The organism is Frateuria sp. sgz306004 (genome assembly GCF_057750885.1).
This window is the reverse complement of the sequence record NZ_JBYLFE010000005.1, coordinates 57,672-281,209: the sequence shown is the minus strand read 5'-3', so window position 1 is coordinate 281,209 and position 223,538 is coordinate 57,672. Positions and strand designations below refer to the sequence as shown.

Sequence of the window (223,538 nt, the reverse complement as noted above, 5' to 3'; positions counted from 1 at the left end):
ATGCGCCATCTGGCGAAGCATCCAGCGCGCGATCAGCAAGACGAAGAAGGTCACCACGAACAGCAGGAAGGCCAGCGCCATCAAGGTGGACTTCTGCAGGCCGGCCGCTTCGCTGAACTGGTTGGCGATGGTGGAGGCGATGGAGGCGCCCGGGTCGAGGATGGAGGGCGAAAGCTTCATCGCGTTGCCCAGCACGAAGGTGACCGCCATGGTCTCGCCCAGCGCACGGCCCAGGCCAAGGAAGATGCCGCCGATCACCGCCGAGCGGGTGTAAGGCAGCACGATGTCCCATGCCACTTCCCACGTGCTGGACCCCAGCGCATAGGCCGATTCCTTCAGGCGCGACGGCACCGTCTGGAACACCTCGCGCATCACCGAGGAGATGAAGGGGATGATCATCACCGCCAGCACGATGCCGGCCGTGAGGATGCTGGCGCCGAACGGATAGTCGCTGCCGAACAGCTTGCCCACGAACGGAACGTGCTGGGCAACCCAGGACAGCTTGCCGTCGTCGGGCTTGTCGCCCAGGTAATTGGTCAGCCAGGGCTTGATGTGGTCGGCGAAGAAGGGGGCAAAGATGAAGAGGCCCCACATGCCGTAGATGATCGAGGGGATGCCGGCCAGCAGCTCGATGGCCGAGGCCACCGGCGTACGCAGCCAGGTCGGCGCCACCTCGGAAAGATACAGGGCGATGCCAAAGCTCACCGGCACGGCGATCAGCAGTGCAATGAGCGAGGTGGCGATGGTGCCGTAGACGGGTACCAGGGCGCCGTAGGTGTCCGAACCCGGGTCCCAGGCGTCGCTGACCAGGAAATGCCAGCCGAAGGTGCCGAATGCGTGGCGTCCACCCCATAGCGTGGCGCCGGCGGCGCCGAGCAGGCAGGCCAGCACCAGTAGGGCGCAGCCCTTGAGCAACCAGCCGAACAGGCGATCATGCCGCGCATCGCGGTGCGCGCGGGCTTCCTGGACCACGGTCGAGGCGACAGCGCCTACATTCGCTTGCATGTGCAGAGATTTCCTCAGCGGTCTGCCCCGGTCGGCCTGCGAGCCATGCCGGATCATTGGACGATGCGCCCGTTGGCGGCGCCTTTCAACAACAGGCCGCCCGAGGTGAGTCGGGCGGCCTATGCCGTGCGATCAAGCGTTCAAGGTAGGCCCCGCGCATTGCCGTTGCGTGACTGGCGGGGCGCTGCACCTTAGTGCTTGTATTCGGTGCTCCAGTAAGCCTCGATCTTCTTGACCAAGGTGTCCGGCAGCGCGACATAGTCGAGCGAGGCGGCGTCCTTCTGGCCGCTCTCCAGCGCCCACTTGAAGAATTCGAAGGCCACCTTGGTGTGCTCGGCGTTCTTCGGCTTCTTGTACATCACCACCCAGGTGGTGGCCGTGATCGGCCATGCCTGCGCACCGGAGGCGTTGGTCATGATCACGTTGAAGTCCTTGGCGCTGCCCCAGTCCGCGGTGGCAGCAGCGGCGGCGAAGGCCTCGGCGCTCGGCGCCACGACCTGGCCGGCGGCGTTCTTCAGGTTCACCCAGCTGATCTTGTTCTTCACGGCATAGGCGTATTCGACGTAGCCGATCGAACCGACGATCTGCTTGACGTACTGCGACACGCCCTCGTTGCCCTTGCCGCCCACGCCGGTCGGCCACTCCACGGCCGTGCCGAACTTCACCTTGGTCGCCCAGTCATTGCTGACCTTGGACAGGTAGTTGGTGAAGTTGAACGAGGTGCCCGAACCATCGGAGCGGTGCACGACGGTGATCTTCTTGGCCGGCAGGTTCACGCCAGCGTTCATCGCGGCGATCTTGGGGTCGTTCCACATGGTGATCTTGCCGAGAAAGATGTCGGCGAGGGTGGCGCCGTCCAGCTTGACCTGGCCGGCTTCGATGCCCGGGATATTCACCACCGGCACGATACCGCCCACCACTACCGGGAACTGGCCCAGGCCGTACTGGGCCAGGTCTTCAGCCTTCACCGGTGCGTCGGTGGCGCCGAAATCGATGGTGCCTTCCTTGATCTGCGCCACGCCGGCGCCCGAGCCGACGGACTGGTAGTTGAGCTTGTTGCCGGTCTTCTCGGCGTAGTTCGCCGACCACTTGGAGAGCACCGGATAGACGAAGCTCGAACCGGCACCAGTGATGTCGGTGGCGTGCGCCGACATGCCGAACAGCGAGGCCGCCGCGAACACCGCCGTGGTGCCGATGCGGGACAGATACTTGGTTGAGGTCAACACGGTTGCTCCTTAGCGAATAAGGGTCTCGGGGGATTCCCGCCCGTCGCTATTTCATGCGTGGCGTGTTGCAATGAAATGAGTTCAATGTTTCAGCCATATGACAGTTAGCGCGCGACTGTCATATCTCGCTGATAAAAAACACATTAAGGCCGCCGTTGCAGCCTGGGGTTCCGGACGTTCCGGCCCTTACGTCGATTCAACGCCGATCTGGTCGCGCTCGAAAACCTCCAGCCGGCGCCAGCGATTGACGATGGTGCAGAACAGCTCGGCGGTGCGCTCCGCATCATAAATGGCCGAATGTGCTTCCCGCGTGTCGAAGGGGATGCCGGCCGCCTGCACGGCCTTGCTCAGCACGGTTTGCCCGAACGCGAGGCCGCTCAAGGTGGCCGTGTCGAAGCAACTGAATGGGTGGAAGGGGTTGCGCTTGTGGCCGCAGCGGCGCACGGCGGCGTTGAGGAACCCCAGGTCGAACGCGGCGTTGTGACCCACCAGGATGGCGCGCTGGCAATCCATGTCGCGCATGGCCTCGCGGATGGGCTTGAACACATGGTCCAGCGCCAGGCGCTCGTCGAGGGCGCCGCGTAGCGGGTTGTCCGGGTCGATGCCGGTCACTTCCAGGGCGCGGGGGTCGATATTGGCGCCGGGGAAGGGCTCCACGTGGGCCGCCACGGCGGGCATGGGCTGCAGATAGCCCTCCGGCGTCATGTGCAGCACGACGGCGGCAATTTCCAGCAGGGCGTCGCGTTCGGCGTCGAATCCGCCGGTTTCCACATCCACGATCACTGGCAGAAAGCCACGGAATCGCTCGACCATGCGGTCGGCCATGCTGTTGCAGAGGTTATCCATAGATAAAGCATATCAGCCGGCGCCTACCTGCCGCGCGCCTCCCGGCCTGCCGCCTGGTATGTCGTTTTGGGGACGTGCGTGGGCGAATGTCTTCGTTCTGTCACATAACGGGCACATAACGGTAAACGCGCAAGCCCATTCTGCGCACCGATCGTGCTTGGGCAGCCAGAGATCGAAGGGGATCAAAGGGGGCGGCTCAGGCGAATCCTACCTACATGCGGAGAATTTCCATGCGTTCCAAGATGCTCGCGGTAGCCGTTGCTGCCGCATTGGGCGTTACCAGCTTCCATGTCGTCGCCGATCCGGCGCCGGCCAAGTCGACCACGAAGACCAGCACCTCTCAGTCTTCGCAGGCCGCTGAAATCGAAGCGCTGAAGGCCCAGTTGCAGGCCCTGCAGGCGAAGATGGTGGAACTGGAGCAGCGCACGGATGCGCAGTCTGACATCAACGTTTCCACCGGCCAGGCCGTGGAGCAGGTGCAGAAGCAGGTCGCCGCGACCGACGCCACCGTCAAGAAGTCGCAGGACAAGATCGCCTACAAGGGCGTGAACATCACGCTGGGCGGCTTCCTCGCGGCTGAAACGATCTACCGCTCGCATCAGGAAGGCGCCGACATCGCCTCCAACTACAGCGCCATCCCGTTCAAGAACGTGCAGACCGCCCACATGAGCGAGTTCCGCATGAGCGCCCGTCAGAGCCGCCTGTCGGCCCTGGCCCAGGGTGACGTGGATCCGAACACCCACTTGGCCGGCTACATCGAAATGGACTTCCTGGGCGGCGCCCAGACCGCGAACTCGAACGAGAGCAACTCGTTCAACCCGCGCATGCGCAACGTTTACCTGACCTCCGATTGGGACAATCAGGGCCTGCACCTGCTGGCCGGTCAGAACTGGTCGCTGCTCACGCTCAACAGCAAGGGCATCACCCCGCGCACCGAGCTGACTCCGCCGCAGATCGACGCACAGTACATCCCGGGCTTCAGCTGGGCCCGTCAGGCACAGATTCGCCTGGTCAAGGATTGGGACAAGAAGTACTGGCTGGGTATCTCGATCGAGAACCCGCAGACCACGTTCTACACCAGCCCGAACCAGTCCAAGGCGCCGGTTCAGCAGCAGGCGTACAACATCACCGCTGGCTCGGGCTTCGACTCGGCCAATACGCTGTCGCTCAACCACATCCCCGATGTGGTGGTGAAGTTCGCGGCTGATCCGGGCTACGGCCATTACGAAGTGTTCGGCCTGGGCCGCGCCTTCTACAACCGCTACGGCAACGGCAACAACACCACCTGGGGTGGCGGTTGGGGCCTTGGCGTGGTGCTGCCGCTGATCGAGAAGACCCTCGACTGGCAGTTCTCCGGCATGTCGGGCAAGGGCATTGGCCGCTACGGCAGCGCCCAGCTCTCCGACGTGACCTTCAGCCCCTATGGCAGCCTGTCTCCCATCAAGGAGAACATGGTGCTGAGCGGCCTGACCTGGCACGCCAACTCCGATATCGACGTCTACCTGTTCGGCGGTCGCGAAGCGGCCAGCAAGAAGGACTTCAACTACGCCACGGCCGCCGGCAACGTTGCCCTGGGCTATGGCAACCCGGCCTACAACAACAGCGGCTGCGACATCGCCGGTGGCACCTGCGTGGGCAACGCCAAGGACATCTGGCAGGGCACGGCTGGCTTCTGGTGGAAGTTCTACCAGGGCAAGTTCGGTCGCATGCAGTTTGGCGCTCAGTACTCGCACACCGAGAAGGAAGCCTTCGCCGGTCAGGGCTTCGTCAACGGCGTGCTGGTCAACGGTGCCGCGTCGCCGAAGGCCAAGGAAGATATGTTCTTCACCTCTTTCCGCTACTACCCGTTCTAAGCGGCGGTACGGCTATCGCAAGGGAGTTCGACCCAAGGATGGAGGAACGGCGGGCTATGCCCGCCGTTTCCGTTTGTGCGCGATGCGAATCAAACGGAAGGCTAAACGTTTCCTGTATCAATGAGAACTAGCTGAAAAATATCGCCGTAAAGACTTGCGATTCAGGCTGCGTTTCCGATAGTTTGTCCCAATGACTTCGCGTCTTTCCCGCTTTCCCTTTGCCGTTGTACTGGCGTACGTGTTCAGCCTGCTGTTGCTGGTTGGCACGCCGGTGCGTCCGCTGCCGCTTGCGGCCGGGCAGAGCGATGCGCAGGCTGCGCACGTGGTATTGGCGAGCGATTTGCAGGCCGATGCCAACGACGATGCACCTGGCAAGTTGGTCGACGACACGCGCGAAGACAACAGCGGTAACGGTAGCGGCAACCTGGATGACATCATCCACTTGCCGGACTTTGTCCGCCTGTGGGCTCCCATGCCCACCCAGCGTCCCGGTGATGGTCCCTACGATGTGGGCCAGCACGATCCCGGCCGCCTGCTTCGTCCTCCCGAAGTCGTTTGATTCTCGTCGCTGAGGCGACTCGCGTCTGATCGCTTGCGCGTGCGCGTTGCACGCCAGGCTCCCGACGCACTCCGGTTCGTATTCGTCCGCCTGATATGCGCGTGTTGCGCATGAGTGGTCGCGTGCGCCTCGTTACCCCTTTTTCGTTCGATGCCGATCCATGGCGTGCTCGTTGTGCGCTGGCGTCGTGGTCCCGTATTGCCTGGAGTTTTCCCATGAAGCGTTTGATCGAAGGTTTCGAGCAGTTTCGCAATGATGTGTTTCCCGCCCAGCGCGAGCTGTTCAAGAAGCTGGCCAGCGGCCAAAGCCCCAGCACCATGTTCATTACGTGCGCCGACTCGCGCGTGATGCCGGAGATGATGTTCTCCTCGCAGCCCGGCGAGCTATTCGTCTACCGCAATATCGGCAACATCGTGCCGCCCTATGCGCAGCACGTCAGCGGCGTGGTGGCCGCCATCGAGTACGCGGTGAAAGTACTCAAGGTGCGTCACATCGTGATCTGCGGCCACTCCGACTGCGGCGCCATGAAGGCGCTGCAGCATCCGGAACTGGTGCAGGACATGCCCTCAGTGGCGGCGTGGATGAAGCACGCCGACGTGGCTCGCTACGTGGTGCAGCAGAACGGACCTGGCCTGCAGGGCCTGGTCGGTCTGCGCAGCCTGACGCAGGAGAACGTAGTGAGCCAGTTGGAAAACTTGCGCACCCTGCCTGCAGTGGCCGCCGCGCTTGCCAGTGGCCAGCTCAGCATTCACGGCTGGGTGTATGACATCGAGCATGCGGAACTGAAGGCGTTCGACCCGCAGCGGGGCTGCTTCGTACAGATCGAGCCGGGCACGGGCGACGTGCCCGAGGCCACGCCACATGCGCGTTTCTCCATGCCGACGGCGTCGGTGGCTTGAGGACTACCGACGTGTTGAAGAACTACTTCTCGCAAGGTCTATTCGGACGCGACTTGCTGGGGTCGATCGTGGTGTTCCTGGTGGCATTGCCCTTGTGCATGGGCATCGCCATCGCCTCAGGCATGCCACCGGCGGCAGGCCTGATCACCGGCATCATCGGTGGCATCGTGGTGGGCATGTTCGCCGGTTCGCCACTGCAGGTGAGTGGCCCGGCGGCCGGCCTTGCCGTGCTCGTGTTCGAATTGGTGCGTGAGCACGGCGTGGCGGCGTTGGGTCCGGTGGTTTTGCTGGCGGGCCTGATCCAGGTGCTGGCGGGCATGAGCAAGGTGGGCGTGTGGTTCCGCATGTGTTCGCCGGCCGTGGTGGCCGGCATGCTGTCGGGCATCGGCGTACTCATCGTCGCCTCACAGCTGCACGTGCTGATCGATGCGTTGCCCAAGGCGCGCGGCCTGGAGAATTTCGCCGCGCTTCCCGGCGCCGTGATTGATGCGGTGCAGGGCGAGGCCGGTAGCCTCGCGGCCATGGGCGTGGGTATCGCCACGATCGCCATCATGCTGGGTTGGGAAAAACTTCGTCCGGCCAAGCTGCGTTTTGTGCCGGGTGCATTGCTGGCCGTGGTTGCCGTCACAGCGTTCGTGCAGTTGATGGACCTGGGTGTGAAGAAGGTGGACGTACCCTCCAACCTGATGTCGGCCGTGACGCTGCCTACGTGGAGCAGCCTGTCGGGCCTGCTGGAGCCGTCGCTGCTGATCGCTGCGGTTACGTTCGCCTTCATCGCCAGTGCGGAGACCTTGCTGTCGGCGGCGGCGGTGGACCGCATGCACGACGGCGTGCGCACGCAGTACGACCGCGAGCTTACTGCGCAGGGCGTCGGCAACATGCTGTGCGGTTTTCTCGGCGCGCTGCCGATGACCGGCGTGATCGTGCGTAGTGCTGCCAATGTGCAGGCCGGCTCCGCCACGCGCATGGCCACTATTCTGCATGGTGCGTGGTTGCTGGTGTTCGCTTCGCTGTTGCCGTGGCTGATGCGCATGACGCCGGTGGCGTGCCTGGCCGGCATCCTGGTGTTCACTGGCGTGAAGATGGTGAACTTCAAGCAGGTGAAGGCGTTGGCGCAGTACGGCAAGGGCACCGCGTGGATCTACGTGGGTACCACTGCAGCCATCGTGGCGACGGATCTGCTAACGGGTGTGCTGGTGGGGTTTGCGCTGTCGCTGCTGCGACTTGCGCTGCACGCGGCGCGCCTGAAGGTGGGTCTGGAGAGTCACGATGAGCCGGGTACCGCGTCGCTGCGCCTGGAAGGTTCGGCCACCTTCCTGCGCGTGCCGTCGGTGGCGCGTACGCTGGAACGGGTGCCGCCCAATACCCGCCTGCAGTTGGTGGTGGATCGTCTCCATCACGTCGATCAGGCTTGTCTGGAGCTGCTGCGCGAATGGGGTCGCAACGCCTCGGCGCGCGGCTGCGAGCTGGTCGTGGACTGGCAACAGCTCAACCAGCGAGTCGAAGGCGTGCGACGGGCGGCATAGGGTCGCTCGTCATGAAAGAGTGCTGCGCGTACCCCCTTCCCCTCGCGCGCAGCCTCTTGGTCCCCGGGCAGACAAGACGGAGGTAGGACCGTCGCGTCAGCGGGCTCGGGAGGTGCTGTCGGCCGCCGCCATATCGGCGGCCGGCAGCTGCGCGGTATCCCAGCCGCCGCCCAGGGCGCGGATCAGATCCACGCTGGCTTGCAGCCGACGGGTACGTACCTGTTGCGCGCTGCGCTCGGCTTGCAGTGCGGCCGTTTGTGCACTGACCACATCAAGGTAGTTCACCGCGCCCTCGCGATAACGATTGGTGGCGATGGTTTGCGAGTCATGCGCCGCGCTGGCCGCATCGTCTTGCTGGTGCGCCTCCTTGCCGAGTTGTTGCAGCAGGGTGAGGTTGTCTTCCACCTGCTGGAAAGCACCGAGCACGATTTCCTTGTACTGACCCGACGCCGCATCCAGGTTCGCTTGCGCCGCCTGCACCTTGGCGTGGCGAAGGCCACCGTCGAACAGCGTCATCGCCAGGTCCGGCCCCAGTGCCCAATAGCGGTTGCCGGCGGTGAGCAGCGAACCCATGCCGGTATCCTGCCAACCCAGAACGGCCGACAGGCTCAGGCGTGGGAAGAACGCGGCGCGCGCCACGCCGATCTCGGCGTTGGCAGCGAACACGCGTCGCTCGGCGGCGGCGATGTCCGGGCGTCGTTGCAGCAGCAGCGACGGCACGCCCAACGGAATGGCCGGCACGCTCATCGGCGAGGTGTCCGCCGGCAGCGCGAAGCTGCTGGCCGGCTCGCCAACCAGGCTGGCAATGGCGTGCTGGGTAAGCGCACGCTGCGCTTCCAGTTCCGATACCTGTGCCATGGCATCGGAGAGCTGCGTCTTGGCGCGGCTCACGTCCAGGCCGCTGGCGATACCACCCTGGAAGCGCCGCTCGGTGAGGTCCAAGCCTTGTTGATACGCGTCGAGCGTGTCCTTGAGGATGCGGTCTTCCACGTCGTAGCCGCGCAGGCGAATGTAGAGGTCGGCCAACTGTGCCTCCAGGCTCAGCTTGACCGAGGCCAGATCGGCGGCGGACGCGGCGGCATCGGCTTTGCCAGCGGCCACTTCGTTGCGTACGCGACCCCACAGATCCAGTTCGTAGGAGGCGCCGAAACCCACGGTGTCGGCGCTGTATTCGTTGGGCTGGTTGCTGCCGCGCAAGGGGCGGTTGTTCGATTGGCGATTGCGCAGGTCGCTAGCGCCCACGCCAAGGTGCGGATACAGATCCGAGCGCAGCTCGCCCACCACGGCGCGCGCGGCGTCGTAGCGTGCGAGAGCGACGGAAAGGGTGGGGTTGTCACTGTCTAGCCGGTGTTCCAGCCGGTCGAGCGTCGTGTCGCCGTAGACCGACCACCAGTTGCCGCGTGGGGCGGTATCGGTGGGGTGCGCAGGGGCCCACAGGCCATCAGCGGTTTGCCCGGCGAACGCGGTGGGCAAGGCGCCGACGTCGGGCTTCTGGTAAGCGGGTGCGAGCGAACACGCTGGCAGCAGGCTTACCAGGGCCAGGGGCAACAGGCGGCGCAGCAAAGGCAGGCACGGTTTCATGGGCTCATTCCGCCTTGGGCTGTTCGGCGCTGGCGTCGCTAGCCTTGGCGACCTGCACGCGGTCGCCTTGCATCAGCGAGTCGGAGGGATGATTGATGATGCGATCGCCCGCTTGCAGCCCCTTGTCGATCTGCAAGCGATCGCCGAGATCCAGCGCGATGTGCACGTCGCGCAGTTGTACCTTGCCGTCCGCACCCAGCACAGCCACCTGCGGCCCTTGCGCACGGAAGATCAACACCGTGGCGGGTACGGTCATGGTGTGGCTGTTGGCAGCCATCGGCAGATGCACCTCGGCATAAGCGCCAGGCAGCAGTTCGCCCTTGGGGTTGTCCACCTCGAACTGCGCAAGCAACGCACCGGACGCCTGATTCACCGCGCCGGAGTTGCCGATGAGGTGGCCAGTGAATTGCTCGCCCGGATGATCGGGCACATCCAACTGCACGGTCATGCCGGGACGGATCGCATCGGCATAGCCTTGCGGCACTTCCACGTACAGACGCATGCGGCTGGTATCGGAAACGGTGAACAGCGAAGGTGAGTTCTCATTGTTGGCGCTGATCAGGTCGCCGATGTCGGTGTTGCGCGCGGTCACCGTGCCGGCGAAAGGTGCGGTGAGGTGCTTGAAGGCTTCTAGTGCCGCGATGCGATCCACATCAGCTTGGGCCGCGAGCACGTTCGCTTGCGCAGCCTCGGCTTCGCCGGCCTTTTCGTCCGCCTCCTGCTTGGAGACGGAGTTGGAAGCGAGCAGGTTCTTCCAGCGCTTGTCGGTCAGCGTGGCGAGGTTGGCGTTGGCCTTGGCGCGGGCGAGCCCGGCTTTGGCTTGCTCGAACTGCTGGTCGAGTTCCGGCGTGTCGATGTCCGCCAGTATGTCGCCCGCTGCAACCTGGCTGCCGATGTCGCGGTGCCAACTCTTGAGGTAGCCGCTGACGCGTGCGTGGATGGGCGCGCTGATCCACGCGTCCAGGTGGCCTGGCAAGGTCATGGCCTGCTGACCGGCGGCGCTCTCGGGTGCGATCAGCTGCACGGTGGGCACCATCTGCGCGTCGGTCCACTTGACCACGCGGTGGTAGTCGTAAGCACGTACCGAAAGGCCGGTGATGGTGGCGAGCACGGCCAGTCCCAGGCCGATGCGTACAGCGCGGCCAAGCTTGGGCGGGCGCGACAGCGTCGTGGCGGGAGCGTCATGCGACATGAGCGGATTCTCCAAGGAGGGAAGCAGGTGCCTCCTGCTCGCGGCCGTGCACGATGCTGAAGATCACCGGCACGAACAGCAGGGTGGCGAAAGTGGCGAACAGCAGGCCGCCGATCACGGCGCGGCCCAGCGGCGAGTTCTGTTCCTGGCTAAGCGCCATCGGCAGCATGCCGATGACCATGGCCAGCGCGGTCATGCAGACCGGACGGAAACGGGTGAAGCCAGCCTCCAGCGCCGCTTTCATGGCGTCGCCATGTTCGGCCAGGCGTTCCCGGCAGAAGCTCACCACTAGAATCGAGTTGGCGGTGGCCACGCCCATGCACATGATGGCGCCGGTGAGTGCGGGCACGGACAGCGTGGTGTGCGAAAGGAACAGCATCCACACAATGCCGGCCAGCGCCGCGGGCAGGGCGGTGATGATCACGAACGGGTCGAGCCAGGACTGGAAGTTCACCACGATCAGCAGGTAGATCAGCACGATCGCACCCACCAAACCGAACACCAGGCCGCCAAAGGCCTCGTTCATGGTGCCCACCTGGCCATGCAGGCTCACCAGCGTGCCGCGCGGACGGTTCTTGGCGGCCTCGTCGAGCACCTTCTGCACGTCGCCGGCGACGGCGCCAAGGTCGCGGTCCTGCACGGCGGCATAGATATCGAACGAAGGCATGATGTTGTAGTGGCTCACCACGGCCGCACTCGGTACGCGACTGAAGGTGGCGAGGCCGCCCAGCACCTGGCTGGCGCCCTTGCTTGCCGGCGTCACCGGCAGGCTGGCGATGTCGGCCATGCTGTCCATCTTGTATTGCGGCGTGGCGGCCACGATGGGGTAGGACACGCCGTTCTTCGGATTCAGCCAGAACGCCGGCGATACCTGCGAGCTGCCGGCCAGCGAGGCCACCATGCTGTTGGTGACGTCGCGTTCGGTTACGCCCAGTTCGTCGGCGCGCGTGCGATTCACGTTGACGTTGAGCTGCGGGTAGCTGGTGCTCTGTTGCAGGCGCACGTCGGCGATGCCCGGAATCGCGCGCAGGCGCTTCATGATCTCCGTGGCAAAGGCTTCGTTGGCCTTTAGGTTACGGCCGGCGATGGTGACGTCCAGCGGCGCGGGCGCGCCAAAGTTGAGGATCTGCGAGCTCATGTCCGCCGGCAGGAAGGCGAACTGCGTACCCGGGAACTCGCGCGGCAGCAGCGCGCGCAGCTTGCGCACGTAGTCGGCGGTGGGCGCGTGGCCTTCCTTCAGTACCACCTGGATGTCGCCGTCCTGTGGGCCGATGGTGCCGCTGGCGTTGTAGACCATGTTCACGCCCGACAGCGGCAAGCCGATGTTATCGATGACGGTTTCCAGCTCATCCGGCGGAATGGCGCGACGGATGGCTGCCTCTACGTGATCGAACTCCGCGGCGGTTTCTTCCACGCGCGTACCCATGGGTGCACGTACGTGCAGGGCGATGGCACCGGCATCCACATCGGGGAAGAAATCGCGACCGAGGAACGGCAGCAGCGCGAAGGAGGCGAGCACGAAGCCGAGGAAGCCGATCACGAACGTGCGGCGATGGCCCAGCGCGGCGGTCAGCGTGGCGTGGTAGACGTCACGCACCTGCGAGAAGCGATGCTCGAAACGCTGTTGGAAGGCGACCATGGCGGCCAGTACCGGGCCACGTCGACGCTTGGCTGGCTGGTCACCCTCGTGATGATTGATGTAGGCATCTTCCGGATGGTCGCCCGGGCCGGTCTCGGTGTGATGGGGCTTGAGCAGGTACATCGCCATGGTCGGCACCAGCGTGCGCGACAGCAAGAACGAGGAAGCCATGGCGAAGATCACCGCCAGCGCCATCGGGCGGAACAGGAACCCAGCGATGCCGTTAAGCATGAACATCGGCACGAACACGATGCAGATGCACAGCAGCGACACGAAGGCGGGCGTGACGATCTGCTTGGCGCCATCCATGATGGCGGTGTGCACGTCCTTGCCTTGCTCAAGATGCCAGTTGATGTTCTCGATGGTGACGGTGGCGTCGTCCACCAGAATGCCCACCGCCAGTGCGAGGCCGCCCAGGGTCATCACGTTGAGCGTCTGCCCGGTGGCCGAGAGCAAAGCGATGGCCGAGAGGATCGCCAACGGAATGGACACCGCGATGATCACGGTGGAGCGCCAGCTGCCCAGGAAAATCAGGATCATCACCGAGGTGAGCAGCGCGGCGATGATGCCTTCGCGCGCCACGGAGGAGATCGCCTCTTTCACGAAGGTGGATTGGTCGCTCAGCAGCGACACCTTCAGGTTATCCGGCAGCGACTCCTTCACCAGTGGCATCAGTTGCTTGATGCCCGAAACCACGGCCAGGGTGGATGCATCGCCCACTTTGAGCGCCGGCATCAGCACGGCGCGATGGCCATCCACGCGCACGATGTTGGTCTGCGGTGCCGCGCCGTCGCGCACGTGGGCCACGTCGCCCAGGGTGATGGTGGCGCCGCGCACGGTCTTGACCGGCAACTGGTTGAGCTGGTCGATGGCCTCGGGGCTGTTGTTGAGCTGTACGTGGTACTCGTAGGTGCCGATCTTGGCCGTGCCCACCGGAATGATTTGGTTCTGCGCGGCCAACGCGTTGCTTACGTCCTGCGCGGACAAGCCATTGGCGGCCAGCGCGCGCGGGTCCAGATCCAGCGTGACCTGACGCGCCGCGCCACCGTAAGGCGTGGGCACGGCCACCCCGGGAACGGAAGTGAGCATGGGGCGCATGATGTTCAGGCCAAGATCGAGAATCTTGGATTCCGACAACTGCTTGCTCGACAGCGCCATCTGCAGGATCGGCACGGTGGATGCGTTGTAGTTGAGGATCAGCGGCGGCGTGATGCCGGGTGGCATCTGCTTGAGCACCGTCTGCGAGATCGAGGTGACCTGCGCCGTGGCCGTGCGGATATCCACGCCGGGCTGGAAGAAGATCTTCACGATGCCCATGCCCGGCAACGACTGCGATTCGATGTGCTCGATGTTGTTGACCGAGGTGCTGAGCTGGCGCTCGTAGTAATACACCACGCGGCCGGACATCTGGTCGGGCGGCAGGCCGGTGTAGGTCCACACCACGCTGATCACCGGAATGCCGATGTTCGGAAAAATGTCGGTGGGTGTGCGCAGCGCGGCCAGCGGGCCGGCGATAAGGATAAGTACCGCGAGCACGATGAAGGTGAGCGGTCGCGAAAGGGCGATTCGGACGAGACCAAGCATGGGCGTTCCAGCGAAACATCGGCGCGCGCAGGCGCCACGAGACAACGGCGATACCGTCGTCGCAGGAGCTATCGGGGTTTACGAAAGGCGCCGGGGTGGTCCGGCGGCGTGCGCGAGGCGTTGGCGGCTGGTCATGGCGTGGCTCAAGGCGAGGGCACGTGCCCGATGTCGCCATGATGGCGGGCCAATCTTGTGGGAACCTTTTGGGCGGCTGAAAGCAAGCTGGCTAGGTGGTGCGAAGGCTTTGCGAGTTGCTCGATGGGGGGCGGAGACGTTGGATCCCGGCTTTCGCCGTGATCACGTCTCGGGGGTCATGAGCGCGCTGATTATCCAGCGTTTTGGCTCGTCATCCCGGTGAAAGCCGGGATCCAGTGCCCTGGTGCTGCGACACCGCCGCCGCAGCGCGATATCAGCCCGCTTGCGCCGCCATGCGGATGCGAACCAACAGGCCGCGCCCCAGCGGCGACTCCAGCAATTCGACGGAGGCGTCGTGCAGCTCGATCGCACGCTGCACGATGCTCAGGCCCAGCCCGTACCCCCGGGTAGCGCTTTCCACTTCGCGATGAAAGCGTTGGAACACCGCCTGGCGGCGGTCGGCGGGAATGCCGGGGCCGTTGTCGCAGATATCGATGACGGCCAGGCCGCCCTCGCGCCGGATCGCCACGTCTACCTGCCCGCCGGGTTCGGTGTAGCGCAGGGCGTTCTCGATCAGGTTGCGTAACATGGCGGTCAGCGCCACTTCGTGGCCCATGACGTGCATGGGGTGGTCGTCGTGGTTGAGGCCCACGGCGATGTCTTTTTCCACGATCAGCGGTGCCAGTTCCTCGATGACTTCGGTGGCCAGGCTCGCCAGATCCAGCGACGTGCGTTGCTGGGACGCCGCGCCGGCCTCCAGGCGCGCCATCGCGAGGATCTGCTCGATGCGCCGTCCCAGCCGCGCCATGCTCTGCTGGGCGTGCCGCACGGTGTATTCCACCTCGGCCGGGTCGTCCGCGATCATGGCGCTTTCCAGATGGATCATGGTGGCGGCCAATGGCGTACGAAGTTCGTGGGCCACGTCGGTGGCGAAGCGATGCTCGCGGTCCAGCGCATCCTCCAGCCGTTCCAATTGCTGGTTGAGCGCGACGATCAGCGGTTTGATCTCGCTGGGGGCGAGCCCAGCCGGCATGGGCGTACGACTACCTGGCGTGCGTTTATCCAGCATGTCGGTAAGCAGCGAAACCGGTCGCAGGCCGCGTTTTACCGCCAGGCTCACCAGCAGTGCGAGCAAGGGCAGGCCGATCAGCAGGGGAAGGGTGTGCTCGATCACCAGACCGCGCGCGATGTCCTGGCGATTGTCCGAGCGTTCGCCGATGCGGATCACCAGGTTGGCGCGGTTCTGCAGGGTGAAGGTGCGCCAGCGTCGGCCCTCGTGCTGGATGTCGCGAAAGCCGCGTTCGTCGGTCGTGGGCGCAGAGAGGTCGGCGAGGTTGGAGGTGGCGGCGATCAGTTCGCCCTTGGGGTCGTACGCCTGAAAGCCGACTTCCGGTTCGTAGTTGTGCGGGTGCACCGACACCACCACGCCGTGATGGCGACCATCGCCGTTCTGTGCGATGTCGGGCAGGTCCGCATCACGCATCGGCAACTGCCCGTGCGCGATCAGCGTGCCGAGGGTGCGACCAGCCTGGGCTAGTCGTCCATCGAGCAGTTCGTTCATTTCGCGCAATTCGCGGCGGTAGCTGATCCAGCCCAGCGGAATCAGCACCACGATCATCACCGCGATGATCAGCCAGGTAAGGCGGGTGCGGAGTGAGGCGGGGTGGGCGTTCATTGCGGCTCGCGCGGAATCATGTAGCCGATGCCGCGCACGGTGTGGATCACCTCGGGGCTCAATTTGCGGCGCAGCCAGTGCACCTGCACCTCAATCGCGTTGCGCTCCACCAGGGTGTCCAGTCCGTAGACCGAGTTTTCCAGCGTCTCGCGGCGGACGATGCGGCCCGCGCGCTCCATCAGTACGCGCAACAAGGCGAACTCGCGTCGAGTAAGGCTCACCTTTTCGCCGCGAAATTCCACTTCGGCCGTGGCGAGGTTCAGGCGCAGACCGCCCACTTCCACGAGGTTGTCGGCCAGGCCTTGCGTGCGGCGCGTGAGCGAGCGGATGCGCGCAGCCAATTCGCCGAGGTGAAAGGGTTTGACCAGATAGTCATCGGCGCCCAAGTCCAGGCCGCGGATGCGCATTTCCAATGCATCGCGCGCGGTCATCACGAGCACCGGAGTTTTCACGCCGGCCCGGCGCGCTTCGGCGAGCACCTCCAGGCCGTCTTTACCGGGCAGGCCGAGATCCAGCAGTACCAGGTCCACCGGTTCGCCGCGCAGGGCCTCCATGGCTTCTCGACCATCGCGCAGCCAGGTCACCGCATAGGATTGGTGTTCCAGTGCGTGTTTGATGGCTGCGCCAAGCTCGGCGTCGTCCTCGACCAGCAGAATATGCATGCGCTAGCACCCGTATCGGCCCGAAAAGGGCGCGGTTGGCCGCCGTCACCCTTCGCCATGATGTGGCCTGTTCCTTTTGTGGATCTTTTGCCGGTGCGACGCACCGGGAGGCTTCACGGTGGCGCGTGCGGCGCGTGCCGTCAATGGCTGCGTGTGAGCGGGGTGGAGAAGGGCTTAAGGATGCGTTGGTCCGCTCGGCTGCGGCGCAGTCATGCACCATTCCAAGACGGGCGTTGCCTCGCAGGCAAGCTGCGACGGCCGCATCGCAGGGCATCCATAAAAAAGGATGACGGCAGGCGTGGCCGGCCGTCATCCTCCCTGTGGCAGCGTCCGAAAGCAGGCGCTGCGGAAATGCTTGCGGTGTGTCGGTTAGGGGTTCTTCGCGAGGGCGGTTTGGACGATGGCTTGCTGGGGTTCGAGTTGGCTCATGGCCGAGCCTTCCGTGCGGTCGACCGCCACGGCTTTGATCGATTGGGGTTTGAGCAACAAGTGGCGTTGCAGCTCCCAACTGTTGGCCAGTTGCTGGGCGCGGGCAAATTCGGCGGGCGTGTTGCCCACAAAGCCGATGACGGCGTAGCCGTTGAGGTCGACGGTATAGGTTTCCACAGCGGCCTGTGCTTGGCCGACGCAGACCAGGCCAAGCGCGATGACGGCGGGGAGTATCAGGCGCTTCATGGTAAGCCTCCTAACGGGGATGACTGTCCGGGGGAGGCTCGACCATAGTCGCTCAGCGCGCTTCAAGCTTGAGGAAGTTGCACGAAACGATGAGGAAACGCTGAGGTTTTGCGCGCCGCGCAAGCGCGCATAGGCCACAGGTCATGCTCTTTGCAAAGTCGTCGTGACGTTTTGGTAAGGCTATCGCACTCGCGCGACACACCGGGGGCAACAATCAGAAATTCACCTGCAATTGCAGGCGAAGCAGATCGCCCTTGAGCGTTGCGTATGGCGACGTGCTCACGTGGGTGCGTCGCATGTTCGCGTATGCCATGGTCAGTTCGATGGCCGTGATCGGTTGCCACTCCAAGCCCAGCTCCGTCTCATCGACCAGCATGCAGGGGCTGTTCGTATCGAACTTGGACGCACCGCGATAGGTCTGCCATTTCAGGTAGGGCATCCAACTGCCGCTGCGACGGATATCGAATTTGTACATGGCTTGCACATAACCTCCACGAAGCGGCCGGGTGCGGATCACGCCTTTGGCCATGTCCAGTTGTGGGCCACGCCCCACCGTCCACTCCGCTTGCAGGCCGAATGGCTGCGGATAGTAGATGGCATGTACTGCCATGCGTTGGTCCTGGGCACCGCTGTCGGGCGAGGTGTCCACTGGTGTGAAGCTTCGCTTGTCCACCGTGATGGCCGTGGGCGTGGCGAGCTTGAAGCGGCCGGTATACGCGTCCGCGCCTACTTCCAGGAACTGCCCGTTGTCGAACTTGAAAGGATAAGTGACATGCACGACGGCATGCGTTTCCTTGTTGCGTTCGGCGCGGTTGGCGCCCTGGCCGTTGTAGAGGCCTATACCAAACACCCCATAGTCGCCCGAGCCCTTGAGGCCGGATTTGACCAGATACTGAAAGCGGCTCTGGATCTCGGTGGGCGTGTAGTAAAAGAACACGCCCAGATCGCGCTCATCGCGTACGCCGGAGTTGAGCGCATCGGCGCGATCGAACGAAAGACGGTTCTGGCTCGACTGCAGGTTTTCCCAGCCGTAGGGGATCTTGGATTGGCCCGCGCGTAGGCGAAATTCACGCTGGGGGTCCAAGTAGATGTCCGCATAGGCATCGCGCAGTTGCCCGAAATGCGTGGTGCTGGAGCCGCTGGGCGTGCTGGCGAAATCCGGTTGCAGATAGATCGATACGTTGTCGGCGATGTCGCCGCTCAGCACCAAGCGTGCGCGACGCATGCCGATGGTTTGGTCGTCGCCGATAAAGCGGTCGCCGGGCGAGCGCAGCGCCGAGGCTTCCGCGCCGATGCCGTGGTTGTAGCGCATCTGCAGATAGCCGCGCAGGGCGATGCGGTCGTACCACTTCTTGCTGTCGCCTCGTTTGGGTGCGTCGGCCGGTGGCGTTGCTGGGGGCGTGGACGTCACGGCCGCCGGCGGCAAGGGAGTCGCGGCTTCGTCCACTTGCACGAACTTGCCCAGCCGCACGCGATCGGGGCCTGGTTCGGCGAAGATCTGCTTGGTCTTGCGATCCACGAACAGTTCGACAGCTTCGCTAGCCAGGGCATCGCCCGCGGTGCCTGCCGTCATGCCCCACAACAGGGTGGCGAGGGTTTTCTTCTTCATGCGCGTCTCTGCGTCGCAATAAATTGCGATATCCGCGCGTACCCTAGAGAGCCTTTGTGTCGACGCCGTGACAAGCCTTGGCGCCAGTCAGGCGCGCGTCATGCGGCGCTGGGCGTCTTGTCCTTGAAGCGGCACAGGTCGCGGATCACGCACTGTGGGCAATCGGGTTTGCGCGCCTTGCACACGTAGCGGCCGTGCAGGATCAGCCAGTGGTGCGCATCCTGCTTGAACTCGGCGGGCACCACTTTTTCCAGCTTGTCTTCCACCGCGCGCACGTCCTTGCCAGGCGCGAGGCCGGTGCGATTGGAGACGCGAAAGATGTGCGTGTCCACGGCGATGGTGGCATGGCCAAAAGCCGTATTGAGCACCACGTTGGCGGTCTTGCGTCCCACGCCTGGGAGCGCCTCCAGTGCCTCACGCGTGCGAGGCACCTCGCCGTCGTACTGGTCCACCAGGATGCGGCTCATCGCGATGACGTTCTTGGCCTTGCCATTGAACAGGCCGATGGTGGAGATGTATTGCTTGAGCTTTTCCTCACCCAGGTCGAGCATCGCCTGTGGCGTATTGGCCACCGGAAACAGCTTCTTGGTGGCCTTGTTCACGCCAACGTCCGTCGCCTGCGCCGACAGCGCCACCGCCACCAGCAACTCGAATGGCGTGGTGTAGTTGAGTTCCGTGGTGGGGTGCGGATCGAGTTCGCGCAGGCGGGTAAACAGCTCGACGACGTCGGCTTTTTTCACTGGGGCTTTCCTTGCTGTTTCGCGCGTGCCCGTGCCAGCGCGGCCAGTACCGGATTGGCAGCGGCTGCATTGACGCTCACATCGGCCTTGCGCGCCGAGAGCTCCGCCTCGCGCTGGGCCTTCTCGCGCGCAAGCCGTGCTTCACGGCGCTGGAAGTGCGCGCGCGCGGCATCGGCGTGGGCGGGGTCCTCGACCTGGGCGAGCGGCATGGGTTCGAGCACGATGCAGTCGACCGGGCAGGCCGGCACGCACAGTTCACAGCCAGTGCAATCGGCGGCGATGACCGTGTGCATCAGCTTGGCCGAGCCCACGATGGCGTCTACCGGGCAGGCCTGTATGCATTTGGTGCAGCCGATGCAGTCGGCCTCCACGATGCGCGCCAGCGTGCGCGGCTTTTCGATACCGTGCTCCGGGTCGAGCGGTAGCACGGGCACATCGAGCAGCGCCGCCAGCTTGGCGATGCCGGCGGCGCCGCCGGGCGGGCACTGGTTGATGGGTGCCTCGCCGCGTGCGATCGCCTCCGCATAGGGGCGGCAGCCGTGGTAACCGCATTGCTCGCATTGCGTCTGCGGCAGCAGCGCGTCGATGCGGTCAGCCAGTGTCATGTGTGGCTCAGCGAACGGTGGCGCCGGGCTGCGCGCCCTGGTCGGCGTCCAGCAGGAACAGGTCGCCGCCACCGTCGCCGGCGGACAGGATCATGCCTTCGGACAAGCCAAAGCGCATCTTGCGCGGCGCCAGGTTGGCAATGAACACCACGTTGCGGCCCACCAGCTTTTCCGGCTCGCCATAAGCGGCGCGGATGCCGGAGAAGATCTGGCGCTTGCCCAGCGGGCCGGCGTCCAGCTCAAAGCGCAGCAGCTTGTCCGAGCCGTCCACGAATTCGCATACGAGCACCTTGCCCACGCGCAGGTCGAGCTTGGCGAAATCGTCGATGGCGATGGTGGCGGCGACGTCGGTGGCGGCCGGGGTGGTGCTGGCTTCGGTCATGGTCTTGCTGGTGTCCTTGAATTTCTTGGGAGCAGGCTTGGGCTCGGTGGGCGCGAGGGAGTCCTTCGACGCTTCCACCATGCCTTCGACGTGCTTGGGGTCGATACGGCCAAGCAGTGGCTCGAACGCATTGATGGTGTGGTTGTGCAGTTCCGCTCGCGCATCGTCGAAACCGGTAATGGGCGCGGCGAGGAACTGCTCGGCGGCCGCCACGGTGGCAGGCAGCACCGGCTTGAGCAGGCCCGAGAGCAGGCGGAACGCGGCCAGTGCGAACGAGCACACCTGGTGCAGCTCTTCGCGGCGCGAATCGTCCTTGGCCATGGCCCACGGCGCCTTGGCGGCGATGTAGCCGTTCACAAGGTCAGCCATGGTGACGAAGCGGCGTGCTACATCCGCGAATTCGCCGCAGTCGTACAGCGAAGGGACGTCGCCGTAGTGCGAGAGCAGTTCGCGCCACAGTTCCTGCTCTTCATGGCTGAAGGCGGGGGCGAGACGGCCATCGAAATACTTGTGCACGAAGCCGGCGGTGCGGCTGGCGATGTTGACCCACTTGCCGATGAGGTGCGAATTGACGCGCTCCTCGAAGGCCTTCAGGTCCAGGTCCACGTCCACCGGCGTATCGCTCAGCATGCTGGCGAAGTAGTAGCGCAGGAATTCCGGATGCAGGCCGGCGTCCAGGTAGGTGCGCGCCTTGATGAAGGTGCCGCGCGACTTGGACATCTTGGCGCCGTTCACCGTGAGATAGCCGTTCACGTGCAGCGCGGTGGGCGTGCGGAAGTTCGCGCCGTGCAGCATGGCCGGCCAGAACAGGCCGTGGAAATTGATGATGTCCTTGCCGATGAAGTGGTGCATCTCGGCGCGGCTTTCCGTGCTCAGGAAATCCTCGAACTTGAGGTCCGAGCGGTCGCACAGCGCCTTGAAGCTCGCCAGGTAGCCCACGGGCGCGTCGAGCCACACGTAGAAATACTTGCCGGGTGCGTCGGGAATGGGAAAGCCGAAGTAAGGCGCATCGCGCGAGATGTCCCAATCCTTCAGGCCGCCGTCCAGCCACTCGCGCAGCTTGGCGACCACGCCACTGTTGGCCACCGGCTTGCCGCCGGTGAGCTTGCCACCGAACCAGTCGCGCAGCAGCGGCTCGAACTTGCCCAGTTCGAAGAAGTAGTGCTCCGAATCACGCAGCACCGGCGTGGCGCCCGACATCACCGAGGTCGGGTTGATCAGGTCGGTGGGGGCGTAGGTGGCGCCGCAGTTCTCGCAATTGTCGCCGTACTGGTCGGGCGTGCCGCAGTTGGGGCAGGTGCCTTTGATGTAGCGATCCGGGAGGAACATTTCCTTTTCCGGGTCGAACAACTGCTGGATGTCGCGACGGGCGATGAAGCCGCCGTCGCGCAGGCGCGTGTAGATCAGCGAGGCGAGTTCGCGGTTCTCGTCCGAGTGGGTCGAGTGGTAATGGTCAAAGGCCACGCCAAAGGCGGCGAAGTCCGCCTCGTGACCGACGCGGATGCCCTCGATATAGGTTTCCGGCGACAGCCCGGCCTTTTCGGCCGCCAGCATGATCGGCGTGCCGTGCGCGTCGTCGGCACAGACATACACCGTCTCGTTGCCCTGCATCCGCTGCGCGCGCACCCAGATGTCGGCCTGGATGTAGCCCAGCAGGTGGCCCAGGTGCAGCGGGCCGTTGGCATAGGGCAGCGCGTTGGTGACGAGTAGGCGTCGGCTCATGGGGCGGCAGTGGTGTCTGGTGGGTTGGTCATTATGGCATGTGCTGCGCCGCCGACCGAATCCTTGCCGGTGCAACAGGCGCCATGGAAGAGCGTGGCGGCGAGCCGGTCCACATAGAACGGCACATGCCCTGGCGCCTTCGGGCTGCCAGGTTTGGACGGCCATGACTGGGCAGACGCACGTTTGCACGATTTTGCACGTTTATGTACATTGTGCACGAATTGAACTGTGCCCTGGAGTCACCGTGAACGTACATTCCGAGGCCGCGTTGGCCGAGGTCGCCGATGCATCGCGAGTGGCGCGCGCAAGGCGTGCCACCCGCGTGATTTTTCTGGTGGCGGGCCTGGGCGTATCCGCCTGGGCACCGATGGTGCCTTACGCCAAGGCCCGGCTCGGTCTCGATGACGCCCAACTCGGCATGGCGCTGCTGGTGTTCGGCCTGGCCTCGATGGTGTCGATGCCTTTTGTGGGCTGGCTGTCGCATTGGCTGGGCAACCGGCTGCTTATCGTGGCCTCGGGCTTGTTGATGTGTGTGGCCTTGCCGCTGCTGGCCTGGGTGCCGAGTGCGCTGGCGCTGACGCTGGTGTTGTTCTACTTCGGCGTGATGCTGGGCACGGTGGATGTGGCTATGAATGCGCACGCGGTGGACGTGGAGCGGCTCGATGGCGGGCGCCTGATGTCCGGCTTCCATGGTCTGTTCAGCGTGGGTGGCTTGCTGGGTGCGCTGCTGATGACCGGCATGCTTGCGCTGGGTTTGTCCCTGCTCGCAGCGGCGGGCGGACTCGCTGCGCTGCTGGTGGCGCTGGTGCTGTGGCTGCGCGGGGATCTGCTCGACGACGCCCCCATGGCAAGCCAGGGCACCAAGGCACCGCTGGGCATGCCGCATGCCCTGGCGTGGCTGCTGGGGCTGCTGTGCTTTGTCAGCTTCTTGGCCGAGGGAGCGATGCTGGATTGGAGCGCGGTGTTTATGCGTGACAACCGGGGTGTCGCGGCGGCTTCGGCGGGGTTGGGCTATGCGTGCTTCTCGGTGGCCATGGCGCTGGGGCGTTTCGCGGGTGATCGCCTGATCAGTCGGTACGGTGCGGCCTGGGCGGTGCGTTGCGGTGCCCTGGTGGCGGCGGCCGGATTTCTGTTGGCGGCGTGGGTGCCAAGCACCGCGGTGGCGTTGGCGGGCTTTGTGTTGATCGGTTTGGGCGCGTCCAACATCGTGCCGGTGCTGTTCAGTGCGGCCGGTCGCCTGCCGGGTAGTTCGCCGGCGGTGGCTATCGCCACCGCCACCACGCTCGGCTATGCGGGCCTGTTGCTGGGGCCGGCACTCATCGGTTTCGTCGCCCATGCGAGCAGCCTGCCAGTGGCGTTTGGTGCCGTGGCTGGTTTACTGGTGTTGGTGAGTCTGTCGTCCAAGGTGGTGAAGTCGTGAGCAAGCCTATCGATACGGTGATCTTCGATCTGGGCAATGTCCTGATTGCCTGGGACCCCCGCCGACTCTACCGGCAGCTATTCGACGATGCCGAGGAAATGGAGTGGTTCCTCACCCATGTGTGCAACAGCGGCTGGAACGAACAGCAGGATGCCGGCCGTCCCTGGGCGGAAGCGACCGCCGTGCTGCGTGCCCGGTTTCCCGACTATGCGCCCCTGATCGACGCCTACCACCAGCGCTGGGTGGAAACGTTGGGTGGCGCAATCGAAGGCAGCGTGGCCTTGCTCGCTCAATTGAAGGCCCGCGGCGTGCGTGTGCTGGCGCTGACCAACTGGTCACAGGAAACCTTCCCCATCGCGCGGAAGCTGTTCGATTTTCTCGGTTGGTTCGAGGGCATCGTGGTGTCGGGCGAGGAGCGCCTGATCAAGCCTGATCCACGCATATATCAGCGCTTGCTTACCCGTTATGACGTAGAGCCGAGCCGAGCGCTCTACATCGACGACTCCCGCCGCAATGTGGACGCCGCCGAGGCGCTGGGCATGCACGGCTGGTGGTTCCAGCATGCGAAAGGTCTGCGCGAACACTTGGTGGCGCAGGGGCTGTTGGACATCGCGGAGCCGGTCCATGGCTAAGGCGACACCCATCGAGCCCGGCGCGCTGCCGCAGGAGCGCCAGCAACGCATTCTGGAACAACTGCGCCGGCAGGGCCGGGTAGTGGCGGCGGAGTTGGCGCAGACCTTCGATGTGTCCGAGGACTCCATTCGTCGCGACCTGCGCGAGCTGGCCGCACAAGGGCTGTGCAAACGCGTGTATGGCGGTGCGCTGCTGCCGGCGGCCACACTCACGCCGCTCAAGCAGCGACGCGGCGAGCATTCCGCGCGCAAGCTGGCGCTGGCGCACAAGGCCGTCTCGCTGGTGCGCCCCGGGCAAACGCTACTGATCGATGCGGGCACCACCAATGTGGCCATCGCCACAGTGCTCCCGGCGGGTGCCGGGCTCACGGTCATCACCAACACACCGCAGGTGGCTCAGTTGCTGCTGGACCGGGAAGGCTTCGAAGTGTTGCTGATCGGAGGGCGCGTGGAGCCGGCCATCGGCGGCACCGTGGGCGCGCAGGCCGTGGAGCAACTGCGGCGGGTACGGGCGGATCTGTGTTTCCCCGGTGCTTGCGCCATCGATGCCGCGCACGGGCTGTGGGGCTTCGATAGCGAAGAGGCGCTGTTCAAGCGCGCGATGATCGAGGCCAGCGACGAGACGGTGGTGGTGGCTACCGACGACAAGCTGGAAGCCGTCGCGCTGCACCAGGTTGCCGAGTTGGCACGCGTGCAGCATCTGGTGGTGGAGCATTCGGCGGATCGCGCCACGCGCTCGACGTTCGTCGCGCGTGGCGTGGCCGTGCACCGCGCGGAAGCTGCGCCGGCTTAGGGAAGGTCTGATTACACGACGTGCTGCTCGTCATTCCAGCGAACCCCAAGAGGGGGCAAGAGCAGGAATTCAGCGCCTTTACGCTCAAGTATTTACAGGCGCTGGATCCCAGCGTTCGCTGGGATGACGATCAAAATACAGCTGAATCAGACCTTCCTTCGGGATGGCCGACGCCGGCGAGGCGCTTACTGCTGGCGCTCCCAGGTCTGGCTGCGACCCAGCAAGGAGAAGCCGATGTAGCCGCGCACTTCGAGCTTGGCGCCATTTTCCTGGGTCTGCAGCTTGACCTTGTAGACCTTGCCGGTCTTGGGGTCGAGGATCTTGCCGCCGTCCCACACGTCACCATCCTGATGCACGCCCCACATGATGTTCATACCTTCGACGGGCTTGTCCTTGCGCTCGCCATCGCAGGCCTTGCACAGCGGGTGCGGACCTTCGTCCGATTGCAGCACCTGCAGCACGGTGGCCTTCAACTCGCCGCCGTCATCGGTGATCTGCACGATGGACTTGGGTTTGCCGGTCACATCGTCGATGGTCTTCCAGGTGCCGACCGGGGTGTTCTCGGCGGCGAATACGGCACCCGCCGTGAGGGTGAGGGCCGCAGCGACCGCCAGGCGAAGCAATGACTTCATGTTGGATCCTCCCGTACGAAACAGTATGGACCGGAGCCTGACCGAGGCCGCGCAAGCCCGTCAAGCTGCATTGCGAGAGCGGCGTACCGGCCCCGGGGCGGGAGGCTGGCATAATGGTGGGCTCCATGACCGAACCAAGATTTCGATATGACGCAGGCAAGTGAAGCCCAGGTCCGCCACATCCTCGGCGAGCTTGTTGATACCCATACCGGCGCGCCCATCGCCGAATCCCTGCGCGCCGTGGGCGTGGACGGGGACCGTGTATCGGTGGATATCCAACTGGGCTACCCCTCCGCCGGTGTCGCGAGTGAACTCACGGCGCGCGTCAAGCAGGCGCTGGAAGCTGATCCGTCCATCGCCGCAGCGTCGGTCTCGGTGGGCACGCGGGTCTATTCCCACAAGGTACAGGGCGCGCTGGCGCCGCTGCCGGGCGTGAAGAACATCATCGTGGTGGCTTCGGGCAAGGGCGGCGTGGGCAAATCCACCGTGTCGGCCAACCTGGCGCTGGCGCTGGCCGCCGAAGGCGCCAAGGTGGGCGTGCTCGATGCCGACATCTACGGCCCCAGCCAGCCGCGCATGCTGGGTATCAGCGGCAAGCCGCACTCGCCGGACGGCAAGACCATCGTTCCGATGGAGGCGCATGGCTTGCAGGCCATGTCCATCGGTTTCCTGGTGGACGAGGAAACCCCGATGATCTGGCGTGGCCCCATGGTCACCCAGGCCATGATGCAGTTGCTCAACGACAGTCGTTGGGAGCAGCTCGATTACCTGGTGGTGGATCTGCCGCCGGGCACCGGCGATATCCAGCTCACGTTGTCGCAGAAGGTGCCGGTGGCCGGCGCGGTGATTGTCACCACGCCGCAGGACATCGCCCTGCTCGACGCACGCAAGGCGCTCAAGATGTTCGAGAAGGTGGAGGTGCCGGTGCTGGGCGTGGTGGAGAACATGGCGACCCATGTGTGCTCCAACTGCGGTCACGAGGAACACATTTTTGGCGAGGGCGGTGGGCAGCGCATGGCCGAGCAATACGGCGTGGCTTACCTCGGCTCGCTGCCGCTGGATATTCGCATTCGCGAGCAGGCCGACGGCGGCACCCCGACTGTGGCGGCCATACCCGAGTCGGACCTCGCTGCGCGCTATCGCGAGATCGCCCGCAACACGGCGGGTCGCCTTTCTCGCCAGCCGCGCAACAAGTCGCTGGGCTTGGGCAAGATTATGGTGCAGGGCACGCCGTGAGTCCGAATGCCGGCGGCGTGCCGGCGCTTCAGGTGCTATGCCTGAGTGGCAGCCTGCGCCAGCGCTCAGGTAATACGGCCTTGCTGCATGCGGCGGCGTCCTTGGCGCCGCCGTCGCTGCAATTGACGGTGTACGACGGGCTGGGCTGCTTGCCGCTGTTCAATCCCGACGATGAGGCGCGCGCATTGCCAGCCTCCGTCGCCACATTGCGCGAGCAGGTGGGTCGCTGCGATGCCGTGCTCGTCGCTTGCCCGGAATACGCGCACGGCATACCCGGCGCCTTCAAGAACCTGCTCGACTGGCTGGTGGGCAGCCTGGAATTCCCCGGCAAGCCGGTCGCGCAATGGAACGCCTCTGCGCGCGATTCGCATCATGCGCAGGACGCCCTGAAGGAAGTGCTGCAAACCATGGCCGCGCATTGGCTGGCACCGGCATCGACGACCCTTCCCTTGCCGGGAGCGGGTTGCGAGGTAGGCGATATTCTTGGCGATGCGTCGCAGTGCGCGCGCATCGAGCAGGCACTGGCTGCCTTGCAGGCTTCGTTGATGGCGTCTCGTTGAGACGGCACGAGCGGCGCGCCGCTCATTCTTGCGTTCGATCCAGCGTTGTCATGAGACCCACAGGCCGCTTGGTCGACATTTCCTCCATGTTTTCATGCGCTTGACGAAGCTTTGATGCGCCGGGATGGGCGCATGCCTCGGTGGGGATCGCTCGAGAGTCGTCCAGCCTGAACGGTCCGGTCTCGCCCTCGACTGGCGACGGAGCAGTCGATCCGCTATGTTTCCGACCCTTATGCCCAGCCCCGATACGGTGCGGGAGCCGCGAATGCACGGGGAATACGAGTGAGCATCAAATCCGATAAGTGGATCCGGCGCATGGCCGAACAGCACGGCATGATCGAGCCGTTCGAGCCGGGCCAGATCAAACACCGCAACAACGAGAAGCTGGTGTCGTACGGCACCTCCAGCTACGGCTACGACGTGCGCTGCGCGCGTGAGTTCAAGATCTTCACCAATATCAACTCCACCATCGTCGACCCCAAGGCGTTCGACCCGACCAGCTTCGTGGATGTGGAAGCGGATGTGTGCATCATTCCGCCCAACTCCTTCGCGCTGGCCCGCACGGTCGAGTTCTTCCGCATTCCGCGCAAGGTGCTCACCATCTGTCTGGGCAAAAGCACGTATGCGCGCTGCGGCATCATCGTGAACGTGACGCCGCTGGAGCCGGAGTGGGAAGGACACGTGACGCTGGAGTTCTCCAACACCACGCCGCTTCCGGCCAAGATCTACGCCAACGAAGGCGTGGCGCAGATGCTGTTCCTCGAATCCGACGAGGAATGCGAAACCAGCTACAAGGATCGCGGTGGCAAGTACCAGGGCCAGCTCGGCGTCACCTTGCCGCGCACCTGAGCCCCGCACTGCACCTGAACGAAGCCCATCCGGCCGCCCGACACGGCGCCGGAGCGGCGTTACACTCCACCTGTTAACACCGATGCATTGCAGGAGACTCGCATGACCCGTTTTTCCACGCTGCTGACCCGCGCGGGTGCAGCCATCCTGCTGGGCAGCATGTTGGTGCTGGCCGGTTGCCATCGCGGTAGCGCAAAGGACGAGGTTCGCACCGCGGACATGAAGAGTCAGTTCGACGCCGTTGTGCAGGCCTACAAGAGCGGCCAGTTCATCGTCGATGGCGCGGTGCTGTCTGCCCTCGATACGGGCAGCCACTTTGCCTACCTGAAGGATCAGGGCCGCTTGCCCAAGACCGTGCTACTCGAGCCCAGCGACGACTCCAAGGTCCGCAAGCAGCACCTGCAGTACATGGCGCGCCTGCAGCTCGACTACGGCTTTACCGTGTACTACGACGACGGCGGCACGCTGAAAAAGATCAGCGTGGTCGACACCAAGGCCCGCGAGTTGGAAGACTACAAGGCTCCGCCGAAGCCGGCCGAAGTCCCGCCGCCGCAGCACTAAGCGCAGCGCATTAAAAAACCCGCGGATTCATCCGCGGGTTTTTTGTTGGGCGAACGATCGGCTTAGTCGCCGAGAACGTGGCGCAGCGCGCTAATGCGCCCGGCTAATTCACCAGCCTCGTAAGGCTGCGCTTTGCCGCTGCCCCACACGGGCCCTGGCCAGGCGGCATCGCCCTCGCGGCGGCCTACCACGTGCAGATGCAGCTGACGCACGATATTGCCCAGCGCACCCAGGTTGAGCTTGTCGAAAGGCATGACGGCGCGCAGCGCCTGGGTGGCACGTTCGGCCTCCTGCCAAAGCTGCGCCTGCTGCGCGGGCGCAAGGTCGTACACCTCCACCAGGGCGGCTTGCCGCGGCACGAGCACGAGCCAGGGGAAGCGCCTGTCGTTCATCAGCAGCAATTCGCACAGCGGCAGTGAGGCGACGTGGCGCGTATCCGCGGCGAGGCGCGGATCGAGTGCAAAGCCGCTCATGCGCCGTGCGCCAGGTGTTTGTCGAAGAACGCCAGTGTGCGCTGGTAGGCCAGTGCGGCGCTGGCCTTGTCGTACTGCGGGCCCACGTCGCGGTTGAACGCGTGGTCGGCCGGATAGGTGAACAGCTCCATCTGCGGCAGCAACTGGCGATGCTTCTCCACCATCTCGGGCGGGATGCTCTTGTCCTTCTCGCCGAAGTGGAACATCACCGGCGCCTTGGGCGTTTCGTTGAGGAACGGCACGTTGCGCGCGCCGTAATAGCTCACCGAAGGCAGACCCAATCGCAGCGCCGCGAGCAGGGCCACCGAGCCGCCCCAGCAATAGCCCACGGTGCCGATGCGGCCTGCGGAGGCAATAGCCTCGGCGGCGCTGGCCACATCTTCCACGGCGCGATCCAGCCCCAGCTCGGTGATCAGCTCGCGGCCCCGGTTGATACCCGCCTGGTCGTAGGCCAGTTCCACACCGGTTTCCAGGTGATCGAAAAAGCACGGCGCAATGGCCGTGTAGCCGGCTGCCGCGAAACCGTCCGCGACATGGCGAATGTGCTCGTTCACGCCAAAGATCTCCTGGATCACCACGATGCCGCCCTTGGGCTTGCCGGCTGGCGTGGCGAGGTAGGCGCTGATGCACTGCATGCGGGTGGTGTTGAGATTGATGGTCTGGCCCATGGCGACGGCTCCTGTGGGAAACGCGCCATTCTAGCCGGCCACCCGCGTCCACCCCCGAGGTAAGGGGGGCATCGGGCGCGAGGCTGGCGGGCTTTGGGGGCTCTTCCGACGCCCAGGCGGGGTTGCCGCTATAATTGCCCGTTTGTTCATTCCAGACGGTCCCCGGTCATGTCCCAGGCCACGCAGAAAATCGGTTTCGTCAGCCTCGGCTGCCCCAAGGCGCTGGTGGATTCGGAGCGCATCCTCACCCAGCTCAAGGTCGAGGGTTACGAAATCGTGCCCAGCTACGACGCTGCCGATGCGGTGGTGGTGAACACCTGCGGCTTTATCGATGCGGCCGTGCAGGAGTCGCTGGACGCCATTGGCGAGGCGCTGCACGAGAACGGCAAGGTGATCGTCACCGGTTGCCTGGGCAAGCGCTCGGAGTTGATCCGCGAAGCCTATCCGGATGTGCTGGCCATCACCGGCCCGCAGGATTACGCCAGCGTGATGAGCGCGGTGCACTCCGCGCTGCCGCCCAAGCGCAACCCGCTGCTGGACATCATTCCCGATACCGGCATCAAGCTCACGCCCAAGCACTACGCGTACCTCAAGATTTCCGAGGGCTGCAACCACCGTTGCAGCTTCTGCATCATCCCGTCGATGCGCGGCGACCTGGTGTCGCGCCCGGTGGATGAGGTGCTGCTGGAAGCCGAGCGCCTGGTGAAGGGCGGCGTGAAGGAGCTGCTGGTGATCTCGCAGGACACCAGTGCCTATGGCGTGGACCTCAAGTACGCCGAGCGTCAGTGGCGCGACAAGACCTACCGCACGCGCATGACCGAGCTGTGCGAAGGTTTGTCCGAGCTGGGCGTGTGGGCGCGCTTGCACTACGTCTACCCGTACCCGCACGTGGACGAAGTGATGCCGTTGATGGCGGAGGGCAAGATCCTTCCGTATCTCGATATCCCGTTCCAGCACGCCAGCCCGCGCATCCTCAAGCTGATGAAGCGCCCGGGCAACATCGACAAGACGCTCGAGCGCATCAATAACTGGCGCAAGGTGGTGCCGGATCTCACCATCCGCAGCACCTTCATCGTCGGTTTCCCCGGCGAGACCGATGCGGAGTTCGAGGAGCTGCTGGATTTCCTGCGCGAGGCCGAGCTCGATCGCGTGGGCGCCTTCACCTACTCGCCGGTGGACGGCGCCAAGGCCAATGAGCTGCCGGGCGCGGTGTCCGAGGAGCTGAAGGAGGATCGCCTGGAGCAGTTCATGGCGGTGCAGGCGGAGATTTCCGCGGCCAAGCTCCAGCGCAAGATCGGCCGCACGCTCAAGGTGCTGGTGGACGAAGTGGGTGCAGATGGCGCGGTGGCGCGTTCGGCCGCCGATGCGCCGGAGATCGATGGCGTGGTGCATATCGCCAACGGTCAGTCGCTCAAGGCGGGCCAGTTCGTCGACGTGGTGGTGGAAGACGCCGACGATCACGACCTGCACGCCCGCCTGGCGGGCTAAGCCGACACGCATGGGCGCGACGCGCTACGTGGCGCCCGCGCGCGGCACGGTCGATCCGGCCGTGTTCGCCCAACAACCCTTGTGCTCCTGGCGGGAGCCAAGCGGTTGGCTCGAGGAGGCCGAGTGGCCATCCATCGAATCGCTCAATGCCGCGCGCCCGGCGGACATGCCAGAGCGCTTCGTCGCCCAGACGCCCGCGTTGCTGGCCGATGGTCTGCATTACGAGCAGCGCATTGCCGAGCACGGTCAGATCGCCACGCGCGAAGCCAACTGGCATGACCTGTTCAACGCGATGATCTGGCTGCGCCACGCGCCCCTCAAGCGCGCCCTCAATGCCCAGCAGATGGCCGAGATTGGCCATATGGGGGCCAAGGAGCGCTCCCGCCCTCAATACGCCATGACCCACTTCGACGAGGCGGGTGTGCTGGTGGTGCTGCGCGATGCGCACCTGTTGTCCTTGTGGGACGCACACGACTGGCATGGCCTGTTCTGGCGCGAGCGCGCGGCCTGGCTGGACGGCCGCGCCGCATTGACGGTGTTCGGCCATGCTTTGCTTGAGCACGCCCTCAACCCAGGCAAACTGCTGGTGGGCAAGGCCTTGGTCTGGCAGGGCGAGATGAGCCTGGGCCAGGCGCAGGACGATGCCGTACAGGCGATTGCCGCCGGCCAGGTGCTGCGCGACCCGCTGGAACTGCGGCCCTTACCCCTCTCCGGGCTGCCGGGCTGGCACCCCGACAATCCCCAGGAAAGTTTTCATCGCGAGGCCGCGTGCTACCAGCCGCGCCGGGAGGGCCGCCACTATCCGCCCGCGAGACGTCGCCCCGGGTGAAATTGCGGTGTCATCGCAATCGCGCTAAAACGGTAGGGCGGGGGCGTGGGGAGCGGGTGCATGGACACGGCTTGTCGCAGGCGCAGATCGAGAGGCTGGCTTCGTTGGCTGTTGGCCGGGGGGCTGGCCTGTTGGTGTGTGTGCGTCACCGCCCAGGCTCCCGGTGCACGCGAAGCGGAACCAACGGTGATCCGCTTTGGCATCCTGCCCATCGGCAGTGCCGCCGAGTCGCGCGAGCAATGGCGTCCCTTGCTGCAAGACCTAGAAAAGAAGCTCGGCCATCCGGTCGCCTCGGTATCGGTAAGCAGCTATGCCGGCCTCTCGGGCGCCATCGACGACCAGCGTGTTGACGTTGCCTTCCTGTCCGGGCGGCTGGCGCTGGAGGCGGTCGAGCGCCAGCACATGAGCGTGGTGGCGCAATTCGTGCGCAACGACGGTGCCAAGGGCAACGTGGCCATGCTGATCGTGCGCTCGGACAGCCCCATCCATTCGCTGAAGGAGCTGCTCGCCAAGCCTGGTCAGTGGCGTTATGCGCGCGGAGAGCCCTTGTCGGTGACCGGCTATGTGGCACCCGAGGCAGAGGTCTTTGCGGCGCGAGGCCTCAATTCCGACACGTTTTTCCATAGCGTGCGGATAAGCAACCACCAAAACAACGCACTGGCCGTGGCCAATGGCGAGGTGGACGTCGCCACCTGCAACAACCCGGATCTGGATCTGTTCCGACGCAACTTTCCCCGCGAAGGTGCGCAGATACGGGTTATCTGGCGCTCCGGACTCATTCCATCGGGCGTATTGGTCGTGCGCGATGGCATGCCCGAGCCGCTGCGTACTCAATTGATCGCCTTCATGCGCAGCTACGGACAGGCACCAGGACCGCAGGGGGATCGTGAGCGCGACAATCTGGCGCGCATCCCCGACCTTGCGGGTTTTGCGCCCGCCGACAACCGCGTGCTGCAACCCTTTGTGGACTTGGAATTCAGCTTGATTCGCGAGCAGACCGAGCACGGGCAATGGGTCAACGAACAGGCGCGCCGCGCGCGTCTGCAGCAGATCGACGCGGACTACCGCAAGACCATGGCTCAGCTGGGGCGGAACTGAGGCGGCATTCAAGCGGTCAGTGCTAGGTTGTCACGCCGTGGGCTCGTTATGGCCCGCCCGTTTCGTATCCTGGAGCATCCATGTCCGCTTTTTCCCGTACCGCGCGCGCCTGCTGCCTTGGCCTGCTGAGCCTGGCGCTGGGCGTATCTTCGCTGGCTCATGCGCAGCTTGTCCCGGGCGGCCTGCCCGAGTCGGACAAGCAGCTCATCAAGGGCTACACGCTCAATGAAGACGTGTTCCGCCGCCTTGCCGCCGCAACGCGAGAGGCGCGTGCGCAGGGCATTCCACCCCAGGCTGCACCGGACCCGTCCAAGGTGCACAGCCTGGATGACCTGGCCAAGCAGGCCATGTCCGGCGACCCGCGCATTCCCGCGCTGGTGAGCAAGTATGGCTTTACGCCACGCGAGTTCATGCTGGCCAATATCGCGTTGAGCAATGCCGTGATGGCGGTGCAGTCGCGTCGCGACGTGGTGCTGGCGGGCGATCTCAATCAAGCCTGGGTCAACCCCGACAATGTACGTTTCGTCGACGCGCACAAGGACGACGTGACGGCCTTGCTGCAAGGCAAGTAACGATGCGCTGCCACCGTGGCGGCGATCAGTCCTGGTAGTTGATGTCCACGATCACGAAGCGGGTGCGGCCTCCGGGCAGCTCCGCTTCGAACTCGTCATCCAGGCGTTTCTTGAGCGCGGCACGGGCCAGCGGCGAGTCGATGCTGATCCAGCCCAGCTTGGCGTCCGTTTCGTCGGGGCCCACGATGCGATAGCGCAGCGCATCGCCGGTGTCGGCGTTCTCCAACTCGATGCTTGCGCCGAAGAACACCACCTCGCGATCGGTAGGCGCACCCTCGGCGACCTTGAGCGAAGGGATGCGCTTGCTGAGATAGAGTACGCGCCGATCGATCTCGCCGAGCTGCTTCTTGCGATAGGTGTATTCGGCATTTTCCGAGCGATCGCCCTCGGCGGCGGCTGCAGCTAGAGCCTTGACCACCTCTGGGCGCAAGGTGTGCCACAGATGATCGAGTTCGGCCTTGAGCTTTTCAAAGCCGTCGCGCGTGATGATGGCGGTGGAATGCGGTGCGGGCGGGCGCCAGCGGCTCATGGGTGAATCGTCCGATACAGGATGGGGCAATGGGCGATTTTAAGGCTTGTTCGCCGGCAGCGCTGTCGCGTGCCTCAGGCGGTGCCAGGTTCTCTTTGCCACTGTTGGATGAGGGCGGCCATATCGGCATGCAGTGGGTGCTCCGGCCAGGCGGCCATCAGCTTGCCGAGCAACACCGCCGCCTCGGTGCGCTGGCCCAGCGTGTCGCCCAGCAGGTGTGCCGCGAGCAGGCCCATGCGTGGTGTGTCGACGGCACGCGGCCAACGTTGCAGATAGCCGCGACACAACTTGAGCGCGAGGCGCGTCATGCCGGCGCGCGAGGCCTGTTCGGCCAGCGCGGACACATGTTCGGGCGCATCGGGCAGGAATGCGGGCTCCAGTTCCATGCATTCCTGCACCAGCCCAAGCGCACGGCGTAGTTCGCCCTGGGCGAGTAAAACCGCGATCCACAATTGCCCATGTTCAAGCATGCCTTCGCGCAGACCTTCCTGGCGCAGCAGGTCGCGATAGGCCTGGTGCAGTGTTGGCGGTGCGCTGCGGCCCTGCATGCGACGAACGAGTAGCCCTATGGCGGCGGGGCGATCGGTTTGCGCCACGGTGTGCACGTGCGCGAGCAGCTCAGTGTCGGCGTCCTGGCCGCTTTCGCGCACCAACTCCTCGGCTTCGGGTTCAAGCCCGAACTGCTCGTGGCGCTGGTGAATCATGGCACCCATCAAGTGCAGGTTGAGAATGATCAGGTACGTGTACGCAAAGGCGAACAAGGGCAGCGCGAGGAACTTGGGCAGCAACGCCGTGGCGAGCGAGGCCGCAATGATCAGTGCGCCGGTGGCGATGTTGAGCGTCACTGGAATCAGGTAGGACGCGCCAAAGCGCTTCATCACCTCCCACCAGTTCACCGGGCTTAGCGCCAGTTCCATGCTGCCGTCGAAGGCCAGCGACATGTCGATGGCAGGCAAGGTGATGGCGAACAGCACGATCAGCGGCCACAGCATGGGCGGATAGAACACCGTGCTGATCACGCACATGGCCACGGCGAGCAAGTGCACCGCAGTGAGGCCGTTGCCGGCGGAGGGGTTTTCGTCCACGCCTACGTCAGGTGGGTCGGCATAGCCGTTGGCGGTGTGAAGCAGGCAGGTGGCGGCGTAGCGCCAGGTGACGGCCCACAGCGCGAAGCTTGCAAAAATGCCGATGAAGGCGGGCAGCATCACCAGCCAGTGACACAGTGCAATGACCGTGCAGGTGGCGAGTCCGCCGCCACGCAGCGGGTAACGCCATGCGGACGCAAAGCGCTCACGCAGTGGCGTGTCAGGCGATACCGTTTCGACGCGCGGCATGGAGGCTCCTGGTGCGATGCGAGGAGCGTGTCAGCGCTTATTGCCGAAGATGCCGCCCAGCACGCCGCGCACAATCTGCTGGCCCAGGCGCGAGCCCACCGCGCGGCTGGCCGACTTGGCCATGGCCTCGATCATGCCTTGTCGGCGGTTGGTGCCCAGCAGGGTGTCGCGTACGGCGTCGCTCCAGCCAGGCGTTGACGGGGCATGGCCCGCCGCAGCGTCGCCTTTGGCGATGCTCTGCGGATTGGCGGCTTTGTCCGCAGCGCGCTGAGCGAGCAATTCGGCCGCCGATTCGCGATTGATCGGCGTGTCGTACTTGCCACCCACGGGCGAGCGTTGGCGCACGGTGTCGCGCTCTGCGCCGGTGATGGCGCCGATGCGTGCGGTGGGCGTGGTCACCATCACGCGCTCCACGGGTGACGGTACGCCGCCATCGCGCAGCGTGGAGGCCAGCGCCTCACCCACGGCAAGCTGGGTAATGGCTTCGGTCACGTTGATCTTGGGGTTGGCGACGAAGGTCTCGGCGGCGGCCTTTACGGCCTTTTGGTCGCGTGGGGTGAAGGCGCGCAGCGCGTGCTGCACGCGGTTGCCCAACTGGCCGAGGATGTTGCCCGGCACGTCGTCGGGATTCTGCGAGCAGAAATACACGCCCACGCCCTTGGAGCGGATCAGTCGCACCACTTGTTCCACGCGTTGCTGCAGGGAGGGCGGCGCGTCGTCGAACAACAGGTGCGCTTCGTCGAAAAAGAACACCAGTTTGGGTTGTTCCAGGTCGCCCACTTCCGGCAGCTGCTCGAACAGCTCGGAGAGCAGCCACAGCAGGAAGGTCGAATACAGGCGCGGCTTGAGAATGAGTTGGTCGGCGGCCAGTACGTTGATCACGCCGCGACCGCTCATGTCCTGGCGCATCAGGTCGCTCAACTGCAGCGCGGGCTCGCCGAAGAACTGGTTGGCGCCGTCCTGTTCCAGCTTGAGTACGGCGCGCTGAATGGCGGCGACGCTTTGCGTGCTGATCAGCCCGTAGTGCGAGGAAATGTCCTTGGCGTTTTCGGCGGCAAAGCCGAGCATTGCGCGCAGGTCGGGTAGATCGAGCAGCAGCAAGCCCTGGTCGTCGGCTACCTTGAAGATCACTTCGAGCACACCATCCTGGGTGTCGTTGAGCTCCAGGATGCGGCCGAGCAGGGTGGGGCCCATTTCGCTGATGGTGGCGCGCACAGGATGGCCGAGCTTGCCGTAGATGTCCCAGAAGATCACCGGGTTCGCCTGCGGTTTCCAATCGGTGAGCCGCAGCGTTTGCAGGCGCGCCTTGAGCTTGTCGCCCGGTTCGGCGGCGGGCATCGACAGGCCGGCGAGGTCACCCTTGGCATCGGCCAGGAAGCAAGGCACGCCCAGCTTGGAGAAGCCTTCGGCCAGCGCCATCAGCGACACCGATTTGCCTGTGCCGGTCGCGCCCGCGATCATGCCGTGGCGATTGCCGTAATGCGTGTCCAGGCGCACTTCGCTACTGTCGTTGCGTCCGATCAGGATGTCGGTCATGGTGTTCCGTCCGTTGGTTCAGGGGTCGATTGTAGCCACGTACGTTCGTTGGATCGCGGGCGCGGACGAATACGCGGCGGCACGCACGGGCATGACGTTGCGGCTTGCGCGTGTTGAGTCGACGGTGCTGCCCGCAGTAAGGTCGGCCCTTCGATCCGCCCTTTGAAGTTGCCCATGGCTCCCCACGCATTTCTCCGCTCCCTGCGCCTGGCCCCGCTGGCTGGCGCATTCACGCTGCTTGCGGCTTGCGCCTCGCAGGGCGCGCCCAAGCCGTCGCCGCAGGCCTCCCAGCTGTATACGCAACTCGATCAGGCGAGCCGGGGCTACGAAACGGCCCTGGCGCAATCGCGCGCTGGTGACGCCCAGGCCGCGCAGCGAACGCTGAATGGTGCCCTGAACCAGCTTAAGGACGCTGCCGCGCATTGTCCGTCCACGCCTGGTTGCGATTCGCAGCGCTTCTTCTCGGTGTTCGATCGCCTTTTGCGTCTCAAAGACGGAAGTTTCTCGCTCGGCGACGATTTCGGCGTAGAGGATGATCAGCCCGAAGGTAGCAACAGTGGCAAGACCGGCGCCGGTGGCCTGCCGGAGATGCAGCGCAGCGTGACCTTGCTGCGCGGCCAGCAGTTGTCCCAACTGATCGCCATGAACGGCCCGGTCAAGGCCGCGCTGGAAATGTGGCTCACGCAGTGGCGCGGCAACCTGATGGATGCCTACGTAAACTACCAGTACCTGCGTTACCAGATGTGGCCCGAGTACCAGAAGGAAGACCTGCCCGAGGCGCTGCTTTTCGGCATCCTCGCCAAGGAGTCGGGCGGCAAGGTGCATGCCGTATCGCGTTCAGGCGCCGCCGGCCCGCTGCAATTCATGTACGCCACCGGCCTGCGTTTTGGCCTCAATACCGAAGACGGTTTCGACTCGCGCTTTGATCCGGCGGCATCCGCGCGCGCAAACGCCGAGTACATCGACGAGCAGCTCAAGGCGTTCAACAACAACCTCGAACTCACCCTGGCGGCGTACAACGGTGGCGAAGGACGCATGCGCCGCATGGTGGGCGACGACACCTCAGTCAGCCTGTACGACCCGCGCATCTACAACCAGCTGTCGCAGGAAACCCGCGACTACGTGCCCAGCGTGCTCGCGGCGGCGTGGCTGTTCCTGCATCCGGAAAGCTACAACCTGCGCTTCCCGCGCGTGGATGGCGCGCAGGGCAGCGTGGTGCTCAAGCGCCCGGCCTCGATCACCGAGCTGACCGTGTGCCTGGGTTCGGCGGGCGGCATGAGCGACGGTTGGTTCCGCACGCTGCGTAACCTCAACCCGCGCCTGGATCCGCAGGTGAGCCAACCGCAGGGCACGCGCATCATGCTGCCCAAGGTGCTGGAGCGCCCCTATGAGGCGCGCTGCGTGGATGGCCCGTGGCCGATCCTGGCCAACGATCTGCACACGGCGGTGCTGCCGGTCGCGCCGCCCGATCCGCCGGCGGCGCCAGCGCCCCGGTCGTCGAACACGGCCAAGGTGCGTAGTTACGTGGTCAAGCGCGGCGACACGCTCACCGGCATCGTGGGCAAGCTGGGTTGTTCCTCGGTGCAGGAGGTGGCGCAGATGAACAGTCTCAATCACCAGCACATCAAGCCCGGGCAATCGCTCAAGCTGCCGAGCTGCCGCTAGGAATGGGCTAAAAGCGCATCGCAGATGCAAAGACGCCACCCCGAAGGGTGGCGTTTTGCTTTCCACGGGCAGGGGTCAAGCGGCGGCGGGCGTGCGGTTCCAGTCGGTGCTGGGTGTCGCCGCGCGATGCGTTTCCTTGAGCTCGCGCAGCAGGCGCATCAGCTGGCGGTGCAGCGGCTGCAGGCTGGCGTGCGGGCTGTCCTTGATTTCGTGAAAGGCTACGGCCAGCCACAGGGCCATGCCGCGCAGGGCGACCTCGGGGTTGTCCGAGCGAGAGCGGGCGAGGCCGATCTCGGTTCCCTGGCCCCACGGCAGGTAACGCTCCTGCGGCGGGGTGCCATACAGATGGGGAAAGTCGGTTCGCGACGCCTGGCCGATCTCGCGCAGGGTCATCATGCCCAGGCGGGCCCGGCCACGCTTGGGCAGGGCGTGGATGCTGCGCTCGATCTCGCGAAGCTGGCGAGCCAGCTGGCGGCCGCGATTCATGACGATAAGGCGGGTGACGATGCGCATGGACAATCCTCGATGGGGCCTGATGGGCGTCCGCATCGTGGCGTCGCCGGAGGAGGAGCTTAGCCTCGCCCGGCGAACGCGTGCGCCAAAATGGTCACAAAACGACGCGATGCGTCACCCTTGTGGGGCTTGGCGATCAGCCCTGCAGCTCGAGCCCCAGGCGCTGACCCACCTTCACCGGCTGCTGGGAGGCCAGTGCGTCCAGCTCGGCGGTGTGCTCAGGGAACAGCACGATGACGGTGGAGCCCATGTTGAAGCGGGCCATTTCGGCGAAGCGCTCCAGCGTGATGTTCTGGCCGGCGAAGGACTTGCGACGGATCGACGGCGCGTAGGGCGGAATCACCAGCCCATCCCACACGGTGGCCACGCTGGACACCAGGATGGCGCCCACCATCACCACCACGAACGGGCCGTGCTCGCCCTCGAAGTGGCAGACCAGGCGCTCGTTGCGGGCGAACAGGCGCGGAATCGCCTCGACCGCGAACGGCGCCACGCTGAAGATGCGGCCGGGCACGTGCACCGTTTCCTTGAGCGTCCCCTTCAGCGGCATGTGCACGCGGTGGTAGTCGCGGGGGGAGAGGTAGATGGTAGCGAAACGGCCGTTGCGGTACGGCGTGGCGCTGGCCTCGTCGCCCAGCAGCTCGGCCGCGGTGTACTCCTGGCCCTTGGCCTGGAAGATGCGCCCGTCCACGATCTTGCCCATCTGGCTGATCTTGCCGTCCGCCGGGGAGACCACCGCCTTGGGGTCGGCATCGGCGTGGCGGGCATCCGCGCGCAGCTTGCGCGTGAAGAACGCATTGAAGTGCTGGTAGGCCAGCGGATCGGGCTGCGCGGCCTCGGCCATGTCCACCTGGTAATTGCGCACGATGGTGCCGATCAGGAAGTTTTTCCACGGCGTGAACGTCCAGCGTGTGGCCCAGTAGACCACCCGCGACAGGGCGCGGTGCGGCAGGATGTATTGGAGGAGTACGTTGAAGGTCATCCGCCAAGTATGAACGAAGCGCGCGTTGATTACGCCTGGGTGACAGCCCCCGACCGGCTATACTGGGCGGCCCTCTGACGTCCAGATGCCCACCGTGACCCACGAACTCGCCTCCATCATCGATTTCATCCGCTACGGCGCCAGCCGCTTTTCGGCGGCCGGGCTCACCTTTGGGCACAGCCACGACAACCCCATCGATGAGGCCACCCATCTGGTGCTGGCCAGCCTGCATCTGCCGCCGGATATTCCGCCGGCCTATGGCGCGGGCAAGCTCACCAGCGAGGAGCGCGAGCGCGTGCTGGCGCTGATCGAGCGCCGCGTCAGCGAGCGCCTGCCGGTGGCTTACCTGGTGGGCGAAACCTGGTTCGCCGGCATGAAATTCAAGAGCGATCGCCGCGCCCTGGTGCCGCGCTCGCCCATCGCCGAGCTGATCGAGTCCGGCTTTATGCCCTGGCTGGATCACCGTCACGTGGAGCGCGCGCTCGACCTGTGCACCGGCTCGGGCTGCATCGGCATTGCCATGGCCGAGTACAACCCGTCCTGGCAAGTCGATATCGTGGACATCAGCGACGACGCCCTGTCGTTGGCGCGCGAGAACATCGCGTTCCAGCACGTGGAAGGTCGCGTCGAGGCGGTCAAGTCCGACTTGTTCAGCGGCCTCAAGGGCCGTCGCTACGACCTGATCGTGTCCAACCCGCCGTACGTCACCGAAGACGAATACGCCGCGCTGCCAGGCGAATACAGCCACGAGCCCAAGCTGGGCCTGACCTCAGGCGAGGACGGCCTGGACATCTGCGTGCGCATGCTCAACGAAGCGGCCGACTACCTCAGCGAGGATGGCCTGCTCATCGTCGAAGTGGGCGAGAGCGAGCGCGCCCTGGTCGAGCTGTTCCCCGAAGTGCCCTTCGTGTGGATCGAGTTCAAGGTGGGAGCCATGGGCGTGTTCGCCATCGAGCGTCGCGACCTGATCGAGCACGCCGATGCGTTCCGCGCCGAAGCCCAGGCCCGCCAGGGCCGCTGAGCCGGCATGAAACTCCACACGCCCCGGCTCCTGCTCAATGCCTTGCAGCCAGCCGACGCCGGGGCCCTGTATGCCTATCGCGCCGATCCTCGGGTGGCGCGTTACCAAGGCTGGGTGCCGGCGACGCCGGCCGACGCCGCGCGCTTCATCGACGAATTGCCTGAGACGCCCCAGCCGGGGCGTTGGTTCCAGCGCGCCATCCGTCACCCGGATGGTCGCCTGATCGGCGACTTGGGTGTGTGCCTGGACGGCCAGCGCCAGGCGACCTTCGGCATCAGCCTGTCCCCGGCCGCGCAGGGACAGGGCCTTGCGCAAGAGGCGGCTCAGGCCCTGCTGGCGTGGCTGTTTGGCGCGATGGACGTCCATCGCGTGCATGCTTCGGTCGACCCGCGCAATACCGCCAGCATGGCCTTGCTGCAGCGCCTGGGGTTGCGCCAGGAGGCGCTGCACCGCCAGAGCTACTGGTTTCGTGGCGAGTGGGCCGACGATGCGATCTTCGCTTTGCTCGTCAGCGAATGGCGCGAGCGCGCTGCAAACGGCCCCGCCGAGGCGTACACGCGCTAAGCTGTGAGGGTTTCCCCGCAGATGCCCCGAGCCCCGTGTCCAGCAATTCCTTCGGCCAACTCCTCACCGTCACCACTTTCGGCGAAAGCCACGGCCCGGCCATTGGCTGCGTGATCGATGGTTGCCCGCCGGGCCTGCCGATTGCCGCCGAGGAGTTCCGCGCCGACCTGGATCGCCGCGCCACCGGCAAAAGTCGCCACACCTCGCAGCGCCGCGAAGCGGACGACATCGAGATTCTCTCGGGTGTGTACGAGGGGCTTACCACCGGCACGCCGATCGCGTTGCTTATCCGCAATACCGATCAGCGCAGCAAGGATTACGGCGACATCGCCCAGACCTTCCGCCCGGGGCACGCCGATTACACCTACTGGCAGAAGTACGGCATTCGCGATCCGCGCGGCGGCGGTCGTTCGTCCGCGCGCGAAACCACCATGCGCGTAGCTGCCGGCGTGATCGCCAAGAAATGGCTGGCCGAGCGCCACGGCATTCGTGTGCGCGGCTACATGGCGCAGATCGGCGAAGTCACGCCCGGTTCGTTCGATTGGGCCGCGGTGGAGCAGAACCCGTTTTTCTGGCCCGACGCGCATGACGTGCCCACGCTGGAGTCCTACATGGATGCGTTGCGTAAATCCGGCGACTCGGTGGGCGCGCGCATCAACGTGGTGGCCGATGACGTGCCGCCGGGTTGGGGCGAACCCATCTATGGCAAGCTCGATGGCGATATCGCCGCGGCGCTCATGTCCATCAATGCCGTAAAAGGCGTGGAAATCGGCGACGGCTTCGCCGCTGTGACCCAGCATGGCAGCCAGCATCGCGACGAGATCACGATGGACGGCTTTACGTCCAATCATGCGGGCGGCATCCTGGGTGGCATCAGTACAGGTCAGGCCATCGTGGCCTCGATGGCGCTCAAACCTACCTCCAGCATCCTCATTCCCGGTCGCAGCGTGAACCTGGCTGGCGAAGCGGTGGAGGTGGTGACCAAGGGCCGTCACGACCCTTGCGTGGGCATTCGCGCCACGCCCATCGCCGAGGCGATGGTGGCCCTCGTGTTGATGGATCACGCCTTGCGCCATCGCGCCCAGTGCGGCGACGTGGGGCCGGTGACGCCACGCATTCCCTGAAAGTTGTCCGGCCCGTCGTTCGCGATGGCGGGCCCATGAAGAGCTGAAGTACACGCTGATGACTGCCAAACCGAAAGTGTGGGTCGCACGACCGCTGTTCCCCGAGGTGCTGGCGCGCCTGGCCCAGGTGGCCGAGGTGGAGGCCGAAACCGAAGAGCGCCCCCGCAGCCCCGCCGAACTGAAGGCGCGCCTGGCCGGGGTGGACGCCGCCGTGGTGGGCCTCACCGATCGTGTGGATGGCGCCGTGCTGGAGGGCAATCATCGGCTCAAGGTGGTCGCCAACCTGGGCGTGGGTTTCAACAACCTGGACCTGGATGCACTCACCCAGGCAGGCGTGATGGCCAGCAATACCCCGGACGTGCTTACCGAGAGCGTGGCCGATTTCGGCTGGGCGCTGATGCTGGCCGCCGCGCGCCGCGTGGGCGCCGCCGAGCGCTGGCTGCGTGCGGGCCATTGGCCGGGCAGCCAGATGCGTTTCGACGATTGGCTGGGGCTGGACCTGTATGGCCGTACCCTGGGCATCCTGGGCATGGGCCGTATCGGCCAGGCCGTGGCGCGTCGCGCGAGCGGGTTTGGCATGACGGTGCTGTATCACAACCGCTCCCGGCTGCCCGAGACGGTGGAGCGCGAGTGCCGCGCCAACCTGGTATCCAAGGCCGAGCTGCTTGCCCGCGCCGACTTTCTGGTGCTGGTGCTGCCGTTTACCCCGGCCAATCGCCATGCCATCGGCGCGCCCGAGCTGGCCCAGATGAAGCGCACGGCGGTGCTGGTGAACATTGCCCGTGGCGGCATTGTGGATGACGCGGCGCTGGCGGCGGCGCTGCGCGATGGGGGCATTGCGGCGGCCGGCCTGGACGTGTTCGAAGGCGAGCCGGCCGTGCATCCGGGCCTGCTGGCGTTGGACAATGCGGTGCTGAGCCCGCATATCGCCAGCGCCAGCGCCGATACGCGCCGCGCGATGGCCAACCTGGCCATCGACAATGTGATCGCGGCCCTGGGTTATGGCGAGGCGGCCGGCCGGCCGCCCACGCTGCTCAATCCAGCCGTGTTGGACCGCCTGTCGGTGAGCAAAGCGTGATGACATTCACGACGACGCGCACCGCAGGTTGTTTTGCGCGCCACCCCCGCTAGATTTCCGCACATAGCGGAGATCGGCACCGCCGGGGCGGCATTCCGATTCCTCCTACCTGATACCGGATCATGAGCAAGAAGAGCAGTTACAAGGTGGCAATGGTCGGCGCGACGGGCGCCGTGGGTGAAACGCTGCTGGCGATCCTGGCCGAGCGCGAGTTTCCGGTGAGCGAACTCGTGCCTCTGGCGAGCGAGCGCTCGGCGGGCGACAAAATCACCTTCGGCGACAAACAGGTCACCGTGCAGAACCTTGCCGACTACGACTTCGAGGGCGTGGACATCGCGTTCTTCTCGGCCGGTGGCTCGGTTAGCCGCGAGCACGCGCCGCGTGCGGCGGCCGCGGGCGCGGTGGTGATCGACAACACCTCCGAGTTCCGCTACCAGGACGATATCCCGCTGGTGGTGAGCGAGGTGAACCCGCACGCCATCGCCGATTACACCACACGCGGCATCATCGCCAACCCCAATTGCTCCACCATGCAGATGCTGGTGGCGTTGGCGCCGATCCATCGCGCGGCCGGTATCGAGCGCATCAACGTGGCGACCTACCAGTCGGTGTCCGGCGCCGGTCGCAGCGGCATGGAAGAGCTGGGCCAGCAGACCGCGGCCATGCTGAGCTTCCAGGACGTGGAGCCCAAGAAGTTTCCAAAGCAGATCGCCTTCAACGTGATCCCCCACATCGACGAATTCCTTGCCAATGGCTACACCAAGGAAGAGATGAAGATGGTGTGGGAGACGCGCAAGATCCTGGAAGACGACACCATTCAGGTGAACCCCACGGCGGTGCGCGTGCCGGTGTTCTATGGCCACTCCGAGGCCGTGCACGTGGAAACCCGCGACAAGCTCACCGCCGAGCAGGCGCGCGAGTTGCTCGAACACGCCGAGGGCGTGGTGGTGGTGGACGAGCGCAAGGCGGGCGGTTACCCCACGCCGGTGGGCGACGCGGCGGGCAAGGACCCGGTGTTCGTCGGTCGCATTCGCGATGACATCTCGCACGAGCGCGGCCTGGATATGTGGGTCGTGTCCGACAATATCCGCAAGGGCGCGGCACTCAATGCCGTGCAGATCGCCGAGCTGTTGATCAAGGATTACCTCTGATGAAACATGTGTTGTCCGGACTGGTGTGCGGTTTGCTGGCGGTAGTGTCACCGGTCCGGGCAGCGCAGGCAGGCGTTCCATCCAAGCAAGCGGCTAGCGGGCAGGCCGCGGTGGATGGCGCCATCGCCAAGGAGCAGGGCGCCGTAAGCAAGTTGCGGGGCGATGTGGGCCGGGAGGAGGATCGATCTCACCGGGCCAGCGTCAAGCTGCGCCAGCAGGACCAGGCCATTGCCGAGCTGCAACGGCAACTGGATGCGCTGAAGAAGGCGCCGCAAGGGGGCGGCCACTCCTGAAATGGGGTGGCACAGAGCGCTTTCTTCTTCAAGAACAAACTGCAGCAAAATCTCGTAAGCATCGGCCGGTACTATTGTTGATTGGCCTGTACCTAACTAAAGTGGCCCCTCGTTCCAGGAGCTGTCGCCAAGCGGCAGCCAACAAGAAACGTCACGGGGTCGTTCGGGGGAATACACGATGAATCGTTCGTTGAAGCTGTCGATGCTGCTGGCACTTGCCTTGGGCAGCACCCAGGCAGCCGCGCTGGAGCTGGGCCAAATCCAGGTGAAGTCGGCCTTGGGGCAGCCGCTGCTGGCAGAGATTCCGGTCAACCCCGATAGCCCCACCGAGCTGCGCAATCTCGCCGCGCGTCTCGCTTCCGCCGCCGATGCCGCCCAGGCGGGTGTCGCCGCCGGCCCGAACGTACCCTTGCAGTTCGCCGTGGTGGACGCGGGCAACGGCAAGAAAATCATCCGCATCACCAGCACCGCGCCGGTGAACGATCCGTATCTCGACCTGCTGGTCGAGGTGAGCAGCGCCTCTGGCAAGAATGTGCGCGAGTTCACCTTGCTGCTCGATCCGCCGGCAAGCACGGCCGCCGCGCCGGTCAGCAGCATGACCCCGGCGCAGGCCTATGCAAAGGCGCAGAGCCTGGCCAAGACCTCGCCGGCACCCGCTCCGGCGTCGGCACAGTCGTCGGCACCCGCACCGGCTCCAGCCGCCGCTCCGGCACCCCCGCCGAAGCCAGCGCCCGCACCGAAGCCGGCCGCCTCGCCTCGCGTCGCCGCCAATGGCAGCATCGGCCCGGTCGAGCGGGGCCAGACGCTGTCCTCCATCGCGCACCAGACCGCGCCGGAGGGTGTGGACGTCAACCAGATGCTGCTGGCCCTCAAGCAGGCCAACCCGGATGCGTTCTATCGCGACAACATCAATGCACTGAAGACCGGCGCCGTGCTCCGCGTGCCCACGCGTGAAGAAGCGCAATCGGTGGCCGTGGCCGCCGCGTTGGCCGAAGTGCGCAAGCAGAACGGCGACTGGCGCTCCGGTGCCACCCATACGCCCACCACGGTGGCCGACACGGGCACGCGCACCAACGCTTCTTCCGCGCCCACCACGGCCGGTCCTGCCGGCGACCATCTGGCTGTGCTGCCGGCCAAGGAAGGTTCGGACAACGCCGCTGGCAAGGGTGGCAAGGGCGATAAGGCCGGCAAGAACATGGCCGCGCTTCACGATGACTTGCTGCGCAGCCAGGAGGCGCTCACCAGTTTGCAGAAGCAGGGCGACGAGCTGAAGTCGCGCCTGAAAGACCTCGAAGACATCAACGGCAAGAACGAACGCCTGCTGTCGCTCAAGGACAACGAAATCGCCGAGCTGCAGCGCAAGCTGGCCGAGGCCCGCAAGGCTGCCGGTCAGCCGGCGCCCGCGGCTGCCAGCAGTGCTCCCGCCAAGGCGGAGGCTGCCAAGACCGAAACGGTCAAGCCGGAGACAGCCAAGCCCGAGGCCGCCAAGCCTGCGGTGGCCGAAGTGGTGACCACGCCAGCGACGCCGGCCAGTACGCCTGCACCGGCGGCGGCCGCTCCGGCCGAGCCGGCTCACGCCAGCACCGCCGCGGCGACCAAGCCCGCACCGGTGGCGCCCGCCGCCAAGCCTGCGTCCAAACCGACCGCTCCTGCGACCGAAGAAGAACCCTGGTACATGCAGACCTGGGCCTGGGGCGCCGGCGCCGGTGCCGCCGTGCTGCTGCTCCTGCTGGGCCTGCGCAGCCGTAGCCGCAAGCCGGCCGCCGTCGCAGCCACTGGTGCGGCGACCAGCTCGCTGGCTGACCGCTTCGGCACCATGCCAACGCTGTCGGAAGAGGGCATCGACCTGGATCAGGACGAGTTGCTCGACCAATTGGCCGAGCACCCGGACGACGTTGGCCTGCACCTGGAGCTGGTGAGCCTGTACTACAGCCGCCGCGACGTGGAGCACTTCGAGGCTGCCGCCGAGGCCATGCATGCCCATATCACCGACGTGAATCAGCCCGAGTGGCTGGACGTGGTGCACATGGGCGAAGACCTGGTGCCCGAGCACCCGCTGTTCGCTCAGTCAACGGCTACGGGCGCTTATGCGTCGGCACTGGGGGACGACGAGAAGCAGGCGCTGCATCACTTCGATCTGGGCAGCTACGCGTCGGAGCGCGAGGCGCATGACGAGCTGCCGCCGATCCCGACGCCGCCGCCCGCCAAGCACCACACGATCAGCGAGTACCACTTCGACTTCGACCTGACGCCGAGCGCCGCGTCAAACGGTTCGGCGCCCACCGAGGCCCCGCCTGCGACCGCCGAGAACGGGGCAGAGCTGCCCCCGCTGTCATGGAACTTCGTCGAACGCGAGGATGAGCTGGCCGCCGAGGAATCCGAGCACGAGGCGGCACACGCCGCGTCGTCGGAGCCCCTGCACGAGCCCGTGCTGCACACCGAACATGAGCTGCCGCCCGTGCACGATTTCGGGCACGAGCATGACCTTGAGCACGAGCACGACGCGCCGCATTTCAGCGACGACCCAGTCGATACCAAGCTCGACCTGGCGCGTGCCTACCTCGACATGGGTGATCCCGATGGCGCCCATGCCATGCTGGAAGAGGTGCTGCAGGAAGGCACGCAGATGCAGAAGGACGTGGCCAAGCGCCTGCTCGACAGCATCCTCTGATCCACCCGCACTTGTTTGTGGCTACTCGGGCCGGCTTTGCCGGCCCGAGTTCGTTTGAGGTTGCCGCCCGCCCTGCCGACCCGAGTCCGTTTGGGCTCGGGAGCGGGCCTGCTAATCTGTACGCTTCCGTGTTCCTGCAAGCGTTCATCCATGCGAATCGCCCTGGGCGTCGAATACGACGGCACCGACTTTTCTGGCTGGCAACGTCTGAGCCATGGCGACACCGTGCAAGGTGCGCTCGAAAAAGCGCTTTCCTTCGTCGCGGCCCATCCCGTGGAGGTGACGTGCGCCGGCCGCACCGATGCGGGCGTGCATGGGCGTTGCCAAGTGGTGCATTTCGACACCGAGGTGCAGCGCGACATGCGCGGCTGGGTGCTGGGTACCTGCTCCAACTTGCCGAGCAGTGTGGCCGTGCTTTGGGCGCAGCCCGTGGATCAGGCGTTCCACGCGCGTTTCTCCGCGCGTAGCCGCCGTTATCGCTACCGCATCCTCAATCGTCCGGTGCGTGGTGCGTTGGATGCACGGTACGTAACTTGGGAGCGTCACCCGCTAGATGCCGCGCGCATGCACGAAGCCGCGCAGGCGATTCGTGGCGAACACGATTTCAGCGCCTTCCGCGCCATGTCCTGCCAGGCAGCGCACGCACGCCGTGAAGTGCTTGCCATCAGCGTGCGTCGTGAGGAGGAGCAGGTGATCGTGGAGATCGAGGCCAACGCCTTCTTGCATCACATGGTGCGCAACATCGTCGGCTCGCTGCTGCCCATCGGTCGCGGTGAGCAGCCGGTGGCATGGATGGGGGAATTGTTGGCCGGCTGCAACCGCGAAGTGGCGGGGCCTACCGCGTTGGCTTCGGGGCTGACCTTTCTTGGGCCGCGCTACGAGGCGCATTGGGGCCTGCCGGCGGAGGTAAGCCAATGACGCGGATCAAATGCTGCGGCATGACCCGCGTGGAAGACGCCGTGCTGGCGGCGCGCCTGGGTGCCGATGCCATCGGGTTGGTGTTCACGGCGCGCAGCAAACGCCGCGTGTCCCTGGAGCAGGCAAGTGCCATTGTCACCGCGCTGCCTCCATTCGTGAGCACCGTGGCGCTCTTCATGGATGACGATGCCGAATGGGTGCGTCAGGTCATCGCGGCGATTCAGCCCGATTTGCTGCAGTTCCACGGCGACGAGCGTGACGAATGGTGCGCGCAGTTTGGCCGCCGCTATCTCAAGGCCATCGCCATGGGCGAGGGCGCCGCTGCGCTGCCTCGGCTGCATCAATTTCCGCGCGCGGCGGGGTTGCTGCTCGACGGTCACGGCCTGGGCGAGGCCGGTGGTGGCGGAAAGGCATTCGATTGGCGCCTGATGCCGGCATCGTTGTCCCAGCCACTGATCCTCGCCGGCGGATTGAATCCGCACAATGTCGCCGACGCCATTCGCGCCGCACATCCATGGGCCGTGGACGTAGCGAGCGGCGTGGAAAGTGCTCCGGGCATCAAGGACCCGCAGGCGCTCGCTGCCTTTATGGCTGCGGTGCGCGGCGCAGACTGAGCTTGCGGCGTTTTCCCGAAATGTTTTCCACAATGAATGTGGATGCCAGCGGGATAAGGCTGTGGATAGGTGGTCTATCCCCTTGATTGGAAAGTAGTGCCGACGCGCTGGCGCGCAATTGCGCACGGTGCCGTCCCATCGGCGCGCCCCGGTCGGCTGATGCACGCTCCACGACCATCGCGACGCGGCACAGCCAAGCGTCACTGACGATAGGCGAGACGCTCAGGAGAATTCGGGTGCGCGATTGTCAGCGCGCCGCCACCACGCTCCGTGCAAACGCCGCTTTCAGCCAACCCGCCAACGGCGCGGAACGTTCTGCAGCCGCCCGCGCCGGCGTGGCGAGCACCCATTGAGCTGCGGTGTCACGAAATCCCCAAGGCGCCACCAGTCGGCCCGAAGCGATATCGTCCGCCACCAGGGCCTCGGGCGCGATGGCGATGCCGCGCCCGGCCACGGCGGCTTCGATCAAGTGGTACAGGTGCGGGTAGCCCTGGCCTAGGGTAAGCCGCTCCGGCGCCATGCCCGCGCCAGTCGCCCAACTAGCCCAGGCCTGCGGGCGCGACAACGTGTGCAGCAACGGCTGGCGCAGCAATGCCTGGGGGCGGTGCCGGGCCAAATGCAGCGTCTTCGCCAGCGCGGGGCTAACCACCGGGCCCACGCGTTCGCGCGCCAGCGTGCGTATGCGCCACCCGCCAGGCCAAGGGGCCTCGCCAGCGAGCACAGCGGCATCCAGTCCATTCAAGGCGTCATCGAAGGGGCTCTCCTGCGGGCGCAGGTGCAGGTCCAGGCCTGGCAAGTCCGCCATGAGGCGTTCCAGGCGCGGAATCATCCAGCGCGCCAGCAGGCTCACCGGACAGCCCAGGACAAACGGAGCAACGGCCTGTTCGCCGCGCAGCACGTCGCACACGTCGCGCAATTGGGCGAACGCCGCACTACTGGCGTCGCGCAGGCGTTGCCCTGCGGGTGTCAGCGCCAGGCCGCGGCCCTCGCGCCGGAACAAGGCGGTTCCAAGCTCTTCTTCCAGTGCGCGGATGTGACGGCTTACTGCGCCGTGGGTCACGTGCAATTCGGTGGCCGCCTGGCTCACTCCACCAAGGCGGGCAGCGGCCTCAAAGGCGTGCAGGGCGTTGAGCGAGGGCAGTGGGCGTGGCATTAGATGTGTGAGTTTTTCTGACAGGTTGCGGCCATCATATCGCTTTTGGTGCGGGCGCCTTTGGGGTAGGGTGGCGAATGCATCCCACGCCTCCCCGCGAGTGCCATCCATGAGCAAGATCACCGATTTCAGCGTTTACCCCGACGAACACGGGCGATTCGGCAATTACGGCGGCAGCTACGTCGCCGAAACGCTGATGGCGCCGCTGGCCGAACTGACCGAGGCTTACCTGCGCCTGCGGGAAGACCCCGAATTCCTGGCCGAGCTGGACCGTGACCTGAAGTACTACGTCGGCCGTCCCAGCCCGATCTATTACGCCGAGCGTCTTTCGCAGCATGTGGGCGGTGCGCGCATCCTGCTCAAGCGCGAAGACCTCAATCACACCGGCGCGCACAAGATCAACAACACCATAGGCCAGGCGCTGGTGGCCAAGCGCATGGGCAAGCCGCGCATCATCGCGGAAACCGGCGCGGGCCAGCACGGCGTGGCCAGTGCCACGGTGGCCGCGCGCTTCGGGCTCAAGTGCGTGGTGTACATGGGCGCGGTGGACATCGAGCGGCAGAAGATCAACGTCTATCGCATGAAGCTGCTCGGCGCCGACGTGGTGCCGGTCACTTCAGGCTCCAAGACGCTCAAGGACGCGCTCAACGAAGCCATGCGCGATTGGGTCACCAACGTGGCCGACACGTTCTACATCATCGGCACCGTGGCCGGCCCGCATCCGTATCCGCTGCTGGTGCGCGACTTCAACGCCATCGTCGGCCGCGAAGCGCGCGTGCAGATGCAAGAGCAGTTCGGTCGCCTGCCAGACGTGATCACCGCCTGCGTGGGCGGTGGTTCCAATGCGATCGGGCTGTTTCATGCGTTCCTCAATGATCCGGGCGTGCGCATCGTCGGTGCGGAAGCGGCGGGCGAAGGCATCGCCACGGGTCATCACGCTGCCTCACTGGCGGCGGGCCGCCCTGGCGTGCTGCATGGCAATCGCACCTATGTGCTGTGCGACGACAATGGCCAGATCACCGAGACGCACTCGGTATCGGCGGGGCTCGATTACCCGGGCGTCGGCCCCGAACACGCCTTCCTCAAGGACGCCGGTCGCGCCGAATACGTGGGCGTGACCGACGACGAGGCGCTGGAAGCTTTCCACCTGCTCGCTCGTACCGAGGGCATTCTCGCGGCACTGGAATCCAGCCACGCCGTGGCACAGGCCATCAAGCTCGCGCGCGAATACCCCAAGGACGGCCTGGTGCTTTGCAACCTCTCCGGTCGCGGCGACAAGGACGTACACACCATTGCCGCCCGCGAAGGAGTGCAGGTATGAGCCGTATCGATCGTCGTTTCGCGCAGCTCAAAAGCGCTGGCAGCACCGGCTTGATCCCCTTCGTCACCGCGGGCGATCCCGCGCCCGAGCACACCGTGGCCTTGATGCACGCGCTGGTCGCCGCCGGCGCCGATGTGATCGAGTTGGGCGTGCCGTTTTCCGACCCCATGGCCGATGGCCCGGTAATCCAGCACGCCAGCGAGCGCGCCATCGCCAAGGGCGTGGGCCTGGGCGACGTGCTGCGCTGGGTAGCCGAGTTCCGCCAGCGCGATGGCGATACGCCCGTCGTGTTGATGGGCTACCTCAACCCGGTGGAGATTCACGGTTACGCACGCTTCGCCGCCGAGGCGGTGCAGGCGGGCGTGGATGGCGTGTTGCTGGTGGATTGTCCGTTGGAGGAGTCCGCCGTATTGCAGCCATTGCGCGATGCGGGGCTGCAGCAGATTCTGCTGGCGGCGCCCACGACCGCACCCGAGCGTATGGTGCAGTTGTGCGGGTCGGCCCAGGGTTTCCTGTACTATGTCTCGTTCGCCGGCATCACGGGTGCGGCACGCTTGAGCACGGGCGACATCGCCGGGCGCGTGGCCGACATCCGTGCGAAGTCGAAGGCACCGGTGGCCGTGGGGTTCGGCGTGCGCGATGCGCAGTCGGCCAAGGCCATTGCCGACTTCGCCGATGCGGTGGTGATCGGCAGTGCGTTGGTGGAGCGCTTGGCGGGTGCGGAAGATGCGAATGACATCACCGCACGCGCCACGGCTTTCCTGGCACCGATCCGCGCCGCGCTGGATGCGCATTGAAGACACGCTGCGTTGGTGACGCAGCGATGCGTCATGAACGTTTGAGGTGTTGCGATGAACTGGCTCCAGAAAATCATGACTCCCCGTGCTCGCACGGAAGCCTCCGGTAACGCCGGCAAGGGCAAGGTGCCCGAGGGCGTGTGGGAGAAGTGCGGCGGTTGCGGCACGGTGCTGTACCGGCCCGAGCTTGAGCGCAACCTGATGGTGTGCCCCAAGTGCGGCCACCATCACACGATCGAGGCGCGTGCGCGCCTTGAGTCGTTCCTGGACGAAGGCTCCATGCAGGAACTGTGGGCCAGCATGGAGCCGAACGATCCGCTCAAGTTCCGTGACTCCAAGAAGTACCGCGACCGCATCGTGGCGGCGCAGAAGTCCACCGGCGAGAAGGATGCCCTCATCGCGATGAGCGGCCGCCTCAAGGGCCGTCCGCTGATGACGGTCGCGTTCGAGTTCTCCTACATGGGCGGCTCGATGGGTTCGGTGGTCGGCGAAAAGTTCACGCGTGCCGCCGAGCGCGCGCTGGCCGATCGCAGCGCGCTCGTGTGCTTTTCTGCCACGGGTGGTGCGCGCATGCAGGAGTCGCTGTTCTCGCTGATGCAGATGGCCAAGACCTCGGCGGCGCTCGCGCGCCTGCGCGATGCCGGCGTGCCGTACATCAGCGTGCTCACGCATCCCACGACCGGTGGCGTGTCGGCGAGCCTGGGCATGCTGGGCGACATCAACGTGGCCGAGCCCAAAGCGCTGATTGGTTTTGCTGGTCCTCGCGTGATTGAGCAGACCGTGCGCGAAACCCTGCCCGAAGGCTTCCAGCGTTCGGAGTTCCTGGTGGAACACGGTGCGATTGACCTGATCGTCGATCGTCGCGAGATGCGTGACAAGCTGGCTGACCTGCTGGGCATTCTTGCCAAGGCGCCGCGCGTGGCTTGATCCCGTTGGGCACCTGGTGATGTAGAGAGCGCCCCATTTTTGGGGCGCTTTTTTTTGGTTCGCCTGACGCGATGTTTTCCACAGCGACTGTGGATGCCAATCGCACAAACCTGTGGAAAGGTGCCTTAAGTAGTTGTTGGCACAACACATCGCGACGCGGTGGCGAAGAAATGCACAGCGCGCCGATAGCGCGGGAATGCAGAAAACACGCGGTTTTCCACAGCGATTGTGGATGTGGCTCGCGCAAACCTGTGGAAAGGTGCCTTAAGTGGTTGTTGGCACAACACATCGCGACGCGGTGGCGAAGAAATGCACAACGCGCAGCTGGCGCGGGAATGCTGGAAACATGCGGTTTTCCACAGCGATTGTGGATGTGGCTCGCGCAAACCTGTGGAAAGGTGCCTTAAGTGCTTGTTGGCACAACACATCGCAACGCGGTGGCGAAGAAATGCACAGCACGCCGATAGAGTTGGGATGCAGAAAACACGCGGTTTTCCACAGCGATTGTGGATGTGGCTCGCGCAAACCTGTGGAAAAGTGCCTTAAGTGGTTGTTGGCACGACATATCGCGACGCGTTGGTGAAGAAATGCGCAGCGCGCCGCTGGTGCGGGAACGCGGAAAATGTGCGGTTTTCCACAGCGACTGTGGATGTTGCTCCAACAAACCTGTGGAAAGGTGAGTTAAGTGCTTGCTGTCACAAGGTATGACGACGTGCTGGCGAACAAATGCGCAGCATCGCTGCAAAAGCTCACACCATCCATGCGTGTAGTGGTAACAGCCACAGAGAAAGCGCGCCCAGTGCGCTGCCGATGATCGTGGCGGCGATGACATCGCTGGGATAATGCAAACCCAGGATCACCCGCGATGCCGCCACCAGCGCGGTGAAGGTGAGCAGCAAAGGCGCAAGCAACGGATACCAGGCTAGCGCGACCACGGTAAAGCTCACCGCTTGCAGCGTATGTCCCGAGGGAAAGCTGAATTCGTCCAGCGGCGGCACATGGGCGATCACGCCCGGGCATGCGCGAAAAGGCCGTGGCCGGCGCGTCCAGCGCTTGAGCAGGCGATACAGAAACAGCGCGGTGAGACCGGTCAGCGCCATCTGGGCCGCCGCGAGCAGTCCGCGGCGTCCATCGACCACCGCCAGCACGGCCATGAGCGAGTACCAGAACACGCCATCGCCCAGGCGGCTGATGATGCCGAAGAACACGCCCACGGCCCGGCGTGTGCCCCAGCGGTTGGCGGCCACGCACATGCGGCGATCGAAGGCGAAACGCGGGCCGGTGGAAACGTCAGGCGTGGGCAGCGGTGGCATGGTGTTCATGCACGTTCTCCTGGGCCAGTTCACGCAACAGTGTTTCGAACTCGCGGATGACCGAATCGGGCGACAGATGAATGATGCTCTGGTGCGCCGCACGCCCCATGTGGCGAATCAGGCTGGCATTGCTGGCGAGCGTGGCGGCTGAGGCGATGAAGGCGTTCTCGTCCCCAATGGCGATGCGGTAGCCATTCTGTCCGTGATGCAAATGCTCGCGCGCCGCACCCTCCTCGTAAGCAACCACAGGCAGACCTGCGGCGAGCGCTTCGAGAATGACGTTGCCGAAGGTTTCGCTGAGGCTGGGGAAGGGGAACAGGTCTGCGCTGGCGTAGTGGCGCGCCAGCGCGTCGCCGCGCTGCATGCCGGCGAAGATGAAGTCGGGGTTCGCCTCTTGCAGCGCGGCGCGGGCCGGGCCATCGCCCACCCACACATAGCGCGCCTTGGGCACCTCTTGCTGGATGGCGCGAAACGCGCGCACCGCGAGATCCAGATTTTTCTCCGGTGCGATGCGGCCCACGTACAGCACCACCGGTGTGTTGCCATCCACGCCCCATTGCGCGCGCAGCTCGGCGCAGCGATGGCGCGGGTGGAACAACTGGGTATCCACCGCGCGCCGCAGCAGGCGTGCGGTATCCACGCCCAGCGCACGCAGCTCGCCGGCCAGCGCATCGGTGGGCACCAGGGTAGCGGCGGCGCGGTTATGGAAGCGCCGCAGGTACTGCCGCACCATCGGAGTGAGGAAGCCGACGCCGTAGTGATCGGCATAGGTGTCAAAGCGCGTGTGGAAGCCCGTGGCGATGGGAATGCCCATGCGTTTGGCTGTACGCACCGCCGACCAGCCCAGCGGGCCCTCGGTGGCCACGTAGATCGCATCGGGCCGCAGGCGCTTCCAGCGCTCGCGCAGCGTGCGGCCGCAGGGCAAGCCAAAGCGCAGACCCGGGTAACGGGGCAGGGCGGCGCCGCGTACTTGCAGGGCGACAATGCCTGGTTCGTCGGTGAAGGGTTGCGCCTGGCGGGGGCGGATGAGGTCGACCGTATGCCCCTGCGACGCCAATCCGGCGGCGAGGCTGTGCACGGTCAGTGCCACGCCGTTGATTTCGGGTGGATAGGTTTCGCTGACAATGCCGATGCGCACTTGAACATACCGTTGGCTGGCCCGGTGCAGATTCCTCTTGGGGCGTTGCGGGGGCATGGCGCCCGTATGACGCCCGCGTGACGGCCGTCATCACGGGTAGCGAACGTCTTAGGTGTGACAGGCGGGTACACTGCTCCGACTGTCAATTTGGAGAGACGCCGATGAAACGCATGTTGCTCGCACTCGCACTGGCCGCCCTGGGCGGCGGCGCCATGGCCGCCGATGCGCCGGGCCTGCCCGTGACCAAGGCTCCGGCGGGTGCCGAGGTGTACATCATTTCGCCCAAGGACGGCGCCGTGGTTGGCCCGGATGTAACCGTGGTGTTTGGCCTCAAAGGCATGGGCGTGGCACCAGCCGGCATGAAGAAGGAAGGCACCGGCCACCACCACCTGTTGGTCGATGTGAAGGATTTGCCGCCCGCGGGGCAGCCCATCCCCAAGGACGATCATCACCTGCACTTCGGTAACGGCCAGACCGAAACCACGCTCAAGCTGGCACCGGGCAAGCACACGTTGCAGCTGGAGCTGGCCGACGAGAACCACATTCCGTTCGACCCGGCGATCGTGTCCAAGCCCATCACCATCACGGTGAAGTAACCACGCGGGGCCCCCCGTGGGGCTCAATGTCCCAGGAATATCGACACGCCCAGGCTTGCCATCCATGCCTGGGCGTGGCCGGCCATGCGGGCTCGCACGCCGCCATCGAGTTGCACCCTGCGGCTGACCTGCCAGGCAACGCCCGTACCGACCTCGGTGCCGCTGCGCTCGCCGCTTTCGTGCACCTGGGCGAGTTCCACATAGCCCACCATGGTGCGATTGAGTACATGGCTCGCGTTGAGCGCCAGCGTGGTCTGGCCGTCGCTGCCGCTGCGCGTCTGTTCCAGATAGGCGCCCAGGCCATCGATATCGGTGACCTGCCAGTTCACATCCGCGCCGAGCAGGTATTGGCGATATTCATTGCGAACGGCTCGGCTGCCATCGGTGAATTCCACACTGCCCAGCAAGCCCCAAGTGATCTTGGCGTCAGCCTTGCAGGGGGCGAACTTGAGTGCCAGCACGGTATCGCCGCGCCCGTGCGCCCAGGTGTCGGTGGCGGGCCCTGTGGTGTGGATGGCATTGAATGGCGAGGTGCCCAGCTGGGCTTCCCATGGCCCGCCCAGGCCCACGCGGAGGAGGCTGTCGGTGGTGTACTGCCGCTGCACCTGGCCATCGCCCAGGTTGTCCCGCGTCCAGGTGGGCAGCCCTTGCTCGATGGTGATGTCGCCCGCGTTGAGTACCACCGGCGTGAAGCCCAGCCCGGGGCGGTCGTAGCCGGGATTGTCGTCCGCCAGGGCGTATGGGGCGGCCAGCAGGCCGAGCCATAGGGCCGTCATCCGTGTGCTTGTGCGGGTCGTCCGCTCACTTGGTCGGTTATTGGCGCCGTATCGGCTAAAATTCCGCACTTGTCTCTTGTCTCCGTCCAAGTAGCCCATGACCGTCCGCACTCGTTTTGCCCCCAGTCCCACCGGCTTCCTGCATATCGGCGGCGCCCGCACCGCGCTGTACTGCTGGCTGGAAGCGCGCCGTCGCGGCGGCCAGTTCGTGCTGCGCATCGAGGATACCGACCGCGAGCGTTCCACGCAGGAAGCCGTGCAGGCCATTCTCGATGGCATGAGCTGGCTGGGTCTGCGCCATGACGAAGGCCCGGTGTACCAGACCGATCGCCTGGAGCGCTACAAGCAGGTCGCCGACGCATTGCTCAAGGCCGGCAAGGCCTATTACGCCTACGAGAGCAAGGACGAGATCGAGGCGATGCGCAACGAGGCCATGGCCAAGGGTGAGAAGCCCCGCTACAACGGCTATTACCGCGACCGCAACGAGCCGTACCGCGACGATCCGAATCGCGTCATTCGCTTCAAGAACCCGCTGGAAGGCTCGGTGGTGTTCGACGACAAGGTGAAGGGCCGCGTGGAGTGGAGCAACGCCGAGTTGGACGACCTGGTGATCTTCCGTTCCGACGGCTGGCCGACCTACAACTTCGCCGTGGTGGTGGACGATATCGACATGGGCATCACCGAGGTGATCCGTGGCGACGACCACGTGAACAACACCCCGCGCCAGATCAATATCTACAAGGCGCTGGGCGCGCCGGTGCCGGAGTTCGCGCACCTGCCGATGATCCTGGGCCCCGATGGCCAGAAGCTCAGCAAGCGCCATGGCGCGGTGAGCGTGATGCAGTACCGTGACGACGGCTTCCTGCCGCACGCACTGCTCAACTACCTGGTGCGCCTGGGTTGGTCGCATGGCGACCAGGAGATCTTCTCCGAAGAGGAAATGATCCGCCTGTTCGATGTGGCCGACGTGAACAAGGCCGCCTCGCGCTTCGACGTGACCAAGCTCTCCTGGCTCAACCAGCATTACCTCAAGAGCGAAGATCCGGCAGCCATCTCACCCGAATTCGAGTGGCACCTCACCCAGGCCGGCATCGATTTCAGTCGCGGCCCCAAGCCGGCCGACGTGATCGTGGCGCTGCGCGATCGCGTGCAGACGCTCAAGGAAATGGCCGAGCGCGCCAAGATCTGGTACGGCCCGATCGTGGAGTGGGACGAGAAGGCCGTCGCCAAGCATCTGCAAAACGACACGGCCGTCGCCGTGCTTGAGGCGGCCAAGGCTTTGCTCGTCGACTGCGCGTGGTCGCCGGAGCCGATCCATCAGGTGATCGAGCAGGTGGCCGCCAAGCTGGAGCTGGGCATGGGCAAGATCGCCCAGCCGCTGCGCGTGGCGATGACGGGCACGCAGGTGTCGCCCTCGATCGACCACACGATCTTCCTGGCCGGGCGCGAGGAAGCGCTCAAGCGCATCGACGACGCCATCGCCAAGGCGAAGGGCTGAGCCGCTGCGGCAGCGCGTAAGTCGCTGCCACAGGACGGACGAGATGGGGGCATCGCGTTAGGGATGCTCCGATTTTGATCGTCATCCCAGCGAAAGCTGGAAGCGCCTTTCAACAGCCGAAGGGCTGGTCATCCAGCGCCTGTAAATCTTTGAACGTAAAGCCACTGGATTCCTGCTCTTGCCCCCTCTATGGGGCGCGCAGGAATGACGGACAAGAAGTCGATTTGGCAGGCCTTCCTTAGGGATGCTCCGATGTTGATCGTCATTCCAGCGAATGCTGGGATCCAGTGCCTGTCATTCTCTGAATGTAAAGGCACTGGATTCCTGCTTCCGCAGGAATGACGGACAAGAAGTCGATTAATCAGACCTTCCTTAGTGGCTGCCACAAGAAGGACGCGATGGGGCAGCGCGTTGGTCGCTGCCCCACAGAACGCCGATCGCACGCGAACGATTCAACCGCCGGCCTTCGCCGTCGCGCCCGCTGCCTGCCAGCCGCCACCCAGTGCCTGGATCAACGCGGCCGTGTCGCTCAGGCGTGCCGCCTGTGCCTGTACCCGCGCGATGCGCGCCTGCTGATACGCCTGTTGTGCGTTGATCAACGCCAGCGCGTTGACATAGCCCAGTTCCTGTTGCTTGCGGGTCAAGGTGAGCGTGCGTTCGGCTGCCCGCTCGGCATCGTCGGCCGCAGCCAAGGTGCGCGCATCGCTGTCGATGGCATAGAGCGTATCGGCCACGTTCTGGAACGCGCCGAGCACCACGCCGCGATACTGCGCGGCCGCCTGTTGCAGAGCGGCTTCGGCGGCGCGCTGCTTGTGCTTGAGCGCGCCAAAGTCGAATACGGTCTGCGCCACGCCGCCGGCCAGCGTCCAGAACACGTTGTCGTCGGTGAACATGCGCGAGAAAGAGGTCGCGTTGCCGCCATAGCTCCCCGACAGGGTGAATTGCGGCAAGCGGTTGGCCAGCGCCATGCCAACCTGCGCGCTGGCGGCATGCACGTTCTCCTCGGCGGCGTGCACGTCCGGACGTTGCGCCACTAACTGCGCGGGCACGCCCTGCGGCAAGCTCACTGGCAGGGTGAGGTGTTCCAGGTCGAACTCGAAGGCGCCGGCCTGATCAGGCGTGTCGCCGCACAGCACCGCCAGCAGGTCGCGATTCTGCTCTAGCTGTTTTTGCAGCGCGGGCAGGCTCAGGCGGGCCTGGGCCAGCGCCGATTCCTGCGCCGCCAGATCCAGGCCCGAGGCGTAGCCCAGGCGCGTCTGGTCGCGAAGCAGGGACAACGCATGCGTTTGTGCGTCGATCACGGCTTGCGTGGCGTCGATCTGCGCGCGCAGCGAGGCTTCCTGGATCGCCGCATTCACCACGTTGGCGGCCAGACTGAGGCGGGCGGCGGCCAGCTGATCGCGCTGGTTGTCCGCTTGAGCCTGCAGCGATTCCACCGTGCGCCGGTTGAGTCCGAAGACGTCCGGTACATAGCTGATGCTCAGTTGTGCCGTGTGCAGCGTGTAGTAGGTGGCGCCCGAGTTCAGGTTGGGCGAGAGCGTGCCCACGGCGTCGCGCTGGCGTGTCGCCGTGTAGCCCACCTGGGCGCTGGGAAAGAAGGTGGCACGCTGAGCGGCCACGCTCTCCTGCGCCTGGCGCAGGGCAGCCTGGGCGGCGGCAAGGTCGGGATTGTGGGCCAGTGCCCGCTCCACCCGCGCATTGAGCGCATCGGAGCCAAATACCTGCCACCAGGTGGCTGCGATGGCCTGATCGGGCGACCACTGTTGCGCGGGCGCGTGATCGCTGCCCACCACCGGCGCGACCTCCTGGCGCGTGTATTGCGCGGGCGCTGGCGTACTTGGGCGATGGTAATCGGGGCCGACCGCGCAGCCGGCCATGGCGGCGAAGGTCAGGGCAAGAGCGGACGTACGCGCCGCGCGCAACGAGACGATCATGGCGATGCTCCCTGCGAACGACGCTGCTTGCGTCGTTGCGACCACTCCACCACCAGCACCTGCAAGGCCGGCGCCACGATCAGCAGCATCACCGGGCCAAGCAACATGCCGCCCACCACCACGGTCGCCAGCGGGCGTTGCACCTGGCTGCCGATGCCGGTGGAGAGTGCGGCGGGGAGCAGGCCGATGCAGGCGGAAAGCGCGGTCATCAGCATCGGGCGCATGCGTTGCTCGGCGGCGCGGTACATCGCCTCCAGCGGTGGCAGGCCCTCGAACACCAGGTGGTTGAAGTAGGTGATGACCAGGATGCCGTTCATCACCGACACGCCAAACAGCGAAACAAAGCCGATGGCCGCCGATACCGACAGATCCAGCCCCGACACGTACAGCGCGATGATGCCGCCGGCGATGGAGAAGGGGATGGCCGCGAGCGTGAGCAGGCTGTCGCGCATGGAGTTGAACAAGGCGAACAGCAGCGCGAGGATCAACCCCATCGCAATGGGCAGCACGAGGGCGAGGCGATGCTTGGCCTGCTGCAAGTCCTCGAACTCGCCCGCCCAGACCAGATGATAACCGGTGGGCAGCACCACGTGCTGGGCGATGCGTTGCTGCGCATCGGCCACCGTGCTGCCAAGGTCGCGACCACGCACGCTGAACTTCACCGGCACGAATCGCTCGTTGCGCTCGTGATAGATGTACGACGCACCGGTGTCGAGTGTGATCGCGGCGACCTCGCGCAGCGGTACGTAACCGGTGCTCCCATTGGGCAGGCTGTAGCCGATCGGGATGTTACCGATGTCGCGAATACTTTGGCGGTACTGGGGCGCCAGACGCACCACCAGGGAGAACTGACGGTCATCTTCCTGCACCTGGGTGGCTTCGGTACCGCCGGCTGCCGCCTGCACCACGGCATTGATGTCGCCGGTGTTGAGGTCGTAGCGCGCCGCCCGGGCGCGGTCGATGGTGATGTTGAGGTTGGGCTGGCCGAGCACGCGGAAGATGCCCAGATCCTGCACACCCTGCACCTGGCGCATCTGGCGCATTACTTCGTCGGCCAGGCGTTCCAGCTCGGCCAGGTTCGGCCCCACGATCTTCACCGAATTGGCACCCTTGACGCCGGACAGGCCCTCTTCGATGTTGTCCTGGATGTACTGGGAGAAATTGAAATCCACCCCCGGCAAGGCATTGGCGAACTCACGCTGCAGGTCGGCCACCAGTTGCGCCTTGGTGTGCCCGGCCGGCCAGTCGCCCTCGGGCTTGAGGGGCACGAACAGTTCCACGTTGTAGAAGCCGGAGGCATCGCTGCCGTCGTCGGGTCGCCCGTGCTGGGAGACCACCGTGACCACTTCCGGATGCTTGAGCAGGATCTCGCGCAAGGTATGCACCTTGTCCGCGCCGGCCTCCAGCGAGATGGTGGTGGGCATGGTGGCGCGAATCCACAGGTTGCCTTCCTCCAGCGCTGGCAAGAACTCCGTGCCTACACGAGTGAGCAGAAGCAGTGCCACCAGCAGAAAACCGCCGCCCAGCGCCACGGTGGTTTTGCGGCGCTCCAGCGCCCAGCGCAGCACCGGCGAGTACACGCGGCGAATGGCGCGCACGAAGAGGGTCTCGGCTTCCTTCACGTGCTTGGGCAGCAACAGCGAGGCCAGCACCGGCGAGATGGTGAAGGTCGCAATGAGCGCGCCGGACAGCGCATAGGCATAGGTGCGCGCCATTGGGTTGAAGATCTGGCCTTCCACGCCTTGCATGGTGAACAGCGGGATGAAGGCCGCCACCGTAATGGCCGAGGAGAACAGTACCGCGCGATCCACCTGCAGCGCGCTCACGAACAGCAGGCGCATGCGATCGGTCCAGCCGTGGGCGAGCGGGCCGTGCATGTAGCCGGCCAGGTCGCTTTGCGCGCGATCGTGCAGCAGCTCCAGGCGTTCTTCCTTGCTCTTCTGGAAGTTGCGGAAGACGTTTTCTATGAGGATCACTGCCGAGTCGACAATGATGCCGAAATCCACCGCGCCCAATGACAGCAGGTTGGCCGAGTCGCCCAGCAACACCAGGATGATGATGCTGAAGAACAGCGCCACCGGGATATTGGCGCTCACGATGATCGCGCTGCGCAGGTCGCCCAGGAAGATCCACTGGATCAGGAACACCAGCACGCAGCCGAAGATCAGGTTGTGCAGCACCGTATGCGTGGTCACCGACACCAGGCTGGAGCGGTCGTAGAAGGGCACCAGCTTCACGCCGGGCGGCAGGGTGCCGTCGCTGTTGAGCTTGGCAACCTCGTCCTTGACGCGGGCCACCACCTCGTTGGTCTGCAGCCTGCGGTTCATCACCACGATGCCGGTGACCACGTCGTTCTGGTGATCGCGCCCCGCGCGCCCCAGGCGCGGTACGGAGCCCACCTCCACCTTGGCCACGTCCTTCACCAGCACGGGCGTGCCGTTGGACTGGGTGAGCACGATGTTGGCGATGTCCTGCACGTTCTTGATCAGGCCCACGCCGCGGATGTTTACCGATTGCTGGCCGATGTTGATGGTGCGGCCGCCGACGTTGGTGTTGGCGTTGCCAACGGCGTTGATGAGCTGGGGCAGGGTGACGCCGTATCCCTGCAGCTTGCCGAGATCTGCCTGGACCTCGTACTCCTTGGTGGTGCCGCCCCAGGTCACCACCTGGGCGATGCCCGGCACCGACAGCAGGCGGCGTGTGACGACCCAGTCCTGCAAGGTACGCAACTCGGTGAGGCTGGTGCCAGGCGGCCCGGCCAGCTGATAGCGGAAGATCTCGCCCACCAGGCTGGATGCCTGGATCTGCGGCTGCACGTTGTTGGGCAGGCTCACGTTCTGTTGCAGCGCCAGCGCGGCCTGCGTGTAGTCGAAGTAGTAGTCCGTGCCGTACTTGAACGTGACACGCACGAACGACAGGCCATAGAACGAAGTGGAGCGGATGCTCTCCACGCCTGGCGTGGTCGCCAGGCCCAGTTCCATCGGGCGCGTGTAGCTGCGCTCCATCTCTTCAGCGGACAGGCCGGGCGCCTGCGCGGTGATTTCAAGAATCACCGGCGCGGGGTTGGGGTACGCCTCGATGTTGAGCTTGGCGTAAGCGGCCAGGCCCGCCACCACAAAGGCGGCGAGCGCCATCAAAACGATGGCGCGGCGGGTGAGCGCAAACGCGACGATGCCTCGTAGCACGATCAGTCCTTGAGTGGCGTGAGGGGCTTACTGCGTTTGCAGGGCCAAGGCGTTGCTGAGGAACAGCGCGCCTTCGGCGGCGACCTGCTGGCGGGGCGACAGGCCAGATAGCACCGGGTAGTAGCCGCCCTGCGGTTCGCCCAGCGTCACTGGCTGGCGCGTAAAGTGCAGGCCGTCCTGAGTGACGAAGACCACCATGGTGCCGTCGCCCTCGCGCACCACCGCATCCGCCGGCACCGCGGCGTGACGCACCGGCGGCGCCGTGCGAATGGCGGCATCCACCAGCATCTGCGGGCGCAGGCCCGGCGGCGGCGACTTGAGCACGCCGCGTACGGTGACGCGGTGCGTACCCGCATCGGAGGCGTTGGATACGTAATCCACATCGGCGCTCAAGTGCTGGTCGGGCAGCGCGGAAAGCGTGGCGTTGATGGGTTGGCCCGGGTGCACGGCCAACGCATCGGCATCGACCACATTCACCACCAGCCATAGCGTGGATGGCGCCGACACATTGAAGGGCGCCGGCAAGCTGCCCGGTTCCACCACGTCGCCAGGGGCGATGCTGCGCTGGGCGACCTGGCCATCGATGGGGCTGTCGATGCGCAACTCGCCGTCCACCGTGTGACGGGTGGCGATGCGATCGATGTCGGCGTCGCTCTTGCCGAAGATATGCAGCGCGCGTCGCGCCGCCTGGTAATTGCCCTCGGCGGTCTGGGCATCGGCGATCGCCTGCTCCAGATCGCGCGGCGCATTGGCCTGCACCCGCGCCATGCCCTTGGCGCGCTCCAGCGCCGTGCGGGTCTGTGCCCAGGCGGCCGCCGTGCTCACCAGCGTGCCTTCCGCCTGCGCCAGGTCGGGGCTGTCGAGCGAGAACAGTGGCTGTCCTCGCTTCACCGTATCGCCCGCCTTGGCGAACACCTCACGCACGCGACCGGCGTAGGGCGAGTTCACCTGGGCGAGGTGATCCTGATCAAAGTCGAGGTAGCCCACCGCGTCCACATAGGGCGCGAAGTCGTGCTCGCCTACGGCGGTGACGTGTACCTGGCGTACCTGCTCGGCATTGATGGTGACGCTTTGGCTGGGGGCTGGCCCGGCGTTGGCCGCGGTGGCGACGGCCACGTCCTCGTGGAAGAAATGCGCCAGCATGAGCGCTGCCAGCAGGCAGGCCCCTGCAATCCATCGTCCAGCCGTGTTGTTCATGTACCGCGGTCGTCCAAGCCAAAGGCCGGGCGTGGCCCGGCAGAGAAAGTCCCGGGCGAGGGCACTCAGGCCGACGGCAGGGGAAGGGGACTCTTTCGCACCTTAGCCAGCGGGTCGGAGGGGAGACAGTTACGGTTTGGAAAGGTTGGCGGCCGGCAGTCGAAGGCTCACGCGCAGGCCTGGCAAGGTGTTCTCCAGGGTGAGGTCACCGCGATGCAGGGCCACCACGGCCGCCACGATGCTCAGGCCCAGGCCGTTGCCGCGCTGGTGGCGGCTGGCATCCACGCGATAGAAGCGTTCGGTGGCGCGCGGCAGCGCGTCGGCCGGCATGCCCGGCCCGTTGTCCTCCACGCTGAGCATGACCGTTTGCGCGTCGCTGTGCGCGCGCACCGTGACGCAGGCGCCGTGGCCGGCGTACTTGCAGGCGTTGTCGAGCAGGTTGGCCAGCGTGTTGGCCAGCAAGTGGCGATCGGCTTCGATGGCCGGGTTGCCTTCGACCTCGGCGTGCAAGGTGATCGCCATCGCTTCCGCGGCGGGCTGGTACAGCTCGACCAGGTCGTCCACCAGGTCGCGCACGGCGAGCGGTTCGAAACTCTCGCGGCGCACGCCCGACTCGGCTTCGGCGATTTGCAGCAGCTTGTCCAGCACGGCAATGAGGCCATCGATTTCATCGATGGCGTATTGCGCGCCATCGGCCAGTCGCTCGTCGCGCTGCGTCGAGCGCAGGGCCTGCTCGAGTTTGGCGCGGATACGGCCCAGCGGCGTGCGCAGGTCGTGCGCAATGGCGTTCGAGACGTCGCGCGAGGTATCCATCAGGCGTTCGATTTCGTCGAGCATGCGGTTGACGTCGCCCGCGACCACGGCAAATTCGTCGCGCGAGCGACCCAGTGGAATGCGCCGATCCAGCCGGCCGCGCGCCACCTCGGTGGTCGCGTGATGGATGGCCTGCAATTGCCGCTGCAACTGGCGACGAAACAGCACCGCACCGGCGCCGGCGAGCAGGATAGCGAGCAGGCCGCCCAGGGTAAGGGCCTCCAGCACCTTGCGCTCCAGCTCGCGCACGTCGCGCATGTCGCGACCCACCAGCAACAGGCTGCCGTCGTCGAAGCGCTGGATGATCAAGCGGCTGGACGATCGCTGGCCCAGGCGCTGCACTTCCACCTCCTGCAGGCCATTGGCGATCTCGGCGGGGTTGGGCCATGCCGTGAGGTTGCCGATCAACTTGTGACCCTGGGCATCCAGCAGCAGGTAGATCTCGGTGTCGCTGTCCTGGTTGTCGGTGAGCAGGGTGTGGATCTGGCCGATCAGCGCAGGCGTTCCATGTTCGTTGTGCAGTTCCACCAGCTGTCGTTCGGTGCTGCGCAGCTGGGTGTCGATGTTGCGCGCGAGCAGGCCGGCCGTGCCGACGTAGAACACCAGCGAAATCACCGCAACCGAAAGCAGCAGCAACACGCCGTAACCGGCGGACATGCGAAAGACCACCGAGTGGCGAAAACTAGCCATGCGCGTCGTCCGGTGCGCCGATACTGAAGCCGACGCCGCGCACGGTGCGTATCAACGGGTTGGCGCTGTCCTTGTCGATCTTCCCGCGCAGGCGGCTCATCTGTACGTCGATCACATTGGTTTCGGGGTCGAAGTGATAGCCCCACACGGCAGCCAGCAGCATCTTGCGCGTCACCACTTCGCCCTGGTGGCGCATCAGGTATTCGAGCAACTGGTATTCGCGCGGCTGCAGCAGGATGGGCAAGTGGTCGCGGTAGACCTTGCGCGTGCGAGGGTCCAGCGTCAGGTCGCCCACCACCAGCAGTTCCGCCTCATTGCGCTGGCCGGCGCGGCGGGCCAGTGCTTCGATGCGCGCCAGCAACTCATCCAGCGCGAAGGGCTTGGTGAGGTAGTCGTCGCCGCCACTGCGCAGCCCGCGGATGCGTTCGTCCAGGCTGCTGAGCGCACTGAGCACCAGCACGGGCGTGTGGTCCTCGCGCGAGCGCAGCGAGGCGAGGATGTCCAGGCCATCCACGTCGCCCGGGAGCATGCGATCCAGCACAATCAGGTCCCAGCGCTCGTGCGTGGCACGCGCCATGCCCTGTGCACCATGGTGGCAGACCTCCACCAGATGCCCCGCCTCGATCAGGCCGTCGCGTATCAGTTCGGCGGTAGGTAGGTCGTCCTCGATCAGCAGGCAACGCATGCATGGCACCCCGTGGTCGGCCGCTGCGGATGCAAGACAGTCGCCGACCCATCATGATGCGCCTATCGTAAACAGTCGGCGGGGCCTGCGTGGAGCAGTGGCTGGACAAGGCAATGCAGGGCGTGGATCCGGACAGCCCGGATGCCTTCCTGCAGGTGTTTATGAACCTGATGGGGATGCTGCCTTGGTCGGCGTTGTTCTGGTGGAGCGTGGCCTTCGTGGTGATCGGAGCGCTGCTGGGCTGGTGGCGCGGTCGCCTGCTTGAAGGCGTGATCTGGGCCGCCATATTGGGACCGCTGGGTTGGTTCGTGGTGTTGTGGCGACCGCGCATCCGACCCGGCGCCAAGCCACCACCGCTGCCACGGCGCTGACACCGAAGGTAATTGCGGGCGGGTGTATGATGGGCGCGAGGTGAATCGATTGAGCCATACCGTATCCAGCAAGCCGCACGAGCATCACCATCATCATCACGACGATGCGCAGAGCTTCGTGCGTGCGGTGGAGCATGCGAGCGAGCAGCGCGGGCTGCGCCTGACGCCGCTGCGCAAAGAGGTGCTCGAATTGGTGGCCGCCGCGGGCAAGCCGGTCAAGGCGTACGACCTGCTCGACCAGCTTCGCGAGCGTCACGGCAATGCCGCGCCGCCGACGGTGTATCGCGCGCTCGACTTCCTGCTGGAGAACGGGTTCATCCACAAGCTGGAGTCGATCAACGCGTTTGTGTCCTGCCACCATCCGGCAGAGGCGCATCAGGTGCCCTTCCTGATCTGCGACAACTGTTCCAGCGCCCAGGAAGTGTGCGACGAACGCGTGGCCGAGCTGATCGAGGCCCAGGCCAAGGCTTTCGGGTTCCGTCCGCAGGCGCAAACCCTGGAAGTGCACGGCCTCTGCAAGAACTGCCGCAAGGGTTGAGCGCGCCTTCGAGGCCGGCGTGCCGGCGGTTTGCGTTTGCGACGTTATAATGTAACAATGCCTCCACTGGGCTGCACCGGCCCGACCCGAGACGTGCCCCGGTTCCTGTCCGATGGAAGCCCGAGAAGAGAACAACAAACGTTGGTGGTCTCTGGCCGACAGGGTTGGCGCCACGGCGTCGTTCCTGTGTGCTATCCACTGCGCTGCGCTGCCTTTCGTGCTGGCCGTGTTGCCCTTGCTGGGTTTGGGCTTCCTCGCTGATCACCGTTTCGAGCGTGGGTTCGTGATGTTCGCCAGCGCGCTGGCGCTGCTGACCCTCGTCAGCGGCTATCGGCATCACCGCCGACCGCTTGCCTTGTTCCTGGCGCTGCCTGGGCTGGGTCTGCTCATCTCGGGCGTTACTTTTGCCGAGGGGTATTCCGTGGCATTGCACAGCGTGCTGGTCACCTGTGGTGGCTTGCTGGTGGCCGCGGGGCACTTTGTGAATCTGCGCACCCACCGCGCTCTCCACGTACACGGGCCGCAATGTGCGCACTGATGCTGGCGGCGCGGCGCGTCGTGATTGTGTAACGGGGCAGGCGATTCCTAGCATTTGCTCCATGAGTACGGCACACACGCATTCCCATCGACACGATCACGACCATGCCCACCAAGGACATGCGCACAGTCACGGCCACGATCATCACCACGGTGGCGGCGGTCGCGAGCGCAAGCTGATCTTCGCCTTCGTACTGACCACGCTAATGATGGTGGTGGAGATGGTGGGCGGTTTCTGGTCGGGCTCGTTGGCGCTCGTGGCGGATGCCGGCCACATGCTGATCGACGCGCTGGCCCTGCTGCTGGCCGTGATGGGGGCCTGGTTCGCCAAGCGACCGGCCGATGCGCGCCGCAGTTACGGCTATGGCCGACTGGAGGTGCTGGCCGGCTTCGTCAATGCGCTCACTCAGTTCGTGCTGGTGGCCTTCATTGCCTACGAAGCCATAACGCGCCTGTTCCAGCCCACCGAAATCCTTTCCGGCATGATGCTGGTGGTGGCCGTGATCGGGCTGTTGGTGAACTTGCTGGTGCTGCGCACGCTGCATGGCCACGCGCACGACGACGTGAACCTGGCTGGCGCCACGCTGCATGTGCTGGGCGACTTGCTCGGCTCGGTGGCCGCCGTGGGCGCTGCGCTGCTGGTGCGCTGGAAAGGCTGGAACTGGGCCGACCCGGTGCTCTCGCTGCTGGTTTCCCTGCTCATTTTGAACAGCGCGTGGCGCTTGCTGCGCCGCTCGGCGCACATCCTGCTTGAAGGCGTGCCCGAGGGCATGGATACCGGCGTGGTGGCTCAGGAGCTGCGCGGGGCCGATCCCTCCATTCGCGATATCCATCATGTGCACGTGTGGCAGCTTGCTTCCGGCTCGCGCATGGCCACGCTGCACGTCGAGCTGCATGACAGCCAGCACAGTGGCGCCGCCATTGCGGCCATCAACCAGGTGTTGGCCGAGCAATACGGCATCCAGCACGTTACCGTGCAGGTGGATCCGGAGCATTGCCCGGACGTGCAACGGGGTTGCGCCGGGCACGGCCACCGCTGACTATTGCGCTTTGGGCGGTCGCTGATACGATGTTCGGCCGTGTTCACCCCAACGAATCAAGGAGTTCCCCCATGGGCAAGGGCGATCGTAGGACCCGTCGTGGCAAGACCTACCGTGGCAGCTATGGCATCAGCCGCCCGCACGCGCTGCAGCCGGCCGTGGCCGGCGCTAAGGCGACCGTGACGAAGCCGGCCGCTGCGAAAAAGGCTGCCCCGAAGAAGAAGTCGGCTTAAGCCGTACTCGCTTCGCAAGAAAAAACCCCGCCTAGGCGGGGTTTTTTTTTCCATCCGATGGCACATGTGAGCCTGGTGACCATGTGTTGGTATGCGCCTCCAGTCCAAGAGGAGAGAGTAGTGCCATGAAGGGAGCTTGGGGACAGCGCTTGCTGGCGGCCTATGCGGGCGTGCTTACGTTGGTCTTTGCGGTCACGGTGCTGAGTGGCTTCGTGGTGAAGCCCAGGAGCATGGAGATCGAGCAATTGAAGGTGCAGCGCATCGACCTGGTCGAGCCCGACGGTACGTTGCGTATGGTGATCAGTGACAAGGCACATTTCCCGGGCGCGATCATCAAGGGCAAGGAGTACGCGCACCCGCGACCGCAGGCAGGCATGCTGTTCTTCAACGATGAAGGTACCGAGAACGGCGGCCTGATTTTCAGCGGCCATCGCGACAAGGACGGCAAGCTGGTGGACAGCGGCGGCAGCCTGACCTTCGACAAGTACGAACAGGATCAGCTGGTGCAACTCCTGGGCGCGCACGACAGCAGTGGGCACATGGCCGGCTTGATCATCAGTGATCGCCCGGATCGCCCGATCACCCAAGACCTGGTTGAAATGCCGAAGATCGAAGCCATGCCGGACGCCGAGCGCGACGCGCTGTTCGCGCAACGCAGTGCGCAGGGCTACTACGGCGCGACACGCATCATCGTGGGGCAGGGCGACAACGGCTCGGCACAGGTCAGCTTGCGCGATGCGCAGGGCCATGCGCGCATGGTCATGGCAGTGGCCCCGGATGGCAGCGCCAGCCTGCGTTTTCTCGATGCAAGCGGCAAGGTGGTGAACGAATTCACGCCGACCACCAAACACTAAGTTGTGAGCTTCTGCACGCCATCCGCGCGGTCCATAGGCTTGCGCGGGTGGCGAGAGTCGCTCTTGTTGGGCCGGCGGGCGTTACGCTGTCGGCTCAGCCTTGTACGGGCAATAGTTCGCCGCCCAGGAAGGCTTTGCGCAGCAGCGAGCCGCCGATCCAGTAACACAGCTCGGCGGGCTGGCGCACATTCCACACGGCGAGATCGGCACGCTGGCCTGGCGCCAAGGTGCCGCGATCGGCCAGGCCCAATGCGCGCGCGGCGTTTACGGTAATGCCACGCAAGGCTTCTTCCGGCGTAAGACGGAAAAGCGTACAGGCCATGCCGGCGGCCAGGCGCAGCGACAGCATGGGTGACGTGCCTGGATTGCAGTCAGTGGCGATGGCCATGGGCACGCCGTGTTCGCGCAGACCGGCGATCGGCGGCAACTTGGTTTCGCGCAAGGCATAGAAGGCGCCCGGCAACAGCACGGCAACAGTGCCGGCTTCGGCCATCGCACGCATGCCCGACTCGCTCAGGTACTCCAGGTGATCGGCGGAGAGGCCATTGAAGGAGGCCACCAGTGCGGCGCCGTCCAGGTCCGAGAGCTGCTCGGCATGCAATTTCACCGGCAGGTCCAGCGACGTGGCGCATTCGAACACGCGTCGCGTTTCGGCCGGTGTAAAGCCGATGTTCTCGCAGAAGGCATCGACGGCATCGATCAGACCTTCGGCAGCCAGCGTCGGCAGCATGGTGTCGCAAACCAGCGAGACATAAGCGTCGCGTTGATCGCGATATTCGGGCGGCAGCGCGTGCAGGCCAAGAAACGTGGTGCGTACGGTGATGCCCAGCGCCCGGCCCAGGCGACGCGCGACGCGCAGCATGCGTCGCTCCGTGTCCAGATCCAGGCCGTAGCCTGATTTGATTTCGATGGTGGTGACGCCGTCGGCGAGCAGGGCATGCGCGCGCGGCAGCGCCTGGGCGAACAGCTCGTCTTCGCTGGCCTCGCGCGTGGCTTTGACGGTGGAAACGATGCCACCACCCGCGCGTGCGATTTCCTCGTAACTGGCGCCGTTGAGGCGCAGGTCGAACTCGTGTGCGCGTTGCCCGCCGAACACCAGGTGGGTATGGCAGTCGACGAGTCCCGGCGTTACCAGGGCGCCGCCGAGCGATTCCACCTGCGCGGCCAGCGCTTCCGGTGCAGCCGGCAGCGCATGCTGCGGGCCTACCCAGGCGATCTGCCCCTGGTGCAGGGCGATGGCGCCTTGTTCGATCAATCCATAGGGCGCGTCGCCGGTAAAGGTGGCGAGGGTACCGTTGAGCAGAAGGTGATCCCAGCGAGTCGTCATGAGGGGCGTTGGTTGGCTGAAAAGCCGCGGTCGCGTTCCGGCGGCAAGGGGGTGGCAGGGTCTTCCACCATCGGGGTGGTTTCGTCGATGTCGCCGTTTTCGTTCGCTGACTCGGCTTCGCGACGCGCCAATTCATGCTCGTAGCTTTCAATCAGGCGATCGGCGAGCGCGCGGTACACGGGCTTGCGCGAGAGCAGGGACGACACCGCCCGCGCCAGCAAGCAGGTCGCCATGATGGGCAGCACCATCTGCTGGTTGGCGGTGAGTTCCATGGAAATCACTGTGGCAGTGAGTGGCGCCTGCGTGACGCCCGAGAGGTAGGCGGCCATGGCGAGCAGCACCACGGCAGACGGGTCCACGCCCGGCAGCACTGCGCTGATGTTCTGGCCGAGCCCCGCGCCCACGGCGAGGGCGGGCGAGAAGATGCCGCCGGGAATACCGGCCCAGAACGAGGCGATATTGCCCATGAACTTCAGCACGCCAAAGCTCATCACGGTGTCGGAGTGGTGCTCGAGAATGTCTTTCGCCTGCGCATAGCCGGTGCCATAGAGGCCTGTATGGCTGAGCTGGCTGAGCAGCACCAGGGCAAGGCCGCAGGCGGCAGCGAACAGCACCGGCTGGCGGCCGCGTAGACGACCCACCACGCCGCGCAGGCCGCGATCGCTGGGCAGGATCAGTCGCGCGAAGAGGCCGCCGGCCAAACCGCAGACCAGGCCCGTCGCCAATACGGCGAGCCATGCCTTGCCGAGCGGCAGGCCGGTGTCGAAATGGCCGAAGTAAGCGTAGTTGCCGAGGATGCCCAGCGAGACCACGCCCGATACGATTACGGCCGTGAGCAAGGTGCCGCTCATGCGGTGCTCGAAGGCGCCGCTCATTTCCTCGATGGCGAACACCACGCCGGCGAGCGGTGTATTGAACGCCGCCGCGAGGCCGGCAGCTGACCCGGCCAGAATGAAACGCCCCGCCGCGGCGGGCTCGGCAAAACCAAAGCGACGCCCCAAGGAGTAGAGCAGGCCAGCGCCCACGTGCACGGTGGGCCCCTCACGGCCGACCGACGCGCCGCCGAGCAGGGCGGCCAAGGTCAGCGCCATCTTGCCGACGGCGACGCGCAGCGACAGCAAGCTCTGGCGGAAGCCTTCGTCCTCGACTTTGAGTGCCGCCATGGCTTGCGGAATGCCCGAGCCCCGTGTGGGCTTGAGTACACCCTGGGTGAGCCAGGAGAGCAGGGCGAAGACGAACGGCGTGATTAGGAAGGCCCACCAGCGATGATGTTCCACGACGCCGTGGAACACGCCGAAGGCCCAGTCGGCGGCCTGGGCAAAGCCTACGGCGGCGAGGCCCACCAGCACGGCGCCACTCCAGAACAGGATGCGGCGTCGCCATTCCACCGGCGAGAAGATCTGTGCATCGGCGATGCGTTGGCGGGCGGAGTCCTTGGCGGGATCGATGTGCTCGTCGCTCATGACTTGCCCTCCGACTTGTGGGTCCAGCGTGTTTCGTACAAGTCGAAGCGACGGTCCTTGAGGTTCTGCACCGCGCCGGCGTTTCGGGCGCGCGCCAGGCTTTCCAGGTGCAGGTCGGCGAACAGTACGGTTTCGATATTGGGCGTGGAATCGGCGGCGATGCCGTCACGTGCGAACGGGAAGTCGCTGGGCGTGAGGATGCAGCTCTGTCCGTATTGGATATCGAAGTTGTTCACGCCCGGCAGGTTGCCCACGTTGCCCGAGAGCACCACGTAGCACTGGTTCTCGATGGCGCGGGCCTGCGAGCAGTAGCGCACGCGCAGGTAGCCTTCGCGCACGTCGGTGCAGAACGGCACGAACAGGATCAGCGCGCCCTGGTCGGTGAGGTGGCGCGCTACCTCGGGGAACTCCGAGTCATAGCAGATCATCACGCCGATCGGGCCGCAGTCGGTCTGGATGGTGGCCGCGGTATCGCCGCCCGTGATGTTCCACACCGTGCGCTCGCTGGGCGTGGGGTGGATCTTCTCCTGCTCGTGGATCGAACCATCACGCAGGCACACGTAGCACACGTTGTGGATGTCGCCGTTGGCCTGCTCGGTGGGGTGCGAGCCAGCGATGATGTTTATGTTGTAGTGCACGGCGAGCCGGCTGAAGAGTTCCTTCACCTGCGGCGTGTACTGACTGAGCTTGCGGATCGAATCGACCGGCGAGAGTTCCTCGTTTTCGATCGAAAGCAATTGCAGCGTGATCAGCTCGGGAAACGTGACGAAGTCGGCGTTGTAATCGGCAGCGATATCGGTGAAGTACTCCACCTGCGTGGCGAACTCCTCGAACGAGCGGATGCGTCGCTGCTGGTACTGCACCGACGCCACACGCACCAGGTCGGGCAGGCGCTGCGTGGAAGGAATGGAGGGAATGTCCGGCTGGTTGAGCAACTGCGGGTTGCGCCACACCAGGTGCGCGGCATAACCCAGCGACTCGTAGTCGGAGGGTACATAACCGCGCAGCAGGCCGATGACTTCGAAGTCGTTGCCGAGTTGGAAGCTCAGGGTGAGGTCGCGCCGCTTGCCTTCCACCACGGCCTGCACGTACGCCTCGGCGCTGCCATAGCGCTGCAGGTTGCGAGCGAGGCCGGGAATACGGCCGCCGAACACGATGCCGCGCAGCTTGAGATCGGTGCAGACGCGCTTGCGTGCCTGGTACAGGCGCTGGCCGATGCGCATGTTGCGGTAGTCCGGGTGCACGACCACTTCCATGCCGTACAGCCAGTTGCCGTCGCGACGGTGGCGCGAGGCCATGCCGCCACCGGTGATCTGCATCCAAGTGTGGGGCGCCAGCGCGGTGGCCTCGTCGATGCGGAAGGTGGCGCAGTAGCCGACGAGCTTGCCTTCGTACTCCACCACGTACTGCCCTTCGGGGAAGTGCGTTTGCTGCGAGCGGAGCATCTCTGCCGAATGTCCCCATTCGGGGGTGTACACGCGGGCGGTGAGCTCCACCAGGGCGGGGACATCCGCCGGTCGCGCCTGGCGCACCAGCAGCTTGGGGGTGTGTTCCGGAGTTTTCTTGGCCATCCGCACATTATGCCGGAGCAAGCCGAATGACGCCGCGCGTGGAAGGGGTACACTCGCCAAGTTTCCCAAGGAGCAGGACGATGGCCGGCAGCAATCCCTCCCGATACACCGCGGATCGCCTGTGGACAGCGCAAGGTTGGGCGTATGACGCCAGCTTGCAGGTCGATGACACCGGCCATGTGGTTGCGCTGGATGCGGCGCCGGGCGAGCGCCTGGGTCATTGGGTACTGCCGGGCATGCCGAACCTGCATTCCCACGCGTTCCAGCGTGCGATGGCCGGCTTGGCCGAACGCCGAGGCAAAAGCGACGACAGCTTTTGGACGTGGCGCGAAACCATGTATGCCTTTGCGGCAACCATTGGCCCGGACGAGTTGAAGGCCGTGGCTGCGCAGCTTTACATGGAGATGCTCAAGAGCGGCTACACGCAGGTCTGCGAGTTCCACTACCTGCATCACCAGCCCGATGGCACGCCGTACGCGCAGCCCGAGGCGATGTCGCTGGCCCTGATCGAAGCGGCGCGCGAAACAGGCATCGCGCTCACGCTGCTACCCGTGCTGTATATGACCGGTGGCTTCGATGGGCGCCCCTTGTCTGCAAGGCAGCGCCGTTTCGGTCACGATGTTCCCGCGTATCTGCGATTGCTGGAAACCTTGCGCACACACGAGAGCGAGCGCCTGCGCGTGGGCGTGGCCCTGCACTCGCTGCGCGCAGTGCCAGAGGCCGCGCTGCGAGAGGTACTGGCGGCCGAGGCCAGCATCCAGCGGCCCATTCACATCCATATCGCCGAACAGATCGGCGAGGTGCAGGACTGCTTGGCCACGCGTGGCGCGCGACCGGTGGAGTGGTTGCTCGATCACGCCGATGTGAATGCGCGTTGGACGCTGGTGCACGCCACGCATCTCGATGCCAGGGAAACCGCGGCGCTTGCGCGCAGCGGAGCCGTGGCGGGTCTGTGTCCATCCACTGAGGCCAATCTGGGCGATGGGTTGTTTCCTCTGGCCGACTACCTCGATGCGCACGGCGTGCTAGGTATCGGCTCCGATTCGCATATTTCCGTGTCGCCTGTGGAAGAGCTGCGCTGGCTCGAATACGGGCAGCGCCTGGCGACGTGCCACCGTAACATAGCCGCGCGTCATGAGGACGAGAGCGTCGGTGAAGCGCTGTGGGCGGCTTCGCTTCGCGGCGGCGCGCTCGCTGCGGGCATGCCGCTGGGCGAGTTGCGTGCGGGTGCGCGCGCCGATCTGCTGGTACTGGACGATCGTGCGCCGCTGCTGGCAGCGCGCAATGAACGCTCCTTGATCGACAGTTTCCTCTTTGCCGGCAACGTGCCGCTGGTGCGTGATGTGATGGTCGGCGGTGAGTGGGTGGTTCGCAATTTCATGCACCGCGACGAGGAGCGCATCGCCTCACGCTATCGCTCGACGGTGCAGCGCCTGGCGCGAGCGCAAGAACAAGCGCAATGACTGTGTGAACGGCCACTGCCGATTGCATGAACGGCAGCCATCGCCGTTCGTGCATGGCGTCAGCGCACTTTCGCGGGCGGCGTTTTCCGGAGCAAGTCCACTATCCGGGAGCGCGTCATGCGCAGACTCATGTTGATCGGTCTTGGTTTTGCGGTGATGTCCAGCGCGTTGCTTTCACTGACGGGGTGCGTGGTCGTGGCGCCGCGTCCGCACTATGCAGCGCGCGTGTGGGTGCCGGGCTATTGGGCGCCGGGCAATGTGTGGATCTCCGGCCACTGGCGCGGTTGAGCCGGCACATCATGGATGGCTGGCCAGGTACGCGCGCAGGTGGTCGATGAATACGCGCAACTTGGGTGGCACCTGCATGCGGCTGGGGTAGTACACATAGAAGCCCTCGAAAGGCGGCAGCCACTCGTCGAGCACGGAAACCAACCGACCCGAGGCCAGCGCGGCGCGTACCGAGGGTTCCAGCATGTGGGTAAGGCCGATGCCGTCCATGGCGGCGTGAATCGCCAAGGTCGGGTCGTTGGTCGTGAGTGGGCCGTCCACGTCCATCGCGAACCAACGCCCCTTGCTGGGGCCGCGCGGGTGGGCGAACTCCCAACGATAGATCGCGCCGCTGGTGAATCGATAGCGTATGCAGTCGTGACCGGAGAGCTCCTCAGGCGTACGCGGCGTGCCACGTCGCGACAGGTAGTCGGGCGAGCCCACGACCACGGCGCGCTGCTTGCCGCCTAGAGAGCCTGTTCACGATCTGCGCGTGGCCCGCGCCGGGAGCGGTTTGCGCGCAGATCAAGGAAGAAGGAGGGCGTGTACGTCCGTACACAACCGAGTGATGACGCGGAGCTGGGTGCAAACCGCCCCGGCCCGAAGGGTTGCGCTGGTGTGCCCGCCAGGAACCGGTGCGCGGCTCGGCCTGACCGCCAGTCAGGCGCTTCGCCACGCCCCGCTCCCTGGCGGGCACGCCAGCGCAACGCGGGCTAAGCGCAGATCGTGAACAGGCTCTAGGGGCAGTGCCACCATGTCGCGGTCGAGTCGCTCGCCAAGGCGTATGCCGGCATCGAAGCCTTCGGCCACCAGGTCGGTGAGGCGATTGTCGACGTGGACATCCACCCTCAGCTCCGGCCACGCACGCATGAAGCTGGCGAGCGTAGGGGCGATCAGTTGATCCAGCACCATCTGCGGTACCGCCATGCGCAGCGTGCCCAGCGGGCGGTCGCCGTGCTCGCGTAGCGCGGCGATGGCTTGGTCGATGTCGTTCAGCGCGGGAGATATGCGCTCCAGAAAGGCGTGTCCGGCCTCCGTAAGGCCCACCCTGCGCGTGGTTCGTTGCAGCAGGCGCACGCCCAGATGGCTCTCCATCTGGCCCAGGGTCTGGCTGAGGGCGGAGGGCGTGACCTGCAACTCGGCTGCCGCACGGGTGAAGCTGCCGTGTCGCGCGATAAGTCGAAAGGCGCGGAGGGCGCCGGTATCGTCGAGGCGCATTTTTTAGCTCAACTTAAAAAAGCATTCACAAGATGCGGATTTTTCGCCGCAATGGCAAGGCGCAGACTGGCGTTCACCCCGTCACTCACCTGAGAGCCCGCCATGTCACTCGACAGCTACTACACCCTCGGCCGTTCCGGCCTGCGCGTCAGCCGCCTTGCCCTGGGCACGATGACCTTCGGCGACAACTGGGGCTGGGGCGCGGCGGAGGACACTGCCCGCGCCATGTTCGATCGTTACCTGGACGCTGGCGGCAATTTCCTCGATACCGCTGACCTTTACACCGATGGCGCCAGCGAGGAGTTGCTGGGTCGTTTCGTCGAAGCCACCGGTACGCGCGACCGCGTGGTGATCGCCACCAAGTTCAGCTACAACGCCCAACCGGGCAACCCGAACGCGGGGGGCAACGGCCGCAAGAACATCCTGCGCGCCGTGGAAGGCTCGCTGCGTCGCCTGCGCACCGATTACATCGACCTCTACCTGTTGCACACCTGGGATCGACTCACCCCGGCGGAAGAGGTGGTGCGCACGCTGGACGACCTAGTGCGTGCCGGCAAGATTCGCTACGCAGGCCTCTCCGACGTGCCGGCCTGGTACGCGGCACGTGCGCAGACCTACGCCGAGGCGCATGCGCTCGCGCCGCTGACCAACCTGCAATTGGAGTACTCGCTGATCGAGCGTCATCTCGAACACGAGTTCGTGCCGATGGGCGCGGAGCTGGGCATGGGCATTACCGCGTGGAGCCCGCTGGGCATGGGTTTGCTCTCGGGCAAGTACAAGCCGAGCCAAGCCGGTGGCACGGGCGACGGGCGACTGGCCAAGATCGCCGGCGCGCCGGGCTTCGACCGCTTTACCGAGCGTAACTGGCGCATCGTCGCCGTGCTGGAGGAGGTGGCCGCCGCGATGGGGCGACCGATGGCGCAGGTGGCGCTGAACTGGGTGGCCACCCAGCCCGGCATTGCCTCGGTGATCGTGGGCGCCACCAAGCTTGCGCAGCTCGATGACAACCTCGCGGCCCTGTCGTTCGACATTCCCGCCGAACTGCGGGCGACACTGGACGCGGCGAGCGCGCCGGAGGCTGTCTTTCCGTATTGGTTCTTCGGCGATGTGCAGCAATCGCGCATCCATGGCGGTGTCGCCGTCGGCAGCAAGCCCAACGGCTATGCACCGCCGGTGTACGTGCCGGCCCAGCAGGCCGGCGACTTCAAGGCCGACTGAGCCGATCAAAAAGAAACGGCGCCAGCATGCAGGCTGGCGCCGAGGTTATGGATGCGCCGTTAGGCGCCGTTGTGGTTATCGCGTCGCCCGAATGCGGGTTACTGCGCTGAGCTGGTGCCCGACACCGGATGTTGGGCCTTGAACTGCTCCCACTGCTGGCGGCGAGCCAGACGCTCGGCCTTGATGGATGCCGCCTGCTGCTGCTGCGCCGGAGTGAGCAGGGCGTAGATCTGCGCGCGAATGGCGGCACGCTGCTGCACGCGGGCCTGCGTGGCGGCACCTTCCGCTTGGGCGAGGCTGGCCGCTGCGGCCTGGTAGCCAGCCTGGTTCGGGGTCATCGCCGCAAAGGCTTCGCGCTGTTGGCGCAGTGCCTGGCGCTGGCTCTTACCCTGGGCCATGGCGTTCTGGATGATCTGCTTGATGCTGGCTTTCTGGGCGTCACTGAGGTTGAGCTTGCTGTACGCCTGGAATGCGCCGTGATGGCCGCCGTGACCGTGCCAGCCGCCATTGGGGCCGCCATCCTGGGCAACGGCGATGGCCAGCGGAGCCATGACCAGGGCCGAGGCGAGAGCCAGGGCGAGCTTGACGTTCTTGCGCATGGGAAACTCCTGTGTCGTTGTAGTCGGACCGGGGAATGTCCGGTGATGTGCATTTGACGACAGGGCTATGTGTATGTTCTTTGCCGAAAGGTAAAGAAGGGTAAAGCATGCGCGGACCTGCTCGGCACAGGCACCATGATGTCGCCGGAGTTGCCTTGGTGCTTCGTCTCCGTGATCGCCGGACCGCCTTCGACGCGGCATCGGGCCCGCGAACGACCGCGACGGCGCTCTCATGGATTTCATCACCGCCCCCTGAGCCGCTTGCCCTGGCCTCGGCGCATGGCTTGAGTGGCCCACGGAGTTCCGAACGAACATGTCCAAGATCCTGATCATCGACGACGATCGCGCGCTGGCCGGCCTGCTGGCCGAATACCTCGAGCGCGAAGGGTTCGCGGTGAATGTCGCCCATGACGCCGAGTCGGGCCTTGCCCAGGTGCATAACCCCACCACGCGACCGGACCTGCTCATTCTCGACGTGATGATGCCGGGCCGCGACGGGCTCGATACCTTGCGCGAACTGCGACAGAAGCATCGTCTGCCGGTGATCATGTTGTCGGCCAAGGGCGAGCCGGTCGACCGCGTGGTGGGGCTGGAATTGGGCGCCGACGACTATCTCACCAAGCCTTGCCTGCCGCGTGAATTACTGGCGCGCGTGCGCGTCCAGTTGCGCCGTTCCTCGCCGGTGGCGGCCGGTTCGTTGCAGGTGGGTCTATTGCGACTGGAGCCGAGCGAGCGCCGTGCCTATGTCGGCGAGCAGGAGTTGTCGCTCACGGGCGCCGAGTTTCAGTTGTTGCTGGCGCTCAGTCAGCGCTCGGGCGAGCTGGTGGACAAGGCCACCCTGACGCGCATGGCGCTGGGTCGCGAGTTGGAGCGCTTCGACCGCAGTATCGACGTGCATGTGAGTCGACTGCGCCACAAACTGGCGGAAGCATCGAATCAGTCGCCGCGCATCGAGTCCGTGCGTGGTGCCGGCTACAGCCTGGTCAGCGGGGGCCCATGAGTCCGTTCAAGAGTTCGTTGTACTGGCGGCTGTTGATCCTCTTTTGCGCGGCCAACGTGCTGGCGTTGGTGCTGGGCGGTTTTCTCACCCAGCGTTTTATCGAGTTCACCACGGCGGTGGAAATCAATTGGTCGGCGTTGAGCGAAAGTGCCGATAAGGCCTTCGAAGGCGGCGCCTCGCCCGGGCTGGCGGAATGGGCCGTGCAGCAGCGTCGCGAGGGCATCGAAGCCACGCTGTACGAAAACGGCGAGCAACTGGCGCCGATGCGCGTGCCGTCGTCCATCGCCAGCTCGCTGCCTGACTGGCTGGCCGAGCATCGCGACATGGTGCTGCAGCCATGGCCCAATCTGTATCTGGCGATTCAGCAGGTGCAAGGCACCGATGGCCACACCCGGCAACTGGTGGCCTTGAGCCGCACCCATTCGCGACTGCGGCCGCGTGCGCGCCAGAGCATCTTTCTCGCCATGCAGGGCGGTTTGTCGCTGTTGTTCATCGGGCTGGTTGGCTGGTGGGTGGCGCGCAGCGTCGCCAAGCCGGTGGAAGCCATTCGAGCGGCGACCCGGCGCATGGCCTCGGGCGAGCTTTCCGCGCGCGTGGATGGACGCAGTCGCCGTACGCACGACGAACTGGGGCAACTGGCGCAGGATTTCGACGCCATGGCCGAGCGCATCGAGGCCTTGGTGGCCCATGATCGCAGCGTCTTGCAGGATCTTTCGCACGAATTGCGCTCGCCACTGGCGCGGTTGCACCTGATCCTCGACCTGGCACGGCGTAGCCGCGACAGCGATGAAGCCTCGCGCTATTTCAGTCAGGCCGAGCAAGAGATCACCCGACTGGACAGCATGACCGGCGAAATGCTCGCGCTGTCGCGACTGGAGGGTGGCATCCCCGGCGAGAATCGCGAACCGGTGGATGTCGGCGCGCTATTGCAGGAAAGCGTTCAGCGCGCTCAGGTGGAGGCGCAGGCACGTCAACTCACGATGGAGGTTTCCACCGAGCCCTCGTTGACCGTTTCCGGCAACGCCATGTTGCTGGAGCGTGCATTGGACAACCTCATCGGCAACGCCATCAAGTTCAGCCCGGCAGGTATGGGCGTGGCGCTGAGTGCGCGACGCGAGGCGGGTGGGGTGGTGCTGGCCATTCGTGACCACGGGCCAGGCGTGCCGCCGAGCGAGCTGGCGTCGCTGTTTCGGCCGTTGTTCCGGGGCAGCAATGCCGCGCGCGCCGATGGTCACGGCCTGGGGCTGGCCATCGTGGAGCGTGTGGTGCGCGCCCATGGCGGCGAGGTAACGGCCAGCAACGCCGACGGCGGCGGCCTGGAGGTACGCGTACAGCTTCCGCTGATGTCGGCGACCTAGGGATGCTCTGAATTTGACGTCATCCCAGCGAACCCCAAAAGGGGGCGAGAGCTGGGATCCGAGTCCGTGAACGCTTGAAGGCAAAGGCACTGGATGACCAGCCCTTCGGCTGTTGAAAAGCACCTCCGGCTCTCGCCCCCTTTTGGGGGTTCGCGGGAATGACGAGCAAAATGTCTTTTAATCAGAACTTACCTAGCCCGGCGCGTGGGTGGCCTTCGAAAAGGCCGTCGCATTTGTCACACTCGCTGCTCTTTGGTTCATGGATCACCGATGCGTTCGAACGCGATGGCTGCCGTGGGGTTGGCGCTCGGAGCAGCGCTGTTCTTCACCATGACCTATGTGCTCAACCGCAGCCTGGTAGCGGGCGGTGGGCATTGGGCGTGGGCGGTGATTCTGCGGTACCTGATCACGCTGCCGTTGCTGGCCTTGGTGCTTCCCTGGCAGGGCGGCCTCGGTGAGCTGCCGCGTGAGCTTCGGCAATATCCCCGGGCGTGGCTGCTATGGAGTGGCGTGGGTTTCGTGCTGTTCGGCTTGCCGTTGACCTGGGCCGCCAACAGTGGGCCCTCGTGGTTGGTGGCCGGCAGTTTCCAGACCACGGTGCTGGCCGGTCCGCTGCTTGCGCCGTTGATCTATCGCGATGAACGGCGACGGCTGGCCTGGGGTAGCCTGGCCATCGGCGCGCTGATCGTGCTTGGCGTGTTTGCATTGCAGTGGGGGCATGCGCAAGGCCAGTTGCGCGCCAGCGACTGGCTCGCCATGGCAGCCGTCGTGTTTTCCGCCTTTGCCTACCCGCTGGGCAACCGCATGCTGCTGTTGCACCTCGAGCGCAGTGGCACCCGCATCGGCGCAACGCAGCGCGTGTTCGGCATGACGTTATGCAGCTGGCCCTGCTGGCTGGTGTTGGCCGCGGTGACATGGGCGACGGTGGGGCCGCCGGGCTGGCGCGTGGTGTGGCTGGCGGGTGGCGTGGCGCTGTCGTCCGGCGTCATCGCTACCGTGTTGTTCTTCCGCGCCACCGACATGGTGCGGAGCGAGCCCAATGCGCTGGCCGCGGTGGAAGCCATGCAGGCGGCTGAACTGCTGTTCGCCACGGTGATCGGCGCGAGTATCCTCGGCGAAGCCTGGCCGCATGGCTATTCGGCGCTTGGCGCGTTGACCATCGTGGTGGGCATTGCGCTGTTCGGTTGGGTGAGTGGACGTTCGGCCGCTGGGCACGATGAGCAAGTGCGTAGCCTGCGCACTGACAGGGGCGCCTGATTTCGTCGTCTGCGCACCGCGGTTCTCACCTTTGGAACTTGCCCCCCAAGCGCCCTCGCGGTAAACACCAAGGTTCGGCATGGCGCCAGGCGCGGCCGTTCTTCCTGGGGAGATATGGAGTGGCAATGAAGCAGCGGCGCGTGGCCTGGATCATGGCGGGGGTACTCATGGGGGCCGCGGTAGCGGCGGGCGCGCAGGAAGCGCCCACGCAACAGCGATTGCGCTGGCAAGCCGATGCGTTGGGTAATCATCGCTATCTGTTGCAGGTGAGCGCACCAGGTACCGCCGTGCACGCGGTGATTCCGTGGCGCCGCCGCGATGCGCACCCCGAGCAGGTGGCCGTGATCGTGGTGGCCCCCAACGGCAAGCAAGTCACCAACGTGGTGCGCGGCACCATGACGCAAGCCCAGGGCGAACTGGTGTTCGAAGCGGCCCAGGCGGGGACGTATGCAGTGTATTACCAACCGTACCTCAGCAAGGGGCGCAGCAATTACCCCACCGTGACCTATCAAGCGCCCACGGACACCGCCGATGCGGCGTGGCTGGGCAAGGTGGGTCATGGCGACGGGGCGTGGCGCAAGCTGCCGCAGGCCACTGTGTTGCGCTACGAAGCCGTCGATGATTTCGACGCCTATACCGACATGGAGCGCACCGCCACGCCGCAGGAACTACAGGCGCTGCTATCGGCACACGCCAGCGAAGCATGGCTGCTGTTTCCAGAAACACGTGCCTATCCCGTGCGCATGTTCGACGCCATTCCAGCACGCTGGGCGCAACGTGGCCCGGGTGGCGCGCTCATCGACCAGGCCGCGCGCGGCCAATACCTGAGCTTTCAGGTAGGCGTTTGGGCGCCGCGTGGCAAGGTCGAGAACCTCAAGGTGAGTTTTGGTGACCTGCTCGGTGAGGGCGGTGAGCGCATTCCGGCCAGCGCCTTCACTTGCTTCAATTTGGGCGGCGTGGATTTTACCGGCAAGCCGTTCACCACGCGCGTGGATGTGGCACAGGGTCGCGTGCAACCGTTGTGGATGGGTTTGGATATTCCCCAGGCTGCCAAACCGGGTGTTTATCGAGGGCAAGTACAGATTTCGGCGGAGGGTGTTGCCACTCAAACCGTTCCGCTCAGCATCACCGTGGGCGCGGAGGAGGCCGTGGCCCACGGCGATGATGATCCGTTCCAACTCACGCGGTTGCGCTGGCTCAACTCCACATTGGCGCAGGACGACAGCTTGGTAAAGCCGTTCACTGCCATCACCGTGGCGGGGGACACGCTGGGTATCTTTGGGCGCGAGCTGCGATTGGATCGCAGTGGCTTGCCGGCGCAGATCACCAGTCGGTTCGACGAGCGCATGACCGGGTTCAGCCGCACGCCACAGGCCATGCTGTCTGGGCCGATGCGTTTGATCGTGCAGGATGCGAACGGCGAGCACGCACTCGATGCATTGGGCAAGCCCCGTGTGGTGCGGGATGGGCCGGCGAAGGTCCATTGGCATGTGGCCGGCAGCGTCGGCCCGTTGCAGGGCGATGTGCAAGCGAGCCTCGAGGCCGACGGCACCCTGGTCTACGCCATCGCCTTGACTGCCACGCGAGCCACTGCCGTGCAGGACATCCGGCTGGAACTCCCGATGCGCAAGGACATGGCGCAGTATCAGCTTGGTCTAGGTCGGCAGGGCGATCGCGCGCCGGCTGATTTCCAGTGGAGCTGGAACGTGGAGAACAACCAGGATGGCGCTTGGATCGGCACCGTCAACGCAGGCTTGGAGTTCCACCTGCGTGACGAACATTACCTGCGACCGCTCAACACCAACTTCTATCATCAGCAACCGCTGCGACTGCCTGTTTCCTGGGCCAACCAGGGGAAGGGCGGCATCCGCTTGCACAGTGGGTCGAACGCTTACGCCGTGCAGGCCTTCAGCGGTCCGCGTCAGGTGCAGCCCGGCGAAACCCTGCGCTACGACGTGGTCATGCGCGTTACGCCGTTCAAGACCATCGACCCGGCCGCCCATTTTTCCGAGCGCTTCTTTCACAAGTACGGCGACCTGGATGCCATCAAGGCCGATGGTGCCAATGTGGTGAACATTCACCATGCGACGCCGATCAATCCATGGATCAATTATCCGTTCCTGGAAGCGCCGGCCATGCGCGCGTACATCGATGCGGCGCACCAGCGCGGCATGCGCGTGAAGATCTACGACACAGTGCGAGAGTTGTCCGATCGCGCGCCTGAGCTGCCCATGCTGGAAAGCCTGGGGCACGAGGTGATCAGCAGCGGCAAGGGCGGTGGCTTTTCCTGGCTTCAGGAGCATCTGGATGGCGACTACATCGCTGCCTGGCACGTTCCGGAAAATCGCGACGCCGCAGTGATCAATGCCGGCCAGAGCCGCTGGCACAACTATTACATCGAGGGCCTGGACTGGCTCGCCCGCAACGTCGGCATCGATGGCCTGTATCTGGACGACGTGGCCTACGACCGCACCACCATGAAGCGGGTGCGCAAGGTGTTGCAGGCGCATCGCCCTGACGCGCTGATCGACTTGCACTCGGCCAGCCAGTTCAACCCGCGCGACGGCTACATCAACAGCGCCTTGCTCTACATGGAGCTGTTCCCGTACCTCGATCGCCTGTGGTTCGGTGAGGAATTCGATTACGAAAAAACCTCACCCAGCTATTGGCTCACCGAACTGTCCGGCATCCCGTATGGCTTGATGGGGGAGATGTTGCAGCACGACGGCAACCCCTGGCGCGGCATGTTGTTCGGTATGACCAACCGCCTGGGTTGGTCGCCCGGTAGCGATCCGCGCGGCTTGTGGAAGGTGTGGGACGCCTTCGGCATCGAGCAGGCGCAGATGATCGGTTGGTGGGTGCACGACACACCGGTCAGGACGGATCGCGACGACGTGCTGGTCACCAGCTACGTGCGCAAGGGCAACAAGACCCTCATCGCGCTGGCCTCCTGGGCGCCCGAGCCGGTGAACGTGAGCTTGCACATCGACTGGAAGGCGCTGGGCCTGAATCCGAACAAGGCCACACTGGCCGCTGACGCCGTGGAGGGATTCCAGCCCGCCGCGCGCTTCAAGGTGGGTGAGCGCATCACTGTGCAGCCCGGCAAGGGCTGGCTGATCGTGGTGGAGTAAGCGCATGCGCAAGTGGTTTGGCCGTGTATGCGTCGGGTTGGCCGTCATGTTGGCGGCTTCCGCCAGCGCGCAGGAGTCACCTGGCGGCGACATCATCCATCTCGCCTTGAGCGATAGCGCCGTAGCGCCGGAGCCGATCACGTTCACCGTATATCTGCCGCCGGGCTATGCGAGTGATGGGGCCCATCATGTGCGTTACCCGGTGCTGTACGCCAACGATGGGCAGGACATGGCGGCGGTAGGCTTGGAGGACACGCTGGCGGCGCTCTATGCGCAACATGCCATCACGCCGGTGATGGTGGTGGCGGTGGACATGCTCAAGGATCGCGCCTCCGGCTACGGCTTGTCCGATCGTTACGCGCGGCGCAGTGTGGTGGGCGATTCGCGCATCGGCCCCATCGGCCTCAAGGCCTACGATTACTCGCGATGGCTGGCCACCGTATTGGTACCCTATATCGACGCGCACTACCGCACGCAAGCGTCGGTAAGGGGGCGCACGATTCTGGGTTGGTCACTGGGCGGCCTCAACGCCTTCAACCTGGGCTGGCAGTACCCGGAGGTGTTTGGCCAGGTGGGCGCGTTTTCGCCATCGTTCTGGCTGGCGGCCGATCGCACGAGCGCCGATGCGGTGGAGAACACCCGCCTGGCGCAAGCCATGCTGCTTCAGGGCAAGCCGCGACGAGGGTTGCGCATGTGGTTTGCGGTGGGCGGCCGGGAAGAAACCAACGATCGCAACGGCAATGGCGTCATCGATGCGGTGGAAGACGTGCAGGACCTGCTGTTTGGCTTTCGCGCGCCGGATGGCTCACAACGCGCTGGTCTGCGCGACCTGGGCTATCTGGTGGACTCGGATGGTGCGCAGCATCCGCATGCCAATGCCGACGTGATGCTCTATCTGTTGAGCGATGGCGAGCACAACCAGGGCAGTTGGAAGCGCATGCTGCCACCCTTTCTGCGCTGGGCGTTTCCCGCGAAGGGCGCCGTAGCCCCCTGACGGTGCCTTCGCGTGGTCAGGGCGCGGATGCGATCGGATCGATCATGAGTTGCTCAACTTTCCGCGCCCGCAAAGGGAGGGTGAGCCGCGATGCGATTGCGGCCATCGGTCTTGGCGCGGTAAAGCGCGATATCGGCGCGAGCGATCAGGTCGTCGGCGGTGTCCAGATGATCCTGCAGACTCGCCACGCCCACGCTGACTGTGGTTTGCACGGTGTTGCCATGGGAGTGCACCTGCAAAGTTTCGATGCGCTGACGGATGCGTTCGCCAATGGACAGTGCATTCTGATGCGTCGCGCCGGGTAGCCCCACCACGAACTCCTCGCCGCCGTAGCGGCCCAGCCAGTCGTCGGGGCGCAGCTCGTCACCGATCGCCTCCGCCACGGCGCGCAGGCAGGCATCGCCCACAGGGTGACCGTAGCGGTCGTTGATCGACTTGAAATGATCCATGTCCAGGAACAGCAGCGTCAGCGGCTCGCGCTGCAAGCGTGCCTCGGTCATGGCGCCGTGCAGACGCTTGAGCAGTGCGCGGCGATTGAGCACGCCGGTGAGCGCGTCGTGATCGGCCAGGTGGTGGGCCATGTCGCGTTCGCGTCGCGCGCGCAGCGAAAGATCGGCCAGGCCGATGGTGATGACGATGCTCGCAAAGGCCATGGTGAAGGGAAAGCCGTACTCCAGCCAGCGCGGCTGATCCAACGAAAGCAACACCTGACTTACGCGCACGAAGGTCAGCAGCACTTGCGGCATCCACGCGATCAGGAAAAACCGCGCCTGCCGCCCATGCCGTAATACCGCCAGCACCACAGTGGCCAGTGCCAGCAGCGAGGAGAGCATGAACCACAGGTTGAACGCGCTGGCCAGCGCGTGCATGCGTTCGGCAAAGGGAAAGCACAGCAGAAAGGCGGCTACCAGAAACGGCCAGCGCATCCAGCCAAGCACACGCGCTGCGCGAGGCGTGATCTGGCGCAGTTCGCAAAATTCGATAATGAAGGAGATCGACAGCGGGGCGCTCAACGCCGCGAACAGCCACGGTGCGTGCGTACCCAGCGGTACGAGCAGCCTTGCCCCGGGCAGTTCGTACATCTCGCCAGTGGTGAGCATTTGATAGATCAGCTGGCACGCGGCGTAGCCGATGAAATACACCAGCACGCGGTCGCGCAACACGATCCATAGGCACAGCGCCGCGAGAATCATGGTGAACTGCACGCTCGCAAACAGCGTGCACAGGCGAACGTGGTTCAGGTCGTCAGTCTGATAGCTCGCCAGGTCGGTGAGCGCGGGGCGGATGGGGCGCGTGAAACTGTCGGCGGCGACTTGCACATAAATGGGTTCGCCCGCGCGAAGATCATGTGGCAAGACATAAGCGAGGTGGTGGCGCGAGAAGCGCGGCGCCGCTTCGATCTGTGCAAACCACAGTTCGCTCGGTCGATACTCCGGGGGCGCATAGATCGTGAGGCGCACGTAACCCGCGTTGGAAAAGCTCAGCACTGGCGAAATGCGTTGCGTCCAGTCGCGGTCGAGCGTGAGGCGATACCAGCGTTGCTCCTCCGCCGCGTTGGGGGTGTAGGGCGCGGTGCTTGGCGTAAACGCGGCATCCATGCGGCCGCTGACCACATCGGCGGGCGAGGGCGTTGGTAGCGCGGCCGGCAAGGCCGCCACGCGCCATTGCGGCTCGGAAGCATTTTCGGGAAACGCGTGCGCCGCCAGTGCGTAGAGCGTGGCAATCAGGCATGCGAAGAACAGCCCCACGGGTGTGCGATACGGCATTCCCCCCCCTCTTATTGTTCCGGCCCCCATTTGCCGGTTCCGATGGCATCCATTCCCCGGGAATGCCCTCGTGTTTTGCGCATTATGTACCACGTTTTCCTGCCTATCCGCGGTGCTACAGCCTGGGAGGACAGGCTGATATGCGAACCAACGTTTGAGTCAATGGTCGCTCCCGTCGCCGGCAAGTTCTATGCTTGCCGCTCCCCGCGGACAGACAATCGTCAAACCATGGCAACGCAGCAAGGGCGCCCCCAGGAGCCCAGCAAGGATTATCGGCCTGCTGGGCCGGGGCTTGAACCGCACGATTACATTCGCCATGGCACCCCGGTGTTCCGTCAGACCAACCTGGCCCTGTTCGCGGCCGGCGTGGCGACGTTTGGCCTGTTGTACTGCACCCAGCCGCTGATGCCCGAGTTCAGCCGGGACTATGGCGTAAGCGCCGCCACGGCCGCGCTGTCGCTGTCGCTCACCACGGGCGTGCTTGCCTTCGCCATGCTGTTTGCCGGCGGGGTGTCCGACGCATGGGGCCGCAAGTCGGTCATGACGGCATCGCTGTTGTCGTCGGCCATCCTGGTGCTGCTGACGGCGCTGGTGCCGGATTGGCACATGCTGCTGATCCTGCGTGCTCTGCTGGGCGTCACGCTGAGCGGCTTGCCTGCCGTGGCCATGACGTACCTCAGCGAGGAGATGCACCCCGATTCCATCGGCCTGGGCATGGGGTTGTATATCAGTGGCAACGCCATTGGCGGCATGGGCGGGCGACTGGTGGCCGGTGTGCTGGCCGATTTCGTGGGCTGGCGCTGGGGCGTGGCGACGGTGGGGTTGATTGGCCTGGTGTCGGGCCTGTTGTTCTGGAGCAGCCTGCCGCCGTCGCGGCACCACGTGAGGCATCCGCTGCACCTGGGGCAGTTACTGGGGCGCTTCCGACTCGCGTTCAGCGATGCCGGCCTGCCGTGGTTGTTCGCGGAGGGCTTCCTGCTGCTGGGCGCCTTCGTCACCGTCTACAACTACATCGGCTACCGCCTGCTCGCGCCGCCGTATGGCTTGAGCCAGGCCGTGGTGGGCGCTATTTTCAGCGTGTATTTGATCGGCACCTTCAGTTCCGCCTGGATGGGGCATCTGGCGGGCAAGCTGGGGCGGCGCAAGGTGCTCTGGACCACATTCGCGCTCATGTTGTTCGGTGTGCTGCTTACCGCATCGCGACCGTTGCCGCTGGTGGTGCTGGGCATTGTCGCGGTGACGTTCGGCTTCTTTGGTGGCCACTCCATTGCCAGCAGTTGGGTGGGGCGCCGCGCGGGCCACGCCAAGGCGCAAGCGTCGTCGATGTACTTGTTCTGCTACTACATGGGCTCCAGCATCGCCGGTGCCACGGGCGGCTTGTTCTACACCGCGCATGGCTGGAACGGGGTGGTGGTGTTCGTGGCGGCGCTGGTCTTGGCCGGGTTGCTGGTCGCGTGGCGCTTGTACCGTTTGCAGCCGTTGCCGGGGCCGCCTTCGCCGGGTACCGAACCCCCCATTCCCCAGTGAGATCGATGATGCAGATTCAATCCATCGACCATCTTGTGCTTACCGTGGCAGACGTTGCCGCCACCTGTGCGTTCTACACGCGCGTGCTGGGCATGCAGGAAATCACCTTTGGCGCAGGGCGCAAGGCGCTGGCCTTCGGCACGCAGAAGCTCAACCTGCACCAGCACGGGCGGGAGTTCGAGCCCAAGGCGTTGCACCCGACGCCGGGCTCGGTCGATCTGTGCCTGATGGCGGCGCAACCGCTGGCCGAGGTAATCGCCCATCTGGAGCGCGAAGGCGTAGCGATCGAAGAAGGCCCCGTTATGCGCACCGGTGCGTGCGGCGCCATCGAGTCGGTGTACTTTCGCGACCCCGACGGCAACCTGATCGAAGTCAGTCGTTACGTGGCGTAATCGCCGCCAATGAAAAGGGCGCGGCAAATGCCGCGCCCTCTTGTCATGCCTTCGGCGATTATTGCGCCTCGGGTTTGAGCATGTCCTTTACTGCGGTGTAGTCGCCATCGTTGGCGGCCGGCGGCAAGCCCAGCAAGTGGGCCATCAAGGGGTACACGTCTACGTTCGGGAACGAGGGAACGGAGGCGCTCTGTCGGAACGCCGGGCCGTGCGCCACGAAAAGCGCCTGCATCTCCGGCGCTTCGTTGTCGTAGCCGTGTTCGCCCAGGCTCAGCTTGCCTTTGCGCTTGGCCACGTAGTCGCTGGTGGAAATGCGCCAGCCCACGTCGGCCAGGCACAGCAACTGCGGCACGCGCGGGTTGCTGCCATAGACCAGGCGTGCGGGCACGCGCGACTTGTCCCAGCAGGTCATGTGCTTCTGCGGCTTTTCCAGTTGCGCCTCGATCTTGGCGAAGTCGTGGCCTTCCTTCGGGTTGATACCGGCCAGCACGCCCATGCTCACGACGTCCACGTTGCGCAGCGACACAAGCTTGTCCAGGTACACGGAGTTCTTCTGCGGCACGGGCGCCATGCCATGGTCGGCGAGCACGATCAGGTTGATGCGATCGAGCAGGCCGCGCTTCTGCAAACCCTGCACCAAGTGCGCAAGCGCAGCGTCGGTTTCGCGCAGGGCCTGATCCACCTGCGGGGTGTCCGGACCGTAGGTGTGGCCCGCGTGGTCCACCTCGTCGAAGTAGAGCGTGAGGAAGCCGGGGCGCTGGTCGGCAGGCATGTCCAGCCAGTTAAGCACCTGGTCAACGCGCTGCATGGGCGTGACGTTTCCATCGTACGTCCTCCAGTAGTCGGGGTGCTTGCCGTGGATGTCCGCTTCCGAGCCAGGCCAGAACATGGTGGCGCTCTTCATGCCGTGTTGGCCGGCGGTTTCCCACAGCGGCATCCCTTCTTCCCACCAGCGGCCATTACCGACGGCGTTGCGATCGCTCAGCGAGAACTTGCCCAACTCAGGATCGGACATCGTGTTGTTGACGATGCCGTGGTGGTCCGGGCGCAGGCCAGTGACGATGGTGTAGTGATTGGGGAACGTCAGCGAGGGAAACGAGGGCTGCATGCCGGCGGTGGCGTGCACACCGTCCTTGGCCAGTTGGGCAAGGGTGGGGCTGAGGCCGCGCTCGATGTAATTGGCGCGATAACCGTCGATGGAAATCAGCAACAGCGGAGCGGGAGCCTGTTTCGCCGGGGCGACGGTGGGCGCCAACGGCGCGGACGCAGGCGGCTGATTGGCGCAGCCCGCTCCGAGTGCCATCAGCGAACAAAGCAGCAGGCGAAACGGTATTTTCATGAGTGGACCCGTACGATGTCTGAAAACCCCATATCTTCGCGTAGTTGTATGACCATTACACGTGCCTTGCGAAATCTGGTGTGGTTGTCGGTGTGTCTCGCGGCCTGCTGGACGGCGCAAGCCGTTGCCCAGCAAGATGCTGCGGCGACACCGGCGGTGATGTCCAGCGTGGCCAAGCCAGCCAAGGCCGCTGTGGTCAAGGCTGTCAACACCAAAGCAGGCAAGCCCGCCTCACGGCCGCCCGTGAGCGCCGTCAAGCCAGGCAAGGTCGAGATGGCGGATGCCAATGGCGCGCATGCGCAACCACGCCTGCAGCCGCGTGCACGTGGCGCATTGAATCAGTACCAGAATGCGGTGACGCCGCCGCCCGTGGACGGTGGCCGCTAGCGCTTCGCTCAGCCCGCGCTGAAGAACAAGTCGCCGCGCGCCACGCGATCTTCCAACGCCAACAGGAAACGCTTGGTCGGCAACCCACCGCCAAAGCCGGTCAGGCTGCCGTTGCTGCCGATCACCCGATGGCAGGGCAACACGATGGGCAAGGGATTGCGGCCGTTGGCCGCGCCCACGGCACGCATGGCTTGTGGCTGGCCCATGCGCCGGGCCAACTCGCCGTAGCTGATGGTGCTGCCGTAGGGAATGCGCGCCAGTTCCTGCCACACCTCCAACTGAAATGGCGTGCCCAACGGGCGTAGTGGCAGTTCGAAATGCTGACGCGTGCCGGCGAAGTATTCCTCCAACTGCTGCGCGGCGAGCACGAGCGGTTCGGTGGCGGCGCGCATCCATCCCGGTTGTGGCCCGCGTTGGTGCCGGCCGCTTTCGAACCAGATCTCGCGCAGCCCGTCATCGTCGGCCACAAGGCGGAGCGTGCCGATGGGCGTGGGCAGTTCGTCGTACCAAAGGCGCGGGCTGGTGGACATCGGCAAACCTTTATTTGGCCGGCGCGGTGTCGGCGGTACTGCGCCAAAGATGTATTACGGCATACGCACGCCAGGGACGCCAGGCCTCGGCCAGCGCCGACAGCGCCTTGGTGCTCAGCTCGCCGCCGTCCACGGCGGCCGCGCGACGCAGGATGAGATCCGCCGCAGGAAACGCATCGGGGTGACTCAGCCCGCGCATGGCCAGGTAATGCGCAGTCCACTCGCCGATACCGGGCAGGGCAACCCAGCGCTCCACGAACTCCGCCAGCGGCTGCTCGCCGCGAAAGTCGATACGACCATCCAGTAGCGCTTGTGCCACACCGCGCACGGTATCGGCACGCGCGCGTGTCAGGCCGACCTCGCGCAGGTCAGCCTCCACCAGAACATCGGGGCCGGGGAACATGCGCTCCAGCCCGGGCAGCGTCGCTTGCGACACCGCTGTGCCGTAGCGCTGCACGATGCGCGACGCCAACGTGCGCGCGGCGGCCACGCTCACTTGCTGCCCAAGAATGGCGCGCACGGCCATCTCGAAACCATCCCAACTGCCGGGCAGGCGCAAGCCGGGGCGCTTGCGCCACAGGGGCTTGAGCACAGGGCTTTGCTTGAGCGTGTCGCCGATGGCTTGCGGGTTGGCATCCAGGTCGAACATGCGGCGCAGCCGGTTCAACACGCCAAGCATCTGGCTGGGTTCGGGGCAATGCAGTTGTAGTTGCAAGGCATGTTCGTCGCCGGGCCACGCGCTCAGTCGCAGCCAACCGGGGGCTTGCGTGCTACCGAACACGCGCGCATAGCTGTGTTCGTCCACGCGCTCCACGCCCGGAAGCGCGCGACCGCGCAGAAACGCCAGCATCGCGTCGAAGTCATAAGGCGGGCGATAGGCGAGTCGCAACGTGATGGCATCCCCCTCGGCTGCGCGCGGCTGGCGGCGCAGCTCGCGCGGCGGTATGCGATTGGCATGCAAAAACGCGGCGTTGAAGCGACGCAGGCTGCGAAAGCCTGACGCCAACGCCACTTCCGTTACTGGCAACGCGGTTTCGGTAAGCAGTTGCTTGGCGAACAACAGGCGGCGCGTGGTGTGCACATTGATCGGCGGGGCACCCAATCGCTCCACGAACACGCGCCGCAACTGGCGCGCGCCCAGGCCCACGCGTTCGGCCATGGCTTCCACCGATAGCTCGTCGAAGACGCCGCTGTCCATCAGCTTGAGGGTGCGTGCCACCACGTGATCGCCGCGCTGCCAGGCGTCGTTGCCCGGAGCCAGCTCAGGGCGGCAGCGCAGGCAGGGACGAAAGCCCGCCGCCTCAGCGGCGGCAGCGCTGCCGTAATAGCGCACGTTCTGCGGCTTGGGCGGCGGCGCGGGGCACACGGGCCGGCAATAGATGCGCGTGCTGGTCACGGCGGTAAAGAACAGGCCGTCGAAGCGGGCATCGCGGCTCAGTCGCGCTTGTTCGCAGCTGCGCTCATCGGGGAGCGTGGGGTTGGCGTGCGTGGAGGCGGAGGGGGATGTCATGCGTGCAGGCTAGCACCGGGCGGCAGTGCGTACTCGCCGTTTTCGGACATCAATACCAAGCGCCCCGCCAGCCCGCGACCCGCGTCGCAAGGATGGCGCGACAGCGCGAAACCAGCTTTTGACGCGCTGCGGTTTGCGGCCGACCGGCTGGCTCGCCACAATCGAGGTTTCCCCACTGGCTGCGATGCTTTCCATGAACGCTCCGACCCGTATCGACACCACGCGCACCATCCGCTCGCCCCGTGGCAGCGAACTGAGCTGCAAGAGCTGGCTCACCGAAGCGCCGTTCCGCATGTTGCAGAACAACCTCGACCCCGAGGTGGCGGAGAACCCGGCCGAGTTGGTGGTCTATGGCGGCATTGGCCGCGCCGCCCGCAATTGGGAGTGCTTCGACGCCATCCTGCGCGCCCTGCGCCAGCTCAACGACGACGAAACCCTGCTCATTCAATCCGGCAAGCCGGTCGGCGTGTTTCCCACGCATCCGGATGCGCCGCGCGTGCTGCTCGCCAATTCCAACCTGGTGCCGGCATGGGCCAACTGGGAGCACTTCAACGAGCTCGATAAGAAGGGCTTGATGATGTACGGCCAGATGACGGCCGGCTCGTGGATCTACATCGGCTCGCAGGGCATCGTGCAGGGCACCTACGAAACCTTTGTCGAGATGGGTCGCCAGCATTACGGCGGCAGCCTCAAGGGCAAGTGGATTCTCACCGCCGGCCTTGGCGGCATGGGCGGCGCGCAGCCGCTGGCGGCGACGCTGGCGGGCGCCTGTTCGCTCAATATCGAGTGTCAGCAGAAGAGCATCGATTTCCGCCTCAAGACCCGCTATGTCGACGAGCAGGCCACCGACCTGGACGACGCGCTGGCGCGCATCGCCAAGTACACCGCCGCTGGCGAAGCCAAGTCGATCGCGTTGCTGGGCAATGCGGCCGACGTGCTGCCCGAGCTGGTGCGTCGCGGCGTGCGTCCCGATGCGGTCACTGACCAGACCAGTGCGCACGATCCGGTCAACGGCTATCTGCCCAGCGGCTGGACGGTGGAGCAGTGGTTCGAGCGTCGCAAGAGCGACCCGGCCGGCACGGCCAAAGCCGCCAAGCAATCCATGAAGCTGCACGTGGAGGCGATGCTCGCCTTCCACGCGCAGGGCATTCCCACGTTCGACTACGGCAACAACATTCGCCAGATGGCCAAGGACGAAGGCTGCGCGAACGCATTCGCGTTCCCGGGTTTCGTGCCGGCTTATGTACGGCCGCTGTTCTGCCGTGGCGTGGGTCCGTTCCGCTGGGTGGCGCTGTCGGGCGATCCGGAGGACATCTACAAGACCGACCAGAAGGTGAAGGAGCTGATTCCCGACGATCCGCACCTGCACCGCTGGCTGGACATGGCCAAGGAGCGCATCAGCTTCCAGGGCCTGCCGGCGCGCATCTGCTGGGTGGGCCTGGGCCTGCGCCACAAGTTGGGCCTGGCGTTCAACGAGATGGTGCGCAAGGGCGAACTCAAGGCGCCGGTGGTGATCGGGCGCGATCATCTGGATTCGGGCTCCGTGGCCAGCCCCAACCGCGAAACCGAAGCCATGCGCGACGGCTCCGATGCCGTGAGCGATTGGCCGTTGCTCAACGCCATGCTCAATGTGGCCGGCGGCGCCACCTGGGTGTCGCTGCATCATGGTGGCGGTGTGGGCATGGGTTACTCGCAGCACTCGGGCGTGGTGATCGTGTGCGATGGCAGCGAAGCGGCCGACAAGCGCATTGCCCGCGTGCTGTGGAACGACCCGGGCACCGGCGTGATGCGCCATGCCGACGCCGGCTACGACATCGCCATCGAGTGCGCCAAGGAGCAGGGGCTTAATCTGCCGATGCTCTGAGGGTGCTCTGATTTTGCTCGTCATCCCAGCTATCGCAGGAATGACGAGCAAAATGTCCTCTAAGCAGACCTTCCCCGACGTGTACGCGCCGCGCATGCGGCGCGATGATGCGCGGCCCTATCGCTGGCCGGCCATGGCGCGGCCAGCGAATTGCCACGTGACCATGCGATATTCCTGCCGATCTTTTTCAGCAGGAGCGCAAGAGTCATGATGGAACGCAAATGGATGGGGCGCCGTTGGATGGCGCCGCTGTGTGTCATGGGCGCCTTGGTCGCCGCGCCCGTCGCCGTGATCGCGGCCACCTCGCCCCAGCAGGCGCAGTGGCAGCAAGCGGTGGATACCGCCGTGTCGCACGCTCGCCCCGGTACGCTTGGCGTCGCGGTGCTGGATTTGCGCACCGGCGCAAAGGCCGGCGCCAACGCGCAGCAGGCCTTTCCCATGATGAGCGTGTTCAAGGCACCGGTGGCAGCCGCCGTGCTGGCCCGCGTGGATGCAGGGCGTTTGAAGCTGGACGAATCGGTCACCATCACGCGCGATGAAGTGCAGGGTGGTTCGGCGGTGCCCTCGGTCGGCGCCAAGTTCCAGGGCGAGCGGATGAACTTCACCGTCGAACGCCTGCTACAGGCAGCCGTGAGCGAAAGCGACAACACGGCGGTCAATGCCTTGATCAAATTGATCGGTGGTCCGCAGGAGGTCACTGCGTTTCTGAAAGCGCACGGCATTGAAGGCATGCGCGTGGACCAGGACGAAGCCGGTGTATCCCGTGTGTTCCAGGCGCTCGGTCCGGGCGAGGTCGTGCCCGCAAATGAATCGGACGAGGCCGCCGCGCAGCGCGTGAAGCGCGGCTACCAGGCGTTCCTGGCCGATCCGCGAAACCGCACCAGTCCCGATGCAGCGGTGGACTTCCTGCGCAAGCTCTACACGCATGCCCTGCTGTCGGATGCGTCCACCAACCATTTGCTTGCGCTGATGCGGGCACAGGTGATTCCCAACCGCTTGCGAGCGGGCGCACCGGCCGGCGTTGTGGTCGCCGACAAAACCGGTACCTCCTACACCTGGCAAGGCCGCACGGCGGCCTATAACGACATGGCCCTGCTGACTTGGCCGGACGGACGCACGGTGATCGTGGCGGCTTTCCTCCAGGACTCGCCGGCCAAGCCCGCCGAGCGCGACGCCTTGTTCGCCGAGCTGGCTCGCGCCGTGTCGGCTGGGGTAGCGCACTAAGATCCTGTTCGCGGTCTCCGCGTAGCCCGCGAACAGGCACTAGGCCAGCAACAGACGCGTGGCCAGGTAACTGGCGGCACTTTCGTGGCGGGCGCATGATGCGTCCACCCTGGCTACGGAGCATGTGCGATGCCGATCGAGCTGAAGCTGTTGGGTTGGTCGACCCTGTTGGGCCTGGTGTATGTCATGGTGGCCGCCACGTTGATGACCCAGCAGCGCGGGTTGGCGTGGAATGCCAGCAACCGGGAAGGCGAGGCGAGGGCGCTTACTGGTGCCGCCGGGCGCGCCGAGCGTGCCAGCCGGAATCTGTTGGAGACCTTCGTGTTCTTCGTCGCCGCCGTGCTGACGGTGGTACTGGCCCAACGAACCAATAGCGTCACCGCGCTGGGTGTCCAGCTGTACTTCTGGGCGCGGGTGATCTACTTGCCGGTCTATCTGGTGGGCGTGCCATACCTGCGAACCCTGGTTTGGGCGGTGTCGCTGGCGGGCATCCTGATGGTGTGGTCGGCGTTGCTGTAATGCGAGGCGTGCACGCCTCGCCGGCACGGGCGTCGGGTCATCGGCACGCCCGACGGTGCGCAAGCATCACCTTGTCGTCATGTGGGGCTTCCCTACGATGCGGCGGAGGCGGGGGGCGAAGCCCCGCTGCGCCGTGTCGAAAACTTGTCTCGTGTCATAATGTTGACGTCGAAAGCTTGACGATGCGTTCGGAACAGGGTGTCAGTCGAGTGTGTGAAGTAGTTGTGTAGTTCTTTCGTTTTCAGTGAGTTGGCCTGAGGTCTTGGCCCGTGAGTCAGCATCGGTATGCGCAAGCGGCGATGCGTGACCACTATGCAGTCCCGGGGCAATCGCACCGGGCCGTCGGCAAGGGGCCGATGGTTTCTCACTGAAAACTGGAGAACATTATGAATACGCAATTCGTACGCACCGGCTCGCTGACTGAACTGAGCAGCTACCCCCAATGGGCGCAAGCGATGGTTGAGGCCTGTGAACCCGCCCGCCGCAGCGTTCGAGAGCATGCCATGTGGGACTTGATGAGCGAGGGACGCATTGATCCGGCCACCATGCGCAACTTCATGGTCGGCACCTGGTCGCTCATCGAGCGCTTTCCTTCGTTCATGGCACAGAACCTGATGAAGACGCAGTACGGGCGCAGCGAGGGCGACAACCTGGCTCGTCGCTGGCTGGTGCGCAACATCCGCGTGGAACAGAACCATGCCGAATACTGGCTGGACTGGGCCGATGGTGCCGGCGTGCCGCGTCGGATCGTGCTGGAAGGAACGCCGCCGCGGGGAACTCAGATGGCGGCCGAATGGTGCCATGAGGTGTGCGGCAAGGACTCCCTTGCTGCGGGCATGGCCGCCACCAACTACGCCATCGAGGGTGTGACTGGTGAGTGGTCACAAAAGGTGTACGACAGCGTGGCATACGCCGAGAGCCTTTCGCCCACGGGGCGTAAGGCGACCCTGCGTTGGCTACAGTTGCACGCCGCCTATGACGATACCCACCCATGGGAGGCGCTTGAAATTGTCTGTACCCTGATGGGCAACCACCCCGCTCCGGAAGACGTGGAGCACGTGAGGGAGTGCATCGAGCGCAGCTATATCAGCCTGCATTACGGGCTGGAGCGCTGCCTGATGCCCTCGGCCGCGGAGACGGTGGAAGACCAAGCGGCGTAACCGAAGAGATCTCGCCGTCGACAGTGTGACGGGACGAGATGTAGCTTTATGAAGTGGTCATGTAAAAGGGACGCCATGGATTTGATCCGTAGCACCTCTCTAGGACCGCTGTCCCGTCGCTTGAGGCCACTGGCCTACGGGCTGGTGGCCGTTATCGGCCTCATTCTCTTTTTGACCTGGTTTGCCCTTCAAGTCCAGGTGACTCTCGCCGGTTTCCTCAACGGCGAGAGCATTTGGAGCAAGGCGCAGAAGCAGGCGGTGATCGACCTTACCGTCTACGCCGAAACCGGCAACGAAGACCGCCTGCGGGCATACCGCGACAACTTCGGGCTGCTGGCCTCCGATGGCTGGGCGCGTGACCAGATCGCCTCGGGCTCGTACGACCCCGCCGCGATCGACCAGGCGTTCCGGCGCGGCAAGATTCTCCCCGATGCCAAGTCCGGCATGATTTTCATGCTGGGCTGCTGTACCCAGGTGCCGCACATGCGCGAGGCCGTGCAGGCGTGGCGCGCGGCCGATGGCCCGCTGAAGCGGTTGGACGTGATCGCGGCAGAGTTGGAGCGCACGCGTGCCCAGGGGGCGCCCAGTGCGGATACCGTGACCCGGCAGCTGGCCGCCATCAATGCCATCAACGATGAGCTGGAGCCGCTCACCAAGCAATTCTCGCTGGAGGTGGCCGAGGGAGCCATCTGGCTGGGACAGGTATTGTTCGCCGGCGTGTTCCTGGCAGCGTGCCTCGCCTCGTTGATCTGGCTGCGCATGGCGCAGCGCGTGCTCACGCGTATTCGTGGCACCGAGGAACGCTACAGTTTGCTGTTCGACAGCGCCGCCGATGCGATCGTGATGGTGGACGAGGCGAGCGGGGAAGTGCTCGGCGCCAATCGCACCACCTTGCAGTGGACCGGGCGAACCCTCGACGCCCTGCATGACACGCAGCTTTCGGAGCTTTTCACGCCCGTGCTGCATCGCGCCGATGGTGCGGTTACCGGCGAGTTGCACGGCGCCTCCGGCGAGCGACGGCCGGTGGAAATGCGCAGCAGCATGGCCCAATGGGGTACGCGCAGCGTGCGGCAGTTAATCCTGCGCGACGTGACCGAGCGCGTGAACCTCGAACAGCAGCGACGCATTGCCTCCGAGGCGCTGTCCGGCATTGCCGAGGGCGTCATCATCGCCGATGCCGATCGGCGCGTAACCCGCGTCAACGCAGCGCACGTCCGCATGACCGGCTATACCGCGCAGGCCCTGCACGGGGTGCGCTTCGACGACCTGCGCAGCCAGCCGGATGGATTGCCCTTGCCCAATACGGTGTGGGAGACCATCGAGGAGGATGGCAACTGGGTAGGCGAAGTGCGCACTCGTCGCAATGACGGCACCAGCTACCCGGAGCTGCTCAGCATCAGCGCCATCCGCAACCCGGATGGGCAGGTGCAGCACTACGTGGCTGTGATCAACAACATCAGCGCCACCAAGGCCAACGAGCAGCGCCTGCAATACCTGGCTGCACACGATCCACTCACAGGCCTGACCAATCGCGCCGAGTTCGAGCGCCGCTGCGTGCAGTCGCTGGCCAAGGCCGAGCGCGAGCGCGGCATGATCTCGGTGCTCTTCATCGACCTGGATGCCTTCAAGGCGGTCAACGACAGCTACACGCACGCCATCGGCGACCACCTGCTGGTCAAGGTGGCCGAGCGCATCGTGTACGAACTGGGCGATCGCGGCCTGGCCGGACGCATTGGCGGTGACGAATTCACCGTGTTGCTCAGTGACTTGTATTCGCGCGAACAGGCCAGCGCCATTGCCGGCCGGTTGCTTACCGCGCTCGCCGCGCCGGTGGTGGTGGGCGAGTACGAAGTAGCGTTGAGCGCGAGCATCGGCATTGCCTGCTACCCGCTGGATGGCACCGACGTACCCACCCTCATCACCAACGCCGACGCCGCCATGTACGCGGCCAAGACCGAGGAGCGCAATGCGTTCCGCTTCTACTCACCGCGCATGCAGGCGGATGCGCGCCGACGCATCGCGCTGGCCTCCGAGTTGCGCAAGGCGCTGGCCGAGAACGAGTTCCACCTGGTGTTCCAGCCCTCGGTGGAAATGCGCAGCGGGCGGATCGTCGCCGTGGAGGCGTTGCTTCGCTGGCACCATCCCAAGCGTGGCTTGATATCGCCGGCGGAGTTCATCCCGATGGCGGAAAAGCTCGGCTTGATCCGGCGCATCGATCAGTGGGTACTGCAAGCGGCCTGCACGCAAATGCAGCAATGGGATCGCGACGGCGTGCCGCAGCTGCGCATGGCGGTAAACGTGTCCGCTCACTGGTTCGGCCAGGCCAACTTTGTCGACGACATCCGCTCGCTGCTGGAATCGCGGCGCCTGGCACCCGAGCGCCTGATGCTGGAAATCACCGAGGGCGCCATCCTGCGCCTCGGTGAGGAAATGGAGCGTACGTTGCTGTCCCTGCATGCGCTGGGCGTGGGCGTGGCGATCGACGACTTCGGCACGGGGTACTCGTCCATGAGTTACCTCAAGTTGCGCGCCATTGCATTCCTCAAGATCGACCAGAGCTTCGTGGCCGGCCTGCCCGATGACGAAAGCGATGGCGCCATTGTGGAAGCCATGCTCATCCTGTGCCGCCGGCTAGGCATCAGCCCCATTGCCGAAGGCATCGAGACGGAAGAGCAACACCGCTGGCTGCTGCGCGCCGGCTGCGTGGAGGGCCAGGGTTATCTCTATTCGCGCCCGGTGGAGCCCGAGAAGATCGTGGAGCTGGTGGGTTCCGGTCGCCGCGCGGTCGGCACCCACCTGCGCCTGGTGCCGCCAGAATCCATCTGATGGCGGGCTGCACCCGGCGCGCTTGCCTGGGTCAATGCAGCTGCACGCTTACCACCGTTTCCTCGGGGCGATAGAGCGCGGGGAATTGCTGTTTGAGATGGGCCACCTTGGGGGCGTCGTTGAACACGATGTACGGTTCGTTAGGGTGCCGCTGCGCGTAATCCTGGTGATAGGCCTCGGCCACGTAGAAGCCTTTCAAGGGCACCACCTGCGTCACGATGGGGTCGCTGAACGCATGAGCGGCGGTGAGCTGCGCGATATAGGCGCTGGCCACGCGCTTCTGGTCATCGTTGGTATAGAAAATGGCGCCGCGATACTGCGTGCCCACATCCGGGCCCTGGCGGTTGAGTTCGGTGGGGTCGGTGGCGACGGAGAAATAGATCTTCAGCAGTTGGCCATAGCTGATCTTCGCGGGGTCGAACAGGATCTTCACCGACTCGGCGTGCCCGGTGTCGCCATCGCTCACGCGTTCGTACTGCGCGGTGCGGGCATCGCCGCCGGCGTAGCCGGCCCATACCTTGCGTACGCCTTTGACGTGCTCGAACACCGATTGCATGCCCCAGAAGCAGCCGCCTGCGAGCACGGCGGTTTGCTCGCTCTGGGCCGGTGCAGCGTCAGCGGCGGGGTCGGGCAGGGTGGTGGGGCCGCTGCCTGCGGAAGCCAGGCTGCAGGCGCTCAAGGTGCTCAGCGCAACAAGGGCGGTAAACAGGGCGCAATGGCGGATACGCATGGATGCAACTCCATCGGTCGATGGCGGCGCAAAAGGTGCGCCGCCGGTGGTCGCGGGGTCGGGTGACCCCGCTGACACCTGACTATTCGCCTGAGGCCGGCGCCCGGTTACCTCCATGGTGGCACCATGACTTGCGGCAAGTGCGAAAGCCACGCCAAAGGAGTGTTATGGTGCCCCCTTCGCACAACCTTGCGACCCATGACGCACGCAATCGATCTTGATGCCTACCTGGCGCGCATAGGCTACCGAGGCTCGCTAGAGCCCACCATCGATACCTTGCGTGCGCTCACGACAGCGCATGTGGCGGCCATTCCTTTCGAGAACCTCGACCCTTTGCTGCGCGAGCCGGTGTCGATCGATTCGTCGGCCGTGGAACGCAAGCTGGTGCAGGCGGGGCGTGGCGGTTATTGCTTTGAGCAGAATCGCCTGTTGATGGATGTGTTGCGCGCACTCGGCTACACGGTGAACGGACTGATCGCCCGTGTGTTGTGGATGAAGCCGGAGGATGCCGAAGTGGCACAGTCGCACATGCTGTTGCGCGTGCTGCTGGGTGGCGAGCCTTGGCTGGTCGATGTGGGTTTCGGCAGCATGGCGCTGAGCGGCGCGCTGCGCTTGGTGGCCGATGCACCGCAGGCCACCGGCAACGAGCCGTTCCGCTTGCTGGAAGCGGCGGGGCAATGGCGCATGCAGGCCCAGGTGCGGGGAGAATGGAAAACCCTTTACCGCTTCGATCTGCAGCCACGCGAGCCGATTGACTATGTGGTCGCCAACCACTTTACCTCGACCTTTCCTGAATCCCATTTTCTGCACAGCCTGATCGCGGCGCGCACGCTGCCCGATCGGCGCCTGGGCCTGCGCAACCGCGAGTTCGTGGTGCATCTCACCGGCGGCGAATCGGTGCGGCGCGTGTTGGGCGGGGCGGAGGAGATCAAGCAGGTATTGCGCGAGGCGTTCGGTATCCGTCTGCCGGAGCATCCGCAGCTGGATCAAGTGCTCGCACAGTTGCCGGAGCCTGGCTGAGCGCAGGCTCTGTGGTGACCGCATTCAGGTCGCTGCGTTCACGTAGATCGTGAAGTCTTCCAATTGCACCACCTGGCCTGCGTGGATCTTGCAGGTCTTGCGTAACTCCTGCTCGCCGTCCACGGATACCGCGCCGCTGGCGACGATGGCCTTGCCCGCGCCACCGCTGTCACACAGCCCGACCAGCTTGAGCAGCTGGTTGAGTTCCACGTAGTCGCGGTCCAGTTCAAAATCGATTTCTTGCATGGTGGTTAGTCGTCGGTGTCGTCGGAGTCGTCAAAAGCGCTTTCGGGCAGGGCGAAGAAGACAAAGAACGGCTTGCCTTCCTCCTGCCAGAAATCGACGGTGTCTTCGAGAATATCGAGCAGGGTCTCGAAATCGTCCTCGTTGGCTTCACGCATCAGGTCGGCGTGATCCAGCAGCAGGGTCACGCCCGGCGCCTTGAGCCAGGAGAGATCCCGCAGGCTGTCGGCCAGGGCATCCCAGTTGCGGCCGAAGTCGCCGGGCAGGCGCAGGGCCGGCGTGAGGCGATCGAACAGCAGCTCGCGATTGGTGTAGCCATCCAGGCTGGCGCGGCACACGGCGAGCCCTTCCATGCCGGCGGCATCGCCGAGCGGGTCGAGATCTTCGGAAGTGACGAAAAAGATGCCGCTGTCTTCGGCATCGTTGAAATCCAGGTCGAAGCTGGCGTTCATGGGGTTACCTCGAACTGGCGAAACGTACGGTAATGGTCATCGGAGTAGTAGTAGATCCGGGGCGGCGTGCCGCCGGTGATGATGCGTCGCGCGCCGCGGTAGTCGAGCCCGGGCGTGTCCACGGTGTATTCGTGGTAATAGCCCTCGGCCATCGCGGGCAGGCGACCTTCGCGATTCTGGAACACCACGCCGTCCTGCCGATGCGCGAACGGCCCGCCATGGGCAATGCGCGCGAGGGTATCGGCCGCTTCGGGCGGAAGGAACGATGGCAGGGTCGACGATGCGGCGCTGGCCGTGGCGTGCGGTGCGGCCACGCCGGAATGCGGCGGCGATGGCTCGGAGGTATGACGCCCCCAGAGCACGGCGGCGACCACCAGCACGATCAGCAACAGGAAAGGTTTGAGGGCGCGCATGGTTAGGTTCCGGTGGATGGGCGCGAGTGTAGGGCTTCCGAGGCAAAGAGTACGTAGCGGCGTGTCAGCCGGCTGCATCCACGCGCTGTTGCAGCGTCATGGCGGCGGCGGGGTTGCGCTCCTTGGCGCTGCTGATGAAGTACACGAACACATCGCGGGCCGCGCCGGCCGCTTGCGGCGGGGCGACATGCGGCAACTCGGCCGGGTCCTCGCCGTCGGCCCATTGGCGCGCCAGCGTGCTCCAGTGGTTCAGCTCCGCCACGTCGTAACCCGTGTCGATGTGCGATTGGCTGCGCATCAGGCGGGCATAGGCAAAATCGCCCGTGAGGTCGGCCAGCGACGGGTATTGCGGGGAATCGGTGAACACGGTGGGGACGCGGTAGCGGCGAGCGAGCGCCACGTAGCGCTCGTCCAGAAAGCTGCGGTGACGCACTTCCAACACGTGGCGCATCGGTTGCCCGTTGAGTTCGCGTGGCAGCAGATCCAGGAACGCCGCCAGGTCATCCGCATCGAACGGGCGCGATGGCGGCAACTGCCAAAGCACCGGCCCCAGCCGCTCGCCGAACTCGGCCAGGCCACCAAAAACGAAGCCATCGATGCCGCGCGCGGTATCGGCCAGGCGCTTGCCTTCGGTGATGTAGCGCGGCGCCTTGAGCGAAAACACGAAGCCTTCCGGCGTTTCCGCCGCCCACTTGGCGTAGGTGGCGGGCTTTTGCGCGCCGTAGAAGGTGCCGTTGATCTCGATGGCGCGCAGGTGGCGGCTGGCGAATTCCAGTTCGCGACGCTGCACCAGCCCGGACGGATAAAAGTTGTTGCGCCAGGGCGCGAAATTCCAGCCGCCGATACCCGTGCGCACGCGCGACGCGGTGCCTTGCGGGGCTGTGTTGGCAAACAAGTCGTTGAGCATCGGGGACTCCCTGCGGGGGCGGCATCATGCCACGACGGGCTCAATCCAGCGGCACGTGGTTCGGGTAAGGGCCTCGTGCGGCCATGAACGCGGTAGGCGTCATGCCGGCGAACTCGCGAAACTCGTGGATGAGGTGGGCCTGGTCGCCATAGCCGCCATCGGCCGCCACGCGGCTCCAGTCCACGCTGGCGCAGTGGTAGGCGGTGTCCGCGACGAGGCGGAAGCGCAGCAGTCGCGCGTAGCGCTTGGGCCCCATGCCGACCTGCCGCCGGAACAGGCGGCCAAAGCGATAATCGGACAGGCCTGTGTAGCGCACCAGGCTGGCGATGCGTGCCACCTGCGGCGCCCGCTCCAGTTCCGCCAGTGCGTAACGCACCTCCGGGGCCAATTGTGGAGTGTGCAAGCGCGTGCGCAGCCATTGTTCCAGCACGGCCAGGCGTTGCGCGGCGTTCGGCGTGTGGAGCAGTTGCTCGCGCAGGCTTCGCGCGCAGGCGCCAAAGATGTCCTCCAGGCCCACATCGCGCTCCACCAGCGCGGTGTGATCCTCGCCCGTGAGCGCGTGTGCCCCGCCCGGGTGGAACACCACGCCCATCACGCGAACCTGCTCAGCGGTGTCGATGATCTGGCTGCGCAGGCAGGGGCCGCCGATGACCGAGGCGGCAGACCGCACGCAGCGCCGCTCGCTGTCATCGGAGTACACCCGGGTTTCGTCTTCGTGGAGGTTGATGATCAGCCCGGCGCCCGGGCCAGGCAGCACGCGCTCGAAATGATGGCCGGGCGGCGGCATATCCCAGTCCCACAGGCGTGAGACCAGGGCATCGAGGGGCGGCGCAGGTGTGGCGACCAGGTATCCCATGGGCGGGCTCCGGGGAACCTCCCGAGTTTACGGCCCGCGTGCGCGCCTTGTCAGGTCTTGTCGCCCGGCATGATGGTGGGCGTGCCATTGTTGCTGCCGCCATCGCTGCGCTCGGGGCGCATGGTGCGTACCACCATGTCCTGCGGCGTGGTGAGCGGCAAGCTGGCGGTGCGCAGCTTCTCGATCACCTCGAAAAGCAGGTCGCTCTTCACGTTGCCTGCGTCGCGCGGATTGCCCACGTAGGCGGTGCATACGAACAGCAGGGAGCCGCTGTCGATGCTGTCCAGCTGCACGTTGGGCGAGGGTGTGTTCAGCGTGCCGGGGTGATTGCGCAGGATGTCCAGCACGATCTGGCGAACCTTGGTGGCATCGGTGCTCAGCGGCATCGGCAGGCGGATCTGCACGCGGCCCATGGCGTTGGCCAGCGTCACGTTGCGCACGTTCTGCGTGATCAACTGCGAGTTGGGCACGATCATCGTGGAGCGGTCGCTTAGCTGGATTTCGGTGGCGCGCACGTTGATACGGCGGATATCGCCCTCCACGCCGCTGATGCTGACCCAGTCGCCCACCTTCACCGGTCGCTCGGCAAGCAGGATCAGGCCGGAGATAAAGTTCTGCACGATGGCCTGCAAGCCAAAGCCGATACCGACGGACAACGCGCTGGCCACCCAGGCGATGCTCTGCACATCCACCTTGAGCGCGCCCAGCACCAGCACGAACACCAGCACACCACCCACGTAGCCCAGCAGGGTGACGATCGAGGTCTGCATGCCCACGTCCAGCGAGGTCTTGGGCAGCAGTTGCTTGCTCAGCCAGCGCTTGACCAGGCGCACCACGATCGCGCCCACCAACAGCACCAGCAGCGCATTGAAGATGTTGGTGGGGTTGATGGTGAGGCTGCCCAGCGAGCGGCCGGCGAACATCCGCGTGCCGCGATCCACCAGCTCCGACGGGCCGGCGCCGTAGGGCGCGAGGATCAACGGCACGGCAAGCAGCAGCAGGAAGGCGCGACCCACGCCGGAGAGCACGGTAGCGGCTTGCTCCAGGCGCGCCGGGGCAACGCCAAACGTTTCCTGCATGCGCGTGCCGGTGCGCGACTCAGGCGATAGCAGCGATTCGCACAGGTCGTTGATCAGGTGCATGAACAGGTACAGCGCGGCGATAAGGAAGCCCGCGCTCAGCATCTGCCGGGCCATGAAAAAGCCGAACGCGATGTAGCCGGTGAATACCGAGACCAGCGTGAGCAAGGTGCTGACGAACGCGCCGGCCACCAGCAGGCCCACCCACAACGGTCGCTCGGCCGGCGTGTGGCCGCTGGCGATGAGGGCGCGGCGCGCACGCCCCATGCGAACCAGGGCGGCGCCCACCAACACGCCGATCAGCGTGGCGGCCAGGGCATTGGCGGCCATCGCCGTGGCGAGGCTTGCGCCGATGTAGCCGGTGATGCGCTCGATGATCGCCAGCAGCAAGGCGCTGTAGGCAAGCAGGGTGGGAAACACCCGCAAGCGTTTGGCGAGGTCGTCGGAAATGGGTGGCAGGCGCCAGGAAGGGCGCTTGACGCTCAGCAGCGCGCGGCCGAGCCCAGCCAGGATGGCCACGAAGAACACCACCCGCACCATGGGCAGCATCAGCTCGTCCAGGTCCGGGTCGAACACGCAATGCCAGTTGATGCCCAGGTAGATCAGCCACGCCGCCACGCCATAAGTCAGCGCGGTGCCCAGGGTGATCAGCAAGGCCATGGCACTGCGGCGCAGGTGGCCGGAGGGCAGGTACTTGCTGGCCAGATCCAGCATCTGGTGCTCCAGCAAACGGCGCCCCACGGCGAACAAGGCGATGGCCGAGAGCAGGCAGGCGATCAGCGGAACGCGATTGCCAGGCTGCCACGCCTGCGCGAGCGCGCCCTTGATCGAGGTGCCCAAGGTGCCGAGGTTGGCGTTGTCGTCCGGTAGGCTCTGGCCCAGGCGCTCCCAGAACGCCAGGCTCAAGGGCGAGGCAGTGCGCTGGCTGATCTGCGCCTGGAACAGGTCGCGGCGCAGGCTGGCGATCTGCGTGATGAGCTGCACGCTCTCCAGGCTCAACGACTTGGACTGGGTGATCTGGCCCGTCAGGTCGGTTTTGTCTTTGTTGAGCTGCTTGCGTTGGCTGGCGACTTCCGGCGCTTCGGCTGGTGCGCCCTTCTCGGGCGCGGGCCCGAGCACATCGAGCTTGGCCTTCAGCGTATCGGCCTGCGGAGTCAGGCTGGCCGTGAGGGCGTCGGCCTGCTGCTGCACGGCTTGCGCCTTGGCGCGTGCATCGGACAGCAGCGCATCGGTGAGCTTGCTGCGGTCGGTCAGCGATTGCTTGATGTCGTCCAGTTGCGCGCTGAGCTGATCAGGCGTGGCCAGCTTGGTCTGGGGAATCTGCGCGGCATCTTGCGCGTTGTTGGCGCTTTGGCCGTTCTGTGCCCACGTGGGGGCGATGCCGGTGAAGGCGAGCAGCAGGATCAGCAGCAGACGGGACAGGGTAGGCATGGCGGCATGATCCGGGGGCGTTCCGGAGCGGTCAATGAATAAATGCCTTGACGCCCTGTTCAGCCCGCCGCTTTCACGCTTTCGCCATGACCGCTGCAGCCACGCACTACGAAGCTCCGCCATGGGATGGCGACACCGCCAAGGCACGCGCGCTGCAACAGGTGCTGGCGGCGCAGGTGCGGTTGGTGGACGAGCATCCGCCGCTGCCTTACGTGGCCGGCATCGATGTGGGTTTCGAGGACAACGGCGCGGTGACGCGCGCGGCGGCGGTGCTGCTGGATGCGCAAACCATGGAGCCGGTGGCCGAAACCGTGGCGCGCCTGCCCACGCGCATGCCGTACATCCCGGGCTTGTTGTCGTTCCGCGAATTGCCTGCGGCGTTGCTGGCGCTGGAGCAATTGCCGCGCACGCCGGATCTGGTGTTCGTGGATGGCCACGGCGTGGCGCATCCGCGTGGCTTGGGTATTGCCGCGCACCTGGGTGTGGTGACGGGCCTGCCGGCCATTGGCGTTGCCAAGTCGATCCTGGTGGGGACGCATGCACCGCTGGGTTCGCATCGCGGCGAGCGCGTGCCGCTGGTCTACAAGGGCAAGGACGTGGGCTGGGTGTTGCGCAGCAAGGACCGCACGCGGCCGCTGATCGTATCGCCCGGACACCGCGTGAGCATGGCGAGCGCACCGGAGCTGGTGCTGGCGTATTGCACGCGCTATCGCTTGCCCGAGCCGACGCGCCTGGCGGATCGCCTGGCTTCGCGTCGCGATCGGCACATGCGTGAGCCGCGTCGCCCGTGAAGGCTCAGGCGTCGATGCTGAGCTGCGGTGCAGGCACCAGGCGGTAGCCGAACGCGGCTGCCAGCTGGCCGATCGCGGCCAAGGTCACCGGGTCGCCAGGCGGGCTCGCGGGAGGCTCGCCCTGCCCCACGCGCCAGCGTGAGCGCTGATGCGGCAACAAGCGGCATGCGGCCAGCCCGCGTTGCTCCAGTTCGCGCAGAAAGCGGTACACCGTGCCCAGGCTGGTGCCTGGCTCCCGGGTACGCGCCCGACGCAGCACTTCCACCGCGTCGGGTTCGTCGGTGGCCTCGCACAGCACCTGCCAGATCGCCACGCGCGGCGCCGTGACCCGCCAGCCGGCGCGCGCCAGCATGTCGCGGGCGTCGGCGGGCAGGGTCGGGCTGTTACTCACCTTTGCGGCCCTTGGCGATGTCATCGGCGGCGCGGCGGATGATGTCGCCGATGCGCTTGACCTCGGCCGCATCCCACGGGCCGCCGTGCATGAACAACGCACGCTTGAGGTTATGCATGGCTTCGCGCAGCGCCATGGGGGCCGCGGCGCGGGCGAACATCTTGGCGGTCTGCTCCATGCGCGACATCACCGCATCCACGGACTCCTTGTTCTCGGCCAGGAATGCCTTGCCTTCCTCGGTGATCGTGTAGAGCTTCTTGCCGTCGTCGGCGCTCACGCTGGCGTGGCCCAGCTCCTCCAGCAGGGTGAGGGTGGGGTAGACCGCGCCGGGGCTGGGCGCATAGGCGCCGTCGAACATCTCCTCGATGGTGCGGATCAGTTCGTAGCCGTGACGGGGCTGCTCGGCGATCAGGGCCAGCAGGATGAGCTTGAGGTCGCCGTGGCCGAACACACGGCCGCCGCGGAAGCGCCCGCCCATGCCGTCCTGACCCTCGTCGTCGCCAAAGCCCCGGCCGAAACCGCGGCCGCGACCACGGCCGAAGCCCATGGCTTCGCGCGCCCAGCCGTGCCGGCCCCAGCCTTCGTGCTCCCAGCCTTCACGGCCGTCGCCGCCGCGGCCGTGGAATTCGCGGCCCCAGCCGCCGGGGCCCCGGCAATCGCCGTCGTGGCGGTGGTGGCGGGCGTGGTGGTGATCAAAGAAATGACGAAATCCCATGACTAACTCCGATATATCGTAAGTAACAGTCTTAAGATATATCTTAATTTTCGTCCGGCGCAAGTGGCCTGGGCCATCGAGGGGCGAAAATCCGGCGCTCGGCTTGAAACCCGGCTTGCCCGCCTTCACGCCTACGTTGTTAGATCTAACGTTTGCCCAAGGACGATTCCCCATGGTGTTTCGTTGGTTCGAGTCGCTGATCGACGCCTTCAAGGACCCCGTCGACGGCATGCCACCCCAATCGGTGTGGCGCTTCTACGTGTTCTACCTGCGCCAGGTATGGCCGGTGTTCGCCGCCACCATCGTGGTGGGCTTTGGCGTGGCCATCGTCGAGGTGTCGCTGTTCGGCTTCATCGGCAGCATCGTGGACATGGCCAAGGGCACGCCCGCGGCCGACTTCTTCCACCAGCATGGCCATCAACTGCTGTGGATGGGCTTGGTGGCGCTGGTCGCGCGACCGGTGCTGATCGGCCTGCACGACCTGCTGGTGAACCAGGCGATCGTGCCCAACCTCACCAATCGTATTCGCTGGCAGAACCATCGCTACGTCATTCGCCAGAGCCTGGGTTTCTTCCAGAACGATTACGCCGGGCGCATCGCCAACCGCATCATGCAGACCTCCGGCGCGCTGCGTGAGTCGGCGGTGCAGATCGTGGATGCCATCTGGTACGTGGCGATCTACACCGGCAGCGCCATCGTGATGTTCGCCCAGGCCGATTTCTGGCTGGCCCTGCCGCTGGTGCTGTGGCTGGTGGCCTACGTGCTCACGCTGGCGTACTTCGTGCCGCGCACCAAGGAGCGCTCCTGGCGCCAGTCCGAGGCGCGTTCGCGCCTGATGGGGCGCATCGTGGACGGCTACAGCAACATCCTCACGCTCAAGCTGTTCGCACACACCCAGCGCGAGGAGGCCTACGTGGCCGACGCCATGGGCGAACAGATCACGCGCATGCGCGCCATGACGCGCCTGACCACGGCGATGGACGCCACCATCACCACGCTCAACGGTTTTCTCATCGTCGGCACCTCGGGCCTGGCGATCTGGCTGTGGAGCCAGGGTCGGGTCACGGTGGGCGCGATTGCGTTGTGCACGGGCCTGGTCATTCGCATCAATAACATGTCCGGCTGGATCATGTGGGTGATCAACGGCATCTTCGAAAACGTGGGCACGGTGCAGGACGGCATCGAGACCATTTCGCGCCCGCGCACCGTGCAGGACGCGGAAGGCGCCATGCCGCTGGAAGTGACCGAAGGCGCGGTGCGCTTTGAAGACATCCACTTTCACTACGGCAAGCAGGGCGGCGTGATGGCCGGCCTGGACCTGGCCGTGCGCGGCGGTGAGAAGATCGGCGTGGTGGGTCCCTCCGGCGCGGGCAAATCGACCCTGGTGAACGTGTTGCTGCGCCTGTACGACCTGGAGGGCGGTCGCATCCTTATCGACGGTCAGGACGTGGCGCGCGTCACCCAGGAAAGCCTGCGCGCGCAGATTGGCGTGGTCACGCAGGACACCTCGCTGCTGCATCGTTCCATTCGCGACAACCTGCTCTACGGCCGCCCGGACGCCACCGAAGCGCAGTTGCAGGAAGCCGTGCGCAAGGCGCGCGCGGAAGAGTTCATTCCGCAGTTGGTGGATGGCGAAGGTCGCTGGGGCTATGACGCCCACGTCGGCGAGCGCGGCGTCAAGCTCAGCGGCGGCCAGCGTCAGCGCATCGCCATTGCGCGCGTGTTGCTGAAGGATGCGCCCATCCTGATCCTGGACGAAGCCACCTCGGCGCTGGATTCGGAAGCGGAGGCCGCTATCCAGGACAGCCTGGAGCTGCTCATGCGCGGCAAGACGGTGATCGCCATTGCGCACCGCCTGTCCACCATCGCCCGCATGGATCGCCTGGTGGTGATGGACAAGGGGCGCATCGTGGAAAGCGGCACGCATGCCGAACTGATCGCCCAGGGCGGGCTTTACGCACGCTTGTGGCAGCGGCAGACCGGCGGTTTCGTGGCGGCCGAAGATCCGGCCGAGGATGGTGCGTTGGCCTAGCGATGCGCTGCTTTATTCAGTGCGTTTCTGACGCACGATGCTGCGCGAATCGCCTCTGTCGCACGCGCCCTGCGAGCGACAGCGGTGGTTTGGCTAGGTGAACGGAACGCACGTTCTTTAGCTTTCCTTGCCCCATGCTTCACGGCAGAGCCGGCAGCATCGGCCCCCTCTGTCGTTCTGGAGGTGCATGATGCCTACAGCAAAAGCTCTGGCGCGTGCGCGCAAGGACAAGCGCGAAGGCAAATCGGCCAGTACCCAGGCCGGCGAATTCGTTCGAGAGGAAATCGAACATATTCGCGACGGCAAGCACGGTGCGCGTTCGGCCAAACAGGCCATCGCCATTGGGTTGTCCGAGGCGCGTCGCGCGGGTATCGACGTACCCAGCCGTGGCAAGCGCGGCACGCGCAAGAAACCCGCGGCAAAGAAGGCCAGCAAGGCCACGTCGACCCGGCGTAGTCGGGCAACCACCGCCGCGCTCAAGCGCGAAGGTTCGGCAGCGGGCTCGTCGCTGGCCTTGTCGCGTCAGGCGCGCAAGGCCGCCGCGCAGCGCACACCCGCCGAACGCTCGGCTTCGGCTCGCAAGGCAGCCCGTACCAAGGGCGCCAGTGCGCGCTCGGCGGCCGCCAAGAAAGCAGCTCGCACGAAGGGTGCGGCCGGGCGCACGGCGGCGGCGAAAAAGGCAGCGCGCACCCGCGCAGCGGGTGCGACGCGGGCGGCGCGACATCGCGCCATGCATGCTCGCGCGCGCTGAAAATCACCGCGCGTTGCCGGTTTGCGGCGCGCTTCCGCCGCGTGCTTCAGGGCGGAGGTACGGAGTCTTGCGGAGGCGTCACATCACCGTCGATAAGTGGTGCAGGTTCGACGATGGGCGACGCAGGCGATGCTGCCGTTTCAAGCAGCGGCGCGTCGCGCACGCCAACGGTCATGCTGGGCAGCACGTCGTCGCGTCGAATCAGCCCGTGATACAGCGCAGCGCCTGCATGTCCAAGGATGGCGAGAAAGAACAGGTAGGCCAGCACGCCATGCGCCTGGCGCAGCCAGCCGAACAGTGCGCCGTGTTCAGGTGCGATGGGCGGCCAGGTCCAGCCGTGCAGCACGGTCACGGGGTAGCCGCCGGCGGAAAGCATCGCCCACCCAATCAGCGGCATCGCGAACATCAAGGCATAGAGCAGCCAGTGCGAAGCCTGGGCCACCCCGCGCATAAGCCACGGCATGTCCGCCGGCAAGGCAGGTGTGCCGAGGCGCCATCGCGCGAGCAGCCGCACGATGGCGAGCAGCAGTATCGCCATGCCCAGCGGTTTGTGGATCGCCAACAGCCAGGTGTGTCGCTCCGAGACGGTGGACACCATGCCCACACCGATAAACAGCATGGCGAGTATCAACGCCGCCATGGTCCAGTGCAGTACGCGGGAAAGCGGATGGAAAGAGGTACGGTTGTTCATCGCTTGCTCGCCTCCAAGGCGTCGGTGGCGCGAGGGGCTTTGGCGCGAGGCACCGTCGTATGTGGTGACGCGTCGTGATGCGCCTCTTCGCCGGTGCGGCGGCGGAAGGAGTCGGCATAGGCGGAGGCGCGCGCGGCGAGCAGCGGGTCATCCGACAAGGCCATGCCCGGCGGCAACACCGTAGGGTCGTAATTGATATCGCGGCATGCGCCGTCGGCCTGGTCCTGCGCATGCTCGACGACGATGGTGCCAGCGTCCACGTTGGGTCGGCTCCCGGGCCAAGCGCGCGTGGCATCGTTGGTCGGATCTCCCGGAGCACCCAGGGTGATCAACAGGCGCCAGCGCAACGGCCCTTGGGCGAGTCGTTGTTTCAGGTCGCTCGCGAGGTTATCGCTGGCGGGTGCCGTATCGGCAGGCGTCTGCGGTTCCACGTGCCAGCGCACGGGGTGGCGCCGGGCACCGGCATCGACGAAATAGAACGCGTTGAGGCCGTAGTAGCTCTGCGTGGCAAAGCTTGTCGATGGCGGATTGGCCTTGGCCCAGGCACGAAACGGCGCTGTTTCAGGATGCGCCGCGAAGAACGCCGCCAACCGCTCGGGATCGGGCTTGTGTGTCACGGGGTCTGGCTGTGCCGCCACCACTTGCTCGTAGAAAGCTTGCGGCGTGGCGACCACGAAGACCGGTGAGTTGTTCATGCCCGTGCGCCACTGCTCGCCACCGGGCAGGTCAAAGCGCAGGGCGAAGCTGCGCACGGGTGAGCTGGCGTCGGCGGCCTCCGGATTGCCGCCGGGGATGGCGAAGCGTCCGGTGACCGGCACGCGGCCGGCCGCGAATACGCGCGCCGTGGAGAACGGTGCCGCCGCGCCGTTGCTCTCGAAATAGCCCGATACGCAAATGCCCTTGGCGTGATTGCGCCGATAGCCCGGGTGCACGCCCGCGTTGCGTTGCAGGGCATCCACGATGCGCCCGGCGCTCAGACGCGATGGTGTGAGCCAGCCGGCGGTGTAACCGAAGGCCGATGCCAGCAACAGCACGGGGGCCGCCACAACGAGCCATCGCCAGGCCTGGCGTGGAGCGGGTTTGGTCGAAGGTGATATGGACATGATCGGGTCCCGGCGATCGAAGGCAATGGAATGAGTCTCTTCGCTGGCCAACCGTCATGGGTTACACCGTGGCGGCGAGCGGGCTCCTCCATTGTGCGGAACGCGCCATGCAAATGGCGTCTTCATAGAGCGCGTCGAGCCAATGGATGCGCATACCAGCGCACTTTCCCTGCACAACAATCGGTGAACGCCGGCCCGGTCTTGTGATAGCGCACTGCTATCGTCCGCCGGATCGGCGCCCCGGCGTATCAGTGATCGGTTCTTTCAATGAAGTTGCAACACCTACGCAGCCTGGTTGCCGTGTACGAGTCCGGTAGCTTGCAACGGGCGACCACGCGACTCCACATCAGCCAACCGGCGCTCACGCGCACGCTGCAAACGCTGGAAAGCGAGCTGGGCGTGTCCTTGCTGGTGCGCTCCAACCAAGGGGTGAGTCTGACGCGGTACGGGCTTCGTCTGATCGAGCATGCGCGACGCGTGCTGGAAGGCGTCGATCGCGCGCGCAGGGATATCGAGGAAATGAAAGGCGGTACATCGCAGCAGGTGTCCATCGGCATCACGGCGGTATCGGCCCTGTCCGTATCGCTGCAAGGCGCGTTGGCGGACTTCCACGCGCGCTTCCCTGACACTCGCCTGCGTATCCACGAATCGGGCCCCGCCGCCATCGCTGCCATGCTGCGAGAAGGGGCGCTGGATTTCGCCATCAGCACCCATGAAGACGACGCCTGGCATGGCCTGGAGGTGGTGCAGGCATGCCACATGCGGAGCCATGTGTCGGTACGCCACGGACACCCGTTGGCGGCGGATACGGACCTTGCCGCTTTTCACCAGACACTTTGGGTGACGCCCACCACGGGGCCTGGCAGCATGTTCCAGCAGTATTTCGAGCAACACGGCATGACGCCGCCCGGTCGCGTGGTGGAGTGCGCATCGCCCAACCTGGTGCTGGACCTCATGATGGCCTTGGACGCCGTGGCGCTCGCTCCGCAGTTGAGCCCCCGCATGCTGCGATCGCTGGGCCAGCAAGTGCGGACGCTGCGCCTGTCGCAGCGTCCGCCGGATCGCCCCATCCACATGATTACCCCGCAGCGCGCCTTGTTGCCGAGCTCGGCCGCCATGTTGTTCGAGCTGGTGCACGAATCATTGCGACGTCAGCACACCCTGCAGGGGTGACCAAGGTTCAGCCCGGGCCGGATTGCATGGCGTTCATCACGGCCACCGTCATGGCCGCCACGCCGGTACGGATAACGGGCTCGGGGGCAGGGGCGTACAGCGGTGAATGGTTCACCGGAAGGCTTTCCCCGCGTTGCTTGGCCTGGGCGAACGCATCGGCGGAGTAGACGCCCACGCCGAAGAACACGGACGGCACACCCGCGAGGATGAACTCGGAAAAATCCTCGCTTCCCGAGGAAGGCGTAGGCAACACGCGACTGTTGCTGCCGAAGGCCGCCTTGAACGCTGAGGCGGTGCGTTCGGTGAGTGCCGGGTCGTTCACCACCGACGGGTAGTTCGCCGCGCTACCCAGGCGGACTTCGGGTGCGGGGGCACCGGCCATCTGCGCCACGCCGCTCGCAGTGCGTTGGATGCCAGTGAATAGTCTGTCGCGCACGGCCGGCTCGTAACTGCGGATGGTGCCGCGCACGATGGCGCTGTCGGGGATGATATTGCCCGCGCTGCCGCTCTGGATCGCACCGACGGTGATGATGCCGAAGGCCGCCGGGTCCTTCTCGCGGCTGATCACGGACTGCACGTCGACCACGAAACGCGACGCCATCAACACGGGGTCAATCGATTCCTGTGGCATCGAACCGTGCGAGCCCTTGCCGCGGAAGGTGACGAGCAAATCGCTGGAGCTGGACGTGGCCGTGCCGGAACGGTAGTAGACGCCCACCGGCGCCGGCATGCTGTGCAGTGCGAAGCCGAGGTCCGGCTTGGGGAAACGGGTGAACAGCCCGTCATTGAGCATGGCCTTGGCACCGGCGATGCCGTCCACACCAGCCTCTTCCGATGGTTGTGCGATGAACATGAGCGTGCCGTGCCACTGATCCTTCATGGCCACCAGATTCGCCGCCGTACCGACCCAGGCGGCCATGTGCAGGTCGTGACCGCAGGCGTGATCGACTGGGCTTTCCTGGCCCTGCCAGACCTGCGTGACCTTGCTGGCATAGGGAAGGCCGGACTTCTCTGCCAGCGGCAGCGCGTCCATCTCCGTTCTCACCATGATGGTCGGCCCCGGCCCATTCTTGTAGATCGCCACGACACCCGTTTTTCCGACGCCTTCGGTCACACTGAAGCCGAGTGAGCGCATTTGTTTTGCGAGGATCTTGGCAGTGCGTACTTCAAGGAAGCCCAATTCGGGATGAGCGTGCAGGTCCTTGTAGAGCGTATCCAACTGCGGGTAGCTCTTGTCCAGTTGGCGATCCACCGCCGCCTTGGTGGCGGCCGCATTGAAAGCGTGCGACAGCGTGGGCAACGCGGCGAAGGCGAGGCCGAGTGAGAACGCAAGTAGCGATTTGGCGATCATGGGGTTCTCCAGGCCAATCCGATTAGAAGGAGAGGTACAAGGTCGACATCCATACCAGCGAGGGCGAATGCTGGGGCACCAACACAGGGTGGTCGGTGTAGGAGAGTGAGTGGTTGAAGTACAGGCCGCGCGCTACGTGAAAGGCGTAGCCCAGCGAGGTGCTTTGGCTGCTGCCGATAGGCGTGAGCCCCGTGCGATGCGTGAGTGCTTTCTGCGCCCACGTGCTGACCCATTTGTACTGGTAGCCGAGCGTCACCATGTCGTAGGGCCGGTTATCGAATGGGCCGATGCTGTAGAGGGTAAAGAGCACATCCTTGTCGTACACGTTGCGCGAGGCGGGCACCTGGTCCAGCTTGATGTCGGTGTAGATGCCGCGTACGGGGTTGTTGGGGTCCGGTTGCGTGTACTGCTGGGTGTAAGCCAGGTAGTACATGTGATTACTGACCGTGGGGCGGCCCAGCTTGTAGTTGTAGTAGTCGCTGGTGTTGTACACGCCGCCCGCGCGCACCCAACTGGAGAGCTGGTCCGGCTTGGGCAACAGGCGAAAACCAACCTCATCGATGAACAAGGCCTTGGCGCCCGGCACGCGCAAGGTCAAACCGAAGGGGTTCTGGCGCGACTCCTCCCGGAACCCGTCCGGGCTGCTGCTGCGCGCCACGCCGAAATGGTTGTAAAAGCGTTGGCTGGGCGAGTACACACGCAGATCCATCGCGGGCACCGGCTTGAGGCCGCCCACGGCGAGGCCCGATTCGTACAACAGGTTGCTGGTGGGCCCCAGGGCCGACGCCGCCACGCTAGTGCCAAGCACCGCGCCGTAGAACTTTGCGCCGACGGTGAAGATGCCGTACTCCAGGCGTACACGAGAGTCAGCGAATTCCTGCTCGATCGATAACTGATTGACGTAGGTGGAGCGCAGGCCGTTGTTGGGATAACTGTTCTGGAACCAGGTCAGCAGCAGAGCAAACTGAGCTTTTTCGCCAAACCAGCCGACCCGCGAAAGGTCATACGTGAGCGTGGTAGTGCTGGTGCCCTGAAAGGTCAGGCGTTGCCCCGCGTACTGTTGCTGCGCGCGGCTATCGGCGTTCTTGAGGTCGTAGGCGCCCTGGACCGCCGTGTAGTTCTGGAACAGCCAGCCGCGCTCGTACATGGCCTTGCGAAGATCGCCCATTTCCGGCGACAGGGAGTCGCAGGTGGTTGTCATCGGGGTTTCCGAGCCGCGCGAGCGCAGGGCGTCGTACTTGAGGCAGGCGGTGCTTTTCGCCGCGCGCATGATGCTGTCATCGGCCCTCGCGGTGGCCAATGGCAACGCAAGTAGCGGTACACCAAGCAGCGTGCCGGCCACGCGCAGGGCAAAGCGGTTCGTCGCGCCGAAGCGCGTTGCGTCGTTCATGGTGATTCCCCTCAGGATTGGATCGGCAGCGCCGGTGCGGCGATGCCCGTGCGGATCAGGCGTGACGCCCCGCGTGGGCGGGCGGTCGGAGCGTTGAGTGCGAGGTAGACATGGAGCCTGTGCATTCCTTGGCAGAGGCTCGGCCCGTGGTGGCAGTGCTTCGCGCGGGAAAGCTTTGCGCCAAGCGGCACTCACCGTGGGTCGAGCGGGTCAACTCCACACGCGGCGTGTCAGGCATGGACAGCTACTACTGAACCGCGCCTGTTTTGCGGCGTGCGTCACACTGGGATAGCACGCGGTTCCTGCAACCCCTAATCGCGTTTATGCATAGCGATGCATTTACGGTATGGCTGCCGACGTCGTAGCGCCTCGGTGGGCCAATTGCTGGATGTAGGCGTGGATCGATAGCACGTGACGACCCGGACGAACCAGGGGCACGCGCAAAGCAGGCACTCGGGATCTGGGGGTTTGAGCAGGCGCTGTTTTGCAGCGCCAGCAAGCCGAACGCTGCGGACCTAGCCATGAATGCCTTGACGCGGCCATACGTTAGATCATGGCGGTTGGGTTCCAGGCTGGCCGACCATCTGGAAATTAGCTAGAGCTAAGACTAGACCCTTAGAATTCGACGCGCACTGCGATCGCCAGGAGCTATCTGATGAATGCCGTTCTTCCTTCCCGGTATGCGCCACTGCTTCGATGGTTGCATTGGCTCGTCTTTCTTCTACTGCTTATCGCCTATGTGTCAATTAATGTCCGGGGTGGTTTTCCCCGTGGCAGTGCTGGCCGGGCCAACGCCCTGGCTGTGCATGCACTGGCAGGCATTGGGGTACTTCTGTTGGTTTGGCCCCGGATCGCCGCGCGCTGGCGGGGCGGCACGCCGCCAATCGTTCCGCCCGCTGGGCGGCTGAGCACCTTGCTGAGCAAGGCCACTCATCTGGCGCTCTATTTGTTCCTCATCGTGCAGCCGATCATGGGCATCGTTGCCCTGCAACTGGCGGGGAAGCCCATCAGTCTGTTTGGCACGACGGTATTGCCGGCGTTGTTTGGTGTGGCTGATCGGCAGCTCGCCCATCGCTGGGAGGATATCCACGGTGACGTGGGCACCGTGTTCTACTATGTCATCGGGCTGCACATTCTTGGTGTGCTCTGGCATCACCTGGTTCGCAAGGACAACACCCTTCGCCGCATGACCTGAACGATTGGATCTGGCAAAACGGAGCGACCCATGCAGCACGGGCACCGGGAGCGTCATGTTACTGAGCGTATGGGCTGGCTTCGAGCCGCCGTGCTGGGCGCCAACGATGGCATTGTTTCCACGGCCAGTCTGGTGATGGGAGTGGCGGCCGCCCAGGCCGCCGAGAGCGCGATTCTTGTCGCCGGTACGGCTGGCTTGGTCGCTGGCGCCATGTCCATGGCCGCTGGCGAGTATGTTTCGGTGCATTCGCAGGCGGATAGCGAGAACGCGGATCTGGCCCGGGAAGGCAAGGAGCTGGCCTCCGACAAGGAAGGCGAGCACAAGGAGTTGGCCGCCATTTACGTGGCGAGGGGGCTTGACCCTCACCTGGCGCACCAGGTAGCCGAGCAGCTCATGGCGCACGACGCCCTCGATGCCCATATGCGCGATGAGTTGGGCATTACCGAGACGCTAAAGGCTCGACCATTGCAGGCCGCCGCGGCCTCCGCCGCGAGCTTCGCCGCCGGGGCGGCCCTGCCTCTCCTGGTGGTCGCCCTGGTGCCTGGCAAGGGGCTGCTGGCATATGTATTTGGTACTTCGCTGATCTTTTTGGCCTTGCTGGGCGGTGTAGCGGCGCATATCGGTGGCGCGAGTATCCAAAGAGGCTCCTTACGCATCACTTTCTGGGGTGCACTGGCGATGGTGATTACCACGGCCGTGGGAAGGCTATTCGGCGGAGCAGGCTGAATGTATCGCGCTGGCAGGGTCTGCGATGGATGGTCAGTGAACGTCTATCCGACCTTTGTTCTTGTGAAGGAGCGTTGGTGCCTACTGATTAGCGACGCTCTGACCTGATCTGCTTGAGTCCTATCGGCGACCGCGCGATTGGCCTCTTGCAGCCACTCCAGCCATTCGGAGAGAACAATCAGGTTCCACAGGCCGCGTGCATGGTCACCACGTTTGCCAGCGTGTTCATTGAACAACTGGATGACCGCGTCGCTGTTGATTCCCGCCTCTGCCAATAGGGGGCTGGTGACCTTGCCGATGGCCCATTCGCGCAGCGGCCCGCGTAGCCACTGCCCCAGCGGGACCGACAACCCTCGTTTTCGCCGAAGGATCGTCCTGCGGGGGAGATAGCCTTGCGCGTATTCCTTGAGGAAGACCTTGGTGGTGACTCCTCGAATGCGTGACGATATGGGCAGGGTCGCGGCGTACTCAATAACCGCCCTGTCAAGGAATGGTGCGCGAATTTCCAAACCATGGCACATGCCGCCACGGTCGGCCTTGGCCAGCAATGCATCCGGAAGCGAGTGAGTGAAATCGTGATGCTGTATCACGTCCATCAAACGTGCGGGATCGTGCGCAGTACAGTCAGGGGGATAGATGAAACCGAGATTGTTGATCCAATCCGGCGTCAGGTTGGCTGTCCAGAGCAGATGGCGTGCGAGTCCGTCCCCCGTCCTCCCATCGACGAATTTCTTCAACAGGAATGAAAGGGACACCTTCTTGTCGCTCACCGGCATCGCTTCCACGATGCCGCGAAGGAGCGATCGCAGCGGCGTCGGGAGGGCGTCGTAGCGGGTGGCCAAATGTGCGCCAAGGTAGGCCGGATAGCCGCCAAAGAGTTCGTCGGCACCCTCGCCCGAGAGCAGCATCTTTACGTCCTGCGATGCCCGTTTGGTAATCGCGTAAAGGGGAAGCCACGCGGGATCCGCGAGCGGCTCGCCAGTCGTGCGGACGAGCGTTCGAAGGGTCGAGGGGATATCGCCAGGGCCGATCGTGACGCTAGTGAGGTCACAGAGAAGTTGTCGTGCAACATTCTCCGCCTCGCCGCCCTCGTCAAAGGAGCTGTCTTCGAAGCGAACGCAATAGGCATTCAATGCTTGGCGAGGCCTAACGCTTCGGGTAACCGCCGCGATGAGCGAAGAGTCCAGTCCACCGCTGAGAAGCACGCCGTAGTGGGCTTCGATGTCGGTCTGCCGCAGGATGGCGTTTCGAAAGCAACCATCGAAGTCTGTGGCATCGGGTATGGTATGCGCCACCTTGCCCAGAGGTGGTTGCCAATAGCGAAGATGGCGAGTGCTGTTCCCCTCCCAGACGATGGCTTCTCCGGGGCAAACCTTGAAGTGCTGGGATAGAAGGCTCCATTGCGCAGGGCAATAGCCGGACCGCAAATAGTGCGATAGCGAAAGCTTGTCGAGGGTGGTGGGCGCAGGAGAACCTGCCATCATGGATGCCAGCTCTGACGCGAACACGACTCCGTCTCGATGGGCAGCGTAGTAAAGGTGGCGCTCTCCCGCGCGATCTCTTGCAAGTATCAGTCGTCGCTTGCGCTCGTCCCAAAGGGCCAGGGCGAAAACGCCTTCCAGTTCTTCCAGAAAGGCCAAGCCCTTCTCAAGATAGAGAGGGGCGAGAACGGCGATGTCGCTAGTTCCTTCAATGAGGTGCCCTGCGGCCTCCAGCGAGCGGCGAATTTCCTGGTGGTTATCAATTTCGCCGTTGCAGACGACCACAATGCCGGCTTCGTGCACGAACAAAGGCGGCTGTACCCGATCGATGCCGCGAATGGCGAGTCGATTCGCCCCGAACGCCACCTCATTGGTGGCGTGCTGCGCTTCACCGTCCGGCCCGCGATGACTCATCGCGGACAGCATGGACCGCAACCTGAGTGCTTCCGCGTGGCGCGTACTCGACGTGCTATTGAACAGAATGCCGGCAATGCCGCACATGATTATTCGCCTCGATTACGTCGATGCCATGGATTACAGATGAGCGAGCACTAAGGCGTTACCTCGCCATGGCCCTAGGGGGCGTAAGGTGGGGTGGCAGTCTTGTGTGCTGGCATCCAGGTCCGCATCGCTCAGGTTCGGGTCAACGACCACCAACGAAGTGCCGGATGTTTTGATGGCATCGCATAGCTGCGATCCGACTTGTGCCGATCGCGCAGATACGCCATAGACGGGCTTGTTCAGATACAGCCGGATGCCCCATGGCGTTTGTTCTTCGACGGAATACGCGTCGTCGTTGAGCTCGAGGAACACCAGCGACGAATAGCCGGAATCGGCCGTGGCGGCGGCGATTTCACTTGCTGCGCGCCGGTTATCGACCTTGCTATCGATGCCATAGGCGGCATAGCCTTTGATGGCCAGTAGCACGATGATCCAGCCCGCAAGTAGCGCCCGCGTGCGGCGACTGCCAGGGTCGAAAGTGAACTCAAGTCGCGATGCGGTCAGTAGCGATAGGGGGAGGAATAACGGCAGAAGGTAGAGCGGCAGTCGCGACTGGGAGAGACAGAAGATCACCAGTGGCAAGGCAAACCAGAACAAGAGAAAGCCCTGGGTCGTTCGCATCGCCTGGCTGTTCCGCCAAAAAGAGCGGCGAAAGGGGGCGCTCAGTGCCTGCGTCAGTCCGCTCCACCAGGGCAGCGATCCGAAGATGAGCACGGGCGCATAAACCAGTGCCCAACCCATGGCGCCCGGGTGTCGCCGATGCATGGCGGTGAATATGCGGCCGTAAACCTCATCGTGAAGAAAGTAGTGAATCAGCCATGGATAGCGCAAAGCGGCCATGAGGTACCACGTTAGACCGACGACGGCAAAAACGAGCAGGCCGACCGGGTGCCCCAGCGCGCGCAGGGCACGCTTCTCGCGAGCGACCAGCGCAAAGGCAAGCATCGCCAGTAGCGGCAGCAAGCCTGGCGGGCCTTTGGTGAGGAATGCCAGTCCGCATCCAAGCCACAAGATGATCGGCGCATAGCTGCGCGCGGTCTCGCTGGTCGGCCAAGTGGCCGTGATAAAGCCGAGGACGGCAATGGCCTCGAAGAACGTCAGCAGTACGTCGGTGCTGATGATGTTCGCTGTCAAATAGGTAAATGCCGATGTGGAGTAGATTAGTGAGGCAAGCCAGGGCTTGCTCGGGCTGACTCTCCTCCCCATGAAGAACAGCAGCGCCAGCGTGCCGACATAAGCCAGGGCGTACGGGGCGCGTACAGCCCAGGTGTTTCTACCCAGTGCCTTGATGGACGCGGCGATGACCCAGTAGGTCAAGGGCGGCTTGGAGAAGTTCGGCTCTGCGGGGCTATAGGCGGGGGCGAGGTAGTTTCCCGAGTCCAGCATCTGCAGGGCGGCATCAACGTAGCGCCCCTCATCTGGGCTCCAGAGCCCGCGTCCGCCTTGAAAGGCAAGGCTGATGTACAGGCCGAGTACCAATACCCACCATAGGCCGCGATAACCGATCGTGGTTGGCGATTCCGCGCGCCCTGCTTGCGTGCTCAGTTCGCCGATCATTGGCTGCTCTCGCCTTGATCAACCACGGGAGCGTTGACAGTCACCGTCGAACACCGGGCCTGCTGGGAGAGAAGCTGCAGATTCCGCAGGAAAACCAGCAGGGTCAGGGTTTCGCCGGCAATGAAGACTGGGTCGCGTCGATGAATCGCATAACTGAGGATGATGGCGCCGGCCACTGCGCTGATCTGCCAGAAGACCCTCGGAATGCGGCTTTTCCCCAGGCGTTCGCTGTGCAGCCATTGCACGACGAAGCGCGCGCCAAAGAGCGTCTGGCCGATCAGGCCGATGAGGAGCCAGGGCGAAGAGGTATCGATATGGATCATCGTACGGACCCGTCAAGCGGGCGGCGCTCTTCGCGGTAGCGAAGCTCGATGTTTCGGAGGTAGACAAACAAGCCGAAGGCCTGGCCGATGATGAAGACGGGGTCCTGGCGATAAACGGCATAGGCGAACAGCGTGGCGCCACCAGCAATGCTGGCGTACCAGAAAGACATCGGAACCACGCTTTCGTGTCGGCGTTCGCTATGTATCCATTGCAATAGAAAACGCGCCGAAAAAATCGCTTGCCCAAGCATGCCAATGATGACCCACGTGGTATTTGCGTGGGTCATCGCGTCATGGCCTCGGGGCGCGGCTGAAAGGGATAAATCGATGATGTCTGGCCATCGGCTGCGGTGGCGTCAGGCCCGGCGAGCAAGCCGGAGTACGCTGCTACCACGCGACATGCCACCTCGCGAGCAGACAAGTCCTGCGTGGACAGGGCAGTGCTTCCGTTGCCGTAGGGTTCGTAGACGCTTGCATCAGTCACTTTGAACAGCCCTACCGTGGTCACTTGTGAGGCAGCTGCCAGGTGCATGACGCCGCAGTCGGCGGAGATCAAAAGATCCAGGCCTGCCATGACGGCGCCCATTCGCCGAATGTCGGACGAGTAGTACGCCGGCCACTCGGAGCCGAGCATCGAATGACCATGCATCGGAACCATTTCAACGATGGCCGCCGTGGGAGAAAGTGTCTTGATCGTGTCGATGAGTTCGCGCCACCACTCGATCGGGTACCGCTTGGCGCCGGTGGCGTTGGCAAATATCCCAATCACGGGCGAGGTGTTCTGTTCGAACGTTGGGACGAGCTCGCTGATCGTGAGGCGGCCTTGTCTAAGCTCGGGCTCGGAGAGGCGTATGTCCAACACGGGATAGCATTCTTCCGGTGGGATCTGTTGGCCCAGAGCCCAACGCAGGAGATTCACCGGCCGCCTGGCCATGTGGCGCATGGCGACCTCCGAAGGCGCTGCCTGGGTCAATCCGCTGCCTTCGGGTTGATCGCTGAATCCGAGTTTGTAGGTACCTTTGAGCAGGCGGGTCATGGCGCGGCTGAAGCCGGAGCCAAGGCACGGGTCGATGATCAGGTCGTAGTGGGTGCGACGTATCCGCGCGATCGTGCGCAGAAATTTGACGGGATGTTTGAAGCCGCGCTTGGGCAGGCAGTGGACGCTCCTGACACTGAAATAAGAGCCGAAGACCTCCTGTGCGATGTCACCCTCCGAGACCACGTCAACCTCCGCGCCCTTGAAGTGCCGCTCGATCTCGGCAATCAGGGGCGTGATAAGAAGAGTGTTTCCCAGACGGTGATTGGGCCGGCAAACAAGGACGCGATAGATCCCCTTGCGGGGCAGCGGGCTTGGCAGGCCATATGCGCTGGGTTCCCTCATGATCGGCCACCTGCGACGGTGCGCGCTGGCGTTGCAGGCCTGCCGACGGGTGCCGCACATCCGCGTGGCCCTTCATTCGAAGGCGGCCACGGTTGTTGCGTTTCGAGCCAGTCGCTATGCGACAGGGATCTGGCGAAGAGTCGATGTTGTGGCGGCACGTCGTTGCTTGCGTAAGGGTCGTTGCCGATCCTTTAGCGAGACTCGTGCCATGCGTCTAAGTAATTGATTTATTGTAGTTAATTGAAATTATTGGGTGCCGTGTCACCCTGCAAAACGCTGCACACTGCAAGAATTGTCTGCAGAGATTGGCGTGCACTGACTGGGTCAGGGAGTGTGATGCTCTGCGCAATCGGAGACGTCATCGCCGGTTCGTGGCGGCAGGTTGATCCATAGAACAACGCGGACGCTGAGGTCGACGTGGCAACTGGCGACGTAACCGATGGAGCCGGGGGTGGTGGCGACGAAACGCACCACTGCGTCTTGCGAGCCAAGTACGTAAGGGGGGCTGACACCCTGGAAATACTGGCGATCCCAATAGTCTCGAAGGGCGTTCTCGTCCATGTGCAAGATGGCGCGCGAAAAAGCCTCCCTCAGTGGCGCACCACTGGGAAGGTTTACCGGAGTCAGTCGCTGCCCCTGCCCATCCACGAAGACCTTCTTCAAGTAGACGTCGCGCAGCATGTTGTGATCGAGCGCGAGCTGCGGCGCGCTTGGAGCAGTGATCACGGCAATCTGCGGTTGCGCGCACCACGCGCTTCGCGTCGCGATCAGCATGCCTCCGATCACGAGGCCTCGGATCAGCCTCCATCGCCTGTTTCGCAAGCTTCGGACGTTCAAAACAGCACCGCTACCGAGGCCAGCCACCCATTCGGAGCGAGAATCTGGTTGTTGCTGCCATCGCGGTACTCCAGCTTGAGCACCACGCCTTGAATCGGCTTGTAGTTGATAGCCGTGGTGTGGATGGTGGTGGTCTGGGCAGGGGACGAGGAGCGGTAGCGCTCATAGCGCTCAATGAGATAGAGGCGTCGCCACAGCGGCAACTCGGCTTGCACGAAGCCTCCGCGCTCGTCGGGCTGATTGGCGGTGCTGCTGCGGTAAATGCCTTCACCCGTCAGGCTCACATAGCGAAGTGTCCAGCTGAAATCGATGCCACTCAGCACGTACTTTTGACGCGGTGATTCGAGTTCGTAATTGACGGTAGAAGCACCGATGCTCAGCGAGTCTCCCAAGAGGTGGTAAAGCACGCGGCCACCGAAGGCCTGACGAAAATTGTTGTGTAGTGTGGCGCTTGCGCCCAGGCTGGTTACTGCGGTGTCCTGGTCATGACCAATGTTCAGGTCCTTGCTGTCGTCGGCGAAAACCCAATAGTCGAGGTCGTTGCCGTGCACGGGGATGGTGCCGAACAGCATCGCGCCGGTTGCGTGGCGAGCAAAGGCCGCCGACGTCGACAGCGGTCGCGATACGGTCCAGGTCAACGGATCGGCGTGCACCAGGTTCCATTCGCCCACTGGCGTGAGGAACTTGCCAAAGCGGAAAGTCATAGCCTGATTGGCGTGGTAGTCCGCATACAGGCGCTCGATGTCCAGCTCGGAGTCGTCGTTGTCGGAGTGTCCGTTGGTGTTGACGGGGTTGCTGGCCTCGACCTCGGTGAAAAGTTGCCAGCGGGTGCCGAGGTCCTTGGTGACGAACAGGCTCAGGTCGCGAACGCTGTACTTGGTGGCGGTACCGCGCACGTTATAGAAATTGAGGTCGGCGTAGCCGCCAATGCGAAGGCCCTGGTCAGGAAAATAGAGACCCTGGCCCAGGGTGTAAGGGGCAGGCTTCCAGGCGTTGCCGTCGCTGTCAGCGGCGTGGGAGTCCGAGGCCTGAGCCAGCCAGAGCAAGCCCAGGGTGAAACACAGGTGCAAGGCGCGATAGATGTACCGAATCATGAAGATGCCTTGCCTGAAGGTCCTGGGAGCTATGTGCATGGATCGCATGGCACGCACGCGAGTAAGGTTGGAGTTATGGAGGGTGCCCGTGAGTCCCGCCGCTGGCGTCGATTCTGCGACACTGAGATAGGACACCGCAAAGCGGGGCACCTAAGCGAGCGCATGTATACCCACCTTCCCAATCTGGCCGCACCCGCTTGACCACTCGATCAGCCTTGTTTCGTCTGCTGCTCTGGACCCTTTTGGGGGCCGTACTGGTCGTGGCGGCGGTTTCGTTCTACCAATTCCGGTCTGCCCTGCGGGCGGAGATTGCGGGGAATCTCCAGTTTGGTGCCAGCACGGTGATGCAGCGCATCGACACCTTGCTTTTCACTCATGTCGAAAATATGCGTGTGTGGAGCGCGTTGGAGGTGATGCAAGACCTTCGGGTGAACGACGTCGACAAGCGCTTGTCGCACTTTCTTTCGGATCTTCACGCCGGACAGGGGGCGGCGTATGCCTCGTTGCTGTGCGTGGATGCCCAGGGGCGAGTGGTTGCCGCCAGTCAGCCGTCCCTCATTGGAGGGCGGGGCCCGAATGCCGCCGAGTGGCGCGTGATACCGGGGGCTCGCCTGGGTAATATCGAGATCGCCGAGACCCGCGTTGCCGACGGCTGGGGAGCCACCTTGCGGGTGCCCATACCCAATGCATTTGGCAAGGGTAGTGTCGGCTACCTCTATGCAGTCCTTGACTGGCGTAGCATCCAAACATTGTTGGATGAGGCCGTCGACCACGGAGCGCGAAATCTGTTGCTCGTCGACGAGCATGGGCATGTCATCGCTGCATCGGAAGGCGTTCGCTCCCGCGGGAATCTATCGCAGCTTCGACTGGATTGGGCGCTGCCAACCCATGGAGCGATATCCTATATTCGGGATGGCTCAGCGCTCGGGTACGGAAACGTTCTGGTTGGTGCGGCTTCTTCGGCCGGCTATCAGCAGTTCGAGGGGCTTGGTTGGCATATCGTGATGATAGAGCCCACCTCGGTTTCGTTCGCGCCCATCTGGCGGCTCCTTTGGTCCATGCTTGGCGTGCTCGTATTGACGCTGCTGGCGAGCTTGTGGATCTCTTCACGGCTGGCCAACCGCATCGCACTCCCGATCGTTGCGCTTACGGACTTCACGCGCAGCTTCCGTCAGCGAGAGTCGGCTCTGCCAAAGCCACCGGCAACGCACATCCTGGAAGTTCAGGAGCTCTATCGTGCCTACGTGGAGATGATCGACGCATTGGCTCGTTCGCGGGAGCAGGTTGTGCGCGCTGGCAAGTTGGCCGTTGTCGGCGAGATGGCGGCCATCATGGCGCATGAGGTCCGCACACCCATGGGTATTCTGCGAAACTCAGCCCAGATGTTGCAGCGCCAGCCGAACCTGGGCGAGCGCGAGCACGAGTTGATCGGCTTTATCTTCAGTGAAACCGAACGCCTAAGTCGTCTGGTGAACTTGCTATTGGAATGCGCGCGCCCCGCGCCACCGGACTTCCGGCCGCACGATCTGCACGCCATCATCGATGGCGTTATTGGCTTGCTGGCTTCGCGAGCGGACAAGGCGGGTGTGACGCTGACTCACAGTTCCGACGATTCGGCGCTGATCTTTCGATGCGATCGCGAGCAAATCATGCAAGTGCTTCTCAATCTTGCGTTGAATGCCCTGTCGTTTGTTAGTGAGCATGGGCGCGTTCAAATCACGACTCGTCTCGAGCAAGATACGTTGTGGCTCACTGTCGCCGATGATGGGCCGGGTGTTCTGGAAGGCCTCCGGCAAGCGATTTTCGATCCATTCTTTAGCCGACGCGAAGGTGGCATCGGTCTCGGCCTGACCATCGTGCAGCAGATCGTGCAGGTGCACGGCGGTGATATTACGGTCGGTGAAAGCGCCTGGGGCGGTGCATCCTTCAATCTTCGATTCCAAGTAAACGGGCAGGATAAATGAGCGTCAACCGGATTCTCGTCGTTGACAACGAGGCAAAGATGCGTCGCATCTTGGAGCTCTCCCTGAAGTCGATGGGACATGTCGTCGTTGAGGCCGGCGATGGTGTGGAAGCGCTGGAGGTCATCGACCGGCAGCCCGTCGACCTGGTGCTCACGGATCTTCGCATGCCAAAGATGGATGGCATGGCGCTGCTTTCCGCCCTGCGCGATCGTGGCATCGACGTGCCCGTCATCGTGATGACGGCGTACGGAACCATCGAAACCGCCGTGGCCGCGATGAAACTCGGGGCGGTCGACTACATCATTCGCCCGTTTGAGATGGAAACGGTAGAAATGGCCGTCACCAAAGCGCTGGCGATGCGTACCGTGCAGCGCGAGAACCGCTTTCTCCGTGAGGAGCTTGCACGAGGCTGGGGCGAGTTCATCGGGGTAAGCCAAGCCATGCGGGAGCTCTACGAGCTGATCGAGCAGGTGGCACCCACGCGCAGCAGTGTATTCATCGTGGGGGAGACGGGGACCGGCAAGGAATTGGTGGCAAGGGCCATTCACAAGGCGTCAGGTCGATCAGGGCTGTTTGTGCCCATCAACTGCGCCGCTATCCCTTCGGAGTTATTGGAAAGCGAGCTCTTCGGTCATGTCAAAGGAGCGTTCACAGGCGCGCTCCGGGATCGCGTGGGCAAGTGTGAATTGTCCAACGGCGGTACCCTTTTTCTCGATGAAATTACCGAGATGCCTGTAAACCTGCAGGCCAAGCTGTTGCGTGTTTTGCAGGAGGGGACCATCGAGCGCCTGGGCGCCAACGCCGCCGTGCCGGTGGACTTGCGCGTGCTTGCCGCAACAAATCGTGATCCATCCCAGGCCGTGGAGGCGGGAGCGCTTCGCCGCGACCTCTATTTCCGTCTGAATGTCGTGCGCATCGACGTTCCGAGGTTGCGTGATCGAAAAGGCGACTTGCCGATTCTGGCAAATCACTTCCTGCAAAAATACGCCGCTGAGATCGGTCGTTCCACGCCTCATTTGCGCGCGTCGCTTCTGGAACGACTGGAGGCTTACCCATGGCCTGGAAACGTCCGTGAACTTGAGAACCTGATGGAGCGTGCCGTGGTGCTGTGCCGAGGAAGGGAGCTGACGTTCGCGCAATTCCCCGCCGATCTGTTTTCCGAAGCAAAGCCACACGCGCCAGCTGTCCAGGCGGTGCCGGATCATGGCTCGCTGCTATTGAAGGACCGAGTGGAAGCGCTTGAGAAGGAGCTTGTCGAAACCGCGCTGGCGCGTTGTGACAACAACAAGGCAGCGGCTGCCCGGCTGCTTGGCGTGAGCGAGCGTACGCTCTGGTACAAGCTGAAGACGTTTCAAGCGTGAAATGGATCTGAATGACGGGGCAAGCGCTGGCTAGCACTCGATTCGAAAAGCGCGTGCGGCGCACGACGGGACATGCCGACGACCATTCTCCGTGCTACCTGGAGCGGTCCAGAGTTGGGCAGGGGGCTTGCATGCCCCGATGGCAAGTGCGCTAAGAGCCGGAGTGTGCACCGGGGGCTATCGCAAAGCACATCGCAGCCATCCCCAGGCAGTCACGGTACCGCCGTGCTGTTAGCTCTGTAAGCCTCGCCTATCGGCTGCGTATGGAGTAGAGGTGGCAAACTTGCGGATGCTGCCTAGAGCCACTCCACGACCTTCTGGAGTTTTGCGCGCACGTCCTTGGCCGTCGCTTCGAGTTTCGGATTCGTAATGGCCTGCATGGACGCCAGCGGATCAATGGCGGCGACCTCGGTAGATCCTTTGTCCCATGCCTGCACAACGACATTGCACGGCAGCATCGTCCCCACCTTGTCCTCGACCGAAAGCGCTTCATAGGCGAGATTCGGATTACAGGCGCCAAGTATCCGATAGGGGCGAAATTCAACGCCGATCTTCTGCTTAAGGGTGGCCTGAATGTCGATGGTGGAGACGATGCCGAAGCCTTCATTCTTGAGCGCTTCGGTGACGCGCTCAATGGCGCGATCGAAATCCATGTTCAGCGTCTTGGCAAAGTAGTAGCTCATGGTCGTCTCCTGAAGGGTGGCACCGTGCGGGCGTCGGCTGGGCCACATTGCCTGCGTAAGTTTGTCCGGAACGCTTCCCCCTCAATGCGTCTGAGATCCGCTTCTTGGGTGCTTTCGGCTACTTCCGAGATGCTTTTGCCGGCTTCGCGCAGTAGATGCCGTGGAGTACTTCGATGATGCGCTCTGCTGGTCCCTGTGTCAGCTTATATCTGACGATTTGGGATTCGCGGCGGGTGTTGACGAGGCCTTCACTTCGCAGTTTGGCGAGATGCTGCACTTGTCGATTCTTCGCCATGAACACACGGTGCAGTTTCGCCGCGAGGGGCACACGCTGGTCTACTCGATCCGTGACCCGCGGATCAAGGACTTGTTGGGCTGTGTTCCCAGATGGTTTCGCTGACGGGCGGATTGGGTGTCAGCCATCAATTTTGACGCGCACTTCCAGATATAGACCACGATAGGCGCTTACCAGGCGATCCAGCGGAAACGACCGGTTTCTTCCGCTTGGATTGGGCAGCACCCAGACGGGCGTGTCGCTTATGCGATCAGGCTGGCGACCCCAGTCGATATGGCGTTGGCCTGTCATGCCGGCATAGGCCGCCTTGCCAAGGAAGGCGACAAAGCGCGGTCTATAGCGCGTAATCTTCCGCTCGAACTCGATGGCGGCCGCGGTGAACTCGTCTGGCGACAGTTCATCCGCGCCTCTGGTGGCTCGAGCCACCACCGACGTGATGCCGCATCCATATTCCAGCAACAGGCGATCGTCCTCTGGCGATATCTCGGCAGGCGTAAAGCCCGCCCGATGCAATACGGGCCAGAACCGGTTGTTCCTTCCAACGAAATGATGTCCTGCCACCGCCGCGGCTAGCCCTGGGTTTATGCCGCAGAAAAGGACATCCAGCTCTTTGGTAATCACATCGGGTAGTCGTTGGGTCACAAGGCGCCCTTAAAGCAACGATGGCCGCGGGTTTCATTTGCGCTTGAGCTTTGTGTGCATCGAGCTTTCCGCGTGCACATCATTGGCACATGACGTTGGCTGCCTTCTGGGCAAGCTTCCTCAGTTCGTTGCGCGGTGTTCCCGAGCGAGCACGTACCGCCAGGGTTTGCATCGTCGCGGTTGCCAGCATCGCAAGTGCCTTAGGGTCGGCGGCGGGCTTCAGTTCGCCCTTTTGAAGGGCCTTCTTGAACCGCGCTTCAAAGTCGGCGTCCAGCTTGCGAAAGCCCTCGGCAACGATGTTCCGGATCTCAACATCGCCGGGTGCTTCGGTGATGGCTGTGGCCACCACAAAGCAACCAAGCACGTGCTCGTCACCCGAAAAGTAGATGGAAAGCGCAGCGTCATAGACACGCATCAGCGTCTCAGCCAATGGCTTGTCGGCGGAGAGCGCCTCATGTAACGCCGCGAATTTCCGCGCCCAGTAGTGGCGCAGTGCCTTTACGTAGATATCGTGCTTGTCACCAAAGGCCGCTCGGAGGCTAGGGCGATTCATGCCCGTGGCGGCGGAGATATCGTCGAGCGACGTGCCGGCGTAGCCGGCTTTCCAGAAGGCGTTCGCCGCCTGGCGCAGCGCGATATCCGGCTCATAGGCTCGGGGGCGTCCGCGGGGGCGTTTTACGGCCTTATCTTTTTTTATTCCATCTTGCATAAAAATACTTGACCGGTGGATTTGCCAGGAATATTATACGTAACAGTACAAAATTCAAGCAGCGCCAGGGACCGGCAGGGCAGTCCCGGACGGGCTCGTCAGTGAGTAGGTCTCGAATCGTGGTGGCCCAGGGTGAGCCGTCGCGACGTTCAGCGGAAACAGCGCGTTAGCGATGGCAAGTGCTATCGCTACAGGGTGTCTTGTGCCTGTGAAACGCGGCTTTGGTGGCACCCAACTCTCTCTACTGGTTCTTTTCGACTCCCATGAATGTCAAACAACTCGATGAGATCGCGATTTATCCCGGCGCCGCCGAAGCCACGCGCCCGAGCATGAGCGCGTACTGGCGCAAGCCGCTGATGCTGGCGTTACCTCTGATGCTCGTCATCGGGGGCGGCGGCGTGTATCTGGCTGGAAAGCGGTACGTCACCACCGACGATGCGTTTGTTCGAGCCGCCAGGGACTCGATCAATGCGCGCGTGTCGGGCCAGGTCGTGCAGATCGCAGTTAAAGACAACGAGCCTGTACGGAAAGGGCAGCTGTTGTTTCGCATCGACCCCGAGCCCTATCGGATCGCGGTAGAGCAAGCCATGGCGCGGTTGGGTAGCGCGCGTTTGCAGATCGAGGCGCTCAAGGCAACGTACCGCCAACAATTGGCTGAACTCCAGTCGGCGCGAGATTCGGCGGACTTCGCTGGGCGGGAGTTCGAACGCAAGAAAGCCCTGCTTGCCTCCGACTTCGCGTCGCGCGCCGCTTATGAGCAGGCGGAAACCGATCTGAAAGTGGCGAGGCAGCGCATTACCTCCGCGCAGGAGCAGGTAGCTAGTACGGTGGCTGGCCTCGCGGGCCATCCGGACATCGACGTTGACCGGCATCCTGCCGTGCGGGATGCCCAGGCACAGTTGGATCGCGCAAGGCTTGATCTCTCTTACGCCGACGTCGTGGCGCCTGACGATGGCATCGTCACCAGGGTGGATGATCTCCAGGTGGGCGACTTCGTAAACGGGGGCGCCGCGGTGTTCTCGATGATGTCGAGTCGCGATGTCTGGGTCGAGGCGAATTTCCGCGAAACTGGGCTGACGCATATGCGGCCAGGTCAAGCCGCGACCATTCAAGTCGACGCCTATCCGGGACACACGTTCAAGGCACACGTGGTGAGCATGAGCCCGGGAACGGGCTCGGAGTTCGCCGTGCTGCCGCCGGAGAACGCCACAGGCAACTGGGTAAAGGTGGTGCAACGACTGCCAGTGCGGCTTGAACTGGACGCGGTCGATGCCAAATGGCCGCTTTACTCTGGCATCAGTGTCTATGCGCGTGTGGATACCGCGTCGACAGCGTCTGCGACAGGAGCGGCGCGGTGAGCGCCGACGCTCGCCCGCGCGACCTAGTGTGGCGTCATCGTGCGCTCATCGCGGCGGGCGTGCTCGCCACTTACATGCAGGCGTTCAACATCTCGGTGCCGAACGCGGCGGTATTGCATCTGCAGGGTGGCCTGTCGATGACCGATGACGAGATCGGCTGGGTTTTCTCTTCCTACATTGCGGCAGGCGCATTGGTCATGCCGATGACGCACTGGCTCGCGGGTCGGTTTGGGCGTAAGCGGGTATTCCTGATCTCCTTGGCGCTCTTTGGGCTGGGCTTGGTGCTAGACACGCTTGCCACGGCGCCGCTGGGGTTCGTCGGTGCCCGCATCGTTCAAGGCGCGGCCAGCGGCACGTTAGCGCCGTTGTCCATGGCCATATTGCTCGACGAGCTGCCCCCACTTAGGCACGGGCATATCGGGCCGACGTGGAGCGTCACGGCCATGCTGGGCATCGTCAGTGGCCCGGCGGCGGGCGGCTGGTTAAGCGAGTATCTCGGGTGGCACTCGATCTTCTATGTCAGCCTCCCGGCGGTGGTCGGCATCTTCCTGATCGTGGCTTTCTGTCTGCGCGAGAAGAAAGCGCCGCAGCGCATGCCGTTCGACTTTTTTGGGTTCGTGACGTTCTCCGCCGGTATCGCCGGCCTGCAGATGCTTTTGGATCGTGGCGAGCGCCTTGAATGGTTCGCTTCTATCGAGATTCGTGTCGAGGCGCTGGTTGCGGCGCTGGGCTGTTACTTCTACCTGGTTCACGCCTTCACAAAGAAAAATCACTACCTCAACACCACGGTGTTGCGCGATCGCAATTTCAGTGTTGCCACGGCGATGTACTTCATCTATGGGTTCGTCTTGCTGCCGACGCTGGCGCTTACCTCACCCATGTTGGAGGAGCTGCTGGGGTATCCGGCGGACAGCGCGGGCTATCTGACCTTGCCGCGCGGCGTGGCCTTGGTAGGCAGCTTGATCCTGACGTGGCGCGTACCGGCATGGCTCGATAACCGGCTCCTGGTGCTTGCTGGGGCTATGCTCTCGGCACTCGGAACCTGGCTGATGCTCGGTTACTCGCCCGTGATGGATTCTTTGCCTGTGATGACGGCGGGCGCGGTTCAGGGCGCTGGCTTGGGCATGTTGCTGCCCGCGCTGAGCAGGGCGGCCTTTGCTACGTTGAAACCGGCGAGCCGCCCGGAGGCCACCGTGATCTTCAATCTGGCGCGATTGTTCGGCAGCACGCTGGGCATATCGATCGTGCAGATATTCTTCTACGTCAACACGCAGAGCGTGCATCTGGCGCTTGCCAAGCATGTAAGGCCTTACGGGCCTGTCGCTCATGCAACGGGATCGCTCGCCGGTCGCCAGCTCGCCCAGTTCAACGAGCTGGTGACCGGTCAGGCGGCGGTAGTGGCGGTCATCGGCCAGTTCAAGCTCTTGCTGATTGCCATGCTCGTCGCCAGCCCACTGGTGATCTTCCTGCGCAAACCACGCACAACTCCCTGATAGTGGCGGAGCCGACAATGAATACGGCCAGATTCTCTCTTTACACGCGGGCTGCCAGAAGGGCGCTGTTCGCCGTGCCCGTGCTGATGGTTGTGTCCGGCTGCGTGATGGGCCCTGATTTCGCCCGGCCAGCGACACCGACGTCGCAGCACTATGACGTCGATGCCGAGCGGCGCCTTTCACGCGATGACGATTCCAACGGGGCTGCGCATATCGATTTCGAGAAGAAGATCGATGGCGACTGGTGGCGGGTCTTTGGCTCGGCCAAGCTTGACCAGGCGATGCAGCAGGCGATAGCCGGCAATCTCGATCTGGAAGCAGCCGACGCCACGATCCGCCAGGCAGATGAAGCGGTGGCGGCCACCCGGGGCGGCCTCGCGCCGCAGGTCGACATGGGCGCGAGTGGGGGCAGGCAGCGCACGATCGGTGCGAGCGGGCTTGCAACGTCCAAGTTCTATGCGGTCGGCCCCCAGGTGAGCTTCGACTTCGACGTATTTGGGGGCACCCGTCGCAAGGTGGAGGAGCAGGCCGCGCTGGCCGAGCTTCAACGGCACCGCTTCGACGCTGCGTATCTCACGGTGACCGGCAACGTTGCCACTCAAGCGCTTCTGCTGGCATCCGCCAAGGCGCAGATGCAGGCGGTGCAGACGCTGTTGACCCATGACCGCAAGAATCTCGCGCTGGTGCAGACCGCGCATCAGTACGGCAGCGCGACACAGGTCGACATCGCATTGGCGGCGAGCCAGTTGGCCCAGGACGAAACGTTGCTTCCGCCGCTCGCACAAGAGCGGGACGCGGCGCGTCACGCGCTCTCGGTACTGGCCGGCAAGGGTCCGGCAGATGGGGTGGCGCCCGATTTCGATCTTGCTGATTTCGTGCTGCCCGCGGACTTACCCGTCAGTCTCCCGTCAGAGCTGGCGCGCGATCGCCCCGACATTCTGGAGGCAGAGGCGCAGCTCCATGCGGCGAGTGCAGCTATCGGCGTCGCCACGGCGGATATGTATCCTCACCTGCAGCTTTCGGCGTCGTTGAGCCAGGTTGGCCCTGGTGGCGGAACGCTGTGGGGTCTTGCGGCCGGACTGGCGGGGCCGATCTTTCATGGCGGAACGTTGCAGGCGAACCGGCGTGCATCCATCGACGGCTATGACGCGTCCATGGCGAACTATCGGCAGACAGTGATCGTGTCCTTGGGGCAGGTCGCCGATGTGCTGCAGGCCATCAACCACGACGGGGAGGAGTACGCGGCTGAGGAGCGCGCCCTGGCTGCCGCCAGCGCCAGCCTGCGCTTGAATCAGCAAGGCTATCGCGCCGGCGAGATCGGGGTCCTGCAGGTGTTGGATGCCGAGCGGACTTACCAGCGCGCCTTGATCGATCACATCCGCGCGACGACCGCTCGCTATCTCGACACCGTGCAACTTTCCGTGGCGTTGGGTGGCAACAGCGTCGATGCGTATTCACGCACTGCAAGGGCTCGCTATGAGCGTGTCCCTTCCAATGAAGGGACGGCGCGCGGTCCGTAGCGCCATCCGTCGTTTTTCACCTCAGGTCTGCGGTACATCCACCAGGCTTCCAGCCATCACGGAATGCGCCGCGCAGCATAGCGAATCAGGAGCACAACCATGTCTTCCCCTCGAACCCTTCAACGCGCCGCCTTCCCGCTTCTCGGTGGAATGGGTGAATTGCCCGCACTTGGATTCGGAACCTTGATCCCCGACCCCGTGGCGGCGAAGCGAGCGATCAAGGCCGCACTCCATGCGGGCTTTCGGCATATCGATGCCGCGGAGGCCTACCGCAACGAAGATATCGTCGGCGAGGCGCTTCAGGAATCCTTCGCCGAAGGTGCACTGACGCGTGAGGATCTGTTCGTCACCACCAAACTGTGGAACAACAATCACCGTCCGGAGCGTGTAGGCCCCGCGCTCGACGCAAGCCTGCGACGTCTAAAGCTCGATCACGTGGATGGCTATCTGATCCACACACCCTTTGCTTTCCAGCCTGGCGATGACCAATACCCCAAGGGAGAGGATGGCCAGCCCCTCTACGATGACGGTGTTACCCTGCTGGACACCTGGCGAGCGATGGAGCGCCTGGTGGACGCGGGTAAGACCCGTTTCATTGGCCTCTCGGACGTTCGCCTGGATACGGTGAAGGAGATCTACGCCGCAGCGCGCATCAAGCCCGCCGTGGTGCAGGTGGAATGCCACCCCTATCTGCCCGAGTGGGAACTGCTGGACTTCTGCAAGCAGCATGGGATTGTGTTGTTGGCTTTCGCCCCCTTGGGGCACGGCATGGAGCCGCGAGTGTTGCATGACCCCGTGATCGTGGAGATTGCACATCAAGAGCAGCGCACGCCAGCACAAGTCGCACTGGCGTGGGCCGTGCAGCGCGGCGCCGCGATTCTGACGACGTCGACGAATCCAGACCACATCACCGAGAATTTCGACGTGCTGGCGTTGCCGGAAGACGCCCTGCAACGGATGCGTCACGAGATCACCACCAGGGTTAGGCTCAACCAAGTCGTCGATACGGGCTTGCCTGGGTTCATCCCGCGGGCGCGACAGACCTGACGTCGACGAACGCCGGCGCGCTGTCAGTTTGGCAAGGCTCGGCCATGGCGACGAGTAGTTCGCTTGCCTTGAGTGTTCCGCATGCTATTCCCTTCGGTGGGGACGGTAGCGTGGCGGCGTTCATCGCGCCGCCTTTGGCACGTCGCTCGAGACCGCAACGTGACCCGATGCAGAGGAGTTGGCGATGCTGCATGAGTTCGCTGCTCGCAGCGTGATGAAGCACGCTGCGATCTATCGGATTCGCGGCGCGAGCGCCAGTAAGGACGACGTGCTCGTCCTTCAAGTCGACGAATCGCAAGGACTGCAACGCCGGGTACGGTGATTGGTCGGTTTCAACGAGGCGGATCGAAGGAGCCCGCTTGGTGCACGCCAGGATGGCGATCGCGAGATCTTCGCACGCATGGCCACCGCATTCAAACCGCGGCAATCGTAGGCGCGGCCGAGCCATCGACCGCGCTTCTCGATCCTCTGAAAGATGGCCAGCTGCACATCGGTTACTCGTATCCGAAGGAGCGCAGATACGGCACCTTCAGGCTCCAGGCCGCGCAGCGTTCTCCCTGCGCGTTGCCGACGGGCAAGCCATCAGTAATGCAGATTCAGTTCGGGCACCGCGGGGCGATTGAGTTCGTACAACTCCTGGAACTCCTCCTCGGTCAACTCGTCCGGCGCGTACACTGCCACGCTGTCCCAGACGCGCTCGGTCGGTTTTGGCTGCCGAGGACCGCCCCGCAAGGAAAACACAATCCCGTCACGTTCGATCAGCTCCGGCGCCTCGTCCAGCCGCTCCCTTTTGACGACGTGAGGCGCGACCAAGTAGATGATGGAAATCATGACGGACTCCTATGCCTGCATGCGCATCCAGTGCGGTGTGCTGCTCCAGGCGGGGATGCGCTGCGTCGTGGATGGTTAGGGCGTTGTGACGCGGGTGCCAGAGGAGTGTTGGGCCACAGGGGATGTGGAGGCCGCGTCAACGACTGCCACGCGCGTCGCAGCATAGCGCGGCGGCACCGCCTGGGGAGCGAGCTGCGACGGATAGTCGACATCCCAGTCCTCGCGACCATTGATTCGATTGGGCACGTTTGTCTGGCTTTGTATTTCGGATGCCAGTTGAGGGGATGGGGCGGGTTGAGGGGCCTGTGCGGCAAATAGCGTCTCACCGGTCAGGGCGAGCGCCAGCGCCAAGGCGACGACAACCATGCGTTGGGGTTGGGGGACCACAGTGGGGATGGGTTGGATGCTCATGATTTTGCTCTCGATGGGTTTCGGCGATGTCCGCCTATTGGGTCCTTTTGCCTTCAGTGCGCCTCCACTAGCCGCGCACCTATTTTTGTACCGAGTCGGATATTATTTGCGCGAGTGGCCCGCGTCAAGTAATTTTATGCGGAACGGTATAAAATAGTGTCGGTCATACCAGCGGCGGGTAAACCCATGCAAGACAAAGCAGGCCCCGGCCGCTCGATCTTCGGAGGTGACGGCGCTGCCGTTCAGTTGAAGCTCCTTGATCGGCGATCCCTGTCTGAGTTGGATTGCTCTCAGGTCGCCAGCCATTTCCTCGCGCTGCCGAAAGACGATCGGATGCTGCGCTTCATGCGCCGAATGGAGGTGAGTGACCTTCAGGCATACGCCACCCGCCTCGTATACAGGGCGCATGCGGTTGCCCTGGCCATGTATGAGGGAAGGGCGGTGGCCGTAGCGGAGCTTCATGCCGTATCGGCGGACCCAACTGCCGAATTGGCCTTCAGCGTTGATGTTCCTGCTCGCAGACATGGCATAGGCAGTGCGCTCGTCGCCAGCCTGATCGATGTTGCGCGGAGTTCGTCAATCGCAGAGGTGCGTGCCATCACGCTGCTGGAGAACACCCCGGCACGCCGTTTGCTGATGAAGTGTGGCTTCGCACTTCGCTGCATGGGTGAAGAGTGCGAGGCGCGACTCTTGTTGTGATCAAGTCAAGGCGACCATAGGCATTCCTACTCGTAACCTGCTGCCATGTCCCGCGCTCAAGGCAATACAAAACATGGGATGATGCCTGGGCAAGATGACGTGCTGGCTAAGAATCCAATATAGCGTCGTGTCGACGCTTGCCCGAGGAGTTTCGCTTTGCAAGATTCCATCAAAATCACCAAGGGCATCGATCACTTGGGTCTGACCGTCAGCGATATCGAATTATCGCGACGCTTTTTCGTTGAGTGCCTGGATTGGTCCGTCGTTGGCGAAGCCCCGGACTATCCCGCCGTGTTCGTCTCGGATGGCCTCACCCGATTGACTCTATGGCAGGTCGATAGAGAGGGCGGCTATGTCGCCTTCGACAGGCGAAAGAATCTCGGGTTGCACCACTTCGCGCTCAAGGTGTCGAGCGAGGCAGACCTTTCCGCTGTGTTTGCGCGCGCTTCGGCTTGGCCGGGAGTCGAAGTGGAGTTCGCTCCAAGACTCGTCGGTAATGGGCCGAACATGCATTGCATGCTGCGTGAACCCGGTGGGACGCGAGTGGAGTTTCGGTTCTCTCCTTCGTGATGCCAGGTGGCAGCGGTAAGGGCCGGCTAAACGTGGTGGCACGCCTGTGCGTTTTTCATGGCTGCTACAGCAGGGCGACGCGATGCGCGCTAAATGCGCAAGCGAGAGCAACGTTGCCCACGGTGCCGCCCTGGGACTGTTGGCAAGGTGGCGAGTCGCTTATCGTGAGTGCCAACTTCTAGGCCTAACTAAGGAGGCGCAGGCCATGGACCGCATAGACGCCATGAAGATCTTCGTTGCGGCGCTGGACGAGGGGAGTCTCGCCGGTGCGAGTCGAAAGACAGGCCGATCACCCGCTGCGGTGAGCCGGGCCATCGCTTACTTGGAGGCACACGTGGGTGTGGCCCTGCTTCATCGAACGACGCGTTCGATAAAGTTGAGTGAAGCGGGCGAGCGTTACGCCACGGCGTGCCGAAAGCTATTGATGGATCTGGACGAGGCGGACCGAAGCGCGGCGGGTGAGCGCTCGGTTCCGCGTGGCATCTTGACCATCACGTCTACCGTATTTGTTGGCTCGGAAATCCTGCGCCCGATCGTGGACGCGTTCATGGACAAGTACCCGACAGTCACCGTGCGGCTTTATTTGCTGGAACGAGCGGTCAGCCTGATTGACGAGGGTATGGATCTGGCGCTGCGCATCACGCAATTGTCGGATTCGACACTTGTGGCGCATCGTGTAGGAGAGGCGCGGCGTGTGATCGTGGCATCGCCGCGTTACCTGGCCACCCATCCAAAGATCGAGGAGCCAGCCGATCTCGGTAAGCACCAGATTATCGCCATGGAGCATCTTGGCCAGGAGTCATGGACATTCCCGCCCTTAAAGGGCTCCGCGGTGTCGCGATCGGTATCGTTCACGCCGCGTCTGGTGGTCAATCACGTGCGTACTGCGATTGCCTCGGCGGTGGAGGGGCATGGCGTAACGCGGTTGCTTGCTTTTCACGTGGCGCCGGAAGTCAAAAGCGGTGCGCTGCGGATAGTGCTTCCCGATGACGAACCGGCGCCGCTCCCGGTGAACATCGTCACGCCTTACGGGCGCCTGGCCGTACCCAAAGTGCGCGCCTTTGTCGATTTTGCGCTGCCACGTCTGCGATCGCGCTTTGCCTCTCTCACTTGAGAATGGGGCTTATCGTGGCGGTTGATTCTTCCGCTGCGCGGTAGAGTGACTGCCGCTTGATGGCGATTCTCCTGCCTCTTTCGCGCTCCTAAATTGTGGGCGTCGGCGCCGATGGCCCGATCCATACCTCACCATTTAAGAGAGCAGATCATGAGCAACCACCAGAAAGTCGCCATCGTTACTGGCGCATCCCAGGGTATCGGCGCAGGCCTGGTCAAGGCATTTCGCGACCGCAACTATCGCGTTATCGCCAACTCCCGCTCCATCAAGCAGTCCAGCGACCCTGATGTGATCGCCGTGGCAGGAGATATCGCGAATCGCTCCGTGGCAGAACGCCTTGTGAAGGAAGCCATGTCGCGCTTTGGTCGTATCGACACGCTGGTCAACAATGCCGGCATCTTTACCATGAAGCCGTTTACCGAATTTACCGAGCAGGATTACGCTGACAACATTTCGGTGAACCTGACGGGCTTTTTCCACGTTACTCAGCTCGCCATTGCCGAAATGGTCAAGCAGCGGAGCGGCCACGTCGTGAACATTTCCACCAGCCTTGTCGATCATGCGGTCGATGGCGTGCCCTCCGTGTTGGCGTCACTCACCAAGGGTGGCTTGAGTTCGGCGACCAAATCACTGGCCATCGAGTACGCCAAGCGTGGCATTCGCGTCAATGCCGTGGCTCCGGGAGTGATCAAAACGCCGATGCACGCGCCGGAATATCACGATGTGCTCGCCGGGCTTCATCCTGTCAATCGCATGGGCGACATCGGTGACATTACGAACGCCGTGCTCTATCTCGAAAGCGCTGGGTTCGTGACCGGTGAAATTCTTCATGTCGACGGCGGCCAGAGCGCAGGCCACTAACGCGGACGGCAGGGTGGGCGCCACGCCCACCCTGATGGCAGCCAGGAGAGCATCATGCCTATCGTAAATATCAAGATCACCCGTGAAGGATCGGCGCCCGGTCGAGGTGCGGCCACCGCCGAAGAGAAGGCCGCCCTGATCAAAGGGGTAAGCCAGTTGTTGCTGGAGGTTTTGAACAAGCCACTGGAGTCCACCTTCGTGGTCATTGACGAAGTCGAGCTGGAGGACTGGGGCTGGGGCGGAAAGCCGGTGTTGGCGTTTCGTAAAGAGAAGCTTGGTCAGGGTTAGGGAGGGTCTGATTAATCGTCTTTTTGTTCGTCATTCCTGCGGAAGCAGGAATTCAGTGCCTTTACGTTCAAAGATTTATAGGCACTGGATGACCAGCCCTTCGGCTGTTGAAAGGCGCTTCCAGCATTTGCTGGGATGACGATGAAGATCAGAGCATCCTTTAAGCGCGGCAAATGCGGTAAGGCGGCTCTTCGGCCCTGGGCGCCGCCGATAGAAGGTTGGGGCGGCGTGCGTTGCGGGATTAGGTATGTGCCCGCCCATGGGTGGTGGGCGCCGGCGCTGGATGACCTGGCCGTGCACTCTGTGCGCGCGGTCTGAGGTAACCACTCATCTCGATACGGCGTCCGGATTCTCAGCGTGAACGCGCGACAGCGGCTGGCAGTGTCATGTTCATTCGTGCTGGCCGCTTGACTCTAGACCTGGATCAAGGGTCTAGACTTGACTCCATGAACATTCCCGTCGCTTCCATGACCATCGGGGCCGTCGCCAAGCGCGCTGGCGTGGCGATCGATACGATCAGGTATTACGAGCGCGAAGGGCTGCTGCCGGAGCCGCAGCGTCGCGCTTCGGGCTATCGCAGTTACGGCGATGGCGTGGTGCGTCAGTTGCGCTTTATCCGGCGTGCGAAGGAGTTGGGTTTCACGCTGGAGGAAATCCGCGATCTGCTGGCGCTTTCCGCGGATCGTCAGCGCGGGGTCAAGGCGGTGAAACAACGCGCGAAGACGCGCCTTGCCGCCATCGACGAGCGTATCGCCGAACTCATGCGCGTCCGCGCAGGGTTGGAGCAGTTGATCGATGCGTGTCCTGGGCATGGGTCGCCGGAGGAGTGCCCGATCTTGCGCGCACTGACCGTAGCGGAGGATGCGGTATGAGCACGGAGAAGCACGTTTGTTGTGGCACCCGCACGCCTGGATCCAAGCAAGCGGCGTCCGCTTGCTGTGGCGGCGAGACGGGTGCTTCCACGCATGTGCATGAAGCGCAGCCTCATGCGGACGCCGCGAAAGACCCGGTATGCGGCATGACAGTGGACCCTTCCCGCACCGCCCATCATGTCGAGTACGGTGGGCAGACCTATGACTTCTGCGCGCAGCGTTGCAAGGACAAGTTCCTTGCTGACCCGGCTCGTTACCTGGCACCGCAAGCGCCGCCGCCGTCGATGCCGGCCGGCACCGTGTACACCTGCCCGATGCATCCGGAGGTACAGCAGATCGGTCCCGGCGATTGCCCGAAGTGCGGCATGGCGCTGGAGCCGATGATGCCCAGCCTCGATGCGGATGAGGGCCACGAACTGCGCGCCATGGCGCGACGCTTCTGGACCTTGGCGCTGTTGACCTTGCCGGTGTTCGTGCTCGCCATGGGGCCGCATGTGTTCGGTTGGCATGTGCCGCTGGCCTGGAGCGGCGTGGCCGGATGGGTCGAGGCAGCATTGGCCACCGTGGTGGTGGGTTGGGGCGGCGCACCGTTCTTTGCGCGCGGCTGGCGGTCGCTCAATCCCTGGTCGCCCAACATGTACACCCTGATCGCGCTGGGTACCGGCGTGGCTTGGCTCTACAGTGCAACCGCGTTCCTGCTACCTGAGCTATTCCTGGTAGGCTTTCGCGATATGCATGGACGCGTGGCTGTGTATTTTGAGTCGGCGGCGGTCATCACCACGCTGGTGACGTTGGGCGATTTTCTTGAGCTACGTGCGCGCCGTCGCACCGGCGCGGCGCTCAAGAGTCTCTTGACGCTTGCTCCCAAGACGGCACGTCGACTGGGTGCAGACGGCAGCGAGCAGGACGTGCCCCTGGAGCAAGTTCACCCCGGCGACACCTTGCGCGTGCGCCCGGGCGAAAAAGTGCCGGTGGACGGCGTGGTGCTTGAGGGGCACAGCCATGTGGATGAGTCGATGCTCACTGGCGAGCCTTTGCCTGTCGCCAAGCAGGCCGGCGAGCGCCTCACGGGTGGCACGGTCAATCAGGATGGCGCCTTGCTGATGCGCGCGGAGAAGGTCGGCGCCGACACCATGCTCGCGCAGATCGTGTCGCTGGTGGCCCAGGCGCAACGCAGTAAGGCGCCGTTACAACGCGTGGCTGATCGCGTGGCGGCCTGGTTCGTGCCCGCGGTGGTGGCGGTATCCGCGCTCGCGTTCGCACTGTGGGCGTGGTTGGGGCCGGACCCTAAACTGGCCTATGCGCTGATTGCGGCGGTGTCCGTGCTGATCATCGCGTGTCCCTGCGCCTTGGGCTTGGCAACGCCCATTTCCATCATGGTGGCCAGCGGCCGCGCCGCGCAGAGCGGCGTGCTGTTTCGGGATGCGGCCGCCATCGAGGCACTGCGCGGTATCGATACGTTGGTGGTGGACAAAACCGGCACCCTGACCGAGGGCAAGCCCGCGCTGCGCGATGTGGTGAGCCTGGGCACCTATCCGTTCGATCAATTGCTGGCACTGGCGGCCGCGCTCGAATTGCCCAGTGAGCATCCGTTGGCGCGGGCCGTGGCGGAAGGTGCTCAGGCGCGGCAGGTGAGGGTGCCCAAAGTCGAGGCATTCCGTGCCATCGTCGGCGCGGGTGTCACCGGCCTGGTGGCCGGGCACGCGGTGGTGTTGGGCAATCGACAGGTCCTGGAGGACGCAGGCATCGCAACCGATGCATCCGCGCTGGTGCGCGCCGAAGCCATGCGTGCCGACGGTTGCACAGTGATGTTTCTCGCAGTCAATGGCGTGCTGGAAGGCCTGATCGGCGTGGCGGATCGCATCAAGCCAAGCACGCCGCAAGCTATTCGCGACCTGCATGCGGCGGGGCTGCGCATCGTCATGTTGACCGGTGACACCGCCACGACCGCCCACGCTGTGGCGCGTACCTTGGGCATCGACGAGGTGCACGCCGAGGTATCGCCGGCTGACAAGGCCGCCGTGGTGCGGTCGTTGCGACAAGGTGGGCGTCGCGTGGCGATGGCTGGCGATGGCATCAACGATGCGCCGGCACTGGCGGCAGCGGATATTGGTATCGCCATGGGCACGGGTACGGACATGGCCATAGAGAGTGCGCAGGTAACGCTGGTCAAAGGCGAACTCACCGCCATCGTGCGAGCACGGGCGTTGTCGCAGGCCACCGTGCACAACATCCATCAGAACCTGTTCTTTGCCTTTGTCTACAACGCGGTGGGCGTGCCGTTGGCAGCGGGAGTGTTGTACCCCTGGCTGGGCCTCACCCTGTCGCCCATGGTGGCGGCCTTGGCCATGAGCCTGTCGTCGGTTTCGGTGGTGGGTAACGCCCTGCGCCTGCGCCGCACGCCCTTGTGATGCCTGTCACCCGCGACGGCTGACGGCGAGCCCTGCCGCCCGTAGTAGCCCAGCGGGATGATCCCTTCCGCACCGATGGGGTGCGGGAGGGCCTCACATGAACATCATTCAAGACGCGCGCAGCACACTGGAAAAGCACATGCCCTTGTTGCTGGGCTTGCTGGTGGTGCTGTTGGCGGGGCGGGCATTGAAGAAGACCTTCTGGACGCTGTTCGGTATGTATTGGGTGTTGCGGGCCAGCGGTATCCATTTCTGACCCCTTCGCTCCATGCCTCCGGTTAGGGCGTGGGGTAAATTGGCAGGGGCTGGGGCGGCGCTCATGCTTTAAGCTGTGCGCCCCGATTTGCCCCGGAACATGCCCGTGTCCGCTGCCCGAGCCCTAATCGAGCGTTACTACGACGCCTTCAATCGCGCCGACTGGGAGGCCATGCTGGCCTGCCTGAGCGAGGATGTTGCACACGACATCAACCAGGGCCATCGGGAGGTTGGGCGTGAGACGTTTCGTCGATTCCTGGAGCGCATGAATCGCTGTTATCGCGAGCAGTTGCGCGATATCACGGTGATGGTCAGCGCCGACGACACGCGCGCCGCTGCCGAGTACGTGGTGCACGGCCAGTACCTGGCCGATGACGAGGGTCTGCCGGCGGCGCGTGGCCAGCCATATGTCCTGCCGGGTGGCGCGTTCTTCGATATTCGGGACGGTCGCATCGCCCGCGTGAGCAACTACTACAACCTGCAAGACTGGATCGCCCAGGTGTCGGGCGGCTGAGCGATGGCGGTTACCGTCAAAACCTGCGTGGGCGACGCCGTGCGTCCCTATCTGGACGATCTGGCGCGCCTGCGCATCACGGTATTTCGCGATTACCCCTATCTGTACGACGGCGACATGGCGTACGAACGACGCTACCTGGAAGCTTATGCGCGCTCCCGGCGCAGCGTGTTCGTGCTGGCGCTGGACGGTGACCAGGTAGTGGGCTGCTCCACCGGCATTCCCCTGGCGGACGAGGTGGCGGCTATTCAACAACCGTTTGCGGCGCGCGGCATGCTGCTCGACGAGGTGTTTTATTTCGGCGAGTCCGTACTGCTCAGGGCGTATCGTGGACAAGGCCTGGGCCATCGATTCTTCGAGCAGCGCGAGGCGCATGCACGTCGCCTGTGCGGTTATCGCTGGACAGCCTTCTGCGCCGTGGAGCGCGCTGGCAACGACCCGCGACGCCCCGACGACTATCGCCCGAACGACGCCTTTTGGGCCAAACGTGGCTATCAGCGGCAGGACGATATGTTCTGCACCCTGGACTGGACTGAAACCGGTGCGCTGGAATCCACCGCGCATCGCCTGCGCTTCTGGCTACGCCCGCTGGAGGCATGACTGCATATGGCACATCGCATGACCCGCACGCTCGACGAATGGCTGGCTTATCAGGAGCACGTGAATGTGCGCAGCATCGAGCTGGGGCTCGATCGCGTGCGTGCGGTGTGGCAGCGCATGGGTGCGCCAGCGCCGGCGCGGCGCGTGATCACCGTGGGCGGCACCAATGGCAAGGGCTCCACCGTGGCCATGCTGGAGGCGATTCTGCGTGCCGGCGGTCAACGCGTGGGCTGCTATACCTCGCCGCACCTGCTGCATTACCGCGAGCGTGTGCGCATCGACGGCGCGGACGCCGACGACGCGGCGCTGGTCGCGAGCTTTGAGCGCATCGAGGTGGCGCGCGGCGAGATACCGCTCACCTATTTTGAGTTCGGCACGCTGGCGGCGTTGGATCTGTTTGCCCGCGCCAACCTGGATGTGGCCGTGCTCGAAGTAGGCTTGGGCGGCCGCCTGGACGCGGTGAATCTGGTGGATGCCGACGTGGCCGTGATCACGACGGTGGATCTGGACCATATGGATTGGCTGGGCCCTGATCGCGACAGCATTGGCGTCGAGAAGGCGGGCATTGCGCGGGCAGGGCGGCCCGCGGTGGTGGGCGAGCTCGACCCGCCTGCAGGCTTGTTGCAAGCGTTGCAGCGCATAGGCGCTCGGGTGCAGCGGGCGGGCGAGGATTTCCGGGTGGAGCGGCTGGCGTCAGGGTGGCGCTGGGTTCACCGCGACGGAACGGAACTGACGCTGCCCGACCCGATCCTGGCGGCCCCTGTGCAATACGCCAACGCCGCCAGTGCGCTGGCGGCGCTGCATGCCCTAGCCGGGCTGGATGTGCCATGGGCGGCGGCCGACGTTGCGGAGGCTGCCGCAGCGGGCATCGGTGTGGCGCGGGTGAGTGCGCGCTTGCAGTCGCTGGGCGGCGACCCGGTGCTCATGGTGGACGTGGGGCACAACCCCCAGGCCGCCCGGGCGCTGGCCGAGTGGCTGGACGGGCGATCCGGTGGGCGCGTGCATGCCGTGTACGGCGCCCTGGCGGACAAAGATGTAGTGGGCGTGATTCGTGCGCTGGGCCAGCGTATCGATCAATGGCACCTGGCCGGGCTGGAGCGTGATACACCGCGCGGCCTGTCGGCCCCTCAGCTGGCCGCGCAGTTGGTGCAGGCGTTGCCACAGGCGGTGTTCGACACGCACGACAGCGTGCAGGCGGCGCTTCATGCCGCGCGCCAGGCTGCGCAGCCGGGCGATTGCGTGCTCGCATTTGGCTCCTTTTTCGTGGCGGCGGCCGTATTGGCTGAATCGAATGCCGGTCATGGGGCCTGAGCGGCGACCGGGCCGGTTATAATCGCCAAGTTCTCGCACCCCCCTGCCGCTTGGAGCCTGTCTTGAAAACACGTCTGCTGGGAGCTGCCGTAATCATCGCGCTGCTTGTGCTGATTGTGCCGATGTTCTTCTCCAGCAGTCCGCCGACCACCAGCGGTGACGAATCGGTGAGCCTGGCCATTCCGCCGGCGCCGGATCGCGACCTGCAAACCAAGACCATGAGCCTGACCAATGGCGCGGTTTCCAGCTCCAGCGCCGCACCGGCGCCCAAGCCGGCCGTACCGGCCCCCGCCGTCGCACCCGTGACCAACACAGTAGGCTCGGACCAACTGGCGACCGTGAACATCGGCTCCAATCGTCCCAAGGATGTCGAGACTGATCCCACCGCCGGCCGGGCGCCGGAGCCGACCACGGTGACCCGTCCGGGCTCCAGCGCCTCTCAGCCGGTGATCCCGGCGCAGACCAAGGCAAGTGCCGCGGCTGCCGCTGCTGCCGCCGCGGCGAGCAAGCCCTCCGCCGGGCCCTCCGCGCCCGTCGCGGTGCCGGCCGCCCCTCCGGCGACCGCAGCGCACGGCCAGTTTTCGCTCAATCTCAGTGCCTATGCGTCTAGCAGCAGTGCGCAGAGCCTGATTCAGCGCGTACGCGCGCTGGGCTATCCGGTGTCCGGCCGCAGCATCAACCAGGGCGGCAAGGAACTCACCTTGGTCACCGCCGGCCCATTCGAGTCGCGCGCAGCGGCCGAGGCGGCTCGCCTGAAGATCACCCAGAGCATCCCGGGGGCACCCGCTCGCCTTGAAGGCAGCGCCAGCACGCCCACCCAGGACGATATGCCGGCCAGCAAGCCGGCGGCCACGGCAGCGGCCGCCAGCCCCTCTCGTGCCGGCGGCTGGGCGGTGCAGGTGGCGGCCATGGGCGCCCAGGCCGATGCCAATGCCCTGCGCGACAAGCTGCGCGCCAACGGCTTCGACGGTTACGTGGATACGGTGAACGCCAACGGCAAGCAGCTTTGGCGCGTGCGTGCCGGCCCGCAGACGCAGCGCGCGGACGCGGTGCGCATCCGCGACCAGATCAAGGCCAAGCTGGGTGTCGACGGCAACGTCGTCACGGCCCCCTAAGCCAGCGCTGAGACGGTGACGCGATGAATTGGGCCGACTACATCATCCTCGCTGTCCTGGCTGTCTCCGTCTTGATTGGCCTGTGGCGAGGCCTCATTTCCGAGGTGCTGGCCCTGGCGGTATGGGCGGCGGCGTTCTGGGTAGCCTGGACGTTCGGTCCGGACGTGGCGGCGCATTTCGAGCACAGCATCCAGCTGCCGTCGGCGCGGATTCTGGTGGGCTACGGCATCTGCTTCCTGGCGGTGCTGATTGCCGGTGCGCTGTTGCGTTTTCTGGTGAGCCGGCTGGTGGAAGGCACTGGGTTGTCCGGTACCGACCGCCTGCTGGGTATGGTGTTTGGTTTTGCCCGTGGCGTGTTGCTGGTGACGCTCGGAGTGTTCCTGCTGGGGTTTACCGCGTTCTCACGCGACCCCTGGTGGCAGGAGTCGGCGTTATTGCCGCAGTTCAAGGGAGTGGCTGCGTGGCTGGGTGAGCGGGTGCCGGAAAATGTCCGGCATTACCTCAACCCGCCAGCGCTATTGGACCATCTTCCCGCCATGCCGGCGGCTGTGCCGGGTGTGACGCCCACGCCCGAGCACAGAACCCATCCTGCAGCCGCTTCCACGGCTGCTCCGGCGACGACTTTCTAAATACAGGCTTTCAACCATGTGCGGAATCATCGGCATCGTCGGCACCAGTGAGGTCGCCGCGTCACTCTATGACGGTTTGACCGTGTTGCAGCACCGCGGCCAGGACGCTGCCGGCATTGCCACGGTGGACGGCGCGCGACTGCGTCTGCACAAGGGCAACGGCCTGGTGCGCGACGTGTTCGGCCAGAGCGCCATGAGCGGCCTGCGCGGCAACGTGGGCATCGGTCATTGCCGTTACCCCACGGCGGGCTCCGAGGGCTCGGCCGAGGCGCAGCCGTTCTATGTGAACTCGCCCTACGGCATCGCCTTTGCCCATAACGGCAACCTGGTGAATACCGAAACCTTGCGCCGGGAGATGTTCGAGGACGATCGGCGCCACATCAACACCGATTCGGATTCCGAGGTACTGCTGAACGTGCTGGCGCACGAGCTGCAGATTCAGGATCGCATGGCGCTCACCCCGGACCACATCTTCAAGGCCGTGGCCGGCGTGCACCAGCGTGCGCGCGGCGGCTACGCGTGCCTGGCGCTGGTGCTGGGTTATGGCTTGCTGGCCTTCCGCGACCCGCATGGTATCCGTCCGCTGGTGCTGGGCGAGCGCGTCACCGCCGAGGGCCGCGAGTACGCGGTGGCATCCGAGTCGGTGGCGCTGGATATCCTGGGCTTCAAGCGCCTGCGTGACGTGGCGCCGGGCGAGGCCGTGTTCATCACCAACGACGGCCAGTTGCACACGCGTCACTGCGCCGACGGCGCGACCCATGCGCCGTGCATCTTCGAATACGTGTACCTCGCGCGCCCGGACTCGATGATCGAGAACGTGTCCGTGTACAAGGCGCGTCTGCGCATGGGCCAGAAGCTGGCCGAGAAAATCCTGCGCGAGCGCCCGGATCACGGTATCGATGCGGTCATTCCCATTCCCGATACCGCGCGCACCGCCGCCTCCGCGCTGGCCGAGGCGCTGGGTGTGCCGTTCCGCGAGGGCTTCGTCAAGAATCGCTACATCGGCCGTACCTTCATCATGCCGGGGCAGGGCGAGCGCGTGAAATCGGTGCGCCGCAAGCTCAATCCGGTGGAGCTGGAGTTCCGCAAGAAGAACGTGCTGCTGGTGGACGACTCCATCGTGCGTGGCACCACTTCGCGTCAGATCATCCAGATGGCGCGCGACGCCGGTGCCAAGAACGTGTTCTTCGCCTCGGCCGCGCCGCCGGTGCGCTACCCGAACGTGTACGGCATCGACATGCCGGCCGCGTCCGAGTTGGTCGCCGCTGGCCATACCGAGAAGGAAGTGGAGCAAGTGCTCGGCGCCGATTGGCTGATTTACCAGGATCTCCCTGATCTGGTGTGGGCAGTGCAGGATGGCAACGAGGCGCTCAAGCAGTTCGACACCTCGTGCTTCTCCGGCGAGTACGTCACGGGCCTGGAAAAGCATTACCTCGAGCAGATCGAAATGCTGCGCTCGGATGACGCCAAGGCGGCGCGCCGCAGCGCGTAACGCCGCATCCGCGCCCTGACCAGCACGGGGCGCGGACAGCCGGGCAGCACGTTTCCCATGACCCACGACCTTCATGCGGCCGCCAAGCGTTGCCTCGACGCCACCGATCCGGCAGACAAGCTGCGCCTGACACATGACACCTGGCAGGCATTCCTGGCAGGTGAACTGCGGCCCGACGAGCACGCGCCATCACCCGAACCCATCGGGGCGCCGGGGCGACCCGAGCGCCCGGCGCTGGTGCCGCAGCGGCAAGTGCCGCATCGCGGCCTGGGTACACCCGAGGGGCGTGCCGCGCTGGTGCACGCGGTGGCGCATATCGAGTTCAACGCGATCAACCTGGCCTGGGATGCGGTGTACCGCTTCCGTGGCAAGCCATTGGATTACTACCGCGACTGGGCCAGTTGCGCGCACGACGAGGCGCGCCACTTCGCCATGTTGAGCGAGCGCCTCGCCGAGCTGGGTCATGCCTATGGCGATTTCGACGCGCACAACGGCCTATGGGAAATGGCCGAGAAAACCGCCCACCACGACACCGCGCGCATGGCGCTGGTACCGCGAGTGCTGGAGGCGCGCGGGCTGGACGTGACGCCTGGCATGATCGAGCGTCTGCAATCGGTGGGCGACGAACGCACGGTGGCGATCCTGCAGGTGATCCTGCGCGAGGAAGTGGCGCACGTCGCGGCGGGCACGCGCTGGTTCCGGCATTGCTGCGAGCGCGATGGCATCGACCCGCGCGACACCTTCCTCGACCTTCTGCGCGACTACATGGGGCGCAATCTGCGTGGGCCCTTCAATCGGCCGGCACGCCTGCAGGCCGGTTTCGACCACGAAGAACTCGACCGCCTCACCGAGCTGGCGCTGCAAAGCTGATCCGCGTTTGGGCGCGACGACTTCGTCGTCATGTCTTGGCGCGTAGCCTTGGGCCCTTTCCCACGGAGGCGCCATCATGACCGTCCTGCCCGGAAAGCTCGTATGGGTGGAACACGCCAGTGCCGACACGGCGGCGGCCAGTCGATTCTACGGTTCTTTGTTCGGATGGGACGTCTCGCTGATGGACGTGGCGGACGAGTCCTATCAGGTCATCATGAATGCCGGCATGGGCATGGGCGGCTACCGGCGCGCCCAGCCAGGCGAGCCCGGCAACTGGGGCATCTATCTCAGTGTGGCGGATGTCGATGAAACCTACGCCATGGCGCTGGTGGCTGGCGCGTCGCCCTGTATGCCGCCACGCGACTTTTCGCCGGTGGGGCGGGGCGCCAGCATGCTCGATCCGGTCGGCGCCATGTTCTCGATCTGGCGTGGCGCGAACGACGATATGCCGGACAGCGCCGTGCCCAACGGCCACTGGTGCTGGCACGAATTGCACGCCACCGATGACCAGGCTGCGTTGGCCTTTTACGAATCGATGTTCGGTCTGAGTCACGACACCATGCCGGCCGGTGAGGAGACTTATTACGTGCTCAAGTCCAACGACGTTGCGCGTGGCGGCCTAGTGCGCAACCCGGGTGGCGCGGGGCCGTCGTTGTGGCTGCCTTACGTGCTGGTGGAAAACGTCGACGCCACGGCGGCGAAGGCGGAAGCGCTGGGTGCGGAAGTGACCACGGCGCCGGAGGACATTCCCGGCATCGGCCGCTATGCCGTGCTGCGGGACCCGCAGGGTGCGTTGCTGGCGGTGTTCCTGCCGGAAAAGCAGTAGCGCGAAGCACGTGCGTCGCAGGCAATAAAAAAGCCGGCGCTAGGCCGGCTTTTTCATCGAATTTGGTCGGGGTGACATGATTCGAACATGCGACTTCTACGTCCCGAACGTAGCGCTCTACCAGGCTGAGCTACACCCCGTGGGAGCCGCGTATCTTAATGACCGGGCCGGGGCTTGGCAACAGGTCTGTCAAAAATAATTTCACAAAGCCGTTTCGCGCGCGATGCGACTCGGGGCCCGGGCGGCCTTCTGCTACCCTATACGGCTCCGTCGGAGGCCGCGCAGCAGCGCGATTGGCCGACGTTCTACATCATCGAAATAGCAGAGGATTTCATGGCGCTTACCCCGGCCCGCACCATGCCCGGCGTGCTCGAGCTGCTGCCGCTCGACCAGATCGCTTTCCAGCGCATGCTTGATGTGATCCGCCGCAACTACGAGCGCTTTGGTTTCCTGCCGGTGGAAACGCCGGTCATCGAATACTCCGACGTGCTGCTTACCAAGACCGGCGGCGAAACCGAGCGCCAGGTGTACTTCGTGCAGTCCACCGGCACGCTCAATGCCGACAAGGGCGACGGCGTGCCGGAGCTGGCCCTGCGCTTCGACCTGACCGTGCCGCTCGCCCGTTACGTGGCCGAGCACGAGCACGATCTGTCGTTCCCGTTCCGCCGCTACCAGATGCAGCGCGTGTATCGCGGTGAGCGTGCCCAGCGCGGCCGCTTCCGCGAGTTCTACCAGTGCGACATCGACGTGATCGGCAAGGACAGCCTGTCGGTGCGCTATGACGCCGAGCTGCCGGCGGTGATCTACAGCGTGTTCCGCGAGCTGAACATCGGCGCGTTCACCATCCAGCTCAACAACCGCAAGCTGATCCGCGGTTTCTACGAAAGCCTGGGCATCGTCGACGGCGAGCAGCAGACGCTGGTGCTGCGCGAAGTGGACAAGCTGGACAAGCGCGGCGCGGATTACCTGCGCGACACGCTCACCGGCGAGCAGTTTGGCCTCAGCGCCGAGACCGCGCAGAAGATCCTCGATTTCTCGCAGGTGCGCTCCACCTCGCTGCAGGATGCGTTCGACAAGCTCGATGCGTTGGGCCCGGGGCCGGAAGCACTGGAGCAGGGGCGCGCCGAGCTCAAAGAAGTGCTGGGACTCATTCGCGACTTCGGTGTGCCCGAGTCGCACTACGTGCTGAACTTCTCCATCGCACGCGGCCTGGATTACTACACCGGCACCGTCTACGAAACCACGCTCAACGATTACCCGCAGATCGGTTCGATCTGCTCGGGTGGCCGCTACGAGAACCTCGCCGGTCAGTACACCAAGTCCAAGCTGCCGGGCGTAGGCATCTCCATTGGCCTCACCCGCCTGTATTGGCAGCTCCGCGATGCGGGCCTGCTCGATACCGGCAAGAGCACGGTCGACGTGCTGGTGACGCAGATGGATGTGGCGCACATGTCGTCGTATCTCGCGCTGGCCAGTGAATTGCGCGGCGCGGGCATCGCCACTGAGGTGGTGCTCGATGGCGGCAAGCTGGGCAAGCAGTTCAAGTACGCGGACCGCGCCGGCATCCGTTTCGTGGTGGTGCTGGGCGAGGACGAGATCGCCAAGGGCGTGGTCACGGTGAAGGATCTTCGCCGCGAAGACCAGTTCGAAGTGGCGCGCACGGAGCTGATCAAGACGCTGCGCGTGGAGCTGGCCCAGGCCGAAGTCGGCCGCTGATTTGACCTTGCACGCCGCAGCCCCTTTCATGGCGCGGCGGTGCAATGGCGTCTTTTCCATACAACCCAAGCAAAGCCCGTCCGGGCTGGAGTGAAGCATGACGGCAAAGACCATTCTCCTGGACGGCAACAGCCTCACCCGCGAGCAGCTGGTGGCGGTGGCGCGTCAGGGATTGCGCGTGGAGCTGGATAACGCGCAACTGGAGCGCGTGCAGCGCGCCGCCGATTTCCTCGCCGACAAGGTGAGTTGCGGTGAGCCGACCTACGGCGTCACCACCGGCTTCGGCAGCAATGCCGACAAGCTGCTGGGCGCGCATCGCCTGCGCGACGAGCTGCCGGGCGGCAACCCGGACAAGCCGGAAGGCACGCTACTGGAAGAACTTCAGCACAACCTCATCACCACCCACGCCGTATGCGTGGGCAAGCCGTTCGCTGCCGATGTGGTGCGCGCGATGCTGGTGATCCGTATCAACACCCTCATGCGTGGCCACTCGGGCATTCGTGTGGAGACGCTCAAGGCGCTCACCGCCATGCTCAATGCCGGCGTGGTGCCGGTGGTGCCGGAGAAGGGTTCGGTCGGCGCCAGTGGCGATCTTGCACCGCTGTCGCATCTGGCCATCGTGTTGCTGGGTGGTGGCGAAGCGTTCTACCAGGGCGAGCGTTTGTCGGGTAGCGAAGCGCTCAAGCGCGCGGGCCTTGCGCCCATCCGACTCTCCTTCAAGGAAGGTCTGGCGCTGAACAACGGCACCGCGCAGATGCTGGCCACCGCCACGCTCGCGCTGGACGATCTGGAGCACGCGCTGGAGCTGGCCGACCTGGCTGCTGCCATGACGCTGGATGCATTCGCTGGCCGCAGTGGCGCGCTGCGCCCCGAGGTGCATGCGCTGCGCCCGCATCCGGGGCAGGTGGAAACCGCCGAACGCGTGCGCGGTCTGCTGGAAGGCAGCACTCTGGTCGACATTCCCTATCACCTGGTGCCGCGCTTCAAGCAGTGGACGGCGGAAGCCTGGGCCGATCCGGCCGACCAGGCGCTTACCTTCGATATTGGCTGGGACTGGGTGCCGGCCAACCAGCGTCACGGTCGCGAGGCGTTCTACGCGCGCTTCCTGCCGTTCAAGGGCGGCAAGAAACACCAGCCGCAGGACGCCTACTGCCTGCGTTGCATGCCGCAGGTGCATGGCGCCGTGCGTGATGCCTGGGCGCAGGCGTGCCGCGTCATCGACATCGAGTTGAATGCGGTCACCGATAACCCGCTGATCTTCCCGGACGCGGAAAACGCCCAATTCATCGAAGAGCAGGTGATCTCCGCGGGTCACTTCCACGGCATGCCGTTGGCGCTGGCGATGAGCTACGTGAAGGCGGCCATTCCGGTGCTCGCCTCCATCTCCGAGCGTCGCCTCAACAAGCTGGTCGACCCAGCCACCAATGACGGCTTGCCGGCTTTCCTTACCGGCAATGAAGACGGTACCGACTCGGGCTTCATGATCGTGCAGTACACGGCGGCGGCGCTGGTCAACGACCTCGCCACACGCGCGCATCCGGCCAGCGTGTATTCGGTGCCCACCAGCGCCAATGCGGAAGACCACGTCTCCATGGGCGCCAACGAGGCGCGCCATGTGCTAGAGATGATGGAAGACCTCGGTCATGTGCTGGCGCTGGAGCTGTACACCGCCGCGCAGGCGCTGGACTTCCGTCAGGCCATGCTCAATGCGGCGTGTCGTTTGGCCGCACGCGGCGACTGGCAGGCGCTGGCCAGCAAGGTGGCCAATGCGCCGCGCGAGGGGCACCCGCATTACGGGCAGTTCGCCGAAGAGGTGCAGCAGCTCACCTCGGCCCTGGCGAATGTCGGCGACTTCCACGCCGGTGCGGCTGTGCGCAAGGCCCACGATGCACTCCGTCAGCACATTGGCTTCATGTCGCGCGATCGCGCCATGGATGGTGATGTGCGCACCGTGTGCGAGCTGGTGCGCCAGCGGGTATTCGCCTGACATGAAGCAAAAAGGGCCGCGTAAGCGGCCCTTTTTCTAAGAGCCTGTTCACTATCTCCACGTAGCCCTCGGCGCTCTCGGTGGTGTACGGGCGTGCACGGCTCCTTCTTCCCTGGTTTGCGCGCAAACCGCTCCCGGCGCGGGCCACGCGAAGATGGTGAACGGGCCCCAAATAACGCACGCACTCAATCGAGCTGCGTGGCGTCCTTGAGCCCGGCAGGGCAGAGGGTGAAGGCGGCGGCTGCCAGATCCAGGAGACTCAGATCGGTCTCGTGGAAATGCTCTCGGCTTTCGGGCTGGGCTGCTTCGTCCAGAATATGCCCAAGGGCCAGCAGGTAGTTGCCCTGGAGGGCGCCGTCGCCGTCCTCGGTGGCATGCTGTACACCCACTGCGAGCGCCACGGCGGCAATCGCCAGTTTGTGCGGAGCTTCGCCTGCTGTGCCGTCCAAGAGCGCGCTTTTCTGCGCCCACGCCCGAGAAATCATGCGTTCGGCCAGCAGGCGGGGAGGGTCGGCCAGCAGTCCGTGGTCAGCCTGCAGGGTCAGCAGCCGCTCGATGGCGGCCATGGCTTGTTCGCGCTGCGGTTTGGCGTTCCTGACTTGCAGAAGACCCATGACGAAGCTCCCTGGCGGCTGAGACTTCTTACGGTGTTCCCCGGCGCCAACGTCCGTCGGCTTTGGAGATTCTCGCAAGAAATAGTCGCGCAGGCGAGGTCAGGCGGGGCGGCCAAAAGCCATACGCCGCACGCTGAATCGCCGCCCGCCCCGGTTTGGGGCTGTGCTTGCTGCGTTGCGTCAGCTGCCGTATGATGCGCTCCACTGTATTAACGCGTTAGTACATTATGAAGCGACGTTCGATCGATCCCGAAACCCCGGCCGCCTCCGCCGAGCAGAGCCTTTGCGAGGCGCTGCTTTCCCTCAAGACAGTGGAGGAGATGTCCGCCTTCCTGCATGACCTGTGTACCCCGGCCGAGCTGGAGGTCATGGTGGATCGCTGGCGCGTGGTGCCTTACTTGTTGGAGGGCGTCTCCTATCGGGAGATTCACGAGCGTACCGCCGTGAGCATCACCACCATCGGGCGCGTTGCTCGCTACATCAATCAGGGCAGCGGCGGTTATCTCGCCGCGGCTGCCCGAGCCGCGCGTCGACGGGCGGCCAGCAGCAAGAAGGTAAAGGCATGAAAACGCGCGACCGTTTGCGCATTGCGATGCAGAAGTCCGGCCGCTTGACCGAGCCGGCACTCGATCTGCTCAACCGTTGCGGGCTCACCTTTCGGCAGAGCCGCGACAAGCTGTTCTGCTTTGGCGAAGGCGAGCCGGTGGATTTGCTGCTGGTACGCGATGACGACATTCCCGGCTTGATCGCGCAGGGCGTGTGCGATCTTGGCATCGTGGGCCGCAACGTGCTCAGCGAATACCAGCTCACCGACGGACGCGAAGCCACCGAACTGTCCGAATGGCGGTCGCTGGGATTTGGTCGCTGTCGCTTGTCGATCGCCGTGCCGCAGGAGCTCGACTACCGCGACCCGACCCAGCTCCAGGGGCAGCGTATTGCGACCTCTTACCCGGGCTTGCTCGGCCAGTGGCTGCGCGAACGCGACATCAACGCCGGTGTGGTGACGCTGGCGGGTTCGGTGGAGATCGCCCCGCGCCTGGGCACGGCCGATGCCATCTGCGATCTCGTGCAGAGCGGCGGCACCCTGGTCGCCAACCAGCTGCGCGAAGCCGAAGTGCTGTTGGAAAGCGAGGCGGTGCTGGCCGGTCCCAAGGCGCTGCCCACCGACGAGCGTGGCGACATGATCGATCTGTTGCTCAAGCGTCTGGATGGCGTGATCCAGGTGCGTGAATCGCGCCTGCTGCTGTTGCAAACCTCCCGCCACGCACTGGATGCCGTGATTCGCCTGCTGCCCGGCGGCCCGCAACCCACGCTTTTGCCAGTGGCGGGCCAGCCCGACCAACTGATGCTGCAGGCGCTATGCGCGGGCGAAGTCAGCTGGCGACAGCTGGAAGAGATCAAGAAAGCCGGTGCGCGCGAAATGTTCGTGCTTCCGGTCGAAAAGATGCTTGCCTGATGCAGGCGGCACAGAAGGGTAGAACGCTATGAACCGCCTCGACTGGAATGCACTCGACAACAAGGGCCGGCGCGCCGCGCTGGCGCGCCCCGCGCAATCGCGCGCCGATAGCCTGCGCAACGGCGTGGAGCAGATCGTGGCACGCGTGCGCGCTGATGGAGACGCGGCATTGCGCGAGCTGAGTGCTCGCTTCGATCGCTGCGCGCTGGATGTCATCGAGGTGAGCGAGCGTGAGTTCGTGGAGGCCGAGGACGCCCTCGATCCCGTGCTCAAGGCGGCTATTCACGAGGCCGCTGAACGCATCGAGGCATTTCATCGCGCCGCGGCGCCGCAAACGGTGTCGCTGGATACCGCCGAAGGCGTGCGAGTGGAGCGCATGTTGCGCCCCGTGCAGCGCGTTGGCTTGTACGTGCCCGCTGGCAGCGCTCCGTTGCCGTCCACGGCATTGATGCTCGGCGTGCCCGCGCGCATTGCAGGCTGCGCGGAGGTGGTGCTGTGTTCGCCCGCGCGGGCTGATGGTCGCTGCGACGAGGCCGTGCTGTATGCCGCGCGCGTCACCGGCGTGCACCGTGTATTCAAGCTGGGTGGTGCGCAGGCCATTGCCGCCATGGCCTATGGCACCGAGTCGGTGCCCAAGTGCGACAAGTTGTTCGGGCCGGGTAATGCCTGGGTCACCGAGGCGAAGCTGCAGGTGTCCGCCGACCCGGACGGCGCGGCCATCGACATGCCGGCGGGTCCGTCGGAAGTGCTGGTGATTGCCGACGAGCACGCCAACCCGGTCTTCGTGGCGGCCGACCTGTTGTCGCAAGCCGAGCACGGCCCGGATTCCCAAGTGATCCTGCTGAGCCCCTCGGCCGGCCTGCTCGATGCGGTAGAACAGGAGGTGGCTCGCCAATGCGCCGCGCTGCCGCGCGCGCAGATCGCCGCACAGGCGCTGTCGCAGAGTCGACTGATCGCCGTGTCGTCGCTGGCGCAGGCGGTGGATGTGAGCAACCGCTATGCGCCGGAGCACTTGATCATGCAGGTGGAAGCACCGCGTGAGTTGCTCGGGCAGATCGAAAGCGCCGGTTCCGTGTTTCTCGGCGCCTGGACGCCTGAATCCGTGGGCGACTATTGCAGCGGCAGCAACCACGTGTTGCCCACCTACGGCTACGCGCGCAGCTACAGCGGCGTATCGGTGGCGAGCTTCCAGAAGCAGATCACCGTACAGGAGCTGAGCGAGGACGGGCTTCGCGCCATCGGGCCGTGCACAGCGACGCTAGCCGCCGCCGAGCAATTGGAAGCTCACCGTCGTGCCGTGACGCTGCGCCTGGCAGCGCTGGAGGCCGCGGCATGAGCGTGCTCGAACTCGCGCGCCCGGAAATCCGCGCCATGCAGCCGTATTCCTCCGCGCGCATGGAGGCCAGCGGCGGCCAGACCATGCTCAACGCCAACGAATCGGCCTGGGCTCCCCCGGGTGATCATGCGCTTGCATGCAACCGCTATCCCGACCCGCAGCCGCGCGAACTGCTGGAGACGCTGGCGGCGCTTTACGGCGTACGCGCCAGTCAGATACTGGTCGGGCGCGGCAGCGATGAGGCCATCGATCTGCTGATACGGGCGTTCTGCCGCGCCGGCGAAGACGCCATTGCCATTCAGCCACCCACCTTCGGCATGTATGCCGTATGCGCGCGCGTGCAGAACGCGGCGCTGGTGGAGGTGCCGCTGGCGGCGGACTTTAGCCTCGACGTGGATGCCGTGCTGGCTGCGCTTACACCGGCGGTCAAGCTGGTGTTTGTCTGCACGCCGAACAACCCCACCGGGCGACTCGTGAGCCGTGAGGCCGTGGAGCAGCTTGCGGCCGCCTTGGCAGGCCGGGCGTTGTTGGTGGTGGACGAGGCCTATATCGAGTTCGCCGATGCGGCCAGCGTCGCCACGTTGATCGATCGCTACGAGAATCTGGCGGTGTTGCGCACCTTGTCCAAGGCCTGGGCCTTGGCGGGTGCGCGTATTGGCAGCCTGCTCGCCAACGAGGAGATCATTGGCTTGCTCCGCCGCATCATGGCGCCTTACCCGTTGCCGCGGCCCTGTGTGGCGCTGGCGCTGGAGGCCCTTTCGCCTGCAGGGCAGGCCGAGGCGGGCGCGCACCTGGCCACCGTGCGTGCCGAACGTGCCCGCATGGCCAACGCATTGGCCGCGTTGCCGGGCGTGCGCGCGGTGCTGCCTTCCCAGGCCAATTTCCTGGCCGTGCGTTTTGACGACGCCGCCACGGCCTACCAGCGTTTGCTCGACGCCGGCATCGTGGTGCGCGACGTACGCCGTTATCCCCAGCTCGGTGACGCGTTGCGCGTCACCATCGGTACGCCCGCCGAGAATGCGCGCGTACTGGCTGTCCTGAACGAACTGGCCATGGATAGCCGGGGCTTGGTCGACGGATCGGCATCAAGGTAACTCACATGACCCGCAAGATCCTCTTTATCGACCGCGACGGCTGCCTCATCGAGGAGCCGGAAGATTTCCAGATCGACAGCTACGAAAAGTTCGCCCTGCTGCCGGGCGTGATCGCCGCGCTGCAGCGTTTCGTGGCCGCCGGCTATGACCTGGTCATGGTGACCAACCAGGATGGTCTGGGCACGGACAGCTTTCCCGAACACGACTTTGTCGGCCCGCACGAACTGCTGATGCGCATCCTCAGCTCGCAGGGCATTCCGGTGAAAGAAACGCTGATCGATCGCAGCTTCCTGCACGAGCGCAAAGACACCCGCAAACCGGGCGTGGGCATGCTGCGCCACTACTTGGCGGACGATGGCTGGAGTCGCTCGGCCTCGGCGATGGTGGGCGATCGCGAAACCGATCTGCAGTTTGCCGCCAATATGGGTGTACGCGGCTTTCGCGTGGGTTCGCACGCACTGAGTTGGGCCGAGATCGCCCACCAGATGCTCGATGTGCCGCGCATGGCCACGGTGGAGCGCAACACGCGCGAAACGCGCATTACGGTGAGTGTGAACCTCGACAAGGTCGCGGAGCCGCAAGTGCACACTGGGTTGGGCTTTTTCGATCACATGCTGGAGCAGATCGGCAAGCACGGCGGCTTCGCGATGGCGCTGCGCTGCGATGGCGATACCCACATCGACGAGCACCACACCATCGAGGATTGCGCACTGGCGCTGGGCCAGGCGCTGCGCGCAGCGCTGGGCGACAAGCGTGGTATTGGCCGCTACGGCTTCGTGCTGCCGATGGACGAGTCGCAAGCCAGCGCAGCGCTGGATCTTTCCGGGCGCCCGTACTTTGTGTTCGAGGGCAGTTTTCCGCGTGAGCGGGTGGGGGATATTCCCACCGAACTGGTGCCGCACTTTTTCCGCTCGCTTTGCGAAACCCTGGGCGCCAACCTGCACCTGAGCGTGCGCGGCGACAACGCGCATCACATGGTGGAGGCTTGCTTCAAGGTGGTGGCGCGTACATTGCGGCAGGCGATCCGCCGCGAAGGCGACGATCTGCCGAGCACCAAGGGAGCGCTGTAATGAGCGTGGTCCTGGTCGATGCCGGCGGTACCAACATCGGTTCCGTGCGCTACGCCCTGCAGCGACTGGGCACGGATGCCGCGCTCACCGCAGACCCGGCAGCGATCCGCGCGGCGGACAAGGTGATCCTGCCTGGGGTGGGCGCGGCGGGCCCTGGCATGGCGCGTTTGCGCGAGTTGGGGCTGGTGGATCTGTTGCGTTCGTTGACGCAGCCCGTGCTTGGCGTGTGCCTGGGCATGCAGCTGCTGTGCGAGCGCTCCGAGGAAGGCGATACGGCGTGCCTGGGGGTGATTCCCGCGCCGGTGCGTCGCTTTCAGGAGCGGCCAGGACTGCGCGTGCCGCACATGGGCTGGAACCGGGTGCAGGCGCGCGTTGCGCACCCGTTGCTGAAGGGGCTTGGCGCCCAGGACTGGGCCTACTTTGTGCACAGCTACGCGGTGCCTACGGGTGACTACACCCTGGCGACCAGCGACTACGACGGAGAGTTCGCGGCGGTGATCGCTCGCGACAACTTCCATGGCATGCAGTTTCATCCCGAGCGTTCGGCCCAGGTCGGCGCGCGCCTTCTGAAGAATTTCCTCGAGCTATGAGCTTCTCAGTCATTCCCGCCATCGACCTGCGAGGTGGCCGCGTAGTGCGGCTTCGACAGGGCGACTATGAGCAACAGACTACCTATGCGTTCGACGCCCGTGCGTTAGCTCGCGACTACGCCCAGGCCGGTGCTGACTGGCTGCACCTGGTCGACCTTGACGGTGCGCGTGCGGGCAGTTTGGACAACCTGGCCGTCATCGAGGCCATCGCAAGCGACGGCATGCAGATTCAGGCTGGTGGCGGTGTGCGCAGTGAGCGCGATGTGCTGCGCCTGTTCAACACCGGCGTGTCGCGCGTGGTGCTGGGCAGCCTGGCCATCCGCGAACCGGAAATGGTGGCTGGCTGGATCGATCATTACGGGGCCGACCGTTTCACCCTTGCCCTCGATACGCAGCAGCGCGAAGGTACATGGAGCCTGCCCAGTGCAGGCTGGACCGCCACCGAATCGCGTACGTTGGACGAACTGGCGCCCTGGTACGCCGCGCGTGGCGCGCGGCACCTCCTGTGCACCGATATCGATCGCGACGGCATGCTCGCCGGTTTCAACCTGTCGCTGTACCGCTATCTGGCCGAACTCGTGCCGGCGCTGGCGACCCAGGCGTCGGGTGGTGTGCGCTCCATCGAGGATATCCGTGCGGCGCGCGAGGCGGGCGCCAAGGGCGTGATCCTTGGTCGCGCGTTGCTGGAAGGGCGGTTTACGCTGGCGGAGGCGCTGGCATGCTGAGTCGCCGCATCATTCCCTGCCTGGATGTACGCGAGGGCAAGGTGGTCAAGGGAGTGCGCTTTCGCGACCACGTGGTCATGGGCGAAATTGTCGACCTTGCACTGCGTTACCGCGACGAAGGCGCCGACGAATTGGTGTTCTACGACATCACGGCCAGCCCCGAAGGCCGCAGCGTGGATCGCGCCTGGGTGGAGCGCGTAGCTCGCGTTATCGATATTCCCTTCTGTGTGGCGGGCGGCATTCGCAGTGTCGAGGATGCCCGCGCGGTGCTGCACGCGGGAGCGGACAAGATCTCGGTGAACTCGCCCGCGCTGGAGCGTCCGGAACTCATCGACGAACTTGCGGCGGCCTTCGGCGTGCAGTGCGTGGTGGTGGGTGTGGATAGCTTGCGTGATGCCGACAACGAGTGGCGTGTGCGCCAATACACCGGCGACCCTTCGCGCACGCAAGCGTTGCCACGGCGTACGCTCGATTGGATTGTCGAGGCGCAGCAGCGTGGCGCCGGCGAGATCGTGCTCAACTGCATGGGCAGCGACGGCGTGCGCGAAGGCTATGATCTTGAGCAGCTCGCGGCCGTGCGGGCCATCTGCCAGGTGCCGTTGATCGCTTCCGGTGGTGCGGGTGCTCCGGCGCACTTCCTGGCGGCATTCGCCCAGGCCGACGTGGACGGCGCGCTGGCCGCCAGCGTGTTCCATGCCGGAACTATCGCCATTCCCGAACTCAAGCGCTGGCTGGCGACGCAGGGCGTCGTCGTACGACAGGAAAAGGGCCATGACTGACCGCAACATCGACGCGAACGCGCTGGACTGGGCCAAAGGCGATGGCTTGCTGCCGGTGATCGTGCAGCACTGGCTCAGCGGTGAAGTGCTGATGCTCGGCTACATGAACGCCGAGGCGCTCGCGGCGACGCAGGCAAGCGGGCATGTCACCTTCTACAGCCGCAGCAAGCAGCGTCTGTGGACCAAGGGTGAAAGCTCCGGCAACGTGCTGAGCCTCAAATCCCTGCGCATGGATTGCGATGCGGATACTTTGCTGGTGCAGGCCGCACCGCATGGCCCTACTTGTCACACAGGTACCAGTAGTTGCTTTGGCGAGCACGTGGTGCCGCCGCTGGGCTTTCTGGCGGAACTCGATGCCTTGGTGGCACGCCGTGACCGTGAGCGCCCGCAGGGCAGCTACACCACCAAGCTGTTCGAGGGCGGTATCCGCCGCATGGCCCAGAAGGTGGGCGAGGAGGGCGTGGAAACCGCGCTGGCCGCCGTTGCCCAGGACGATGACGCTTTGTTGGGCGAGGCAGCCGATTTGATGTTCCACTTGCTGGTGACCTTGCGCGCACGCGGCCTGGGCTTGGCCGATGTGACCCGCGTGCTGGCGGGCCGCCACGCGGAGCGCGCTGCGCACTGAATCCATGGCGCTCGTGTGACGTCATAACCGAACGGATATATCCGTTGGTCTCGCATCGATGGATGGCTAGCATGGCCTTAACAGCCGCTGTGATTGATTCTGCACCGGGCACAGTGAGGTGCTCGGGGTCGCCAGGCGGCAGTGCCGCGTCGTTACGCGCCGTATGCGCTGGCTTGGCGATTCTGGTTTTCGTCTGAATGTCTTCGCAGCCAGGCTCCGTGGGCCCGCCTTGGGTGGGTCGCGCGGGAAACGTGTTCGCAGTCCGGGGAAGAGTCATGGGTGATATCGCGGTGATTGGCGGTGGAGCGGCGGGCGCGGCGGCCTTCGGTGAGCTGCTTTCGCGTTACGACGCGGGCACGGTGCACTGGATCGTTGGATCACAGGTGTTGGGGCGCGGCGTGGCCTACGCGACGCGCGACGATCGCCACCTGCTCAACGTACGCGCGTCCGGCATGGGCGTTTTTCAGGAGCACGGCGAAGACTTCATCCAGCATGCTTCACGACAGCTGGGACAGGTAAAAGGCACGGATTTCCTGCCGCGCCGCATCTTTGGCGATTTCATCCAGGCGCAGGTTGGCGTGCGCATCGATGCCGCGCGCCGCGCCGGCCGCAGCTTTCGCATTTATCCCGAAAGCGCGCTGCGTTTGGCGTCGCGCGCCGAGGGCGGTTACGTGGTGCACCTGGATAGCGGGCGCCAGCTCATCGTGTCGCAAGTGGTGCTGGCGGTGGGTGCGCTGGCGCAGCGACCGTTGCGCACGGTCACCCCGTCAGCGCTCCAAAGCGGAGCGTATGCGCTGGACCCGTGGCAGTTGGGTCACCACGCCAGCGCGCCACGTCGCGTGCTGGTGATCGGCACGGGGCTCACCGCTGTGGACACCCTGTTGTCGGCTGCCGAACGCTGGCCGCACGCTGAGCTGGTGGCGGTATCACGTCATGGGTTGTGGCCGTTCACCCATCCGGCGTTGCCCTTGGGTGGCTATGCGGGACAGGAGGCACTGAACCGCGATTTGCTGGCGCTCGATAGCGTTGCTGCCATGGTGCGCCGTGTAAGGCTGGCGTTTGACGATGCAGGTGAGCACGACTGGCGCGTCATCATCGACGGCATGCGGCCAGTGAATGCTTTGCTATGGCAACGGTTGGGGCTCGCGCGCCGGCGCCAGTTCCTGCGTCATGTCCGCTGGGTATGGGAAGCCTCGCGGCATCGTATGGCGCCCACGTCCGGGCAGGCGATCCACCAGTTACTGGAAGAAGGGCGGCTACACGTGCGCGCCGCGCGCGTGCTGGCCGTGGATGGCGCGGGTCCCTTGCAGGTGACGCTGCGCGAGCGCGAAACCCAGCTTGTGAGCACGCTGGGCGCGGACCTGGTGATTCAAGCCACGGGGCTGGATACCGCAGTGGCCTATGGTCAGCACGCGCTATTGGCGGGGCTGCTGGAGGATGGCCTGGCGGTAGCCGACCCGCTGCAACTGGGTGTACTCGCTCATGCCGATGGTCAATTGCTGACCGACACCGGCGAGCGTTTGCCAGGCTTGTATGCCATCGGCTCGCTGCTGCGCGGCAATTTGTGGGAGTGCACGGCGATGCCGGAAATCCGCGCTGCCGCGCATCGGCTGGCAGTGCGGCTTTCCGGCGCAGGAGCGGCATTGGCCCGCGATACCGTCAGCGACGGTCTCTAGTCCTGCGCCCCGCGAATCGGCAAAAGTGCACGGCGCACTCGTGACATTTCACATGCCCGATGACACCCCGCATGGATAGTGCGCAGGGTATCCAGTGACCAGGCTGCACTGATCTCGCGCAATGGCTTCAGCATATGGATATGCCATATCACGATTTCTTGGCGTCGTGGCTGCCCGATAGTCTGGTTATTCGTTTCAATGCAGGAGGCATCATGCGGAAGTGGTTTTCCCTCATCTTCGGTACCGCCGGGTTATGGCTGGCTGCGCACGCGAGCGCGGCCGACGTCACGCTGTTGAACGTGTCCTACGACCCCACCCGCGAGCTGTATCGACAGGTCAACAGCGCCTTCGCCGCGCAGTGGAAGGCACAGCATGGGGACAGTGTCACGATCCGCATGTCTCACGGTGGTTCGGGCAAGCAGGCCCGCTCCGTGGTGGAGGGTTTGCCGGCCGATGTGGTGACCCTGGCGCTCGCCTACGATATCGACGCCATCGCGGAGCGCGGAATGATCGCCAAGGACTGGCAACAGCGCCTGCCCGATCGTGCGGCACCATACACCTCGACCATTGTGTTCCTGGTGCGCAAGGGCAACCCCAAGGGCATCAAGGATTGGGCAGACCTGATTCGCCCGGGCGTCCAGGTGGTCACACCCAACCCCAAATCATCCGGCGGCGCGCGTTGGAATTTCCTGGCGGCCTGGGGCTACGCGCTCAAGCAGCCCGGTGGGAACGAGGCCAGCGCGAGAGCCTACGTGCAGGCGCTCTACAAACATGTGTCGGTGCTGGATACCGGCGCGCGTGGCGCCACCAACACGTTCGTGCAGCGCGGCATCGGCGACGTGCTTATTGCCTGGGAGAACGAGGCGCTGCTCGCCAAGGAGCAACTGGGCAAGGATAAGTTCGAGATCGTGGTGCCGTCAGTCACCATTCTGGCCGAGCCGCCGGTGGCGGTGGTGGACGCCAACGTGGATAAGCATGGCACGCGCGCAGTGGCGCAGGCGTATCTGCAATTCCTGTATACGCCGCAGGGGCAGGAGATCGCGGCGAAGAACTATTACCGGCCACGTTCGTCCGAGGTTGCCGCGCGTTACGCTGCGCAGTTCCCGGCTACACATACGTTCACCGTCGATGAGGTGTTCGGTGGCTGGAAGCAGGCGCAAGCCAAGTTCTTCAGTGATGGCGCCATCTTCGACCAGTTGGGAGCGGGTGGGTGAGTGCACGGCGCCAGCGTGTGCTGCCGGGTTTTGGCCTGAGCCTGGGCTATGCGCTGACGTACCTAGGCCTGATCGTGTTGTTGCCGTTGGCGGCGCTGGCTTGGAAGGCCTCCGGTCTCGGCGCGAGTGGTTGGCTGAATTTGCTTTCCGCGCCGCGCACGTTGGCGGCGCTGCGCCTGAGCCTGGGTGGCGCGTTGCTGGCGGCCCTGGTCAACGCGGTAATCGGTTTGCTGGTGGGGTGGGTGCTGGTGCGCTATCGCTTCCCCGGGCGTCGTGTGCTCGATGCCTTGGTGGATCTGCCGTTCGCCTTGCCGACCGCGGTGGCGGGCATCGCGTTGACCACCTTGTACGCACCCAATGGTTGGATCGGGCGCTGGCTGGAGCCGCTGGGCATCCATGTCGCCTACACGCCGCTGGGTGTGTTCGTGGCTATGGTGTTCGTGGGTTTTCCATTCGTGGTGCGCACCTTGCAGCCGGTGCTGGCGACCTTGGAACGCGACGTGGAGGAGGCTGCCGAAACGCTGGGGGCCAGGCGCTGGCAAAGCTTCTTTCGCGTGATCCTGCCGTTGCTCGCCCCCACCTTGCTCACCGGCTTTGCGCTGGCCCTGGCACGGGCGGTGGGTGAATACGGCTCGGTGATCTTCATTGCCGGCAATATCCCCGGGCATTCCGAGATCGCGCCGCTGTTGATCGTGCAAAAGCTGGAGCAGTTCGACTATGCCGGCGCCGCTGCGCTGGGCGCGACGATGTTGTTGCTGTCCTTCGCGTTGTTGGTCCTGGTGGCAGTGTTGCAGCGCTGGAGCCAGCGCTGGGCGGAGGTGAACTCGTGAGTGCCCCGCGTCGACGCTCGCTGAGTTGGAGGCGCCGCTTAGTGCGCTTTGCGCTGATTTTGTTGGCGGTGGCTTTCCTGTTGTTGTTTCTGGTGCTGCCGCTGGCCACCGTGTTCGTGGAGGCTTTTGACCAAGGCGTGGCGGCCTTCGTGCAGGCGATCGAGCAACCCGAGGCCTTGTCGGCGATTCGTCTGACCTTGCTGGTGGCCGCCATCGCGGTGCCGCTCAACGTGGTGTTCGGCGTGGCCGCCGCATGGGCGATGACGCGCTTCCAGTTTCGCGGCAAGGCGTTGCTGGGCGCATTGATCGATTTGCCGTTTTCCGTGTCGCCAGTGATCTCTGGCCTGATCTACGTATTGCTGTTCGGCGCCCAGGGTTGGTTCGGGCCATGGTTGGATGCACATGGCGTCAAGGTGATCTTTGCCGTGCCCGGCTTGGTGCTCGCTACCGTCTTCATCACGTTGCCCTTCGTTGCGCGCGAGTTGATCCCGCTCATGCAGGCGCAGGGCAGTGAGGAGGAGGAAGCCTCCCGCGTGATGGGTGCCAGCGGCTGGCAGATGTTCTTCCGCGTGACGCTGCCCAACATTCGCTGGGCACTGCTGTATGGCGTGCTGCTGTGCAATGCGCGGGCGATGGGCGAATTCGGCGCGGTGTCCGTGGTATCCGGTCATATCCGCGGGCTGACCACCACCATGCCGCTGGAAGTGGAAATGCGCTACAACGAATACGACTACGTGGGCGCCTTTGCGGTGGCCTCGCTATTAGCCTTGCTGGCGCTGCTGACGCTCGCCATCAAGACGCTGCTGGAATGGCGGTATGGCGATGAGCTGGCCGCGCGCGGACCGGGTGCTCACTGAGATGGCCGCATGACACTTGAACTCACCCGCCTTGATCGACGTTTCGCCGCCTTCCACGCGCTGGACCAGGTCAGCGTGAGCATTGCGCCAGGGGAGTTCCTCGCGCTGCTGGGGCCCTCTGGCTCCGGTAAGACCACGTTGCTGCGCATCCTGGCTGGGCTGGACTATCCCGACAGTGGCCAGGTGTCCAAGCATGGCGAGGACTTTCTCGCCGTACCCGCCCGAGAGCGCCGCATCGGTATGGTGTTTCAGCACTACGCGCTGTTTCGCCACCTTACGGTGACGGAGAACATTGCCTTTGGGCTGCGTGTACGCCCTTGGCGTACGCGTCCCTCGCGCGCCAAGATCCATGAGCGCGTGGATCGCCTGCTGAGCCGCGTGCAATTGGAAGGGTTGGGCGGTCGTTATCCCGCACAGCTTTCCGGCGGCCAGCGGCAGCGCGTGGCGTTGGCCAGGGCGCTGGCGGTGGAGCCAGACCTGCTCCTGCTGGACGAACCCTTCGGCGCACTCGATGCCCAGGTGCGCGTGAGCTTACGTCGATGGCTGCGCGAGCTGCATGAAGAGTTGCAGCTCACCACGGTGTTCGTGACCCATGACCAGGAAGAGGCGCTGGAGCTGGCCGACCGCGTCGCGGTGATGAATCGGGGGCGCATCGAGCAGGTGGATACGCCGGAGATGATCTATCACCAGCCAGCCACGCCCTTCGTGTGTGAGTTCATCGGCAAGGTGAACAAGTTCGGCGTGCGTCGCCATGCCGTCGGGCTAGGTGCCGGCGGTTGGGTATGCGAGGGCGATCCCTGGGATGGTCGCTACGACGCCGCGGTGGCGTATGTGCGGCCGGAACAGTTGCAACTGGCGGTGCCGCCGTCGGAGCCGGGCTGGGAGGCATCCTTGCGCCACATCTACCTGGCCGGCAGCGTGGCCCATCTGGATTTGTACGTGCCCGCGCTGGAGCAGTCGCTGGAGGCCGATATCGCCAGCGAGGATTTATCCCGCCAGGGCCTGCAGGCGGGCATGAAGCTGCGGGTGGCGCCGCGCAACGCGGTGCTGTTCGCCCAGGAGGGCCAGGGCCAGGTACTCGCTGGCGAGCGTTGGATCTGGCACGCCGGGCGGCACGCGCACGCCTGAGTAACGCCTGGCGAAGCGTATCAGCGGGGCGTGAGGGTGTGCGGCAGCGTGGCCGTGGCCTGCGTAGGCTCGAACGATACGGCGGGGCCGGGCGTGACGTGCTGGCGCCAGCGCGCCAACTGATCGGCAATGCCTGGGCCCACGTCCACCTGGGGCTCGGAGGGTGTCAGCTTGTCCTTCTGTTCCCATTGGGCGATTTCACCGGCCGCATGTTTATAGGCCTCGACGAAATCCGTGGTCTTGTTGAGCGCGTCGACCAGCCACGCATGGCCGAAATAGGTGATGTCGGAATCGCTGCCGCAGCCGAAGGAACTGCGGTCGGCGCGTGCCGCGGTGATCACCAGCGTGCCAGGGCCGCGCACCGCCGGTACGAAACCACCGGAGTAACAGGCGTTCACCACCACGACCTTCCACTTGAAGGGTCGCTTGTGGAGGATGTCCGCCAGGTCGGACGCGCCGATCTGGTCGAGCGGCAACGGGTCCATATCGACCAGCAGGTTGTGGTCCTCGTCGCCATGAGTGGTCATGTACAGCAGGAGGATGTCTTCCTCCGGCTTCATGACGTCGGCCAGGCCATCCAGCGCGGCTTCCAGGTTGCTCCAACTGGCCAGCGGGCGCTGTTCGAGCGTGCTGGGGTTGTTCTCCAGCACCATCACGTGCGTGCCGGGGCCAAAGCGGCGGGGAAACATGGTAGCGGCGTACTCGGCCTCGTTGCGGAACACGTCCTCGCCACCATCGGCACCAAACGCCAGCACATAGAGGTTGGGCCGCCCGGCCACGCGCGGGCCGAGGGCGGCCAGCGCCTTTTGCACCATGCCGCGCTGGGCGTAGATCACTTGCTCGGGCGATGGCGCCTGCTCCGGCCAGTTGTCGGAGGCGGCGCTGTCTTCATCGGTACCGTTACTGCTGGCCGGTGTTGGCGTGGTGGCGTGGGCGGCAACGTCCGCTGCCGGCGTTTTGAGCGCGTTGGGCGCGGGAGACAAGCGAGCCAGGCCAAGCATGAGCAATACGCCGGCTGCAAAGGCGAGCAGGGCAGTCAGGGCAATACGCATGGCGGTGGCTCGCGCTCGGATTAGAGGACGATGGCGTCGAAGTCCCGGTAGGCCGGGTGACGCGGTTGATCGGGGATCGCCAGCGGCTCGCGCAGCAGCCAACCCGTGCGCAGACCAGCCGCCTTGGCGGCGTCCAGCTCTTCGACGATGTCCGAGAGAAACAGAATGTGCCCCGGTTGCTCGCCAATGGCGGCGGCGATCTTTTCGTAGGAGGCCTGTTCGCGCTTGGGGCCGGTTTCGGTGTCGAAATAGCCGGCGAACAGCGGCGTGAGGTCACCCGCGTCGCTGAAGCCGAAGAACAGCTTCTGCGCGGGCACCGAGCCGGAGGAGTACACGTAAAGATGCAGGCCATCGGCACGCCAAGCGTGCAGGCGAGCGGATACCTCCGGGTACATGTGGGCCTGGTAGTCGCCGGCTTCGTAGCCTTCCTTCCAGATCATGCCCTGTAGGGCCTTCAGCGCGGTGGACTTGCGGTCCTCGTCGATCCATCGCTGCAGCAACGCGATGATTTCCTGGCGCGAGGCCTCGATGATGCCGGCCTCCTTGGCTGCTTCGTGCAGCCAATGCTGCACCTCGGGCGTATCGCCATGCGTTTCGATGAAGGCGGGCAGGCGGGTGCGCGCGTACGGAAACAGCACGTCCTTGACGAAGCTGATCGAGCTGGTGGTGCCTTCGATGTCGGTGAGGATGGCGCGGATGACGGTCATGCGGAAAAGCCGGGGTGCTGGGACCCCAAGCTTACCCGGCCTGGACGATTGACGCCTACCGGCGGCCGCTTGGCGGGCCGCCAGGTTGGGCTCAGGCCGTGACGGCCGAGGTGTGCGGGGTCATGCGGGGAAACTGGGTGGCGATGTCCTCGCCGGTGAACTGGGCGACCCAGCCGTCCTTGTTGGTGAACAGGCGGATCGCCACGAAGTAGGGCGACTCGCTCATGTCGAACCAATGGCGGGTGCCGTCGGGAACGCCGATCAGGTCACCCTGTTCGCACAGCACGTCGTACACCTTGTCGCCCACGTGGAGGGTGAACTGGCCGGCGCCAGCCACAAAAAAACGCACCTCGTCCTCGCTGTGCGTGTGTTCGCTGAGGAACTTCTGGCGCAGCGTGGCGCGGTCCGGGTGATCGGGCTTGAGGCTGATCACGTCCACGGCCTGGTAACCCTCTTCGGCCATCAGGCGGTCGATGTCGGCGCGATACGCGGCGATCACTTCGTCCTGGCTGGCGCCGGGAGCAATCGCCTGGTTGGCTTCCCAGCGCTCGAAGCGCACGCCGATGCGACTCAGCTCGTGGGCGATATCGGCGTGGTCGCCGTGTACCGAAAGCGGGGCCAGGGGCTGGCTTTCGGAAAAAATGCGCAGACGACTCATGCGGACAACCTCCGTAGATCCAGTTCGCAGCCGAGCAGGAACTCCAGCGCCTCCAGGTGGCGGCGCGTTTCGGCCATGTCGCGGCCCCAGGTGTAGATGCCGTGGCCGTTGATGAGGTAGGCGTGCAGTGGGCGCCCGCTGTCGAGCCAGGCATCCACCTGGGCGACCAGTTCGGGCATGTGCTGCGTGTTGGGGAACACCGGGATGGCAAGTTCCGCATCGTGGGTGGTTTCGCCGGCGATGGCCTTCTGCAGCTCCCAGCCCTCGAGCTTGATCACGCCTTCGGGCGCGAACAGACGCGAAGCCACACTCTGCGTGCGCGAGTGGGTGTGCAGCACCACATTCATCTCGGGAAAGCGGCGGTAGATCTGCGTGTGCAGGTCGGTTTCCGCGCTGGGACGCGCCGAGGTGCCCACCGCCTTGCCCTGCATGTCGATGAGCATGATGTCGTCGCGACCGAGCTTGCCCTTGTCACGGCCAGAAATGGTGATGGCCGCGTGTTCCGCGTCCAATCGCATGGAGAAATTGCTGCTGGTGGCGGGCGTCCAGCCGGCGGCCGCCAACTCGCGGGCCGCATCGGCAATGGCGTCGGCGCGCTGGGCAAACAGCTCGGGCGAAAGGGTGGCGGGGAGAACCTGGCTCATGATGTATGGACGTCCAAATGAGCGCGCACTATATCACGCCGTGCTCACGCTCACGGCGAAAATGCGATTCGTTCTCACGACTTATTCACGGGCGGAGTAGGATCGGGCCAGTTTCGCCGCGGGTGCGGCGAGCGTCGTTTCTTTAGGGATGGAGGTGGAGCTCATGTCGCACGAGAAGAACATCGAATCGCGCCGTCGTTTCCTCAAGGCTGCCGTGGGAACGGCTGCCGCCGCCGCGGTGATCGGCACGATGCCGCGCATGGCGCGCGCCGCCGACCTGCCGCACCTGGCCGAGTCCGACCCGACCGCCAAGGCACTGGGTTACGTGGAAGACGCCAGCAAGACCACCGACCCCAAGCACACGGCGGGCAACAACTGCGCCAACTGCCAGTTCTATTCCGGCGGGCCGACGGGTTACGGCCCGTGTCAGTTGTTCCCGGGCAAGGCGGTGAATGCGAAGGGCTGGTGCGTATCGCACGCCACCAAGAAGGCTTGATCGCGAAAGGGCGGCACCGATGTCCGTCAAAGAAAGCCGGCCTCGTGCCGGCTTTTTTTATGACGACGACTGATGCGACACATGCAAGTGGCACGACGCGACGTCGTTGCGCTTGTGCGATGAGTGGATGAAGGAAAGAAACTCGAGCCGATGGCATCGGCGAGTAGAAGATGCTGCCCAGACGCGTCAGGCCGAGGAGCTGACCCGCCTGACGCGCCGGGCGGCAATCCGGGGCCCACTGCCAAGTGATCAACCCACGGAGCACAGATGATACTCCTGGCGGGTGGTTTTGGGGCCTGGCGGGGCCAACTTTTTATCGAAAAACTCTCGTTAAAACCAATAAAAACAAGCAGTTGCTAAAACATTCGAGACTGGCCATCACGAATGAAAGCCTGCCGCAGCCTATTCACGTCGCCTGGGTGATCTTGGCCGCCCAGGCACGTTTTTCGATTTTTCACCCAATTTGACGATTTTCGCCGAAATTAGCTCTGGAGCTGGCGGCGCAGGCGACTATGGCGCAGGCCATAGCCGAAGTAGATCGCCAGGCCGACCACGGTCCAGATGATCATCAGCAGCCAGTTGAACCAGGCCATGGCACCGAGTAGGGCCAGGCAGCTAAGCACGCCAGCCGGGCAGATCACCCAGGCCCACGGCACGCGAAAACCGCGATGCATGTTCGGCGCCGTGTAGCGCAGGATCAGCACGCCGGCGCACACGGCCACGAACGCGATCAGGGTACCCATCGAAGTGAGATCGGCCAGCAGGTCCAGCGGGAACACCGCGGCGAGGATGGCGATGCCGATGCCCGTGATCACCGTGTTGATGTGCGGGGTGCGATGACGCGGGTGAATGCGATTGAACACCGGCGGCAGCAGACCGTCGCGCGACATGATCATGAAGATGCGCGGCTGGGCAATGATCATCACCAGGATCACCGAGGACAGACCGATCATCGCGCCGATTTCCACGATCAGGCGCAACCAGCCGAGTTGCGGGTGGTTCTTGATGGCCGTGACCACGGGTTCGCTGGTGCCCAGTTCGGTGTAGGAGATCAGACCGGTGAGCACGGCAGCCATGGCGAGGTAGAGGATGGTGCAGATCACCAGCGACACGAGCGTGCCGAAGGGCAAATCGCGCTGCGGGTTCTTGCACTCTTGCGCCGCGGTAGAGGTGGCCTCGAAACCGATGTAGGCAAAGAACACCATGGCCGCGCCGCGCATGATGCCCGACCAGCCGTAATGGCCCGGGCCCTGGTTCTCGGGGATGAACGGGTGCCAGTTGGCAGCGTCCACATAGCGGTAGCCGGCGACCACCACGATGATGATCAGGCCCACCTTGAGTGCCACCATCAGCACGTTGAGGCCGGCGGACTCGCGAATACCCACGTAGCACAGCGCGGTCAGCGCCAGAACGATGGCCACCGCAGGCAGGTTCATCAGGTGCCCAGTGGCGACCAGGTGTCCATCGGTAAAGGCCAGCGGCGCTTCGGTGAGTGCCTTGGGGAGATGGATGCCCACATGATCCAGCAGGCTGGTGAAGTAACCCGTCCAACTGGCGGCCACCGCCGATGCGGAAATGCCGTACTCCAGCACCATGTTCCAGCCGATGAACCAGGCGACCAGTTCGCCCAGCGTGGCGTAGGCGTAGGAGTAGGAGCTGCCGGAGACCGGGATGAGCGTGGCGAACTCGGCGTAGCACAGCGCCGTAAAACCGCTGCAGATCGCCGCCAGGATGAAGGAGATAAGTACGGCCGGGCCAGCGTGCTCAGCGGCTGCCTGCCCGGTGACGACGAAGATACCGGTGCCGATCACGGCACCAATACCCAGCGCGGTAATACCCCAGGGGCCCAGGGTGCGTCGCAGGGTGGGGCCGTGGGTGGCGTCGTCAGCGTCGGAGAAGTCGGTCTTGCGGGCAATTAACTGTTTGAGCATGCGTCAGCCTGGTGGCGCGTCGGGCGCCGTGGCGCCCTGGGGCAAGGTCAGGGGGTGAATATTGAATGTGATGCCATGTTGGCCACCCCCAGCCGTGGCTGGGGCTCCGCGCCGGCGTGCCGGTCACGGGAGCACAGTCAATACCGAACCTCTGGGGTTGGTCAGGAGTTGTGTTTACGCAACTTGCTATGGGCGTACCCGTAGAAGAAGTAGATGAGCATGCCGATGGTGGTCCAACCCACCATCAGCGGCCAGTTGGCGCGGAACGACTGCCAGAACAAGTACAGGCAGATCACCGAGCCGAGAATGCTCACCACCCAAATGCCAGGCACGCGGAACGAGCGCGGCAGCTCCGGGCGGGTATAGCGAAGAATCAGCACGCCAATGCACACCGTCGTGAACGCGAGCAGCGTGCCCATGGAAACCAGTTCGCCCAGGATGCTCACCGGGAACAGGCCAGCCAGTACGGCGGCGAGCACACCGGCGATCACCGTGGCCACATGCGGGGTGCGGAAATGGCCATGCACGCGCGACATGCCCTTGGGCAGCAAGCCATCCTTCGCCATGCTGAAGAAGATGCGCGAGGTGCCCAGCAGCATCACCAGGATCACCGAGGAAAGGCCGGCCAGTGCGCCGAACGAAACGATGGCCTTCAGCCAGGTCAGTTGCGGATACAGGCTGAGCGCGGTGGCCACCGGCTCGGGCGTGCCCAGGATGTGATAGGGGGCGATGCCGGTAAGCGTCAGCGCCATGGCGATGTAGAGCAGGGTGCAGATGAACAGCGAGCCGAGAATGCCGATGGGCATGTCACGCTGCGGATTCTTCGCTTCGCCCGCGGCGGTGGAGACGGCATCGAAACCCACGTAGGCGAAGAACACCAGCACGGCGGCGCGGAAGATGCCACTTGTGCCGAAGCGACCCGGGCCTTCCTGCGGCGGAATGAAGGGGTGCCAGTTCTCCGGGTTGATGTAGCGGAACGCGAAGATCAGAAACAGGCCGATCACCACCACCTTGATCGTCACGATCAGCGAATTGACGAAGGTGGATTGGGTAATGCCGCGATAGCACAGCATGGTGAGCGCCGCGACGATGATGACGGCCGGCAGGTTCACCAGCGCACCGGTGCTGACGATCCGGTGGGTATCGGTGAACTTGAGTGGTGCCGAGGAAAGGTAGTCGGGCAGGGCCAGCGACATGCCGGTCCAGTGACCGAGAATGGATAGGCACTCGTTGAAGTACCCGGACCAACTCGCGGCGACCGTGGCGACAGCGAACAGGTATTCGAGAACGAGGTTCCAGCCGATGAACCACGCGACGATTTCGCCCAGCGTGGCGTACGAATAAGCGTAAGCACTGCCGGAAACCGGAATCATCGCGGCGAACTCGGCGTAGCACAGGCCGGCGAAGGCGCAGGCAATGCCGGCGACAATGAAGCTGACGACCAGAGCGGGGCCAGCGTGCTCGGCGGCGGCCTGACCAGTGATCACGAAGATGCCCGCACCGATAACAGCGCCGATACCCAGCATGATCAGGTGGCGCGCGGTGAGCACACGCTTGAGGGTGGCTTCCCCTTGCAGACTATCGTGCGGCAACTCGCCGGCGTCGACGTGCGGCGACGCCTGAATCGGATGCGTCGCAAACAGGTTCTTAAGCATGTCTCTCCCCTACCGCCTGTCCTGGTTTCTATGTCTTATTAAGCATGCGACCCTGGCTTGCGTCAGGGTCGGTGCGTCGCTACCCCAGCGACGACAGGCCACCATAGCCCAGGGGGGCGCGCAGGTACAAGTTGCATTGCGGCTGGTTCGACGCGCCCGGCGACGGCTGTCACGCCTTGATCGTTCCCGAAAATTGTTGCACGGCACCAGCACTCAGAATCCCACGTTGAGTGCGATCTGGGGCGCTACATAAGCGGCACTGTTGTGGCCGGCAAAGCTGAGCTGTGCACCGGCGATCACCCCGATGTCGCTATTGAAGTTGTACTCGATGGCCGGCGCCACGCTGTATGTCCACTGGGAGGAGCCTGGATGCTCGACCGCCTCGCAACTGCCGGAGGAGGGACATTGCCAGCCACGAATGCGAGAGCCGCGCTGGTGATCCCAGGTAAGGTCCATGGCGAGCGCCCAGTGCGCGCTCAAGGCGTATTCCGCGGCGGTCGAGATGCTCAGTGTGCGTCCCAACCGGGCCGAACCGAGAAAGTCGGAGGAGGTGCCGTGCGCACTCGTGCCATCGATGGAAACCCGGTTGGGTGAGGGGCCCCACCCGAGCAGGCCGCGCAGCCGCATGGTGTGGCCGTTGTCGAGCACGAGACGATGCTGGGCAAAGATCGCCAGCTGGTTCGAGGACGCGCCATTGCCCGTGCCATTCAATGGGTTGTCGCCCAGGCGATCGTAGCGGCCTGTGGGAAACGTGTGCGCGTAACTGGCCGAGACGGCGGTGCCGTTGCCATCCGCGCCGGGCGCGACCAGCATGTACTGCAATTTTACCTTGGTGTCGGTCTGGCGGGCGCCATCGCTGTGCTGCCGGCCGGACACGTTATACGCGCTGCCAAGATCCAGCTCCGCGCTGAAGCGGTCAGTGATGCCGTAGTTGAACTGCAAAAGCATCAACCATTGATGGGAGCCAGGGTGCTGGGTATGCCGCGTTCCATCGAGGTCGTAGTAGGCGTGCGATTCGGTATGGATCAGGTACGACTCGAAGTTGCCGGTACCGGCGGACAAAGCGGCGGCGTTTGGAGTGACCAGTGGTCCGGTAAAATTGGCCGCTGCTTCGTCGGCGTGCGCGGGAACTGCGGCTACCGCGCTGAAGATCGACAAAGCAATGAGGGCTCTTTGCATCGAGGCGCGCGTCCTAGGCTGAGGGTGGGGCATGGCTCAACGATGCGTTCGGTGAGCTGCCGTTCATGCTAGGAAGCAGCGCGGTCGTGCCTATATGGGCGTTGGCTGAAATAATGAGGAGATTCGTCTTGTTCTGCGTGCAGGTCCATTCTTCGGGAACGCATCATCCATGATTCATTTGCTCGACCAGTTCCAGACTTACCGTCAGCAGTGGCCTGCCGAGGCCGATGTTCCTCACTTCATCGAGCTTCTGGCGCTGGCCGAACACGCGTTCGTGCGCGAGAACCGCGAAGCGCATTTCACGGGTTCGGCCTGGCTGGTCAGCGCCGATGGCGAGCGGGTGCTACTCACTCACCATCGCAAGCTGGAGCGCTGGTTGCAGTTGGGCGGCCATGCCGATGGCGACAGCGACCTGGCGCGCGTGGCCTTGCGCGAGGCCGAGGAAGAATCCGGGCTGGATGGCCTCTGTGTGGAGCCCACGCCTTTCGATCTCGACCGGCACCGCATTCCAGCGCGTGGCGATGAGCCGGAGCACTGGCACTACGACGTGCGCTATGTGGTGCGTGCTGGCGACAACGAGCGCTTTCAGGTGAGCGAGGAGTCGCATGCGCTGGCATGGCGCTCGATCCGCGAGATTGCCGACGACCCATCGAGCGATGTTTCGTTGCGCCGCATGGCGCAGAAGTGGCTGCTGCGCCCGTAGCGCGATCGCGCCGCGAGGCGCTTCGGTGCGCGGCTGGCGTGTTTGTCCGCGCGCCGGCGTTGGCGGTGCGCGGACTGTCAGGCGTACTTGGCGGGTACCGAGTGCAGGTGCCCGCATTCCACGCAGGTGCGGGCGTCGATCGATCGATAGAAGCGTTCGAACACCGGCGGGAAGTCCTGCTCGATGCTGTCCAGGGTGAAATACTCCTCGTACAGCTTGTGGTTGCAGCGCTCACAGAACCACATCAGGCCGTCTTTCTCGCCGGCGAGGCGCCGCCGTTCGATCACCAGTCCGATCGAGTCGGGCATGCGCTGGGGTGAGTGCGGCACGCACGGGGGTAGGTAGAACATTTCGCCGGCCCGGATGGGGACGTCGCGAGCCACGCCCTCGTCCTGCACCTTGAGCACCATGTCGCCCTCGATCTGATAGAAGAACTCGGGGCCTTCCTCATAGTGGTAGTCGGTGCGCGCGTTGGGCCCGCCCACGATCATCACGATGAAGTCGCCGTCCACGATGCATTTGTTCCCCACCGGTGGTTTGAGCAGGTGACGGTGTTCGTCGATCCAGCGCTTCAAATCGATGGGCGGCAGCAGGGACATGGGGCAATCCGTCGAATATGTTCCGTCAAGATAGCCCTATGCGCCGGCGGGGGGAATGTTCCTTTCAGGCTATCCAGCGTCCTTCGTGCACGATGGCCTCCAGGCGGGACAGCTCCCGTGATACGTCCAGGCCTTCGGCCGCGATCCAGCCATCGTTGTAATAGGAGCCGCGGTAGCGTTCGCCGCCATCGCAGATGAGGCTGACCACTGGGCCGCGTTCGCCCATGTCCTTGAGTTCGGCCATCAATTGCAACACACCGACCAGGCTGGTGCCGGTGGAGCCGCCGCAGCGGCGACCCAGCAGGGTTTCGAGTAGGCGCAGGGCAGCCACGGAGGCGGCATCGGGAACGTGCAGCATGCGGTCGATCACGCGCGGCAGAAACGATGGCTCAACCCGTGGGCGCCCGATGCCTTCGATACGCGAGCCACGCGTAAGCTGCAGGCTGGCATCGCCGCCATAGAAGTAGTCGTAGAACACCGAGTGCTCCGGATCGACCACGGCAAGGCGGCTCAGATCGTGGAGGCCCGAGCGGTAGCGAATATAGCGGCCGATGGTGGCCGAGGTGCCGCCGGTGCCTGCGGGAACCACGATCCAGCGGGGCTCGGGGTCGGGCTCGTGCTGCATCTGCCGGAAGATCGATTCGGCGATGTTGTTATTGCCGCGCCAATCGGTGGCGCGTTCGGCGTAGGTGAACTGGTCCATGTAGTGCCCGCCGAGCTCGCTGGCCAAGCGCTGTGCGGCACCGTAGACATCGGTGTCGTCGATGAAATGGCAGTGGCCGCCAAAGAACGTGATCTGCGCTACCTTGTCGGGCGATGTGTGGCGCGGCATCACGGCGAAAAACGGCAGACCCAGCAAGCGCGCGAAGTAGGCCTCGGAGATCGCCGTGCTGCCGCTGGAGGCTTCGATCACCGGGCGTCCGTCTTGCAGCCAGCCATTGCAGATCGCATAGATGAAGAGTGAGCGGGCCAGCCGATGCTTGAGGCTGCCTGTGGGGTGTACCGACTCGTCCTTGAGATACAGCGGAATGCCTGGGAACGCGGGCAGGTCCACCCGGATCAGGTGGGTGTCCGCCGAGCGGTGCGCCTCGGCGTCGAGGGTTTGGATGGCGCGACGGGTCCAGGTGGCGTGCATCCGGCGAGCTTAGTCAGGTTGCAGGGCGGCGCCGTTGATATTGATCAGTGCGTGGCGGCGTAGGCTCGGTTCTCGCCTACGCACCTATCGTCCTGCATCTGCTGGATGCTTCCGGGCGCTTGGTTAGATTGGGGAGTTTCGGCGCGCGATCTTCGCGGGCCCACAACCTGGGAGAGCCATTGATGGCCCACGACATTCGTACACCACTACCAGCGCCGGCCCAGCCGTTTTCCTGGGCGACGCGCGCCGGCGGCCTCATGTTCACCGCGCATGGGCCGGTGGATGCCAAGGGCAATATCGCGCCCGGCGACATTCGCGTGCAGACACGCCTTACCCTGGCCAATCTCGTGGCGGCAGTGACGGCCGCCGGGGCGCGTCTGGATGACGTGGCGCAGGTGTTGGTCTATCTGGTGGACGGCGGCGACGTGGCGATCATGGATGAGGTGTACCGGGAGTTTTTCTCGGCGCCTTATCCCAATCGCGCAACCGTGGTGGTGCAGGCGTTGGTGCATCCGCAGATGCGGATCGAACTGGTGGCGTACGTGGCGCTGCCATCGTGAGGTTATCGAGCATGGCGCGCCATCTTTGCGAAGACGGGGATGATGCACCGCGTTTCTGAAGGCGAAGCGCGGAAATGATGGGCAGGATCACCTTGTTCCTGACGCATGGCGGCAAGGCGTGCCGCGTGCCACATGACAGAACCCCGGCATTCGCCGGGGTTCTGAGGGGTGCTTAGACTTCCAGGGTGGCCAGGTCGCCCTTTTCTTCCAGCCATGCCTTGCGGTCGCTGGCGCGCTTCTTGGCCAGCAGCATATCCATCAGTTTGGTGGTGCCGTCGTCGCCGTCCACGGTGAGCTGCACCAGGCGGCGGGTATCGGGGTGAATGGTCGACTCGCGCAGCTGGGCCGGGTTCATCTCGCCCAGACCCTTGAAGCGCGTGGTGCTGACCTGGCCCTTCATCTTTTCGCGCTCGATGCGCTGGAGCAGGGCGCTCTTCTCGTTTTCGTCCAGGCAGTAGAACACCTGCTTGCCCACGTCCACGCGGAACAGCGGCGGCATGGCCACGAACACGTGGCCCTCGCGCACCAGGGCGGGGAAGTGGCGCAGGAACAGCGCGCTCAGCAAGGTGGCGATATGCAGGCCGTCGGAGTCGGCATCGGCGAGGATGATGACCTTGCCGTAGCGCAGGCCGCTCAGGTCGTCCTTGCCCGGGTCGCAGCCGATGGCGACGGCCAGGTTGTGCACTTCCTCGGAGGCGAGCACAGAGCCCGATTCCACTTCCCAGGTGTTGAGGATCTTGCCGCGCAGCGGAAGAATCGCCTGGAATTCCTTGTCGCGCGCCTGCTTGGCGCTGCCGCCGGCCGAGTCGCCTTCCACCAGGAACAGCTCGGTGCGGGTGAGGTCGGTGGCGGTGCAGTCGGCCAGCTTGCCGGGCAGGGCCGGACCTTGGGTGATCTTCTTGCGCACTACCTGCTTGGCGGCTTTCAGGCGCGCGCTGGCGCGCTCGATGGCGAGCTGGGCGATGCGTTCACCCAGGTCCACGTGCTGGTTGAGCCACAGGCTGAAAGCATCATGGATGACGCCTTCGACCATGCCGGCAGCATTGCGCGAGGACAGGCGTTCCTTGGTCTGGCCGGCGAATTGCGGGTCCTGCAGCTTGGCCGAGAGCACGAAAGCGAGGCGCTCCCACACGTCTTCCGGGGCCAGCTTCACGCCGCGCGGCAGCAGGTTGCGGATGTCGCAGAACTCGCGGATCGCATTGGTGAGGCCCGAGCGCAGGCCGTTCACGTGCGTGCCGCCCTGGGCGGTGGGAATGAGGTTGACGTAGCTTTCCTGCACCAGCTCGCCCTCCGGCAGCCAGGCCAGCGCCACGTCGAGGCCATCGGCCTCGCGTTGCACGTGGTGCACGAACAGTTCGGCGGGAATGGCCTCGGCATTGGAGAGTTCGTCGCGTAGGTAGTCGCGCAGGCCGTCTTCGTAGAACCACTCGTTGACGTCGCCGGTGGCTTCGTCGACCAGCTTCACGTTCAGGCCGGCGCACAGCACGGCCTTGGCGCGCAGCAGGTGGCGGAGCTTGCCGAGGGAGATCTTGGGCGAGTCGAAGTACTTGGGGTCCGCCCAGAAGCGCACGGTGGTGCCGGTTTTCTTCTTGGGCACCGTGCCGATCACTTCGAGTTCGCTGGCGCGGTCGCCATTCTCGAAGGCCATGCGGTATTCGTTGCCATCGCGGCGGATGGTGACTTCCACGCGGTTGGAGAGCGCGTTCACCACCGACACACCCACGCCGTGCAGGCCGCCGGAGAAGTTGTAGTTCTTGCCGGAGAACTTGCCGCCCGCATGCAGGCGCGTGAGGATCAGCTCGACGCCGGGCACGCCTTCTTCCGGGTGGATGTCCACCGGCATGCCGCGGCCGTCGTCGCTCACTTCGACCGAGCCGTCGGTGTGCACGATCACCTCGATCGACTTGGCGTGGCCGGCCAGGGCCTCGTCCACCGAGTTGTCGATCACTTCCTGCGCCAGATGGTTCGGGCGGGAGGTATCGGTGTACATGCCCGGACGGCGCTTGACCGGATCAAGGCCGGAGAGGACTTCAATGTCGGCGGCGTTGTAACGACTGCTCATGCGTAGGAATTCAGCGAGGTTAGGCGCGGGAGGATGGGTTGCCGGGGCGGGCAGGTCAAGGGTTGCCGCACGGGTTCAGGCCAGCGGGGCGCAGTGGCGCTCCAGCCAGGCCAGGTCGGCGTCTTCCAGCAAGGGGGCGAGGGCGGCGCGCACAGTGGCGTGGTAGTCGTCCAGCCAGGCCCGTTCCTCCGGGTTGAGCAGGCCCGGCTCCAGGGCGCGCCGGTCGAACGGGCACAGGGTGAGCGTTTCAAAGGCGTAGAACTCGCCGAACTCGGTGCGGTCGGCCTCTACCACCACCGCCAGGTTCTCGTGGCGGATGCCGTGGCGGCCCGGCTTGTACAGCCCCGGCTCGATCGAACTGATCATGCCGGGCTCCAGCGGCACCAGGGTGGCACCCGAGGCGGGCGGGCGAATGCCCTGTGGGCCCTCGTGCACGTTAAGAAAGTAGCCCACGCCGTGGCCGGTGCCATGGCCGTAGTCCATGCCGCTGGCCCACAGGGGCGCACGCGCCAGGGCGTCCAGTTGCGGGCCGCTGGCGCCTTTGGGGAAACGGGCGCGGCTGAGCGCGATGAGGCCCTTCATGACCAGGGTGGCGTCGCGGCGCTGCTCGCTGGTGGTCTCGCCCAGGGCCAGTACGCGGGTGATGTCGGTGGTGCCGCCCAGGTATTGGCCGCCGGAATCCACCAGCAACAAGCCTTGCGGCTTGAGTGTGCTGTGGGCTGCGGGAGTGGCGCGGTAGTGCGGCAGGGCGCCATTGGCCTGGTAGCCGGCGATAGTGGCGAAACTTTCGCCAACGAAATTGGGCTGGGCCGCGCGTTCCTCGCGAAGCAGGGCATCTACGTCCAGCTCGGTCTGGGTCATGCCGGCGGTGACGCGTTCTTCCAGGCGGCGGAAGGCGCGAGCCAGCGCGGCGCCGTCGCGGCGCATCACATCGCGGATGTGGTCAAGCTCGGCTTCGCTCTTGCGGGCCTTGAGCAGGGTGCTGGGGTTGGCTGCATCGATCAGGGCCACCTTGCTGGGAATGGCCGACGCCACGGCCACCACGACACGAGCGCTATCGAGCAGAAGTCGATCGCGTTCACTCAGTTCGGAGAGGGCGTCGGTTACCGTGGCGTAATCGGCGATGCGTACGTCGTCCGCCGCCAGTGCGGCGACCAGGGCATCGGTGAGCTTGCCCCGGTCGATGAACAAGGTGGCATGCCCTTCGGCCTGTACCAGCAGGTGGGCGAGAAAGACCGGGTTGCACTCCACATCGCTGCCACGCAGGTTGGTGAGCCAGGCGATGTCGTCGAGGCTGGACACCAGGTGATGGGTGGCGCCGAGCTTGCGCATGGCGGTACGCAAGCGTCCCAGCTTGTCGCTGCGCGGCTGCACGGCGTAGCGCAGCGCGTGCTCGAACACCGGGGCGACGGGCAGGGCGGGTCGATCAGGCCAGATCAGGGCAGGCAGGTCCAGATCGGTGCGCAGGTGCGCGTCCGTGGCAGCCAGCCGGCGTTCGAGTTGGCGCGCGGTGCCCAGCGACACACTGTCACCGGCGACCGCGAGCACATCGCCCGCGCCAAGGCGCTGCAGCAACCATTCGATATGTTCCGGCGCGTGTGCCACGCGCTGCTTCATCAGTTCGATGCCCGACCCGGCAAGCTGTTGAGCAGCTTGGGCAAAGTAGCGGCCGTCGGTCCATAGTCCAGCGTGATCGTGCGTGACGAGCAAGGAGCCCGCCGAGCCGTCGAAGCCCGAGAGCCAGGTGCGTGCCTGCCAATGCGCGGGCAAATACTCGGAGAGATGCGGATCGGCACTGGGCACGAGGCAGGCGGCGATGTCTTTCTCGCGCATGATTTGCCGCAGAGAGGCGAGCTTGGCGGGCGTGGTCGGTTCCATTCGACCATGGTAGCAGGGCGCGCGGTATCGACTATATTCCCATTAATTCGCCCATTCTCCACACAGCTATGCGGGTGCGCGCACTTGCATTTTTCTGTCAAGTCGTCGCAGTCATCTGCGCAAGAAATTTCTCCTGCGGCATTGTGTCTCAAGAGTGTTTCAACCGAAGGCGCTTGCCGCTAGCATGCCGCGTCCCCACGCTGGTCCCTTCAGGTAGTCAGTGAACATGCATGCCTTACTTTCGCGCTTGCGCTATGCAGGCGTCGGCGCCGCTGTGTTTCTCAGCGGCTGCAATATGGAAGTTCTCACCCCCAAGGGTGATATCGGTGCCCAGGAGAAGTCGCTCATCCTGATCGCGCTGGGTTTGATGGCCATCGTGGCCATTCCGGTGATCGCGATGACGCTGTGGTTCGCCTGGCGTTACCGCTCGTCGAACAAGAAGGCCACCTACGCGCCCAACTGGTCGCACTCCACCAAGATCGAAGTGGTGGTGTGGACCATTCCGGCCATCATCATCGTCATTCTTGCTGCGATCACCTGGATCAGCACGCACGAACTCGATCCGTACAAGCCGCTGCAGTCGGAGGCCAAGCCGGTCACGGTGCAGGTGGTTTCGCTCGACTGGAAGTGGCTGTTCGTCTACCCGGAATACGGCGTGGCTTCGGTCAACGAACTCGCCTTCCCGACCGATCGCCCGGTGAATTTCCAGATCACCTCCGATTCGGTGATGAATGCCTTCTTCATCCCGCAGCTGGGCAGCCAGATCTACGCCATGGCGGGCATGGAAACCAAGCTGCACCTGATTGCGCGCGAACCGGGCACGTATGCAGGCCTGTCGTCGAATTACAGCGGCGAGGGCTTCTCGGATATGCACTTCAAGGCCATCGCCACCTCCGAGGACGGCTTCAAGGAGTGGATTGCCAAGGCCAAGGCCACGCAGGTCACGCTCGATAGCGACAGCTACAAGGCCCTGGCGCAGCCCCGCGAGAAGGCGCCGGTCGCCTACTACGGCAGCGTCGCGCCGGGCCTGTTCGTTGGCGTGATCAACAAGCACATGGGCGAGATGTCGCATGACGCCGGCATGCACGGCGACATGAAGATGGAAGGCATGCATCACGACGCGCCGCAGGAAAGCATGCAAATGGATATGCACCACCACGAGGGCGGCGACACGGCGTCCTCGGCCATCACCCCGGTCAAGGCAGAGAAGTAAGCCATGTTTGGAAAGCTCACCCTAGACGCGATTCCGTATCACGAGCCCATCGTGATGGCTACGCTCGCCGTCGTGCTCCTCGGCGGCGCGGCCATGCTCGCGGCCCTTACCAAGTTCCGCCTGTGGGGCTACCTGTGGAAGGAGTGGTTCACCTCGGTGGACCACAAGAAGATCGGCATCATGTACGTCATCGTGGCGCTGGTCATGCTGATGCGCGGCTTCGCCGACGCCGTCATGATGCGCGCCCAGCAGGCGTTGGCAGCGGGCGATTCTGCCGGCTACCTGCCGCCGCATCACTTCGATCAGGTGTTCACCGCCCACGGCGTGATCATGATCTTCTTCGTGGCCATGCCGTTCATCACGGGCCTGATGAACCTGGTGGTGCCGCTGCAGATCGGCGCCCGCGACGTCGCCTATCCGTTCCTGAACTCGCTCAGCTTCTGGCTGTTCATGTCGGGCGTGGTGCTGGTGATGGTGTCGCTGTTCGTCGGTGACTTCGCCGCCACCGGCTGGCTGGCGTACCCGCCGCTGTCGGGCCTGTCATACAGCCCCACGGTGGGCGTCGACTACTACATCTGGTCGCTGCAGTTGTCCGGCCTCGGCACCACGCTGAGCGGTATCAACTTCATCGTGACCATCATGAAGATGCGCACGCCGGGCATGAAGCTGATGCAGATGCCGGTGTTCACCTGGACCGCGCTGGTCACCAACATCCTGATCGTGGCTGCGTTCCCGGTGCTGACGGTGACGCTGGCCCTGCTCACGGCCGACCGTTACCTGGACATGCACTTCTTCACGAACGAGCTTGGCGGCAACGCCATGATGTACGTGAACCTGATCTGGATCTGGGGCCACCCGGAGGTCTACATCCTGATCCTGCCGTGCTTTGGTGCGTTCTCGGAAATCGTCGCCACGTTCTCCAAGAAGCCGCTGTTCGGCTACAAGTCGATGGTGTACGCCACCTCGTGCATCGGCGTGCTGTCGTTCGTGGTGTGGTTGCACCACTTCTTCACCATGGGCTCGGGCGCCAGCGTCAATGCCTTCTTCGGCATCACGACGATGATCATCTCGGTGCCTACCGGCGCCAAGCTGTTCAACTGGCTGTTCACCATGTATCGCGGTCGCGTGGACTTCAACGTGCCGATGCTGTGGACGGTAGGCTTCATGGTCACCTTCGTGATCGGCGGCGTCACCGGCGTGCTGCTGGCCGTGCCGGGCGCGGACTTCCTCCTGCACAACAGCGTGTTCCTGATCGCGCACTTCCATAACGTGATCATCGGCGGCGTGATATTCGGCGTGTTCGCCGCCATCAACTACTGGTTCCCGAAGGCCTTCGGCTTCCGTCTCAACGAGTTCTGGGGCAAGGCGTCGTTCTGGTGCTGGCTGGTCGGCTTCTACCTGGCCTTCATGCCACTGTACGTGCTCGGCCTGAAGGGCATGACGCGCCGCATGAACCACTACGCCAACCTGGAATGGCAGCCGTACCTGATCGTCGCCGCCCTCGGCGCCGGCGTGATCGCGTTGGGCATCTTCTGCACCGTGGTGCAGTTCTATGTCTCGATCCGCGACCGCAAAAAGCTCACCGATCCCAGCGGCGACCCGTGGGGTGGCCGCACCCTGGAATGGGCCACCAGCTCGCCGGCGCCGTTCTACAACTTCGCATCGCTGCCCCAGGTCCACGCGCTGGACCAGTTCTGGGAAGACAAACAAAACGGAGTCGCTTACGTGCAACCTGCCAAGTACGAAGACATCCATATGCCCCGCAACACCGGCGTCGGTGTGGTCATGGGCGCGTTCGGTACCGTCCTGGGTTTTGCCCTGGTGTGGCACATCTGGTGGCTGGCGGCCGTTGGCCTGCTGGGCATGATCGGCGCCTTCATCGTCCGCGCCTACGACCGTGACATTGATTACTGGGTGCCGGCGGCCGAGGTCGAGAAGATCGAGCGTTCGCGTCACGCCGAGCTCAAGCAGTTCCAGACCACGCAGGTGGCTCCGGCAGCGGCGCCCCAGCGTCAGAAGGTGGCGTAACCCATGAGCAGTCCTGCAGTAAGCGCCGCGCACGGCGCGCTCGACGGCATCTCCCACGGCGGGGATGCCCACCACCACGACGATGGCTCCAAGACCCTGCTGGGGTTCTGGATCTACCTGATGAGCGACTGCCTGATCTTCTCGGGCCTGTTCGCGACCTTTGCCGTGCTGGCCAACGCCACCGCGGGCGGCCCGACCGGCAAGGAGCTGTTCGAGCTGCCGTTCGTGCTCGGCGAGACCATGCTGCTGCTGATCTCGTCGGTCACCTTCGGCATGGCCATGCTGAACATGCATGCGGGCCAGAAGGGCAAGGTGCTGGCGTGGCTGGCGGTGACGTTCGTGTTTGGTGCCGGCTTTATCGGCATGGAAGTGTACGAGTTCGCCAAGCTGATCCATGAAGGCGCCGGCCCGAGCCGCAGCGCATTCCTGTCCAGCTACTTCACCCTGGTCGGCACCCACGGTCTGCACGTGACCTGCGGCCTGATCTGGCTGGTGGTGATGATGGACCAGATCCGCCGCTTCGGCCTGACGGGCGACACCACGCGTCGCCTGTCGTGCCTGAGCCTGTTCTGGCACTTCCTGGATATCGTCTGGATCTGCGTGTTTACCTTTGTCTATCTGCGGGGGGCCATCTGATGTCCGGCGCTCATCATTCCCACGACGCGGCCCATCACGACGCCGCGCATGCCGACCACGGCAGCACCAAGTCCTACCTGATCGGCTTTGCCCTGTCGGTGGTGCTTACCCTGGCTTCGTTCGGCGTGGTCATGAGCGGCCTGGTGCCGCACGACCTGATGATGCCCGGCATCGTCGTGTTCGGCGTGGCACAGCTCATCGTGCAGTTGGTGTTCTTCCTGCACATGAGCACGTCGCCGGCCCAGCGCGGCAACCTCTCGATCATGCTGTTCACCATCCTGATCCTGGCCATTGTCGTGGTCGGCTCACTGTGGGTGCTGCACAACATGAACGTGAACATGATGCATCCGACCTCGCAGATGATGCCGGTGGAATAAGCCGACCTGATCTGCGTTCAACGACAGGGGCGCCCTCCGGGGCGCCTTTGTCGTTTTCGGGGGCAGGTGGGCAGGGTGCTCAGGGCGGGAGTTCCACCGTGGGCTCGCCTACATGGGTGGTGCCGGGCAAGGCGCACAGGCTGGCGTGAGACAGGCCTGCGGCTGCTAAGCCTGCGGGAAAACTTGAACGAACCAGTCAGGCAAGGCCGTCAAGCCCTCGCGGCCGGACCGTTCTTCCTCTAAAATGCCGATTTCCAGCACGGCTGCATCCCATGACCCCCTTGATTTTCGTCACCGGCGGTGTGGTGTCCTCGCTTGGCAAGGGCATCGCCGCGGCGTCGCTGGCTTCCATTCTGGAAGCGCGTGGCCTCTCGGTCACCATGATGAAGCTCGATCCGTACATCAACGTGGATCCGGGCACCATGAGTCCCTTCCAGCACGGCGAGGTCTACGTGACCGACGACGGCGCCGAGACCGACCTGGACCTGGGCCACTACGAGCGCTTCGTCCATACCCGCCTCACCGGCAAGAACTCCATCACCACCGGCAAGATCTACGAATCGGTAATCCGCAAGGAGCGCCGCGGCGACTACCTGGGCGCCACCGTGCAGGTGATTCCGCACATCACCGACGAGATCAAACACTGCATCCACGAGGCCACCCGTGGCTTCGACGTGGCGCTGGTGGAAATCGGCGGCACCGTGGGTGACATCGAGTCCCTGCCGTTCCTTGAGGCCATCCGCCAGCTGCGCATCGAGCACGGCCCGGAGAAGTGCCTGTTCATGCATCTCACCCTGGTGCCGTACATCAAGGCCGCCGGCGAGATCAAAACCAAGCCGACGCAGCATTCGGTGAAGGAGCTGCGCTCCATCGGTATCCAGCCGGACGTGCTGCTGTGCCGTTGCGAGCAGCCGCTGCCCGATGGCGAGCGCCGCAAGATCGCCCTGTTCACCAACGTGCCCGAGAACGCCGTGATCAGCGCGGCCGACGTGGACGTGATCTACAAGCAGCCGCTGTGGCTGCACAAGCAGGGCCTCGACGAAATCGTCGTCAAGCGCCTGGGCTTGCAGGCCGGGCCGGCCGACCTTTCTTCCTGGCAGCGCACCGTGGATGCGGTGGAGCACCCCAAGGACGAGGTCACCGTGGCCATCGTCGGCAAGTACGTCGAGCACAAGGACGCCTACAAGTCCCTGGGCGAGGCGCTGCGCCACGGCGGCATCAAGCAGCTCACGCGCGTCAATCTCAACTGGGTTGATTCGGAGCAGGTGGAAGCCGAAGGCGCCGCCAAGGTGCTGGGCAACGCCGACGCCATCCTGGTGCCGGGCGGTTTCGGCAAGCGCGGCTTCGAAGGCAAGGTGCTGGCGGCCAGGTATGCCCGCGAGAAGGGCGTGCCGTACTTCGGCATCTGCTACGGCATGCACGCCGCGGTGGTGGATTTCGCCCGCAGCGTGGCCGGCCTCACCGACGCCGATTCAAGCGAGAACGATCGCAACACGCCCAACCCGGTGATCGCGCTGATTACCGAGTGGACCACCGCCACCGGCGAAGTGGAAACCCGCAACGAGCGTTCGGACCTCGGCGGCACCATGCGCTTGGGCGCGCAGGAGTGCCGTCTCAAGGCCGGTTCGCTGGCGCGCCAGATGTACGGCCAGGACGTGGTGCGCGAGCGCCACCGCCATCGTTACGAGTTCAACAACCGCTACCGCCAGCCGTTCGAGGACCTGGGCCTGGTGATCTCCGGCAAGTCGATGGACGACCTGCTGGTGGAGATCGTCGAGCTGCCTCAGCAGCAGCACCCATGGTTCCTGGGTTGCCAGGCGCATCCGGAATTCACTTCCACCCCGCGCGACGGCCACCCGCTGTTCATCGGCTTCGTGCAGGCGGCCCGCGAGTTCAAGGCGGTGCGTGAAGGCGACCTCCTGGCCAAGGAGTCCGTGGCATGAAGTTGTGTGGCTTCGAGGTTGGCCTGAACCAGCCGCTGTTCCTGATCGCCGGCCCCTGCGTGGTCGAGTCGGAGCAGTTGCAGATGGATACCGCCGGCAAGCTCAAGGAAATCACCGGCAAGCTCGGCATCAACTTCATCTTCAAGTCCAGCTTCGACAAGGCCAATCGCTCCTCGGGCGCCAGCTTTCGCGGCCCCGGCTTGGAAGCGGGTCTGAAGATCCTGGGTGAGGTGAAGCGCCAGCTCGGCGTGCCCGTGCTCACCGACGTGCATGAATACACGCCGATGAACGAAGTGGCCGCCGTCGTCGACGTGCTGCAGACGCCGGCCTTTCTGTGTCGCCAGACCGACTTCATCCAGAACGTGGCGCGCGCCGGCAAGCCGGTGAACATCAAGAAGGGCCAGTTCCTCGCGCCATGGGACATGAAGAACGTGGTCGACAAAGCCAAGGCCGTCGGCAACGACGACATCCTCGTATGCGAGCGCGGCGCCAGCTTCGGCTACAACAATCTGGTGTCGGACATGCGCTCGCTGAGCGTCATGCGCGACACCGGTTGCCCGGTGGTGTTTGACGCCACCCACTCCGTGCAGTTGCCGGGCGGGCAGGGCACCAGCTCAGGCGGCCAGCGCGAGTTCGTGCCGGTGTTGGCGCGTGCCGCGGTGGCGGTGGGCGTGGCCGGCCTGTTCGCCGAAACGCACCCGGACCCCTCCAAGGCGTTGAGCGACGGCCCCAATGCGTGGCCGCTCGACAAGATGGAGGCGTTGCTGGAAACCCTGCTCGAACTGGACCAGGTCACCAAGCGACATACCTTCCTCGAACATACGCTCTGATTCGCCATGGGGGAGGCGAGTGAAGCGCATCCCCCGCAAATCAGGCAGGATGTTTCCCCCGCTTCATTCAACTCGACAAGCTACGGACCCCATGAGCACCGACATCACCCGCATCCACGCCCGTGAAATCCTCGATTCCCGCGGTAATCCCACGCTCGAAGCGGAAGTGACCCTGGCCGGTGGCGGCTTTGGTCGCGCGGCAGTGCCCAGCGGCGCGTCCACCGGTTCGCGCGAGGCCGTGGAGCTGCGTGATGGTGACAAGGCCCGCTACCTGGGCAAGGGCGTGAAGAACGCGGTGGGCAACGTCAACAACGCCATCGCCAGCGCACTCAAGGGCTTCGATGCCGCCAACCAGGGTGGCCTGGACGCCAAGCTGATCAACCTGGACGGCACCCCGAACAAGGGCGTGCTGGGCGCCAACGCCATTCTCGGCGTGTCCATGGCCGCCGCGCATGCCGTGGCCGCCCAGAAGGGCCTGCCGCTGTGGCAGTACCTGGCCACCATCAATGGCACCACCGGCAAGCCGGGTGCGCTGCCGGTGCCGATGATGAACATCATCAACGGCGGTGCGCATGCCGACAACAACGTCGACGTGCAGGAATTCATGATTCTGCCGGTGGGCGTGTCCAGCTTCGCCGAGGCGCTGCGCGCTGGCGCCGAGGTGTTCCATGCGCTCAAGAGCGTGCTCAAGGGCAAGGGCCTGAACACCGCCGTGGGCGACGAGGGCGGCTTCGCGCCGAACCTGCGCTCCAACATCGAAGCGCTGGACACCATCCTCGAAGCGGTCAACAAGGCCGGCTACAAGATCGGCAGCGAAATCCTGCTCGGCCTGGACGTGGCCAGCTCGGAATTCTTCAAGGGCGGCAACTACGACCTGGAAGGCGAGGGCAAGGTGTACACGCCGGAGCAGTGGGTGGACGTGTTGGCCAGCTGGGCCAAGCAGTACCCGATCGTGACCATCGAAGACGGCATGGCCGAAGGTGACTGGACCGGCTGGAAGCATCTCACCGACAAGCTGGGCCAGACCGTGCAGTTGGTGGGCGACGACCTGTTCGTCACCAACCCGTCGATCTTCAAGGAAGGCATCGACAAGCACATCGCCAACGCCATCCTGATCAAGGTGAACCAGGTGGGTACGCTGTCGGAAACGCTGGAAGCCATCGCCATGGCTGACGCCGCCAAGTACGCGGCCATCGTGTCGCACCGCTCGGGCGAAACCGAAGACACCACCATCGCCGACATCGCCGTGGCCACCACGGCCACCCAGATCAAGACCGGCTCGCTGTGCCGCACCGATCGCGTGGCCAAGTACAACCAGCTGCTGCGCATCGAAGAGGCACTGGGTTCGGCGGCTCGTTACGCCGGCCGCGATGCGTTCCCCAACCTGACCCGCCTGCCGGGCTGAGCCGGGAGACCTATCGTCCATGTTGCGCTGGGTCGCCCTGATTCTGCTGCTGCTGTTGATCGGCTTGCAGATGAAGCTGTGGAACGGCAACGGCGGCGTGCGTGAAGTGGAAACCCTGCGCGCCGCGGTAAAGAAACAAGGCGAGGACAACGCCCGGTTGCAGCAACGCAACCAGGCGTTGGGCGCCGACGTGGACGATCTCAAGCACGGCGAACAAGCCGTGGAGGCGCGTGCGCGCGCCGAGCTGGGCCTCATCAAGCCGGGCGAAACGTTCTATCAAGTGGTCGAGAAGCCGGGCGCCTCACAGGCGCCCGCTTCCGCTGCCTCCACCGGCGGGCGCTGATCATGGTGTCCTTATGGTGCGTGGTGCCGGCCGCGGGGCGCGGCACCCGGGTTGGCGGCGATCTTCCCAAGCAATACCTGCCACTGGCCGGCCGGCCATTGATCCTGCACACCTTGGAAAGGCTGGCCGCGCACCCGCGCATCGCCGGTCTGATGGTGGTGCTGGGCAACGCCGATGCGCATTGGCCGGGCATCTCGCAATTGGGCGGCAAGCCCGTCCGCACCGCCATCGGTGGCGCCGAGCGCTGTGACTCCGTGCTGGCCGGGCTACAAGCCTTGCCGGCTGAGGTCGGTGACGACACCTTCGTACTGGTGCATGACGCGGCACGACCGTGCGTGCGCGAGGCGGACATCTCACGCCTGATCGATCAAGGCATCGCGGCCGGTGGCGCCTTGCTGGGCGCGCCCTTGCGCGACACCCTCAAGCGAGCGGGTGAGAGCGGTCGCAGCCAGGTCACCGAGCCGCGCGATCATCGTTGGCGTGCCTTCACCCCGCAGATGTTCCGCCGAGGCGAGCTTTCCACCGCATTGCGGGCTGCCTCGGCCGATGGCGTCACGGTAAGCGACGAAGCCATGGCGATGGAGCGCATCGGCTTGGCACCGCTGCTGGTGGAAGGTGCCGAAGACAATATCAAGGTGACCACGGCCACGGATTTCGCGCTGGCCGAATTCCTGTTACCCCGTACGACGTAAAGGAGAGGCCGCATGATGCGAATTGGCCAGGGTTTCGATGTCCATATCTTTGGCGAAGGCGATCACGTCATGCTCGGTGGTGTGCGCGTTCCGCACACCCGTGGCGTCGTGGCGCACTCCGATGGCGACGTGGTGATCCACGCCCTGTGCGATGCCATCTTCGGCGCGCTCGCCATGGGTGACATCGGCCGCCACTTTCCGCCAAGCCAGGAACAGTGGCGCAACGCGGACAGCCGCCTGTTCCTGCGTCACGCCGCCAAGCTGATGCGCGAACAGGGTTACTCGCTGGGCAATGCGGACGTTACAGTGATCTGTGAGGCGCCCAAGGTGGGCCCGCATGCGCAAGCCATGCGCGAGGCTGTGGCCGAGGAGCTCGGCAGCACCATCGATCGCATCAGCATCAAGGCCACCACGACCGAGAAGCTTGGCTTCACTGGGCGCGGCGAAGGCATCGCGGCACAGGCTTGCGTCTTGTTGGTCGTGGCATGAGCGAGGCAGGGGCCCGCAATCCGGCCTCGCGCCTCCACGAGCAGCTCGACACCATCAACGAGCTGCTCCGGCGACTGCATGGCCTGGGCCAGCTACCCGAGCCGGATGCCGACCTGGGTTTTCGCGAAACCCAGGTAGAGCTGCAACGCCTGCTCGATGACCTGCATCCCGCCGACATTGCCTATGTGCTGGAGGCCTTGCCGCTCACCGATCGCCTGGCCATCTGGCATCGGGTGAAGGCCGATCGTGACGGCGAGATTCTTCTGGAAGTATCCGACGCGGTGCGCGAGTCGCTCATCGCGGACATGGATCAGCGCGAAATCCTCGCCGCCGTCGAGCCGCTGGATGCCGACGAATTAGCCGACCTGGTGGACGACTTGCCCACCGAGGTGCTGCCCGAGCTGATGGCCAGCCTGGACGCGCAGCAACGCGAGCGCGTGCAGGCGGCGCTGTCCTACCCGGACGACCAGGTCGGTGCGCTGATGGATTTCGAGATGGTCACCATCCGCGAGGACGTGACCCTGGAAACCGTGCTGCGCTACCTGCGCCGTTTCGACGAGCTGCCCGCGCAGACCGACAAGCTGTTCGTGGTGAACCACGACAACCTGCTCACCGGCGTGTTGCCGATCCACTGGCTGCTGGTGAACTCGCCCGAAAAGATGGTGAGCGAGGTGATGGCGCCCGACGTCAACACCTTCCATCCCACCGATGACGCCTACGACGTGGCGCAAGCCTTCGAGCGCTACGACCTGGTGACCGCGCCGGTGGTCGATGGCGGTGGCTACCTCATCGGCCGCATCACCATCGACGCCATGGTGGACGTGCTGCGCGAAGAGAGCGAAAGCGAAGCGCTCAGCCGCGGCGGCCTGCGCGAAGAGGAAGACATCTTCGCCTCCGTGTGGAAGTCCGTGCGCAATCGCTGGGCGTGGCTGGCGATCAACCTAGTGACGGCCTTTATCGCCTCGCGCGTGATCGGCCTGTTCGAGGGCTCCATCCAGAACCTGGTGGCGCTGGCGGCGCTCATGCCCATCGTGGCGGGCATCGGCGGCAACTCCGGCAACCAAACCATCACCATGATCGTGCGCGCGCTGGCGCTGGACCAGATCACCCCCGCCAGCGCCCGCCGCCTGTGGCGCAAGGAAATCGGCGTGGCCTTGTTCAACGGCCTGGTGTGGGGCGGCGTGATCGGCCTGGTGGCGTGGCTGCTTTATGACAACCTGGCGCTGGGCCTGGTGATGACCGCCGCGATGACGCTCAACCTGGTGTTGGCCGCGTTCTGCGGCGTGGGCATTCCGCTGCTGATGATGCGCATGGGCCGCGATCCGGCCATGGGCTCCAGCGTGATGATCACCGCCATGACCGATTCGGGCGGGTTCTTCATCTTTCTCGGCCTCGCCACGCTGTTCCTGATGTAATACGCCGCTTGCGTCCTGCCTTTTCTTGCTATCGATAGCCGGCCCGAGCCGGTGGAGTCCCATGTCCGACCTTGAACTGCCCTACGCCTATGGCAACCCGCCTCTGAGCGCCGTGCTGCGCAGCACCCCGGAGGATTTCCAGGTGGAGGAGATCCTGGGCTATGACGCCGACGGCGAGGGTGAGCACGCGCTGCTGTGGGTGGAAAAGCGCGGCTCCAACACCGACTGGGTGGCAAAAGAGCTGGCCAAGTTCGCCGGCATTCCGCCGCTCAACGTGGGCTACGCGGGCTTGAAGGATCGTCACGCCGTGACGCGACAGACCTTCTCCGTGCAACTGGCCGGCAAACCCGATCCGGATTGGTCGGCTTTCCCGCATGAAGAGGTCAAAGTGCTCGCGGTCACTCGCCACAAGCGCAAGCTCAAGCGCGGCGCCCTGCGTGGCAACCGTTTCGTGCTGGTGCTGCGGCAGGTGCAGGGCGATCGCCAGGTAGCCGAGCAGGTGCTCGCGCAGATCGCCCAGCGCGGCGTGCCGAACTACTTCGGCGAGCAGCGCTTTGGCCGCGAAGGTGGCAACGTGGCGCAGGCACGGGCCATGTTCGCTGGCCGTCGGGTGGATCGCGACAAGCGACACTTCCTGCTGTCGGCGGCGCGCTCGCACATCTTCAACGCGGTGTTGGCCGCACGCGTGGAGCAGGGCGCGTGGGATGCGCCGATGGAAGGCGAGATCTGGTCGCTGGCCGGCTCGCGTTCGTGGTTTGGCCCCGAACCGTTCGATGCCACCTTGTCCGAGCGCCTGGCGCGCGGCGACATCCATCCCTCGGGCCCGCTCTGGGGCCGTGGCGACACGCCGGCCCAGGCCGACGTGGCCGCCCTGGAAAACGCCGTGGCGGCGGACAACAGCGACTTGGCCGAAGGCCTGGTTGCCGCCAAGCTCGATCAGGAGCGCCGAGCACTGCGCATGATTCCGCAAAACCTGACCTGGCGCTGGCTCGATGAGAATGCGCTGGAACTGAGCTTCGAATTGCCGGCCGGCGCTTACGCCACCACCGTGGTGCGCGAGCTGGCGCGCACCGGCTGACCTCCGCACGTGGTGAAGTCTGGCCAAGCGACCCTTTGCCCGTCTTTCCTGCGAACGCAGGAATCCAGTGCCTTCATGCTCAAGTGTTCAAAGTCGCTGGATGACTAGCCCTTCAACAGCACCACGACGGCGCCGGTGCCGCCCTGCATAGGGCGGGCCGACGCGAACGCCACCACGTCGTCGCGTCGACGCAGCAGGCGGTCGGTGAGCGCCTTCAGCACAGGGCCTGCCGCGCGTGAACGTAGGCCCTTGCCGTGCACAATGCGCACGCAGCGCAGCCCGCGTTGCTTGGCTTCCACCAGGAAATCGGCGATGCAGGCCTGCGCGGCGGCAGCATTCATCTGGTGCAGGTCGATATCGTCCTGGATGGAAAACTGCCCCCGCTTGAGCTGGCGCAGCAGTTTGGGCGGATAGCCGTCCCGCAGGTAGATCAGTTCCTCGCCAACCTCGATCGACGCCGGGTCGAAGGCCATGTCCAGCAGCTCGCCGGGCACGGCCGCCTCATCCGCCTCGAACATGCGGGCCAGCGGCTCGGGCTTGGGCGCGGCAGGGGCGGGCGCCACCGGATCGAGCGGTGTGACCTCGCCAATGGCCTCGCGAAAGAGGCGGGCGTCGTCGTCGGTGATCGGGGGCGGCGTGCGATGTTTCATCCCCGCATCGTAATGCAGCGGCTGCGACTTGGCGTCGCGCCGGCGCTGAGCGCGTGGCCAGCCGGCCCAGGCGGCGACGTATGGAAAAAGCGTGCTCCAGGCGATGTGAAACCACGCCCCCGGTCCGGTAGACTTCGGGCTTAACCAAGCGCCTTTCGGGCAAGGAAGGCGCTGTGACTGGCTCTGAACGGATCATCATGCGAGTTCTGGTTTCAAACGACGATGGCGTGGATGCACCGGGCATCCGCGTGCTCGCCGAGCGCCTTGGCGCGGTCGGCCAGGTGACAGTGGTAGCACCCGACCGCGACCGCTCCGGCGCCAGCAATTCCCTTACGCTCGACGCCCCCATTCGCGCGCTGCGCATGGACAACGGTTACTACCGCGTTGCCGGCACGCCGACCGATTGCGTGCATCTTGCGCTTGCCGGCCTGCTCGATCACGAACCCGACATCGTGGTGTCGGGCATCAACAACGCCGCCAACCTGGGCGACGATGTGATCTACTCCGGCACCGTATCGGCCGCCATGGAAGGGCGCTTTCTCGGCTTTCCCGCCATCGCCGTATCGCTGGTGAGCACCGACCACAAGGGCGTTCACTACGACTCGGCCGCCAATGCTGTGCTGCTGCTCATGCAGCGCCTGCTGGTGGATTCGCTGCCGGCCGACACCATCCTCAACGTCAACGTGCCCGATCGTCCGTGGGAGGAAATCCGCGGCTTCGAGGTCACGCGCCTTGGCAAGCGCCATCGCTCGGCACCGTGCATCAAGCAGACCGATCCGCGCGGCAAGACCATCTGGTGGATCGGCCCGGCGGGCGATGTGGACGACGCCGGCCCCGGTACCGATTTCGACGCCGTGCGTCGTGGCTTCGTTTCGGTGACGCCCATCCATGTCGACCTCACGCGCTTCCAGGCGCTGGAAAAGGTCAGCAGTTGGGTCGGCGGCCTCAACGAAGGTCTTTCGGGCAAACCGCCGGCCGACGAGGCCGCGTGAGGTGAACGTGCATCCATTGCCTCCATCGGCACTGAAAGGCGAGGGCATGACCTCGCAGCGCGCGCGTGATCGCCTGGCCACCAAGCTTAAGGAAGAGGGCATTCGCGACCAGCGCGTGATCGACGTGCTACGCAACACGCCCCGTCACCATTTCATCGACCAGGCGCTGCATTCGCGCGCCTATGAGAACACCGCACTGCCCATCGGCCACGGCCAGACCATCTCCCAGCCCTGGGTGGTGGCGCGCATGACCGAGGCGCTGCTCGAATTCGGCGTGCCGCAGAAGGTGCTGGAGATCGGCACCGGTTCGGGCTACCAGGCCGTGGTGCTGGCGCAGCTGGTGCCGCAGGTGTTTACCGTCGAGCGCATCGAGGAACTGCTGCGCCAGGCGCGTCGCCGCTTCCGGCAGCTGGGCCTGACCAACATTCGCTCGCGCCATGACGACGGCAAGTTGGGCTGGCCCGACGAGGCGCCGTTCGACGCCATCATCCTTACCGCCGCTGGCGATGCCATTCCGCATGCCGTGCTCGACCAGTTGAGCCCCACGGGCGTGCTGGTGGCGCCGGTGGGTTCGCCGAGCAACCAGATGCTCATCCGCATGCGCGGCGACGGGCAGGGCGACTTTATCCAGGAAGAACTTGGCGCGGTGAGTTTCGTGCCATTGCTGGGCGGCATCGGTTGATGCGCCATCACACACAGGGAACTCGCTAAGCATGCGTTTGTTCGGACCGTTGTATGCGCGTGCACTCACGTGGGCGCGCCACCCCAGGGCTGTCTATTACCTGAGCTGCCTGAGCTTTTTCGAGGCCTTCATCTTTCCGATCATGCCGGAAGTGATGCTCGCGCCGATGATGCTGGGCAAGCGTCACAAGGCGTTTTTCTACGCCAACATCAGCCTGCTGTTCTCGCTCATCGGTTCGTTGGTGGGCTATGCGCTGGGTCACTGGGCCTTCCATGCGCTGTCGCCGCTGCTGGACAGCCTGCACCTGCTGGCGCCCATCGCCAAGGGCGTGGACAACCTGCGCATGCAGATGAACCAGCATTGGCTTGGCCTGCTGGTCGTGCTGGCGCTGGCTGCGCTGCAGCCGGTGGTGCCGATGAAGTTCGTGACGTGGGCGGCAGGCATCGTCGGCGTGCCGATCATCCCGTTCCTGGTATGCATGGCGGTGGGGCGCGGCAAGCGCGTGTGGCTGCTGGCACTGTTGATTCGCCTTTTCGGCGAGCGCGCCGAGCGCATCCTGCACAAGCACATCGAACGCATTGGCTGGGCGGCCGTGGTTATTTTGGTCGGATTGGCGGCGTGGTGGCTGCTGTCGCGCTGAACGTCGGCCGTCGGGTCGATGCCGATCGCGACGCCCACCGCATGAAAAACCGCGGAGGCCTCGTTATGCTGGCGAGCATGAATGGATATCTCCGCTCCCTAGCCCTGGTTTCCGCCACGGTGGCGCTTGCCGCGTGCGGCACGCAACGTTCGGTCGTGGTGCAGCCAGCCAGCGGCTCGTACGGCGGCAACGTGGTAACGCCGCAGTCGAGGCCCGCCCCCGGCGGTTCGTACCGCGTGATGAAGGGCGATACGCTCTATTCGATCGCCTTCCGCAACGGCGTGGATTTCCGCGACCTGGCTTCGTGGAACCACATCGATTCGCCGTACACCATCTGGCCTGGGCAGGAGCTCAAGCTCGGCCCGGCTGGCGGCAAGCCAGCCGCGGCGCCCGCGCGCAACATCACTGGCACGGTCGTGACCAATGCCAAGCCCGCCGTGCCGGCCCCGACCACCACGTCGGCACACGCCGCGCCGGCGAGTGTCGGCCAGGTAGCCGCTGCGCCAACGCCGAGCACATCCAGCGTGCAGGCCGCGGCGCCGGCTGCCGCATCGAGCGCCCCGGCGGTGGTGCCAGTGGCAGGCGCGCCGGTCGCTGCCGCCACCACACCGCCCCCGCCCCCACCCGCGCCGGCCGCCCCTGGCGCCACCCGCAACAATGGCGGCGTCTCGTGGCGCTGGCCGGCGGATGGCTCGCTGATCAAGCGCTTCCAGGCGGGCGATGCCATTCCTGGCATCGAGATCGCGGGCAAGTCCGGTGACCCGGTGCGTGCGGCCGCCGATGGCGTGGTGGTGTATAGCGGCAATGGCCTGGTGGGCTATGGCGAGTTGGTCATCGTCAAACACAACGACAGCTACTTGTCGGCCTATGGCCACAACAGCAAGCGCCTGGTGAAGGAAGGGCAGCGCGTGAGCGCCGGCCAGCAAATCGCCGAGATGGGCTCCACCGGCGCCTCGCGCGACGAGTTGCAGTTCCAGATCCGCAAGGACGGCAACCCGGTCGATCCCCTGGGTTACCTGCCTTCGCGCTAAGCGCATGGAGCACTCAAGCGAGAAACAAAAAGGGGCCCATCGGGCCCCTTTTTAGTACGCGGCTGCGACGCGTCGAACGGATCAGTCGGCTGGCAGGATGAACGCCGCGACCACGCGGCGGCTCTCCGCGGCCAGCAAATCGTAGGTGCGGGCCGCAGCGGCGTTGTCCATCACTTCCACGCCAATGCCCTTGCGTAGCAAGCCGGCCATGAAAGCCGCCGCCGGAAACACCTGGCGCTCGCCCGTGCCCAGAATCACCAGCTCGGGCTTGAGCTCCAGAATGGCGTCCACGTGCTCGGCCTGCAGCTCAGTCGACGCGGCCACCGGCCACCGTTCGACCGCACGATCGGGGGCCAGCAGAAAACTGGCCGTGAGTTCGCGATCCACCACCGTCACGCTGCGCGGACCCACGCGGCGCACGAACAGGTAGTTGCCAGGGCGGTCGAGCGACAGATCCATGGGCGCCTCAGCGCGGCAGGGCGAGCTTGGGCTCGTCCTCGTTGCGGCGGAACAGCACCACGATGTGGCCGATCTGCTGCACGCTTTCCGCGCCCGTGCCGTCGGTGAGGAAGTCGATCTGCTCCTGGCGCTCGTCCTTGTCGCCGCCGGACAGCTTCACCTTCACCAGCTCGTGATGGGAGAGGGCGAGGTCCAGTTCCTTGAGGACAGCCTCGGTAGCACCCTTGGCGCCGAGCAGGATGACAGGGTTCAAATCGTGGGCGAGGCTGCGTAGATAGCGGCGCTGCGAAGGGGAGAGGGCCATGCGTTCAGTCTTAAGTTCGCGGCAAAGAGACTGCTAAGGGTATCATGCGGCATCCCCCTACCTGCGTTCGTTGCCGACATGTCTCGCAGCAAGAGTAGTTCCCGCTGGCTGCGGGAGCATTTTGATGATGTTTATGTGAAGAAAGCCCAGGCCGAAGGCCTGCGCTCGCGTGCCGTGTTCAAGCTGGAGGAGCTGATCGACCGCGATCGCCTGCTCAAGCCGGGCATGCGCGTGGTGGACCTGGGCGCCGCCCCGGGTGGCTGGTCCCAACTGGTGCGCCAGCGCCTGGGCGACTCCGGCGCCGTGGTCGCCATGGATATCCTGCCCATGCAGGGTATTGCGGGCGTGGACTTCCTTCAGGGCGATTTTCGTGAAGAATCGGTCCTGCGTGAGCTGGAAAGCCGTCTGCAGGGCCAAAAGGTGGATCTTGTGCTCTCGGACATGGCCCCCAATATGAGTGGTGTAGCCCTGGCGGACCAGATCCGGGCGATGGACCTGGCCGAGCTGGCGCTGGATTTCAGCCGCCAATGGCTCAAGCCCGGTGGGTCGTTCCTGATCAAGTTGTTCCAGGGGACAGGCTTTGACGATTACTTACGCAGCTTGCGCGCGGACTTCACCCGCGTGACCATGCGTAAACCTAAGGCCTCCCGCGCACGTTCGCGGGAGGTGTATGCATTGGCCGTAGGTCGCAAGGCCTCCGGCGGGCAATCGGGCGAGAACCGTGCATGAATGAAATGGCGAAAAACCTGCTGCTCTGGCTGATCATCGCGGTGGTACTGCTCACCGTGTTCCAGAGCTTCAATCCGCATGGCGCGTCCTCCTCGGATCTGCCCTACAGCAGCTTCGTGCAGAGCGTGGACAACGGAAACGTGGCCTCGGCCACCATCAGTGCCGACCAGCCGGCCGCCATCAGCGGCAAGCTGAAGGACGGCAGCTCGTTCCGCACCGTGGCCCCTGTGCTCGGCTGGTCCACCAACTCGGTGGTCAAGCAGATGCAGGACAAGGGCGTGGAAGTACGCCAGGAGCCGTCCAACAACGGCCCGACCCTGCTTGGCCTGTTGCTCAACTGGCTACCCATCATCCTCATCGTCGGCGTGTTCATCTGGTTCATGCGCCAGATGCAGGCCGGTGCCGGCGGTCGTGGCGCCATGAGCTTTGGCCGCTCGCGCGCCAAGCTGCAGGGCGAGGATCAGATCAAGGTCAACTTCAGCGACGTCGCTGGCTGCGACGAAGCCAAGGAAGAAGTGGGCGAACTGGTCGAGTTCCTGCGCGACCCGGGCAAGTTCCAAAAGCTGGGCGGCAAGATCCCCCGCGGCGTGCTCATGGTGGGCCCGCCGGGTACCGGCAAGACCCTGCTGGCCAAGGCCATCGCGGGCGAAGCCAAGGTGCCGTTCTTCTCCATCTCCGGCTCCGACTTCGTTGAAATGTTCGTGGGCGTCGGCGCCAGCCGCGTGCGCGACATGTTCGAGCAGGCCAAGAAGCACGCCCCGTGCATCATCTTCATCGACGAAATCGATGCGGTTGGTCGCCATCGCGGCGCGGGCTTGGGCGGCGGCCACGACGAGCGTGAGCAGACCCTCAACCAGTTGCTGGTGGAAATGGACGGTTTCGAAGGCACCGAAGGTGTCATCGTCATCGCCGCCACCAACCGCCCGGACGTGCTCGACCCGGCGCTGCTGCGCCCGGGCCGTTTCGACCGCCAGGTGGTGGTGGGCCTGCCCGACGTGAAGGGTCGCGAACAGATCCTCAAGGTTCACCTGCGCCGCGTGCCTACCGCACCCGACGTGGACCCCATGACCATCGCGCGCGGCACGCCGGGCTTCTCCGGTGCTGACCTCGCCAACCTGGTCAACGAGGCAGCCCTGTTCGCCGCGCGCGAAAACGCGCGTGACGTGCGCATGAGCCACCTCGACAAGGCACGCGACAAGATCCTCATGGGCACCGAGCGCCGCTCGATGGCCATGAGCGAAGACGAGAAAAAGCTCACCGCCTATCACGAGGCCGGCCACGCCATCGTGGGCCGCCTGGTGCCCGAGCATGATCCCGTCTACAAGGTCACCATCATCCCGCGCGGTCGCGCGCTGGGCGTCACCATGTACCTGCCGGAAGGCGACAAGTACAGCATGAACCGCGTGGCCATCGAGTCGCAGCTGTGCTCGCTGTACGGCGGTCGCGTGGCCGAAGCGCTGATCTTCGGTGAGGACAAGGTCACCACCGGCGCCTCCAACGACATCGAGCGCGCCACCAAGATGGCCCGCAACATGGCCACCAAGTGGGGCCTGTCCGACAAGCTTGGCCCGATGACCTACGGCGAAGAAGAGGACGAAGTGTTCCTGGGTCGCGCCGTCACGCAGCACAAGAACGTCTCCAACGAAACCGCGCGCAAGATCGATGAAGAAGTGCGCGCCATTCTCGACCGCGCTTACTCGCGCACCAAGCAGTTGTTGACCGACAACATCGACAAGCTGCATGTGATGGCCGACGCGCTGCTGCAGTACGAAACCATCGACGCGCACCAGATCGATGACGTCATGGCTGGTCGCATTCCGGGCCCGCCGGCGGACTGGTCCAAGACCACCAACAGCGGACCCACGCCGCCGCCTCCGCCGCCGCGTGGCGACACCGGCGCCAAGGTGGGCGATCCGGCAACGCAGAGTCGCTACGCCGATCGTTGATTGCGCAGCGTAACTGGATAAAGGCGGCCCTCGGGCCGCCTTTGTTTTTGGGCGAACGGGTAGCGCGTGTGCATCGCAGCGCTGCCGGTGAAGGCGAGCGCTAGCTCAAAAGCGCGTGGAGACGCGCAACATGGCGGTATCTCCTTCATGCTGCGCTAGGTTCTTGCAGCACGCCTGCGCGGCACTGTGCAGCGCTCAGCCCGGCATCAGTCACTTCACATAAACATTTGTGAAATTTTTTGCCCGAAAGGTATGGCGCTGCGCGTAGCCGATGGCATAAACTATGCTGCTCGGGTGACGCGTTTTCATCGTCTTGCAGAAGCTTCTTCAGCAAACGATGAAAAAAATATGAAAAAAAGTATTGACGCGCCGGCCTCGAATCTGAATAATTCCGCTTCTCGCTTCGGCGCTTTCCACTAAGGTGGTTAAGCGACAAAGCAAAAAGTTTTGAAAACGCGCCCGTAGCTCAGTTGGATAGAGTACCAGGCTACGAACTTGGTGGTCGGGAGTTCGAATCTCTCCGGGCGCGCCAAATTTAGCAAGTCCAAGTGTCCGCACGACGACTTGCACCGCAAGGCAGTGAATCGCCAAACGGGCCGAACCTGTGTAGCAAGTTCGGTATGCTTTGATACGGATTGACTAGGCTACGCGTCACCCGTAGCATTTCAAGGCTTCAGCCCGAGACGGTTGAGGGTTCGAAATCGGGGTATAGCTCAGCCTGGTAGAGCGCCAGCTTTGGGAGCTGGAAGTCGTGGGTTCGAATCCCTCTGCCCCGACCAGCAGATGCTCATGCACAATGTGCACAAGCGCCTGTAGCTCAACCGGATAGAGCATCGGCCTTCTAAGCCGACGGTTGCAGGTTCGATTCCTGTCGGGCGCGCCAGTTCAAATTTGCGGTGGATGTAGCTCAGCTGGTTAGAGCATCGGATTGTGATTCCGAGGGTCGTGGGTTCGAGTCCCATCTTCCACCCCAGTTGAGCCGGTAAGTAAAAACAAGTTTTGGGCCGTTAGCTCAGCTGGTAGAGCAGTTGACTCTTAATCAATTGGTCCTAGGTTCGAATCCTAGACGGCCCACCAATTCAAAAAGGCACTTAGCGAAAGCTAAGTGCCTTTTTCTTTGCTTGAGATTTACCTGGCTTAGTTGGCTTAGTCAGCATCAGGGCTCTCGCGGACCGTTCATTGGAGGCCGTCGTTGATGCCATCCGTGCGCTGAACGATCGGAATGATCGCGGCGGGCATGTCCAGAATGCACCCTCTACTTCACGCTGCCCGCCGATGGGCGAAGGACTCATCGGCGCGCTGATCTTCGGCGCGCTCATCGTTGGTGGGATCGCAACGATCGTGTATCGGGTGCATGCCAGGAGCGAGAGCGTCGTCAGGCGGCGCTGAGGCTTGGCCTGCGTTGCAAACGCGCGTCGGCGGCGCGACGATGCGGCTCTCATGGATAAGGGGAGATCATGTATGGCTCATTGCCTTGCAATTGGCGGCTTGGTACTCAACACGCTTGGTGCGGCCGTGATTGCGGTGTGGTCCTTTAGCGGCCTCGATCTCCTCCCAGATGGGTCAGTGAATGTCGACGTCGAGAAAAACAAAAGGCGCTACAGGCTTCAGCAGTTGGTGCCATCCGGCTGGGTTCTGTTTCTGACTGGGTTCATTCTTCAGGCCGCAGCAATCTACCTTGAGTAAAGGCGAGCTGTACCGATAGCTAAGTGAACGATAGGGGCGGCACATTGGGCGCATTTGCCCTGGTGCGACGATGCGGTGGTACTTGGATCGGTGGGGGTGAGTGTATGGATTGTGACCCGCGGGCTGCGGCCACATTGCTGGCAGCGCAGGTGCAGGCTCACGCTGCAGTGACGCAAACTTGGATCGCGGCAATCCAGGCCGCACTGACGGTCGCTGCATTGATGATCGCCGTCCTCGTTCCTTTCTGCCAGGCGAAGAGAATCTCGACTCGGAAGGGTCGTGATCGCTTGATTGAGGGAAGAGAACTCGCGAACGTGATTCTTCCCGATCTTAGGGATTGGGCTCTTAGAGCGACCTTTTTGGCAGGGAGGGCCCGTGCCGACTCTCAGCGTGAGGTCTTTCTTGGTCATGGCGGGGTATTCCATGTCCCTCAATTCATCCAAGAGGGCATAGGTCGCCTTCACTTGCTGGGCGAATCCGCGCTGCCTTTACAGGACGCGATTCATCTGGCAAAGGGAAGTTCGTTTACGTGGTCGGAGTACGACGATACTGTCCTAGGAAATCTTGATGGCGATCTCGGACGCTACGCAATCCAGCGAGGCCACGAAGCTGTGTTCAGACTGAAAGGTCTCCTCCTTGTGGCTAGCGTTGGAATCGAATCGCTCTTTGGTGCGGGTGATGGTGGTCACAAGGGGCCCAAGATTGGGGAGCCCTGGCACTACACGCGGCTGGTCGGCGCCCATGTTGCTGACGATCGATTGAGTGTCCAGCAAAATAGGAGCGACAGGCGGTCCGATGCTGACCGGAGCACGGAGGTGGGCCCTGAGTAGCGCCCGATACATGCGCGATGTTGGCAATCACCGATTAGCGGCGCCCGCAGCCTTGGTTGTTGCGCAAGACAGCGTGCAATTGAAATTTTTGAAGGCGCGGTTGCATATTGGATGCCTTGGCCAGCGCCAAGACGCCAAGGCGAAGGGCGCTGAGCAACTCCGGTGCCGCAGTGATCAGGCGGGCGTTTCGGAATGCCTCACCCCAGGGGGCGCCGTTCGCATGGACCCGGTGAAGATCACGCTGAACGGCAATCAGCACACCCCGTCCATCAGGTGCCTGAACGCTATCGGCACCGCCGTGCACTGCAACGAAAATCCTGCCTAGATACTGCGCGTTGTCCGCGTTGAAGTGCTTGCTACTAGGTGACACGCCACGTACGAGGCAGTTGACGAGGTAGTACGCGTCGCTTTTCGAACAAATGCCAGTACGTCGCTGGTGCCCTGGGACCTGTAGGTGGGTTCGGAAATCATGAAGCACTTACGGCCAACGCGATCTGGATGGCTATTACTAAGCGAGACTATTGGACGCGGCTCATCGCGGAGAAGCACGCCGAATAGTGCGATGCGCTGCGATTCGCGTCAGTCGCCGATCACTTCCGCTACCGTTACGGCTACGGCGAACAATCGTTCGTCAGAGCTCATGGCTACAAAGGTGGAGGGGCGGCCAGTTGCGCGGGCTTGGGGGCAAGAACGCAACCGTGGTGGCCGCCCCTCCATAGGGCCTGGCAGTGGGCCACTACATGTCGGCAGGCGCGTCTATAACTTTAGGCCGGCGTGATTCGCATGCATGCGATTCACGGCGTCGCAGTAGCATGTGTCCATGGCAGTGGCGACTCTTTTCCTGTCGTGGCGACCGTCCCGTTACTTGCAGCTTGGGGCGCCCGGCCTTCCTGTGGCCTTATCGCACCGATGCTGCGGCGTGAATGGCGCCGCCGGCGTTGCGCCACGTAGAGACCGAATGCAAGTTGTTGCGTTTCAGGTGGCAAGGGCGAGTGTGCCGTCGATGGTGCGCGGCAACGTGGCCGCAGGTGAGATATGGCCCGCACCTTGCTCGCGTTGATGGTTCCTGAGGCCGAGCCGGTCGTGGGCAGCTTTCGGGACGAGTACGACCCCTCGGCACGTCGCGGGCTGGGTGCGCATATCACGCTCATTTACCCCTTTCTCGATAGCCAGCTCATCACGCACGGGGTGCGGGTGCGCTTGCAGCGAACCATCGCGGAATGTCCTGCCGCCATGTTTCGGCTGGCGCAGGTGCACACGTTTCCGTCGGTGGTGTGGTTGGCGCCGGAGCCCGTGCGACATATCGCTGGCCTGGTGAGCGCGCTCGAGCGCGCCTTCCCCGAGGCGCCTGCCGGCGGCGGTGCCTTTCCCGACTATGTGGCGCACCTTACCGCCGCGCGGAACGTGCGCGATCAGGAGAAGGAGGTGGTCGCCAATGAGCTGCGCGCGCGCTTGGCAGACCACGGCCCGGTGTATTGCTGGTGCGAACAGGTGACGTTGTTGGTGAATGAGGAGCGCCGTTGGCGGCCGGTGGCGCAGTTCGATCTGTTGTCGTGAACGGCTCACCAGCGTCCTTAGGGACGGCCTGATTAAACGACATTCTGCTCGTCATTCCTGCGAAAGCAGGAATCCAGTGTGTTTTACCTTCAAGTATTTACAGGCTTTGGATGACCAGCCCTTCGCCTGTTGAAAGGCGCTTCCAGCTTTCGCTGGGATGACGATCAAAATCAGAGCATGCCTAGGCTGTGGCGTTTAAGGCGAGGCCGCGAGCGCCTGCATCGGGAAGAAATGACGGGATGACGGCGCCGATGGAGAAGACGTTGCCCTTGATGGTGCCGTAAGACATGCGACCGCTCGCGCTGCTATAGGTGCTGGTGCCGTCGCGTATTGCCTGCTCGCTCTTTTGGAACACGAGGAAATCCAGCGCCGAATTGACTGGGCGATGAAAGTCGATCGTGGCGCCGTTGGCGGTGACGTAACGTCCATGGGGATCCATCGCTTGCAGCATCGCGTGACTGGCGTTCTGGAACATACCCATAAAGTTGAACGAGCGATCGGCAAGCGTCGAGAGCTGGTCCGCGTCGGATGCGCTCACCGGTTGCCCGGTGGCGCCGGCAAACAGGGCATAGCTGTTGACCGCATCGTCGTGGAAGGTTTTCACGGCATCGACGAGTGACGAGTTCGCGTTGAGGGTTTGCTCCAGCCAGGCCTTGTCCTGGTCGCTAAGCGATACGGATATGACCTTGATCGCGCCGTGATTCGATTGAAAGTCGAAACTCGACAGCGCGAGATCGGGCCGGTCTTCGACCACCTTGCGCATGCTCGCCGTGAGTGCGTCCACGACGGATTGGAGATCGCTGGCCAACTTGCCTTGCAACGCCATGGCTTTGTTCGCCTGCGCCACGGCAGGGTTGTCGGCGAGCGATGGCGTCGGTTGCAGCGTAAGTGGTGAGGCGCTCGTGTTAGGCGTGGCCTGTTGGTTCGGCGGCGTAGGCGACATGGCAACGGGGGATGCCGCTGCGGTGAGGGTGCCGGCAGCGATGGCGAGTGACATGGCAAATCCTTTGCGTCCCAGGGCTCAAGGGTTATCGACCGGAGAGGCGGGTATTTGAGTAGGTCGCTACCGATATTGACGCGGGATTGACGTGGCGCAGTAACGGGCGCCTCCAGAAAAGCATGATGCGCTGGTCTTGGTAAGCGTTGGTGACGTGTATGGACACATGTGGCACAAACGATACGCATGAGGATGGTTGCGCCTACGCGCAGCCGTTCGAGCATCTTTTCTACCCCGTCACCGAGTGGCTGGTGTGCCTGAGGCCCACCGGGGAGTGCGTAGGCATCTGCGCTTCCAGAGACGAGGCCGAGCGAATGGCGGACGAGCTCAATTCACGGAGGCTGCGTGCATCGCATGAGCCTGAGGAAGATGCTCCGTTCTGAAGAGTCGGGGGCAGGTATCGAGGGGCGCCTTCATAGGCTGATGGCCATAGAGCGTTCGTGAGTTTGCTCCGGCGCCAGCCTGCCTCGATAGTGCAGGGCGAGACCTGGCGGGCATCACGGGCATGCCCCTGGCAAGGTGACCTATCGGTATGGGGGCGGTATGGAAAGTCGTTCGACGATCCAGGGCATCGTGGAGCAGGCGTCGAATTGGCCGGGTATTCGCGGCATGTTGCGCGCCAATTATGAGCGACGCTTTCGTGCGCATGACTCGACCATGCGCAACCTGTATCGCGGGGTGTTCCCCACCTTTGCCGAGGCGCAGGCCAGCATTCCCACCGATTTGCTGCAGGGCTACGACAACGCGGCATCCGCCGCCTTCTATCGCGAACGCACGCGACGGGTGTTCCTCAACGACTACCCGATGATGTGGTGGCTTTCGCGGCTGTTCGAATCCGGACAAACATCGGTATTCGATCTGGGCGGCCACATCGGCATCGCGTACTACGCGTATCAGCGCTATTTCCGTTATCCGGAGAGCGTGCGCTGGCGTGTGATGGATGTGCCGGCCGTGATGGAGGCGGGCGCGGCCTGGGCCGAAAAGAACGACGCATTGCATCGCCTGGCATTCACCTCTCGGTCGGAAGACGCCGCTCAGGCCGATGTGTTCTTTGCGGCGGGTTCGTTGCAGTACCTCGATTACTCGTTGGCCCAGATGCTCGGCAGCCTGGAGCGTCGCCCGGCGCATCTGTTGCTCAACTCTGTGCCGATCCACATGACGGTGTCGTACTTTACGGTGCAGAACACCGGCGTCTCCTGCTGCCCCTACCGCGTGACGGCCGAGCGCGAATTTATCGATGGCCTGCGCGAGTTGGGCTACGTGGTGCGCGACCGCTGGGAGAACACCGATCGGCGCTGCGATATTCCGTTCTATCCCGCGCACTCGCTGGATCGCTATTTCGGTTTCTACCTGAGCCGCGAAGCCTGAGTAACGCGCGATCGCGCGCGTTGATCCGATCACGGCATGCGCCAGGGCGGCATTACGTTTCCGTGCTTCGCGAAGCCTTGCTCGGCGCCGTTCGCTAGGCGCCATGGCGCCCGTGTTCGCCCGCTGACGCGCCCCATCGGCCAAACGGCCTAACTCAACCGCAGTGGCTCCACGGCCCCGGCGCGCCCGTCAACGACAGGGGATGTAGGGCGTCAGCCCCGGCTAGGCCGTCTGGCTGCTAGAGACGAAGCCCCGCTCGCGCAACGCTGACGTCGGGCTGTAGCTTGCGCCGGGCGCTCGTCCATGTGCGGCAAGTTATAGCTCCAATGGCTTTGTCAAGGTCGAATTTCGTTTCGATATACTCATTCGTGACGCAGTTCACACTTTTGAACCAGGGGGCGGCCATGAAGAGTCTTCGTCAGCTTCTCGTACTGTGTGCGGTGCTGTTGCTCAGCGCCTGCGCGACCGGTGGCGGGTCCACCGAAGCACCAAAAATCGACCCACAGGCCCAGGCGGTGACGACATACCGCATCGGTGTGGACGATCAGCTGCAGATCACCGTATGGCACAACCCCGATCTGAGCGTGAGCGTGCCAGTACGTCCCGACGGCAAGATCACCGTGCCCCTGATTGGTGACGTGGTGGCGGGCGGCAAAACGCCGGAGGAAGTGGCCGGCGAGATCAAAGACAAGTTGCAAGCCTACGTGCGCGACCCGCAGGTGGCGGTGATCCTCACCGAGCTGCGCAGCCACGAATACCTCTCGCGCGTGCGCGTTACCGGCGCCGTCCGTTCTCCCGTATCCATTCCGTATCGACAGGGCATGACCGTGCTCGATGCAGTGCTCGCCGCCGGCGGCACGACCGAGTTCGCCGCGCCCGATCGCACCGAGCTATACCGCAAAGGCCGTGATGGCGTGACCACGCCATACGCCGTGCGGCTGGACAAGGTGCTGCAACAAGGGGATCTGGCCACCAATTATCCGGTGCAGCCAGGTGATGTGGTGACCGTGCCGTTGCGGGCGTTCTGACGCCCCGCGTGATCCACGGAAGCGGATCGAGGATCGACCTATGAGTGGTGAACTCACACCGTTTGCGAGCTTGGTGCCGGCGCTATTGAGCGAAGCGCGTCGCCGGCGGGTGACCATGGGCGTGCTGTTCGCGTTTATCGCGCTGGCGGCGTTGGTGGTTGGTTCGCTGTGGCCCAAGAAGTACGAAGCCTCCACCACCATCATCGCGCAAGAGAGCAACATCATCTCGCCGTTGATGGAGGGGGCGGCGGCGGCCACGGCCAACAAGAACCGCGCCAGCATCGCCCGCGACGTGATCTTCAGCAGCAAGGTGATGGACCAGATTATGGTGGTCGGTGGCTGGGCGGCGACGCATCCCTCGGCCATCCAGCAAGATCGCATCGTGGAAGGCATCAAGTCGCGCACCAAGGTACAGATGGAGCGCGACAACCTCATCACCATCAGCTACGCCGACTCCGACCCGCGACGCACCTACGAGGTGACCCGTGCCTTCGCGCAGTTGTTCATCAGCGAGAGCCTGGCCTCCAAGCAGCGCGAAAGCCGCGAGGCGTACGAGTTCATCAACAGTCAGGTAGAGGCTTACCGCGCCAAGCTCACCGACGCCGAGAACAAGCTCAAGTCGTACCGCGACGCCAACGATGATGCGCGCCCCGGTAGCGAAACCGACACCAACGCCCGCATCAGCCAGTTGCGCAGCCAGATCGAACAGGCGCGCATGGATTTGATGGAGCGCCGCTCGCAGGAGGGCTCCTTGTCCTCGCAGCTCACCGGCGAGTCGGAGGTGAGCACAGTGCAAACGGTCGACGGTGTCTACCAGACGCAGATGGCCGACTTGCAGGCGCAGTTGGACAAACTCCTGCTGACCTACACCGAGGAATACCCGGATGTGATCCGCATTCGTCATCAGATGCAGGATCTTCGTCAGCAGATGGCCCAGGAAGATCAGCGCAAGGCAGCTGCCCAGCTCTCCGGCGCGCCTATGTCGTTGGACAGCCACGTGCAGTTCAACCCGGCTTACCAGCAGATCAAGACGCAGTTGGCGAGCACGCGAGCCTCTACGGCCGCGGCGGCGGCACGGCTTTCCGCCAGCGAATCGGCCCTGCAAACGGAGCTGCAGCGTAGTGCGCGCATCGCCAGTTCCGAGAACGTGGTGGCCGAGCTTACGCGCGACTACAACGTCAACCGCGACGTCTACCAGGATCTCCTCAAGCGCCGCGAAAACGCACGCGTCTCCATGAACCTGGACGCCGAACAGCGGGGGCTTACCTTCCTCATCCAGAACCCGGCAGTCATGCCGCTGATGCCTTCGGGCCTGCGTTTCATGCACTTCAGCATTGCCGGCATTGCACTCGCGCTGGCGGTGCCGCTTGGCCTGTTGTTCGGCCTGGTGCGACTGGACCCGCGCGTGCGTTCGGTGGAGCGGCTGGAGCAGGCGACTGGCCTGGCCGTGATGGCATCCATTCCGTTTTATCCCACGCCCGATGATCGGCGCCGCGATCGTCGGCACAACCTGTTCCTGCTGGCCACGCTGGCGGGCATCGCGGCGGTGTATCTGGCCATGGCGTGGCTGAGGGTGAAGGGATGAACATGAAAGACGACAATCTGAACGACACCCCAGAAAGCTTCGAGAACGTGCTCGAAGAGGCAGCGCGAAACCTGCAGCGGCGCGTGGCACCGGGGCACTCCATTGCCCGCATGAACGAGGCCGGCACCGAGCTGGCGCCCGTGCAGTTGGAGGAGCGCCGCCTGATCCATCGCGACGAATCCGTGCGGCGCCAATCGGATGCGTTTCGCGAAATTCGCACGCGCCTGCTCGGCATCGCAGGGCAACAGAATTTCGTGACGCTGGTCGTGTCGGTAAGCCCTCGCTCCGGCGGCAGCTTCGTGGCACGCAATCTGGCCGCCGCGTTCGCCTTCGACGAAGCCAAGACCAGCCTGTTGATCGACTGCAACCTGCGCTACCCAAGCCAGCACAAGGCGCTGGCGGTGGAGCCGCTTTCCGGCGGGTTGATCGACTTCCTCGAACAGCCCTCGCTGGGCATCGAGCCGGTGCTTTACCGCACCGGTATTCCCCGCATGCGGCTGATTCCGGCCGGCAAGGCGCGCGAGAACGGAGGCGAGTACTTCACCTCATTCCGCATGAGCACCATGCTCGATTCGCTGCGCTGTCGCTATCCGGATCGCTACCTGTTTTTGGATGGGCCAGCCATCAAGGGCTCGCCCGATGCACGCATTCTTTCCGACCTCGCTGATTTTGTGGTGGTGGTTGCCGGTTACGGCCGCGACACGCCGGCAGCAATTAGCCAGGCGGTGACCAACTTCGATCCGGAAAAGATGGCCGGGGTGGTGTTCAATCACGTGCCCTGACGGGCGGTACTGCGCTTAGAACGAGGCGTTTCCATAAGGCGACTCCACCAGGGGAAGGGACATGGCGGCACGCACAACACTCGCTCGCTCGATCGTACTGGCGTTGGCGGCGTGTTCCGGCAAAGCATGGGCGTCGCAGTTCGATTGGTCGCTCTATGTCACCGCCGAGCACACCGACAACGCCGCGCTCACCACCAGCAATCCCATCAGCACCAACGTATTGGTGCCCGGCGCCACCTTCGCCTATACGCAACAAGGCTCCACCATACAGGCCAATGTCAGCGGCAACGTGGAATACCGCGACTACACCGGCGGCAACTTCAGCAGCCAGACCGTGGCCCAACTGGCCGGGCAGGTGAACTGGGCGGTGATTCCGCAGCGCCTTGACCTTACCGTGCAGGACGCCGCCGGCGTAGCGCCGGTGAACTCCTTGGCGCCCAACGCCCCCGGTAACCAGCAGCAAACCAACGTGCTGGCCATCGGCCCGACGCTGCACTTTCGCGTGGGCGAGGGCATGACCGGCGATGCGGAGGTGCACTACATCAACAGCTACGCCTCCAAGGTGGACCAGTTCAATTCATCGCGCGGCCAAGCCGCGTTGCGGCTGTTCCGCGATCTCAGCCCCACCGATCAACTCTCGGGCAACCTGGAGTATGAGCACGTCGATTTCACCAGCAGCACGGCGGGCTCCAACTACGACAACTATTCCGCCTACCTTCGCTACACCAGCCGCCTGACGCATCTGAGCATCGACGCATCCGCCGGTTACTCCGATATACGGTTCACCCAGGGTGGCTCCTACAGCAGCCCGCTGGCGCGCATCGTGCTGGGCTGGAGCCTCACGCCGCGTAGCACCATCACCATCAACGGCGCCTACCAGTACGCCGATGCGGCGCAGGATATGTTGCAGCCCGCCAACATCGCACTGGGCGGCGAACTGGTGCCATTGCAGCCGCTCACCGAGGCTGTGGACGCCACGCGCGGCACCATCGGCGTGGGCAACGTAGTCATCGGCTCGGACGTATACAAAGAGCGCCAGATTGCGGCCACTTACAGCTATCGCGATGAACGCATCAACTTCTCCGTGGTGCCTTCATACAGCAAGCTCACGTACATCAACACCACCACGCTGAACCAGGTGGGTAAAGGGCTTGGGCTCACGCTGGATTACAAGCTTACTCAAAGCGTTTCGGTCTCCGGCTTCGCCTCTGGCCAGCGCGTGACGTACGACAACATCGCCCGCCACGACAATGGCTATCGGTACGGCTTGGCCTTCAATCACCAGTTGACGCCCCACTGGAGCTGGGGTGGTTCCTACGTGCGCCAACTGCAGCACAGCGACACGGCGGGCCAGTCGTACCACGAGAACGAGTATTTCCTCACCGTGGTGTACAAGCGATGACACGGCCGGATAACGAGCTGCCATTCTTCTTCGGCGCGGCCGGCGAGCTGTTTGGTATCTACCACTCAGCGGCCCGGGCGGCCACCAAGGCGGTGCTGCTGTGTCCGCCGCTGGGGCAGGACTATATCCGCTGCCATCGTCTCTACCGTCAACTCGCCGTAGCGCTGGCGGGCGAGGGCATGGCGGTGCTGCGCTTCGACTATTACGGCTGCGGCGATTCCGCCGGCGCCAGCAGCGAGGTGGATTGGGATCGCTGCCTGCGCGATACGGCCACCGCCGCTGACGAATTGCGCACGCGTAGCGGTGCATCGCAGGTGGTGGCGTTCGGTGCACGCCTGGGTGGCAGCATCGCTCTGGCGGCGGCGGACAACGCCAAGCTCGCCGATGTCGTGGTGTGGGACCCAGTGGTGCAGGGCAGCGCCTATGTCGCCGAACTCGATGGTCTACAAGATGCCTTGCGCGTGGACACCAAGCGCTTCGTTCACCCGCGCGAATGGGTGGATGCGGCCGGGCAGTGGCTAGGCTTCGAGGTCAGCCCCGCTTTGCGTCGCCAGATCGGCGCGCTTGAAGCCACCTGGTCGACGCGGCCATCCTTGCTACTCGACACCCTCGGCGCGGCGCCACACGACTGGCAAGGCCTGCCCCTGGACGCCGACAGTATCCGTGTGATCGAACCGGCCACGCCGTGGGACGATCTGGATCGTCTCGAAGCAGCCATTATTTCGCATCCGCTCATTCAAGCCGTGAGCACGCATCTGCGAGGGGCGCGCTGATGAGCGAGCGGGCTTTCCGCTTTGGGCGCGCACAGCACCTCGTTGGCATCGCGGGCTTGCCGGAGCGTGCGCCAGGGCCCATAGGCGTCATCGTGCTCAACGCAGGGCTCGTGCATCGCGTCGGCCCATTCCGCCTAAGCGTGGACATGACGCGGCGCCTGAACTCGCTGGGTTATCCCACCCTGCGTTTCGATATGTCCACCATTGGCGACAGCGGCGCCACCGGCGAATCGCAGACGCGCGTTCAACAGGTGTGTGGCGACGTGGACGATGCGATGGCCTTGTTGCAGCAACAAGCCGGGTGCTCTCGTTTCGTTTTGATCGGGCTTTGCGCAGGCGCCGAAAAGGCCCACACCGTCGCGCGCGACCGCAGCAGCCACGCCAAGGTCACCGGCGTGGTGTTCCTGGACGGCTTTGCCTATCGCACCCTGGGTTTCAAGCTGCGTCATTATCTGCCGCGCGTATTCAACCCCGGCAAGCTCATGCGCTGGCTGGCACGTCGGTCGCGTCGCGGCGGTGACGGCGATGGCCCGGCCTTCAGTGTGGCCCCGCTGCCGCAGAACGTGGTGAGCGAGGATCTGCGCGACATGGTGGAGCGCGGGCTCAAGCTCTGCATGATCTACAGCGGCGGCATCAACATGTACTTCAACCACGTGCGGCAGTTCCGCGAGTGTTTCGGCAGCGTCATGGCCAGCCCGGCCGTGAGCACGCGCTACATCGAAGAAACCGACCACACCTATGTCCTGGCCGACGACCGGCGGCACCTGCTCGATCACATCGAAGCCTGGCTGTGTCGCAACTTTCCCAACGCCCACGCAGGTGCATCCTCATGAATGGAGTCCTGGTCACCGGCGGCGCCGGTTACATCGGTAGCCACGTCGTGCAGCAGTTGGCCGCGCGCGGCGAGCGCGTGGTGGTCATCGACAATCTCTCCACCGGCTACGCCGAAGCCGTGCGCGGCGCAGACCTGGTGGTGGGCAACATCGGCGATCGTTCCCTGGTGGCACGGGTGCTCGATCACTACAGGGTGGATACCGTGCTGCATTTCGCCGCACACACCGTGGTGCCCGAATCGGTCAGCGACCCGGTCAAGTATTACGGCAACAACACCTGCAATACCTGCAACCTATTGGCGTGTTGCAGCGAGGCGGGCGTGCAGCACTTCATCTTCTCATCCACCGCTGCGGTGTACGGGATGACGGAGGAGGGTATCGCCGACGAGGAAACGCCTACCCGGCCGGTGAACCCGTATGGCATGTCCAAGCTGATGTCCGAAAACATTCTTCGCGACCTCAGCGCGGCTTCGGGGTTACGTCACGTGATCCTTCGCTATTTCAACGTGGCGGGCTGCGACCCGCAGGGGCGCATCGGGCATTCGGCGCCGCACGCGACCCTGCTGATCAAAGTGGCGTGCGAGCATGCGGTGGGCAAATGCGACAGCCTGTGCATTTACGGCACCGACTACAACACGCCCGATGGCACCGGCATCCGCGACTACATTCACGTGGAAGACCTGGCTTCGGCCCACCTGGGTGCGTTGGATCATCTGCGCCGCGGTGGCGCGTCGCTCACCCTCAACTGCGGCTATGGCCACGGCTATAGCGTGCGGGAGGTGATCGATGCGGTGACCCGAGTGAGCGGGCGCGCACTCAACGTGGTGGAACGCCCCCGTCGCGCGGGCGACCTCGCCATGTTGATCGCGCAGAGCGCGCGTTTGCAGCAAGTGCTGGATTGGCACCCGCAATACGACGACCTGGATTTCATCGTGAGCACCGCCTACCGCTGGGAGCAAAAGATGGTTCAGCAGGTGGCTCATGTCGCGTGATCGCGCCATGGCGCGTCATGCGCGCACGGTGCTGGTCGGCATCCTGCTGATGGTGGCCGGGGTATGCGTGGCATCTTCCCCCCGGCC

General features: G+C 64.5%; 214 protein-coding genes and 6 tRNA genes (2 of these 220 cut by a window edge). 138 read left to right on the top strand and 82 right to left on the bottom strand.

Annotated elements, in window-relative coordinates; all coding sequences use genetic code 11:
- The 3 genes from pstC to rnt all read right to left on the bottom strand — a co-directional run.
- Positions 1–1,005: the 5' portion of a phosphate ABC transporter permease subunit PstC gene (gene pstC / locus AC3G2C_RS12695; RefSeq protein WP_488384976.1), read on the bottom strand. Its footprint begins 15 nt before the window's first position; only the first 1,005 of its 1,020 coding nucleotides appear in the window; the start codon lies at positions 1,003–1,005; the stop codon falls past the left edge of the window.
- Between the two features lie 191 nt (positions 1,006–1,196).
- On the bottom strand, positions 1,197–2,228 hold the full coding sequence (pstS, locus tag AC3G2C_RS12690; RefSeq protein WP_488385194.1) for a phosphate ABC transporter substrate-binding protein PstS: 1,032 nt from the start codon (positions 2,226–2,228) through the stop codon (positions 1,197–1,199).
- A 189-nt stretch (positions 2,229–2,417) separates the two neighbouring features.
- Positions 2,418–3,077, bottom strand: coding sequence for a ribonuclease T (gene rnt / locus AC3G2C_RS12685; RefSeq protein ID WP_488384975.1), 660 nt, complete (start codon positions 3,075–3,077; stop codon positions 2,418–2,420).
- Between the two features lie 230 nt (positions 3,078–3,307).
- Between rnt and AC3G2C_RS12680 the strand changes: the two genes are divergently transcribed.
- The 4 genes from AC3G2C_RS12680 (at position 3,308) to AC3G2C_RS12665 (ending at position 7,914) form a co-directional block, all read left to right on the top strand.
- A complete protein-coding gene (locus AC3G2C_RS12680; protein WP_488384974.1) occupies positions 3,308–4,930 on the top strand; it encodes a hypothetical protein in 1,623 nt (540 codons plus the stop codon).
- 190 nt (positions 4,931–5,120) lie between these two features.
- Entirely contained in the window at positions 5,121–5,489 is a 369-nt protein-coding gene (locus tag AC3G2C_RS12675; RefSeq protein WP_488384973.1) for a hypothetical protein, read from the top strand.
- 215 nt (positions 5,490–5,704) lie between these two features.
- The gene (locus tag AC3G2C_RS12670) at positions 5,705–6,388 is read left to right on the top strand and encodes a carbonic anhydrase (protein ID WP_488384972.1); all 684 of its coding nucleotides are present in this window, start codon (positions 5,705–5,707) and stop codon (positions 6,386–6,388) included.
- Positions 6,389–6,402: 14 nt separating this feature from the next.
- Positions 6,403–7,914, top strand: a complete 1,512-nt coding sequence (locus AC3G2C_RS12665) for a SulP family inorganic anion transporter (protein ID WP_488385193.1) — start codon at positions 6,403–6,405, stop codon at positions 7,912–7,914.
- A 96-nt stretch (positions 7,915–8,010) separates the two neighbouring features.
- On the opposite strand, the gene AC3G2C_RS12660 is transcribed toward AC3G2C_RS12665, so the two are convergent.
- The 10 genes from AC3G2C_RS12660 to metG form a co-directional block, all read right to left on the bottom strand.
- Entirely contained in the window at positions 8,011–9,495 is a 1,485-nt protein-coding gene (locus AC3G2C_RS12660; protein WP_488384971.1) for an efflux transporter outer membrane subunit, read from the bottom strand.
- 4 nt (positions 9,496–9,499) lie between these two features.
- Complete coding sequence (locus AC3G2C_RS12655) at positions 9,500–10,687, bottom strand: efflux RND transporter periplasmic adaptor subunit (protein ID WP_488384970.1); 1,188 nt, start codon at positions 10,685–10,687, stop codon at positions 9,500–9,502.
- Complete coding sequence (locus AC3G2C_RS12650; RefSeq protein ID WP_488384969.1) at positions 10,677–13,910, bottom strand: efflux RND transporter permease subunit; 3,234 nt, start codon at positions 13,908–13,910, stop codon at positions 10,677–10,679. The genes AC3G2C_RS12655 and AC3G2C_RS12650 overlap by 11 nt, the downstream gene beginning before the upstream one ends.
- A gap of 409 nt (positions 13,911–14,319) precedes the next feature.
- Complete coding sequence (locus tag AC3G2C_RS12645; RefSeq protein ID WP_488384968.1) at positions 14,320–15,720, bottom strand: sensor histidine kinase; 1,401 nt, start codon at positions 15,718–15,720, stop codon at positions 14,320–14,322.
- Positions 15,717–16,382, bottom strand: coding sequence for a response regulator (locus AC3G2C_RS12640; protein ID WP_488384967.1), 666 nt, complete (start codon positions 16,380–16,382; stop codon positions 15,717–15,719). The genes AC3G2C_RS12645 and AC3G2C_RS12640 overlap by 4 nt, the downstream gene beginning before the upstream one ends.
- 369 nt (positions 16,383–16,751) lie before the next feature.
- Positions 16,752–17,057 (bottom strand): hypothetical protein, encoded by a 306-nt coding sequence (locus AC3G2C_RS12635; RefSeq protein ID WP_488384966.1) that lies wholly within the window; start codon positions 17,055–17,057, stop codon positions 16,752–16,754.
- A 214-nt stretch (positions 17,058–17,271) separates the two neighbouring features.
- On the bottom strand, positions 17,272–18,666 hold the full coding sequence (locus AC3G2C_RS12630) for a porin (protein ID WP_488384965.1): 1,395 nt from the start codon (positions 18,664–18,666) through the stop codon (positions 17,272–17,274).
- A 98-nt stretch (positions 18,667–18,764) separates the two neighbouring features.
- Positions 18,765–19,406, bottom strand: coding sequence for an endonuclease III (gene nth, locus AC3G2C_RS12625; RefSeq protein ID WP_488384964.1), 642 nt, complete (start codon positions 19,404–19,406; stop codon positions 18,765–18,767).
- Positions 19,403–20,011, bottom strand: a complete 609-nt coding sequence (locus tag AC3G2C_RS12620) for an RnfABCDGE type electron transport complex subunit B (protein WP_488384963.1) — start codon at positions 20,009–20,011, stop codon at positions 19,403–19,405. The genes nth and AC3G2C_RS12620 overlap by 4 nt, the downstream gene beginning before the upstream one ends.
- Before the next feature lie 7 nt (positions 20,012–20,018).
- On the bottom strand, positions 20,019–22,115 hold the full coding sequence (gene metG, locus AC3G2C_RS12615; protein ID WP_488384962.1) for a methionine--tRNA ligase: 2,097 nt from the start codon (positions 22,113–22,115) through the stop codon (positions 20,019–20,021).
- Positions 22,116–22,410: 295 nt separating this feature from the next.
- On the opposite strand from metG, the gene AC3G2C_RS12610 reads away from it, so the two are divergent.
- From AC3G2C_RS12610 to AC3G2C_RS12600, 3 genes are read left to right on the top strand one after another with little or no spacing between them, the layout of a single operon-like run.
- Positions 22,411–23,535: an MFS transporter gene (locus tag AC3G2C_RS12610; protein ID WP_488385192.1), complete on the top strand. Its 1,125-nt coding sequence runs from the start codon at positions 22,411–22,413 to the stop codon at positions 23,533–23,535.
- On the top strand, positions 23,532–24,167 hold the full coding sequence (locus AC3G2C_RS12605; RefSeq protein WP_488384961.1) for an HAD family hydrolase: 636 nt from the start codon (positions 23,532–23,534) through the stop codon (positions 24,165–24,167). The genes AC3G2C_RS12610 and AC3G2C_RS12605 overlap by 4 nt, the downstream gene beginning before the upstream one ends.
- A complete protein-coding gene (locus tag AC3G2C_RS12600) occupies positions 24,160–24,960 on the top strand; it encodes a DeoR/GlpR family DNA-binding transcription regulator (RefSeq protein ID WP_488384960.1) in 801 nt (266 codons plus the stop codon). Before AC3G2C_RS12605 ends, AC3G2C_RS12600 begins: the two co-directional genes overlap by 8 nt.
- 185 nt (positions 24,961–25,145) lie before the next feature.
- On the opposite strand, the gene AC3G2C_RS12595 is transcribed toward AC3G2C_RS12600, so the two are convergent.
- Positions 25,146–25,592, bottom strand: coding sequence for a DUF2147 domain-containing protein (locus AC3G2C_RS12595; RefSeq protein ID WP_488384959.1), 447 nt, complete (start codon positions 25,590–25,592; stop codon positions 25,146–25,148).
- Between the two features lie 147 nt (positions 25,593–25,739).
- Here AC3G2C_RS12595 and apbC point away from each other — a divergent pair, with 147 nt between their 5' ends.
- From apbC to AC3G2C_RS12575, 4 genes are all read left to right on the top strand, one after another.
- Entirely contained in the window at positions 25,740–26,828 is a 1,089-nt protein-coding gene (gene apbC, locus AC3G2C_RS12590; protein WP_488384958.1) for an iron-sulfur cluster carrier protein ApbC, read from the top strand.
- Entirely contained in the window at positions 26,825–27,388 is a 564-nt protein-coding gene (locus AC3G2C_RS12585; protein ID WP_488384957.1) for an NADPH-dependent FMN reductase, read from the top strand. The genes apbC and AC3G2C_RS12585 overlap by 4 nt, the downstream gene beginning before the upstream one ends.
- A gap of 282 nt (positions 27,389–27,670) precedes the next feature.
- The gene (dcd, locus tag AC3G2C_RS12580) at positions 27,671–28,237 is read left to right on the top strand and encodes a dCTP deaminase (RefSeq protein ID WP_488384956.1); all 567 of its coding nucleotides are present in this window, start codon (positions 27,671–27,673) and stop codon (positions 28,235–28,237) included.
- 102 nt (positions 28,238–28,339) lie between these two features.
- Complete coding sequence (locus AC3G2C_RS12575) at positions 28,340–28,798, top strand: hypothetical protein (RefSeq protein WP_488384955.1); 459 nt, start codon at positions 28,340–28,342, stop codon at positions 28,796–28,798.
- Between the two features lie 62 nt (positions 28,799–28,860).
- Here AC3G2C_RS12575 and AC3G2C_RS12570 read toward each other — a convergent pair whose 3' ends face one another.
- Positions 28,861–29,271, bottom strand: coding sequence for an HIT domain-containing protein (locus tag AC3G2C_RS12570; protein WP_488384954.1), 411 nt, complete (start codon positions 29,269–29,271; stop codon positions 28,861–28,863).
- Positions 29,268–29,939, bottom strand: a complete 672-nt coding sequence (locus AC3G2C_RS12565) for a dienelactone hydrolase family protein (protein WP_488384953.1) — start codon at positions 29,937–29,939, stop codon at positions 29,268–29,270. Before AC3G2C_RS12565 ends, AC3G2C_RS12570 begins: the two co-directional genes overlap by 4 nt.
- A gap of 168 nt (positions 29,940–30,107) precedes the next feature.
- Between AC3G2C_RS12565 and rimO the strand changes: the two genes are divergently transcribed.
- From rimO to AC3G2C_RS12545, 4 genes are all read left to right on the top strand, one after another.
- Positions 30,108–31,427 (top strand): 30S ribosomal protein S12 methylthiotransferase RimO, encoded by a 1,320-nt coding sequence (gene rimO / locus AC3G2C_RS12560; RefSeq protein ID WP_488384952.1) that lies wholly within the window; start codon positions 30,108–30,110, stop codon positions 31,425–31,427.
- A gap of 10 nt (positions 31,428–31,437) precedes the next feature.
- On the top strand, positions 31,438–32,256 hold the full coding sequence (locus AC3G2C_RS12555; protein WP_488384951.1) for a DUF3025 domain-containing protein: 819 nt from the start codon (positions 31,438–31,440) through the stop codon (positions 32,254–32,256).
- A 60-nt stretch (positions 32,257–32,316) separates the two neighbouring features.
- Positions 32,317–33,354 carry a phosphate/phosphite/phosphonate ABC transporter substrate-binding protein gene (gene phnD / locus AC3G2C_RS12550; RefSeq protein ID WP_488384950.1) on the top strand — a complete coding sequence of 346 codons (1,038 nt, stop codon included), beginning with the start codon at positions 32,317–32,319 and terminating at the stop codon, positions 33,352–33,354.
- 80 nt (positions 33,355–33,434) lie between these two features.
- Entirely contained in the window at positions 33,435–33,926 is a 492-nt protein-coding gene (locus tag AC3G2C_RS12545; protein WP_488384949.1) for a hypothetical protein, read from the top strand.
- A gap of 25 nt (positions 33,927–33,951) precedes the next feature.
- Here AC3G2C_RS12545 and greB read toward each other — a convergent pair whose 3' ends face one another.
- The 3 genes from greB to AC3G2C_RS12530 form a co-directional block, all read right to left on the bottom strand.
- Positions 33,952–34,455: a transcription elongation factor GreB gene (greB, locus tag AC3G2C_RS12540; RefSeq protein WP_488384948.1), complete on the bottom strand. Its 504-nt coding sequence runs from the start codon at positions 34,453–34,455 to the stop codon at positions 33,952–33,954.
- 74 nt (positions 34,456–34,529) lie between these two features.
- Positions 34,530–35,789, bottom strand: a complete 1,260-nt coding sequence (locus tag AC3G2C_RS12535) for a hypothetical protein (protein ID WP_488384947.1) — start codon at positions 35,787–35,789, stop codon at positions 34,530–34,532.
- Between the two features lie 30 nt (positions 35,790–35,819).
- A complete protein-coding gene (locus AC3G2C_RS12530; protein WP_488384946.1) occupies positions 35,820–37,325 on the bottom strand; it encodes a helicase HerA-like domain-containing protein in 1,506 nt (501 codons plus the stop codon).
- A 174-nt stretch (positions 37,326–37,499) separates the two neighbouring features.
- Between AC3G2C_RS12530 and AC3G2C_RS12525 the strand changes: the two genes are divergently transcribed.
- A complete protein-coding gene (locus AC3G2C_RS12525) occupies positions 37,500–38,990 on the top strand; it encodes a transglycosylase SLT domain-containing protein (RefSeq protein WP_488384945.1) in 1,491 nt (496 codons plus the stop codon).
- A gap of 75 nt (positions 38,991–39,065) precedes the next feature.
- Here AC3G2C_RS12525 and AC3G2C_RS12520 read toward each other — a convergent pair whose 3' ends face one another.
- A complete protein-coding gene (locus AC3G2C_RS12520; RefSeq protein WP_488384944.1) occupies positions 39,066–39,503 on the bottom strand; it encodes a hypothetical protein in 438 nt (145 codons plus the stop codon).
- A gap of 136 nt (positions 39,504–39,639) precedes the next feature.
- On the bottom strand, positions 39,640–40,485 hold the full coding sequence (gene asd, locus AC3G2C_RS12515) for an archaetidylserine decarboxylase (protein WP_488384943.1): 846 nt from the start codon (positions 40,483–40,485) through the stop codon (positions 39,640–39,642).
- Between the two features lie 85 nt (positions 40,486–40,570).
- On the opposite strand from asd, the gene prmB reads away from it, so the two are divergent.
- The 9 genes from prmB (at position 40,571) to AC3G2C_RS12470 (ending at position 49,919) form a co-directional block, all read left to right on the top strand.
- Entirely contained in the window at positions 40,571–41,506 is a 936-nt protein-coding gene (gene prmB, locus AC3G2C_RS12510; RefSeq protein WP_488384942.1) for a 50S ribosomal protein L3 N(5)-glutamine methyltransferase, read from the top strand.
- A gap of 6 nt (positions 41,507–41,512) precedes the next feature.
- Positions 41,513–42,070 carry a GNAT family N-acetyltransferase gene (locus tag AC3G2C_RS12505; RefSeq protein WP_488384941.1) on the top strand — a complete coding sequence of 186 codons (558 nt, stop codon included), beginning with the start codon at positions 41,513–41,515 and terminating at the stop codon, positions 42,068–42,070.
- A 35-nt stretch (positions 42,071–42,105) separates the two neighbouring features.
- Entirely contained in the window at positions 42,106–43,194 is a 1,089-nt protein-coding gene (gene aroC / locus AC3G2C_RS12500) for a chorismate synthase (RefSeq protein WP_488384940.1), read from the top strand.
- A 58-nt stretch (positions 43,195–43,252) separates the two neighbouring features.
- Positions 43,253–44,272 (top strand): 2-hydroxyacid dehydrogenase, encoded by a 1,020-nt coding sequence (locus tag AC3G2C_RS12495; protein ID WP_488384939.1) that lies wholly within the window; start codon positions 43,253–43,255, stop codon positions 44,270–44,272.
- Between the two features lie 122 nt (positions 44,273–44,394).
- The gene (locus tag AC3G2C_RS12490) at positions 44,395–45,423 is read left to right on the top strand and encodes an aspartate-semialdehyde dehydrogenase (RefSeq protein ID WP_488384938.1); all 1,029 of its coding nucleotides are present in this window, start codon (positions 44,395–44,397) and stop codon (positions 45,421–45,423) included.
- Positions 45,423–45,716, top strand: a complete 294-nt coding sequence (locus AC3G2C_RS12485) for a hypothetical protein (protein WP_488384937.1) — start codon at positions 45,423–45,425, stop codon at positions 45,714–45,716. The genes AC3G2C_RS12490 and AC3G2C_RS12485 overlap by 1 nt, the downstream gene beginning before the upstream one ends.
- A 178-nt stretch (positions 45,717–45,894) precedes the next feature.
- On the top strand, positions 45,895–48,387 hold the full coding sequence (locus tag AC3G2C_RS12480; RefSeq protein ID WP_488384936.1) for a motility hub landmark protein FimV: 2,493 nt from the start codon (positions 45,895–45,897) through the stop codon (positions 48,385–48,387).
- A 150-nt stretch (positions 48,388–48,537) separates the two neighbouring features.
- Positions 48,538–49,305: a tRNA pseudouridine(38-40) synthase TruA gene (gene truA / locus AC3G2C_RS12475; RefSeq protein WP_488384935.1), complete on the top strand. Its 768-nt coding sequence runs from the start codon at positions 48,538–48,540 to the stop codon at positions 49,303–49,305.
- Complete coding sequence (locus AC3G2C_RS12470) at positions 49,302–49,919, top strand: phosphoribosylanthranilate isomerase (RefSeq protein WP_488384934.1); 618 nt, start codon at positions 49,302–49,304, stop codon at positions 49,917–49,919. Before truA ends, AC3G2C_RS12470 begins: the two co-directional genes overlap by 4 nt.
- A 247-nt stretch (positions 49,920–50,166) precedes the next feature.
- On the opposite strand, the gene AC3G2C_RS12465 is transcribed toward AC3G2C_RS12470, so the two are convergent.
- Positions 50,167–51,072, bottom strand: a complete 906-nt coding sequence (locus AC3G2C_RS12465) for a LysR family transcriptional regulator (protein ID WP_488384933.1) — start codon at positions 51,070–51,072, stop codon at positions 50,167–50,169.
- A gap of 109 nt (positions 51,073–51,181) precedes the next feature.
- On the opposite strand from AC3G2C_RS12465, the gene trpB reads away from it, so the two are divergent.
- From trpB to accD, 3 genes are read left to right on the top strand one after another with little or no spacing between them, the layout of a single operon-like run.
- The gene (gene trpB / locus AC3G2C_RS12460; RefSeq protein WP_488384932.1) at positions 51,182–52,393 is read left to right on the top strand and encodes a tryptophan synthase subunit beta; all 1,212 of its coding nucleotides are present in this window, start codon (positions 51,182–51,184) and stop codon (positions 52,391–52,393) included.
- Positions 52,390–53,190: a tryptophan synthase subunit alpha gene (gene trpA / locus AC3G2C_RS12455; protein WP_488384931.1), complete on the top strand. Its 801-nt coding sequence runs from the start codon at positions 52,390–52,392 to the stop codon at positions 53,188–53,190. The genes trpB and trpA overlap by 4 nt, the downstream gene beginning before the upstream one ends.
- Before the next feature lie 54 nt (positions 53,191–53,244).
- Positions 53,245–54,117, top strand: a complete 873-nt coding sequence (gene accD / locus AC3G2C_RS12450; protein ID WP_488384930.1) for an acetyl-CoA carboxylase, carboxyltransferase subunit beta — start codon at positions 53,245–53,247, stop codon at positions 54,115–54,117.
- Positions 54,118–54,866: 749 nt separating this feature from the next.
- Here accD and AC3G2C_RS12445 read toward each other — a convergent pair.
- Both AC3G2C_RS12445 and AC3G2C_RS12440 read right to left on the bottom strand, forming a co-directional pair.
- On the bottom strand, positions 54,867–55,439 hold the full coding sequence (locus AC3G2C_RS12445; RefSeq protein WP_488384929.1) for a phosphatase PAP2 family protein: 573 nt from the start codon (positions 55,437–55,439) through the stop codon (positions 54,867–54,869).
- A complete protein-coding gene (locus AC3G2C_RS12440; protein WP_488384928.1) occupies positions 55,408–56,568 on the bottom strand; it encodes a glycosyltransferase family 4 protein in 1,161 nt (386 codons plus the stop codon). The genes AC3G2C_RS12445 and AC3G2C_RS12440 overlap by 32 nt, the downstream gene beginning before the upstream one ends.
- 161 nt (positions 56,569–56,729) lie before the next feature.
- On the opposite strand from AC3G2C_RS12440, the gene AC3G2C_RS12435 reads away from it, so the two are divergent.
- Complete coding sequence (locus AC3G2C_RS12435) at positions 56,730–57,164, top strand: DUF4399 domain-containing protein (RefSeq protein WP_488384927.1); 435 nt, start codon at positions 56,730–56,732, stop codon at positions 57,162–57,164.
- A gap of 23 nt (positions 57,165–57,187) precedes the next feature.
- Here the strand turns inward: AC3G2C_RS12435 and AC3G2C_RS12430 are convergent, their stop codons facing one another.
- Complete coding sequence (locus tag AC3G2C_RS12430) at positions 57,188–57,940, bottom strand: transporter (protein ID WP_488384926.1); 753 nt, start codon at positions 57,938–57,940, stop codon at positions 57,188–57,190.
- 97 nt (positions 57,941–58,037) lie between these two features.
- Here AC3G2C_RS12430 and gltX point away from each other — a divergent pair, with 97 nt between their 5' ends.
- Positions 58,038–59,438, top strand: coding sequence for a glutamate--tRNA ligase (gltX, locus tag AC3G2C_RS12425; protein WP_488384925.1), 1,401 nt, complete (start codon positions 58,038–58,040; stop codon positions 59,436–59,438).
- 452 nt (positions 59,439–59,890) lie between these two features.
- Here the strand turns inward: gltX and AC3G2C_RS12420 are convergent, their stop codons facing one another.
- From AC3G2C_RS12420 to AC3G2C_RS12400, 5 genes are all read right to left on the bottom strand, one after another.
- Positions 59,891–61,372 carry an efflux transporter outer membrane subunit gene (locus AC3G2C_RS12420; RefSeq protein WP_488384924.1) on the bottom strand — a complete coding sequence of 494 codons (1,482 nt, stop codon included), beginning with the start codon at positions 61,370–61,372 and terminating at the stop codon, positions 59,891–59,893.
- Positions 61,369–64,557, bottom strand: coding sequence for an efflux RND transporter permease subunit (locus AC3G2C_RS12415; protein WP_488384923.1), 3,189 nt, complete (start codon positions 64,555–64,557; stop codon positions 61,369–61,371). Before AC3G2C_RS12415 ends, AC3G2C_RS12420 begins: the two co-directional genes overlap by 4 nt.
- A gap of 27 nt (positions 64,558–64,584) precedes the next feature.
- Complete coding sequence (locus AC3G2C_RS12410; RefSeq protein WP_488384922.1) at positions 64,585–65,754, bottom strand: efflux RND transporter periplasmic adaptor subunit; 1,170 nt, start codon at positions 65,752–65,754, stop codon at positions 64,585–64,587.
- A gap of 129 nt (positions 65,755–65,883) precedes the next feature.
- On the bottom strand, positions 65,884–67,257 hold the full coding sequence (locus AC3G2C_RS12405; RefSeq protein ID WP_488384921.1) for a sensor histidine kinase: 1,374 nt from the start codon (positions 67,255–67,257) through the stop codon (positions 65,884–65,886).
- On the bottom strand, positions 67,250–67,942 hold the full coding sequence (locus AC3G2C_RS12400; RefSeq protein ID WP_488384920.1) for a response regulator transcription factor: 693 nt from the start codon (positions 67,940–67,942) through the stop codon (positions 67,250–67,252). Before AC3G2C_RS12400 ends, AC3G2C_RS12405 begins: the two co-directional genes overlap by 8 nt.
- Before the next feature lie 89 nt (positions 67,943–68,031).
- Here AC3G2C_RS12400 and AC3G2C_RS12395 point away from each other — a divergent pair, with 89 nt between their 5' ends.
- From AC3G2C_RS12395 to AC3G2C_RS12370, 6 genes are all read left to right on the top strand, one after another.
- Positions 68,032–68,313: a hypothetical protein gene (locus tag AC3G2C_RS12395; protein WP_488384919.1), complete on the top strand. Its 282-nt coding sequence runs from the start codon at positions 68,032–68,034 to the stop codon at positions 68,311–68,313.
- A 49-nt stretch (positions 68,314–68,362) separates the two neighbouring features.
- The gene (locus AC3G2C_RS12390) at positions 68,363–68,851 is read left to right on the top strand and encodes a transcriptional repressor (protein WP_488384918.1); all 489 of its coding nucleotides are present in this window, start codon (positions 68,363–68,365) and stop codon (positions 68,849–68,851) included.
- A 112-nt stretch (positions 68,852–68,963) separates the two neighbouring features.
- A complete protein-coding gene (locus tag AC3G2C_RS12385; RefSeq protein WP_488384917.1) occupies positions 68,964–69,389 on the top strand; it encodes a MerC domain-containing protein in 426 nt (141 codons plus the stop codon).
- A gap of 61 nt (positions 69,390–69,450) precedes the next feature.
- Positions 69,451–70,428, top strand: coding sequence for a cation diffusion facilitator family transporter (locus AC3G2C_RS12380; protein ID WP_488384916.1), 978 nt, complete (start codon positions 69,451–69,453; stop codon positions 70,426–70,428).
- A 71-nt stretch (positions 70,429–70,499) separates the two neighbouring features.
- On the top strand, positions 70,500–70,661 hold the full coding sequence (locus AC3G2C_RS12375) for a 30S ribosomal protein THX (RefSeq protein WP_488384915.1): 162 nt from the start codon (positions 70,500–70,502) through the stop codon (positions 70,659–70,661).
- Between the two features lie 125 nt (positions 70,662–70,786).
- Positions 70,787–71,515 carry a hypothetical protein gene (locus AC3G2C_RS12370; RefSeq protein ID WP_488384914.1) on the top strand — a complete coding sequence of 243 codons (729 nt, stop codon included), beginning with the start codon at positions 70,787–70,789 and terminating at the stop codon, positions 71,513–71,515.
- 94 nt (positions 71,516–71,609) lie between these two features.
- Here the strand turns inward: AC3G2C_RS12370 and hutI are convergent, their stop codons facing one another.
- Genes hutI through AC3G2C_RS12355 form a run of 3 tightly spaced genes read right to left on the bottom strand, consistent with a single transcriptional unit; the run spans position 71,610 to position 75,876 of the window.
- On the bottom strand, positions 71,610–72,842 hold the full coding sequence (gene hutI, locus AC3G2C_RS12365) for an imidazolonepropionase (RefSeq protein ID WP_488384913.1): 1,233 nt from the start codon (positions 72,840–72,842) through the stop codon (positions 71,610–71,612).
- Entirely contained in the window at positions 72,839–74,305 is a 1,467-nt protein-coding gene (locus AC3G2C_RS12360; RefSeq protein ID WP_488384912.1) for a chloride channel protein, read from the bottom strand. The genes hutI and AC3G2C_RS12360 overlap by 4 nt, the downstream gene beginning before the upstream one ends.
- Positions 74,302–75,876 carry a GNAT family N-acetyltransferase gene (locus AC3G2C_RS12355; protein WP_488384911.1) on the bottom strand — a complete coding sequence of 525 codons (1,575 nt, stop codon included), beginning with the start codon at positions 75,874–75,876 and terminating at the stop codon, positions 74,302–74,304. Before AC3G2C_RS12355 ends, AC3G2C_RS12360 begins: the two co-directional genes overlap by 4 nt.
- Before the next feature lie 80 nt (positions 75,877–75,956).
- Between AC3G2C_RS12355 and AC3G2C_RS12350 the strand changes: the two genes are divergently transcribed.
- On the top strand, positions 75,957–77,339 hold the full coding sequence (locus AC3G2C_RS12350; protein ID WP_488384910.1) for a formimidoylglutamate deiminase: 1,383 nt from the start codon (positions 75,957–75,959) through the stop codon (positions 77,337–77,339).
- Positions 77,340–77,456: 117 nt separating this feature from the next.
- The gene (locus tag AC3G2C_RS12345; RefSeq protein WP_488384909.1) at positions 77,457–77,627 is read left to right on the top strand and encodes a hypothetical protein; all 171 of its coding nucleotides are present in this window, start codon (positions 77,457–77,459) and stop codon (positions 77,625–77,627) included.
- A 9-nt stretch (positions 77,628–77,636) separates the two neighbouring features.
- On the opposite strand, the gene AC3G2C_RS12340 is transcribed toward AC3G2C_RS12345, so the two are convergent.
- The gene (locus AC3G2C_RS12340; protein ID WP_488384908.1) at positions 77,637–78,056 is read right to left on the bottom strand and encodes a LysR substrate-binding domain-containing protein; all 420 of its coding nucleotides are present in this window, start codon (positions 78,054–78,056) and stop codon (positions 77,637–77,639) included.
- Positions 78,057–78,266: 210 nt separating this feature from the next.
- Positions 78,267–78,824, bottom strand: coding sequence for a LysR family transcriptional regulator (locus tag AC3G2C_RS12335; protein ID WP_488384907.1), 558 nt, complete (start codon positions 78,822–78,824; stop codon positions 78,267–78,269).
- Positions 78,825–78,926: 102 nt separating this feature from the next.
- Between AC3G2C_RS12335 and AC3G2C_RS12330 the strand changes: the two genes are divergently transcribed.
- The gene (locus AC3G2C_RS12330) at positions 78,927–80,042 is read left to right on the top strand and encodes an aldo/keto reductase (RefSeq protein ID WP_488384906.1); all 1,116 of its coding nucleotides are present in this window, start codon (positions 78,927–78,929) and stop codon (positions 80,040–80,042) included.
- A 98-nt stretch (positions 80,043–80,140) separates the two neighbouring features.
- Here AC3G2C_RS12330 and AC3G2C_RS12325 read toward each other — a convergent pair whose 3' ends face one another.
- Positions 80,141–80,641 carry a Spy/CpxP family protein refolding chaperone gene (locus AC3G2C_RS12325; protein WP_488384905.1) on the bottom strand — a complete coding sequence of 167 codons (501 nt, stop codon included), beginning with the start codon at positions 80,639–80,641 and terminating at the stop codon, positions 80,141–80,143.
- Positions 80,642–80,954: 313 nt separating this feature from the next.
- Here AC3G2C_RS12325 and AC3G2C_RS12320 point away from each other — a divergent pair, with 313 nt between their 5' ends.
- From AC3G2C_RS12320 to AC3G2C_RS12300, 5 genes are all read left to right on the top strand, one after another.
- On the top strand, positions 80,955–81,641 hold the full coding sequence (locus tag AC3G2C_RS12320; protein ID WP_488384904.1) for a response regulator: 687 nt from the start codon (positions 80,955–80,957) through the stop codon (positions 81,639–81,641).
- Positions 81,638–82,999: a sensor histidine kinase gene (locus tag AC3G2C_RS12315; RefSeq protein ID WP_488384903.1), complete on the top strand. Its 1,362-nt coding sequence runs from the start codon at positions 81,638–81,640 to the stop codon at positions 82,997–82,999. Before AC3G2C_RS12320 ends, AC3G2C_RS12315 begins: the two co-directional genes overlap by 4 nt.
- Positions 83,000–83,269: 270 nt before the next feature.
- Positions 83,270–84,256 carry a multidrug resistance efflux transporter family protein gene (locus AC3G2C_RS12310; protein ID WP_488384902.1) on the top strand — a complete coding sequence of 329 codons (987 nt, stop codon included), beginning with the start codon at positions 83,270–83,272 and terminating at the stop codon, positions 84,254–84,256.
- Positions 84,257–84,381: 125 nt separating this feature from the next.
- Positions 84,382–87,387, top strand: coding sequence for a glycoside hydrolase domain-containing protein (locus AC3G2C_RS12305; protein ID WP_488384901.1), 3,006 nt, complete (start codon positions 84,382–84,384; stop codon positions 87,385–87,387).
- 4 nt (positions 87,388–87,391) lie between these two features.
- The gene (locus AC3G2C_RS12300) at positions 87,392–88,381 is read left to right on the top strand and encodes an alpha/beta hydrolase (protein ID WP_488384900.1); all 990 of its coding nucleotides are present in this window, start codon (positions 87,392–87,394) and stop codon (positions 88,379–88,381) included.
- A 53-nt stretch (positions 88,382–88,434) separates the two neighbouring features.
- On the opposite strand, the gene AC3G2C_RS12295 is transcribed toward AC3G2C_RS12300, so the two are convergent.
- Complete coding sequence (locus AC3G2C_RS12295; RefSeq protein WP_488384899.1) at positions 88,435–90,147, bottom strand: sensor domain-containing diguanylate cyclase; 1,713 nt, start codon at positions 90,145–90,147, stop codon at positions 88,435–88,437.
- Positions 90,148–90,375: 228 nt separating this feature from the next.
- Here AC3G2C_RS12295 and AC3G2C_RS12290 point away from each other — a divergent pair, with 228 nt between their 5' ends.
- Positions 90,376–91,674, top strand: coding sequence for an MFS transporter (locus AC3G2C_RS12290; RefSeq protein ID WP_488384898.1), 1,299 nt, complete (start codon positions 90,376–90,378; stop codon positions 91,672–91,674).
- 8 nt (positions 91,675–91,682) lie between these two features.
- Positions 91,683–92,066, top strand: coding sequence for a VOC family protein (locus AC3G2C_RS12285; RefSeq protein WP_488385191.1), 384 nt, complete (start codon positions 91,683–91,685; stop codon positions 92,064–92,066).
- Positions 92,067–92,124: 58 nt separating this feature from the next.
- Here AC3G2C_RS12285 and AC3G2C_RS12280 read toward each other — a convergent pair whose 3' ends face one another.
- Positions 92,125–93,405, bottom strand: coding sequence for an alkaline phosphatase family protein (locus tag AC3G2C_RS12280; protein WP_488384897.1), 1,281 nt, complete (start codon positions 93,403–93,405; stop codon positions 92,125–92,127).
- Between the two features lie 48 nt (positions 93,406–93,453).
- On the opposite strand from AC3G2C_RS12280, the gene AC3G2C_RS12275 reads away from it, so the two are divergent.
- Complete coding sequence (locus tag AC3G2C_RS12275) at positions 93,454–93,792, top strand: hypothetical protein (protein ID WP_488384896.1); 339 nt, start codon at positions 93,454–93,456, stop codon at positions 93,790–93,792.
- Positions 93,793–93,800: 8 nt separating this feature from the next.
- On the opposite strand, the gene AC3G2C_RS12270 is transcribed toward AC3G2C_RS12275, so the two are convergent.
- Entirely contained in the window at positions 93,801–94,322 is a 522-nt protein-coding gene (locus tag AC3G2C_RS12270) for a methylated-DNA--[protein]-cysteine S-methyltransferase (protein WP_488384895.1), read from the bottom strand.
- A gap of 10 nt (positions 94,323–94,332) precedes the next feature.
- Positions 94,333–95,832 (bottom strand): DNA-3-methyladenine glycosylase 2 family protein, encoded by a 1,500-nt coding sequence (locus AC3G2C_RS12265; RefSeq protein WP_488384894.1) that lies wholly within the window; start codon positions 95,830–95,832, stop codon positions 94,333–94,335.
- Between the two features lie 193 nt (positions 95,833–96,025).
- Between AC3G2C_RS12265 and hutU the strand changes: the two genes are divergently transcribed.
- From hutU to AC3G2C_RS12240, 5 genes are all read left to right on the top strand, one after another.
- Positions 96,026–97,696, top strand: coding sequence for a urocanate hydratase (gene hutU / locus AC3G2C_RS12260; protein WP_488384893.1), 1,671 nt, complete (start codon positions 96,026–96,028; stop codon positions 97,694–97,696).
- Positions 97,697–97,903: 207 nt separating this feature from the next.
- A complete protein-coding gene (gene bla, locus AC3G2C_RS12255; RefSeq protein WP_488384892.1) occupies positions 97,904–98,920 on the top strand; it encodes a class A beta-lactamase in 1,017 nt (338 codons plus the stop codon).
- Between the two features lie 129 nt (positions 98,921–99,049).
- Positions 99,050–99,439: an MAPEG family protein gene (locus AC3G2C_RS12250; protein WP_488384891.1), complete on the top strand. Its 390-nt coding sequence runs from the start codon at positions 99,050–99,052 to the stop codon at positions 99,437–99,439.
- 386 nt (positions 99,440–99,825) lie between these two features.
- Positions 99,826–100,599 (top strand): iron-containing redox enzyme family protein, encoded by a 774-nt coding sequence (locus AC3G2C_RS12245; RefSeq protein WP_488384890.1) that lies wholly within the window; start codon positions 99,826–99,828, stop codon positions 100,597–100,599.
- Between the two features lie 75 nt (positions 100,600–100,674).
- Positions 100,675–103,425, top strand: a complete 2,751-nt coding sequence (locus AC3G2C_RS12240) for a putative bifunctional diguanylate cyclase/phosphodiesterase (protein ID WP_488384889.1) — start codon at positions 100,675–100,677, stop codon at positions 103,423–103,425.
- A 31-nt stretch (positions 103,426–103,456) separates the two neighbouring features.
- On the opposite strand, the gene msrA is transcribed toward AC3G2C_RS12240, so the two are convergent.
- Positions 103,457–104,155: a peptide-methionine (S)-S-oxide reductase MsrA gene (gene msrA / locus AC3G2C_RS12235; protein ID WP_488384888.1), complete on the bottom strand. Its 699-nt coding sequence runs from the start codon at positions 104,153–104,155 to the stop codon at positions 103,457–103,459.
- Between the two features lie 198 nt (positions 104,156–104,353).
- Between msrA and AC3G2C_RS12230 the strand changes: the two genes are divergently transcribed.
- Positions 104,354–105,175, top strand: a complete 822-nt coding sequence (locus AC3G2C_RS12230) for an arylamine N-acetyltransferase family protein (RefSeq protein WP_488384887.1) — start codon at positions 104,354–104,356, stop codon at positions 105,173–105,175.
- A 24-nt stretch (positions 105,176–105,199) separates the two neighbouring features.
- On the opposite strand, the gene AC3G2C_RS12225 is transcribed toward AC3G2C_RS12230, so the two are convergent.
- From AC3G2C_RS12225 to AC3G2C_RS12200, 6 genes are all read right to left on the bottom strand, one after another.
- Positions 105,200–105,421, bottom strand: coding sequence for an RNA-binding S4 domain-containing protein (locus AC3G2C_RS12225; protein WP_488384886.1), 222 nt, complete (start codon positions 105,419–105,421; stop codon positions 105,200–105,202).
- Positions 105,422–105,426: 5 nt separating this feature from the next.
- On the bottom strand, positions 105,427–105,870 hold the full coding sequence (locus AC3G2C_RS12220; protein WP_488384885.1) for a barstar family protein: 444 nt from the start codon (positions 105,868–105,870) through the stop codon (positions 105,427–105,429).
- Positions 105,867–106,283 carry a guanyl-specific ribonuclease gene (locus AC3G2C_RS12215; protein ID WP_488384884.1) on the bottom strand — a complete coding sequence of 139 codons (417 nt, stop codon included), beginning with the start codon at positions 106,281–106,283 and terminating at the stop codon, positions 105,867–105,869. The genes AC3G2C_RS12220 and AC3G2C_RS12215 overlap by 4 nt, the downstream gene beginning before the upstream one ends.
- A gap of 64 nt (positions 106,284–106,347) precedes the next feature.
- Positions 106,348–107,190 carry a DUF72 domain-containing protein gene (locus AC3G2C_RS12210; protein WP_488384883.1) on the bottom strand — a complete coding sequence of 281 codons (843 nt, stop codon included), beginning with the start codon at positions 107,188–107,190 and terminating at the stop codon, positions 106,348–106,350.
- A 40-nt stretch (positions 107,191–107,230) separates the two neighbouring features.
- On the bottom strand, positions 107,231–108,046 hold the full coding sequence (locus AC3G2C_RS12205; protein WP_488384882.1) for a helix-turn-helix domain-containing protein: 816 nt from the start codon (positions 108,044–108,046) through the stop codon (positions 107,231–107,233).
- A gap of 50 nt (positions 108,047–108,096) precedes the next feature.
- Positions 108,097–110,556, bottom strand: a complete 2,460-nt coding sequence (locus AC3G2C_RS12200; RefSeq protein WP_488384881.1) for a DUF3772 domain-containing protein — start codon at positions 110,554–110,556, stop codon at positions 108,097–108,099.
- An 86-nt stretch (positions 110,557–110,642) separates the two neighbouring features.
- On the opposite strand from AC3G2C_RS12200, the gene nfi reads away from it, so the two are divergent.
- On the top strand, positions 110,643–111,347 hold the full coding sequence (gene nfi, locus AC3G2C_RS12195) for a deoxyribonuclease V (RefSeq protein ID WP_488384880.1): 705 nt from the start codon (positions 110,643–110,645) through the stop codon (positions 111,345–111,347).
- Between the two features lie 4 nt (positions 111,348–111,351).
- On the opposite strand, the gene AC3G2C_RS12190 is transcribed toward nfi, so the two are convergent.
- Both AC3G2C_RS12190 and AC3G2C_RS12185 read right to left on the bottom strand, forming a co-directional pair.
- Complete coding sequence (locus tag AC3G2C_RS12190; protein WP_488384879.1) at positions 111,352–111,738, bottom strand: Fur family transcriptional regulator; 387 nt, start codon at positions 111,736–111,738, stop codon at positions 111,352–111,354.
- On the bottom strand, positions 111,731–112,453 hold the full coding sequence (locus AC3G2C_RS12185) for a PadR family transcriptional regulator (protein WP_488384878.1): 723 nt from the start codon (positions 112,451–112,453) through the stop codon (positions 111,731–111,733). Before AC3G2C_RS12185 ends, AC3G2C_RS12190 begins: the two co-directional genes overlap by 8 nt.
- 175 nt (positions 112,454–112,628) lie before the next feature.
- Here AC3G2C_RS12185 and AC3G2C_RS12180 point away from each other — a divergent pair, with 175 nt between their 5' ends.
- Complete coding sequence (locus AC3G2C_RS12180; protein WP_488385190.1) at positions 112,629–114,485, top strand: ABC transporter ATP-binding protein; 1,857 nt, start codon at positions 112,629–112,631, stop codon at positions 114,483–114,485.
- A gap of 190 nt (positions 114,486–114,675) precedes the next feature.
- Positions 114,676–115,236, top strand: coding sequence for a DUF6496 domain-containing protein (locus AC3G2C_RS12175; RefSeq protein ID WP_488384877.1), 561 nt, complete (start codon positions 114,676–114,678; stop codon positions 115,234–115,236).
- A 46-nt stretch (positions 115,237–115,282) separates the two neighbouring features.
- On the opposite strand, the gene AC3G2C_RS12170 is transcribed toward AC3G2C_RS12175, so the two are convergent.
- Positions 115,283–115,927 carry a cytochrome b gene (locus tag AC3G2C_RS12170; protein WP_488384876.1) on the bottom strand — a complete coding sequence of 215 codons (645 nt, stop codon included), beginning with the start codon at positions 115,925–115,927 and terminating at the stop codon, positions 115,283–115,285.
- Positions 115,924–117,030, bottom strand: a complete 1,107-nt coding sequence (locus tag AC3G2C_RS12165) for a catalase family peroxidase (protein ID WP_488384875.1) — start codon at positions 117,028–117,030, stop codon at positions 115,924–115,926. Before AC3G2C_RS12165 ends, AC3G2C_RS12170 begins: the two co-directional genes overlap by 4 nt.
- 267 nt (positions 117,031–117,297) lie before the next feature.
- On the opposite strand from AC3G2C_RS12165, the gene AC3G2C_RS12160 reads away from it, so the two are divergent.
- A complete protein-coding gene (locus tag AC3G2C_RS12160; protein WP_488384874.1) occupies positions 117,298–118,203 on the top strand; it encodes a LysR family transcriptional regulator in 906 nt (301 codons plus the stop codon).
- 7 nt (positions 118,204–118,210) lie between these two features.
- Here the strand turns inward: AC3G2C_RS12160 and AC3G2C_RS12155 are convergent, their stop codons facing one another.
- Together AC3G2C_RS12155 and AC3G2C_RS12150 are read right to left on the bottom strand one after the other, a co-directional pair.
- Positions 118,211–119,554, bottom strand: a complete 1,344-nt coding sequence (locus AC3G2C_RS12155; protein WP_488384873.1) for an amidohydrolase — start codon at positions 119,552–119,554, stop codon at positions 118,211–118,213.
- 22 nt (positions 119,555–119,576) lie between these two features.
- The gene (locus AC3G2C_RS12150; RefSeq protein ID WP_488384872.1) at positions 119,577–120,944 is read right to left on the bottom strand and encodes a carbohydrate porin; all 1,368 of its coding nucleotides are present in this window, start codon (positions 120,942–120,944) and stop codon (positions 119,577–119,579) included.
- 655 nt (positions 120,945–121,599) lie between these two features.
- On the opposite strand from AC3G2C_RS12150, the gene AC3G2C_RS12145 reads away from it, so the two are divergent.
- Both AC3G2C_RS12145 and AC3G2C_RS12140 read left to right on the top strand, forming a co-directional pair.
- Entirely contained in the window at positions 121,600–122,139 is a 540-nt protein-coding gene (locus tag AC3G2C_RS12145) for a cytochrome b (RefSeq protein ID WP_488384871.1), read from the top strand.
- Between the two features lie 30 nt (positions 122,140–122,169).
- Entirely contained in the window at positions 122,170–122,865 is a 696-nt protein-coding gene (locus AC3G2C_RS12140) for a VIT1/CCC1 transporter family protein (protein ID WP_488384870.1), read from the top strand.
- A gap of 44 nt (positions 122,866–122,909) precedes the next feature.
- Here AC3G2C_RS12140 and asnB read toward each other — a convergent pair whose 3' ends face one another.
- The 7 genes from asnB to AC3G2C_RS12105 all read right to left on the bottom strand — a co-directional run bounded on the left by asnB (position 122,910) and on the right by AC3G2C_RS12105 (position 130,039).
- Positions 122,910–124,847 (bottom strand): asparagine synthase (glutamine-hydrolyzing), encoded by a 1,938-nt coding sequence (gene asnB, locus AC3G2C_RS12135; RefSeq protein ID WP_488384869.1) that lies wholly within the window; start codon positions 124,845–124,847, stop codon positions 122,910–122,912.
- A gap of 33 nt (positions 124,848–124,880) precedes the next feature.
- The gene (locus tag AC3G2C_RS12130) at positions 124,881–126,404 is read right to left on the bottom strand and encodes an ArnT family glycosyltransferase (RefSeq protein WP_488384868.1); all 1,524 of its coding nucleotides are present in this window, start codon (positions 126,402–126,404) and stop codon (positions 124,881–124,883) included.
- On the bottom strand, positions 126,401–126,727 hold the full coding sequence (locus AC3G2C_RS12125; RefSeq protein WP_488384867.1) for a lipid-A-disaccharide synthase N-terminal domain-containing protein: 327 nt from the start codon (positions 126,725–126,727) through the stop codon (positions 126,401–126,403). The genes AC3G2C_RS12130 and AC3G2C_RS12125 overlap by 4 nt, the downstream gene beginning before the upstream one ends.
- Positions 126,724–126,978: a lipid-A-disaccharide synthase N-terminal domain-containing protein gene (locus tag AC3G2C_RS12120; protein ID WP_488384866.1), complete on the bottom strand. Its 255-nt coding sequence runs from the start codon at positions 126,976–126,978 to the stop codon at positions 126,724–126,726. Before AC3G2C_RS12120 ends, AC3G2C_RS12125 begins: the two co-directional genes overlap by 4 nt.
- Positions 126,979–127,010: 32 nt before the next feature.
- A complete protein-coding gene (locus AC3G2C_RS12115) occupies positions 127,011–128,108 on the bottom strand; it encodes a glycosyltransferase family 9 protein (RefSeq protein WP_488384865.1) in 1,098 nt (365 codons plus the stop codon).
- Between the two features lie 324 nt (positions 128,109–128,432).
- The gene (locus AC3G2C_RS12110; protein WP_488384864.1) at positions 128,433–128,834 is read right to left on the bottom strand and encodes a type 2 periplasmic-binding domain-containing protein; all 402 of its coding nucleotides are present in this window, start codon (positions 128,832–128,834) and stop codon (positions 128,433–128,435) included.
- A 107-nt stretch (positions 128,835–128,941) separates the two neighbouring features.
- Positions 128,942–130,039 (bottom strand): porin, encoded by a 1,098-nt coding sequence (locus AC3G2C_RS12105; RefSeq protein ID WP_488384863.1) that lies wholly within the window; start codon positions 130,037–130,039, stop codon positions 128,942–128,944.
- Positions 130,040–130,254: 215 nt separating this feature from the next.
- Here AC3G2C_RS12105 and AC3G2C_RS12100 point away from each other — a divergent pair, with 215 nt between their 5' ends.
- Both AC3G2C_RS12100 and AC3G2C_RS12095 read left to right on the top strand, forming a co-directional pair.
- On the top strand, positions 130,255–132,003 hold the full coding sequence (locus tag AC3G2C_RS12100; RefSeq protein ID WP_488384862.1) for a sensor histidine kinase: 1,749 nt from the start codon (positions 130,255–130,257) through the stop codon (positions 132,001–132,003).
- Positions 132,000–133,364 (top strand): sigma-54-dependent transcriptional regulator, encoded by a 1,365-nt coding sequence (locus AC3G2C_RS12095; RefSeq protein WP_488384861.1) that lies wholly within the window; start codon positions 132,000–132,002, stop codon positions 133,362–133,364. Before AC3G2C_RS12100 ends, AC3G2C_RS12095 begins: the two co-directional genes overlap by 4 nt.
- A 296-nt stretch (positions 133,365–133,660) precedes the next feature.
- Here AC3G2C_RS12095 and AC3G2C_RS12090 read toward each other — a convergent pair whose 3' ends face one another.
- Positions 133,661–134,047: a DUF302 domain-containing protein gene (locus tag AC3G2C_RS12090; RefSeq protein ID WP_488384860.1), complete on the bottom strand. Its 387-nt coding sequence runs from the start codon at positions 134,045–134,047 to the stop codon at positions 133,661–133,663.
- 160 nt (positions 134,048–134,207) lie between these two features.
- On the opposite strand from AC3G2C_RS12090, the gene AC3G2C_RS12085 reads away from it, so the two are divergent.
- On the top strand, positions 134,208–134,447 hold the full coding sequence (locus AC3G2C_RS12085) for a hypothetical protein (protein WP_488384859.1): 240 nt from the start codon (positions 134,208–134,210) through the stop codon (positions 134,445–134,447).
- A 15-nt stretch (positions 134,448–134,462) separates the two neighbouring features.
- Here AC3G2C_RS12085 and mug read toward each other — a convergent pair whose 3' ends face one another.
- Both mug and AC3G2C_RS12075 read right to left on the bottom strand, forming a co-directional pair.
- Positions 134,463–134,963, bottom strand: coding sequence for a G/U mismatch-specific DNA glycosylase (gene mug, locus AC3G2C_RS12080; protein WP_488384858.1), 501 nt, complete (start codon positions 134,961–134,963; stop codon positions 134,463–134,465).
- Between the two features lie 100 nt (positions 134,964–135,063).
- Positions 135,064–135,693: a TetR/AcrR family transcriptional regulator gene (locus AC3G2C_RS12075; RefSeq protein ID WP_488384857.1), complete on the bottom strand. Its 630-nt coding sequence runs from the start codon at positions 135,691–135,693 to the stop codon at positions 135,064–135,066.
- A gap of 263 nt (positions 135,694–135,956) precedes the next feature.
- On the opposite strand from AC3G2C_RS12075, the gene AC3G2C_RS12070 reads away from it, so the two are divergent.
- The 5 genes from AC3G2C_RS12070 to AC3G2C_RS12050 all read left to right on the top strand — a co-directional run bounded on the left by AC3G2C_RS12070 (position 135,957) and on the right by AC3G2C_RS12050 (position 141,433).
- Positions 135,957–137,051 (top strand): HlyD family secretion protein, encoded by a 1,095-nt coding sequence (locus AC3G2C_RS12070; protein ID WP_488384856.1) that lies wholly within the window; start codon positions 135,957–135,959, stop codon positions 137,049–137,051.
- Positions 137,048–138,544, top strand: a complete 1,497-nt coding sequence (locus tag AC3G2C_RS12065) for a DHA2 family efflux MFS transporter permease subunit (RefSeq protein ID WP_488384855.1) — start codon at positions 137,048–137,050, stop codon at positions 138,542–138,544. The genes AC3G2C_RS12070 and AC3G2C_RS12065 overlap by 4 nt, the downstream gene beginning before the upstream one ends.
- 17 nt (positions 138,545–138,561) lie before the next feature.
- On the top strand, positions 138,562–140,064 hold the full coding sequence (locus AC3G2C_RS12060) for an efflux transporter outer membrane subunit (RefSeq protein WP_488384854.1): 1,503 nt from the start codon (positions 138,562–138,564) through the stop codon (positions 140,062–140,064).
- 183 nt (positions 140,065–140,247) lie between these two features.
- On the top strand, positions 140,248–141,111 hold the full coding sequence (locus tag AC3G2C_RS12055; RefSeq protein ID WP_488384853.1) for an aldo/keto reductase: 864 nt from the start codon (positions 140,248–140,250) through the stop codon (positions 141,109–141,111).
- A 184-nt stretch (positions 141,112–141,295) separates the two neighbouring features.
- Positions 141,296–141,433 (top strand): hypothetical protein, encoded by a 138-nt coding sequence (locus AC3G2C_RS12050; RefSeq protein WP_488384852.1) that lies wholly within the window; start codon positions 141,296–141,298, stop codon positions 141,431–141,433.
- Between the two features lie 260 nt (positions 141,434–141,693).
- Here the strand turns inward: AC3G2C_RS12050 and AC3G2C_RS12045 are convergent, their stop codons facing one another.
- Both AC3G2C_RS12045 and AC3G2C_RS12040 read right to left on the bottom strand, forming a co-directional pair.
- Complete coding sequence (locus AC3G2C_RS12045) at positions 141,694–141,942, bottom strand: hypothetical protein (protein ID WP_488384851.1); 249 nt, start codon at positions 141,940–141,942, stop codon at positions 141,694–141,696.
- 75 nt (positions 141,943–142,017) lie between these two features.
- Entirely contained in the window at positions 142,018–142,353 is a 336-nt protein-coding gene (locus AC3G2C_RS12040) for a hypothetical protein (RefSeq protein WP_488384850.1), read from the bottom strand.
- Between the two features lie 186 nt (positions 142,354–142,539).
- Between AC3G2C_RS12040 and AC3G2C_RS12035 the strand changes: the two genes are divergently transcribed.
- The 16 genes from AC3G2C_RS12035 (at position 142,540) to AC3G2C_RS11960 (ending at position 156,780) form a co-directional block, all read left to right on the top strand.
- Complete coding sequence (locus AC3G2C_RS12035; RefSeq protein WP_488384849.1) at positions 142,540–143,052, top strand: GNAT family N-acetyltransferase; 513 nt, start codon at positions 142,540–142,542, stop codon at positions 143,050–143,052.
- A gap of 156 nt (positions 143,053–143,208) precedes the next feature.
- Positions 143,209–143,622, top strand: coding sequence for a VOC family protein (locus AC3G2C_RS12030; RefSeq protein WP_488384848.1), 414 nt, complete (start codon positions 143,209–143,211; stop codon positions 143,620–143,622).
- A gap of 205 nt (positions 143,623–143,827) precedes the next feature.
- Complete coding sequence (locus AC3G2C_RS12025; protein WP_488384847.1) at positions 143,828–144,736, top strand: LysR family transcriptional regulator; 909 nt, start codon at positions 143,828–143,830, stop codon at positions 144,734–144,736.
- 93 nt (positions 144,737–144,829) lie between these two features.
- The gene (locus AC3G2C_RS12020; protein ID WP_488384846.1) at positions 144,830–145,597 is read left to right on the top strand and encodes an SDR family NAD(P)-dependent oxidoreductase; all 768 of its coding nucleotides are present in this window, start codon (positions 144,830–144,832) and stop codon (positions 145,595–145,597) included.
- A gap of 54 nt (positions 145,598–145,651) precedes the next feature.
- Positions 145,652–145,885 carry a tautomerase family protein gene (locus AC3G2C_RS12015; protein ID WP_488384845.1) on the top strand — a complete coding sequence of 78 codons (234 nt, stop codon included), beginning with the start codon at positions 145,652–145,654 and terminating at the stop codon, positions 145,883–145,885.
- 446 nt (positions 145,886–146,331) lie between these two features.
- Entirely contained in the window at positions 146,332–146,757 is a 426-nt protein-coding gene (locus AC3G2C_RS12010; RefSeq protein WP_488384844.1) for a heavy metal-responsive transcriptional regulator, read from the top strand.
- Positions 146,754–149,168, top strand: coding sequence for a heavy metal translocating P-type ATPase (locus AC3G2C_RS12005; RefSeq protein WP_488384843.1), 2,415 nt, complete (start codon positions 146,754–146,756; stop codon positions 149,166–149,168). The genes AC3G2C_RS12010 and AC3G2C_RS12005 overlap by 4 nt, the downstream gene beginning before the upstream one ends.
- A 97-nt stretch (positions 149,169–149,265) precedes the next feature.
- A complete protein-coding gene (locus AC3G2C_RS12000) occupies positions 149,266–149,424 on the top strand; it encodes a hypothetical protein (protein ID WP_488384842.1) in 159 nt (52 codons plus the stop codon).
- Between the two features lie 99 nt (positions 149,425–149,523).
- A complete protein-coding gene (locus AC3G2C_RS11995; RefSeq protein WP_488384841.1) occupies positions 149,524–149,937 on the top strand; it encodes a ketosteroid isomerase-related protein in 414 nt (137 codons plus the stop codon).
- A gap of 3 nt (positions 149,938–149,940) precedes the next feature.
- The gene (locus AC3G2C_RS11990) at positions 149,941–150,537 is read left to right on the top strand and encodes a GNAT family N-acetyltransferase (RefSeq protein WP_488384840.1); all 597 of its coding nucleotides are present in this window, start codon (positions 149,941–149,943) and stop codon (positions 150,535–150,537) included.
- Positions 150,538–150,555: 18 nt separating this feature from the next.
- Entirely contained in the window at positions 150,556–151,848 is a 1,293-nt protein-coding gene (gene folC / locus AC3G2C_RS11985) for a bifunctional tetrahydrofolate synthase/dihydrofolate synthase (protein ID WP_488384839.1), read from the top strand.
- A gap of 62 nt (positions 151,849–151,910) precedes the next feature.
- A complete protein-coding gene (locus AC3G2C_RS11980; RefSeq protein WP_488384838.1) occupies positions 151,911–152,963 on the top strand; it encodes an SPOR domain-containing protein in 1,053 nt (350 codons plus the stop codon).
- Positions 152,964–152,986: 23 nt separating this feature from the next.
- Positions 152,987–153,592, top strand: a complete 606-nt coding sequence (locus AC3G2C_RS11975; protein WP_488384837.1) for a CvpA family protein — start codon at positions 152,987–152,989, stop codon at positions 153,590–153,592.
- 16 nt (positions 153,593–153,608) lie between these two features.
- Positions 153,609–155,084 (top strand): amidophosphoribosyltransferase, encoded by a 1,476-nt coding sequence (gene purF, locus AC3G2C_RS11970; RefSeq protein ID WP_488384836.1) that lies wholly within the window; start codon positions 153,609–153,611, stop codon positions 155,082–155,084.
- A gap of 57 nt (positions 155,085–155,141) precedes the next feature.
- On the top strand, positions 155,142–155,954 hold the full coding sequence (locus tag AC3G2C_RS11965; RefSeq protein ID WP_488384835.1) for a ferritin-like domain-containing protein: 813 nt from the start codon (positions 155,142–155,144) through the stop codon (positions 155,952–155,954).
- A 76-nt stretch (positions 155,955–156,030) separates the two neighbouring features.
- Complete coding sequence (locus AC3G2C_RS11960; RefSeq protein ID WP_488384834.1) at positions 156,031–156,780, top strand: VOC family protein; 750 nt, start codon at positions 156,031–156,033, stop codon at positions 156,778–156,780.
- A 63-nt stretch (positions 156,781–156,843) separates the two neighbouring features.
- On the opposite strand, the gene AC3G2C_RS11955 is transcribed toward AC3G2C_RS11960, so the two are convergent.
- Positions 156,844–156,920: transfer RNA gene (locus AC3G2C_RS11955), tRNA-Pro, on the bottom strand.
- Positions 156,921–157,113: 193 nt separating this feature from the next.
- Here AC3G2C_RS11955 and hisS point away from each other — a divergent pair.
- Both hisS and AC3G2C_RS11945 read left to right on the top strand, forming a co-directional pair.
- Positions 157,114–158,496: a histidine--tRNA ligase gene (hisS, locus tag AC3G2C_RS11950; RefSeq protein ID WP_488384833.1), complete on the top strand. Its 1,383-nt coding sequence runs from the start codon at positions 157,114–157,116 to the stop codon at positions 158,494–158,496.
- A 97-nt stretch (positions 158,497–158,593) separates the two neighbouring features.
- The gene (locus AC3G2C_RS11945; RefSeq protein ID WP_488384832.1) at positions 158,594–160,483 is read left to right on the top strand and encodes an HAL/PAL/TAL family ammonia-lyase; all 1,890 of its coding nucleotides are present in this window, start codon (positions 158,594–158,596) and stop codon (positions 160,481–160,483) included.
- A 185-nt stretch (positions 160,484–160,668) separates the two neighbouring features.
- Here the strand turns inward: AC3G2C_RS11945 and AC3G2C_RS11940 are convergent, their stop codons facing one another.
- Entirely contained in the window at positions 160,669–161,097 is a 429-nt protein-coding gene (locus tag AC3G2C_RS11940; protein WP_488384831.1) for a hypothetical protein, read from the bottom strand.
- A gap of 227 nt (positions 161,098–161,324) precedes the next feature.
- On the opposite strand from AC3G2C_RS11940, the gene AC3G2C_RS11935 reads away from it, so the two are divergent.
- The 14 genes from AC3G2C_RS11935 (at position 161,325) to AC3G2C_RS11870 (ending at position 174,477) form a co-directional block, all read left to right on the top strand.
- A complete protein-coding gene (locus AC3G2C_RS11935; RefSeq protein WP_488384830.1) occupies positions 161,325–161,663 on the top strand; it encodes a YerC/YecD family TrpR-related protein in 339 nt (112 codons plus the stop codon).
- Positions 161,660–162,553 carry an ATP phosphoribosyltransferase gene (gene hisG / locus AC3G2C_RS11930; protein WP_488384829.1) on the top strand — a complete coding sequence of 298 codons (894 nt, stop codon included), beginning with the start codon at positions 161,660–161,662 and terminating at the stop codon, positions 162,551–162,553. The genes AC3G2C_RS11935 and hisG overlap by 4 nt, the downstream gene beginning before the upstream one ends.
- 28 nt (positions 162,554–162,581) lie before the next feature.
- The gene (gene hisD / locus AC3G2C_RS11925; protein WP_488384828.1) at positions 162,582–163,889 is read left to right on the top strand and encodes a histidinol dehydrogenase; all 1,308 of its coding nucleotides are present in this window, start codon (positions 162,582–162,584) and stop codon (positions 163,887–163,889) included.
- Positions 163,886–164,983 carry a histidinol-phosphate transaminase gene (hisC, locus tag AC3G2C_RS11920; RefSeq protein WP_488384827.1) on the top strand — a complete coding sequence of 366 codons (1,098 nt, stop codon included), beginning with the start codon at positions 163,886–163,888 and terminating at the stop codon, positions 164,981–164,983. Before hisD ends, hisC begins: the two co-directional genes overlap by 4 nt.
- Before the next feature lie 5 nt (positions 164,984–164,988).
- Positions 164,989–166,053: a bifunctional histidinol-phosphatase/imidazoleglycerol-phosphate dehydratase HisB gene (gene hisB, locus AC3G2C_RS11915; protein ID WP_488384826.1), complete on the top strand. Its 1,065-nt coding sequence runs from the start codon at positions 164,989–164,991 to the stop codon at positions 166,051–166,053.
- Positions 166,053–166,643 carry an imidazole glycerol phosphate synthase subunit HisH gene (gene hisH, locus AC3G2C_RS11910; protein ID WP_488384825.1) on the top strand — a complete coding sequence of 197 codons (591 nt, stop codon included), beginning with the start codon at positions 166,053–166,055 and terminating at the stop codon, positions 166,641–166,643. The genes hisB and hisH overlap by 1 nt, the downstream gene beginning before the upstream one ends.
- The gene (hisA, locus tag AC3G2C_RS11905; protein WP_488384824.1) at positions 166,640–167,368 is read left to right on the top strand and encodes a 1-(5-phosphoribosyl)-5-[(5-phosphoribosylamino)methylideneamino]imidazole-4-carboxamide isomerase; all 729 of its coding nucleotides are present in this window, start codon (positions 166,640–166,642) and stop codon (positions 167,366–167,368) included. Before hisH ends, hisA begins: the two co-directional genes overlap by 4 nt.
- A complete protein-coding gene (gene hisF, locus AC3G2C_RS11900) occupies positions 167,362–168,147 on the top strand; it encodes an imidazole glycerol phosphate synthase subunit HisF (RefSeq protein WP_488384823.1) in 786 nt (261 codons plus the stop codon). The genes hisA and hisF overlap by 7 nt, the downstream gene beginning before the upstream one ends.
- Positions 168,140–168,772: a bifunctional phosphoribosyl-AMP cyclohydrolase/phosphoribosyl-ATP diphosphatase HisIE gene (hisIE, locus tag AC3G2C_RS11895; protein ID WP_488384822.1), complete on the top strand. Its 633-nt coding sequence runs from the start codon at positions 168,140–168,142 to the stop codon at positions 168,770–168,772. Before hisF ends, hisIE begins: the two co-directional genes overlap by 8 nt.
- A 275-nt stretch (positions 168,773–169,047) precedes the next feature.
- Positions 169,048–170,448 (top strand): FAD/NAD(P)-binding protein, encoded by a 1,401-nt coding sequence (locus AC3G2C_RS11890; RefSeq protein WP_488384821.1) that lies wholly within the window; start codon positions 169,048–169,050, stop codon positions 170,446–170,448.
- 212 nt (positions 170,449–170,660) lie between these two features.
- Positions 170,661–171,662 (top strand): sulfate ABC transporter substrate-binding protein, encoded by a 1,002-nt coding sequence (locus AC3G2C_RS11885; RefSeq protein WP_488384820.1) that lies wholly within the window; start codon positions 170,661–170,663, stop codon positions 171,660–171,662.
- On the top strand, positions 171,659–172,492 hold the full coding sequence (gene cysT / locus AC3G2C_RS11880) for a sulfate ABC transporter permease subunit CysT (RefSeq protein ID WP_488384819.1): 834 nt from the start codon (positions 171,659–171,661) through the stop codon (positions 172,490–172,492). Before AC3G2C_RS11885 ends, cysT begins: the two co-directional genes overlap by 4 nt.
- Entirely contained in the window at positions 172,489–173,349 is an 861-nt protein-coding gene (gene cysW, locus AC3G2C_RS11875; protein ID WP_488384818.1) for a sulfate ABC transporter permease subunit CysW, read from the top strand. The genes cysT and cysW overlap by 4 nt, the downstream gene beginning before the upstream one ends.
- Positions 173,350–173,358: 9 nt before the next feature.
- Positions 173,359–174,477: a sulfate/molybdate ABC transporter ATP-binding protein gene (locus tag AC3G2C_RS11870; RefSeq protein ID WP_488384817.1), complete on the top strand. Its 1,119-nt coding sequence runs from the start codon at positions 173,359–173,361 to the stop codon at positions 174,475–174,477.
- 20 nt (positions 174,478–174,497) lie between these two features.
- Here AC3G2C_RS11870 and AC3G2C_RS11865 read toward each other — a convergent pair whose 3' ends face one another.
- The 4 genes from AC3G2C_RS11865 to AC3G2C_RS11850 all read right to left on the bottom strand — a co-directional run bounded on the left by AC3G2C_RS11865 (position 174,498) and on the right by AC3G2C_RS11850 (position 177,538).
- Entirely contained in the window at positions 174,498–175,529 is a 1,032-nt protein-coding gene (locus tag AC3G2C_RS11865) for a C13 family peptidase (RefSeq protein ID WP_488384816.1), read from the bottom strand.
- A 20-nt stretch (positions 175,530–175,549) separates the two neighbouring features.
- Positions 175,550–176,236, bottom strand: a complete 687-nt coding sequence (gene mtnC / locus AC3G2C_RS11860) for an acireductone synthase (protein ID WP_488384815.1) — start codon at positions 176,234–176,236, stop codon at positions 175,550–175,552.
- Between the two features lie 91 nt (positions 176,237–176,327).
- On the bottom strand, positions 176,328–176,894 hold the full coding sequence (locus tag AC3G2C_RS11855; RefSeq protein WP_488384814.1) for a 1,2-dihydroxy-3-keto-5-methylthiopentene dioxygenase: 567 nt from the start codon (positions 176,892–176,894) through the stop codon (positions 176,328–176,330).
- Positions 176,891–177,538, bottom strand: coding sequence for a methylthioribulose 1-phosphate dehydratase (locus tag AC3G2C_RS11850; RefSeq protein WP_488384813.1), 648 nt, complete (start codon positions 177,536–177,538; stop codon positions 176,891–176,893). Before AC3G2C_RS11850 ends, AC3G2C_RS11855 begins: the two co-directional genes overlap by 4 nt.
- 163 nt (positions 177,539–177,701) lie before the next feature.
- On the opposite strand from AC3G2C_RS11850, the gene AC3G2C_RS11845 reads away from it, so the two are divergent.
- Positions 177,702–178,034: a high-potential iron-sulfur protein gene (locus AC3G2C_RS11845; protein WP_488384812.1), complete on the top strand. Its 333-nt coding sequence runs from the start codon at positions 177,702–177,704 to the stop codon at positions 178,032–178,034.
- A gap of 482 nt (positions 178,035–178,516) precedes the next feature.
- Here the strand turns inward: AC3G2C_RS11845 and AC3G2C_RS11840 are convergent, their stop codons facing one another.
- The 3 genes from AC3G2C_RS11840 to AC3G2C_RS11830 all read right to left on the bottom strand — a co-directional run bounded on the left by AC3G2C_RS11840 (position 178,517) and on the right by AC3G2C_RS11830 (position 182,799).
- Positions 178,517–179,965: an amino acid permease gene (locus AC3G2C_RS11840; protein ID WP_488384811.1), complete on the bottom strand. Its 1,449-nt coding sequence runs from the start codon at positions 179,963–179,965 to the stop codon at positions 178,517–178,519.
- A 161-nt stretch (positions 179,966–180,126) separates the two neighbouring features.
- Positions 180,127–181,620, bottom strand: a complete 1,494-nt coding sequence (locus AC3G2C_RS11835) for an APC family permease (protein WP_488384810.1) — start codon at positions 181,618–181,620, stop codon at positions 180,127–180,129.
- 213 nt (positions 181,621–181,833) lie between these two features.
- Positions 181,834–182,799 (bottom strand): hypothetical protein, encoded by a 966-nt coding sequence (locus tag AC3G2C_RS11830; protein ID WP_488384809.1) that lies wholly within the window; start codon positions 182,797–182,799, stop codon positions 181,834–181,836.
- Positions 182,800–182,968: 169 nt separating this feature from the next.
- Between AC3G2C_RS11830 and AC3G2C_RS11825 the strand changes: the two genes are divergently transcribed.
- Positions 182,969–183,502 (top strand): NUDIX hydrolase, encoded by a 534-nt coding sequence (locus AC3G2C_RS11825; protein ID WP_488384808.1) that lies wholly within the window; start codon positions 182,969–182,971, stop codon positions 183,500–183,502.
- 77 nt (positions 183,503–183,579) lie between these two features.
- Here AC3G2C_RS11825 and AC3G2C_RS11820 read toward each other — a convergent pair whose 3' ends face one another.
- Positions 183,580–184,101: a 3-hydroxyanthranilate 3,4-dioxygenase gene (locus tag AC3G2C_RS11820; RefSeq protein ID WP_488384807.1), complete on the bottom strand. Its 522-nt coding sequence runs from the start codon at positions 184,099–184,101 to the stop codon at positions 183,580–183,582.
- A gap of 64 nt (positions 184,102–184,165) precedes the next feature.
- Positions 184,166–185,236 (bottom strand): PLP-dependent cysteine synthase family protein, encoded by a 1,071-nt coding sequence (locus AC3G2C_RS11815; protein ID WP_488384806.1) that lies wholly within the window; start codon positions 185,234–185,236, stop codon positions 184,166–184,168.
- 182 nt (positions 185,237–185,418) lie between these two features.
- On the opposite strand from AC3G2C_RS11815, the gene AC3G2C_RS11810 reads away from it, so the two are divergent.
- Complete coding sequence (locus AC3G2C_RS11810) at positions 185,419–185,796, top strand: RidA family protein (protein WP_488384805.1); 378 nt, start codon at positions 185,419–185,421, stop codon at positions 185,794–185,796.
- Positions 185,797–185,968: 172 nt separating this feature from the next.
- On the opposite strand, the gene parE is transcribed toward AC3G2C_RS11810, so the two are convergent.
- Both parE and AC3G2C_RS11800 read right to left on the bottom strand, forming a co-directional pair.
- Complete coding sequence (gene parE, locus AC3G2C_RS11805; protein ID WP_488384804.1) at positions 185,969–187,858, bottom strand: DNA topoisomerase IV subunit B; 1,890 nt, start codon at positions 187,856–187,858, stop codon at positions 185,969–185,971.
- A gap of 75 nt (positions 187,859–187,933) precedes the next feature.
- Entirely contained in the window at positions 187,934–189,736 is a 1,803-nt protein-coding gene (locus AC3G2C_RS11800) for a M24 family metallopeptidase (RefSeq protein ID WP_488384803.1), read from the bottom strand.
- A 226-nt stretch (positions 189,737–189,962) separates the two neighbouring features.
- Here AC3G2C_RS11800 and cyoA point away from each other — a divergent pair, with 226 nt between their 5' ends.
- The 12 genes from cyoA to truD all read left to right on the top strand — a co-directional run bounded on the left by cyoA (position 189,963) and on the right by truD (position 202,185).
- Positions 189,963–190,949, top strand: a complete 987-nt coding sequence (gene cyoA, locus AC3G2C_RS11795) for a ubiquinol oxidase subunit II (protein WP_488384802.1) — start codon at positions 189,963–189,965, stop codon at positions 190,947–190,949.
- A gap of 3 nt (positions 190,950–190,952) precedes the next feature.
- Complete coding sequence (gene cyoB, locus AC3G2C_RS11790; RefSeq protein WP_488384801.1) at positions 190,953–192,977, top strand: cytochrome o ubiquinol oxidase subunit I; 2,025 nt, start codon at positions 190,953–190,955, stop codon at positions 192,975–192,977.
- A gap of 3 nt (positions 192,978–192,980) precedes the next feature.
- Positions 192,981–193,613, top strand: coding sequence for a cytochrome o ubiquinol oxidase subunit III (gene cyoC, locus AC3G2C_RS11785; RefSeq protein WP_488384800.1), 633 nt, complete (start codon positions 192,981–192,983; stop codon positions 193,611–193,613).
- Positions 193,613–193,990, top strand: coding sequence for a cytochrome o ubiquinol oxidase subunit IV (gene cyoD / locus AC3G2C_RS11780; protein WP_488384799.1), 378 nt, complete (start codon positions 193,613–193,615; stop codon positions 193,988–193,990). The genes cyoC and cyoD overlap by 1 nt, the downstream gene beginning before the upstream one ends.
- A 272-nt stretch (positions 193,991–194,262) precedes the next feature.
- On the top strand, positions 194,263–195,933 hold the full coding sequence (gene pyrG / locus AC3G2C_RS11775) for a CTP synthase (RefSeq protein ID WP_488384798.1): 1,671 nt from the start codon (positions 194,263–194,265) through the stop codon (positions 195,931–195,933).
- Positions 195,930–196,763 (top strand): 3-deoxy-8-phosphooctulonate synthase, encoded by an 834-nt coding sequence (gene kdsA, locus AC3G2C_RS11770; RefSeq protein WP_488384797.1) that lies wholly within the window; start codon positions 195,930–195,932, stop codon positions 196,761–196,763. Before pyrG ends, kdsA begins: the two co-directional genes overlap by 4 nt.
- Before the next feature lie 91 nt (positions 196,764–196,854).
- On the top strand, positions 196,855–198,168 hold the full coding sequence (gene eno, locus AC3G2C_RS11765) for a phosphopyruvate hydratase (protein WP_488384796.1): 1,314 nt from the start codon (positions 196,855–196,857) through the stop codon (positions 198,166–198,168).
- Positions 198,169–198,187: 19 nt separating this feature from the next.
- Entirely contained in the window at positions 198,188–198,511 is a 324-nt protein-coding gene (ftsB, locus tag AC3G2C_RS11760) for a cell division protein FtsB (RefSeq protein WP_488384795.1), read from the top strand.
- Between the two features lie 2 nt (positions 198,512–198,513).
- A complete protein-coding gene (ispD, locus tag AC3G2C_RS11755) occupies positions 198,514–199,203 on the top strand; it encodes a 2-C-methyl-D-erythritol 4-phosphate cytidylyltransferase (protein WP_488384794.1) in 690 nt (229 codons plus the stop codon).
- 15 nt (positions 199,204–199,218) lie between these two features.
- On the top strand, positions 199,219–199,692 hold the full coding sequence (gene ispF, locus AC3G2C_RS11750; protein WP_488385189.1) for a 2-C-methyl-D-erythritol 2,4-cyclodiphosphate synthase: 474 nt from the start codon (positions 199,219–199,221) through the stop codon (positions 199,690–199,692).
- Positions 199,689–201,107, top strand: coding sequence for a magnesium transporter (gene mgtE / locus AC3G2C_RS11745; protein ID WP_488384793.1), 1,419 nt, complete (start codon positions 199,689–199,691; stop codon positions 201,105–201,107). The genes ispF and mgtE overlap by 4 nt, the downstream gene beginning before the upstream one ends.
- 61 nt (positions 201,108–201,168) lie before the next feature.
- Positions 201,169–202,185 carry a tRNA pseudouridine(13) synthase TruD gene (truD, locus tag AC3G2C_RS11740; protein WP_488384792.1) on the top strand — a complete coding sequence of 339 codons (1,017 nt, stop codon included), beginning with the start codon at positions 201,169–201,171 and terminating at the stop codon, positions 202,183–202,185.
- A 104-nt stretch (positions 202,186–202,289) separates the two neighbouring features.
- Here the strand turns inward: truD and AC3G2C_RS11735 are convergent, their stop codons facing one another.
- A complete protein-coding gene (locus AC3G2C_RS11735; RefSeq protein ID WP_488384791.1) occupies positions 202,290–202,835 on the bottom strand; it encodes a Smr/MutS family protein in 546 nt (181 codons plus the stop codon).
- A 197-nt stretch (positions 202,836–203,032) separates the two neighbouring features.
- Between AC3G2C_RS11735 and surE the strand changes: the two genes are divergently transcribed.
- From surE to AC3G2C_RS11715, 4 genes are all read left to right on the top strand, one after another.
- On the top strand, positions 203,033–203,827 hold the full coding sequence (surE, locus tag AC3G2C_RS11730) for a 5'/3'-nucleotidase SurE (RefSeq protein WP_488384790.1): 795 nt from the start codon (positions 203,033–203,035) through the stop codon (positions 203,825–203,827).
- 46 nt (positions 203,828–203,873) lie between these two features.
- Positions 203,874–204,509, top strand: a complete 636-nt coding sequence (locus tag AC3G2C_RS11725) for a protein-L-isoaspartate(D-aspartate) O-methyltransferase (protein ID WP_488384789.1) — start codon at positions 203,874–203,876, stop codon at positions 204,507–204,509.
- Between the two features lie 31 nt (positions 204,510–204,540).
- Positions 204,541–205,149: a YqaA family protein gene (locus AC3G2C_RS11720; protein WP_488384788.1), complete on the top strand. Its 609-nt coding sequence runs from the start codon at positions 204,541–204,543 to the stop codon at positions 205,147–205,149.
- Between the two features lie 65 nt (positions 205,150–205,214).
- A complete protein-coding gene (locus AC3G2C_RS11715) occupies positions 205,215–206,180 on the top strand; it encodes a peptidoglycan DD-metalloendopeptidase family protein (protein ID WP_488384787.1) in 966 nt (321 codons plus the stop codon).
- Positions 206,181–206,261: 81 nt separating this feature from the next.
- Here AC3G2C_RS11715 and AC3G2C_RS11710 read toward each other — a convergent pair whose 3' ends face one another.
- Together AC3G2C_RS11710 and yhbY are read right to left on the bottom strand one after the other, a co-directional pair.
- Entirely contained in the window at positions 206,262–206,639 is a 378-nt protein-coding gene (locus tag AC3G2C_RS11710) for an Mth938-like domain-containing protein (RefSeq protein ID WP_488384786.1), read from the bottom strand.
- 7 nt (positions 206,640–206,646) lie between these two features.
- Positions 206,647–206,943, bottom strand: a complete 297-nt coding sequence (yhbY, locus tag AC3G2C_RS11705) for a ribosome assembly RNA-binding protein YhbY (RefSeq protein ID WP_488384785.1) — start codon at positions 206,941–206,943, stop codon at positions 206,647–206,649.
- A gap of 78 nt (positions 206,944–207,021) precedes the next feature.
- Here yhbY and rlmE point away from each other — a divergent pair, with 78 nt between their 5' ends.
- The 11 genes from rlmE (at position 207,022) to AC3G2C_RS11650 (ending at position 213,691) form a co-directional block, all read left to right on the top strand.
- On the top strand, positions 207,022–207,672 hold the full coding sequence (gene rlmE, locus AC3G2C_RS11700; RefSeq protein ID WP_488384784.1) for a 23S rRNA (uridine(2552)-2'-O)-methyltransferase RlmE: 651 nt from the start codon (positions 207,022–207,024) through the stop codon (positions 207,670–207,672).
- Positions 207,669–209,618, top strand: coding sequence for an ATP-dependent zinc metalloprotease FtsH (ftsH, locus tag AC3G2C_RS11695; RefSeq protein WP_488384783.1), 1,950 nt, complete (start codon positions 207,669–207,671; stop codon positions 209,616–209,618). Before rlmE ends, ftsH begins: the two co-directional genes overlap by 4 nt.
- Before the next feature lie 455 nt (positions 209,619–210,073).
- Positions 210,074–210,150: transfer RNA gene (locus AC3G2C_RS11690), tRNA-Arg, on the top strand.
- 170 nt (positions 210,151–210,320) lie between these two features.
- Positions 210,321–210,397 (top strand) — tRNA-Pro (locus AC3G2C_RS11685).
- A gap of 27 nt (positions 210,398–210,424) precedes the next feature.
- Positions 210,425–210,501, top strand: a tRNA-Arg gene (locus AC3G2C_RS11680).
- Positions 210,502–210,514: 13 nt separating this feature from the next.
- Positions 210,515–210,591, top strand: a tRNA-His gene (locus AC3G2C_RS11675).
- A 28-nt stretch (positions 210,592–210,619) separates the two neighbouring features.
- A tRNA-Lys gene (locus tag AC3G2C_RS11670) sits at positions 210,620–210,695 on the top strand.
- A 102-nt stretch (positions 210,696–210,797) separates the two neighbouring features.
- Positions 210,798–211,007: a hypothetical protein gene (locus tag AC3G2C_RS11665; RefSeq protein WP_488384782.1), complete on the top strand. Its 210-nt coding sequence runs from the start codon at positions 210,798–210,800 to the stop codon at positions 211,005–211,007.
- A gap of 72 nt (positions 211,008–211,079) precedes the next feature.
- Positions 211,080–211,304, top strand: a complete 225-nt coding sequence (locus AC3G2C_RS11660; protein WP_488384781.1) for a hypothetical protein — start codon at positions 211,080–211,082, stop codon at positions 211,302–211,304.
- A gap of 840 nt (positions 211,305–212,144) precedes the next feature.
- Positions 212,145–212,459: a hypothetical protein gene (locus AC3G2C_RS11655; protein WP_488384780.1), complete on the top strand. Its 315-nt coding sequence runs from the start codon at positions 212,145–212,147 to the stop codon at positions 212,457–212,459.
- 710 nt (positions 212,460–213,169) lie between these two features.
- Complete coding sequence (locus AC3G2C_RS11650) at positions 213,170–213,691, top strand: 2'-5' RNA ligase family protein (RefSeq protein ID WP_488384779.1); 522 nt, start codon at positions 213,170–213,172, stop codon at positions 213,689–213,691.
- Between the two features lie 181 nt (positions 213,692–213,872).
- On the opposite strand, the gene AC3G2C_RS11645 is transcribed toward AC3G2C_RS11650, so the two are convergent.
- Positions 213,873–214,688, bottom strand: a complete 816-nt coding sequence (locus tag AC3G2C_RS11645) for a hypothetical protein (protein WP_488384778.1) — start codon at positions 214,686–214,688, stop codon at positions 213,873–213,875.
- Between the two features lie 543 nt (positions 214,689–215,231).
- On the opposite strand from AC3G2C_RS11645, the gene AC3G2C_RS11640 reads away from it, so the two are divergent.
- The 9 genes from AC3G2C_RS11640 to AC3G2C_RS11600 all read left to right on the top strand — a co-directional run.
- Entirely contained in the window at positions 215,232–216,056 is an 825-nt protein-coding gene (locus AC3G2C_RS11640; protein ID WP_488384777.1) for a methyltransferase, TIGR04325 family, read from the top strand.
- A gap of 404 nt (positions 216,057–216,460) precedes the next feature.
- The gene (locus tag AC3G2C_RS11635) at positions 216,461–217,084 is read left to right on the top strand and encodes an XrtA/PEP-CTERM system exopolysaccharide export protein (protein WP_488384776.1); all 624 of its coding nucleotides are present in this window, start codon (positions 216,461–216,463) and stop codon (positions 217,082–217,084) included.
- Positions 217,085–217,124: 40 nt separating this feature from the next.
- The gene (locus AC3G2C_RS11630) at positions 217,125–218,669 is read left to right on the top strand and encodes an XrtA system polysaccharide chain length determinant (protein WP_488384775.1); all 1,545 of its coding nucleotides are present in this window, start codon (positions 217,125–217,127) and stop codon (positions 218,667–218,669) included.
- 2 nt (positions 218,670–218,671) lie between these two features.
- On the top strand, positions 218,672–219,451 hold the full coding sequence (locus AC3G2C_RS11625) for a P-loop NTPase family protein (RefSeq protein ID WP_488384774.1): 780 nt from the start codon (positions 218,672–218,674) through the stop codon (positions 219,449–219,451).
- Positions 219,452–219,512: 61 nt separating this feature from the next.
- Positions 219,513–220,853 (top strand): hypothetical protein, encoded by a 1,341-nt coding sequence (locus tag AC3G2C_RS11620; RefSeq protein WP_488384773.1) that lies wholly within the window; start codon positions 219,513–219,515, stop codon positions 220,851–220,853.
- Complete coding sequence (locus tag AC3G2C_RS11615) at positions 220,850–221,626, top strand: alpha/beta fold hydrolase (protein ID WP_488384772.1); 777 nt, start codon at positions 220,850–220,852, stop codon at positions 221,624–221,626. The genes AC3G2C_RS11620 and AC3G2C_RS11615 overlap by 4 nt, the downstream gene beginning before the upstream one ends.
- Complete coding sequence (locus tag AC3G2C_RS11610) at positions 221,626–222,459, top strand: alpha/beta hydrolase family protein (RefSeq protein WP_488384771.1); 834 nt, start codon at positions 221,626–221,628, stop codon at positions 222,457–222,459. Before AC3G2C_RS11615 ends, AC3G2C_RS11610 begins: the two co-directional genes overlap by 1 nt.
- Positions 222,456–223,451 carry a UDP-glucose 4-epimerase GalE gene (gene galE / locus AC3G2C_RS11605; protein WP_488384770.1) on the top strand — a complete coding sequence of 332 codons (996 nt, stop codon included), beginning with the start codon at positions 222,456–222,458 and terminating at the stop codon, positions 223,449–223,451. Before AC3G2C_RS11610 ends, galE begins: the two co-directional genes overlap by 4 nt.
- A protein-coding gene (locus AC3G2C_RS11600) for a hypothetical protein (protein WP_488384769.1) crosses the window boundary here: on the top strand, positions 223,441–223,538 show its start. 1,633 nt of this gene lie beyond the right edge of the window; 98 of the gene's 1,731 nt are visible here — the first part of the coding sequence; its start codon is at positions 223,441–223,443; its stop codon lies off the right edge, out of view. The genes galE and AC3G2C_RS11600 overlap by 11 nt, the downstream gene beginning before the upstream one ends.

What these genes read in the sequence shown, in the direction of transcription:
- rnt (WP_488384975.1), bottom strand. Translation starts at nt 3,077, where the DNA reads ATGGATAACCTCTGCAACAGCATGGCCGACCGCATGGTCGAGCGATTC.
- AC3G2C_RS12680 (WP_488384974.1), top strand. Translation starts at nt 3,308, where the DNA reads ATGCGTTCCAAGATGCTCGCGGTAGCCGTTGCTGCCGCATTGGGCGTT.
- AC3G2C_RS12675 (WP_488384973.1), top strand. Translation starts at nt 5,121, where the DNA reads ATGACTTCGCGTCTTTCCCGCTTTCCCTTTGCCGTTGTACTGGCGTAC.
- AC3G2C_RS12670 (WP_488384972.1), top strand. Translation starts at nt 5,705, where the DNA reads ATGAAGCGTTTGATCGAAGGTTTCGAGCAGTTTCGCAATGATGTGTTT.
- AC3G2C_RS12660 (WP_488384971.1), bottom strand. Translation starts at nt 9,495, where the DNA reads ATGAAACCGTGCCTGCCTTTGCTGCGCCGCCTGTTGCCCCTGGCCCTG.
- AC3G2C_RS12655 (WP_488384970.1), bottom strand. Translation starts at nt 10,687, where the DNA reads ATGTCGCATGACGCTCCCGCCACGACGCTGTCGCGCCCGCCCAAGCTT.
- AC3G2C_RS12650 (WP_488384969.1), bottom strand. Translation starts at nt 13,910, where the DNA reads ATGCTTGGTCTCGTCCGAATCGCCCTTTCGCGACCGCTCACCTTCATC.
- AC3G2C_RS12645 (WP_488384968.1), bottom strand. Translation starts at nt 15,720, where the DNA reads ATGAACGCCCACCCCGCCTCACTCCGCACCCGCCTTACCTGGCTGATC.
- AC3G2C_RS12640 (WP_488384967.1), bottom strand. Translation starts at nt 16,382, where the DNA reads ATGCATATTCTGCTGGTCGAGGACGACGCCGAGCTTGGCGCAGCCATC.
- AC3G2C_RS12635 (WP_488384966.1), bottom strand. Translation starts at nt 17,057, where the DNA reads ATGAAGCGCCTGATACTCCCCGCCGTCATCGCGCTTGGCCTGGTCTGC.
- AC3G2C_RS12630 (WP_488384965.1), bottom strand. Translation starts at nt 18,666, where the DNA reads ATGAAGAAGAAAACCCTCGCCACCCTGTTGTGGGGCATGACGGCAGGC.
- AC3G2C_RS12620 (WP_488384963.1), bottom strand. Translation starts at nt 20,011, where the DNA reads ATGACACTGGCTGACCGCATCGACGCGCTGCTGCCGCAGACGCAATGC.
- metG (WP_488384962.1), bottom strand. Translation starts at nt 22,115, where the DNA reads ATGAGCCGACGCCTACTCGTCACCAACGCGCTGCCCTATGCCAACGGC.
- AC3G2C_RS12600 (WP_488384960.1), top strand. Translation starts at nt 24,160, where the DNA reads ATGGCTAAGGCGACACCCATCGAGCCCGGCGCGCTGCCGCAGGAGCGC.
- AC3G2C_RS12595 (WP_488384959.1), bottom strand. Translation starts at nt 25,592, where the DNA reads ATGAAGTCATTGCTTCGCCTGGCGGTCGCTGCGGCCCTCACCCTCACG.
- apbC (WP_488384958.1), top strand. Translation starts at nt 25,740, where the DNA reads ATGACGCAGGCAAGTGAAGCCCAGGTCCGCCACATCCTCGGCGAGCTT.
- AC3G2C_RS12575 (WP_488384955.1), top strand. Translation starts at nt 28,340, where the DNA reads ATGACCCGTTTTTCCACGCTGCTGACCCGCGCGGGTGCAGCCATCCTG.
- AC3G2C_RS12570 (WP_488384954.1), bottom strand. Translation starts at nt 29,271, where the DNA reads ATGAGCGGCTTTGCACTCGATCCGCGCCTCGCCGCGGATACGCGCCAC.
- AC3G2C_RS12565 (WP_488384953.1), bottom strand. Translation starts at nt 29,939, where the DNA reads ATGGGCCAGACCATCAATCTCAACACCACCCGCATGCAGTGCATCAGC.
- rimO (WP_488384952.1), top strand. Translation starts at nt 30,108, where the DNA reads ATGTCCCAGGCCACGCAGAAAATCGGTTTCGTCAGCCTCGGCTGCCCC.
- AC3G2C_RS12555 (WP_488384951.1), top strand. Translation starts at nt 31,438, where the DNA reads ATGGGCGCGACGCGCTACGTGGCGCCCGCGCGCGGCACGGTCGATCCG.
- phnD (WP_488384950.1), top strand. Translation starts at nt 32,317, where the DNA reads ATGGACACGGCTTGTCGCAGGCGCAGATCGAGAGGCTGGCTTCGTTGG.
- AC3G2C_RS12545 (WP_488384949.1), top strand. Translation starts at nt 33,435, where the DNA reads ATGTCCGCTTTTTCCCGTACCGCGCGCGCCTGCTGCCTTGGCCTGCTG.
- greB (WP_488384948.1), bottom strand. Translation starts at nt 34,455, where the DNA reads ATGAGCCGCTGGCGCCCGCCCGCACCGCATTCCACCGCCATCATCACG.
- AC3G2C_RS12535 (WP_488384947.1), bottom strand. Translation starts at nt 35,789, where the DNA reads ATGCCGCGCGTCGAAACGGTATCGCCTGACACGCCACTGCGTGAGCGC.
- AC3G2C_RS12530 (WP_488384946.1), bottom strand. Translation starts at nt 37,325, where the DNA reads ATGACCGACATCCTGATCGGACGCAACGACAGTAGCGAAGTGCGCCTG.
- AC3G2C_RS12525 (WP_488384945.1), top strand. Translation starts at nt 37,500, where the DNA reads ATGGCTCCCCACGCATTTCTCCGCTCCCTGCGCCTGGCCCCGCTGGCT.
- AC3G2C_RS12520 (WP_488384944.1), bottom strand. Translation starts at nt 39,503, where the DNA reads ATGCGCATCGTCACCCGCCTTATCGTCATGAATCGCGGCCGCCAGCTG.
- asd (WP_488384943.1), bottom strand. Translation starts at nt 40,485, where the DNA reads ATGACCTTCAACGTACTCCTCCAATACATCCTGCCGCACCGCGCCCTG.
- prmB (WP_488384942.1), top strand. Translation starts at nt 40,571, where the DNA reads ATGCCCACCGTGACCCACGAACTCGCCTCCATCATCGATTTCATCCGC.
- AC3G2C_RS12505 (WP_488384941.1), top strand. Translation starts at nt 41,513, where the DNA reads ATGAAACTCCACACGCCCCGGCTCCTGCTCAATGCCTTGCAGCCAGCC.
- AC3G2C_RS12495 (WP_488384939.1), top strand. Translation starts at nt 43,253, where the DNA reads ATGACTGCCAAACCGAAAGTGTGGGTCGCACGACCGCTGTTCCCCGAG.
- AC3G2C_RS12490 (WP_488384938.1), top strand. Translation starts at nt 44,395, where the DNA reads ATGAGCAAGAAGAGCAGTTACAAGGTGGCAATGGTCGGCGCGACGGGC.
- AC3G2C_RS12485 (WP_488384937.1), top strand. Translation starts at nt 45,423, where the DNA reads ATGAAACATGTGTTGTCCGGACTGGTGTGCGGTTTGCTGGCGGTAGTG.
- AC3G2C_RS12480 (WP_488384936.1), top strand. Translation starts at nt 45,895, where the DNA reads ATGAATCGTTCGTTGAAGCTGTCGATGCTGCTGGCACTTGCCTTGGGC.
- truA (WP_488384935.1), top strand. Translation starts at nt 48,538, where the DNA reads ATGCGAATCGCCCTGGGCGTCGAATACGACGGCACCGACTTTTCTGGC.
- AC3G2C_RS12470 (WP_488384934.1), top strand. Translation starts at nt 49,302, where the DNA reads ATGACGCGGATCAAATGCTGCGGCATGACCCGCGTGGAAGACGCCGTG.
- AC3G2C_RS12465 (WP_488384933.1), bottom strand. Translation starts at nt 51,072, where the DNA reads ATGCCACGCCCACTGCCCTCGCTCAACGCCCTGCACGCCTTTGAGGCC.
- trpB (WP_488384932.1), top strand. Translation starts at nt 51,182, where the DNA reads ATGAGCAAGATCACCGATTTCAGCGTTTACCCCGACGAACACGGGCGA.
- trpA (WP_488384931.1), top strand. Translation starts at nt 52,390, where the DNA reads ATGAGCCGTATCGATCGTCGTTTCGCGCAGCTCAAAAGCGCTGGCAGC.
- accD (WP_488384930.1), top strand. Translation starts at nt 53,245, where the DNA reads ATGAACTGGCTCCAGAAAATCATGACTCCCCGTGCTCGCACGGAAGCC.
- AC3G2C_RS12445 (WP_488384929.1), bottom strand. Translation starts at nt 55,439, where the DNA reads ATGAACACCATGCCACCGCTGCCCACGCCTGACGTTTCCACCGGCCCG.
- AC3G2C_RS12435 (WP_488384927.1), top strand. Translation starts at nt 56,730, where the DNA reads ATGAAACGCATGTTGCTCGCACTCGCACTGGCCGCCCTGGGCGGCGGC.
- AC3G2C_RS12430 (WP_488384926.1), bottom strand. Translation starts at nt 57,940, where the DNA reads ATGACGGCCCTATGGCTCGGCCTGCTGGCCGCCCCATACGCCCTGGCG.
- gltX (WP_488384925.1), top strand. Translation starts at nt 58,038, where the DNA reads ATGACCGTCCGCACTCGTTTTGCCCCCAGTCCCACCGGCTTCCTGCAT.
- AC3G2C_RS12420 (WP_488384924.1), bottom strand. Translation starts at nt 61,372, where the DNA reads ATGATCGTCTCGTTGCGCGCGGCGCGTACGTCCGCTCTTGCCCTGACC.
- AC3G2C_RS12410 (WP_488384922.1), bottom strand. Translation starts at nt 65,754, where the DNA reads ATGAACAACACGGCTGGACGATGGATTGCAGGGGCCTGCCTGCTGGCA.
- AC3G2C_RS12405 (WP_488384921.1), bottom strand. Translation starts at nt 67,257, where the DNA reads ATGGCTAGTTTTCGCCACTCGGTGGTCTTTCGCATGTCCGCCGGTTAC.
- AC3G2C_RS12400 (WP_488384920.1), bottom strand. Translation starts at nt 67,942, where the DNA reads ATGCGTTGCCTGCTGATCGAGGACGACCTACCTACCGCCGAACTGATA.
- AC3G2C_RS12385 (WP_488384917.1), top strand. Translation starts at nt 68,964, where the DNA reads ATGGAAGCCCGAGAAGAGAACAACAAACGTTGGTGGTCTCTGGCCGAC.
- AC3G2C_RS12380 (WP_488384916.1), top strand. Translation starts at nt 69,451, where the DNA reads ATGAGTACGGCACACACGCATTCCCATCGACACGATCACGACCATGCC.
- AC3G2C_RS12375 (WP_488384915.1), top strand. Translation starts at nt 70,500, where the DNA reads ATGGGCAAGGGCGATCGTAGGACCCGTCGTGGCAAGACCTACCGTGGC.
- AC3G2C_RS12370 (WP_488384914.1), top strand. Translation starts at nt 70,787, where the DNA reads ATGAAGGGAGCTTGGGGACAGCGCTTGCTGGCGGCCTATGCGGGCGTG.
- hutI (WP_488384913.1), bottom strand. Translation starts at nt 72,842, where the DNA reads ATGACGACTCGCTGGGATCACCTTCTGCTCAACGGTACCCTCGCCACC.
- AC3G2C_RS12360 (WP_488384912.1), bottom strand. Translation starts at nt 74,305, where the DNA reads ATGAGCGACGAGCACATCGATCCCGCCAAGGACTCCGCCCGCCAACGC.
- AC3G2C_RS12355 (WP_488384911.1), bottom strand. Translation starts at nt 75,876, where the DNA reads ATGGCCAAGAAAACTCCGGAACACACCCCCAAGCTGCTGGTGCGCCAG.
- AC3G2C_RS12350 (WP_488384910.1), top strand. Translation starts at nt 75,957, where the DNA reads ATGGCCGGCAGCAATCCCTCCCGATACACCGCGGATCGCCTGTGGACA.
- AC3G2C_RS12345 (WP_488384909.1), top strand. Translation starts at nt 77,457, where the DNA reads ATGCGCAGACTCATGTTGATCGGTCTTGGTTTTGCGGTGATGTCCAGC.
- AC3G2C_RS12335 (WP_488384907.1), bottom strand. Translation starts at nt 78,824, where the DNA reads ATGCGCCTCGACGATACCGGCGCCCTCCGCGCCTTTCGACTTATCGCG.
- AC3G2C_RS12330 (WP_488384906.1), top strand. Translation starts at nt 78,927, where the DNA reads ATGTCACTCGACAGCTACTACACCCTCGGCCGTTCCGGCCTGCGCGTC.
- AC3G2C_RS12325 (WP_488384905.1), bottom strand. Translation starts at nt 80,641, where the DNA reads ATGCGCAAGAACGTCAAGCTCGCCCTGGCTCTCGCCTCGGCCCTGGTC.
- AC3G2C_RS12320 (WP_488384904.1), top strand. Translation starts at nt 80,955, where the DNA reads ATGTCCAAGATCCTGATCATCGACGACGATCGCGCGCTGGCCGGCCTG.
- AC3G2C_RS12315 (WP_488384903.1), top strand. Translation starts at nt 81,638, where the DNA reads ATGAGTCCGTTCAAGAGTTCGTTGTACTGGCGGCTGTTGATCCTCTTT.
- AC3G2C_RS12310 (WP_488384902.1), top strand. Translation starts at nt 83,270, where the DNA reads ATGCGTTCGAACGCGATGGCTGCCGTGGGGTTGGCGCTCGGAGCAGCG.
- AC3G2C_RS12305 (WP_488384901.1), top strand. Translation starts at nt 84,382, where the DNA reads ATGAAGCAGCGGCGCGTGGCCTGGATCATGGCGGGGGTACTCATGGGG.
- AC3G2C_RS12300 (WP_488384900.1), top strand. Translation starts at nt 87,392, where the DNA reads ATGCGCAAGTGGTTTGGCCGTGTATGCGTCGGGTTGGCCGTCATGTTG.
- AC3G2C_RS12295 (WP_488384899.1), bottom strand. Translation starts at nt 90,147, where the DNA reads ATGCCGTATCGCACACCCGTGGGGCTGTTCTTCGCATGCCTGATTGCC.
- AC3G2C_RS12290 (WP_488384898.1), top strand. Translation starts at nt 90,376, where the DNA reads ATGGCAACGCAGCAAGGGCGCCCCCAGGAGCCCAGCAAGGATTATCGG.
- AC3G2C_RS12285 (WP_488385191.1), top strand. Translation starts at nt 91,683, where the DNA reads ATGCAGATTCAATCCATCGACCATCTTGTGCTTACCGTGGCAGACGTT.
- AC3G2C_RS12280 (WP_488384897.1), bottom strand. Translation starts at nt 93,405, where the DNA reads ATGAAAATACCGTTTCGCCTGCTGCTTTGTTCGCTGATGGCACTCGGA.
- AC3G2C_RS12275 (WP_488384896.1), top strand. Translation starts at nt 93,454, where the DNA reads ATGACCATTACACGTGCCTTGCGAAATCTGGTGTGGTTGTCGGTGTGT.
- AC3G2C_RS12270 (WP_488384895.1), bottom strand. Translation starts at nt 94,322, where the DNA reads ATGTCCACCAGCCCGCGCCTTTGGTACGACGAACTGCCCACGCCCATC.
- AC3G2C_RS12265 (WP_488384894.1), bottom strand. Translation starts at nt 95,832, where the DNA reads ATGACATCCCCCTCCGCCTCCACGCACGCCAACCCCACGCTCCCCGAT.
- hutU (WP_488384893.1), top strand. Translation starts at nt 96,026, where the DNA reads ATGAACGCTCCGACCCGTATCGACACCACGCGCACCATCCGCTCGCCC.
- bla (WP_488384892.1), top strand. Translation starts at nt 97,904, where the DNA reads ATGATGGAACGCAAATGGATGGGGCGCCGTTGGATGGCGCCGCTGTGT.
- AC3G2C_RS12250 (WP_488384891.1), top strand. Translation starts at nt 99,050, where the DNA reads ATGCCGATCGAGCTGAAGCTGTTGGGTTGGTCGACCCTGTTGGGCCTG.
- AC3G2C_RS12245 (WP_488384890.1), top strand. Translation starts at nt 99,826, where the DNA reads ATGAATACGCAATTCGTACGCACCGGCTCGCTGACTGAACTGAGCAGC.
- AC3G2C_RS12240 (WP_488384889.1), top strand. Translation starts at nt 100,675, where the DNA reads ATGGATTTGATCCGTAGCACCTCTCTAGGACCGCTGTCCCGTCGCTTG.
- msrA (WP_488384888.1), bottom strand. Translation starts at nt 104,155, where the DNA reads ATGCGTATCCGCCATTGCGCCCTGTTTACCGCCCTTGTTGCGCTGAGC.
- AC3G2C_RS12230 (WP_488384887.1), top strand. Translation starts at nt 104,354, where the DNA reads ATGACGCACGCAATCGATCTTGATGCCTACCTGGCGCGCATAGGCTAC.
- AC3G2C_RS12225 (WP_488384886.1), bottom strand. Translation starts at nt 105,421, where the DNA reads ATGCAAGAAATCGATTTTGAACTGGACCGCGACTACGTGGAACTCAAC.
- AC3G2C_RS12220 (WP_488384885.1), bottom strand. Translation starts at nt 105,870, where the DNA reads ATGAACGCCAGCTTCGACCTGGATTTCAACGATGCCGAAGACAGCGGC.
- AC3G2C_RS12215 (WP_488384884.1), bottom strand. Translation starts at nt 106,283, where the DNA reads ATGCGCGCCCTCAAACCTTTCCTGTTGCTGATCGTGCTGGTGGTCGCC.
- AC3G2C_RS12210 (WP_488384883.1), bottom strand. Translation starts at nt 107,190, where the DNA reads ATGCTCAACGACTTGTTTGCCAACACAGCCCCGCAAGGCACCGCGTCG.
- AC3G2C_RS12205 (WP_488384882.1), bottom strand. Translation starts at nt 108,046, where the DNA reads ATGGGATACCTGGTCGCCACACCTGCGCCGCCCCTCGATGCCCTGGTC.
- AC3G2C_RS12200 (WP_488384881.1), bottom strand. Translation starts at nt 110,556, where the DNA reads ATGCCTACCCTGTCCCGTCTGCTGCTGATCCTGCTGCTCGCCTTCACC.
- nfi (WP_488384880.1), top strand. Translation starts at nt 110,643, where the DNA reads ATGACCGCTGCAGCCACGCACTACGAAGCTCCGCCATGGGATGGCGAC.
- AC3G2C_RS12185 (WP_488384878.1), bottom strand. Translation starts at nt 112,453, where the DNA reads ATGGGATTTCGTCATTTCTTTGATCACCACCACGCCCGCCACCACCGC.
- AC3G2C_RS12175 (WP_488384877.1), top strand. Translation starts at nt 114,676, where the DNA reads ATGCCTACAGCAAAAGCTCTGGCGCGTGCGCGCAAGGACAAGCGCGAA.
- AC3G2C_RS12170 (WP_488384876.1), bottom strand. Translation starts at nt 115,927, where the DNA reads ATGAACAACCGTACCTCTTTCCATCCGCTTTCCCGCGTACTGCACTGG.
- AC3G2C_RS12165 (WP_488384875.1), bottom strand. Translation starts at nt 117,030, where the DNA reads ATGTCCATATCACCTTCGACCAAACCCGCTCCACGCCAGGCCTGGCGA.
- AC3G2C_RS12160 (WP_488384874.1), top strand. Translation starts at nt 117,298, where the DNA reads ATGAAGTTGCAACACCTACGCAGCCTGGTTGCCGTGTACGAGTCCGGT.
- AC3G2C_RS12155 (WP_488384873.1), bottom strand. Translation starts at nt 119,554, where the DNA reads ATGATCGCCAAATCGCTACTTGCGTTCTCACTCGGCCTCGCCTTCGCC.
- AC3G2C_RS12150 (WP_488384872.1), bottom strand. Translation starts at nt 120,944, where the DNA reads ATGAACGACGCAACGCGCTTCGGCGCGACGAACCGCTTTGCCCTGCGC.
- AC3G2C_RS12145 (WP_488384871.1), top strand. Translation starts at nt 121,600, where the DNA reads ATGAATGCCGTTCTTCCTTCCCGGTATGCGCCACTGCTTCGATGGTTG.
- AC3G2C_RS12140 (WP_488384870.1), top strand. Translation starts at nt 122,170, where the DNA reads ATGCAGCACGGGCACCGGGAGCGTCATGTTACTGAGCGTATGGGCTGG.
- asnB (WP_488384869.1), bottom strand. Translation starts at nt 124,847, where the DNA reads ATGTGCGGCATTGCCGGCATTCTGTTCAATAGCACGTCGAGTACGCGC.
- AC3G2C_RS12130 (WP_488384868.1), bottom strand. Translation starts at nt 126,404, where the DNA reads ATGATCGGCGAACTGAGCACGCAAGCAGGGCGCGCGGAATCGCCAACC.
- AC3G2C_RS12125 (WP_488384867.1), bottom strand. Translation starts at nt 126,727, where the DNA reads ATGATCCATATCGATACCTCTTCGCCCTGGCTCCTCATCGGCCTGATC.
- AC3G2C_RS12120 (WP_488384866.1), bottom strand. Translation starts at nt 126,978, where the DNA reads ATGCTTGGGCAAGCGATTTTTTCGGCGCGTTTTCTATTGCAATGGATA.
- AC3G2C_RS12115 (WP_488384865.1), bottom strand. Translation starts at nt 128,108, where the DNA reads ATGAGGGAACCCAGCGCATATGGCCTGCCAAGCCCGCTGCCCCGCAAG.
- AC3G2C_RS12105 (WP_488384863.1), bottom strand. Translation starts at nt 130,039, where the DNA reads ATGATTCGGTACATCTATCGCGCCTTGCACCTGTGTTTCACCCTGGGC.
- AC3G2C_RS12095 (WP_488384861.1), top strand. Translation starts at nt 132,000, where the DNA reads ATGAGCGTCAACCGGATTCTCGTCGTTGACAACGAGGCAAAGATGCGT.
- AC3G2C_RS12090 (WP_488384860.1), bottom strand. Translation starts at nt 134,047, where the DNA reads ATGAGCTACTACTTTGCCAAGACGCTGAACATGGATTTCGATCGCGCC.
- AC3G2C_RS12075 (WP_488384857.1), bottom strand. Translation starts at nt 135,693, where the DNA reads ATGCAAGATGGAATAAAAAAAGATAAGGCCGTAAAACGCCCCCGCGGA.
- AC3G2C_RS12070 (WP_488384856.1), top strand. Translation starts at nt 135,957, where the DNA reads ATGAATGTCAAACAACTCGATGAGATCGCGATTTATCCCGGCGCCGCC.
- AC3G2C_RS12060 (WP_488384854.1), top strand. Translation starts at nt 138,562, where the DNA reads ATGAATACGGCCAGATTCTCTCTTTACACGCGGGCTGCCAGAAGGGCG.
- AC3G2C_RS12050 (WP_488384852.1), top strand. Translation starts at nt 141,296, where the DNA reads ATGCTGCATGAGTTCGCTGCTCGCAGCGTGATGAAGCACGCTGCGATC.
- AC3G2C_RS12045 (WP_488384851.1), bottom strand. Translation starts at nt 141,942, where the DNA reads ATGATTTCCATCATCTACTTGGTCGCGCCTCACGTCGTCAAAAGGGAG.
- AC3G2C_RS12040 (WP_488384850.1), bottom strand. Translation starts at nt 142,353, where the DNA reads ATGAGCATCCAACCCATCCCCACTGTGGTCCCCCAACCCCAACGCATG.
- AC3G2C_RS12035 (WP_488384849.1), top strand. Translation starts at nt 142,540, where the DNA reads ATGCAAGACAAAGCAGGCCCCGGCCGCTCGATCTTCGGAGGTGACGGC.
- AC3G2C_RS12025 (WP_488384847.1), top strand. Translation starts at nt 143,828, where the DNA reads ATGGACCGCATAGACGCCATGAAGATCTTCGTTGCGGCGCTGGACGAG.
- AC3G2C_RS12015 (WP_488384845.1), top strand. Translation starts at nt 145,652, where the DNA reads ATGCCTATCGTAAATATCAAGATCACCCGTGAAGGATCGGCGCCCGGT.
- AC3G2C_RS12010 (WP_488384844.1), top strand. Translation starts at nt 146,332, where the DNA reads ATGAACATTCCCGTCGCTTCCATGACCATCGGGGCCGTCGCCAAGCGC.
- AC3G2C_RS12005 (WP_488384843.1), top strand. Translation starts at nt 146,754, where the DNA reads ATGAGCACGGAGAAGCACGTTTGTTGTGGCACCCGCACGCCTGGATCC.
- AC3G2C_RS12000 (WP_488384842.1), top strand. Translation starts at nt 149,266, where the DNA reads ATGAACATCATTCAAGACGCGCGCAGCACACTGGAAAAGCACATGCCC.
- AC3G2C_RS11995 (WP_488384841.1), top strand. Translation starts at nt 149,524, where the DNA reads ATGCCCGTGTCCGCTGCCCGAGCCCTAATCGAGCGTTACTACGACGCC.
- AC3G2C_RS11990 (WP_488384840.1), top strand. Translation starts at nt 149,941, where the DNA reads ATGGCGGTTACCGTCAAAACCTGCGTGGGCGACGCCGTGCGTCCCTAT.
- folC (WP_488384839.1), top strand. Translation starts at nt 150,556, where the DNA reads ATGACCCGCACGCTCGACGAATGGCTGGCTTATCAGGAGCACGTGAAT.
- AC3G2C_RS11975 (WP_488384837.1), top strand. Translation starts at nt 152,987, where the DNA reads ATGAATTGGGCCGACTACATCATCCTCGCTGTCCTGGCTGTCTCCGTC.
- purF (WP_488384836.1), top strand. Translation starts at nt 153,609, where the DNA reads ATGTGCGGAATCATCGGCATCGTCGGCACCAGTGAGGTCGCCGCGTCA.
- AC3G2C_RS11965 (WP_488384835.1), top strand. Translation starts at nt 155,142, where the DNA reads ATGACCCACGACCTTCATGCGGCCGCCAAGCGTTGCCTCGACGCCACC.
- AC3G2C_RS11960 (WP_488384834.1), top strand. Translation starts at nt 156,031, where the DNA reads ATGACCGTCCTGCCCGGAAAGCTCGTATGGGTGGAACACGCCAGTGCC.
- hisS (WP_488384833.1), top strand. Translation starts at nt 157,114, where the DNA reads ATGGCGCTTACCCCGGCCCGCACCATGCCCGGCGTGCTCGAGCTGCTG.
- AC3G2C_RS11945 (WP_488384832.1), top strand. Translation starts at nt 158,594, where the DNA reads ATGACGGCAAAGACCATTCTCCTGGACGGCAACAGCCTCACCCGCGAG.
- AC3G2C_RS11940 (WP_488384831.1), bottom strand. Translation starts at nt 161,097, where the DNA reads ATGGGTCTTCTGCAAGTCAGGAACGCCAAACCGCAGCGCGAACAAGCC.
- AC3G2C_RS11935 (WP_488384830.1), top strand. Translation starts at nt 161,325, where the DNA reads ATGAAGCGACGTTCGATCGATCCCGAAACCCCGGCCGCCTCCGCCGAG.
- hisG (WP_488384829.1), top strand. Translation starts at nt 161,660, where the DNA reads ATGAAAACGCGCGACCGTTTGCGCATTGCGATGCAGAAGTCCGGCCGC.
- hisD (WP_488384828.1), top strand. Translation starts at nt 162,582, where the DNA reads ATGAACCGCCTCGACTGGAATGCACTCGACAACAAGGGCCGGCGCGCC.
- hisC (WP_488384827.1), top strand. Translation starts at nt 163,886, where the DNA reads ATGAGCGTGCTCGAACTCGCGCGCCCGGAAATCCGCGCCATGCAGCCG.
- hisB (WP_488384826.1), top strand. Translation starts at nt 164,989, where the DNA reads ATGACCCGCAAGATCCTCTTTATCGACCGCGACGGCTGCCTCATCGAG.
- hisH (WP_488384825.1), top strand. Translation starts at nt 166,053, where the DNA reads ATGAGCGTGGTCCTGGTCGATGCCGGCGGTACCAACATCGGTTCCGTG.
- hisA (WP_488384824.1), top strand. Translation starts at nt 166,640, where the DNA reads ATGAGCTTCTCAGTCATTCCCGCCATCGACCTGCGAGGTGGCCGCGTA.
- hisF (WP_488384823.1), top strand. Translation starts at nt 167,362, where the DNA reads ATGCTGAGTCGCCGCATCATTCCCTGCCTGGATGTACGCGAGGGCAAG.
- hisIE (WP_488384822.1), top strand. Translation starts at nt 168,140, where the DNA reads ATGACTGACCGCAACATCGACGCGAACGCGCTGGACTGGGCCAAAGGC.
- AC3G2C_RS11890 (WP_488384821.1), top strand. Translation starts at nt 169,048, where the DNA reads ATGGGTGATATCGCGGTGATTGGCGGTGGAGCGGCGGGCGCGGCGGCC.
- AC3G2C_RS11885 (WP_488384820.1), top strand. Translation starts at nt 170,661, where the DNA reads ATGCGGAAGTGGTTTTCCCTCATCTTCGGTACCGCCGGGTTATGGCTG.
- AC3G2C_RS11870 (WP_488384817.1), top strand. Translation starts at nt 173,359, where the DNA reads ATGACACTTGAACTCACCCGCCTTGATCGACGTTTCGCCGCCTTCCAC.
- AC3G2C_RS11865 (WP_488384816.1), bottom strand. Translation starts at nt 175,529, where the DNA reads ATGCGTATTGCCCTGACTGCCCTGCTCGCCTTTGCAGCCGGCGTATTG.
- mtnC (WP_488384815.1), bottom strand. Translation starts at nt 176,236, where the DNA reads ATGACCGTCATCCGCGCCATCCTCACCGACATCGAAGGCACCACCAGC.
- AC3G2C_RS11855 (WP_488384814.1), bottom strand. Translation starts at nt 176,894, where the DNA reads ATGAGTCGTCTGCGCATTTTTTCCGAAAGCCAGCCCCTGGCCCCGCTT.
- AC3G2C_RS11850 (WP_488384813.1), bottom strand. Translation starts at nt 177,538, where the DNA reads ATGAGCCAGGTTCTCCCCGCCACCCTTTCGCCCGAGCTGTTTGCCCAG.
- AC3G2C_RS11845 (WP_488384812.1), top strand. Translation starts at nt 177,702, where the DNA reads ATGTCGCACGAGAAGAACATCGAATCGCGCCGTCGTTTCCTCAAGGCT.
- AC3G2C_RS11840 (WP_488384811.1), bottom strand. Translation starts at nt 179,965, where the DNA reads ATGCTCAAACAGTTAATTGCCCGCAAGACCGACTTCTCCGACGCTGAC.
- AC3G2C_RS11835 (WP_488384810.1), bottom strand. Translation starts at nt 181,620, where the DNA reads ATGCTTAAGAACCTGTTTGCGACGCATCCGATTCAGGCGTCGCCGCAC.
- AC3G2C_RS11830 (WP_488384809.1), bottom strand. Translation starts at nt 182,799, where the DNA reads ATGCAAAGAGCCCTCATTGCTTTGTCGATCTTCAGCGCGGTAGCCGCA.
- AC3G2C_RS11825 (WP_488384808.1), top strand. Translation starts at nt 182,969, where the DNA reads ATGATTCATTTGCTCGACCAGTTCCAGACTTACCGTCAGCAGTGGCCT.
- AC3G2C_RS11820 (WP_488384807.1), bottom strand. Translation starts at nt 184,101, where the DNA reads ATGTCCCTGCTGCCGCCCATCGATTTGAAGCGCTGGATCGACGAACAC.
- AC3G2C_RS11815 (WP_488384806.1), bottom strand. Translation starts at nt 185,236, where the DNA reads ATGCACGCCACCTGGACCCGTCGCGCCATCCAAACCCTCGACGCCGAG.
- AC3G2C_RS11810 (WP_488384805.1), top strand. Translation starts at nt 185,419, where the DNA reads ATGGCCCACGACATTCGTACACCACTACCAGCGCCGGCCCAGCCGTTT.
- parE (WP_488384804.1), bottom strand. Translation starts at nt 187,858, where the DNA reads ATGAGCAGTCGTTACAACGCCGCCGACATTGAAGTCCTCTCCGGCCTT.
- AC3G2C_RS11800 (WP_488384803.1), bottom strand. Translation starts at nt 189,736, where the DNA reads ATGGAACCGACCACGCCCGCCAAGCTCGCCTCTCTGCGGCAAATCATG.
- cyoA (WP_488384802.1), top strand. Translation starts at nt 189,963, where the DNA reads ATGCATGCCTTACTTTCGCGCTTGCGCTATGCAGGCGTCGGCGCCGCT.
- cyoB (WP_488384801.1), top strand. Translation starts at nt 190,953, where the DNA reads ATGTTTGGAAAGCTCACCCTAGACGCGATTCCGTATCACGAGCCCATC.
- cyoC (WP_488384800.1), top strand. Translation starts at nt 192,981, where the DNA reads ATGAGCAGTCCTGCAGTAAGCGCCGCGCACGGCGCGCTCGACGGCATC.
- cyoD (WP_488384799.1), top strand. Translation starts at nt 193,613, where the DNA reads ATGTCCGGCGCTCATCATTCCCACGACGCGGCCCATCACGACGCCGCG.
- pyrG (WP_488384798.1), top strand. Translation starts at nt 194,263, where the DNA reads ATGACCCCCTTGATTTTCGTCACCGGCGGTGTGGTGTCCTCGCTTGGC.
- kdsA (WP_488384797.1), top strand. Translation starts at nt 195,930, where the DNA reads ATGAAGTTGTGTGGCTTCGAGGTTGGCCTGAACCAGCCGCTGTTCCTG.
- eno (WP_488384796.1), top strand. Translation starts at nt 196,855, where the DNA reads ATGAGCACCGACATCACCCGCATCCACGCCCGTGAAATCCTCGATTCC.
- ftsB (WP_488384795.1), top strand. Translation starts at nt 198,188, where the DNA reads ATGTTGCGCTGGGTCGCCCTGATTCTGCTGCTGCTGTTGATCGGCTTG.
- ispD (WP_488384794.1), top strand. Translation starts at nt 198,514, where the DNA reads ATGGTGTCCTTATGGTGCGTGGTGCCGGCCGCGGGGCGCGGCACCCGG.
- ispF (WP_488385189.1), top strand. Translation starts at nt 199,219, where the DNA reads ATGCGAATTGGCCAGGGTTTCGATGTCCATATCTTTGGCGAAGGCGAT.
- mgtE (WP_488384793.1), top strand. Translation starts at nt 199,689, where the DNA reads ATGAGCGAGGCAGGGGCCCGCAATCCGGCCTCGCGCCTCCACGAGCAG.
- truD (WP_488384792.1), top strand. Translation starts at nt 201,169, where the DNA reads ATGTCCGACCTTGAACTGCCCTACGCCTATGGCAACCCGCCTCTGAGC.
- AC3G2C_RS11735 (WP_488384791.1), bottom strand. Translation starts at nt 202,835, where the DNA reads ATGAAACATCGCACGCCGCCCCCGATCACCGACGACGACGCCCGCCTC.
- surE (WP_488384790.1), top strand. Translation starts at nt 203,033, where the DNA reads ATGCGAGTTCTGGTTTCAAACGACGATGGCGTGGATGCACCGGGCATC.
- AC3G2C_RS11725 (WP_488384789.1), top strand. Translation starts at nt 203,874, where the DNA reads ATGACCTCGCAGCGCGCGCGTGATCGCCTGGCCACCAAGCTTAAGGAA.
- AC3G2C_RS11720 (WP_488384788.1), top strand. Translation starts at nt 204,541, where the DNA reads ATGCGTTTGTTCGGACCGTTGTATGCGCGTGCACTCACGTGGGCGCGC.
- AC3G2C_RS11715 (WP_488384787.1), top strand. Translation starts at nt 205,215, where the DNA reads ATGCTGGCGAGCATGAATGGATATCTCCGCTCCCTAGCCCTGGTTTCC.
- AC3G2C_RS11710 (WP_488384786.1), bottom strand. Translation starts at nt 206,639, where the DNA reads ATGGATCTGTCGCTCGACCGCCCTGGCAACTACCTGTTCGTGCGCCGC.
- yhbY (WP_488384785.1), bottom strand. Translation starts at nt 206,943, where the DNA reads ATGGCCCTCTCCCCTTCGCAGCGCCGCTATCTACGCAGCCTCGCCCAC.
- rlmE (WP_488384784.1), top strand. Translation starts at nt 207,022, where the DNA reads ATGTCTCGCAGCAAGAGTAGTTCCCGCTGGCTGCGGGAGCATTTTGAT.
- ftsH (WP_488384783.1), top strand. Translation starts at nt 207,669, where the DNA reads ATGAATGAAATGGCGAAAAACCTGCTGCTCTGGCTGATCATCGCGGTG.
- AC3G2C_RS11660 (WP_488384781.1), top strand. Translation starts at nt 211,080, where the DNA reads ATGGCTCATTGCCTTGCAATTGGCGGCTTGGTACTCAACACGCTTGGT.
- AC3G2C_RS11655 (WP_488384780.1), top strand. Translation starts at nt 212,145, where the DNA reads ATGCGCGATGTTGGCAATCACCGATTAGCGGCGCCCGCAGCCTTGGTT.
- AC3G2C_RS11650 (WP_488384779.1), top strand. Translation starts at nt 213,170, where the DNA reads ATGGCCCGCACCTTGCTCGCGTTGATGGTTCCTGAGGCCGAGCCGGTC.
- AC3G2C_RS11645 (WP_488384778.1), bottom strand. Translation starts at nt 214,688, where the DNA reads ATGTCACTCGCCATCGCTGCCGGCACCCTCACCGCAGCGGCATCCCCC.
- AC3G2C_RS11640 (WP_488384777.1), top strand. Translation starts at nt 215,232, where the DNA reads ATGGAAAGTCGTTCGACGATCCAGGGCATCGTGGAGCAGGCGTCGAAT.
- AC3G2C_RS11635 (WP_488384776.1), top strand. Translation starts at nt 216,461, where the DNA reads ATGAAGAGTCTTCGTCAGCTTCTCGTACTGTGTGCGGTGCTGTTGCTC.
- AC3G2C_RS11630 (WP_488384775.1), top strand. Translation starts at nt 217,125, where the DNA reads ATGAGTGGTGAACTCACACCGTTTGCGAGCTTGGTGCCGGCGCTATTG.
- AC3G2C_RS11625 (WP_488384774.1), top strand. Translation starts at nt 218,672, where the DNA reads ATGAAAGACGACAATCTGAACGACACCCCAGAAAGCTTCGAGAACGTG.
- AC3G2C_RS11620 (WP_488384773.1), top strand. Translation starts at nt 219,513, where the DNA reads ATGGCGGCACGCACAACACTCGCTCGCTCGATCGTACTGGCGTTGGCG.
- AC3G2C_RS11615 (WP_488384772.1), top strand. Translation starts at nt 220,850, where the DNA reads ATGACACGGCCGGATAACGAGCTGCCATTCTTCTTCGGCGCGGCCGGC.
- AC3G2C_RS11610 (WP_488384771.1), top strand. Translation starts at nt 221,626, where the DNA reads ATGAGCGAGCGGGCTTTCCGCTTTGGGCGCGCACAGCACCTCGTTGGC.
- galE (WP_488384770.1), top strand. Translation starts at nt 222,456, where the DNA reads ATGAATGGAGTCCTGGTCACCGGCGGCGCCGGTTACATCGGTAGCCAC.